This is a genomic window from Shewanella nanhaiensis, from assembly GCF_019457885.1.
Classification (GTDB): Bacteria; Pseudomonadota; Gammaproteobacteria; order Enterobacterales; family Shewanellaceae; genus Shewanella; species Shewanella nanhaiensis.
Map to the genome: position 1 here is coordinate 346030 of NZ_JAHZST010000002.1, position 176627 is coordinate 522656.

Annotated in this window: 153 protein-coding genes, 1 tRNA gene, 2 rRNA genes and 1 pseudogene (1 of these 157 running past the window's edge); 47 read left to right on the top strand and 110 right to left on the bottom strand. The window is 44.4% G+C overall.

The features are described from left to right. The 4 genes from K0625_RS03830 to K0625_RS03845 form a co-directional block, all read left to right on the top strand. Nucleotides 1-541: the 3' portion of a response regulator gene (locus K0625_RS03830; RefSeq protein ID WP_220108449.1), read on the top strand. Its footprint begins 257 nt before the window's first position; the window shows 541 of its 798 coding nt (coding positions 258-798); its start codon lies beyond the left edge, outside the window; it ends in the stop codon at nucleotides 539-541. Between the two features lie 471 nt (nucleotides 542-1012). Continuing rightward, a complete protein-coding gene (gene hbs / locus K0625_RS03835; protein ID WP_012326932.1) occupies nucleotides 1013-1285 on the top strand; it encodes a non-specific DNA-binding protein Hbs in 273 nt (90 codons plus the stop codon). A gap of 242 nt (nucleotides 1286-1527) precedes the next feature. Continuing rightward, nucleotides 1528-2217 carry a TorF family putative porin gene (locus K0625_RS03840; protein ID WP_220108450.1) on the top strand — a complete coding sequence of 230 codons (690 nt, stop codon included), beginning with the start codon at nucleotides 1528-1530 and terminating at the stop codon, nucleotides 2215-2217. 394 nt (nucleotides 2218-2611) lie between these two features. Beyond that, nucleotides 2612-2785: a hypothetical protein gene (locus tag K0625_RS03845; RefSeq protein ID WP_012326934.1), complete on the top strand. Its 174-nt coding sequence runs from the start codon at nucleotides 2612-2614 to the stop codon at nucleotides 2783-2785. 131 nt (nucleotides 2786-2916) lie between these two features. On the opposite strand, the gene K0625_RS03850 is transcribed toward K0625_RS03845, so the two are convergent. From K0625_RS03850 to K0625_RS03860, 3 genes are read right to left on the bottom strand one after another with little or no spacing between them, the layout of a single operon-like run. Then, entirely contained in the window at nucleotides 2917-4503 is a 1587-nt protein-coding gene (locus tag K0625_RS03850; protein ID WP_220108451.1) for an FGGY-family carbohydrate kinase, read from the bottom strand. Then, the gene (locus K0625_RS03855; RefSeq protein ID WP_220108452.1) at nucleotides 4496-6070 is read right to left on the bottom strand and encodes a glycerol-3-phosphate dehydrogenase/oxidase; all 1575 of its coding nucleotides are present in this window, start codon (nucleotides 6068-6070) and stop codon (nucleotides 4496-4498) included. Before K0625_RS03855 ends, K0625_RS03850 begins: the two co-directional genes overlap by 8 nt. Further along, nucleotides 6067-7746: an FAD-binding oxidoreductase gene (locus tag K0625_RS03860; protein ID WP_220108453.1), complete on the bottom strand. Its 1680-nt coding sequence runs from the start codon at nucleotides 7744-7746 to the stop codon at nucleotides 6067-6069. The genes K0625_RS03855 and K0625_RS03860 overlap by 4 nt, the downstream gene beginning before the upstream one ends. A gap of 77 nt (nucleotides 7747-7823) precedes the next feature. On the opposite strand from K0625_RS03860, the gene K0625_RS03865 reads away from it, so the two are divergent. The 5 genes from K0625_RS03865 to dsdA all read left to right on the top strand — a co-directional run bounded on the left by K0625_RS03865 (nucleotide 7824) and on the right by dsdA (nucleotide 13375). Continuing rightward, nucleotides 7824-8894 carry an AraC family transcriptional regulator gene (locus K0625_RS03865; protein WP_232846903.1) on the top strand — a complete coding sequence of 357 codons (1071 nt, stop codon included), beginning with the start codon at nucleotides 7824-7826 and terminating at the stop codon, nucleotides 8892-8894. A gap of 90 nt (nucleotides 8895-8984) precedes the next feature. Next, nucleotides 8985-9926 (top strand): HlyD family secretion protein, encoded by a 942-nt coding sequence (locus K0625_RS03870; RefSeq protein WP_220108454.1) that lies wholly within the window; start codon nucleotides 8985-8987, stop codon nucleotides 9924-9926. Then, entirely contained in the window at nucleotides 9926-10894 is a 969-nt protein-coding gene (locus K0625_RS03875) for an ABC transporter ATP-binding protein (protein ID WP_220108455.1), read from the top strand. Before K0625_RS03870 ends, K0625_RS03875 begins: the two co-directional genes overlap by 1 nt. A 1-nt stretch (nucleotide 10895) precedes the next feature. Next, nucleotides 10896-11999 (top strand): ABC transporter permease, encoded by a 1104-nt coding sequence (locus tag K0625_RS03880; RefSeq protein WP_220108456.1) that lies wholly within the window; start codon nucleotides 10896-10898, stop codon nucleotides 11997-11999. A 32-nt stretch (nucleotides 12000-12031) separates the two neighbouring features. After that, on the top strand, nucleotides 12032-13375 hold the full coding sequence (gene dsdA, locus K0625_RS03885) for a D-serine ammonia-lyase (RefSeq protein ID WP_220108457.1): 1344 nt from the start codon (nucleotides 12032-12034) through the stop codon (nucleotides 13373-13375). Between the two features lie 70 nt (nucleotides 13376-13445). Here the strand turns inward: dsdA and K0625_RS03890 are convergent, their stop codons facing one another. The 6 genes from K0625_RS03890 to K0625_RS03915 form a co-directional block, all read right to left on the bottom strand. Then, entirely contained in the window at nucleotides 13446-14825 is a 1380-nt protein-coding gene (locus tag K0625_RS03890) for an alanine/glycine:cation symporter family protein (RefSeq protein WP_220108458.1), read from the bottom strand. A gap of 143 nt (nucleotides 14826-14968) precedes the next feature. Further along, complete coding sequence (gene arsJ / locus K0625_RS03895) at nucleotides 14969-16192, bottom strand: organoarsenical effux MFS transporter ArsJ (protein WP_220108459.1); 1224 nt, start codon at nucleotides 16190-16192, stop codon at nucleotides 14969-14971. A 148-nt stretch (nucleotides 16193-16340) separates the two neighbouring features. Continuing rightward, entirely contained in the window at nucleotides 16341-17351 is a 1011-nt protein-coding gene (locus K0625_RS03900; protein ID WP_220108460.1) for an ArsJ-associated glyceraldehyde-3-phosphate dehydrogenase, read from the bottom strand. Between the two features lie 87 nt (nucleotides 17352-17438). After that, nucleotides 17439-18503, bottom strand: a complete 1065-nt coding sequence (gene arsB / locus K0625_RS03905; RefSeq protein ID WP_220108596.1) for an ACR3 family arsenite efflux transporter — start codon at nucleotides 18501-18503, stop codon at nucleotides 17439-17441. A gap of 98 nt (nucleotides 18504-18601) precedes the next feature. Further along, nucleotides 18602-18949 carry a metalloregulator ArsR/SmtB family transcription factor gene (locus tag K0625_RS03910; RefSeq protein WP_220108461.1) on the bottom strand — a complete coding sequence of 116 codons (348 nt, stop codon included), beginning with the start codon at nucleotides 18947-18949 and terminating at the stop codon, nucleotides 18602-18604. A gap of 83 nt (nucleotides 18950-19032) precedes the next feature. Beyond that, nucleotides 19033-19194 carry a hypothetical protein gene (locus K0625_RS03915; protein ID WP_220108462.1) on the bottom strand — a complete coding sequence of 54 codons (162 nt, stop codon included), beginning with the start codon at nucleotides 19192-19194 and terminating at the stop codon, nucleotides 19033-19035. A 65-nt stretch (nucleotides 19195-19259) separates the two neighbouring features. Here K0625_RS03915 and K0625_RS03920 point away from each other — a divergent pair, with 65 nt between their 5' ends. Next, nucleotides 19260-20477, top strand: a complete 1218-nt coding sequence (locus K0625_RS03920) for an alpha/beta hydrolase (protein WP_220108463.1) — start codon at nucleotides 19260-19262, stop codon at nucleotides 20475-20477. 38 nt (nucleotides 20478-20515) lie between these two features. Here the strand turns inward: K0625_RS03920 and pmbA are convergent, their stop codons facing one another. Then, complete coding sequence (pmbA, locus tag K0625_RS03925; RefSeq protein WP_220108464.1) at nucleotides 20516-21856, bottom strand: metalloprotease PmbA; 1341 nt, start codon at nucleotides 21854-21856, stop codon at nucleotides 20516-20518. Between the two features lie 251 nt (nucleotides 21857-22107). Between pmbA and yjgA the strand changes: the two genes are divergently transcribed. Next, nucleotides 22108-22647, top strand: a complete 540-nt coding sequence (yjgA, locus tag K0625_RS03930) for a ribosome biogenesis factor YjgA (protein WP_220108465.1) — start codon at nucleotides 22108-22110, stop codon at nucleotides 22645-22647. 82 nt (nucleotides 22648-22729) lie between these two features. Further along, complete coding sequence (locus K0625_RS03935) at nucleotides 22730-25381, top strand: alpha-2-macroglobulin family protein (RefSeq protein ID WP_220108466.1); 2652 nt, start codon at nucleotides 22730-22732, stop codon at nucleotides 25379-25381. A gap of 101 nt (nucleotides 25382-25482) precedes the next feature. On the opposite strand, the gene K0625_RS03940 is transcribed toward K0625_RS03935, so the two are convergent. From K0625_RS03940 to K0625_RS04110, 35 genes are all read right to left on the bottom strand, one after another. After that, complete coding sequence (locus K0625_RS03940; protein WP_220108597.1) at nucleotides 25483-26619, bottom strand: ABC transporter permease; 1137 nt, start codon at nucleotides 26617-26619, stop codon at nucleotides 25483-25485. Between the two features lie 14 nt (nucleotides 26620-26633). Beyond that, complete coding sequence (locus K0625_RS03945) at nucleotides 26634-27788, bottom strand: ABC transporter permease (protein ID WP_220108467.1); 1155 nt, start codon at nucleotides 27786-27788, stop codon at nucleotides 26634-26636. Between the two features lie 14 nt (nucleotides 27789-27802). Then, the gene (locus tag K0625_RS03950) at nucleotides 27803-28774 is read right to left on the bottom strand and encodes an HlyD family secretion protein (protein WP_220108468.1); all 972 of its coding nucleotides are present in this window, start codon (nucleotides 28772-28774) and stop codon (nucleotides 27803-27805) included. Beyond that, the gene (locus K0625_RS03955; protein WP_220108469.1) at nucleotides 28774-30171 is read right to left on the bottom strand and encodes a TolC family protein; all 1398 of its coding nucleotides are present in this window, start codon (nucleotides 30169-30171) and stop codon (nucleotides 28774-28776) included. The genes K0625_RS03950 and K0625_RS03955 overlap by 1 nt, the downstream gene beginning before the upstream one ends. A 266-nt stretch (nucleotides 30172-30437) precedes the next feature. Beyond that, on the bottom strand, nucleotides 30438-31886 hold the full coding sequence (gene tldD / locus K0625_RS03960; protein WP_220108470.1) for a metalloprotease TldD: 1449 nt from the start codon (nucleotides 31884-31886) through the stop codon (nucleotides 30438-30440). Between the two features lie 83 nt (nucleotides 31887-31969). Continuing rightward, nucleotides 31970-32815, bottom strand: a complete 846-nt coding sequence (locus K0625_RS03965; protein ID WP_220108471.1) for a carbon-nitrogen hydrolase family protein — start codon at nucleotides 32813-32815, stop codon at nucleotides 31970-31972. Next, complete coding sequence (locus K0625_RS03970; protein WP_220108472.1) at nucleotides 32739-36917, bottom strand: YhdP family protein; 4179 nt, start codon at nucleotides 36915-36917, stop codon at nucleotides 32739-32741. Before K0625_RS03970 ends, K0625_RS03965 begins: the two co-directional genes overlap by 77 nt. Then, a complete protein-coding gene (gene rng, locus K0625_RS03975; protein WP_220108473.1) occupies nucleotides 36917-38419 on the bottom strand; it encodes a ribonuclease G in 1503 nt (500 codons plus the stop codon). The genes K0625_RS03970 and rng overlap by 1 nt, the downstream gene beginning before the upstream one ends. A gap of 91 nt (nucleotides 38420-38510) precedes the next feature. Further along, entirely contained in the window at nucleotides 38511-39128 is a 618-nt protein-coding gene (locus K0625_RS03980; protein WP_220108474.1) for a Maf family protein, read from the bottom strand. A gap of 1 nt (nucleotide 39129) precedes the next feature. Then, on the bottom strand, nucleotides 39130-39618 hold the full coding sequence (gene mreD / locus K0625_RS03985) for a rod shape-determining protein MreD (protein WP_220108475.1): 489 nt from the start codon (nucleotides 39616-39618) through the stop codon (nucleotides 39130-39132). Then, nucleotides 39615-40511: a rod shape-determining protein MreC gene (gene mreC / locus K0625_RS03990; protein ID WP_012326979.1), complete on the bottom strand. Its 897-nt coding sequence runs from the start codon at nucleotides 40509-40511 to the stop codon at nucleotides 39615-39617. Before mreC ends, mreD begins: the two co-directional genes overlap by 4 nt. A gap of 91 nt (nucleotides 40512-40602) precedes the next feature. Continuing rightward, the gene (locus K0625_RS03995) at nucleotides 40603-41652 is read right to left on the bottom strand and encodes a rod shape-determining protein (protein ID WP_012326980.1); all 1050 of its coding nucleotides are present in this window, start codon (nucleotides 41650-41652) and stop codon (nucleotides 40603-40605) included. Nucleotides 41653-41894: 242 nt separating this feature from the next. Next, nucleotides 41895-46232 (bottom strand): DUF8470 domain-containing protein, encoded by a 4338-nt coding sequence (locus K0625_RS04000; RefSeq protein ID WP_438944489.1) that lies wholly within the window; start codon nucleotides 46230-46232, stop codon nucleotides 41895-41897. A gap of 25 nt (nucleotides 46233-46257) precedes the next feature. Continuing rightward, nucleotides 46258-46761 (bottom strand): MSHA biogenesis protein MshP, encoded by a 504-nt coding sequence (locus tag K0625_RS04005; RefSeq protein WP_220108477.1) that lies wholly within the window; start codon nucleotides 46759-46761, stop codon nucleotides 46258-46260. Then, the gene (locus tag K0625_RS04010) at nucleotides 46751-47584 is read right to left on the bottom strand and encodes a PilW family protein (protein WP_220108478.1); all 834 of its coding nucleotides are present in this window, start codon (nucleotides 47582-47584) and stop codon (nucleotides 46751-46753) included. The genes K0625_RS04005 and K0625_RS04010 overlap by 11 nt, the downstream gene beginning before the upstream one ends. Beyond that, a complete protein-coding gene (locus K0625_RS04015) occupies nucleotides 47584-48147 on the bottom strand; it encodes a type II secretion system protein (RefSeq protein WP_220108479.1) in 564 nt (187 codons plus the stop codon). The genes K0625_RS04010 and K0625_RS04015 overlap by 1 nt, the downstream gene beginning before the upstream one ends. Continuing rightward, nucleotides 48137-48625, bottom strand: a complete 489-nt coding sequence (locus tag K0625_RS04020; protein WP_220108598.1) for a type II secretion system protein — start codon at nucleotides 48623-48625, stop codon at nucleotides 48137-48139. The genes K0625_RS04015 and K0625_RS04020 overlap by 11 nt, the downstream gene beginning before the upstream one ends. Before the next feature lie 166 nt (nucleotides 48626-48791). Then, the gene (locus K0625_RS04025) at nucleotides 48792-49304 is read right to left on the bottom strand and encodes a type II secretion system protein (RefSeq protein WP_220108480.1); all 513 of its coding nucleotides are present in this window, start codon (nucleotides 49302-49304) and stop codon (nucleotides 48792-48794) included. 261 nt (nucleotides 49305-49565) lie between these two features. Beyond that, the gene (locus tag K0625_RS04030; protein ID WP_220108481.1) at nucleotides 49566-50060 is read right to left on the bottom strand and encodes a type II secretion system protein; all 495 of its coding nucleotides are present in this window, start codon (nucleotides 50058-50060) and stop codon (nucleotides 49566-49568) included. 4 nt (nucleotides 50061-50064) lie between these two features. Continuing rightward, the gene (locus K0625_RS04035; RefSeq protein WP_220108482.1) at nucleotides 50065-50592 is read right to left on the bottom strand and encodes a prepilin-type N-terminal cleavage/methylation domain-containing protein; all 528 of its coding nucleotides are present in this window, start codon (nucleotides 50590-50592) and stop codon (nucleotides 50065-50067) included. A 220-nt stretch (nucleotides 50593-50812) separates the two neighbouring features. Then, complete coding sequence (locus K0625_RS04040) at nucleotides 50813-51472, bottom strand: type II secretion system protein (RefSeq protein WP_438944485.1); 660 nt, start codon at nucleotides 51470-51472, stop codon at nucleotides 50813-50815. 69 nt (nucleotides 51473-51541) lie between these two features. Further along, entirely contained in the window at nucleotides 51542-52048 is a 507-nt protein-coding gene (locus K0625_RS04045) for a hypothetical protein (RefSeq protein WP_220108483.1), read from the bottom strand. Nucleotides 52049-52083: 35 nt separating this feature from the next. Further along, the gene (locus K0625_RS04050; protein WP_220108484.1) at nucleotides 52084-53304 is read right to left on the bottom strand and encodes a type II secretion system F family protein; all 1221 of its coding nucleotides are present in this window, start codon (nucleotides 53302-53304) and stop codon (nucleotides 52084-52086) included. A gap of 66 nt (nucleotides 53305-53370) precedes the next feature. After that, entirely contained in the window at nucleotides 53371-55131 is a 1761-nt protein-coding gene (locus K0625_RS04055) for a GspE/PulE family protein (protein ID WP_220108485.1), read from the bottom strand. Next, a complete protein-coding gene (locus K0625_RS04060; RefSeq protein ID WP_220108486.1) occupies nucleotides 55128-56321 on the bottom strand; it encodes a tetratricopeptide repeat protein in 1194 nt (397 codons plus the stop codon). Before K0625_RS04060 ends, K0625_RS04055 begins: the two co-directional genes overlap by 4 nt. Continuing rightward, nucleotides 56318-57226 carry an ExeA family protein gene (locus K0625_RS04065; protein WP_220108487.1) on the bottom strand — a complete coding sequence of 303 codons (909 nt, stop codon included), beginning with the start codon at nucleotides 57224-57226 and terminating at the stop codon, nucleotides 56318-56320. Before K0625_RS04065 ends, K0625_RS04060 begins: the two co-directional genes overlap by 4 nt. Before the next feature lie 3 nt (nucleotides 57227-57229). Then, complete coding sequence (mshL, locus tag K0625_RS04070; RefSeq protein ID WP_220108488.1) at nucleotides 57230-58918, bottom strand: pilus (MSHA type) biogenesis protein MshL; 1689 nt, start codon at nucleotides 58916-58918, stop codon at nucleotides 57230-57232. After that, nucleotides 58905-59255, bottom strand: coding sequence for an MSHA biogenesis protein MshK (locus K0625_RS04075; protein ID WP_333473830.1), 351 nt, complete (start codon nucleotides 59253-59255; stop codon nucleotides 58905-58907). Before K0625_RS04075 ends, mshL begins: the two co-directional genes overlap by 14 nt. Continuing rightward, nucleotides 59236-59892 carry an MSHA biogenesis protein MshJ gene (locus K0625_RS04080; protein ID WP_220108489.1) on the bottom strand — a complete coding sequence of 219 codons (657 nt, stop codon included), beginning with the start codon at nucleotides 59890-59892 and terminating at the stop codon, nucleotides 59236-59238. The genes K0625_RS04075 and K0625_RS04080 overlap by 20 nt, the downstream gene beginning before the upstream one ends. After that, nucleotides 59889-60491, bottom strand: a complete 603-nt coding sequence (locus K0625_RS04085; protein WP_220108490.1) for a PilN domain-containing protein — start codon at nucleotides 60489-60491, stop codon at nucleotides 59889-59891. The genes K0625_RS04080 and K0625_RS04085 overlap by 4 nt, the downstream gene beginning before the upstream one ends. Continuing rightward, nucleotides 60488-61405, bottom strand: coding sequence for an MSHA biogenesis protein MshI (locus K0625_RS04090; protein WP_220108491.1), 918 nt, complete (start codon nucleotides 61403-61405; stop codon nucleotides 60488-60490). The genes K0625_RS04085 and K0625_RS04090 overlap by 4 nt, the downstream gene beginning before the upstream one ends. A 344-nt stretch (nucleotides 61406-61749) precedes the next feature. Next, the gene (gene csrD, locus K0625_RS04095; protein ID WP_220108492.1) at nucleotides 61750-63663 is read right to left on the bottom strand and encodes an RNase E specificity factor CsrD; all 1914 of its coding nucleotides are present in this window, start codon (nucleotides 63661-63663) and stop codon (nucleotides 61750-61752) included. Between the two features lie 266 nt (nucleotides 63664-63929). Next, nucleotides 63930-65177 (bottom strand): malic enzyme-like NAD(P)-binding protein, encoded by a 1248-nt coding sequence (locus tag K0625_RS04100; protein ID WP_220108493.1) that lies wholly within the window; start codon nucleotides 65175-65177, stop codon nucleotides 63930-63932. Between the two features lie 496 nt (nucleotides 65178-65673). After that, a complete protein-coding gene (rpmE, locus tag K0625_RS04105) occupies nucleotides 65674-65886 on the bottom strand; it encodes a 50S ribosomal protein L31 (RefSeq protein ID WP_012327002.1) in 213 nt (70 codons plus the stop codon). A gap of 190 nt (nucleotides 65887-66076) precedes the next feature. Next, the gene (locus K0625_RS04110) at nucleotides 66077-66796 is read right to left on the bottom strand and encodes a hypothetical protein (RefSeq protein WP_220108494.1); all 720 of its coding nucleotides are present in this window, start codon (nucleotides 66794-66796) and stop codon (nucleotides 66077-66079) included. Nucleotides 66797-66884: 88 nt separating this feature from the next. Between K0625_RS04110 and priA the strand changes: the two genes are divergently transcribed. The 6 genes from priA (at nucleotide 66885) to K0625_RS04140 (ending at nucleotide 74287) form a co-directional block, all read left to right on the top strand. Then, the gene (gene priA / locus K0625_RS04115) at nucleotides 66885-69080 is read left to right on the top strand and encodes a primosomal protein N' (protein WP_220108495.1); all 2196 of its coding nucleotides are present in this window, start codon (nucleotides 66885-66887) and stop codon (nucleotides 69078-69080) included. Nucleotides 69081-69262: 182 nt separating this feature from the next. Further along, nucleotides 69263-71008: an arginine--tRNA ligase gene (argS, locus tag K0625_RS04120; protein ID WP_220108496.1), complete on the top strand. Its 1746-nt coding sequence runs from the start codon at nucleotides 69263-69265 to the stop codon at nucleotides 71006-71008. Between the two features lie 106 nt (nucleotides 71009-71114). Then, nucleotides 71115-71687, top strand: a complete 573-nt coding sequence (locus K0625_RS04125; protein WP_220108497.1) for an SPOR domain-containing protein — start codon at nucleotides 71115-71117, stop codon at nucleotides 71685-71687. Nucleotides 71688-71886: 199 nt separating this feature from the next. Further along, complete coding sequence (gene hslV / locus K0625_RS04130; RefSeq protein ID WP_012327007.1) at nucleotides 71887-72411, top strand: ATP-dependent protease subunit HslV; 525 nt, start codon at nucleotides 71887-71889, stop codon at nucleotides 72409-72411. Nucleotides 72412-72468: 57 nt separating this feature from the next. Next, nucleotides 72469-73794 carry an ATP-dependent protease ATPase subunit HslU gene (hslU, locus tag K0625_RS04135; protein WP_065204223.1) on the top strand — a complete coding sequence of 442 codons (1326 nt, stop codon included), beginning with the start codon at nucleotides 72469-72471 and terminating at the stop codon, nucleotides 73792-73794. Nucleotides 73795-73891: 97 nt separating this feature from the next. Next, complete coding sequence (locus tag K0625_RS04140) at nucleotides 73892-74287, top strand: gamma-butyrobetaine hydroxylase family protein (protein WP_220108498.1); 396 nt, start codon at nucleotides 73892-73894, stop codon at nucleotides 74285-74287. Between the two features lie 57 nt (nucleotides 74288-74344). Here the strand turns inward: K0625_RS04140 and K0625_RS04145 are convergent, their stop codons facing one another. Both K0625_RS04145 and K0625_RS04150 read right to left on the bottom strand, forming a co-directional pair. Continuing rightward, the gene (locus K0625_RS04145; RefSeq protein ID WP_220108499.1) at nucleotides 74345-75280 is read right to left on the bottom strand and encodes a carbon-nitrogen hydrolase family protein; all 936 of its coding nucleotides are present in this window, start codon (nucleotides 75278-75280) and stop codon (nucleotides 74345-74347) included. Between the two features lie 123 nt (nucleotides 75281-75403). After that, nucleotides 75404-75574: a hypothetical protein gene (locus K0625_RS04150; RefSeq protein WP_220108500.1), complete on the bottom strand. Its 171-nt coding sequence runs from the start codon at nucleotides 75572-75574 to the stop codon at nucleotides 75404-75406. An 80-nt stretch (nucleotides 75575-75654) separates the two neighbouring features. On the opposite strand from K0625_RS04150, the gene K0625_RS04155 reads away from it, so the two are divergent. Continuing rightward, a complete protein-coding gene (locus K0625_RS04155; protein ID WP_220108501.1) occupies nucleotides 75655-76125 on the top strand; it encodes a DUF3859 domain-containing protein in 471 nt (156 codons plus the stop codon). 210 nt (nucleotides 76126-76335) lie between these two features. On the opposite strand, the gene K0625_RS04160 is transcribed toward K0625_RS04155, so the two are convergent. Then, nucleotides 76336-76426, bottom strand: a tRNA-Ser gene (locus K0625_RS04160). 153 nt (nucleotides 76427-76579) lie between these two features. Beyond that, on the bottom strand, nucleotides 76580-77782 hold the full coding sequence (tyrP, locus tag K0625_RS04165) for a tyrosine transporter TyrP (protein WP_220108502.1): 1203 nt from the start codon (nucleotides 77780-77782) through the stop codon (nucleotides 76580-76582). Nucleotides 77783-78631: 849 nt separating this feature from the next. On the opposite strand from tyrP, the gene K0625_RS04170 reads away from it, so the two are divergent. After that, entirely contained in the window at nucleotides 78632-79060 is a 429-nt protein-coding gene (locus tag K0625_RS04170) for a hypothetical protein (protein ID WP_012327014.1), read from the top strand. 6 nt (nucleotides 79061-79066) lie between these two features. Here K0625_RS04170 and K0625_RS04175 read toward each other — a convergent pair whose 3' ends face one another. Both K0625_RS04175 and K0625_RS04180 read right to left on the bottom strand, forming a co-directional pair. Beyond that, nucleotides 79067-79291, bottom strand: a complete 225-nt coding sequence (locus K0625_RS04175) for a hypothetical protein (protein WP_220108503.1) — start codon at nucleotides 79289-79291, stop codon at nucleotides 79067-79069. 95 nt (nucleotides 79292-79386) lie between these two features. Further along, on the bottom strand, nucleotides 79387-80853 hold the full coding sequence (locus K0625_RS04180; protein WP_232846904.1) for an aminotransferase-like domain-containing protein: 1467 nt from the start codon (nucleotides 80851-80853) through the stop codon (nucleotides 79387-79389). Nucleotides 80854-80925: 72 nt separating this feature from the next. On the opposite strand from K0625_RS04180, the gene K0625_RS04185 reads away from it, so the two are divergent. Continuing rightward, nucleotides 80926-81453: a GNAT family N-acetyltransferase gene (locus tag K0625_RS04185; protein WP_220108504.1), complete on the top strand. Its 528-nt coding sequence runs from the start codon at nucleotides 80926-80928 to the stop codon at nucleotides 81451-81453. A 369-nt stretch (nucleotides 81454-81822) separates the two neighbouring features. Continuing rightward, entirely contained in the window at nucleotides 81823-83787 is a 1965-nt protein-coding gene (locus tag K0625_RS04190; RefSeq protein WP_220108505.1) for a methyl-accepting chemotaxis protein, read from the top strand. A 300-nt stretch (nucleotides 83788-84087) separates the two neighbouring features. On the opposite strand, the gene K0625_RS04195 is transcribed toward K0625_RS04190, so the two are convergent. Then, complete coding sequence (locus tag K0625_RS04195; protein ID WP_220108506.1) at nucleotides 84088-85062, bottom strand: chemotaxis protein; 975 nt, start codon at nucleotides 85060-85062, stop codon at nucleotides 84088-84090. A 244-nt stretch (nucleotides 85063-85306) separates the two neighbouring features. Further along, a complete protein-coding gene (locus K0625_RS04200) occupies nucleotides 85307-85810 on the bottom strand; it encodes a hypothetical protein (RefSeq protein ID WP_220108507.1) in 504 nt (167 codons plus the stop codon). 176 nt (nucleotides 85811-85986) lie between these two features. Here K0625_RS04200 and ubiD point away from each other — a divergent pair, with 176 nt between their 5' ends. Then, on the top strand, nucleotides 85987-87468 hold the full coding sequence (gene ubiD, locus K0625_RS04205; RefSeq protein ID WP_220108508.1) for a 4-hydroxy-3-polyprenylbenzoate decarboxylase: 1482 nt from the start codon (nucleotides 85987-85989) through the stop codon (nucleotides 87466-87468). 53 nt (nucleotides 87469-87521) lie between these two features. After that, nucleotides 87522-88232, top strand: coding sequence for an NAD(P)H-flavin reductase (gene fre / locus K0625_RS04210; protein ID WP_220108509.1), 711 nt, complete (start codon nucleotides 87522-87524; stop codon nucleotides 88230-88232). 532 nt (nucleotides 88233-88764) lie between these two features. On the opposite strand, the gene K0625_RS04215 is transcribed toward fre, so the two are convergent. The 12 genes from K0625_RS04215 to K0625_RS04270 all read right to left on the bottom strand — a co-directional run bounded on the left by K0625_RS04215 (nucleotide 88765) and on the right by K0625_RS04270 (nucleotide 101546). Beyond that, nucleotides 88765-90075, bottom strand: coding sequence for a winged helix-turn-helix domain-containing protein (locus K0625_RS04215; protein WP_220108510.1), 1311 nt, complete (start codon nucleotides 90073-90075; stop codon nucleotides 88765-88767). A 265-nt stretch (nucleotides 90076-90340) separates the two neighbouring features. Further along, nucleotides 90341-91189: an ABC transporter permease gene (locus tag K0625_RS04220; RefSeq protein ID WP_220108511.1), complete on the bottom strand. Its 849-nt coding sequence runs from the start codon at nucleotides 91187-91189 to the stop codon at nucleotides 90341-90343. Then, complete coding sequence (locus tag K0625_RS04225) at nucleotides 91182-92165, bottom strand: ABC transporter ATP-binding protein (RefSeq protein WP_220108512.1); 984 nt, start codon at nucleotides 92163-92165, stop codon at nucleotides 91182-91184. The genes K0625_RS04220 and K0625_RS04225 overlap by 8 nt, the downstream gene beginning before the upstream one ends. Further along, the gene (gene nosD, locus K0625_RS04230) at nucleotides 92155-93498 is read right to left on the bottom strand and encodes a nitrous oxide reductase family maturation protein NosD (protein WP_220108513.1); all 1344 of its coding nucleotides are present in this window, start codon (nucleotides 93496-93498) and stop codon (nucleotides 92155-92157) included. Before nosD (K0625_RS04230) ends, K0625_RS04225 begins: the two co-directional genes overlap by 11 nt. Nucleotides 93499-93500: 2 nt before the next feature. Beyond that, on the bottom strand, nucleotides 93501-93989 hold the full coding sequence (locus K0625_RS04235; RefSeq protein ID WP_220108514.1) for a nitrous oxide reductase accessory protein NosL: 489 nt from the start codon (nucleotides 93987-93989) through the stop codon (nucleotides 93501-93503). A gap of 158 nt (nucleotides 93990-94147) precedes the next feature. Next, entirely contained in the window at nucleotides 94148-95095 is a 948-nt protein-coding gene (gene nrfD / locus K0625_RS04240) for an NrfD/PsrC family molybdoenzyme membrane anchor subunit (RefSeq protein ID WP_220108515.1), read from the bottom strand. 2 nt (nucleotides 95096-95097) lie between these two features. Beyond that, complete coding sequence (locus K0625_RS04245; RefSeq protein WP_065204334.1) at nucleotides 95098-95808, bottom strand: 4Fe-4S dicluster domain-containing protein; 711 nt, start codon at nucleotides 95806-95808, stop codon at nucleotides 95098-95100. Nucleotides 95809-95890: 82 nt separating this feature from the next. Next, complete coding sequence (locus K0625_RS04250; protein WP_220108516.1) at nucleotides 95891-96595, bottom strand: tetratricopeptide repeat protein; 705 nt, start codon at nucleotides 96593-96595, stop codon at nucleotides 95891-95893. Nucleotides 96596-96636: 41 nt separating this feature from the next. Beyond that, entirely contained in the window at nucleotides 96637-97428 is a 792-nt protein-coding gene (locus K0625_RS04255; protein WP_220108517.1) for an FKBP-type peptidyl-prolyl cis-trans isomerase, read from the bottom strand. Nucleotides 97429-97506: 78 nt separating this feature from the next. Then, entirely contained in the window at nucleotides 97507-97935 is a 429-nt protein-coding gene (locus tag K0625_RS04260; protein WP_220108602.1) for a rhodanese-like domain-containing protein, read from the bottom strand. Nucleotides 97936-98005: 70 nt separating this feature from the next. Beyond that, a complete protein-coding gene (locus K0625_RS04265; protein ID WP_220108603.1) occupies nucleotides 98006-100036 on the bottom strand; it encodes a cytochrome c3 family protein in 2031 nt (676 codons plus the stop codon). Nucleotides 100037-100658: 622 nt separating this feature from the next. Next, entirely contained in the window at nucleotides 100659-101546 is an 888-nt protein-coding gene (locus K0625_RS04270; RefSeq protein WP_220108518.1) for a LysR family transcriptional regulator, read from the bottom strand. A 110-nt stretch (nucleotides 101547-101656) separates the two neighbouring features. Between K0625_RS04270 and K0625_RS04275 the strand changes: the two genes are divergently transcribed. Both K0625_RS04275 and K0625_RS04280 read left to right on the top strand, forming a co-directional pair. Continuing rightward, nucleotides 101657-101965: a monooxygenase gene (locus K0625_RS04275; RefSeq protein ID WP_220108519.1), complete on the top strand. Its 309-nt coding sequence runs from the start codon at nucleotides 101657-101659 to the stop codon at nucleotides 101963-101965. 4 nt (nucleotides 101966-101969) lie between these two features. After that, complete coding sequence (locus K0625_RS04280; RefSeq protein WP_220108520.1) at nucleotides 101970-102341, top strand: hypothetical protein; 372 nt, start codon at nucleotides 101970-101972, stop codon at nucleotides 102339-102341. Between the two features lie 137 nt (nucleotides 102342-102478). Here the strand turns inward: K0625_RS04280 and K0625_RS04285 are convergent, their stop codons facing one another. After that, on the bottom strand, nucleotides 102479-103507 hold the full coding sequence (locus K0625_RS04285; RefSeq protein WP_220108521.1) for a methionine synthase: 1029 nt from the start codon (nucleotides 103505-103507) through the stop codon (nucleotides 102479-102481). A gap of 28 nt (nucleotides 103508-103535) precedes the next feature. Next, the gene (locus K0625_RS04290; RefSeq protein ID WP_065204238.1) at nucleotides 103536-104513 is read right to left on the bottom strand and encodes a DUF1852 domain-containing protein; all 978 of its coding nucleotides are present in this window, start codon (nucleotides 104511-104513) and stop codon (nucleotides 103536-103538) included. Between the two features lie 295 nt (nucleotides 104514-104808). Here K0625_RS04290 and K0625_RS04295 point away from each other — a divergent pair, with 295 nt between their 5' ends. Next, the gene (locus K0625_RS04295; RefSeq protein ID WP_220108522.1) at nucleotides 104809-105621 is read left to right on the top strand and encodes a sulfite exporter TauE/SafE family protein; all 813 of its coding nucleotides are present in this window, start codon (nucleotides 104809-104811) and stop codon (nucleotides 105619-105621) included. Nucleotides 105622-105823: 202 nt separating this feature from the next. Here K0625_RS04295 and K0625_RS04300 read toward each other — a convergent pair whose 3' ends face one another. Continuing rightward, nucleotides 105824-106249: a hypothetical protein gene (locus tag K0625_RS04300; RefSeq protein ID WP_220108523.1), complete on the bottom strand. Its 426-nt coding sequence runs from the start codon at nucleotides 106247-106249 to the stop codon at nucleotides 105824-105826. 291 nt (nucleotides 106250-106540) lie between these two features. Next, nucleotides 106541-106711: pseudogene (locus tag K0625_RS24545) on the bottom strand (transposase); the annotation flags it as partial. A 336-nt stretch (nucleotides 106712-107047) separates the two neighbouring features. Here K0625_RS24545 and K0625_RS04305 point away from each other — a divergent pair. Beyond that, complete coding sequence (locus K0625_RS04305; protein ID WP_220108524.1) at nucleotides 107048-108388, top strand: AAA family ATPase; 1341 nt, start codon at nucleotides 107048-107050, stop codon at nucleotides 108386-108388. Continuing rightward, on the top strand, nucleotides 108378-109070 hold the full coding sequence (locus K0625_RS04310; RefSeq protein ID WP_220108525.1) for an RloB family protein: 693 nt from the start codon (nucleotides 108378-108380) through the stop codon (nucleotides 109068-109070). Before K0625_RS04305 ends, K0625_RS04310 begins: the two co-directional genes overlap by 11 nt. A gap of 1015 nt (nucleotides 109071-110085) precedes the next feature. Here K0625_RS04310 and K0625_RS04315 read toward each other — a convergent pair. The 13 genes from K0625_RS04315 to K0625_RS04375 form a co-directional block, all read right to left on the bottom strand. Continuing rightward, on the bottom strand, nucleotides 110086-111318 hold the full coding sequence (locus tag K0625_RS04315; protein WP_220108526.1) for an Ea47 family protein: 1233 nt from the start codon (nucleotides 111316-111318) through the stop codon (nucleotides 110086-110088). 128 nt (nucleotides 111319-111446) lie between these two features. Next, on the bottom strand, nucleotides 111447-111887 hold the full coding sequence (locus K0625_RS04320; RefSeq protein WP_232846931.1) for a DUF1198 family protein: 441 nt from the start codon (nucleotides 111885-111887) through the stop codon (nucleotides 111447-111449). Nucleotides 111888-112227: 340 nt separating this feature from the next. Next, entirely contained in the window at nucleotides 112228-113511 is a 1284-nt protein-coding gene (locus K0625_RS04325; RefSeq protein ID WP_220108528.1) for a winged helix-turn-helix domain-containing protein, read from the bottom strand. A 194-nt stretch (nucleotides 113512-113705) separates the two neighbouring features. Next, a complete protein-coding gene (locus K0625_RS04330) occupies nucleotides 113706-114548 on the bottom strand; it encodes an ABC transporter permease (protein WP_220108529.1) in 843 nt (280 codons plus the stop codon). 1 nt (nucleotide 114549) lies between these two features. Further along, nucleotides 114550-115458: an ABC transporter ATP-binding protein gene (locus K0625_RS04335; RefSeq protein ID WP_220108530.1), complete on the bottom strand. Its 909-nt coding sequence runs from the start codon at nucleotides 115456-115458 to the stop codon at nucleotides 114550-114552. Between the two features lie 52 nt (nucleotides 115459-115510). Then, nucleotides 115511-116839, bottom strand: coding sequence for a nitrous oxide reductase family maturation protein NosD (gene nosD, locus K0625_RS04340; protein WP_232846907.1), 1329 nt, complete (start codon nucleotides 116837-116839; stop codon nucleotides 115511-115513). 35 nt (nucleotides 116840-116874) lie between these two features. Further along, entirely contained in the window at nucleotides 116875-117363 is a 489-nt protein-coding gene (locus tag K0625_RS04345; protein ID WP_220108532.1) for a nitrous oxide reductase accessory protein NosL, read from the bottom strand. A gap of 235 nt (nucleotides 117364-117598) precedes the next feature. Continuing rightward, complete coding sequence (nrfD, locus tag K0625_RS04350) at nucleotides 117599-118546, bottom strand: NrfD/PsrC family molybdoenzyme membrane anchor subunit (RefSeq protein WP_220108533.1); 948 nt, start codon at nucleotides 118544-118546, stop codon at nucleotides 117599-117601. A 2-nt stretch (nucleotides 118547-118548) separates the two neighbouring features. Further along, complete coding sequence (locus tag K0625_RS04355) at nucleotides 118549-119259, bottom strand: 4Fe-4S dicluster domain-containing protein (RefSeq protein WP_220108534.1); 711 nt, start codon at nucleotides 119257-119259, stop codon at nucleotides 118549-118551. Between the two features lie 98 nt (nucleotides 119260-119357). After that, the gene (locus tag K0625_RS04360) at nucleotides 119358-120077 is read right to left on the bottom strand and encodes a tetratricopeptide repeat protein (protein WP_220108535.1); all 720 of its coding nucleotides are present in this window, start codon (nucleotides 120075-120077) and stop codon (nucleotides 119358-119360) included. Nucleotides 120078-120108: 31 nt separating this feature from the next. Next, nucleotides 120109-120912 (bottom strand): FKBP-type peptidyl-prolyl cis-trans isomerase, encoded by an 804-nt coding sequence (locus K0625_RS04365; protein ID WP_220108536.1) that lies wholly within the window; start codon nucleotides 120910-120912, stop codon nucleotides 120109-120111. A gap of 38 nt (nucleotides 120913-120950) precedes the next feature. Next, on the bottom strand, nucleotides 120951-121379 hold the full coding sequence (locus K0625_RS04370; protein WP_220108537.1) for a rhodanese-like domain-containing protein: 429 nt from the start codon (nucleotides 121377-121379) through the stop codon (nucleotides 120951-120953). Nucleotides 121380-121445: 66 nt separating this feature from the next. Next, the gene (locus tag K0625_RS04375) at nucleotides 121446-123476 is read right to left on the bottom strand and encodes a multiheme c-type cytochrome (protein WP_220108538.1); all 2031 of its coding nucleotides are present in this window, start codon (nucleotides 123474-123476) and stop codon (nucleotides 121446-121448) included. 559 nt (nucleotides 123477-124035) lie between these two features. Between K0625_RS04375 and K0625_RS04380 the strand changes: the two genes are divergently transcribed. From K0625_RS04380 to K0625_RS04390, 3 genes are read left to right on the top strand one after another with little or no spacing between them, the layout of a single operon-like run. Next, on the top strand, nucleotides 124036-126012 hold the full coding sequence (locus K0625_RS04380; protein ID WP_220108539.1) for a heme lyase CcmF/NrfE family subunit: 1977 nt from the start codon (nucleotides 124036-124038) through the stop codon (nucleotides 126010-126012). Then, nucleotides 126009-126467 (top strand): cytochrome c-type biogenesis protein, encoded by a 459-nt coding sequence (locus tag K0625_RS04385; RefSeq protein WP_220108540.1) that lies wholly within the window; start codon nucleotides 126009-126011, stop codon nucleotides 126465-126467. Before K0625_RS04380 ends, K0625_RS04385 begins: the two co-directional genes overlap by 4 nt. Then, nucleotides 126460-127044 carry a TlpA family protein disulfide reductase gene (locus K0625_RS04390; RefSeq protein ID WP_220108541.1) on the top strand — a complete coding sequence of 195 codons (585 nt, stop codon included), beginning with the start codon at nucleotides 126460-126462 and terminating at the stop codon, nucleotides 127042-127044. The genes K0625_RS04385 and K0625_RS04390 overlap by 8 nt, the downstream gene beginning before the upstream one ends. A gap of 133 nt (nucleotides 127045-127177) precedes the next feature. Here K0625_RS04390 and K0625_RS04395 read toward each other — a convergent pair whose 3' ends face one another. Next, nucleotides 127178-127387 carry a helix-turn-helix domain-containing protein gene (locus K0625_RS04395; RefSeq protein ID WP_220108542.1) on the bottom strand — a complete coding sequence of 70 codons (210 nt, stop codon included), beginning with the start codon at nucleotides 127385-127387 and terminating at the stop codon, nucleotides 127178-127180. 8 nt (nucleotides 127388-127395) lie between these two features. After that, on the bottom strand, nucleotides 127396-127911 hold the full coding sequence (locus K0625_RS04400) for a DUF2975 domain-containing protein (protein WP_220108543.1): 516 nt from the start codon (nucleotides 127909-127911) through the stop codon (nucleotides 127396-127398). Nucleotides 127912-128102: 191 nt separating this feature from the next. Here K0625_RS04400 and K0625_RS04405 point away from each other — a divergent pair, with 191 nt between their 5' ends. Next, nucleotides 128103-130151, top strand: coding sequence for a S9 family peptidase (locus tag K0625_RS04405; RefSeq protein ID WP_220108544.1), 2049 nt, complete (start codon nucleotides 128103-128105; stop codon nucleotides 130149-130151). Between the two features lie 60 nt (nucleotides 130152-130211). Here the strand turns inward: K0625_RS04405 and K0625_RS04410 are convergent, their stop codons facing one another. Continuing rightward, nucleotides 130212-131762: a peptide MFS transporter gene (locus K0625_RS04410; RefSeq protein WP_220108545.1), complete on the bottom strand. Its 1551-nt coding sequence runs from the start codon at nucleotides 131760-131762 to the stop codon at nucleotides 130212-130214. 262 nt (nucleotides 131763-132024) lie between these two features. Here K0625_RS04410 and K0625_RS04415 point away from each other — a divergent pair, with 262 nt between their 5' ends. Next, nucleotides 132025-133554, top strand: a complete 1530-nt coding sequence (locus K0625_RS04415; protein ID WP_333473831.1) for a tetratricopeptide repeat protein — start codon at nucleotides 132025-132027, stop codon at nucleotides 133552-133554. A gap of 160 nt (nucleotides 133555-133714) precedes the next feature. Here K0625_RS04415 and nhaC read toward each other — a convergent pair whose 3' ends face one another. From nhaC to K0625_RS04430, 3 genes are all read right to left on the bottom strand, one after another. Then, the gene (nhaC, locus tag K0625_RS04420; RefSeq protein WP_220108547.1) at nucleotides 133715-135259 is read right to left on the bottom strand and encodes a Na+/H+ antiporter NhaC; all 1545 of its coding nucleotides are present in this window, start codon (nucleotides 135257-135259) and stop codon (nucleotides 133715-133717) included. A gap of 303 nt (nucleotides 135260-135562) precedes the next feature. Beyond that, nucleotides 135563-136021 carry a serine protease external chaperone gene (locus tag K0625_RS04425; protein WP_220108548.1) on the bottom strand — a complete coding sequence of 153 codons (459 nt, stop codon included), beginning with the start codon at nucleotides 136019-136021 and terminating at the stop codon, nucleotides 135563-135565. Nucleotides 136022-136033: 12 nt separating this feature from the next. Then, nucleotides 136034-137812, bottom strand: coding sequence for a S8 family peptidase (locus K0625_RS04430; protein ID WP_220108549.1), 1779 nt, complete (start codon nucleotides 137810-137812; stop codon nucleotides 136034-136036). 621 nt (nucleotides 137813-138433) lie between these two features. Between K0625_RS04430 and K0625_RS04435 the strand changes: the two genes are divergently transcribed. After that, the gene (locus K0625_RS04435) at nucleotides 138434-139012 is read left to right on the top strand and encodes a nucleoside triphosphate pyrophosphohydrolase family protein (protein ID WP_220108550.1); all 579 of its coding nucleotides are present in this window, start codon (nucleotides 138434-138436) and stop codon (nucleotides 139010-139012) included. 104 nt (nucleotides 139013-139116) lie between these two features. Here the strand turns inward: K0625_RS04435 and K0625_RS04440 are convergent, their stop codons facing one another. Next, on the bottom strand, nucleotides 139117-141162 hold the full coding sequence (locus K0625_RS04440) for a prolyl oligopeptidase family serine peptidase (protein WP_220108551.1): 2046 nt from the start codon (nucleotides 141160-141162) through the stop codon (nucleotides 139117-139119). 257 nt (nucleotides 141163-141419) lie between these two features. Beyond that, on the bottom strand, nucleotides 141420-142451 hold the full coding sequence (locus K0625_RS04445) for a trypsin-like serine peptidase (RefSeq protein WP_232846908.1): 1032 nt from the start codon (nucleotides 142449-142451) through the stop codon (nucleotides 141420-141422). An 855-nt stretch (nucleotides 142452-143306) separates the two neighbouring features. On the opposite strand from K0625_RS04445, the gene K0625_RS04450 reads away from it, so the two are divergent. After that, entirely contained in the window at nucleotides 143307-143669 is a 363-nt protein-coding gene (locus K0625_RS04450) for a group I truncated hemoglobin (RefSeq protein WP_220108553.1), read from the top strand. Between the two features lie 59 nt (nucleotides 143670-143728). Here K0625_RS04450 and K0625_RS04455 read toward each other — a convergent pair whose 3' ends face one another. The 12 genes from K0625_RS04455 to K0625_RS04510 form a co-directional block, all read right to left on the bottom strand. Then, nucleotides 143729-144427: a DUF4336 domain-containing protein gene (locus tag K0625_RS04455; protein ID WP_220108554.1), complete on the bottom strand. Its 699-nt coding sequence runs from the start codon at nucleotides 144425-144427 to the stop codon at nucleotides 143729-143731. A 135-nt stretch (nucleotides 144428-144562) separates the two neighbouring features. Next, nucleotides 144563-145666, bottom strand: a complete 1104-nt coding sequence (locus K0625_RS04460; protein ID WP_220108555.1) for a hypothetical protein — start codon at nucleotides 145664-145666, stop codon at nucleotides 144563-144565. A 139-nt stretch (nucleotides 145667-145805) separates the two neighbouring features. Further along, nucleotides 145806-146666, bottom strand: coding sequence for a 4-hydroxybenzoate octaprenyltransferase (ubiA, locus tag K0625_RS04465; protein WP_012327074.1), 861 nt, complete (start codon nucleotides 146664-146666; stop codon nucleotides 145806-145808). A 93-nt stretch (nucleotides 146667-146759) separates the two neighbouring features. Next, on the bottom strand, nucleotides 146760-148925 hold the full coding sequence (gene uvrD, locus K0625_RS04470; protein WP_220108556.1) for a DNA helicase II: 2166 nt from the start codon (nucleotides 148923-148925) through the stop codon (nucleotides 146760-146762). A 459-nt stretch (nucleotides 148926-149384) separates the two neighbouring features. Then, nucleotides 149385-150056 carry a hypothetical protein gene (locus K0625_RS04475; RefSeq protein WP_220108557.1) on the bottom strand — a complete coding sequence of 224 codons (672 nt, stop codon included), beginning with the start codon at nucleotides 150054-150056 and terminating at the stop codon, nucleotides 149385-149387. Nucleotides 150057-150352: 296 nt separating this feature from the next. Continuing rightward, nucleotides 150353-150778 (bottom strand): FRG domain-containing protein, encoded by a 426-nt coding sequence (locus K0625_RS04480; protein WP_220108558.1) that lies wholly within the window; start codon nucleotides 150776-150778, stop codon nucleotides 150353-150355. Then, nucleotides 150775-150954: an FRG domain-containing protein gene (locus tag K0625_RS04485; RefSeq protein ID WP_220108559.1), complete on the bottom strand. Its 180-nt coding sequence runs from the start codon at nucleotides 150952-150954 to the stop codon at nucleotides 150775-150777. Before K0625_RS04485 ends, K0625_RS04480 begins: the two co-directional genes overlap by 4 nt. 676 nt (nucleotides 150955-151630) lie before the next feature. Further along, nucleotides 151631-151987 (bottom strand): RidA family protein, encoded by a 357-nt coding sequence (locus tag K0625_RS04490; protein WP_220108560.1) that lies wholly within the window; start codon nucleotides 151985-151987, stop codon nucleotides 151631-151633. A gap of 141 nt (nucleotides 151988-152128) precedes the next feature. Further along, a complete protein-coding gene (locus K0625_RS04495) occupies nucleotides 152129-152533 on the bottom strand; it encodes an NUDIX hydrolase (protein ID WP_220108561.1) in 405 nt (134 codons plus the stop codon). Nucleotides 152534-152725: 192 nt separating this feature from the next. Beyond that, a complete protein-coding gene (locus K0625_RS04500; protein WP_012327082.1) occupies nucleotides 152726-153658 on the bottom strand; it encodes an SPFH domain-containing protein in 933 nt (310 codons plus the stop codon). Further along, nucleotides 153655-154587, bottom strand: a complete 933-nt coding sequence (locus tag K0625_RS04505) for an SPFH domain-containing protein (RefSeq protein ID WP_220108562.1) — start codon at nucleotides 154585-154587, stop codon at nucleotides 153655-153657. Before K0625_RS04505 ends, K0625_RS04500 begins: the two co-directional genes overlap by 4 nt. Before the next feature lie 54 nt (nucleotides 154588-154641). Beyond that, the gene (locus tag K0625_RS04510; protein WP_220108563.1) at nucleotides 154642-155103 is read right to left on the bottom strand and encodes an NfeD family protein; all 462 of its coding nucleotides are present in this window, start codon (nucleotides 155101-155103) and stop codon (nucleotides 154642-154644) included. A gap of 358 nt (nucleotides 155104-155461) precedes the next feature. Between K0625_RS04510 and K0625_RS04515 the strand changes: the two genes are divergently transcribed. Continuing rightward, nucleotides 155462-156214: an outer membrane protein OmpK gene (locus tag K0625_RS04515; protein ID WP_220108564.1), complete on the top strand. Its 753-nt coding sequence runs from the start codon at nucleotides 155462-155464 to the stop codon at nucleotides 156212-156214. A 98-nt stretch (nucleotides 156215-156312) separates the two neighbouring features. Here K0625_RS04515 and udp read toward each other — a convergent pair whose 3' ends face one another. Next, the gene (gene udp, locus K0625_RS04520) at nucleotides 156313-157071 is read right to left on the bottom strand and encodes a uridine phosphorylase (protein ID WP_220108565.1); all 759 of its coding nucleotides are present in this window, start codon (nucleotides 157069-157071) and stop codon (nucleotides 156313-156315) included. A gap of 325 nt (nucleotides 157072-157396) precedes the next feature. Here udp and K0625_RS04525 point away from each other — a divergent pair, with 325 nt between their 5' ends. After that, nucleotides 157397-157618 carry an HP1242/YdcH family protein gene (locus K0625_RS04525; RefSeq protein WP_220108566.1) on the top strand — a complete coding sequence of 74 codons (222 nt, stop codon included), beginning with the start codon at nucleotides 157397-157399 and terminating at the stop codon, nucleotides 157616-157618. A 66-nt stretch (nucleotides 157619-157684) separates the two neighbouring features. Here the strand turns inward: K0625_RS04525 and K0625_RS04530 are convergent, their stop codons facing one another. Continuing rightward, the gene (locus tag K0625_RS04530) at nucleotides 157685-158149 is read right to left on the bottom strand and encodes a hypothetical protein (protein WP_220108567.1); all 465 of its coding nucleotides are present in this window, start codon (nucleotides 158147-158149) and stop codon (nucleotides 157685-157687) included. Nucleotides 158150-158356: 207 nt separating this feature from the next. Here K0625_RS04530 and K0625_RS04535 point away from each other — a divergent pair, with 207 nt between their 5' ends. The 4 genes from K0625_RS04535 (at nucleotide 158357) to K0625_RS04550 (ending at nucleotide 163064) form a co-directional block, all read left to right on the top strand. Beyond that, nucleotides 158357-159190, top strand: coding sequence for a mechanosensitive ion channel family protein (locus tag K0625_RS04535; protein ID WP_220108568.1), 834 nt, complete (start codon nucleotides 158357-158359; stop codon nucleotides 159188-159190). A 523-nt stretch (nucleotides 159191-159713) separates the two neighbouring features. Further along, nucleotides 159714-160739 (top strand): outer membrane beta-barrel protein, encoded by a 1026-nt coding sequence (locus K0625_RS04540; RefSeq protein WP_220108569.1) that lies wholly within the window; start codon nucleotides 159714-159716, stop codon nucleotides 160737-160739. A 395-nt stretch (nucleotides 160740-161134) separates the two neighbouring features. Beyond that, nucleotides 161135-162088 carry a LysR family transcriptional regulator gene (locus tag K0625_RS04545; RefSeq protein WP_220108570.1) on the top strand — a complete coding sequence of 318 codons (954 nt, stop codon included), beginning with the start codon at nucleotides 161135-161137 and terminating at the stop codon, nucleotides 162086-162088. Between the two features lie 31 nt (nucleotides 162089-162119). After that, nucleotides 162120-163064 (top strand): LysR family transcriptional regulator, encoded by a 945-nt coding sequence (locus tag K0625_RS04550; protein WP_220108571.1) that lies wholly within the window; start codon nucleotides 162120-162122, stop codon nucleotides 163062-163064. A gap of 305 nt (nucleotides 163065-163369) precedes the next feature. Here K0625_RS04550 and K0625_RS04555 read toward each other — a convergent pair whose 3' ends face one another. Further along, entirely contained in the window at nucleotides 163370-164257 is an 888-nt protein-coding gene (locus tag K0625_RS04555; RefSeq protein ID WP_220108604.1) for a radical SAM protein, read from the bottom strand. Between the two features lie 836 nt (nucleotides 164258-165093). On the opposite strand from K0625_RS04555, the gene K0625_RS04560 reads away from it, so the two are divergent. Together K0625_RS04560 and K0625_RS04565 are read left to right on the top strand one after the other, a co-directional pair. Next, entirely contained in the window at nucleotides 165094-167016 is a 1923-nt protein-coding gene (locus tag K0625_RS04560) for a multiheme c-type cytochrome (RefSeq protein ID WP_220108572.1), read from the top strand. A 285-nt stretch (nucleotides 167017-167301) separates the two neighbouring features. Then, on the top strand, nucleotides 167302-169260 hold the full coding sequence (locus K0625_RS04565; RefSeq protein WP_220108573.1) for a S9 family peptidase: 1959 nt from the start codon (nucleotides 167302-167304) through the stop codon (nucleotides 169258-169260). A gap of 85 nt (nucleotides 169261-169345) precedes the next feature. On the opposite strand, the gene K0625_RS04570 is transcribed toward K0625_RS04565, so the two are convergent. The 3 genes from K0625_RS04570 to K0625_RS04580 form a co-directional block, all read right to left on the bottom strand. Continuing rightward, the gene (locus K0625_RS04570; RefSeq protein WP_220108574.1) at nucleotides 169346-170359 is read right to left on the bottom strand and encodes a DUF4382 domain-containing protein; all 1014 of its coding nucleotides are present in this window, start codon (nucleotides 170357-170359) and stop codon (nucleotides 169346-169348) included. Nucleotides 170360-170644: 285 nt separating this feature from the next. Next, nucleotides 170645-171373, bottom strand: a complete 729-nt coding sequence (locus tag K0625_RS04575) for a YebC/PmpR family DNA-binding transcriptional regulator (protein WP_012327096.1) — start codon at nucleotides 171371-171373, stop codon at nucleotides 170645-170647. A 113-nt stretch (nucleotides 171374-171486) separates the two neighbouring features. Beyond that, complete coding sequence (locus tag K0625_RS04580; protein WP_220108575.1) at nucleotides 171487-172416, bottom strand: LysR family transcriptional regulator; 930 nt, start codon at nucleotides 172414-172416, stop codon at nucleotides 171487-171489. A gap of 97 nt (nucleotides 172417-172513) precedes the next feature. On the opposite strand from K0625_RS04580, the gene K0625_RS04585 reads away from it, so the two are divergent. The 3 genes from K0625_RS04585 to K0625_RS04595 all read left to right on the top strand — a co-directional run bounded on the left by K0625_RS04585 (nucleotide 172514) and on the right by K0625_RS04595 (nucleotide 175685). Beyond that, nucleotides 172514-173569 (top strand): HlyD family secretion protein, encoded by a 1056-nt coding sequence (locus tag K0625_RS04585; protein WP_220108576.1) that lies wholly within the window; start codon nucleotides 172514-172516, stop codon nucleotides 173567-173569. Between the two features lie 2 nt (nucleotides 173570-173571). After that, nucleotides 173572-175152, top strand: a complete 1581-nt coding sequence (locus K0625_RS04590) for a DHA2 family efflux MFS transporter permease subunit (RefSeq protein ID WP_220108577.1) — start codon at nucleotides 173572-173574, stop codon at nucleotides 175150-175152. A 77-nt stretch (nucleotides 175153-175229) separates the two neighbouring features. Next, complete coding sequence (locus K0625_RS04595; RefSeq protein ID WP_220108578.1) at nucleotides 175230-175685, top strand: GNAT family N-acetyltransferase; 456 nt, start codon at nucleotides 175230-175232, stop codon at nucleotides 175683-175685. A 561-nt stretch (nucleotides 175686-176246) separates the two neighbouring features. On the opposite strand, the gene rrf is transcribed toward K0625_RS04595, so the two are convergent. Together rrf and K0625_RS04605 are read right to left on the bottom strand one after the other, a co-directional pair. Continuing rightward, nucleotides 176247-176362: ribosomal RNA gene (gene rrf, locus K0625_RS04600) — 5S ribosomal RNA — on the bottom strand. 158 nt (nucleotides 176363-176520) lie between these two features. Next, nucleotides 176521-176627, bottom strand: a 23S ribosomal RNA gene (locus tag K0625_RS04605); the annotation flags it as partial.

Consider the following 176627-nt stretch of genomic DNA (forward strand, 5'->3'; position numbering starts at 1 on the left):
TATGTTGGTTTCATCCGAGTGCCGTCGTGAGCATTTAGAGGTATATAGGCAAGCTGGAGTCGTCGCAATTTTGCCAAAACCTTTCGCATCAGAGCACCTACTTAAGGCCTTAAACTCAACGTTAGATCTATTAAGTGATGATGAGCTCGAACTCAGCCACTTTGATGTACATGATCTAAAAGTTTTAGTGGTTGATGACAGTAAGATGGCAAGAAATATAATTAAACGTACCATCTCAAACTTAGGACTTAGATTAATAACCGAAGCTGTTGATGGCGCCCAAGCGATAGAGATCATGCAAGACAAGTTGTTTGATCTGGTCATTACCGATTACAATATGCCAAGTGTCGATGGGCTGGCGTTAACTCAGTTTATTCGCAATGACAGCCAGCAGTGCCACGTGCCCATACTGATGGTCTCCTCTGAAGCAAATGATGCCCACCTAACCAATGTGGCTCAAGCTGGCGTGAATGCACTTTGTGATAAACCCTTTGAACCTAAGTTAGTTAAGCAGTTGCTCTATCAACTGTTAGATGATTAATTATTTTATTCTCCTCTCGTCATGTTCCCACTTTCAGCACATCTTCAGACAGAGGATCGCTTTATGTAAGAACGTCAAACCACTCTTTAAGCAACACAAAACCCACAAGGTGTTAACACATAAATTTTAATAAAAATAGATAAAACCACGTCAAAACTGGCCATTAGTCACACTCTTTCTCTTTAATTTCAGCATAAACAGTATGAAAAACTATCACTTTATCGTCCTCCGTACGGATTAATTAATGCAAAACTCTCCCGTAAACACCCGTAAGTAGGCAGAAAAATAGCTGAACAATCATTCAATAAAGACCCAAAGATGTTTTTTTACACAGTTTTTGACCTGAAAGGGGTTTTCTAGGGCTTAAAGCCCTTTCCATATTGAATATCTTATGGCATGTTAGTGACAGCAATTACTACGAATACTGTGTGATTGGTATTATTAAATCTACGGAAAGAAGAGACTATTCAAATGAATAAGACTGAACTTGTTGCAAAAATGGCTGAACATGCAGAACTGACTAAAGCAGAAGCTGCACGTGCACTAAAATCTTTTGAAGAGACTGTTACAGAAGCAATGAAAAACGGTGATAAGATTTCTATCGTTGGATTTGGTTCTTTCGAAACTTCTAGTCGCGCCGCACGTACTGGCCGTAATCCACAAACTGGTAAAGAGATTCAAATCCCTGCAGCCACAGTACCTAAGTTTAAAGCGGGTAAGACTCTAAAAGATAGCGTTAACTAAAAACGCCTTTCTCCGTTTTAATAAAAACCTCCTAATGGAGGTTTTTTTGTGTCAGCTCCTCTACCTTTCACTGCACTAGTTAAGTGCGTCCCTACACCATAAACTCACCAGCTCAGTGCAAAAAAACAGCTCTAGATAATTAAATAGTTGATATTTAACCATAAAAAGATTGGCATATAACTCGCTTTCTCATAATCGACTTAATAGTTACAAAAATAATGACTAAATAATGGGGAAGAAAGATGAAATTAGCACTGAGCAGCACACTATTGGCTTCAAGCTTATTAACCAGCTTTTATGTAGATGCCAGCGTAACCGCAAATATAGGCGCAACCTCTAACTACCTTTGGCGTGGTGTAAGCCAAACCCAAGACGCGGTTGCCGTGCAGGGAGGAGTCGACTATGAGCATGAAAGTGGTCTATACCTTGGCACTTGGGCATCAAATGTCGATTTTGGTGATGAAACCAGCTATGAGCTGGACTTCTACGCTGGTTATGCTGGAACAATAGCTGAAGAGTTTGGCTATGATGTGAGTTACCTCTACTACGCTTACCCAGACAGTGATTCTGATATCGACTTTGGTGAGCTCAAAGCGGCGATAAGCTGGAGATGGTTCAGTTTAAGCTACTCCCATGTTATTAATGCAGGCAGCGATGTTGCTACTACGCCTTGGGACAATGAAGATATGGGATATTTAGATGCAGGAGTGAGTATCCCACTTTCTGATACTCTATCAATATCCGCTCATTACGGCTATTCAACAGGGGATATAGTCACCGCTTGGTTCGATACTGATAGCTACTCGGACTACTCCCTCTCTCTCAATAAAGAGACTGAAATAGGTGAAGTCTCATTCACCGTCAGCGATACAGATCTTAACGGTGACGATGCAAAAATTATTATCGGTTATAGCTATAGCTTCGAGCTATAACTAAAGCTGGCTCCCAAGAACACCAAGATCTAAAATTGTGAGATAAAACAAGATGAGCGCCTACTAAATAAGCAGGCGCTCATCTTGCAATTAAGCAATAAGGCACTGAATAATATACATTTAACTACCTTTCAAAGTAAATAAAAGCTCAATTTTACAATTTTTTTGCCTTCTACAGAAATTGCTAGATAGATCTCACTTTTTCTCAGCATAGCCTGATATCTTCCTCATCAGCGCTTACTAATATTGAAGTTTAAATTTCCGTTACCATTTAAGTAAACACTTTAAGCTTTTAGCGTTACTAAACAACCAGTTCCGACTGGATTTCAGATGTCATTTTTACCTGTTAGCAAACACAAAATGCCAAAGGTATTTAACAAGTAAGGAGTTCGTTATGGCTCAAATGATTGACCTTGTGCCCGACGATTTAGAGATAGAAGCGATCGCTCAACCATCAAACAGAAAAGAGATGGATGACTTAATGCGTAGACGTAACGTTAAGAAGCGTCTAGAAGATGTTTTAGCCGAAGCTGAGCTACAACGTGCCATGGGTGGAGACTTTTACTAAGCCACCTTTCGATGACTGAATCTAGGCGAAGACCTAGATTCAGACATAATATTTCCCAGCCCCAATAATCTTACACTTGCTCACAAAGCTAAACTTACCATAAAAATCCATTGCGAACATTCAATCGGACTCTATTCTGGGTAACCCGTTATATCCCTAATCTTGCTATAAAAAGGCTGTAACTTATTGTAGATATTAAGATAGATCTCTCGGTAAAGCCTTTGGTACATCACATAATGTTCTCTATCAGGCTCAAAACGCTCGCCTTCGTGAACCATGGCTTGAATGGCAGTTTCAAAATTTGGGTAGAGTCCAAGTCCAACTGCCGCATCGATAGCAGCCCCCAAACCAGATGTTTCTATGGTGTGGGCCCTTACCGTTGGCAAGCCAAAGATATCGGCAGCGATCTGCATAGCAGCATCACTTTGAGCGCCACCACCCGAGACTCTCAACTCTTTCACTTTACTGCCGCTCTTTTTCTCAATCGCTTCCAGCCCCTCCTTGAGGCCAAAAGCTAACCCCTCTAAAATCGCACGATAGAGGTGGGCTCGAGTATGTAGATCGCCAAAACCTATCACGGCACCTTTAGCCTCGGGGCCTGGCTGCTTTACTCCCGGCCCCCAGTACGGTTGCAACATCAGCCCCATGGAACCTGGTGGCACACTGTTCACCAGCTCATCAAACAGGGCTTCGGCTTCCACTCCTGCCTCTTCGGCTTTCGTCTGCTCAATATGAGCAAACTGCTCCTTAAACCAGCTCACCATCCAAAAACCGCGATAGAGCATCACTTCACTGCAAAAAGCACCTGTAATAGCTGACGGATATGCAGGCAGAAAACGCACCGCTTCGGTATAACGCTTCATGGTGACATTGATGGTGGCCGTGGTACCGAAACTTAGGCAACCAACATCGGCACTTTGGCCGCCAGAACCAAGTACTTCACAGGCTTTATCTGCAGCGGCAGCGATCACAGTTAATCCCAGGGGGATCCCTGTTTGCTCACTTGCCAGTTGAGTTACCTCACCAATCTTATCTCCAGGCTTTACCAGCGGCAGTAGCTGATCTGGCCTGACATTCAGCGCCCGCCACTTCCAATCCCATTTAGGTGCCCATCTGTGTTTCTTATAATCGAAGGGCAGATAGCCCACCTGAGATCCTATCGAGTCCGCCCACTCACCCGTCAGCTTGTGATGAAAGAAGCCAGATAAAAAGGCAAATTTATAGGTTTTATTCCACAACTCCCGTTTCTCAATATAGAGCCAGTTTGGTTGAGCACGACTTCTAAAATTGGCGATCGTTTCACTTAATCCCATCAGCTTAAACAGGGGATCCCAGATCCCACCTAAGCGCGGAAGTGGTTCAGCTTTACGTTGATCTAACCAGAGTATGGCTGGATGCAGTGGCTCTCCTTGACTGTCTAACGGCAGCATAGTGCCACGCTGTGTGGTCACCGACACGCCCTTAATTCTGCTTTTATCTATGCCTTGCAGCCAAAGTGCCTGACAAGCATCACACACATTCTGCCAATAGTAGTCACCACTTTGTTCACACCAGCCAGATTGAGGTGACTCATAGGGGATCAACTTTATCTGTGACTTGGCGATCAATTGACCCTGGAGATCGAAAATAAGTGCACGAACACTCTGAGTACCGTTATCAATAGTTAAGATCCAGTCAGCTTCTGGCCCATGCTCATCTTGCTGTTTACTCTTATCCATCACAGATATTTTCCCTCACTTGCCGAGTGGGTAGTTGATAGCTTGAATTAAATATCTGCTCAAACCGGCTCCACTCCTTATCCGCCTCATTACTCGACCAACCTAGGTGACGACAACACAGCCGCGAAATCGCTTCGCGGTAACGAACAATTTCGGCTCCAAGTTGTAACCCTAGCCGTGTACGACGCAGCAGTAGATCATCCAGATGCTCGACGCATTCATTAGCCAATGACCACTCAAGCTCTCGCCACTGACAACGGCTGACTCCTATGGTATCTGAATTAACCATAGCGAAGACCTGCGGTGCAAAATAGCCAAAATATCCACTCAGGTGCTTATCAGCATAACCTTGCTCGCTTTGGCTAAACTTAGCTCTTTTTAGCTCACCAAAGATCTCTGGGCTCTGTTCACTGACTTTCTCGAGGGTCTGTTTTGCCATCAGGTGATAGCTAGTTAACTTACCTCCAGTTACTGAAATAAGCCCAGGCTTAGACCAGATAATATGCTCACGGGACTCTTTCGACGGTGCTTTATCATTGGATTCGCTGAAGATGGGACGTATGCCGCTCCAGCTGCTTATCACATCCCCCTCCTCTATATTGTGCTTGGGGAAATAATGCCTAGCTAACTCCAATAGATAATCCACCTCCTCCTGAGCTATTCCGGGTTCACAATCTAGATCCCCGTGATGATCTAAGTCTGTCGTACCAATTACACTGCAGGCCTGCCAAGGATAGATATACACAGGGCGACCATCTTGAGGGTGGTAGAAGGTGATGCAGGCTGAAACAGGTAGACGCTCAAAAGGCAATACTAGATGACTGCCTCTAAGCGGCCTTAATCCCCCTTGAGCTAAAGGATGCAGCTTATCTGCCCAGCAGCCAGCGGCATTGATAACACACTTGGCCTTTACCTTATGCCTCTTCTGCCCTTCGTTTACGCTAACCTCGACACCAGAGATCCTACTTTCTCCCTCAATAAAACCACTAACCTTGGCATAGTTCAGCGCCAGGCCACCAGCTAATACGCCATCTTGCAGGGATCGCAACACCAAACGCGCGTCGTCAGTCACCCCATCGGCAAACAGGTTCACACCACTTATCTCATCGAATGCCACTTCAGATAACCAGCTACGAGCCTTCTCAATACTGAGTGGTTTATGATGTTGACTCCCAGCCAACTTGTCGTAGACAGAGAGCACTCGATGAAAAATCGCCGCAGAGGGAAAATCTCCCCGTTTATGCAGCATCAGATAGGGCATAAGCTCAACCAGCCCCGGTAGCTCAGTCAGTAGAGACTCCCGCTCTCTGGCAGCATCTCGCGTCATCTTCCATTGACCACTAGCAAGATAGCGCAGCCCCCCATGTACCATTTTGGAAGATCGGCTTGAGGTGCCCCAGGCAAAATCTTGCTGCTCTAACAGCAAGACTTTAGCACCTTGGCTAGCTGCAAGATGGAAGATCCCAGCCCCCGTGATCCCGCCGCCTATGATGATCAGATCATATTCAGCATCTCCGTGCTCAATAGCGGTGCTTGCCTCTCTGGCCGCCTGAGTCAAGGTTTTCATTGCTCTTGCTTCCCATGACTTCGAAGAGAGTTAGCTGGGATCCCTTTAAATAATTTCCCCGGATTTAACTGGCCGCTGGGATCAAAAGCGTTAAAGTAGTTTTGCAATGAGTCGACCACTCGCTCGCCCTTTTCTCTCACTAAGTAGGCAGCGTGATCGCCACCAACGCCGTGCTGATGACTGATGGTTCCACTGCTTTCAACGATCAGCTGTGAGGTGGTGGATTTTAACGTCTGCCATCGAGCAAAGGTCTCTTCATAGGTCGCTGAGACTGGAAATAGGTAAGTGGTGTAGATACTGGCGCCATCGCTATACAGGTGCGATAGATGAGAGAATACGTGAACTTTACTCTGCAGTGCATCCGGCGATTCAGAGCTATCAGCCAGCCCCTCCCTAAGACTCTGCTCAATCTTCTCTGTAAGTGGGGCAATATTTGACCAGTTAGTCGCGGTCTCTAAGGTATCAATGGCGTAGCCCATCTGCCACAACGTCTCTCTCAAGTAGGGGAAAGCGAAGCGCTTATGCGCCCATTTTTTACCTAGGCTTTGACCCGTATTGACTCCATTAAATTGAGAGATAACCGCTTTCAATCGTTTATAACTCTGCTTATTGCTCTTTTTATCGCCCGTGATCCCATAGACCAACATGCATTTATCATCACCCACCCCTTTCAACGAAAGCAGCTTTGTCAGCCAGTGACGTTGAGTCTGATTTGCCGATAGGTAGAGCTGAGTATGGGTTTCAATGCTATTACTCACCCTTAGCATGGAAAGAGGCAATCCCAGTTGCACCGCCTCTCTGGCGCAAGCGATTCCCTGTTGCCAATTAGGCATAAAGGCCACACCAAAAAACTCCTCTTCAGGTAAGCGACTCACTCTCACTTTTGCCTCGGTTAATATTCCTAAATGTCCTTCCGATCCCAGCACCAATTGGCGCCAATCCGGTCCTGCAGATGAAGCGGGAAGTGTTGGAATGTCTACCTTGCCCTCAAAGGTCTCTATCTCCCCTCCGGCAAACAGATTTTCAATCCGTCCATAACCTAAAGACTGCTGACCACTAGAGCGAGTAACCACCCAGCCTCCTAAGGTCGAGAGTTCAAAAGATTGAGGGAAGTGGCCTAAGGTAAAACCCTGAGCTTGCAGTTGAGACTCAAGAAATGGTCCCTTGACGCCGGCGCCAAATGTAGCGATTTGATCCACCCTATCGAGATCAAGTAAACGGTTCATTTTACTCATGGAGATGGTTAGCACAGGCTTATCTGAAACAGTTGGAGTGATATGCCCCACCACAGAAGTGCCGCCGCCATAGGGGATCAGTTGCCACCCTTGCTCTTTGGCTTCAGCCATTAAGATACGAATATCTTCACTGCTTCTGGGAAAAGCCACCCCGTCTGGAAAAAGGTTAAACTCACCGCTCTTCATCGCCAACCAATCTGGCAAGCTTTGACCACGAGCGTGACGCACTCTCACCTCGGCATCACAGGTATAAAGATCACTCTCATCGAGACGAGACTTAGGCACTTTCGCCAGCACCTCATCCAAAGTTGCGACGGGCAAAGGGGTCGCTAGACCTAAAGTCTCAGTGATAAAACTCGCGCCATCAGCAGTGAGCGCTAAACTTTTCTCCCTATCACCCCACCCATTCCACTGACGATTATCCTGTTGTGACTTACCCATAATGATTGACCCATTTGCATAGCGATAAATTTATCCTACAATATCGCAACATTTTGTCAGTGACATATATGGACAAGATGAACATTAAACGAGCGATGGAGACACAGCCTATGCCAGTGATAAAAGCGCCCTCTTCTCCATCACTGGGCACCACCTCTATGCCGCCTGTACAACAGTTTTTGCAGGCAGCGAGGCATTGCAAGGTTGATATTTCCGCGGCACTTGCTTTGGTTGGTATAGATAAAGCCACACTCTATGACGCAGATGCCCGCATCGATGGTGAGCGGTTTCAACGGCTACTTCACCACCTAATTGAGCACTCAGAGCATCCACTTTTTGGCCTCTACAGCGCCCGTTTTATTCAGCCAGATCGCTTCACTATTTTGGGGCAGATAGGCTTAAATTCAGATAACTTCGCCCAAGCCCTCAAACAAGCGATGCCGCTTGAGAAGCTTGTAGGGGATATGGGGATCACAGAGCTAAGGGAGCATTCTCAAGGATTAAAGATGGTGTGGCACTGCCAATATAGTCACCCACTGGTTATCCCTCACCTTATCGATAATGTGTTGGCCTCTTGGGTCAACTTCGCTCGTTTTTTGATGGAGGATAACCGCGCAACTGCAGTTGAGGTTAAGCTACAGAGATCTCAACCTAGTTTTCAGGAGGCCAAGGAGTATCAAGCCCTTTTTGATTGTCCTGTTCTATTTGAGCAGAGTGAAAATGCCATCCTTATCGACAAAGCCCTGCTGACTCGCCCACTTCCCAGCGGCGATAATCGCCGCCTGCCGCAATTGATGGCTAACGCGCAGCAAAGGCTCAAACATATGGGCAGCGGCGATCAACTGCAATTGGCTACCGCTCGGGTGATCCGCCAGCTTCTTCCACAGGGAACAATAAGCCGGGAGTTAGTTGCCGACCAGCTTCACCTCACAGGGAGAACCCTACAGCGCAAACTGTTAAAGCAGGGAATAAGTTACCAAACTCTCGTGGATAATATTCGTCATGAGATGGCCGACTACTGGCTTACTTGCAGTGAGTTATCAGCCAGTGAGATAGCGGTCGAACTTGGCTTTAGTGATGTCAGAGTGTTTTTCCGTGCCTACAAGAACTGGAGCGGACACTCCCCAGGAGTGAAGCGACTAAGATAGTGATAAGCGTGATCGGCAATGTATATTTGTTGTGCCATATCTGTCATAACTAATATCTGGGCATAGATTATCGAGAGCAAGGAGCTTGAGATGAAACCATTACTTTTTATGCTGTTACCCTTTATCCTGACAGCCTGTCAGGGAGAGGTGAGTAACCAAGCTTTAGGCACCTTAGAGCGTGACCGGGTGTTACTCAGAGCCACCGTCAGTGAAATCGTCACAGCCCTGCCCCAAAAAGAGGGAAACCGGGTAGAAAAAGGTGAGCTCTTAGTTCAGTTTGATAACCGTAAGCAACTGGCAAGAGTCACCTTCGCCAAAGCCGAAGTGAGTAAGGCTGAGTCTTACCTGCTAAGGCTAACTAATGGCGAGAGACCAGAAGATATCGCCAGTGCACAGGCCAATGTTGCCCGTACCCAAGCTGCGCTAGTCGAAGCCAATCAAAGCTATCAACGAAGCTCAAGTCTGCTCAAGCAAAAACTCACCAGTCAAGCCACTCAAGACGCAGCAAAAGCTAACAAAGACAAGGCTCAAGCAGAACTTATAGTTGCCAAAGAGAACCTAAGTAAACTTATAGCTGGAGTACGTGTTGAGGATATCAATCAGGCCAAAGCCGCACTGGATGCTAGTATCGCTAACCTCTCATTAGAGGAGCAGACCTTAGATGATTTAAGTGTTATCGCGACACGAAGTGGTCGATTGGACAGCCTGCCTTTTAACTTAGGCGAACGCGTCCCCTCTGGCGCGGTCATTGTTGCCATTCAAGCCGATAACGCTCCCTATGCTCGCGTCTATGTCCCTGAGCCCTACATGGCAAAACTCACCATAGGTCAAAAGATGAGAGTAAGAGTCGATGGTATAGAGACCCCTTTTATCGGCACCCTGCGCCGACTCAGCCAAGAATCGGCATTCACCCCCTACTATGCCCTCAACCAACAAGACAGATCGCGACTTGTATTTCTAGCAGAAGTTGATCTCGGCAGCGATGCCGACACACTGCCAACTGGGATCCCTTCACAAGTGGAGCTACCATAATGAGTAACTTAAGTCCCTCCTCCGAACTCGCTATCGATGCTAAGGGGCTCACTAAGAAGTTCGGCCAGCTGGCTGCCGTATCGGATCTAAACCTGCAAGTGCCTAAGGGGCATATTTATGGTTTTCTTGGACCTAATGGTTGTGGTAAATCCACCAGCATTCGTATGTTAACTGGCCTGCTGACACCCACAGAGGGCTCCATTCAAGTATTAGGCATGTCAATACCAAAACAAGCCGAAGCACTCAGGTTACGAATAGGCTATATGACCCAGAAGTTCTCCCTCTATGAGGATCTCACCGTCAAGGAAAACCTAGAGTTTATCTCCCAGATCTACTGCCTGAGTCCCAATGACAGTCGTAGCAAAATATCTCAGTTGATCAGCACCTATAACTTACTCAAACAGCAACATCAGTTTGCTGGCACCTTAAGCGGAGGACAAAAACAGCGACTATCACTGGCCTGCGCCTGCCTTAACGAGCCTGAACTACTGTTTCTTGATGAGCCCACCTCGGCTGTTGATCCACAAAACCGACGTGATTTTTGGGAGCAGCTGTTCGATCTATCAGAGACTGGGACCAGTATCTTGGTCACCACCCACTATATGGATGAAGCGGAGCGTTGCCATGGCCTTGCGATTATGGAGCAAGGTTTTATCCGCGCCGATGGCAGCCCCAATGATTTGATGCAGCAGATGGGCGTAAATGTGCTCGAAGTGAGTCACTCTAGCCTAAGGGAGCTTAAAAACTCCCTGCTCGCCTTTAAAGAGATCAAATCAGCAGCTCAGCTCGGTTCTCGCTTACGGGTTTTAGTCGACAATAGAGTCACCGATCCCAATGCTTGGCTAAGACAAGCTAGGCCAGATTTAAAACAAGCAGAGATAAGGCTCGCCCCACCTAACCTTGAAGATGTCTTTGTGACAGTCACTGGCCAGCAGCCTTCCTCGCCAATAATCTCGGCGGAGGTGTAATATGTCATTTACCAACAGTATCCGCAGAATAAAAGCCATTACCGTCAAAGAGATCCGGCAACTGAAGCGAGATCGTATTACTTTTGGAATGGTAGTCATGATCCCACTGATCCAACTGCTGCTTTTTGGCTACGCCATCAACACCGATGTTCGCAATGTGCCCGTCGCCATCGTCGATCAAAGTGACTCGGCGGCAGGTCGATGGATAGTCGAAGCGATTAAAGTGACCCAAGTTGCTTCCGTCGAGGCATTTTATAAAACAAGCACAGAAGCGGAAGCGGCGATCACCCGTGGCGAGGTACGAGCCGCACTTATCTTACCCCCTAACCTCACCGAAAAACTCGCCAACAATGAAACCTTAGGCCAGTGGATAGTCGATGGCTCAGACACCATGATCGCTGGTGCTATGAAGCAGCTGAGAAACATGCCGCTGGATCAGATAACAGGCATCAATACTCAAAAACCTGCCACCTTTGAGGTTGCCCTCTTCTACAACCCTGAGCAGCGATCTGCAGTTAATATCGTGCCAGGCCTAATCGCGGTTATCCTTACAATGACCATGATCCTGTTCACCTCGGCAGCCATCGTCCGCGAGCGTGAAAAGGGCAATCTGGAGCTACTGATCACCACCCCAATCAAGCCTCTTGAACTAATGTTGGGTAAAATTCTGCCCTACATTATTGTGGGCTTGATCCAGATGACTATTATTTTAGGGCTGGGGCATTTTATCTTCGATGTACCGATAAATGGCTCTCTAGCACAACTGCTTATGGGCACCTTGCTCTTTATCGCCGCCAGTTTAACCTTAGGGCTAATTATCTCGACCATAGCTCGAACTCAATTACAGGCGATGCAGATGACCATCTTTATCATACTGCCTACCATCTTACTATCAGGCTTTATGTTTCCTTTTGAAGCCATGCCAAAACCCGCCCAGTGGATTGCAGAGATCTTACCTGCAACTCACTTTATGCGGATCATTCGTGCCGTAGTACTTAGAGGGGGAGAGATAGGCGATATGCCCTTCGATACACTCTGGTTAGTGGGCTTTACTGTGATTGGGATTATTATCGCCTCACTACGATTCAATAAGCGTTTGGATTAACCATATTTTTTAAAACTAAAAACGAAACTGAAATGATAAATGCTAAGCAACAGATAAACACTAGGCAACTGATAAACGACTTCCCTTTGCTGACTAAGCTTATCAAGCTTGAAGAGGTTAGCTGGTTTGAAACCAAATCGACCAGTCTAGCCGAGGCGCTACCTTATGTAGGCTTAGATAGCACTGATGTGGCCGATGCCAGCGCACGTTTACAGCGTTTCGCACCTTACTTAACCTTAGCATTCCCTGAAACAGTGGCATCTAAGGGCATTATTGAGTCTGAGGTGGTTGAGATCCCACAGATGAAGCTGGCGCTAGAAGCTAAGTACGGCCAAGCTATTGCCGGTAAGCTGATGCTAAAAAAAGACAGCCATTTACCGATCTCAGGCTCAATCAAGGCGCGCGGCGGTATTTATGAGGTACTGACCCACGCTGAAAAACTGGCGATTGCCGCGGGTAAATTGAAAGAGTCAGACGACTATCAAATGCTGTTCACTGAAGAGATGCGTCACTTCTTTAACGGGTACAGCATTGCGGTTGGCTCGACCGGTAACTTAGGTATGTCTATCGGCATCATGAGCGCCAAGCTAGGTTTCAAGGTGAGCGTGCATATGTCGGCAGATGCTCGTCAGTGGAAGAAAGACAAGCTGCGTAGCCACGGCGTATCCGTACATGAGTATGAGCAAGATTACGGTGTTGCGGTTGAACAAGGGCGTAAAGCGGCAGAGTCTGATGCAAGCTGCTTCTTTATCGACGATGAAAACTCTCGCACGCTATTTTTAGGCTACTCGGTCGCTGGTGAGCGCTTAAAAGCGCAGTTTGATGAGGCAGGTATTAAAGTTGATCGCGAGCACCCGCTGTTTGTTTACCTTCCATGTGGTGTAGGGGGCAGTCCTGGTGGCGTGGCATTCGGTCTTAAGCTAGCTTTTGCTGATAACGTTCACTGCTTCTTCGCCGAGCCAACCCACTCTCCCTGTATGCTACTTGGAGTGCACACGGGGTTGCACGACAAAATCGCGGTGCAAGATTTAGGTATCGACAACGTGACAGCAGCCGATGGCTTAGCGGTAGGCCGTGCTTCAGGTTTCGTTGGCCGCGCCATGGAGCGAATGTTAGATGGCTACTACACCTTAAGCGATCAGCATATGTATGATCTACTTGGCTTATTAGCTGAAAGTGAGGGCATCAAGCTTGAACCATCGGCACTTGCAGGTATGCCGGGGGCACTTAGAGTGAGTGACGATAGCAACTATCAATCGCGTATGGGCCTAACACCTGAGATGATGGCCAATGCGACTCACCTAGTGTGGGCAACAGGTGGTGGGATGGTACCAGCACAAGAGATGACCAAGTACTTGGCGCAATCAACTAATTAGTCTTATACCGATTGGTATAACTACAAAAAAGCGCCTTTCGGCGCTTTATTTTCAAATATCGCTCACTGAGTTAAGCACCAGCTTTGGCTTTCTCATCTTCCTCGCGCTTTTTGATAAAAAACTCACGAGTCAGAGTAAATACCACAGGACTTAACAACGCTAAGGCGATCAAGTTAGGTATCGCCATCATGGCATTAAGGGTATCGGCCAACAGCCAGATGAAATCCAGTGAACTAATAGCCCCTAGAGGCACCACAAGAATCCATACCACTCTAAACGGCTTCACCGCTTTAACACCAAGCAGATACTGAACACACTTTTCACTGTAAACACTCCAGCCCAGAATGGTTGTGAAAGCGAAAACAGACAGGGCAATAGCAACAATATAGTTACCCATAGGCAGAGCCGATGAGAAGGCCAATGAAGTTAACGCCGCCCCGTTCTCACCTGAGGTCCAACTGCCTGTGACAATAATCGCTAGACCTGTGATGCTACAAACGATCAAGGTATCGATAAAGGTACCTAACATGGCCACTAAACCTTGAGCCACTGGATTATTAGTTTGTGCCGAAGCATGGGCAATAGGCGCACTACCTAAACCAGCCTCATTTGAAAACACACCACGTGCCACACCAAAGCGGATCGCAGCCCAAACCGCTGCACCAGCAAATCCACCTTGTGCTGCAACTGGATTAAATGCGCTGTGCACAATCAAGGCTATCGCATCAGGGATCTCTGAAGCGTTTACTATCAGTACCGCAATACCCGCGCCGATATAAAATACGCTCATCAGGGGAACCAGCTTACCCGCCACATCGGCAATACGCTTGATTCCACCCATCAATACAGCACCAACCAGCAACATTAGTACCACGCCTGTTATCCAAGTAGGCACGCCAAAGTTACTGCTTAACGCATCAGCCACCGAGTTCGACTGAACCGTATTACCAATTCCGAAACCAGCAAATGAGCCAAATAGGGCAAAGGCTGTACCTAACCAAGCCCACTTACTACCTAGGCCGTTTTTGATGTAATACATGGGACCACCGATGTGCTCACCTTTATCATCAACTTCACGGAATTTAACCGCTAATACCGCCTCAGAGAACTTAGTTGCCATCCCCACCAGCGCGGTACACCACATCCAAAATAGTGCGCCTGGACCACCAATAAAGATAGCTGTAGCCACACCAGCGATATTACCTGTACCAATTGTGGCCGACAGTGACGTCATCAAGGCATTAAAAGGGCTAATCTCCCCCTTCATATTTTTATCTTTATCCGGGATCCGGCCGGACCATAACAGTTTAAAGCCTGTACCTAGTTTCAAAATCGGCATGAGTTTTAACCCTACCGAGAGAAATAAGCCAACACCTAAGATCATGACAAGCATAGGAGTGCCCCAAACAAAGCCATTGATCATGCTGACAAAATCAGTAATTCCTTCCATTCAAACCTCGTCGATGCTTATCATTATTATTTTATTGATTCCGTGATCTACCCGGAATTTGTTGATTGAATTCCAGAGTACAACGAAAAGAGTGCAAAATGAAAGCAGCGAGTGATGAACTTATTTGATAATTACCAAGCTAACTAACTTTTTGGTAAATAGAGGCTAATCAAGGCCGTTATGGCGAGCATCCCTGAGGAGATCCATAAACAAGCTTCGAGTCCTGCCACTTGATACACATAACCCGAGAGTACAGTGCCGAGTAATCGTCCCATGGCATTAGCCATATAGTAGAAACCGACATCGAGAGAAATACCGTCGTCACTGGCGTAGTGAACAATCAAAAAACTATGCAGAGAGGAGTTAATCGCAAACACGGCACCGAAAATCATCAAGCCTATGAGTAAACTCAGTTCAGGGCTGACATTAAACATCAAAGCAAGGGCAATCACCCCTGGGATAGCTGCGAGTGCACACACCCAAAACAGCGCCTCTCTACCACCTGGAGGGTTACCATCGGCTCTTGAGGTTAACTTAGGTGCTTGAGTCTGTACAAAACCGTACGCGATAATCCACAGAGCAAGAAAACCACCGACGTAATAGTGATCCCAGCCAAATTGACTACCAAGGTAGAGCGGCAGAGCAACAACAAACCACACATCACGAGCCGCAAACAGGAACAATCTCGCTGCTGATAAGATATTGATGCTACGACTCTTAGAGAAGATCTCACTGAATTTAGGTTTACTCTTAGCCTTACCTAAATCTTTTTTAAGGCTAACAACACTCATTATCCAGATAATGGCTAACCCAAGGGCCATAATGGCGATCGCAGACTTAAAACCAAACAAGCTCAACAGGGCACCGCCTAGGAAAAAACCCGCTCCTTTGAGTGCGTTTTTAGAGCCTGTTAATTTGGCTATCCAGCCATAGAGTTTCTGTGAGCTTTCCTGCGCAGAGTCACTGTTGACCAACATCTTAATCGAGCTTTTAGCGCTCATCTTATTAAGATCTTTAGCTATCCCCGACAGGCCTTGAGCAGCCATAACCCAAACAAGCGTTAACATGGTATTGGGTACCAGCAACATGCAGAGGGCTGCAACCTGCAAGCCAAGCCCTATGTTCATAGTACGATTTAAGCCAACTCGAGCCCCAAGGTAACCGCCCACTAAGTTTGTCACCACACCGAAGATCTCATAGAAGAGAAACAGCATGGCGATAGCCAGCGGTGTATAGCCTAACTGGTGAAAATGAAGCACCACCAACATGCGCAAGGCACCATCTGTCAGGGTAAATCCCCAATAGTTTCCCGTCACAATCAAGTATTGCTTCACCTGTTCCGGCAAGGCTTTGAACTTAGTTAGCATTTCATTCCCTAAGTGTAAGATTTGAGGCCCTAGGTCCTAGAACCTAGGTACTCATTAGCTTTTATCTAAACGCCCCACCATTCTGGCCAACTCCGCAGTGCGGTTTGTCCTAATATCGGCACACTCGTTGTCATACCAGACATTGCTGTTAAGCCTTATCTAAACGCCCTACCATTTTAGCAAGCTCAGCTGTTCGGTTGGCGTACCCCCACTCGTTGTCATACCAGACATAAAGCTTCACCTGTGTGCCGTTTACCACCATGGTCGATGGGGCGTCGATAATACTTGAGCGTGGATCTGTCTTATAATCCACCGATACTAAAGGGCGCTCTTCATAGCCTAAGATATCTTTTAGCTCACCTTCTGCAGCCTCTTTCAGTAAAGCATTCACCTCGGCTTCTGTGGTCACTTTTTCAAGTTCAAACACACAATCTGTAATAGAGGCATTGGCTAAAGGGATGCGCACAGCGTGGCCATTCAACTTTCCCTTAAGTTCAGGGAAGATATGGGTGATCGCGGTTGCCGAACCAGTCGTTGTCGGAATAAGGCTAAGTCCGCAGGCACGGGCACGACGCAGATCTTTATGGGGAGCATCCAATATGGTTTGCGTATTAGTGATGTCATGAATTGTGGTCATTGAGCCATGCTTAATACCGATCTTTTCATGAAGCACTTTCACGACTGGTGCCAAACAGTTAGTGGTGCAGGAAGCTGCTGTAACAATTGGATGTAGTGCCTTATCATAATCTTGATGGTTCACCCCCATCACAACATTCAATACCCCTTCCTCCTTAACAGGAGCGGTCACCACAACGCGTTTAACCCCTTGTTCAAGATAGGCTTGCAATAACGCTTTGGTTTTCATCACACCTGACGCTTCGATAACCAGATCACAACCTGACCAATCAGTATCTGCAATCGACTTATTGGCTGTGGTAGCAATGCGCTTATCACCGATAACAATATCACTGCCATCGTTAACCGCTTCATGCTGCCAGCGACCATGGACCGAATCGAATGTCAGTAGGTGAGCTAAGGTTTTTGCATCACCGGCTGGATCATTAATCTGTACAAACTCAACATCATCCCAATCCCATGCTGCTCTTAATGCCAAACGTCCCATGCGGCCAAAGCCATTTATGCCTATCTTGATACTCATATCAAACCCTTTGATTATTATCTTTAAATGCTACTTCTAGACTCTTTTTAAAGTACTCTTTTAAATACTATTTCGTATAACTGAATATTACTCAGCAGATCTTAGCTGTGTAGGCTGTTCATTACCGTTTATATCACTTTCAAACTTTGCTCGATTACGATTCACAAAGGCCACAAGCGATAACATCACAGGCACCTCGACTAGCACACCCACAACCGTCGCCAACGCTGCACCAGAGTGTAGGCCAAACAGTGAAATGGCCACAGCAACCGCAAGCTCAAAGAAATTTGAGGTGGCGATCATGCACGCAGGTGCAGCGATCTTATGACTCAGCTTTAGCCTCTTCGCAGCGTAATAGGCGATAAAAAAGATCCCATAGGTCTGGATGAGTAGCGGGATAGCAATGAGCAGTATATTTTGCGGCTCATTGAGTATGGTTTGCGCTTGAAAGCCAAATAGCAGAACGACTGTCATCAGCAAACCAACCATAGACCAAGGTTTCAGCTTGGCGATAAACTGGGCCAGTGAATCTAGCTCCCCCTTTTTCACTAAGCGTCGTCGAGTAAGCACGCCCGCCACTAATGGCAACACCACATAGAGAAAAACTGAAGAGAGTAAAGTTTCCCACGGCACCTCAATATCACTGACACCGAGTAGGAATGCACAAATAGGCGCGAAGGCGACCACCATGATGAGGTCGTTAACAGAAACTTGCACTAAGGTGTAATTAGGGTCGCCCTTGGTTAGCTGGCTCCAAACAAACACCATGGCCGTACAGGGGGCTACACCCAGTAAGATCATGCCAGCTATATATTCAGTTGCCGTCTGTGGGTCAACCCAATCAATAAAGAGCACATTGAAAAACAACCAACCTAAAAAGGCCATAGTAAATGGCTTCACCAACCAGTTAATCACTAATGTTAGCCATAATCCTTTAGGGCTCTTGCTAACATCTTTAACGGCAGCAAAATCTATCTGTACCATCATGGGGTAGATCATGACCCAAATAAGCAGGGCTATCACTAAGTTCACATGGGCATACTCCAGTGATGCTACCGTGACGAATATAGTTGGAAAAAGGTTGCCTAGGAGCACACCTGCCACAATAGATAATCCCACCCAAACACTGAGATAACGTTCAAAAAGTCCCATCATTTAACCCTTACTACTTAAAACTATTACTTAAAGCTACTGCTAAACATTCATCGTAAATTAAAAACTGATACTGGTATAACCAGTATTAACTCAAGCTAGTCACAGCAGCTTTTTACGCGATCGGGCCTATCACCCATCTGCGTCAAACGAGCCAAATTCAACTTTATCAGCTCACCGTTGGCGTTGAAGGTTTCATCAATCACCTTCAACGCCCAAACAGGTAGGCTTGGATTAATTCGATAAAACACCCATTGCCCCTGACGTTTATCTAGCAGTAACCCTGCCTTACGAAGCTGAGCTAAGTGCCTAGAAACCTTTGGTTGGCTCTCCTCCAATGCCTGCATCAATTCACACACGCAGAGCTCCTGCTCCGCTTTAATCAATAACAGACTACGTAAGCGAGTTTCATCGCTAAGCGCTTTAAACAGATCCAGAGCTGTCATGGTAAACCTCAATAAAAAATATCAACAACAAGATATATGGACAATCATATATATGGATATCCATATATGCAAGTTTAAATTGATTAGAGTGAATAAGTAGTGTTGCTAGAAAGAGAGTGAGAAAAAGAGGAGTGAACAATAGTCAGTAAGAGCATCAAATCAGCTTCACCAAATACAGCTTCAAGTAATTTTAACCAAGTCGTGCTAAATTCAGTCTTAGGATAGCCATAAACACTTTTTATCATGGATGAACCTAAACGGCATGCATAGATTTGACTCGAAAAAACTCATTATTTTTATATGTTGTTTTATGCTCGCATCATGCAGCCAATATCGTCAGCTTGCCAATGAGATAAAGCAGCTCAAAACAGGATTAATTGAGTACCAAGTACAACTTCAAGAAAAAGATGAAATCAGTGCCCTTATATTGATCTTCCTTTCCGATAAAAACCCTCAGCAGATTGATGGCTTTGATGTCGTGATAGGAGAGAGGGATATCAAGCTTAACGCCCCAATAACCAGCCGTTACCTGTTTATATTCGATGATCTAAATAGCGATCTCAGATTTCAAAAAAATGAACCTTTCCAACTTAAAGCATTGGATCTTCAGCATCCTGATCGCCCCATGAAAATCTCGCTCACAAAAGCCAGCTCAGGCTATCCCACAAAGTTAGTTGACATGCCAATTAAGCAGATAACTAAGGTTAAAATAAGCCCCGCAAGAATAGGGTTTGAGGCAAGCTTATCCGATCCTAAATTTGACAAAGATAAAGCTGAATTAGGTATGTGGAAACCATTAACTCACCTACAGGAGGGAAACGCAGGACTGTTTTTCCTCACCCCCTTCGATAAAGAGAAAATACCTGTCATTCTGGTCCATGGTATCGCAGGAACCGCTAGAGATTTCGAACCTTTTATCGAAAATATCGACACAGAGAAGTACCAAGTTTGGGTCTTTAACTACCCCACTGGACTACCCCTGTTACTGATCGCTAAGGGACTTGAAAACACGATCAATATCGTTAAGTACCAATATAAATTTACTCAATTCCACCTGCTAGGTCACAGCATGGGGGGGCTGGTATCTAAAGCCTATTTAAACCTCTGTACAGCCAGCTCAAATTGCGACTCCCTGCTCAGCTTTACCTCAATCTCAAGCCCCTTTGGCGGTGTTAACTCTGCGCAGATAGGGATAGATTATTCACCTGTGGTGATGCCGGTATGGCGAGATCTTCCCGCTAATAGCAAGTTTATTCAGGAGCTCTATACCCCCTCTGAGATAGCAACTCCACATATGCTCAATTTTGGCTTTAAAATAAGTGGATTACTCAACCGCCAAAGTGGAGATGGCGTTATCAGTCTTGCAAGCCAGCTTGATATGCGAGCACAACAAGAAGCAGAGCTGATACGGGGCTATGATGAAGATCATTTGCAAATTTTATCTAACAAACAGCTACAACAAAATATTGCAGAGTTTTGGGAAGAGACTGAAACTAAAAGAGCCCCTAAGGGCTCTTCATTATACTAATATTTCACTTTCAATCGAAGCTCCAGGCTAATAGACGATTAGTTTCCCGCAATCTTCATATCACTCAGAAGTATGCCACCGGTGCGGATCGATGAGCGCAGATCGCGATCGCTACTGACAGCGACGATATTTTGGAACATATCTTTAAGATTGCCCGCTATGGTGAACTCCTCAACCGGATAAAGTATGACGCCGTTTTCAACATAAAAACCTGCAGCGCCACGAGAGTAATCTCCAGTCACCGCATTCACGCCTTGACCCATCACCTCAGTCACGATAACCCCAGTTCCCATCTGCTTAACAAGCTCATCAAATGTCTGACCTGTATGGGAGAGAGTCCAGTTGTATATACCACCAGCATGGCCGGTATTTTTAAGGCCCAACTTACGTGCCGAATAGCTCGTCAGAAGGTAAGTCGACAGCACACCATCCTTAATAATGCTGCGGTCTTGAGTTGCTACCCCTTCACTGTCATATATCGCACTAGCAAGCGCCCCTTTAAGGTGAGGCTGCTCCTCAATAGAGAACCAATCAGGGAATATTTGTGTGTCGATAGAATCGAGTAGGAAACTGGATTTACGATATAAGCTACTACCACTGATTGCACTAACCAAGTGACCCATTAGCCCCGTTGCAATATCAGGAGCCAGTAACACAGGAAGTTCAGTTGTTGCAATTTTGCGGCTATCTAAACGGCCTAATGTCTTCTCAGACGCCTTTTGGCCAACCTCTTCAGCAGAAAGTAGCTCATTGAAATTACGCGAAATAGTATAATCATAATCACGCTGCATATTGCCATCACTCTCACCGATGACAACGCAACTTAAGCTATAACGTGAACTTGAAAAGCCATTCAAAAAACCATGGCTATTACCGTAAACCTTTAAACCTGTATGTGCATTTGCACTGGCGCCATCAGAATTAGTGATTCGGCTATCCACATTCAATGCAGCTTCTTCAGATCGCGCCGCAAGCTCTGTGAGTTGCTCAGCAGAGATATCTTGAGGATGATACAGCTCAAGATCGGGAAACTCAGTCGCCATAAGCTCAGCTTCAGCCAAGCCGTTATTAGGATCGCTAGAGGTAAATCTTGCAATATCGTCAGCGGCTTTGACAGCCAATTTGATCGCTTCAGGACTAAGATCTGATGTTGATGAACTGCCCTTGCAGCCATCACGAAAGAGGGTAATACCTAAGGCACCATCTTTGTTAAACTCAACGGTTTCAACCTCTTTGAGCCGAGTAGAAACGGATAAGCCTTGCTGCTTGCTTATCGCAACTTCAGCTGCGGTTGTACCGAGTTTATTCGCATAATCTAACGCCATAGATACAGCGTCTTTCAATAGATCCAGTTCAAGGTCAAGGCTAGGTGTTGTCACAAATCTGCTCTTTTATTATCAGGAATTTAGTAAGCATAACAAACCCGATCACCAATCACATTAAATAACTGCTAATGCAAGGCAACGATATCGATTAGCAAGCAAAACATAGACCCACAATGACTAAGACAGAGGAAGACCTACCCAAGCGACCTCGACATGCTGAATCCTGCACCTTGAAGTTGTTTGGGTATAGGTGATTTTCTCCTGAAATGTTATTATTACCTTAGTTTTTGTTAGAGAATTTTTTTATGAATATAGTCGGTGATTCAGAACATTTTAAACAGCCCTTTGACCATGATGAAGATTATGTCAGCAGAGCGGATGCAAAGCGTGAAATAGCGATTTACCAAGAGCTAGGTATGAAGCTAGTTGCACTCAGTAAAACTCAACTTAGCAAGTTAGAGCTTGATGAACTTATATATGACAATGTACTGAAAACTAAGACGATAAAAGTAAACACTGAGGCATATCGTCGTCATTTGCAGTATATCGGTAAGTTGATGCGTAACGTTGATATCGAAGCACTACAGCAAGATATTAAAAACGTGTTGAACCAAAATAGTAATGAGAGCGCAAAGCAGAACGTCGCAGAGAAGCTAAAAGATCAACTTATCACCGAAGGTGATGACGCGGTTCAAGCTTTAATTGAGAAACACCCAGGACTTGAAAGACAGAAGTTACGCCAACTTATTCGCCAAACAAAGAAAGAGTTGACGAAAAAACCTGACCAAGCCTCCAAATCAGCAGTTGAGCTAGTAAAATATTTACGCACTGAGGTAGCTGAGTAATTTAGTTTTTATCACGAAGTAGTTATAATAAGTTCTATACTTTTTAACCCTTCCATGACTTTACGTCACAAGGATGTTGCTAATGCGACTGATAAAAACCGCTCTTGTTCTCCCTATTTCCCTTATCGCCCTCTCTCTACTCGGGGGCTGTAATGGCTCCTCCGATGATAGTAGTGGTGGTGGAGAAAACAGTGGAGAGTATGCGCTATCACTAAGTTATAAAACTGTAGTCGATGGTCAATGTGCAGAAGCAACTAATGACTTAAGCTTTTCAAGCAACGCTAGTATCTGCGTAGTAGCCAACTTAACTCAAGGTGGCAAGGCTAGCAGTGGCGGTTTAGTTAGTTTCAGCGCCAGCTTAGGCACCATTTCTCCAGCCACTAAACTGACCAACTCGAGTGGCTTAGCTGAAGTTATTCTAACCCCAGTAACTGGCACTCAAGGTGCAGGTACTGTTACAGCTCAGTTCGATACAAAAGCGGCTGAAAACAACATTCTTAGTGTTGAACGTAATTATGAGTTCACTTCAACAGCTGCTCCCTCAGAACCTAAGTTCACTTTAAATAGCGCAATAATTAATGGGACGACTGTTGTCACTCAGTTTAAAGCTGACGAAACAGTACAACTTCAAGCACAATTCTTAAATGAGCAGGGCCAAGGAGTTGCAGGCAAAAAAGCGACTTTTACAGCAGGTAACGCTAATTTAAATCCAAACTCTGCGTTAACTAAAGAAAATGGCATTGCCCAAGTCAGTTATACACCAACAGAAAGTGAGCTCGGTGCAGCCAATTTTTCTGTAACTCTGGATGATGAAGGTAAAACTTACCAAAGCTCAGGCCTCTATGAAGTACTGGCAAAGGATGCTGTAAGCGATGACGGTATTATCGTCATTGGTTATTTCTCAGAAGATGGAAATACCTTTACAGAAAATGAATTAGCAACAACATTGCCACTAGTAGCTGGTAGCCGAACTGTAAGCGCGGGTGGTACATTTGGTGTCACTGCTGATTTAGCAACGAAAAATAACGATGGCAGCTATACACGCCTACAAACACCAACCAGCGTCAGTTTCAGTTCAAGTTGCATACTGAGCAACAGTGCAAGTATCGACTCACCAGTCACTACACTTTCAGGTACAGCCAGCTCTACTTTCCAAAATACTAATTGTAGTGGCAATAGTTCACGTGATGACCAGATCATCGCATCAGTAGTTGCGGGAAATCAAACTATCTCTGCAACACTTGATTTCGTCCTCGCCAGACAAACTCTAGCTAATATAAGCTTTATTTCTGCAGAGCCAGCATCGATTCGTATTAAGGGCGCAGGTGGTACAGGAACAAGTGAATCTTCATTGATCACGTTTAAAGTATCTGATGCTAATGGCCAAGCAATTGCACAACAACCTGTTGATTTTACACTCGATACAACCATTGGTGGAATCAGCTTTGCAAATGGAGATAATAGCACAAGTAACACCAGCAACTCCTTTGGCCTAGTCAGCGCAACCGTACTATCGGGAACAGTCCCTACCCCAGTACGTGTATTAGCAACAGCCACAGCGAATAATGAATCAGTCTCTAGCCAGTCTGAGCAGCTTACGGTCAATACAGGCTTACCACAGCAACTTGGGTTTAGCTTGTCTACATCTGTATTCAACCCTGAGGCCGGAGACTTCAATGGTGAAACCGCTTCAATTACCGCATACGCCTCCGATAGTTTCGGCAACCCAGCACCGGACGATACTGTCATTCAGTTCACCAGTGAAGGTGGTCAGATAGAGCCTAAGTGTCTTACACAAAATGGTACATGCTCTGTCACTTGGACATCAGCTAGCCCACGTGTTCCAGATCATCGCATCACAGTGCTTGCCTATGCTCTAGGTCATGAGACCTTCTTCGATACTAACGGCAATAATGTGTTTGATGATAAGGATCTTAATGGTCAGGGTGGTGATGGAGGAGCTATAACCAGTGCATGTTTAGACTATAACGGAGATGCCACAACCTGTATTGGTGACGGATTTGATATTGAGGCTTTTCATACTCAGGGCTTCAATGACTTAAGCGATGCTTTCCGTAACGACAATGAGAGTGGGCGAGATGAAAGTGGACGCTACATTTCTGTCAATGGTCAGGGAACAGGCTATACATCTGGTGAGCCTTATTTTAGTACTGAAAGTAAGCCTGACTACAACCTAGAAGATGGTAAATTTAATGGCCCTCAATGTGTCAGCTTACTTTCTGAAGAACAAGCCATTTGTGGTCAAGGCCAAGCTAACAAAACCTATATCCGTAAAGCATTAGTAATGACGATGTCAGGTTCAAATGCAGGATTTATTATTAAACAAAACGGTACTAAAGTTTTTGACAGCACAGACGGCACAAACATAACACTAACTCCTATCCCTGCAGGTGCAACTGCAAGATTTAGCGTTCAGTTCTTCGATAGCGCAGGACAGATAATGCCAGCAACTTCCAATCTGTCTGTATCAGTAAATAATGGAGAGCTCGATTTCTCTGGATTCACAGTAGCAAATACAACAAGCGGCAGTACTAACTGCTTAGCTAACAAATCTGAGAATTGTGGCACGACTACAGGGTTTAGCTTAACCAATGACATAGATCCAACAAGTACCGGTGAACCAGCAAAAAGTAGTAATATCAATATTGAGGTGCTGACTCCTAAGAGTATTAAATCCAGTGTTACCCTCAATATTGAATTATCAGGAACTTAATATAACTCAGTTATAAAGAGAGCTAAAAAGCCCATTTAGATGCAGATCTAAATGGGCTTTTTGTTATATCGACATACAGCTTAAGGCTTATAACTAAAGCTTTATCTACTCTCTTTCAGCCTTTTTGAAACACCATAAAGGGCAAGTAAAAAGAACACAGCAAACAGGCTCCATAACTGCAGCCATTTAGGCATGATACTCGACCATGATGCTCCCATCTGATTAAGCTCTAACATCCCCATAATCGCAGGTACGGCGGGAATAGCCTGAGATACCCAGATCAAAGGCTCTGGGATCAATGCTATAGGCCAAACAAAACCTGAAACAAACATGATAGGCATAGAGGCCAACAACAAAACTTGAGTGGGCAGATCGCGGCGTACAAATAAGCAACTGAGTGCGATTCCCGCTACGCTGGTCGCCAGTAAAAAAGGCAATAGGAATAAGGCGACCAATCCTAAACTGGCCTGAATGCTCACCTGATACCAATAAAAGCAAAATCCCACATAGAAGCTACTAAAGAATAGATAGATCAACATAAATGCCGAGATACGACCAGAAATAAGCTGCAGAGGAGATACCTCACTCCAATACCCTCTCGCCTTCCATTGGCCAGCTCCCAGTATTCCCGTACCAATCAACAAGGTTTGATGCAAGATCAACAAAAAGAGCCCTGGGACGACATAGGGGGTATAACCTAGACTTGGGTTAAATGCGGGTACACTGTTCACCTTAACAGAGTTAAGACTCTGAGCAGCCTGCTCTGGAGCCTCACCTTTGGCTAGCATACCGAGCAGCTGTACCTGCTTGCCTGCATCCATACCAGCTGTCACTAAGCCCTCAGCCACTGCCGAATAGATCAAGAAATAACTGGCATCGCCGCCATAACTTAAGGTCACTCCCTTACCTAGAAGTAGATCTCGTCTAAACCCTTCAGGAATCACTAAAAGCCCATGAGCGCGACCCGACTCAATCCAGCTTTTCGCATCAGTGATACTCCCTACTTGACCTATTACACTTATTTTAGGACTTGCATCGGCGTGACGAATTAAGCGGCGACTCAATGAGGAGTGGTCAAGATCCACCACAACAAGCTGTTGCTCAGTCGGCACCTGATGCAGATAAGGTAAAGGATAGAGAACCGAATAAAACAACACCCCACCAAACAGAGTCACTGCGATAGCCTTATCCGACACAATCGCTTTTAACTCCGATAGCACAAGTTGCCAGAAGGTCATGGTTTGAACTGATTTCATGCTATTTTCTCACAGCTTGGAGAAGCGATATCAAGGCGCCGTGAAAGCAATACGAGTACAGGGATAATCAACAAAAAACCCCAATAGCTAGTCAGTTGCAATGCAATGGTCTGCCAAGGCGCACCATAACTAATAATGCTGACATGGGAGTCCACATAATGACTCGATGGCATAATTAAGCGCCACCACTGCGCAACAAGCGGCATCTCATGAACAGGAAAAGTGATCCCCATAAAGGCAAATGCTGGTGCAAACATGGCTGTACCAAAACTCACAATACGCGCACTATCACGCATAATAAAGAACACCAGTAAAACCAGTAACCATACCGCTAATAACATCACAAACTGCGCTAACATGAGCAAAGCCAAACTTCCCGCGGCCGGCAGTCCAAGGTAAAGATATAGCAAGGCCAAAATAAATCCGCCGTGAATCAGCAAAATGGGAGTAAATAGAACCACTTTGGCAAGAACTCTAGACCAAACCCCAGCACCTGGCACTAAGCCTCCCTCACAGGTCAACTCTCGGCTTAAACTGTTGGAGAAGATCAGCATCGCCAGTAGCTGCCATAAAGCAACAAGTACGGGAGGAACAAGAAATCCCACATAGTTATTATTACGATTAAACAGAGCAGTAGTTTGGCTCTTCACTGGGCTTAAATGAACGGATATTGTAGATTCAGGCACGCCTTGCAGCAGTAGCTTCCCACCCGCAACCTCCAATAAGCCAGCACCAAGTGTCATCTGGATCTGACTCGAGAGTAACTTGCCCACCAGCAGAAACTGGCTGTTATAACGTATGTCTATGGTTGGGCTGTGGCCTGTGACTAAATCTCGCTTCAGCTCATAGGGGAAAACAATGATCCCATACACCTCTGCCTGCTTCATGGCTGTGACAGCAGAGGACAGGTCTACAAAGCTTTGGGGGGAGATAACTGGATTAGCTTGTAATTTTCGGCCTAACATACGACTTAGCTGGCTATTATCATGATCAACAATGGCAACGGGCAGCTGCCTTGGTAAGCCAGCACTAAAGAGCCACCACAGGCAAAGTATGCTTAAGATAGGGATATAGCTGACTAGAGCAAGCTGCCAAGGTGAACGCCATAAAGCATGCAGTTCACGTTTTATTAAGGCGATTAAACCACTCATGATAGGCCTGAACTTTAGTGAGTAAAGAGAACAGACATACCCACACGTAGATCGGGGATCTCAGTGTCAGTACGCAGCTCAACCTCGAAGGTACGCATATCAAAATCGTGGCCACTCTCAGTTGAGCGCCAAGTCGCAAACTCCCCCATCACGCTAACATGAGTCACGGTAAACTCTACATCACGACCTAGGGCAGGCAAGGTCAGCATCATTTTACTGCCTTTACTAAACTGCTTAAGTTGATCCTCCCGCACCTGAAATACAGCCCAAGCATCTTTCATATCGATCAAGCTCACCACAGGAAATCCGCTAGGGGCAAGTTCACCAGCTTGCAGTAAAACTTCACTTATCTCACCAGATTTTGGCGAACGCATCTGGCTATCTTCTAAAATGGCACTGACCTCATTAACCGCGCCTTCCGCCATACGGGCATTACCAGCAGCAGCGGCCTTAGTTTCAACTCGCGCGCCCTCTTCAGCCATCTGGAACATGGCAAGTGCTGCTTGCTCTGTATATTTAGCAGCCTGCCATTGAGTAAATGCCTCATCACGTTTCTGCCTAGCGACAACCCCTTCAACAAATAGGTTCTCAACTCTCTCATAGGTGGTTTTCCCCAGAGTCGCCGCCGCTTTAGCCTTTAACCACTGCTCTTTCGATGCCATGACCTGTTGTTTGCGCGCACCGCTATCCGCTTCCTGTTGCAGCGCTTTAGCTGCGTCACGGCCACCTTCGGCCTGCATCAGTTTTGCATCTAGCTCAGGACTGTGAATAGCAAACAGAAGATCGCCTTTCTCGACAAGATCGCCACGGCGAACTAAAACCTGTTCAACTCGACCGGGAACTTTTGAAGAGACATTATACTCACGTGCTTCTATCTGCCCCTGCAAGATCTGGGGCTTAGGGCTATAAGCCAGCTTTAAGCCATAACCTAACAAGAGCACTAAAGCGATTAGCGCAACGATGGCGAGCAGACGGTTAGCACGCATTATTTATCTCCAAAATTGTTTAAGCCGTTAGTACGACCTATAAAGTCATCCAGCTGCCCGCTAATAGCCATAAGACGCGCATAGGATTGAACATAACGGTACTTAGCACCAAGTTGCTGTGTCTTCACTGCGCTTAGCTTTAACTCGGCATCTACTCTGTCGATAGAGGTAGAGAGACCTTGATTGAACGCTATCTCACGCAAACGTAAATTCTCTTCGGCCAAACTCAAGGAGGTGTCGAGAGCCACAACCTCCTCTTGCGCTTGCTGAAGCTGACGGTAACTTTGATCCAGTAGTAAACTTAAGTCTTGCTGAGTTTGTGCTTTGGTGTATCTCGCTTGCAGCAGTGCACTTTTAGCCGCTTCTACCTTTCCACTGCGACCATCTCTGCTCAACAAAGGAACTTTAACCCCAAGCCCGACCATCCAGTCAGGCTCCACTTTAGAGAACAGGCTATCGTCCTCATACAAGGTGTAATTTCCGTAAAGAAAAACAGTGGGTTTATAGCGACCTTTTTCAACTTCAATCAAGCCACTGGCTTGCTCCTCTTTAGCTTCAAGTAATCTTAACGCCGGATGTTGGGTCATGGTTAACTGGCTCAAACGCGGCAAAGAGGGTTGATTTGGCAACATAAACAACTCTGATGCAGTCGTCACACTCTGCTGGTGCAACATACGTGACAGTGCAATTACAGCCATCTCATGCTGCCGCTTAGCACTACCAGCGCTAACTCGAGCGTTTTCAAGCGCCACTTGAGCATTTAACCGCTCCACTTTCGCTATCTGCCCCTGCTCCTCTAACTTAAGCGCATGATCGACATGTTCAGCCAACGAAGCCACTAACTGCCCCTGAGTCTTCATCAACATCTCAGTCACTGAAACCGCGTAATACCTATCAACTAAAAGGTTAAAAAGATCACGTGTAGCTAGCTGTAACTGTTGCTCTTTCTCGGCAACCTGCGCTTCATGTATCCCTTGAGCTGCAGTGATCTTGCCGCCAGTATAGATGGGCCACATCGCTTGTAAACTGGCTCGAAAGATATCTTGCTCGGTAAAAGGGGTGACAAAAAGAGAGCTAGGAATACTGGCCAATGCACCACCTAAAGCTGGCGGTAAACTACCTGGGTCGAGTGACGCTAAGGGGTTTAGATCGCGAAGATCCAGCTCAATAGGTTTTTCAAGATGAGTGTAACTACCACTGATATCTAGGGAGGGCATGCCAAGATCTTCACCCGCTTTCTGCTCAGCTTGAGCCCGTAAGACCTCTTGGGATTCAGCCTGTAGCTTATCGCTAACAGTCAATAGCTGTTGCCATGCCGTGTTAAAGGTCATTGGCTGAGCCAAAGTGGTGCCACAGAGCAAGCACAGAGATAAGCAAGCCAAACGCGTTAGTTTCATCTATACCTCAAAATACTGAATATCAAATATAGAGCAATAACTCTAATTTTAAAGCGATGATATCATCCAATCAGGTTATCAGCCTAATACTTCGCATTAGTTTGCCAAAAAATACTCTGGGTAGATCAACTTCTTATACTGATTGGAATTAGATTCAAGCTCAATGATTAAACAAAAAGTTCAGCAAAGATAGCGACTAAAGACTTATCTTTAACTGAACTTGTCTGTTTTATAGCCTTACTGTTCTACAAGGCTGCCCTACAGGATTAAGCTGTACCGCCAACCGTTAAGCTATCTAACTTTAGCGTTGGTTGACCAACTCCCACTGGGACACTCTGACCATCCTTACCACAAACACCCACGCCATTATCCAGCGCAAGATCATTACCGACCATAGAGATCTCTCCCATGGCCTCAGGACCGTTACCGATTAAAGTCGCCCCCTTAATCGCCTGGGTCACTTCACCATTTTCAATCAGGTAAGCCTCAGAAGCTGAGAAAACAAACTTACCTGAGGTTATATCAACCTGCCCACCACCGAAGTTAGGCGCATAGATACCATTTTTAACTGACTTAATGATCTCTGCTGGAGCTGACTCACCCGCTTCCATATAGGTATTGGTCATACGCGGCATAGGTAAGTGTGCGTAGGACTCGCGACGACCATTACCCGTTGACTGCTCACCCATTAGGCGGGCATTGAGCTTATCTTGCATATAGCCCTTTAAAATCCCATCTTGGATAAGCACGGTCTTCTGACTCACAACGCCCTCATCATCAATGCTCAAAGAGCCACGACGATTCGCTATCGTGCCATCATCAACCACTGTGACCAATTTAGACGCCACCTGTTGGCCCACTAATCCACTAAAAGCACTGCTGCCCTTACGGTTGAAGTCTCCCTCTAATCCATGACCAACCGCTTCATGTAGCAGCACACCAGGCCAACCAGCGCCAAGTACCACTGGCATTTGACCAGCAGGGGCGTCAATAGCAGTCAGGTTAACTTGAGCTTGTCGTACAGCTTCACGAGCAGATGAGAAACATTTTGGTAAACCAGCATCATCAGTTTCCATCAATGCTTCATAACCATGACGTCCACCGCCACCGCTAGCACCACGTTCACGCTTACCTTCATCTTCTAAAATAACGCTACAGTTAAAGCGCACTAAAGGACGAATATCGGCTGCTAAGGTACCATCGCTTGCTGCCACTAATATCTCTTCATGAACACCAGAAAGACTCACAACCACCTGAATGATTCGACTATCGAGACTGCGGATATAAGCATCAGCCTCTTTAAGTAGGGCGATCTTCTTGACCTCCTCCATCGCAGCGATAGGATCGGCACTTTGATAAAGTGATTTCACCTCTTGGCTTTTCCAAGCTTGAACACTGGTATTAGCGCCTGCAGAGGCGATACTACGAGCCGCTTCCGCCGAAGCGATAAGTGCCGATGGCGTGATCTCGTCAGCATAAGCGAATCCCGTTTTTTCACCCGTGATTGCTCGTACACCTACACCGCGTTCAATGTGGAAGCTGCCCTCTTTAACGATTCCATCCTCTAACACCCAAGACTCATGACGACTTCCTTGAAAGTAAAGATCGGAAAAATCGACATCATGCTGATGAATAATATTCAGATAGCCCTGTAGATCACTCAGTGATTGTCCATCTTGCAATAAACTTTGCTCAACTTGGGTTAAAAATGGCATTAATGATTCTCTCTTTTAACTTAATTCTTTATAAAATATCAGGGCTTATAGCAATTGGTATAAACTCCCATCACCTTTCTATTCTAATTGCTTTTTCGTAACTCAGGCTCTGAAAATCGATTATGTCCTGCTACAGGGATCTGCTTGCGGATCTTATCCTGCTCGCTCCTGTCCAGCGTAGCCTGAACCCAGCCACACTCCTCTCTTTTTTCAGCCAGAACTCGACCCCAAGGGTCGACTATCATACTCTGTCCCCAGGTCTCACGACTACCTTGGTTATGCTGTCCCCACTGGGCCGCAGCCAGAATAAAACATTGGGTCTCTATCGCCCTTGCCTGAATCAGTGGTTGCCAATGTGCCTCTCCCGTCACCTTAGTAAAGGCGGAAGGCAGAGCAATCAACTCAGCCCCAGCTAAACGCATGGCTCTAAACAGATCTGGGAACCTAAGATCATAACAGATCGCTAAACCTAACTTTCCAAATGGCGTATCTATCACAGTGATCTTCTCGCCTGGGCAAAAGGTATCGCTCTCCCTATACTCTTTAGTTCCATCGGCAACATCTACATCAAACAGGTGTAGCTTATCGTAATCACCTAAGGTATTACCCATATTGTCAAACAGGTAAGTTCTACTGTAGACACGTCCATCCTCTGAACGTACAGGAATTGTCCCAGCCACTAAATAGATATCGTATCTTGCGGCCAGCTCAGACATGGCAGTTTTTAACTCAGTCGTTTCAGCACTTGCCTCACCGGCATATTCGAGCTGATGACTCTCATGACCACCAAACAGCAGACAGCATTCAGGTAAAACCACCAGCTGTGGCTCTGCCACAACTCTTGGTAAGCACTTAAGCTGCGACTCGATATATTCCAGATTCGCCGATACATCTCGGCTGCTTTGACATTGTAATAGGCTGATCTGCATCCTTAACTTCCTTTTTAGGTACTTCCTTAAAAGTGGGGATCTCTTGCACATTAGGCTCAAACAGTTCTACGCCTGAACTCGGTTCTACTTTATCTTGGCTCTGTGACTCAGAGGTGTCCACCCTCTTTTGAGGATTTTCCCTCTCTATCTGCTCAGGCTCAGTCAGATCGGAAGCCTTAGGAGTCTCAAGTGAACTTTCAGTCTGAGTTTCTGGGCTACTCTCAGCTTTTGGTAACGCTGATTCAGGGATCTCTATCTCTTTACTCTTACGCTCAAGTTCCTCAATTTTTGGCTCAGACATGGTACCGGTTAACCTAAACCTAAGCTCAGTGATCACCTCAATAACAGGTTCAAGCACTTTAGTCAGGGCAAACGCTCCCAAACCAAAAGTCCACCCCCCCGTCGTCAACAATACTACTGTCGGCACACTGGAGGCGAGCTGCGGAACGAAGCGGATATCGTAATTCAAACTTTCGGTGGTCAGATCCGTATAGCCTCGCACCTTCATATTGCCAGCAACGGCATCCATCTCTGTATCTCGGGTTTTAATCACCCCGTTATCGATATTCAGTGTGCCAGTAAAAGAGTTGAAATAGAGGCCCTTGCCAAATACATCGGAGAAATCCAACGAGAGCTTTCTCAACAAAGAGTCGAGACTGAACAGTGAAAATATTCTCGCGCCTTTATCGCTGACTTCAGTAAGATGCCCCTTACCCAGTTCAAAATTAACTTGGCCATTGAGAGAATCTAATGCAAAAGCATAGGGAGCGCCCTGCCATGATATCTTGGCGTCAATATCGACGGGTGCATTCTTCAGTCCTGGATCTGTACCTAGAATGGCTGAGAGATCATCAAACCGAGTGGCATTAAGCTTTACATTAAACTCAGTCAAATTCTCATCGGCGCTGTTATTCCAAGCTCCACTTCCACTGAGTGTCACCTCGGGCGTTGTTAATGAGAGAGTCTGGATCTGATAGTTATTACCTTGTGGCGTCCCTTGCAACACTAAGTGACCTAAAGGTTTTCCGTAAAAACTAAACTCATCCACATCCACAGCTAAAGGCGGCAGGTTTTTCAGCACAGTGTCCGATTTAAAGTGTGCATTTTCGGGCTCCTTAATCACAGGTGCCATATGAAATTTAGAGGCAACAATTTTCAGCCCTTGAGTCGACCAATCTGGATAAAAATCGACTCGGCCGTCAAACTCATCAGACTCAGCTTTAAAGCGCCATACATGCTCAATGGGCTGGGCATCTAAGGTTAGGTTAGTTAACGCTTGCCCCATTAGGTCTAGCTGTTTTATCTCGCCATCAATACTGACAAGAGGTGGGAAGAAGTTAACTCTCTCTCCTATATCTTCGGCTTCAAGGTTATCACTCACCTCAAGTTGTTCGGTATCAGTAAACTGATGAATGATTGGCAACCAAGGCGTTAACTGAGTTTCATCGATGGAGAGCTGCAGGTGGCCCTGACTTTTTTTCAGTTGATCACCCGGCCTAAATAGTCGCCCTAACAGGAGATCGAAATGAGCGAGTTGATTGCCAGATAACTGATCGAAACCGCCCCAGAACTCCATCTCTTTACCCAGCTTAATACCGAGTGAGGACTGCTTGTTATCCCCAATCAATTCTGCAGTTAATTTACGGCTCTCATCTTTACCTTTAGCAAAAGGCGCAGGCAGATCTAAACCGACACCAAGAAGTTCACTGTTAACTTGCGCTTGGATACGATAGCCGCTGGGATCGAAGATCAGTGTCATTCCACCATCCCACTCTAACTCACCTGAGTAAAACTCCTTAAGCGGGTTATCCAGATAATCGGGAAGATCAGCAAGTTTCCAAGTACCTGACAGATCCAAGTTTAAGCCATAGTTATTACCTAGACTCTCAGTGTCAAAACTCAAAGAGACAGGCTGCTGAAACAACTTAGCTTCTATCCCCTCTCCCTTCACAACATCATTAAGAAAGCTGACCTGCCCTGTGACTTCATCCAGTGCGACACCAGGCTCTGTGATATACACAGGAGTATGATCAAAATTAACCAATCCACGGATCTGCTCACTCTCGCCATCATAAAGTGGAATAGAGAGATCCAGCTCAGCTGTCACCTCCCCCTTTATCTGCACGACATCGAGTGTTGAACCCACTGAGTCAGCCAAAGAGGAGCGATTAAGAACTTGAGTCGCAGCCTGACCTTGTGTTGCTAAATCAGCCTTTACCTGAAGCAGAGAGCGCTCGCCTAACTCAGGGATAACGACACTTGCACCATCGACAACCACATCAAGCAAGTTCCCCTTATTAATCAAGAGATCCATTCGGGCATTTTCAAACAGAGCCGATAGATTTAATTCGGTTACCGAGGGCCAGTCTGGCTGAAACTCAAATTCAGCATCTTGGATAGTAAAGTCAGCCTGAAAAACGCCTGAATGGTCAAAATAGGGATAGTTTGATAGCGGACCATGCCATAGCACTTTAGCATCTTGAGTATTACCAGCTACCAATCCAGTATCTAGATACTCCACCAGATCTTCGCTCATTCCATGAAGAGGAAAATAGTTTGAAGCCTTTGAAACATCATGGAGTTTTACATCAGCTAATAGGGCTAGATGCGCAACATCCTCAAGCCCTAAGCGCACAGAGGCATCAACAGAGATATCTGGATTATTCAGCTCAAGTTGAGGAATGATTAATGCCTGAGAGCCAATATCATATTTAACATCGAAGGGCTCGCCATCGAAGGCGAGCGGGATTGCAAATGCCGAACCGAAATCCAGCAGATACTTCTGCTTAGGCAGAGATAGATAGAGGGCATCTTGCTGCCAACCTAGCTGAATGTTGAGTGGAGAGGAGCCAGGGATCTGATCTTGTTGTTGCCAGCTAAGCTGTTCAACATCCAGTGCAAGTTTAGGCTCACGCTCAGCATCGAGTGAAAACGCGATATTATTTATATAGCCTTTAGGCTCCAATGATTGCCAAGTATTTAACAGGGCTAAATCGACGCCAGGAAACAGAGGTAATAGGGGCAACAAAGTGCTCGCATCCAGACGATTCAAAGAGGCGGTAAATGCTTCGCCACGTTTTTGCGCCGAAAAGTCCAGTTCCGGCCACAGCTGTTTACCTGTTTCAAAAGTAAGTTGTTGACTAGTGAATCTCCAACCTTGATCGCTAGGGTGCCAGAGCATTCGCCCCCCTTTGATCTCAAAATGCTGCAGCTGCCCATTGAGATCCCACTCAAGCCAGCTAGGCTCAAACTCAACTTGAGCGGATTTTACTCCACGCTGGGCAATATCAAACCAAGCCTCAAGATTAACCACTCCCTCAAGTGCTAGCTTACTTGAGCTATCGTAAGGGTTAGTTTGTCTTGAAGCCCACTCGCCAAGATCCAAAGAGCGCGCGGCCAGATAGATCTGCCCTTTTAAACTCTCAGGCTCATAACCATTGCCTCTAATATCCAGTTGTAAACTCAGCAGTTCAACCTCTGAAGCCGCTTTATCTAAGTAGAGTTTGCCTTTGCCTTGGTGTCTAAGACCTTCATTTTTCCAACTAAGATCTTTGATATAGATGGGTCTATAGTCGTGGCGATGACTTAATAGCTGCAAGCTAGCATCACGTATCGAGAAGTGCTCTAACTGCTCCAAGAGCAAGCGGTAAAGCCAGTCGGTATCAACCGCTTTTGAGGCTGGACTCTGAGTGCTAGATGGGGATGGTTTGTTCAACTCGTCAATATCAAGTGCAACCTGAACCCCCTCAAATATCACGGTCTCGATCTGAGGGCTTGTGGTGATCACACTCTCCCAAAAATCGAGTTTTACATGAACATCATCGACAATCAGGGTGAAAGGAAGTTTGTCTTGGGCCGGAAGCACCAATTTTTTAACGGTCAGAGCTGGGCCAAATGCTTGCCATTCAGCGGTGAGTTCACCCACATCGACCTGAACTTGATACTCAGATTCTATATAGTTAGTAAGCTCCGCCCTCACCTGATCAAGTTTAGGCAACAGTCCTCTAAAGAGGCTAACAACTAGAGCAAACAGCACCAGTATGATGGCTAAGACTTGCCAACAAACTCGACTGAATTTACGGGGGCAGAATTTGGGCGACACTACATTATCACCACATCAAACTTATTCTGGGCATACATAACCTCGTTTTGGAAACGAACTCTTTTCCCTATGTAGACTCCCAACTCAGCAACAAGATGGCTCTCTTCACCAGTTAAGCTATTAAACACAGTAGGTGAACAGTAAACAAGAAACTCATCGGCATCGTAACTGCGATCTAACCTGATGATCTCTCTAAAGATCTCATATGAGACGGTTTCAACGGTTTTTAGGCTACCTGTTCCTAAACAAACTGGGCACTCACCGCATAACACATGCTCTAGGCTCTCTCTGGTACGCTTACGTGTCATCTCCACTAAGCCCAAACCTGAAAAACCACTGATATTGGTTTTAACCGTGTCATGGGAAAGGGCAAGCTCTAGGCTAGCAAGCACACGCTTTTGATGTTCAGACTTCAACATATCGATAAAGTCGATAATGATAATCCCACCTAAGTTACGTAGCCTTAGCTGACGCGCGATAGCATGGGTTGCCTCCATATTGGTGTTAAATATCGTCTCTTCTAAATTACGGTGACCCACAAAAGCACCGGTATTGATATCGACCGTGGTCATCGCCTCGGTCTGATCTATGATGAGGTAACCACCAGATTTAAGCTCAACTTTACGCCCTAATGCACGCTGAACCTCATTCTCAACATCATAAAGATCGAAAATAGGGACTGGACCATTATAGTGTTCAATCTTCTCAGCGATCTCAGGCATAAACTCATCGGCAAACGCCTGTAGCTCCTCATAGGTTTGGCTAGAGTCGACCTGAATTTGATCTAGCTCAGTCCCGACAAAGTCACGCACTATTCGTACTGGCAGTGCCAAATCTTGATAAAGCAGAGACACACCTCTGCGCTTACGTCGCTCGCTAACCTTAGACCAGACTCGACGTAAAAAAGCTGCATCCTGAACCAGCTCCTTCTCGCCAGCACTCTCAGCAGCAGTACGGATAATAAAGCCGCCATCTTCATCGACAAAAGGCTCAGTTAACTTCTTTAGACGTGAACGGATATCTTCAGATTCAATGCGTTGAGACACGCCTACATGGCTAGAGCCAGGCATAAAGACAAGGTAGCGAGAGGGAAGAGTAATATCTGTGGTTAAACGTGCTCCTTTAGTCCCGAGTGGATCTTTCACCACCTGAACCATGATGTCCTGACCTTGACGAACGAGCTCACCAATAGCACGAACAACAAAGTTACCTTTCTCACCTTCGGCAACACACTCGGTGTGGGGCACAATGTCGGATGCATGTAAAAATGCCGCTTTATCTAATCCGATATCGACAAATGCAGCCTGCATACCTGGTAGAACACGACTGACCTTACCTTTATAGATATTGCCAACTAAGCCGCGTTTCATACGCCTTTCAATATGAACTTCTTGCAGAACACCATGTTCAACTAAAGCCACTCTGGCTTCTGTTGGCGTCACATTGATCAATAATTCAGAACCAATCTTTCGCTGTACTCTGTTTTTGACTATGCGACTCATAATTATCTACTCGTTATTATTTTTGTAGCCACTAAACAAATTTCAGATCCGAAGCCGACAACCCTCGCCTGATAAACCAAGCTCAACTTCACTATAAAACGTTCATTTCCCGCAACAACTCTCGGGTTTCAACCATAGGCAAGCCAACCACAGCTGAGTAGCTGCCCTCAATCCGTTCGACAAAGCTGCCACCTAGGGCCTGTATTCCATATGAACCCGCTTTATCCATAGGCTCACCCGTTGCTATATACGCTAAAATATCAGCCTCAGAGAGTTCGCAGAACTGCACTTGAGTCTCAACAAGACGTGTCAGTATTTTTTCACCATCGGTAATGGCCACAGCGGTCATCACCCAATGCATATGACCGGACAGTTCAGACAATGTCTTCAGGGCATCGGTTTCATCCACAGGCTTACCTAATATTTTATCACCTAACACCACAATCGTGTCGGATCCCAAAACTAAGACTGTCGATAACTCACTCTCTACACTAGCACTGGCATTAAACAGTACCAAACCCGCTTGAGCTTTCTCAACCGCGAGACGAACGACAAAGTCTTTAGGTGACTCACCGAATTGATGATTCTCATCGATATCCGCAGCTAATGCTGTAAAGTTAAAGTCTGCCCGAGAGAAGCCCAACTGAGCCAGTAACTCTTTACGACGTGGGGAGGATGAAGCCAGTATCAATTGAGTGGAATTAGCCATGCTACCTCACCTTATATAAGCGCCGAACTCGACGTAAAATCCAAAAAACCCAGGGCCAGATAATCAAGCTAGAGATAGCAGGAAGAAATAAGCTGACATCAAAGGTTACTGTCCCCACCACAAACTGCACCCAAAATATCACTAGATGATGCAAACAGATTAAGCTCGCCACCATGAGCGCCTGTTGCCACATGGGGAAATTACGTAGTCGCTGAAAATGTAAAACGACGACATAGATAACCAGAGACATAGAGAGTGCGCGGATCCCTAAGTGGGCACCCAGCATGATGTCCAGCATCACCCCCAGTATCCATGCGGATAAAATATTGTATCGATGCGGCAGGGCCATCGCCCAGTAGATCATCACAAGCAGCAGCCAATCTGGACGCCAAGCTTCAACCAGATCGGGGAGTGGCATAATTTGAAATAACATGGCCACTAAAAAACTCAACCATACGACCCAACGGCCATTGGCAATATGCATACTCATTCGCCCACCTCAGCTTTTTCTGCTGCCTTTTTTGCCGCAGATAAGATCATCGCCGTTTCATCTTCTAACGCCTCAGATGCGGGCTCATCTGGCCATATCAACAGAAGATAGCGAATACGATCCAACGCAGCTAGCGGCTGAGCGATCACATTTGCGTAATTCTGACCGTCATCTTTCACTAAGCTCATTACACGGGCTACTGGGTAACCTTCTGGGAATCGATTTCCAAGGCCTGAGGAGACAAGCAGATCGCCAACACGAATATCTGTGCTTTTAGAGACATACTTGAGCTCAAGCTCATCGAGTACACCTGTTCCATTAGCCACAACCCTGACATCGTTACGTGTCACTCTGACAGGAATAGCATGGGTCACATCGGATATCAGTAGTACGCGACTACTGAGTTCACTCACCTGCACAACCTGCCCAACAACCCCCTGAGCATCAACTACAGGTTGACCGACAAAAACACCACTTCTTGCACCATGGTTTAGCACCACATATTGATGGAAAGGATCGCTAGCAACCTCCATCACCTCAGCAACAATCTTCTTAGCATCCATATGCACTGGAGAGCCAAGTAAAGACCGCAGACGATCATTCTCCTGCCTTAGGTGTTCAAATCTTTGTAATCTTTCACTCATCAATAGTTGCTGTCTAAGCAGCTCTTTATTTTGCTGAGCAAGCATATTGCGGGTCGCTAAGCTCTCTGCTGACCAATCTAAGAGTGCACCGGGAACGTTAGCAATGTATTGCAGGGGACTTAATACAGATGAGACAGATTTACGCACAGGATCGAGACGATTGTTCGCCACAATAAGGATCACCGACAAAATAATTGCCAGTGTCAGCCTGAATTGGTTTGAAATACCACGAGCAAAAATGGGTTTCATAAAAAACTATAAGTAATGGAAAAGCCAGCTTGGGATGTCTTACAACATGATAATTAAAAAAGGCGGTGAAGTACCGCCTTTTCTACATCGATTAGTTCTCTTCAGAGAAGAGGTCACCACCATGCATATCTATCATCTCTAATGCTTTACCACCACCGCGAGCAACACAGGTAAGAGGATCATCGGCAACCATGACTGGAATGCCCGTTTCCTGCATCAATAAACGGTCAAGATCGCGGATCAAAGCGCCGCCACCTGTTAGTACCATACCACGCTCGGAGATATCTGAGGCCAACTCAGGCGGAGACTGCTCAAGCGCAACCATAACTGCACTCACGATGCCTGATAATGGCTCCTGTAGTGCTTCGAGAATCTCATTACTGTTTAGCGTAAAGCTGCGCGGTACACCTTCGGCTAAGTTACGACCGCGAACTTCAATCTCAAGCACTTCATCGCCTGGATATGCAGTACCAATTGTGTGCTTAATGCGCTCAGCTGTCGCTTCACCAATCAAGCTGCCGTAGTTACGGCGAACATAGTTGATGATCGCATCATCAAACTTATCACCACCGATACGGACTGATGAGGAGTAAACCACACCATTTAGCGAGATAATTGCCACCTCGGTAGTACCACCACCGATATCAACAACCATAGAACCCGTCGCTTCAGATACAGGTAGACCTGCACCGATAGCTGCCGCCATAGGCTCTTCAATGAGATAAACCTCACGTGCACCTGCGCCCATTGCTGATTCTCTGATCGCACGGCGTTCAACCTGTGTCGCACCAACTGGTACACACACAAGTACGCGAGGGCTTGGGCGGAAGACACTATTATTGTGCACCTGCTTAATAAAGTGCTGCAGCATCTTCTCCGTCACGTAGAAATCGGCGATCACGCCGTCTTTCATTGGACGAATTGCTTGAATATTGCCGGGTGTACGACCCAACATCTGTTTCGCTTCAGTACCGACAGCTGCTACAGATTTCTGTCCGCCACTTCCGCGTTCACCACGTATTGCAACAACAGAAGGTTCGTCCAATACGATCCCCTCTTCGCGAACGTAAATTAAGGTGTTAGCCGTACCCAAATCGATCGAAAGATCGTTAGAAAAAATGCCACGCAGCTTCTTGAACATGTAACCAGCCTGTCTTAGTGGAGTCTGAAAATAGAAAAAATCAGGTAACTCTATCAACGTCCCTGCAATGACACAAGAGTGTTGAGGTTAACATTTGCTAATGAAGCAATTTATTTCTGTTTATCATGAAAATGACCACTAAAAAGTGGCCATTTTCGATGTTTTATCTCTCTATAACTTGTTTACAGGTAAAACGCTGAGCTAAATAGTATTTAGCCTTACCTCAGTAATTCACCTTCTCACTAGTTAACCTCACGCCAATAGATCACTTTATCGTGTCCACGATAGGTGCCAAAGAAAGCGCTCGCTCTTGGATCATAAAGCCCATTGGGATTATTTCCATCATAGTTCCAATACCACTTTAACCAAGGTTCAACATGCTGCTTAAGAGGTACCTCACCCGAAGCATTCGGTACAGAGAAGTAGAGTTGATCAACACCAGATCCAACCACACCTAACTGCTGAGTTAAACCAATGTCGCTATAGGCATTAATCGTTGGGAACCCTGACGGTAACGTCATATTTAACCCCGTCGTCGCTGTCTCTGAGGTGTCTAAAGAGGTCAATGTATTATAAACAGAGCAGGAGTCATCGGTATTGATAGTCCATGTTGGCACACCGGCAGTCACTGCGCTGACATACTCAGTTCTCAATGGTAAGCGCAAGCTTTCAGATTCTGGCCCATAGCCATTCTCAAGTACCATGCGGCCATAACGCAGATCTTGGGTCGATATCTTTTTCGCATCACACCCAGCTCCGCTACAGCCTCCAGCACTCGCCGCATTCATATCTGGGTCTTTAATAAAGGAGTAATGAGTTGTCCCCTCTCCATCATCCATTCTTACACCTATATCGAGCAGTTTATATGGACCATCGGGCAGATTACCAAGGCGGCTAAACTGAATATTATCGTTAACAACAGCTATACCTCTGCTATTTCCCCCTGTATTTGAGGTCGGCCAACTCAGAGCTGATAGTCCTGATAAGCGCGCCCCTAAATCGATACCATTAAGATTGTTTTCAGCGACTAATCCAGCCGTACCTTTTGCAAAGCCACCAAAGTAGTTCTTTGTTATCGCATTCGCTAAATTTTTAGCACTTAGGGTCATCATCAAAGAGAATGGCTGCTCCATATAACTAAAGCTATTGCTGCAAGCTGGCACAATGCTTTCACCTGACAGCTCAAAATAGGCGGGAACAAAACGGCCAATAGGTTTACTCGTTCCTGGTTCAATCGACCTGTCGAGGCCAAAATATGACGAAGAAGGGTTAGCGGTAATACTGAATACCCCCACCTCTGATACTGCCCGAGTCAGGGAGTTTGTCCCATCGCTAGAGGTAGTATGATTATAATCAGCGATATCAGCGGCATTAGAGCCTCCGCTGGGAGCAACAAGGTTAAATTTCAGCTCGATATCTTGATGGGCATAGTTAGGAGTAGATAAGTTGTCACACAAATCCTCATCACTATCACTCTCCCAAGCCATCGCCTTCACGGTAAATGGAAAACTCTCTCCCGCCTTCTTATAAACATTACAACTCGCATAGTTATCTGTACAAATAGCTGCAGTCTCAGGCAGCACGCATAAACCTTTAGGGTAACGAACAAAAGTATCCGCTCCATCCATGATCAGCCCAGCCTCATCACCGGAACCTGTATAACGCGCATTGAGTGTCATCTGCCCAGCATCGGCATAATTGACATCTATGGTCGCTTGTCCCTGAGCATTAAAGGTTAGATTAAGCGGCACAGCGCCGGCCAAGTTCAATCCAGCCTCAATTTCGGTTGTGCCAGACTTCACTTTCACTTTCTTAGTGCCTGAGTTTGGACTTGTGTAACTGCTCCAAAAAGCAACAGATTTTTGTTCATTGGCAAAGCCTGCAATACACTGCTTAGTGACCTCATCTTTCTTAACTGCATTGACAAGAATATTTTGCGAGGGCTTATTGGAGAACTCATCTGGAATACCGTTATTTGGCGATGCCGTTAGATCCCCAAATACAAAACCACTATCGGCATAAGTTAAGGTACAGTTTTGGGTTGTAGGGGTTGATGTGCCAATACGACAAAGAGTTTGGCTAAAGGGTTTTGCACCTGGAGTCGAGCCAGTCACATCCATGGTCACACTGCCAAGGGTTGTCCGGCTCAATTGGATCTGCGCCGTACCACCGCTGAACGTCACTTGATTACCCACAACGCCGGTGCCGCTCCATCCCCCTCCTCCAGTGACACTGGCAGGACTCAGTGTCGCCGTCACTTGATCGGGTACAGTTTGGCTACAATCAGCATTAGCGCACGCTTTAATGGTGATATTTTCTGGGCTACAAGTTAATCCGCTCCCTGAATGAGTAAACTCAAAGTGATCAATTACCACGCCAACGGGTCTAGATTCTAATGCACACACCTCAACATTATCTATCTCATGTATGTTATTTGAGCCACCAGTAGAACCTGTTAGTGAGAGAATAAAATCCTGCGGGACTGCAGCTTGCCCCGTTTGGCTTGCGGCATCAAAAGGAGGAACGATAGAGACAAACCCGCCACTCGTTCGACGTTGAACCTCTACAATCGACTGGCCTGCAACTCTTGAATCGACAGTAATACGATACCTATGGGTAGGGCTGCCATTGTTATTATCGACTTTAGGGTTTAAACAATCTCCATTGGTATTGGTGGTACCGTTATTACACGCTCCCTTTAGGTAACGATAACCTGAGGTTCCTGAGCCTGAGCCACGTACAGCCACACTTTGGCGCCTCTGACCTATATTACTGCTCCCCCCCTCTCCAGAAAAGTTACCATACTCATCGATACCCACACCCAGCCAACCACCTGCAAAACCGTTAATACCTGGCTTAAAACCGTAACCTAAAGGTCCACCGAATGAGCCCGGCTGCGGGGTAATACTTGCATCCGACAGCACCACTGCAATACCATCGGCGCCGCTTCCGCCATAGGCAAAGTGATCAAATTCAATGGTGACGAGATTATCTGCGGCAAGGAATAGTCTTTGATAGGTCGCCGATGTAGACTGATTACTGACGTTTTGTGTCTGTCTTAATCGCCCATTAACAATTGCAGGGGTAAAATTACCGTTACTACGTGCAACCACCCAGTTATCGGTTAAACTCCCCTGAGAGAAATCATCGTTGAAGCAGGTTAGTACACGACCTTTCTTCTCCAGTGCAACAAAGCTATAAAACTCATATACATGCCTTCTGTCACTATCTCTATAGGTATCTTCATCAGTCACCATACTGACTCTGTCATTGGTCAGTTTGCAACGCCTTAACCAACCACCATCGCCACCACGTCTGGAGTTTTTTCCAGCGACAAAAGTAGGCGCATTACTAAAACCTGTTAACGTACCCTCATGAGCACATTGATATGATAGATCTCCAGTCCCAAGCGCTGTTCGATATTGGCGTCCAAATTGATAGATGATCTCATCACCATCAAAACTAAAGGTTCCCGTTCCCGACTCAATAGCCAGATAACCAACTTTTTCATTTTGTAGTGAATTGATATATCCAGGTCTACAGCGACTCCCCGAACGTACCTCAGAGGCCTCTAACGCCAGCTGGAAACCTGAACTATAAAACTGTGATGTCGTGGTCAACCAACAGTTATTGATTGAGGTTTGCTTCTGATGCAGGAGAACATCGAGATCGGAGTCGAGAGGGATATTAGTATAGGGATTATTGTTTACACCAAACGCCCTGTTTTGGTTAATGACTTTGGCCACTAACTCTGTGCCATCAGAAAGAGTATGCTCACCAGGGGTAACCGCAATCCAATGCACTTCCGGCATGGTCAGAGATGCAATATACCGATTGCCAGCACTTACGGGCTCCTCCTGTCTCCAGGTAAATCCAGTACTAGTGACATTAACTGGAACAACGCTAGCAGGGCCATCGCTACTATCAGGGTTATTCGTGGAGATAGTCGGCATTAAGAAAACTATCGGAGTCACGCCAGTATCAAACGGTTTATCAAAGGTCACACTGCCCGATGATGCTTTACCAAATTGGAAGTTAAATGAAGATTTATTGTTATTACACATGCCACCAAAGTCTGCATCTTCAATTGCATCTTCATCAAAATCGACACTTCCATTTCCTCCAATAGTGGTTCCACCACCTGAAGCCAGTGCTCCATCGATACTCGCATTACCAGCTAAATCAACAGCACCTCCAACATAAACAATACCATTGATATAGTTCTGTCCAGAGATAGATAACCCCCCTCTGACAAAGATAATGAGATCTTCAGTATCGCCACCTTGGTTGATACTGGCGTTATTCATTGTCAAAGTATCGAAATAGAGCCGAGTCGTTTTACCATTTGTGCTCAAAAATGATCTGTTTTTAAAGTTACCATTTCTAAAGTCATAATCCCCAGGAGTAAAGCTGGAGCTATGGCCTGAGCACCCATTCCTATCACAGGTCAAATTACCTAAACTCGGACCTATATCTGCAGGAGGGGTTAAACCATTTGGCGCTAAATTTTCTGTTGGCGGATCGGTAAAAATCTCATCACATTGAGGTACTGCCACAGCAATAGCAGGAAATAGCAGCATAAAGAAGATGAATAAACGAGTAACGTTAATCACGGGCTTCAACCTCCACACTGCGGCTAACTCGTAAACAATTACCATCATTTGAGGTGCAATCTCCTGTTTGGCAAACCGCAGTGCTAGTAATTAAATACTGAGTAACTGTATTAATGATATTAGTATCATCGCAAGTGATCACGATACTGCAAGCATGAAAACCCACCAATGAAGGATTATCGTTACCTATGTTCCATGGACTTGTCACATTAGAGCAAGAGGTAGCCGTATTATCGGTAGCCGTTAGGGGAAACAATTGAGACAGGGCTCGATCGGCACCTGAATTTGCAGCAGCAAAAGCACGGGTTCCCCATACCTCCAAGTTTACCTGTTCATCGGCATCATCCAATACGTTTAGCAGTGCCGTAGCCATTAGAAACATCACTGTGATCACAAAGATGCCAATAATAAGCGCGCTGCCACTTTGTCCGGATAATTCAGATCTAAAATAGCTGGCTTTAGAACCACTTAAGAGTGAGCTTGAGCTATGGGACATTGATCACCTGTACCTGATGCTGATATTGAAACTCTTGATTAACCACCTCAAACTTAGGCCTTAACTGAAGAATTGCATTATTCACGAGACTGGATGGCGTTAGCAAGATAGGTTTGTCTGTCGCTATGTTATTAGTGACATTTTCTGCCATTAACACGCCACTGCTGTTTGGAGTAAGCTGATTAGCATTAATCCCATAATTCGCATAACGTCTTAGCTCCCCACCCGATTGGAAACAATAACTCACAGCACCACTAATCATAAAGTAACGCTTAATAGGGGAAGCTTCGGCAAATTGAACCGCACGATCAAACGTAACAGCCCCCGAGCTCGCATCAAACGCATTAATATCAAATAAACGTCCACTAGTCCCAGCGGGAGTTGCCGAATAGATATGTTTAGGTAATAACGGATACACCAGCATCTGGTTTGCGGTGCTTACCCCTTGAGAAGGAGGAAAAACGGTTCCCATGTTATTAGCCGCTGCAGGCGAAATCGGAAGATCGACATAAGAAGCACTGGCCTGAATAGGCACAAACTCAACACATTGATAGGTGAGTACAGAGTCAGGAGTCAAACGTATGCTATTTGGCACTGCATTTCTCAGCTCCCGCGTCATTCGCTCCATGGCAAAACGGCTCTGACTTAGCACTTGATCTACCGAGGTCGACTCAACAAAAATCCGAGTCCCCAATACAACAAAGCTACTAACTCCCAATACTAAAACACCAAGCACTATGATCACAGTGACCATCTCGACCAAGGTAAAACCTTGCGCGCTTTTATGATGCTTATAACTCTTATTATTCTTGTGACTAGCCATCAGTAGTTACTCCTAATGGCGTTATAGGTGATCACTTCACTACTTGGCGTTGTTACATTAATAGTGACTAACTTGCTATTTCTATCAGCATTTGGATAAGTCACAATGACAGACAACTGATAGTTTCGGTACTGGCTCAAATAGGTATCACTAGAGTTAAGCATGTTGCTCGTTTCGCTAAGGCCATGGTAATCATCGACATCATTGAATGTGTTACGAACTTCACCAGTGTCGGGGCCTAAATTAGCAGAAGGTGTACAATCTAACCCTGCAGGCAGACCTAGATCCACTCTGGCGGCTGCGCCACAAGCAGGAACTCCCCCATTGGCATTGGTATTTTGATCGTAACGCTTTCCCCAGATCTCATTTAAAATCGAGTGTGCTAACTCGGCAGAGCGGACTCTATGCAGTGTCTCAGCCGCGCGATCAGCTTGAGGAAACAACATGCTAGCCAACATGACCAATGCGATACTGAGCACGACCATGCCAACGACAAGTTCTATTAGGGTAAAGCCTTTAGTGCGATTAACTGAGTTAGTAAATTTAAACAAGTTAGCGGCCATGGATATACCCCTGACTCTCAACATTAATCGTTAAAGTTGCATCAGCAACTACATTTATACAGGCTCCAGAGCAAGCTAGATTAGTTACGCCGTGACTATTGCCACTAAAGTCAATATTGAAGCTATTACTGGCACTACTAATGAGAGATAGCCTTGCCCCGCCCTCAAAGTGACGCTTTGATTCTGTAGGAGACGTTGTTGTCGTGCAGGTTAAATCACCAAACCTTTGTAATTGATAGCCTTGGGAATCGACAGCAACCCGGTAGCAACGCCCTTGATTATTCATCGCCAATAGCTGGGCTTTGCGGAGCTCGCTGATAAACTCATCACGAAGAGTAAAAGCGCTGTAACTTGAATTTGTTAACATGCGCGGTAGCACAACCACAGAGAGTATGGCGATCAAAATAATAGTGGTCACTAGCTCTACCAAGGTAAAGCCTGTCTCTCTTCGGATCAATTTTTCACCAGTCAATGCCATCAATTTTATGCTAGCTGTTATTTTCCAATAACTTATTGAGTATGGCAAATAAAGTTACCACCTTCAGCCATTTTATCTCTGAAACCGACGGACATATAGTTTAAAAGGCCTGAAATATAGGCCTTTAATAAATAAGATCGCTAGACAACTTGAGACAGAGAGAGGTTTAACAGCCGAAGGGGTCTTGATTGCCAGTCGGAGTATAGAGAGTATAGGTAGGAGCCGAAGTTGAAGTGGCCTCCTCGTAAACAAAATGACAAGTATCGGCAGGTGCATCTTTAGGGCTAAAAGCTAGGCCACCACTGGGAACTGCGGTGGCAACCCACTCGCTGGGGTCCACATCCATTGCCGCTCCGATTGCTGCCGTGTCCTCAGGTAGATAACCATACACCGTTTGTATCGGGATACCAGTGCCTATATCAACACCCGCAGTATTATCTGTATTCGCTGCCCAACCTGCAGCATCGGCAATGGTTTCTTCACCCGCTACGGCAGCCTTAGAAAATACCAAGGAGTTAGCTCCTTGCAAAGAGGCTCTAAACCCATCCAAGATCGATGCCTTTGCATCCCCTTGAAGATTAATAAATTTAGGGGCTGCGGTAACAGCCAAAATACCTAGAATAATGATGACGACCACTAACTCAATCAAGGTAAAACCCAGCTGCTTTACTCTTCTCATCTTTCCGCCTCTAATAACACCAGTTATGACAGTAGCTAATACCTACCTGTATAAGCCAAACTATTTATTAGCCTAAGCTTAGTCAAGCTTGAGAGTTTTGGATAATTATAGGGGTAGCCCTGATATTGGATAGAGAGCAGGGAACAAACAGTGGTAAGTAAAAAGCAGGTACGGCATAGAGAATAAAAAAGCTTTCACTTGTAGCAAGCTCTTCAAACACAAAAAAGGCCTGCATTGCAGGCCTTTTTCAATAATATCTAATTAACAGTCATCAGCTACAACAGCGTAATCAGGCAAATCAGATGAAGATGTTGCACCTGTATACTCAACGAAGCATTTCTTATCTTTAGAAATAGTAATATCTTTAGGGTGAAGTAATATTGGTGCAGCACTTACATCTGTATCAGAGTTAGCAACAACTGTCCACTCATTGGTATCTATATCCAGAATTTCAGACACTTGAGCTGCATCAGCTTTTACATAACCATAAACACCAATAACATCATCAGTACCGTCATTGTCAATATCAATATTAGCTGTTGTTCCACCATCGGCTTTCTCTTTCCCCTGAATCGCAGCCTTAGAATAGAGTAAAGTGTTCGCACCTTGCAATGCCCCTTTCATGCCATCAAGAGTTGATTCACGAGCATCACTTTGTAAATTAATGAACTTAGGTGCAGCTGTTACAGCCAGAATACCTAAAATAATGATAACAACAACCAACTCAATGAGAGTGAAACCTTTTTGATTTTTCATAATTTTAGCAATCCGTTGTTGTAGTAGAGATTTGAGCAGGCGTAATCACGCCTGTAGTGGTATTTTTTGTTGCAACCGTATAGTTAAGGCGGCAAGCATCATCGGCTTTCTTTCCTTTAGGAACAATAACAAAGCCAGTTGTAGCACTACTCCAAACTGCCCAGTCTTCAGTAGCAACATCGGCAGTTCCGTCGGATAATGCTTCAAAAGTCATATCCATGGCTTTTTCTAAATTAGCCTTCACAGTAGCTACAGTTGCAGAGCTATTAAGGTTGCCATAATCGGTTGTGACGACAACTCCAGTAGCGATAGTAATACTAGCACCAGCATCTGCCTCTTTGCCTGCTATAGCAGCTTTAGAATAGATAAGGGTGTTCGCGCCCTGTAGTGCTGCCTTAACACCATCTACAGTCGATGCACGTGCATCTGACTGCAGATTGATAAATTTAGGTGCAGCTGTCACAGCAAGAATACCTAAAATAATGATAACGACCACTAACTCAATTAGGGTAAAACCATTTTGCTTGTTCATTTAAAAAAACCTCATATAAAAACTATATAACTTTTATATAGCTAAATTTTCTACAAAAATATTCAGTCCTTTTGGCACTTACATTTTTAAATATCTACTTTAAATAGACCTACTTTAAAATAATTATTTTCAACGTTAGTATCAAAACTTTTATTATTAACTTTATAAAACCCTATAATGTTAAACCTTCTACTCGCGATTTAACTTTTACCAGTGAAAATTATAGATCGTTCGAGAAACTAACCACTTGGCCCGTTCCAGGGTTGTAAGTCACTCCCTTAGCCCCAGCTGTAGTTAGATTTGGCTGAGGGTTAGCTACGCCAGTGGTTGGATCTAATCTAAGCGATGCGACTAAGTGATAGACACATACATCTAAACCTGGAACCTGTGCACCAGATATCGCGGTACCAGTGCCACCAATACTGTCAATAACACTAACGACATACCTCTGTTTACGCGCATCTTGATCTATCTGCACATTACGTGGAGCATTTTGCAAGACAGCGCTAAATACCTCTTGGCATGTTGCATTGGTCATGGTCGTAGCATCGGTATTACCTGTCCCGGATGCTGGCGAGCCGGTAGGAAAACCAAACCTCTCATCTAGGTATGCCGTTGTTCCGTCTAAGATAACAGAATCATTTCGACGACCATCCACTTCCCATTGTGCTCGAACAAAGCCAACCGCTGTTGCTAAGCCACCCGATACACCATCAACACTGGCATCTTCGGCATCATCGGTCACATTTAAAAAACGAGGGATCGCAGTCGCCGCCAATAAGCCTAAAATAACAATCACAATAACAAGTTCGATTAAAGAAAAACCTTGTTCTCCCCTACCATTTCGGCTTTTCATATCACCCTTTCTCAGCTTATTCATGATACCCCCTTTACTCGTTTCACAATTCTAACAGTTCATAGCATTTTGAAAACTATGAAACAGCTTAATTTAGTCTTTAGTCAAAAAAATAACTCGGCCAGAACTGAGGTGATAACTCAATCGCTCGGAATTATTATCAAAATAGTTACAAACATCTCTCGATGAGTCGAAACTGGTTACAATGTGTTGCCTTTCAGTCTCTCGACCTAATAACTGACCCCAAAGCTGTTTACATCCCACTTTATCTCTCTGCTCGGGTAAAGGCCAGCCCCCTTTACTCATTTTGATCAAAACTAACTCACTCTCTTTAGTCAAGTTTTGTCCATAAATCCCAAATGAGTTCCAGTCTAAAGGCATCAAATCTGGTCTTCCCTGTGCAAACCATTGAGCTTTAACCATTCCCAGTACATTGATCAACTTAGTATGATCTGCCTTAAGCCTTTGAACACCAACTGTTTCCAATGAACTAAAATACTTAAAAGCCAAGGTAGCAAGCAAAACTAAAATCAGCAGGAGTGAAACCACCTTTCCCAATACCTGCAGTAGCTCTCCATCGGCTTTCTGCTGGCTTAACATTATTTGTAGTCTCTTTGAAATTCATTACTCATTCGTTAGTTTCCACCTTTGACGACATTGAGCATATCCCACATCGGTAAGTAGATACCTAGTGCCAATATCAGTACTATACCGGCGACAAAACCGATCAAGATAGGCTCTAACTTAGCGGTGAGGTTTTTCAAGTCGTAGTCTACTTCCCCTTCATAAAAATCCGCAGCGTCATTTAGCAGCTGATCTATCTGACCAGTCTCTTCGCCAACAGCCACCATTTGAAGTACTAATGGAGTAAAAAGATGGCTCTGATTACACACTCTTAGCATTGAGTCACCCGATTCTATGCCACGCCGCATTGCCACGATTCGATCGTGCATATAGGCGTTATCCACCGCATCAGCAACCAAACTCAAAGCTTGTGTCATAGGCACGCCAGCACTCAGCATCATAGAAAAGCTACGACAATAGCGTGACAGGGTTGAGCGCTCGATAATACTTCCTACCGCAGGGATATGTAGCTTCCATTTATCCCACTGCTTCTCACCCTTCTCGGTACTATGCCAATAGCGAATCCCGATAAACGCACCAACAACTACAACCAACATAACAGGCCAATAGTTCACAAATAGATTCGATGTACCTATCAATAGCTTAGTCGCCCAAGGTAGATCTGCGCCAAAACGAGAAAACATCTCAGCAAACTTAGGGATCACCATGATATTTAAGATCACCATCGCCAAGGCGATCGCCATCAGAACAAAGATAGGGTAGCGCATTGCCGCTTTAATTCTGCGTCGCGTCTCCTGCTCTCGCTCGATATAGCCAGACAGTTGAATAAAGGCATCTTCTAATTTACCTGTATTCTCCCCCACATGAACCATAGAGACAAAGAGTGAATCAAATACATCCGGATGATGATTCATTGCCGAAGATAAAGGTCGACCAGAAGTTAACTGCTCTGAAATATCGTTTAATGCATCTTTCATTCTCTGAGAGTGAGTCGTCTCAGAAAGTCCCGCTATCGCCCGTAAAATAGGGATCCCAGAACGAGTCAGTGAGTACATCTGCCTAGAGAAGATCTGGAGCTCATCAAGGCTCACTTTGCCTTTAAATAAACTTGCCAGAGTAAATGAAGCTTTCTCTTTGCTCTCATTAAGCTCTAAGGGGATTACAGATCGTGACATCAGTTGATCGGCAGCTGCATTCTCAGTCGCAGCATCTACCACGCCTGTCACCTGTTGACCCTGTGCATCGCGCCCACGATATTTATAGACTGGCATTCGCACGTCCTATAATCATCATACTGTCAGAGTTAATTTGATAAACACCTGCGATCATCATCCAAATCAGGCCTCAGGCAGTTCTTGATTAGCCATATCTGTCGATAGAGCAACTTGAGACTCACTCACATCTTCAACCAGTTTTGCGACCTCTTCGATGGTGGTCATCCCTTCGGCTAGATACTTCATCGCCGAAACCGCGAGCGGAGTAAAATTAGGGCTTTCATGTGCAGCGCGAGCAAAATCCTGCGGATTTCCAGTTCGCATCGCATCAATCATCGCATCATCTAGCTCTAATATTTCAAATACGCCAATACGGCCACGATAACCGCTGCCATTACAACTTTGGCAACCAGCACCAATTTTAAAGGTTGCTTGTGAAAAATCTTGCTGGCTAACAGAGTCCATCCAGACTCTATCTTGTGCCGTTAGGTGATACTCCCTAGAGCAATTTTGACAAACACGCCTAACGAGTCGCTGGGCAATGATCACCCTTAATGCACTGGCAACTAGATAGCTAGCCGCTCCCATATCCAGCAAACGTAGCGCACTGGTTACAGCATCGTTAGTGTGTAAGGTCGATAGTACAAAGTGACCTGTGAGTGCGCCCCTAAGTCCTATCTCTACGGTCTCCTGATCACGCATCTCACCCACCATAATGATATCGGGATCTTGACGTAACGTAGTTCTTAAAACGTTGGAGAAATCTAAGCCTATCTTGTGATTAACTTGGACTTGGTTGATTCTGGGTAATTGGTACTCGACAGGATCTTCTACGGTGATGATCTTACGATCTGCCGTATTGAGCTCACTGAGTACGCCATAGAGTGTCGTTGTTTTACCGCTACCCGTGGGTCCGGTAACCAGCAACATACCATGGGGACGTTTAATCTGTTTGCGAACACGGGACAAGATCTCTGGTGGCATCCCCGTTTCATTCAGGGTAAGCAGACCTGCAGATTGATCCAATAAACGCATCACAACAGATTCACCATGATAGATAGGCATGGTCGACATACGTACATCGATTTGGTGTCCCTTGATCTCCATATGAAAACGTCCATCTTGAGGAAGACGCTTTTCAGAGATATCCAGACCTGCCATCAACTTAAGTCTTAATACTAACGCTGCAGCAATGCTGGCTTCTGGCAGGATATTCTCATGCAACTGGCCATCGATACGTTGTCGTATTCTTAATACCTTTTCACCGGGCTCAATATGAATATCCGATGCGCGCATCTGCACTGCATCTTCGAAGATTGACTGCAGCAGCTTTACAACTGTGGTCTCATTGTCACTGTCGCCATCGGTTAGGCTTGCCAGATCGAACTGATCGTCAGCGGCATACTCCTCCTCAAGTTTTCCAGCGATCGCAGCAATCTCATCGGTTCTACGGTATAAGTTATCAAAAGCGTCCAACAGCTGTTGCTCAGTAACAACGGCAATCTCCATCACTTTAGGAGTCAGTAATACCTCTAAGTTATCCATCGCCTGTAGATCGGCAGGATCACTCATGGCAACCAGAACACTTTCACCGTTATCTTCAACAACTAAAGCTCTAAAACGTCGAGCCTGAACCTCAGGTAAGAGATTAACAACTTCGGCTGGGATTGGTCTTCTACTGATATCGATAAATGGAATATTGAGCTGCTGAGAGAGAAACCTAAGTAGCTGCTCCTCAGACAGACTGTTTAAGTCTATTAAGGTTCGGCCTAGCTTCTTACCTGTATTTCTTTGCTCACTCAGTGCTTGGGTTAGCTGAGACTCACTAATGATCTGCTCTTGTACAAGCAGATCACCCAAACGCATCTTTAACTTTGGTTTCACTGACTCTCTCCTAACTGCGCCAATCTGTTTTCAATGTAGTCCACCGCTTGCACCGATAGCCCCTGCTGGGGCACAGCTCTGTAAAATAGAGCTTGCCGATAGGCTTCAATCGCAGTCTCATACTTCTGTTGAGCATCGAGCGCATAAGCTAGCCCCATCCACCAACGGCTCATGGTCGCCTCTGTCTGTAAAAGCTTACGGTAGCTACTCTCTGCTAGAGCATAGTTTTTGACTTTCTGAGCAATAGTACTCTCTTGTGTCCATTTCTGCTTATTCAAAGCTGTCCCATCAGGAATACGCTTTAGACTCGCCAGTGCCTGTTCATAACCACCAGCGGCCTGCTGAACTCGGGCTAAGAGCATTAAGTATTCATACTGCTCAGGAAAAAGCCTGCTTCCCTCTTGTAATGTATCACTGGCTTGAGCCAAGTTTCCTTGACCATAAAAAAGTGCAGCAAGCCGCTGCCTTGCTTTATGCAGCTTAGGAGAAAAGCCTAAAGCTTCACGGTAATACTCAATAGCATCTCTCTGCTCACCACTATCTTCTGCACTTGTTGCCGCCTGAAATCTTTTTTCAGCTAACTGTGCATTAGATAATCTCACCTCAGTGATCGCCATAGAGCTGTTATCCACCTTAGGAGTCGCAGGCTTTGAGTGCACAACCTCTATAGGTTCTGGCTTTGAACTAGCCAGTTCAGCCTCATTTGAAGGCTTACTCTCTGTAGTAACAATCTCAACGGCTGGTTCATCAACCACAGCTTTTTTAACAAGCTGTTTTTCAGTCTTAACCAGCTCGACAACTTGGCTCTTAGAGGTAACTTCAGGTTTAGCACTCCCCTCTAAGGCTGTATCAGGCACTCTCTTATCTTCAGTCACTTTTTGAGCATCTACAACCGAGTTAGTGCTAGTAACAGTGTTTAGCGCCTTATCTTCTAGAGCTTGGCGAGTAACAAGTTCTTGAACTCCACTATTCGTTCCCCCAACAGGTTCATTCGCACTATTTTTTGTCAATAGCTCCCAGTTGTAGGCCACAGCAATTAGAAAGATAAAACAAACTAGCGCCAATAGGATCCATGGCATTTTGGGTGCTGAACTAGCTTGATATTGCACCGGGGCTGTACTCATATTTTCAAGAGAATGCGGCTGCTGACGCTTATCTAAATCCTTAAGCATAGTGTTTATCACACTCATGAAGCTGCTCCCCAAAATAGGTGAACACCTAAGCCTGCTAGCACAGAGGTAACACCCAGACCCATAAACCAAAACCATCTACTCTGGCCTGTAGCACTCGCATCTTGAGTATCTGTGATTGCCGCTTTGACATGCTGGCGTTTTACACGCTCCGCCCCTTCACCAAAGCTTAATAGCAATGATTTGTGAGCTAATATATTAATCAATCTTGGGATCCCTCTGGCTGCCAGCGCCAATGCCCGAATATCTTTTTCAATAAACAGTGGCTCGCCGACACGGCCTGCTACCGACAATCTATGTTGCACATAAGCACAGGCCTCATCTACCGATAAGGCTCTTAGCTTGTAACTAAAGGTGATCCTCTGTCTTAACTGCCTAAAGTTATGCAAATTAAGACGATCATCGAGCTCTGGCTGAGCGAACAAAACTACTTGTAGTAACTTACGACTCTCAGTCTCTAAATTGGTAAAAAGCCTCAAAGCCTCAAGACTTTCATCGGGTAGTGCTTGAGCCTCATCGAGTACTAGCACAATGGAGTGTCCATGGGCTGATAGCGCTAATAGCTGCTGCTGTATCAGTCCCGTAAGCTGCATCTGATCAATACTGGCTGAATATTTAAGCCCTAACTCTAAGGCTACTGCCCACCTAAGCTCAGCTGGGGAAAGATAGGGGTTAGGCAGGTATGCACAATGAAACCGCTTAGGTAGCTCATTAATAAGTTTACGGCAGATAAGGGTTTTACCCGTACCAACTTCACCGGTGACCTTAATAAACCCTTCACCAGTTTGTAATGCCATCTGCAGCACTTGCAGCGCCTCAACATGAGGCGCAAGGCCAAAAAAGAACTGTGTATTTGGAGTCAGAGAGAAAGGAGTCTCCGCTAACCCAAAATGCTGCTGGTACAAAATTTACTGCCCTTGCTCTTGTTCATCTTCAGGATACCAACGGTCAAGCAACTCTTTAGAACGCTTTAACTCCTGCTTCCAAGTATCTGCTTCTACCACTGTAGGCTTAAGTAACAGCACAAGCTCGGTTTTCTGTAGCGACTTAGACCGATTAGTAAACAGCTCTCCAACAAGGGGAATATCACCAAGAAGCGGTACTTTCGACACCAGATCGATATTCTCGCTCTTCATCAATCCGCCGATCACAACCACTTCACCAGTTTTCGCTTTAATAACTGTGTCCGACTCACGAATATCACTCTGAGCCAGAGGCAGCTCTAATTCACTACCTGAGATCTTAATCGTTTTCGTCTGCTCTTTAATATTGATAACCGAAGGGTGAATATGAAGTAAAATATTCCCTTCGCCATCAATTTGAGGCGTCACATCCAGCGCAATACCAGAGAAGAAAGGGGTCAGCTCCACCTCTGGAGAGGTCACAGGGGTAGTACCAGCGACTGTAGTAGATGAAACATCGGTAACGAAGTACTCATCTTTACCCACTTTAATCACTGCCTTTTGGTTATTTGTCGCAGTCACTCGCGGACTAGAGAGCACATCCACATCACCTTGGGTATCGAGCAGGTTGATCATAGTAGTGAAATCTGCACCAGAGATTTTCATTGACGTAACGCCGCCAATGGCACTGGTGATTGAGTCACTTAATCCCCCCGTTGAAGGTGAAGTACCAAATGTAATATCAGTATCACCGACATGACCAAGCACATTTTGCCACTCAATCCCCTGCTGATAACCATCAGACAGTGTCACCTCTAATATCTTTGCTTCCAATATCACCTGACGTTGCAGGTGTGACTCAGCCGTTTGCAAAAAGGTACGAACCTGACGTAGCTCATTTGGAAATGCTCTTATGGTGACAAGTCCAGCCTGAGGAGTAATAACGACCTGCCGTCCGTTACCTGTGCTTCCAATAATCGAAACCAATGTTTCTTCCAACTCCCCCCAAAAGTCTGTCTTAGTTTTTGAACGAATAAAGGTACCATTAGTCGTGTCGTTACTGCTATTTGAGCTTGAGTTGTTACTCGATGAGTTAGACTGACTGCTGCCATTATTGTTATTGCTGTTACCACCAGAACTAGAGCTGTTATTGTTATTATCAGAGATACGGCCTGAGTTAACCGATGTTAGCGATAATCCTTGGCGCTCCATCTGTAGATAGTTTAACGGAAATGTTTCGGTGCGCATTCCAGCTGGGTAAACACGTAAAATACGCTTCTCTCGACTGACTTCATAACCATAAATATCCTCAACAACCTGCAGCGCTTCACTTAAAGTCACTCCCTTTAACGATAAGGATATGGTCCCAGTAACATCAGGATGCACGGCGACACTCAGTGGAGTACCTTGAATCAAACTAGGGAAAAAGACTTTAGCATCGACATCTTTTGCCGAAACATCGAAACGACGCTCAGCTCTTTGAGGTGGCGTTAAGCCCGATAATAGATCCTGTGACGACAGCTCATTTTGAACTGATTCAGGCATCATAGGTGGCGGAGTTGCACTCTTGCTCTTTTCTGCCTTTATCGACTCATTTAAGGCAGATTTCGACTCTACGGGCTTAGGTCTGTCGAAGGACTGACAGGCTACCAATAAAAACGCTAACAGAGGCGTAATTGTTTTAATCGCTGTCATTTGAATTGCTTCCCTTTGTCTCTGTTATTGTTTGATACATACTTAATTTTCGCCCATCGGCTAATGATACTGAATTGGCACCTATTCGAGTGATCTTGACACCTTGCACTCGATCGCCAACCACAAAAATTTGATTATTAATCACAGCGTGGGAGCTTGCACCAGCATTAACCACACTATTGAGCGTTAAACCGCGCTGCATATCTTGTGCAGAAACAGTAGAGGATCCACCTCCGCGACCTGGCCGAGTGGGATCCCTTAATGTTTCAGCTTGAGTACTGGCCGCGAATGCCAGCAACAGCATAGCTAAGCTCAAATTAACCTTGACTTGAAACACTGATAAAGTCCTTATTAATACTTAAGGTATATAGCTCTAAAACGACATCAGCCATAGGGTATTCATCAACCTGATACTCCATACGCTTCCAATACAACTTGTTTGGCATCGATTCAATGGCCTCTACAAACTTAAGAACAGCAAAATAATCCCCTTGAAAAGTCAAACGGAGACCATGGCTGTACAGGTTCATCTTCTTCTCTTCACCTACAGCCAACAAAGGAGTTGGCGCAATAGATTGAAAGTTTTGTAACTTTATCCCTCTGACTTTCTCAAGCAGTTGACTCAATAAAGCTGGCATATGATCGGCAGGCACCATGTCTACCATCTGAAAAGAGAGCTGTTTGTCCAACTCTGTGCTCTGCTGCTCTAATGTTGCAAAACGTGCGTTATATTCATCATTAGGATCTTGAGCTAATCTCTGGTTATAAAGTGCAATCTGCTGCATCGACACTTGGTTCTCCGCGACAATCCCTCTATTTTGCTGGGTTAATTTACTCTGTTTGAGTAACAAAGACTCCAGCGGCATATAGCAGAGTAAACCGATCACAATTAACGCCGCGCTGGCCACCATGACACGTTCACGCTGACTTAAAAGGTCGAAACGTGCCGCTATCTCCTGTAGCTTTTGCTTCATTGACTCTCCTCCTCACCAGTACTTGCCAAAGTGAAGGAGAGAGGTTTATCCTCACCTCGATTCATCGTCATAGATGCAAATGCCTGCCCTTTTAATGTATCTGTCATCTTAAGTCTGTCGACCCAGAGAGGAACGCTATGGGGAGTTGAGGTATAACCTTCAAAGATAAAATTATCACCCTCAACTTGGAATCGATTTAGCCAGATACTCGAATTAGCAACCCGGGCAAGATCTTTCATTAACGGTGAGTAGCCTTTACTAGTCAGCGCCTCCCTTTGGCTTAACTCCCCCAACAGCATACGTTTAAGCTCAATCTGTTGTGCAAGTAGATCAACTTTGGCTACAAGTTTTGCATCCGGTGAACGTTGGGCAATCTCAGCTTCAAGTCCTCGCTTCTCTATCTCTAGGCTACTCTTTTGAGCAGCTAGTTCTCGATTATCAGCTTCGAGATCAAAAATAAGCATAAAAGTAAAGATTGAGCCAAAACAGAATAGCAACAGCATAGCCACTATACCTGTCACCATACGACGAAAAGAGAGCCTTAACTCTGCAGGTAAAAGAGATTCTGAGTAGAGGTTAACACGCGTCTTCATGGTCATGATTGCGCCCCCGATAACTCCACTTCATCTCGATCAATCTCAGTCAAAGCTAGCTTTGCCATGATACTCTCAACACCTTCTGCGGCAATCGCGTTAACCTCTTGGTTAAAGTTAACACTCACCAATTCAGCTAACCTCTCTGTTTGGCCATTAATAAGCAGTTCGATGGAGGAGACGGGAGCTTGACGCAATTGACTTTCAAAATAGTCCATCGATCTTTGTAACTCTAGGCTAAGGTTATCAGCCATGCCAAAACCCAACTCCTCAGCACTCGCTGTATCTATCTGATTAAACCCCCTGACTCGCCTCTGCATATAGAGATCGCCTTGCCTGACAACAGTCAGCAATATCTCCTGCCCTGGCTGATGGCTAATCACTAATTTTGCCTGTGGTTCCTGCCAAAAAAGATTGGTGATGGCCATCTCTTCGATAGTGATACCAACAAGTTGCATCTCTTGCTCTTTTGCCGCAAGGATCAAAGCAGTGATCTTCTTCCTATCTACGATCACAACGCTCAACTTGGCACTATTTTGTTGCGGGGACTCGAAATAATCTAGATGTATATCAGTCACGGGCTGACTAATCATATCTTTCACTGACCACAGCAGTGCTTGAGTCATCTCCTCTGGATCTACATTAGGTTTATCCACTAATAGAAGCTGATAATAGGGTGAGCTTAATGTGACTTGTAATTGAGCTGGACCAAACTCTTTACTCAGTTCGGCGAACAAACGGTTCCAATTTACACCATCAAATGCAAACTCTTTGGAGTTATTTGAGGCAACGGCGCCATGTTGGCTCTCATCATTTAGATGGTATACGACCACTTTTTCAGGGCAAATATAGACACCAAGCTTAAGCCTAACGCTAGATTTTCGCCAAAAGGCCAATCGACTAAACATACTTTTTTCCATCACAAAATGCCTATTATCACTTAATTGCAGCTAGCGCATATGATGCTATTGCTTCGCACATCCGTGATACAAAGAGTTGCAATTGTGAACCAATATCAACACGATTAACTAGACCTGAACTGAAGTATACAAGCTGATCGTAAAATTTGTTGCGCTTATTGTATCGACTAATCTTATAATTTTGTAGAGAAAACCAGAAAGAGTGTTAATGTATATTGCTTAAGATAGGTTGGTTACCCTAATCACACAAGTTAAGGGCAAACTTTATACCTTACACCAACCTGTAACCAACATATTTAAAAATATTGCCAATTTTATGTGATCATTATTTAAGGAGTTGAAACTTAAACCTCCTCGACAGGATCACTAAATATACTTCCCTGACCCGCACTGACCCCTAAAATTTTCAATGTTTGCCACTCTTCAAACGATTCTACGCCTTCGGCAAAGACTTGAACTTCAGTCCGATATAGCCCACCGATCAAACTTCGAACAAACAGCTGATTTTCTTGCCTTAAATGTATCTGTCGAACAATAGACCTATGTAACTTAATCAGATCGAAATGGCACTCTTTAATATATTGAGTACTCACCACCTCTTGTCCCACGCGATCAACACACAGACTCGCGCCCATCTTTCTGATCATATCTAGGCGTGAAGCCAACTGCTCTCTATTGTGTACCACTATGTCTTCATTAATTTCAAATATCAATCTAGGGGTCAAATGACGATACTCGAGCAAGGTGGTTTTCAACCAGCGAATAAATGCACGGCTCATCAGAGTATCTAAACTTAAATTAACACTGTATTTAGTCTTAGTATCATTACGATCACCTAGTAGATCAAACAGCACAGTTTCAATCACCTGCCTCTCAAACTGTGGCGTTAACCCACACTTAATCGCCATGGGGATATAGAGCGTTGCTCGAATTAAATTCTCCTGATTGTCTCTAATTCGACTTGAGATCTCCAGATGATGAGTCTCCATGTCACTATCGACAACTGGCTGAGAGAAAACCACCAAACGTCGGTTAACCAGCGCATACTCAAGAAAACTCCTCCAGCGGACAGAGCCTTTGGCGAGTTCTTCATCTACTGCACCTTTATCATACATAAACCAGCCGCTTGAACCTTGAAACTGCGCCGCCCTCAGTGCACGTTCCGCCTCTTCAATAAGTTGCTCTTTCGCTTCGCCAACTTTGAAGTATGCAGCCCCAATATGATAAAAATCATCACTGCTTATCCCATCGGGGAGTTGATGGTTCAAACACACCTTAAGTAACTTAGCCGCAAGTTTCTCAACATCTTTTAGAGAGATTTGAGGCACGACAATCGCAAACTGGTTATAGGAACGACGAGAGAAGATACTGTTAGCTTGGCTGTCCAAAATCTGATTAATATCGCTAATTGTCTGCAGCAATATCTCATCTATCAACTCCTCCCCTATCTCCTGTAACAGAAGATCAAGATCCTCCATCTCCAGCAAAAATAGAACTCCAGGAGCCATCATTCCGCGATCATTGCTAAGTGCATCTAGACGGTTTTTCAAAAAGAGTCTATTGCCTATGCCCGTTTCAGGGTCAAGAAAAGTGTTTGAGCGAATAAATTGATCGAAACGGGCCCGCTGTTTTTGTGCATCATCAAGTTCCAACAGCATGTGGGTCAGCGCCCGGTTTATCATTCTAGGTTTGCCATGCCCCTTCTCCGCTAATGCTTGCTCATAGTCATTATTAAGGATCAGTTTACTTCTGACAGCTAGGTCTTCAATACCTTGCAACTGTGTAGACAACCAGAGGTAACCAGAGCGAACAAATAGGACAATAAAGCCGATGCCTGTCAGGAAAACAATCAAGGGAAGCCAACTAAAACTGTACATTTTGAAAGGCTGGGGCAGCTTCATCGACAAACTTAAGTTTGAGCCATGATTCAACTGACTCTCATAATAGACAAAGCCTGAACTATCCTCTTTGGCGTGATGTTCATATAGGGTTTTGCCCCTATCTTTTAAGACTAAACTTGTCACCTTATAGGCAGATAGCACAGAGGGTAGCCAAGAGTCCAAAGGCATCGAACTCTCACCGGACTCAAAATGATGAACTAACATGGTCTCCAGCTCAGTCACTTTCTGTTGCTGAAATTCCGATGTTAGCTGCATAAAACTGATAAAGGCTGTCAATAAAAATAGCGAGGCTACCGCAGCCAATGAGAGAAACCAAAAACTGGTTAGTTTATTTGTTAAAAGTCGAGTGAGTTTCATTATCCGCTTCCTGCAGGATTTTATTATTCTCATCACCCAATCATACCAAGGAGCATAAAATATGGGTGACCCTTTAAAAGCGAGTCAATGTAAATTGGGTGAAACAATACCAACTGGTATTAGCCCAAACATTAAAATTCAACAATACAAACAAATGACTGTATCTACAATGAGAATTTAGTACTAGTACCAATCAGTAGCCAGTCATCATTAAGGTCAAATAAAAAAGGGCCATAAGGCCCTTTTAGAGTAGAAGCAAAGTCAGTTTAGCTCAGGTAGTTCTCTGGTAAGCTCTCTATAGCAGCAACACCAGAGTCGATAGCAGCTTGTGCCACCGCCTTAGCGACATTTTGAAGTAATCTTGGATCCATAGGCTTAGGGATCACATACTCTGGTCCAAACTTCAATTCAGCCACATCTGGGTAGGCAGCCAAAACAGAAGCTGGAACCTCCTCTTTAGCCAATTCGGCAATGGCATGTACCGCAGCAATTTTCATCTCATCATTAATTTGAGAAGCGCGAACATCGAGTGCCCCACGGAAAATAAACGGGAAGCAAAGTACGTTATTCACTTGATTAGGGTAGTCGCTACGGCCAGTCCCCATAATCAGGTCTTTACGAGCCTCATGGGCCACTTCTGGCTTGATTTCAGGATCAGGGTTAGAGCAAGCAAAGACAACAGGGTTTTCCGCCATAAGTGCAATATCTTCTGCGCTCAACACATCAGGTCCAGATAGACCTAAGAAAGCATCAGCCCCTTTGATCACATCCTGCAACGTACGCTTATCGGTATTGTTAGCAAACAGAGCCTTGTATTCGTTGATATCATCCCGACGTGTATGGATCACACCTTTTCTATCTAACATGTAGACGTTTTCGCGCTGTACACCACACTTAACCAGCATTGTCATACAGGCGATTGCTGCAGCACCCGCTCCCATACAAACGAAAATTGACTCCTCAATCTTCTTACCTTGGATCTCAAGCGCGTTGATCATGCCCGCAGCAGTAACAATGGCGGTACCATGCTGATCATCATGAAATACAGGAACATTACAGCGCTCAATCAGTGCCTTCTCAATCTCAAAACACTCTGGCGCCTTGATATCTTCTAAATTAATACCGCCAAATGTATCGGCAATCGCTTCAACGGTATTGATAAACTCTTCAGGTGTGCGGTGTTTGACTTCAATATCAGTAGAGTCAATATTAGCGAAGCGCTTAAATAGCAGTGCTTTACCTTCCATAACAGGTTTAGATGCCAAAGGCCCCAGATTTCCCAAACCTAAAATAGCAGTACCGTTAGAGATAACCGCAACGGTATTTCCCTTAGCGGTGTAGCGATAGGCATTATCTGGATTCGCAGCAATTTCACGTACAGGTTCAGCAACACCCGGGCTATAGGCTAATGCTAAATCCATACTGGTTTCAGCTGATTTAGTCAGGCAAACGGCTGTTTTTCCTGGCACTGGAAACTCATGGTAATCGAGGGCTTGTTGACGAAAATCTGACATTTTTTTAATCCTGAAAATGCGGCAAATAAACTTTTAGTGAGGTCTATGAACTTCCACTCTTTTCACTTTTAAGCGCTTAAAGTAAGGGGGTTCAATTGTGGCTACGATACTCGAAATAACACAGCTTTTAAACTGTGATATTAGAAAAATTCAGCTAAAGTCAGGGATTAAATAACAAAGGGGGATTTTGTAAACTTATCTTCGATTGCAGGATGCAAATTCAGGCTGCTTTTTGTAGGAATAATACAACGAACAAGATGATTTTAGCGGGGTAAAGCTAAGTTAGCAGTAAAAATATTGCTAAACTTACCAAACTCACCTCAAGGGGGAACTAAATAAAACTTTTTAATCTATTTTAAGCTTATTTTACTCAAGTTTATTTTTTATTGCTCAATATTCGTCTGCTAGCAAAAAGTAGGCTAAATGCCTATCCCCAGACAAACAAAAAGGCGCCTTAATAGGCGCCTTTTTTAAATTCAATCTGGAAGAGTAATAATTACTTCTTACCAAGTGCACCGAAGCGCTTGTTGAACTTGTCGATACGTCCACCGGTATCAACAATTTTTTGTGTACCTGTGTAGAATGGGTGACATGCACCACATACGTCCAAGTGCAGAGACTTACCTGCAGTTGAGTTTACTTTAATTACGTTACCACAAGTACAAGTTGCAGTGATTTCTGCGTATTCAGGATGAATGCCTGGTTTCATTGGGATTACCTCTAGTTGAAGGCCATGTCGCTCTTCCAACCCGAAGTCGGACACCACATGATGTTAATAAAATATTTAGGCGCAAGATAGTACAGTAACTATTCAAGGGTTACAAGAGAAATATAACGCTTAATATTACGGCTATTTATCCCTTCGGACTTTAACTTTTAAGTCACTGTAAAAATACCAACTAATTCAATAATGCTTTATACATTCGCTGTGCGACATTTGGGTCTCTGTACTTATTTTTCACTAGATCAGAGGGGCACATTAATTGAGAATCAGCCCTTAAGCTGCTTATATTCTCAGCGCTAAATGCTTGAGGGTTTGCCTCATAGATAGCCACCACACCACCTTGAGGTGACATCCCCCACTCTTTACTATATTGCATTGCGATGCGCCAAAGCGTCTGCCCAGGTAGAACGTTAAGCTGACAAGCTCCATCACTCAAAGCCCCAGCGCCTTGCAGCTGAACAAGACGGCTTTCCACCCTCTTAATCTCACTCTCTAGCACTTTTTTCTTAGCCCTTGGTGTGACAGCTTGCTCATCACCACTGAAGAGTTTAAAACGCTTCACATCTCGCCACTTATTGACCCGATACTCTCTAATAACTAAGCGCGCCGATGGGTCAACCACATCTTCAACACCAGTGAGCAAGAGTAGAAATTTATTAATAGGTTTGACCATCAACCTCTCTTCACTGCCACCTTGCTGGACCACAAACTGCATCTTACTGTAGTTGCCACTTTCAGAGACGATATTAAGCCTAAACTTAGGATACTCGCCTAAACTGAATAACTTCTGATTAATACTGACATGGGTGATCTGGGCATGCGCATCTCGGTTTACCAATGTAAAACTGCCTAATACGAATATAAACAGCGTCATTATCTTAGCTATTCTTGCCATAAAACCTCCTGTAAATATTATAAATAGTAGCTCTCAATCAATAGGCTGAGTACACTACCTGTATTATTCGATAGAGCTTACCACCTATATGTCCCTGTTTGTCGAGGTTGCCCTTCCCGTACCTATGCGGCAAACCTTTAGCTACAAAATACCTGAAACACTCACGACTCCGCCCAAGAAAGGTGCTCGAGTCAAAGTTCCCTTTGGCCGCCAACAACTGATTGGCCTAGTGACAGGTACAACTGACACTTGCCATTTGGCACCGAATCAAATTAAACCGCTAATTGAACTCATTGATGAAGAGCCATTACTTCCTGATTCACTTTATAAACTAACAGCTTGGGCCGCAAGGTACTACTTCTGTAGTTTAGGTCAAATGATGTCTCAAGCGCTACCTGTTGCCCTACGAAAAGGGGCTGAAGTGCTAGCAGATACCAGCACATTTTGGCGCGTAACAGCAGCGGGGAGCGCGGCTTCACTTGACGCAGTAAAACGTGCACCAGCTCAGAGAAAAGTACTAGAGCAATTACAAAAAACTGAACTGTCCCAAGAGGAGATGACAGCACTTAACTTTAGTAAATCGGCCATTAAAGCGCTTCAAGATAGAGAGTGGATAACGAAAGATGAGCGCATCAATAAGATAGATCTCTCATGGCGTGACAACTTAGTGTTAGGCGAAGATCCACTAACATTAAATCCCGAGCAAGCCATTGCTGTCGCCACCTTAAACCAACAAAGCGGCTACCACTGCACCTTGCTTGAGGGGATAACTGGATCAGGTAAAACTGAGGTCTACCTCTCTCTGCTCGAATCCGTTTTAAAGCAAGGTAAACAGGCACTAATTTTAGTCCCTGAAATAGGGCTAACCCCACAAACTATTAGCCGTTTCAAAAGCCGCTTTAATGTCACTGTCGCCGTGATCCACTCAGGCCTCACCGACAATCAGAGACTTACCGCCTGGCGTCAGGCTAAAACTGGTGAAGCAGCCATCATTATCGGCACACGCTCTGCGCTATTTACCCCTATGGCATTTCCCGGCACGATTATTCTTGACGAGGAGCATGACTCTAGCTTCAAGCAGCAAGAGGGCGTTGGCTACCACGCTCGCGATCTTGCGGTCATGCGAGGACACCTCGAGAAGATCCCTGTCCTTCTTGGTACGGCAACCCCCTCATTGGAGAGCCTGCAAAATGCTCTTAGCGGCCGCTATAAACATCTTGAATTAGGCCAAAGAGCGGGTAATGCAGAGAAAGTACGCCAAGGGATCATAGATATTAGTAATCAACCCCTAAAAACGGGTCTTTCCCATGCGCTGCTCAATGAGATGCGCATCCATCTCGATGCTGGTAATCAGGTTTTACTCTTTCTCAACCGAAGAGGATTTGCTCCTGCACTACTATGTCATGATTGCGGCCATCTGCACGAGTGTGATAGATGCGATGCCTTTTTCACAGTACATCAATCTTTAGGCGAGATACGCTGCCACCATTGCGGTAATCAATACGCAATCCCAAGACAGTGCCATAACTGTGGTAGCACCATGTTAATGGGACAAGGTGTAGGCACAGAGCAACTTGCTACGGTATTGGAGAAAGAGTTTCCCAAGTACCCTGTAGTTCGTATCGATCGTGACACGACGAGCCGAAAAGGGTCACTCGAGAACCATCTTAATGCGATCCATAAAGGTGAATATAAGATATTAGTTGGCACACAGATGCTAGCAAAAGGCCATCACTTCCCCGACGTCACCTTAGTCGGCTTACTGGATGTGGACGGCGCGCTATTTAGTGCAGACTTTAGAGCCCCTGAACGCTTTGGTCAGCTCTACACACAGGTATCTGGTCGAGCTGGTCGTGCAAGAAAGCCCGGCACAGTGCTGATGCAAACCCATCAGGCAGATAATGCCGTTTTGCGTGAGCTGATGCATAAAGGATACGGCGAATTTGCCAGAGGCCAGCTCAATGAGCGTAAACAAGCCCTGCTACCGCCTGCGTGGAATATGTTGCTACTACGAGCGGAAGCGAATCAAGCCATCGATGCCGATAATTTTCTCTCCAGCGTTGCACAATTACTGCCACAGGATGAGGAGTGCGAAGTCATTGGCCCGATGCCAGCTCCAATGGATAAAAAGGCAGGAAAATATCGGCGCCATCTGATATTCCAGACTAAGTCTCGCCAAGCTTTGCAGCAAGCTTTCGAGTTCGCACTACCTCAAATAGAGGCATTACCGTTAGCTAAACGCTGTCGCTGGAGCATAGATAGAGACCCTCAAGATCTTCTCTAAACTTAACTCGCATATTTAAACAGTAACGCCCCATAGAGTGTTTATATCTAGGCTTTCATTAAATTTTCATTAAAAACTGCAATAAATGTGGTTTTGATGATAGCAATTAGCTATAACAAGCGGCTAAAATGTGCGGTTATCCCAAACTCTTTTTCATCATTAGTAAGTGTCAATAAACGCCAATGAAATCACATATAGAATCTTTGCTCGCCCAAGCCCTAGACGTCCTTAAACAACAAGAGGTTATCCCTACTGATTTTGAGGCTCGCATTCAGGTCGACCGAACAAAAGATAAAACCCATGGTGATTTTGCAACGAATTTGGCCATGATGCTGACTAAGATTGCACGCAAGAATCCGAGAGAGATAGCTCAGCTCATCATAGATAGCTTGCCTGAAGATGCGCAAGTATCAAAAGTTGAGATCGCAGGTCCTGGGTTTATCAACTTCTTCATCGATGATAGCGCACTGGCAAACCAGCTGATGGCGGCGCTCAATGATGACCGTTTAGGTATCACCTTACCCCAAGCGCAAACAGTCGTGGTTGATTACTCTTCACCTAACCTAGCCAAAGAGATGCATGTAGGTCACCTACGTTCAACGATTATCGGTGACAGTGTCGTTCGTGCCCTAGAATTTATGGGTCACAAGGTGATCCGCCAAAACCACGTAGGTGATTGGGGTACCCAATTCGGTATGCTACTGGCCTACATGGAGGAGCTTCGCGCACAAAGTGGTGAGCAGGCTCAGATGGAGCTGTCGGACCTTGAGACCTTCTACCGCGCAGCAAAAGTTCGCTTCGATGAGTCTGAAGAGTTTGCAACCCGTGCCCGTAAGCTAGTCGTCGCGCTTCAATCTGGCGATGAGTACTGCAACAAACTATGGCGCGAGTTTAACGACATCTCTCTTAGCCACTGCCATGAAGTCTATGAGCGTTTAGGTGTTAGCCTAACTCGCGCAGATGTACGTGGTGAGAGCGCTTATAATGACGATCTTGCCCAAGTGGTTCGCGATCTTGACGCACAGGGCCTGTTATCTGAAAGTAATGGCGCTAAAGTGGTGTTTCAGGATGAATTCAAAAACAAAGAGGGTGAGCCGCTTCCTGTCATTATTCAAAAAGCCGACGGTGGTTACCTATATGCAACCAGTGATATGGCTGCAATGCGCTACCGTGCCAATGTATTAAAAGCCGACCGCGCACTCTACTTTGTCGATCTTCGCCAAGCGCTGCATTTCCAACAAGTATTTAAACTTGCTCGTAAAGCAAACTTCGTTGACGACAACATCAGCTTAGAGCATATGGGCTTTGGCACCATGAATGGTGACGATGGTCGTCCCTTTAAAACTCGCTCAGGTGGCGTAGTTAAACTGGTCGACCTGCTATCTGAAGCAGACACTCGTGCGCTAGAGCTTGTACGCAGCAAAAACCCAGATATGGATGAAGCTGAACTAGCTAAAATCGCTAAAGTGGTTGGCATAAGCTCAGTAAAATATGCGGATCTGTCTAAAAACCGTGCTAGCGACTATATCTTCAGTTTCGAACAGATGCTCAGTTTCGAAGGCAATACAGCTCCTTACCTCCTCTATGCCTACACCCGTGTTGCAGGTATCTTTAAGCGTGCAACCGACGTTGACTTAAGCGATGCTAAAATTCAACTAGAGCATGACAAAGAGAAGGAGCTAGGCACTAAGCTTGCTCAATTTAACGAAGTGCTCACTCGTATGGTCTCTAAAGGTCAGCCCCATGCACTGTGTGGTTACCTCTTCGAACTTGCAGGTGCATTCTCAAGCTTCTACGAGGCTTGCCCTGTGCTCGCAGCCGATACCGAGGAGCAAAAGAAGAGCCGCCTACTACTAGCAAAACTCACAGCTAAGACACTTAAACAAGGTCTTGGACTTCTCGGAATCGAAACCTTAGAGCGTATGTAAATTAGCGAATAACCTTGTCGATGCCTAGCGTGATAAAAATGCTAGGCATCGAAAGCTCGCGTAACAAAGCTTTCAAGCATGGACCAAAAGACGGTATAACAATTTAATGAGTAATCGCGACTACGCCAATAGAAAACCAGCTAAAGGCAGAGCCAAGTCCACACGTAGAAAAGGCAAGGCACCTGCACCTAGGCGCTTCCCTCTGCTTTTACTGCTTGTCACTCTCTCTCTTGTAGGTGGATTCGGCTACTTTTTATGGAGTATCAACAACAGTGCTGATACTCCTCAAACTGTCGTGGTTGAACAACCTAAAAAGACGGTTGTCAAAAAAGATCCCAACGATCTCCCTCCTAAGCCTAAAGAGGAGTGGACCTATCAGCAGGCTCTTGAAAACAAAAAAGTTGAAGTCGATATTCCTGATGCTGAAAAAACCAAGCCAGCTCGTCCTTATCAGATGCAGTGTGGTTCATTTAGAACTCAGTCTCAGGCAGAGGAGATGAAAGCTGTCATCGCTTTTCAGGGGTTAACCGCCAATATCAGAAAAGTAAAAGGCACCACTGGCGACTGGTATAAGGTGAGTCTTGGCCCGTTCGATAGAAAACGTGAAGTAGAGAGAAAACGTCATACTCTACAAAGAGCCGGCATCAATGGCTGCATCATCCTATTCTGGGAAGGTTAAAATAGTTATCAATAGTAAATAATTTATCAGCGCTGGCTATCTAAACGACTTTGATAACCAGCGCCTATTTCATTCTTAATCCCATCCCCGATTTCCCTTTTCTACCTCTTTTATCCTTGATATTTCACATTCCTCCCCCATATATCTAATATCACCCACTGACGAGCTTTAATCGTCAGTTTGAGAAGAGGATTCATTCGTGACCACAATCGTATCAGTTCGCCGTAACAACCAGGTCGTTATCGCTGGAGATGGCCAAGTATCACTTGGTAACACAGTGATGAAAGGTAACGCTAAAAAAGTTCGCCGCCTTTATCATAATAAAGTCTTAGCTGGTTTTGCCGGCGGCACCGCCGATGCCTTCACCCTGTTTGAACGCTTCGAAGCCAAATTAGAGATGCATCAGGGACACTTGATGAAAGCCGCTGTTGAGATGGCAAAAGATTGGCGTAGCGACAAGATGCTTCGCAAGCTAGAAGCCCTACTGGCTGTTGCCGATGACACCTGCTCATTAATCATTACTGGTAACGGTGATGTTGTTCAGCCCGAAAACGATCTTATCGCAATCGGCTCAGGTGGCAACTTTGCCCAATCTGCTGCAACGGCTCTACTTGAAAATACTGAACTGACAGCCTTAGAGATAGCTGAAAAATCGCTAACTATTGCTGGTGATATCTGCGTGTTCACCAACCAGTTCAAAACCATCGAAGAATTAAATTATTAAGCATAAGCCTAGACTAAGCTTAAGCTGAAAACTGATGCAAATGCATGAGGAAAGAGTATGTCTGAAATGACCCCACGTGAGATTGTCCATGAGTTAGACAGTCACATTATTGGCCAGCACAATGCAAAACGCTCGGTTGCTATCGCCCTGCGAAATCGCTGGCGCCGTATGCAGCTAGACGCTGACTTCCGTCAGGAGGTCACCCCTAAAAATATCCTCATGATTGGCCCAACTGGTGTTGGTAAAACTGAGATTGCACGCCGCCTAGCTAAGCTTGCCAGAGCGCCTTTTATCAAGGTTGAAGCGACTAAATTCACCGAAGTAGGTTATGTCGGTAAAGAGGTTGAACAGATAATTCGTGATCTTACTGATTCGGCTATCAAACTGACTCGTGAAGAGCAGATGAAGAAATGTAAATTCAGGGCCGAAGAAGCCGCTGAAGAGCGCATTCTTGATGCCCTACTCCCAAAAGCAAAAGAGGATTGGGATAATGAAAAGCCTGATGACTCTGCAACTCGCCAAGTATTTCGCAAAAAGCTGCGTGAAGGCCAGTTAGATGACAAAGAGATCGAAATCGATGTATCTGCACCTCAGGTAGGTATTGAGATCATGTCTCCACCAGGCATGGAGGAGATGACCAATCAACTTCAAAGCATGTTCCAAAATATGGGGCCTGGTGCCAGCAAACGTCGCAAGATGCCAATCAAAGAAGCCTACAAGCTGATGGTTGAAGAGGAAGCGGCTAAGCTCGTCAATCAAGACGATCTAAAAGAGCAGGCTATCGAGCTAGTTGAGCAGCATGGTATCGTCTTCTTAGATGAGATCGATAAGATCTGTAAACGAGGCGAAGCTTCAGGTCCAGATGTATCACGTGAAGGCGTGCAACGAGATCTACTGCCACTGGTTGAAGGTTGTACCGTTAATACCAAACACGGCATGGTGAAAACAGACCATATCCTATTTATCGCTTCTGGTGCGTTCCAGATGTCAAAGCCTTCGGATCTGATCCCTGAGCTACAAGGTCGACTTCCTATTCGTGTGGAGCTCGATGCATTAAGTGCCGATGACTTTAAACGTATCTTAACTGAGCCACACGCATCGCTTACCGAGCAACAGATCGCACTAATGGGCACTGAAGGTGTCAAGATTGAGTTCACCGAAGATGGTATCGAAAGTATCGCTCAAGCGGCATGGCAGGTGAACGAGCGCACTGAAAATATCGGTGCACGTCGTCTACACACAGTCATGGAAAAGCTAACTGAGGAGCTCTCTTACGAGGCCTCAGATAAATCTGGTAGCACCATAGTTATCGATGCTAAATACGTTAGTGATCATTTAGATAACTTGGTACAAGATGAAGATCTAAGCCGCTTTATTCTATAATTTAGCGATAAAGATGGATCATTAAGACAATGCCGGGCTAATACCGATTGGTAAATAGGGCTCGGCATTTTATTTTTAGCGACTTTTGGTAACCACTATGACCACCGATCCCGTTTCACCTATGGTGACAAACCTAAAGCTCAAACGTAAATCCCGCATACTCGAGATCACCTTCGACAGTGGCGATACTCATCAAGTCAGCTGTGAAATGCTACGAGTTTACTCACCTTCAGCAGAAGTTCACGGCCATGGTAATCCAGTGCTGGTGACCCATAAGAAAAACGTCAACATAAAAGCATTAACCCCTGTGGGCAACTATGCCGTTAAGATCGTTTTCGATGATGGTCACGATACAGGGCTATTTTCATGGAAAGTACTCCATGATCTTGCCACTAACCAAGCTGAGTTATGGGAAAACTACCTTGCCAGATTACGTGCAGCGAAAGCCAGCCGCGAGCCTCTTATCGATATGGCAGTGAAATATCACAACTAATACCTTAGCGCTGTTCTCACACTTCAACGCGTTAATACCTAACTCTATTAAGCCCCTCTATTTAAACTTTACAGAGCTTTGTACTTGGGTATTAACATGTAATGAAAATACATCAGGCCTCGAATAGTGGCCCGCAACATCTAACGCCCTTTTAGAGATAGCAACAGCGTGTTTATCCACCTCAGCGTATAAGATCCCTTTCTCTCGCCTCATCGGGCCGGCAACCACCTTTCCTCCTGGCGCAACAACAAGGGAGTCGCCGGGGTTAATCCACTCAGTAGGATCAGGGTACAGACTCTCTTTATCAGGAAAGTCATCGGGAAGATCACTATGCTCTAAAGCAACACCACAGCAGATCACCCAACAACGTCCCTCTCTGGCGATATGCTGCATAGTACCAAGCCAGTCATCACCACTGTCATAAGTGGGAGCGACATAGAGCTCAACACCTTGAGAGTAGAGTGCGTACCGAGCAAGTGGCATATAGTTTTCCCAGCATAGCAATGTAGATAACCTTCCTGCGTTGGTCTCAACAACCTTAAGTGTTGAACCATCTCCAAAACCCCAAACCATACGCTCAGGGTTGGTTGGCATTAGCTTACGATGTCGATTTAACACCTCTCCATCAGGGCCTATGGTCACAACAGTGTTATAAAGTGTCGCACGACTCAGCTGACCATCACGTTCATTGATGCCACAAACCAGCGTAATTTGGTGAGTTTGCGCTGCATGGCAAAGCGGGGCTAGCTCCCCCTCGTCGATACAGATAGCACTATTTAATAGTCTTTCGTGCAGTGATTCAGAGGTGCCCCAATCACCTCCGGGACGCAGGCGCCATATCCACGCAGGATAGCCAGCGATATACGCCTCAGGGAAGATGACCAACTCAGCGCCATTTTCAACCGCTTCCTCAATCAAATTGATGGCTTTGGCTATTGTTTTATCACGATCTAGTAATATGGGGGATTCTTGCACAAGGGCTACTTTAGACATGGTCATGACCTTACTCTGCTAAGTGTCGATTTTCTGTTCTGAAAACCGTTGAAATACTCTTTCACCACTCTTTAAAACTAGTTCAGCAGAGAAACTAAGCCAATTAAAAATAGCCCTCGTAAATTAACCCTTTTTCTCTAATGTCAGCTCCAACACCTTACTATCGCCAGCAAACCACTTCTGAACATAAATAGTCCCCATAATCGGTGCCTGCCCTGGCTCAGAGACCTCTTGATAACGAACACTATTTTTTGTCTCTTTCTCATATTCAAACTTTACCGTCTTTTTTGACATATCAGCTCTCTTTCAATAAAAATTACAGCCACAATACTGCTAAAATAACACTTTCAACGCGCACAGACTTAAGAAAAATCATGTCTAAACTCAAATTCGACGTCAGCATTATCTATAGCGGCATCTTCACTAAATGGAATGAACAGAGTGATAGCTTGCCCCGACTAACAAAAGCCACTGTGCACGTCCCTGCCGAGGTAGATATAGAGTTTGGTTTTATCGCGCAGATTAAGAAAGCAAAAAATCAAAAGCTTAGATACTGTATCTATCACCCCGACATTCCAGATGATGATGGAAAAATACGCCCTCCCTTCGATGGTGAGCTCTACGTAGAGAGCAATGATTGGAAGTTTTATATCGGAGATACCATCTGGGCACCGGTGCAGAATAAAACTGGCAAGTGGCGCATGACTTTAGAGTTAAAAGGAAAGGTTATCGCCGAAAAAACCTTTAAGGTTCATCTTCCTGATGAGCTACCTCACTCAGATACTAACCGGCTCAAACATGAGGATGAAAAGATCGCCTCATTTTGGAAAAAACGTGGACTATAGCAGACTTTAAACAATAGGAACCTTAGGGTTCAATTCCATTTCATTTTCATACGAAAAAGCCCCAAGTACTCTTTATTACCAGAAGTACTTGGGGCTTCATCTAAATATGGCGCTGGGGTAGCTGGTTTAAACAATAGGAACCCTAAGGGTCAACCACCTACCTTAAAACGAAAAAAGGCTACTCTTTCGAGTAGCCTTTCGTCTTAAATATGGCGGAGGGATAGGGATTTGAACCCTAGATGGGCTATAAACCCATGCCGGTTTTCAAGACCGGTGCATTCGACCACTCTGCCATCCCTCCGAACGCCGCTGATAATAGGGATTGTTGAGGTCAATGTAAAGCCCAACTTGATTCAAATGTCTAAAAAACAGTCCATTAATGCAATAAAATGCTTAAGGGAACGTTTTTTAGTCATTCTATGCCTAAAAGCAGTACTTTCAATCGGGCAAATAATCAACCCACAGCGGGTAACAGATTAGCCATCTGCAGTAACTGGACTAACATGATCAACACGCCAGCTAAGGTGACAATAATCAAACCCGCCTTACCACCTTTTACTCTATAACCTTCAAGTTCCTGCTGTTTACGCTGAGAAGCTACCATAGCAACAGGCAAAAAGATCGCTAACACCACCAAAGCAAATGCTGCGTAGCCTAACGCAGTGATAAATCCCTGAGGGTAAAACAGTGCAAAACCTAAAGGTGGTAAAAAGGTAACCCCAGCAATCTGAACTCTATGGCCTGCCGTCTTACTGCGCTTTAGAAGATCAGACAGAAAGTCATACAACCCCAAACTTACCCCAAGAAATGAAGTTGCTAAGGCAAGGTCGGCAAAAATAGAGACCGCGTTAGCTATCATAGGGTCATGAAGCAAACTACTGAGCGAGCTAATAAACCCGTTAAGACTCTGGCTATTCATTAGTGTGCTCTGGGTTAACACACCTTGACTCGCCACCAACCATAACAAGTAAATTAGCAGTGGCAGAGCCGACCCAACAACAATGATCCATCTCAACGCCTTAGTATCTTTCCCTAAGTAACGCACTATCGAGGGGATGGAGCCGTGAAAACCAAAAGAGGTAAAGATAACAGGCAGTGAAGCCAAAACTAACCCTTGGTGCACAGGCAGTTCAACTAAGTTACTGACCGATACATGGGGTAACAGAAGAAATAACATCACAACTAGCGCCACAAGCTTTAAAGAGAACAAGCTCCGATTTATGAAATCAACCGAGTGTGTTCCGATTGCAACAACAGTACCTATCAGTAACGTAAAGAGTATTGCTCCAGCCTGCATAGGTAAGTCCAATGAAAACCAACCCGTTAACTTACTGTGTATCTGCTCTCCGCCACCTGCGATATATGCAGCACAGAGAGCATAAAACAGAAACATCATAGAGAAACTAGCAACAAGCTGTCCCTTACGTCCAAGCAGTTTATAGGCCAAGGTATGTAAGGTTGCATCAACTGGGGCAAACTGATGAACCTCAACCATCAATAACGCTGTATAAGCCATCAAAGACCAGATAAGCAACATGATCACACTTGCGGTGCCAAAACCTAATCCTGACGAGGCTAAAGGGAGTGCTAACATGCCCGCACCAATTGTAGTGCCAGCAATAATGAGCATGCTGCCAAAAGTTTTACTTTTATTCATCTATGGGTTCCAAAATTGGAGTGAGAATTCGAAGCCGACGATCTGGCTCTTGTTGAAAACAACATAGCCACAATGGTGTGATTTAGGTATGACTTTAATTTACCTTTATCTACGCCACTGTGGCTGTAGATAACTTGTCATTAAATTAGTAAATAGCACGTAAACCGCCCTGTAAGATCGCATTAATGGCGCCCGGAAACATTGAAATATGCAACGAAGTTCCCCAGACAATCGAAGTAATCGCTTAAGATAGAGTGTCCCCTAAAAGCTGTCAATCTAGATTGCTTTATATTGATATAGCTTCGGTAAAATAGGTTTATACCAATCAGTATAAAGATTTGATCGCTCAGCGAGAGTTTAGCGGTTCTGAGGCAAGGTCCTTAATTGCTCCTGCATTAATGACATTCAGAACATCCATGTTCTTTGCAACGAGTGAAGAGCATAGTTATTCTAAGGTTAAGCTCGTTAACACAGTATCAGAACCGCTAAAACTCGCCTGGAAGGAGTGTTTTTGGCTGCCTACTTCTGCGTTGAATGCACTCACAAGGGAACAACCATTCTGTCATCCATTCGCCTTGAATTAGTTTGCCAAAACACACTCTGAGTAGATCAGCTTCTTATACTGATTGGTATTGCACATGTACTATTCATTATACATACAAGGTCTTCTTTGTTAGTTTATACCCACTTTGTTTCGCGATTTTCAGCACAATAAAGCTCAGTTTTCCCCTAATCGCAGATTATGACAGAAGTATCTACGCCAAATTTGCCAACGCAGGAATACCTAGGTTTATCTTGCTAGATAAAGAGAACAAGATAGTTAAAACATAGAATATTAAAGGATGATATATGAATGGTGCAGGTGGAACATCTGGCGGTATAGGGCAGTTTTTTATCGGGCTCATCATGATGTGCGGCGGCTTCTACATGCTGCTCAATGCGATCAAGGTAACTAGCTCTTTTGGTATGGGAAGTCGCCTTTACCATGTCTCAAATTTCGGCGGATTTAACATCACTAGCGGCATGATCATGATCCCCTTTATTTTTGGCGTCGGCATCATGTTTTACAACTACAAAAACATTCTTGGCTGGATACTCACCTTTGGCTCTCTAGTGGCCTTAATCTTTGGCGTCATCAGCTCAATCCAGTTCCGCTTTACCCATATGAGTGCCTTCGATCTCATTGTGATCTTAGTGCTGAGCATAGGCGGTTTAGGACTTTTCCTACGCTCGTTTAAAGCATTAGATCAGGCCTACCCAGACAGTTCAAAACAGTAACGGCTTTTAATGGCCAACCTGTATTGAAAGTGGGCAGGTTTGATTGCTAAATAGCACTCTGAAATGGGTTTCTTTAATCGTATGGTACTGACATATAAGCACAGTACCATCAACCTCAGACTTAACTAAATTGGCTGTCACAGCCGTTTGACTTGAGGCGAATGCCACTGTGGTAGAAAAGATAAGTGAAAAAACTATAACAACTGTCTTTTGCATCATATATTTTATCATCAATTACCCTTATATCTTGATAAGTTCAATGAAGTTCTGCATACGGTATATCCTACCAGCAATAGCTGAACCTCTACTTAACAAGAAGTTACCTCTTACTTTCCCTCGGTATACTCATTGATAATCTCAGCAAGGCGTGTCATAGCTAGCTCCATTTTATGGTTCCAAGGTAGAGCAAAGGTGATCCGAAAATAACTATCAAATGCCCCAGAAAAAGAGAACATGGCACCGGGAGCTATCGATAACTTATCCCTAATCACCCTCTCCCATAACTCCTCACTAGAATAGCCATCAGGTAACTTAAACCAGATACAGGGCCCGCCTGTTGGCTCACTGATGTAAATAGAGGGACTCAACACTGGTAGTATCAAACTTTTCGTCTTCTGATAGTTCAATTTCATCTGGGCTCTGAGCTTACCCAGCAAGGTTTGATATTCACCATTAGCAAGCAGATTTGCCACCATATGTTGCAGTGCAATACTTGGCTCTTCAGCAACGGTTTGCTTAGCAAACTGACACTGAGAAAAGGTATTAACACACAGCAGATAACCTAAACTGATTGAAGGTGAGATGGTGTCATAAAAGTCGGCAATGCTAATCACCCTACAGTTGTTAGCATCAGCGGCTAAACTTGCAATCGTCACAGGACGAGATCTGCCAAAATAGAGCTCACCACGATCATACTCAATCAAAGTAACATCATGCTCAATAGCCCACGCAATCAAGGCTTGTTTATCAGCAATACTTAATACTCGCCCAGTAGGATCGGCAAAATTAGGATTAACTAGATACGTATCAAACCTCTGCTGTTTATAGGCCCTGGTTAATAATGCCAACTCATCTGCGTACTCTTCCTGCATCGGCACTTCAATCACGTCGGCATTAAACTGCTTTAATATCGCTTGGAAAAAAAATGATGCCGGAGACTCAATAGCAAGGGGTTTACCTATCGCTTTAGCGGCAGTTAATGCCAGCAATAATCCCTCTTGGCGTCCATTGGTGACCAGTAACTGATCTTGATAAAACACTTGTCCAGAACGAAGCAGATGTCTACATATCTCATATCTCAGCTCAGGGAGTCCTTCGATGGGATCTTGCATAATGAGCTTATAGGGACGCAGTTTCAACACTTGCTTATGCAAGCGGTTTAACAGAAGCTCTTGATCGATAACGGTACTTGGAGCAGTGCAGGAGAGAGGAATAATATCTGGGTCATTAAAGGAGTATTGCACGGCATTCGCCAGCTCCAGTTGAGCATGTACTCGGTTGATACTGTGGCCGTAGTCAGGCTGTTTAGCTGACTTTTTTGATACCACAAAATAGCCTCGTTTAGGTTCAGAGTAGATCCACCCCAACTTCTCAAGCTCCATATAAGCCTGAGTCACCGTCGAAACTCCTACCCCCTTCTCTTTAGCATAGCGCCTTACAGACTCAAGCTTATTACTGCCCGCTCTATCTGAAAAGATCCCCAGCTCAATGGCTCGAATAACTTCATCAACAATTTTTAGGTATTTAAACTCAGCCATAGCGTGACGATCTGTATTGGGTTTTATAGCTATCAACTGTATCTGTTTTGGTTTTAACGCTCAATATAAAGTAAAAAACAATACAGATAGTAATAAGAGAGCATATAGATGAGTAAAATAATCACCGAAACAGACCGTCTTATCATACGAGAGTTTAACCTCGGTGATGCAAGCGCAGTTTATCATTTTAATGCACCTAAAGAGGTCAACCGCTTTACTGGTGATGCTGGAATGTGTGAGAACATTAAAGATGCAGAGCAGATCATCCGCAATATCTGGTTAGTGGAGTATCAGAAGTTTGGCTTTGGTCGTTGGGCGGTGGTGTTAAAAGAGAGCGATGAGGTCATCGGCTTTTGCGGCTTCAAAAATGAGCCCCGTATTAATGCTGTCGATATCGGCTATCGCTTTCACCCTGACTACTGGGGCAAAGGCTTCGCCACGGAATCAAATTTGGCTTGTATCGATTATGCGAAAAAGCATATGAAGCTGGACCGAGTCCTCGGTGATGTGGTTGTTGAAAACCTAGACTCTATCAAGGTACTGAAAAAGTTAGGCATGAATTACATCGGTCAATACCAAGAGGAAGGGTTTACCCTTAATCGATATGAACTTCTATTAAAGGGTAAAGCTGAATGAGAAATATAGAGAAAGCCATAGTGGATGACTTTCCGAGGATAGAAACCCCTAGACTGGTATTAAATGAAACAACATTAGGCTTCGAAAAAGAGAGAGTTTTAAAGCAACACAGCTACTGGAAAGGTCAATATCACGATTTAACGCTATTCTCTAAATTGAAGTGTTATCACCACCACAGATGAGTTAGTTAATAAAACCCAAAATGGCACCACAATCAGCCATATAAAAATGTGTTTTCACAAAAAAGCCAGCTCAATCTATTAGCAAAAGCGCAACAACTGAGATAATCTTATTTAAATTCAAGCCAACATTTCGCCAAGCAATAAAGTTTGCTATACCTAATTAAAGCCTCTAAAGAGTTTGACCATTATGCAACTTTTATCCAGCATCTCAGTCGCTAAAAAATTATCGATTGCGCCCATAGTATTGGGACTTATTCTCATTATTATCACTGTAATAGGAATTAGTGCTCTCAACGGTTTAGCCGACCGTATGCATCAGATCACTTTCGATCTTGCACCGGATACTGAGCTAGCTGCTGATATCACAAGCAGCCTCTATCGACTCAGGCTAACGGTAAAAAACTATGTAAAAACTGGTGACGATAAATGGGTATCCCAGTTCCAAAGTCAAAGTAAAAACTGGCAAGCAGCACTGGATAAAGCCTTTTTAGAGATCCAAAATCCGCAACGAGTCGCCATGTTGAATGAAATTAAAAGTAACAAAGACACCTATGTCAGTACTTTTAATAATATCGTCGTCAGTAATCAGCAAAAGCGAAATAAAGCGGTCACGGAAACATTAAATGCCCGAGGCCCTGAGATTGAACGCGGATTAACAAAAATAATGCAATCGGCTAACGAAGATGGTGACATCCATGCCGCATTTCTTGCAGGAACAGCCATTCGTAGCCTGCTGCTAGGTAGACTTTATGTATCTAAATTTCTGGTTGAAAACCAGCCAAGTCAGGTTGACAGGTTTAATAAAGAGCTAACAGACACCACAAAGCAGATAGATACCTTATTAGATAGTTTAGAAAACCCAACTCGCCGAACCTACGCAACAGAAGCGAAAGCTGACATTATTAGTTATACAAACATTGCTAATAATGTCTCCTCTTACATCAGTACACGTAATGCGGGTATCAAAACTTTAGATACTATTGGACCTCAAGTTGCCAATCAATTAGATGAACTAAGAGCATCAATCGCTGAATCCATGAGCGCCGCCTCAGCGGCTGCCGATGAATCTCAGCAAACGTCATCGACACTACTCTTAACTGTGGCCTTAATTGCCATCATATTCGGATTGGTCATCGCCTATATTATCTCTAAAGCTATCATCTCTAGCTTAGACTCAATGAATAAGGTCTTTGCCGATATTGCGCAAGGTGAAGGGGATCTCACAAAGCGTATACCTGTAACAGGGCAGGATGAACTATCACTACTTGCATCGAGCTTTAACCTCTTTGCTGAGAAGATACAGAAAACAGTCATCGAAGTGAGCAGCTCCACAGGGCAACTGCAATCAGCCTCAGATGCATTAACTACCAAAGCTAAACAGACGCAGAATGAGGTCAGTCAGCAGCAATCTCAAGCTCAGCTAGCCGCTGCAGCGATGACAGAGATGTCAGCCAGCGCCTCAGAAGTCAGCAGTAGCGCTAACCAAGCAAATGATCTCTCCAGTAGCGCCTTAAGTACCGCCAGTAATGGCCGAGAAGTGGTCATTAATGCAGTAAGCAGTATGAGCGCACTCTCCACTCAGTTAACGGATTCATCGGGGATCATCGAAAACCTTCGTAAAGACAGTGAACAGATAGGTACGGTACTTGATGTGATACGCAGTATCGCCGAGCAAACCAACTTACTGGCATTGAATGCAGCCATCGAGGCGGCTCGTGCTGGTGAACAGGGACGAGGTTTTGCCGTCGTTGCAGATGAAGTTCGCTCATTAGCGTCAAGAACCCAGGAGTCTACAGAAGAGATCCAAACCATAATCCAGACACTGCAACAGAGATCTGAAAGTGCCTTTAAGGCCATGACGGAGAGCTGTGCCAGTGCAGAGTCAACCGCAGAGCTTGTGCAATCTGCTGAGCAATCTCTTGGACAAATTGCTGAATTCATGGATGAGATCAATAATTCAATTGCCCACATATCAGATGCAGCAGGACAACAAGCAACGGTATCTGATGAGGTGAGTCAGAATGTCAACGCAGTCTCCGAGATATCGGCGGCAACCTACGGACAAACTGAAGATACCTGCCTCTCGGCTGAGCAATTATCTATGCTTGGTGACGATCTGGCAAAAAGCGTCAGCCAGTTCAAAATCAGCTAGCCCTCAATCAGGTTAAGAGAGGTGAAAAGGGTGTAGAGTTCAAGGCTCTACACCCTTTTTCTGTTAAATAGCCTGTCCTAATAAGCAGATGTTTAGACTTTACAAAATAGATAACTATTCCATCGTTAACTGGCTTAAACTCGTTAGCTAAAGAGAGCTTAATAATTGCTTAAGCTTATTCATACCTGCAATATCAGAAGGGTCTAGAAATAGAAAAGCATGCCAGTGGCATGCTTCAATTGATTAAGTTAACTCACCTATTGGTATCACTTAATACGCTTACTTAAATAGTCTCAAGAGTTAAAGAACAAAGCTATCGACCATAGTGACCATACGGCCAATTTCTGGTTTAGTGATGGTATCATTAGCCCCTAGGGCTAACGCTTTTCCTCGGTTATCCTCACTCATCAACGATGAGAACATCACAATAGGCATATTCTTATAGGACGACTTATCTCTGAGACGCTTAAGTAGATGTAATCCATCCATTCTTGGCATCTCCACATCCGAAATTATCCCACTCACCATCTCTTCGACCGATACGCCGGCTTCCTCAGCAAGTTTCTCAAACTCCTCCAACATCTCTAACGCATCACCACCATCTTTGGCCGTAATAATGTTATAGCCAGCTGTTCGAAGGGTATTTTCTATCATCTTACGAATAAAGGCAGAATCATCAACGATCAATATGGTTTTAGACTCACGCTTAGCCAGCATCTCATCATTAATCAGCACACTCTTATCCAGAGTCACATCATATTTATCCATGCTCAGTTCTGGATTGATATCAGCGATAATTTTCTCAAAATCCAGCACCATAATAAGGTGCCCTTCACGACGAACCACAGCAACAACGCAGTCCTGCTCCCCCGCTTCTAAGAACTGGCTAGGTGACTCCACCTGCTCCCATGAAACACGATGGATACTACGAACACTATCGATTAAGAAACCATTAATCATCTTATTAAAGTCGGTCACAATCACCACTTTATGCTCGAGATCATTCTGAGTCGGGATCCCAAGCCATCCAGCCAGATCCACTAAAGGAATAAGGTTATCCCGCAGAGAGAAAACCCCCACCATATGAGATTGAGCATTTGGATAGTCTGACGTATCAGGTACTCTGATGACCTCACGAACCTTGGCCACATTGATCCCATAATGGCAGACTTTATGCCCGCCTCCCGCTAGCGTCTTATGTAGATGGAACTCGATAATTTCGAGTTCATTGGTTCCGCTTTCAGTAAGAATTTCCGATTTCTTTAATTCACTCATACTCAGTACTCAAATATGCTCAAGGCTGCTTAAGCCGGAAGGAGAAATAAATAGCTATTACTAGTATAGGAAGGGAATCGTGCTTTATGTATTTTAGTTAGTCGATAAAAATAAGGGAGATACAATTACTCTATCCAGCATTATTCACTAAAGCTCTGACAGGGCTTATACCCAAACCACTTCTAGATGCGAACTCTCCATGTCGAGAAGTGACTGAGTTTAAGGGATGAAATTAAAAGACTCGTTATTCTACTACTTGGTAGGTCTCACTCTCCCAGTCAAACCGATACTCAACCCCTTGCCACTGATAAACGGTATGACCATTTTTTTGTATAGCACGGGCGTTAGCAGGTAGACTTTTTAAACCTGAGGCGAACTGAACACTGGTGGTGATCTGCTCTGGAGCTGCAATCACTTTAGGCGCTGTGGGCTTTGTATACGTGTTGCGATAATTATCACGGTAGCGGTAAGGATAGCCCCAGTTATTCCGCCAATATGGACGATACCAAGGCCTATTCCAGTAATAACTGTGATTATTCCAGTAAGGTGAGCCTGTCCCTACACCCAAACCCCAGCGCCAACCGCTACTGTAATTTGGATAATGGTTGCCCCAACTACTACTCCAACTGGGTTGCACCCAGACATTACTGCTCCAATTGAAACGCTCGTTGGCCTGCACGCTTAGACTAGAAAGAGTCAGTAAGGCAGAAAAAACAGTAACTTGCCCTAATCCAGATAATCTACCCATCTCTATTCTCCTCACACAGTTCTTTAGCAACTCAACGTCCATATTACTCCTATTTTCAGCAAGAAGTAATTTACCTCTGACTTATCTATTTATCGACTATTTAAAGCAGTTAAACATGTGTACTAAAAATGCTATAGTGCGCGCAATATCACATTTATAAGCAGGGTTATTTCCACATGAGTTTTAAGGATTTACGCAGTTTTATAGACCACCTAGAAAGCCAAGGTGAACTAAAGCGTATTAGCCATCCGGTCGATCCTAATCTTGAAATGACAGAGATCGCCGATCGCGTGTTACGCGCTAAAGGGCCTGCCCTGTTATTTGAAAACCCTGTAGGCAATGATATGCCTGTTTTAGCTAACCTTTTTGGTACGCCAAAACGCGTTGCTATGGCATTGGGTAAAGAGGACCCGCTTGCATTAAGAGAGGTCGGTGAGCTATTGGCTTTTCTGAAAGAACCTGAGCCCCCTCGAGGATTTAAAGACGCAATATCTAAGATCCCCATGTTTAAGCAAGCCCTAAACATGCCGCCTAAGACTGTCCGCAACCCGCCCTGCCAGCAAGTAATTAAGACTGGTGAGGAGGTCGATCTCACTAAACTGCCTATCCAACACTGTTGGCCTGGTGATGTCGCCCCTCTAGTGACTTGGGGATTAACCATCACTAAGGGACCTCGCCAAAAGCGCCAAAATTTAGGGATCTACCGTCAGCAACTTCTCGGGAAAGACAAACTGATAATGCGCTGGCTCGATCACCGTGGCGGCGCATTAGATTTTAAAGATTTTAAAGAGAAGCACCCAGGTGAACGCTACCCTGTGGTCGTTGCCTTAGGCTCAGATCCTGTGACCATTCTAGGCGCGGTGACCCCAGTACCTGATTCCATGAGCGAGTATGCTTTTGCAGGCCTTCTTCGGGGTGAGCGCACCGATGTCTGCAAGGCGGTAAGCTGTGATTTAGAGGTCCCAGCCACCAGCGAGATCATTCTCGAAGGTTATATCGATCCCGATGAGATGGCAGAAGAGGGTCCCTATGGTGATCACACAGGTTACTACAATGAGACAGACTCATTCCCCGTCTTTACCGTGACCCATATTACCCACAGAAAAGATGCCATCTACCACAGCACCTATACAGGCCGTCCACCTGATGAGCCCGCTATGCTAGGTGTCGCGCTTAATGAAGTATTCGTGCCTATCTTACGTAAGCAGTATCCAGAGATTATCGACTTTTATCTGCCACCTGAAGGTTGCTCCTACAGAATGGCCGTGATCTCCATACGTAAACAGTATCCAGGCCATGCTAAACGGGTCATGATGGGGGCTTGGTCGTTCCTGCGTCAGTTTATGTACACTAAATTTATCGTCGTGGTAGATGAGGATGTGAACTGCCGAGACTGGAACGATGTCATCTGGGCCATCACCACGCGCATGGATCCTAAACGTGATACTGTGATGATAGAGAACACACCTATCGATTACCTCGACTTCGCCTCTCCGGTTGCAGGGCTCGGATCTAAGATGGGCATGGATGCAACCAATAAGTGGGAGGGTGAAACCGATCGCGAATGGGGAACACCTATCGTCATGGATCAAGCGGTGAAAGATAAAGTTGACCAGATCTGGGCCGACTTGGGCATAGATGACGCCCCTACCCTATAATTTTACCAATATAGCTATTAAACCTCCAAAGAGGGGTAAATAAAGGAAGTTAGATGAACACCATTCGTTGTCAGATAGAGAAAGTGACCCCATTTAATGATGCGGTCTACCAAATCATTCTTAAGCCTGAAACCGCTTTCCAATTTAAAGCGGGCCAATATCTTTGTGTCGTTATGGGCGAAAAGGACAAGCGTCCATTCTCTATCGCATCCGCCCCAGACTCAGAACATATCGAGCTACACATAGGTGCAGCGGTTAGCGAAAGCTACCCAATGCAAGTCGTAGAGCGTATGAAGGAGTGCCTGCAAAACGGTGCTTATATCGATATTGAAGTCCCAGGCGGTGAAGCTCACCTGCGCCACGAGAGTGAACGACCACGTTTGATGATCGCCGGAGGAACAGGCTTCTCCTATATCAAGAGTATTATCGAACACCAGATCGCCTTAGATCAAAAAATCCCTACCACCCTCTACTGGGGATGTCGTAATGCCGATGCCATGTACTACGAAGAGATTGCAAGACAGTGGCATGATGTACACCCTTGGATGCACTTTGTCCCTGTGATTGAGCAAGCCGGTGATGATTGGAAAGGAAAAGAGGCCAACCTACTGGATCAGATCCGCGCTGATTTTGTCAGCTTAAATGGATACGACATCTATATCGCAGGTCGTTTCGATATGGTCGGTGCCGCACGTGAAGTGTTCCGCTCAATTGGTGTCGAAGAGGATCACCTCTATGGTGATGCGTTCGCGTTTATCAAGTAGATAAACGCTGTCTATAGGAGATTTCAAATCTTGTCAGATAACAAGTTTGAAGTCTCTTTTAATTACTCTATTTGGCTTATTTTATATTTAATGGTTAGTGGGTAACCATAGCCTCTCTTTAGTCTATAGCCTGCGGCTCGCTGAATGTGTAGATATTTCTGCGAACCGCCGCAAGCACCTCCATGTGGGCTCTACTAAAATATCCCTGTTTTAAAAGCTCGCAGCCGTACCTACACTAGACTCTGGCTCCAACATAAATATCTCTTCGAGTTGAATTTATGGACGCCCATATTGATCACGACATTGATCTATCCATGTACGATACCTAAGGTAGGCAATGAAGGTACATCTTTAGTTGCCCAGTCTAATACCAACTCCTGAAACTAGCTCCTGAAACAAGTTCAGGATGACGGATCATCTAACCAAGTTTCATTCTGAAATGGTACCATCTAACAGACCTAAACTTACCTTCTAGCAGGCTGAAGTCAGCATTCTCGCACCTAGAATTAGGGCCTAGAACCTAGGATCTTCTCTATAACTCAACCTTCTCATATTTGGTCCAGACGATGATATTGCCCATCAGAGGCACCACCCAGACTGAGGTTTGGTTATCGCTATGAATACGGTAGTAGAATAGCTCTTCATCGCGAATATTGTGCTTTCTAATCTCGCGGTAGAAATGCATCGCCGATGCGCTGACAACCTCAGGTTTAATCAAGTCTTTCTGAGTAACCTTCACATAGAAAACATCTACATTTAGGTTATCTATCTTCTCCTGGTACTGCTCAAACTCACCACGTACCTGATATTTAATCGGCGTCGTTAAACAATCCTCATCTGTGATACAGGTAGAGGAGTAAAACTTACCGCGACTCTCCCCCTCATAAACCAGAGATATACCCAGATCTGCGCGCACCAATAACTCATTCGCCACAGGGAAGTAGATATCACCATGATAGTGATGCTCAATAAACTCAGGTTCAACGGACTTTATCTTCTCTTTCTCTTCAAATACCACATGTGCAGGTAGCAATACTCGGTTATAGCGGATCCGCTTCTCCATCGTGCGGCTTAACTTCATAAACTCCTTCATGTCTAAACCAGCAGGCGTTAATCCGATCGCCGCCAAATTGATCATCTGATCACTAATACAGTGACCATCCCTGTCCGTTTCGCAGCTGGCGAATGAGTAGTGCTCTCCATCGGTAAATGCATAAGCACTAAAGTTATCAATGCTGGCGATCTGGTTGGTTTCCGGCGCAATATGTTTCTGCCACATAGAGGGGTGAAGCCTATCCTCCCCATCTGGGTAGATAAGCTGTGCGTTCTCATTGGTACCACCTAAGTTGAGCGGGATCTGTTTATCTGAACGCCACTTGCCTGTCTCCTGCATCACATTGTAGCTGTCACTGCTCAACCAAGCCCATGCGATAAGTGCTAGCAACACCACTATCCCACCAAGCTTAACGATTAACGACACATCAAACAGCGCAGTTTTTATCGACTCCGCATCATTAACGGCCAATATCTTCACATGAGACTTCATCGAGATATGTAACTGATACCCTCTTCTGGCAACAGTTTTAAGTTGCACCTCGGGGTACGGCTCAAGCTTCTTTCTAAGTGTACTGACACATTGAGTTAAAGAAGTAGCAGCAACGACACGGTCGGGCCAGCCCACTTGCAACAGCACATCTTTATCACATATTGCATCGGGTGTTGTGAGCAGATGAGAGAGGATGGCAGATTCGGAAAAGGTGAGCACTATTGTCGTTCGAGTCACACGGTCGACAAGCTGGTTAGCTTCACAGTCTAATTCCAAATAAGGGGTAACTTTTAACAACTTACACCTCTTTATCCCCCCAGACTCACAAGCCATGCTCAAGCATTGATACAGAAGGAGGGTTAAATACTGATTAATACGAATAATGTTATTTTCAAGCGAAAGATACTGTGATTATTAGCGCAAATCAAACTTATCTTCACACAAGACTATGCTTATTTTCACATACGTGAACTCACTCTCGCAAAACCCCAACAGATGGTTCTATTTGCCTACACAGATACCATAAAACCAAATAGATCACTAAGTTAGCTAACATTCAATATTATAAGCTTTTACGTCTAAACAGCTGATGAGATACTGCCATCAATACACAGATCCAGGCCAGCATAGAGGCATATAACCCCTCTAACGCCCAAGAGCTTCCATTAAGCAGTGATAAACCCTCACTCGAATCGATGGCCATCTCATTCACCGCTCGGTATAGATCCGTAGGATTTAGAGCGATCAACAAATTTAATACGCTTTGGTTAATGACACTCAACTCGGCCACCAGCACAGCTAACAGGAGTAGATCATAAAGCAGCACAAACAGAAACCAGATAAAGAGTAAACTGCCCACCGCTCTAGCCTTCTCTGTGGCGCGCAGGCTCACCAAATAACCTACCAAGATAAAAGTAAGCGCAAGCAGAAAGCTACTTAAGATGAACTGCATAAATACCAGTAAGGTCTCCATAACAGGATAAGATCCACCTAACAGCAGCAACAATATTCCTGTGCCGCCAAAAGCAAAGGAGATACTCACGAACATGACAAAACCGTGGCCTAACAGCTTACCCAAGATGATCTGAAATCGTGTCAGCGGATAGGAGAGTAGCAACAGCAAAGTCCCCGCTTCATCCTCACCCACAAAAGCGTCATAACTGAGCAAAATTGCCGCCAAGGGGATAATAAACACAGAAACTGTCGACAGACTCGTGATTAAGCTTGGTAATGCGGGAAGTGCCAAGGTGCCGGTTATCGCGCTACCTGCAAATGTAATACTTAAGGATAAGACAATAAAAATAAGTGAAATAAAGCTTATCCAGCGGTTTCGAAAGCTATCCTTAATCTCCTTGGCAGCGATAATAAACACAGGTGAGTTAAGTGAAGTGATAGATAACATGTTACGCATTTCTCGTTTTCAAAAACTGGCTGGAAAGACGAGTCAACAATGACTCTTTTGGGATTATTCTCGAGGCCTGCTCAGAGCCAATATGACTCTCCATATCACGACCCATATAGTGACGATAAATCTGAGTAAGTCCGGGCTTGCTCAGTGAGAAATCAAACTTGCCATATTGAGAGGTTAAACATCGCACCACCTCCTCCTGCTGCTCAAGTTCAAAATGCAGAGCATCATCTTGATACAGGTTAAGCAAGCTTTGCTCCTGCTTAACGACTTGAGCTAAACCGTCACACTTGAGCTCGGCTTTTAACCCACTTTGCAACCTAAGTTGATTCAGATCTCCTAAGGCTAAACGCTCACCTTTGGCCATAATCATAGCCATGTCGATATGGGGCTCAATGAGTGAGAGCTCGTGGGTACAGACAATCACAGCGCAGCCTGTTCTTTTCAGCTCGGCAATCTTGCCATAGAGAAATTGTGATGCCTGAGGATCTAGGCCTACCGTTGGTTCATCTAACATAAGAATATCGGGCTCAGATAAAATAGCCTGAGCAAAACCAAGGCGTTGTTTCATCCCTTTAGAGTAAGTTTTCAGCTGTCTATCTTTGGCATAACCTAGGCCAAACTCCTCAATAAGTGTGGCCACTTTGGCTTTACTAACCCCTTTAAGCGCCGCGAAATAGGTTAAGATCTCCTCGCCGGTTAACTTGTCGTAGAAACTGACATTCTCAGGCAGGTAACCCAGTCGCACACACCTCTCTCTAGATGATAAGCACTGCCCAGCTCCCATCAGCGAGACTTCACCCAACTCAGGAGCGATCAGGCCTAAAATTATTTTTATCAGGGTCGACTTACCTGCACCATTGTGGCCTAAAAGGGCCATTGTTTGCCCCTGTTCAACCCTAAAACTCACCTGTTTCAAGGCGCTGAAATCACCAAAGTGATGGCTCACCTCATTCACACTGACAGCACTATTTCCCATAAAAAATTCCACCGAAAGAGAGGGAGTCACTCTCCACAAGAGTAATACCTGACTCATTAACAAACCCTGATCTGTCGCTAGGGGTTGATAGCGGGAAGCTGTCGATAATGCCAGTATCTTCGACAATATCGAACTCACGCTGCGCCCACTTAAGTAACATCACTATCGGACTTCCCATCAAAAAATTCGCTTCAGGGTAGAGCCAAAATAAGCGGTCCAGATTGTCATTGGGGTGATAAACACCTTGCCCCACCTGCAGGCCAGCCCTAGACCATGATTGGTAACTACTCCAGTAGTTGCCACGGCCACCATAACTCCACTCAAGCAGAGCATCTCCCACATATTTAACTTGAGATACGTTATCGATAAATCGATTCTCAAAGATTCGATTGCCCTCGCCCCCCATCGCCATATAGATGCCTATATCATTTTGGGAAAACTGGTTATTCCAAACTAAATTGTCTCTAGCACCATAGATAAAGACGCCTTTTCCCTCACGGCCTAGATCCACTTTTTCGCTGGGGTTAGACACAAGCTCCGCCTCATTAGATTCAATCAAACAAAGGCTGGTCATATTGAGCAGTACCCCAAAATCCAATGCGTGGAAGACCCGATTATGGTGAAGGTAGATCGACTTAGAGCTCATCAGCGCATAACCCCCCTCAACATGGCGACTGAGATTGCCAAACGCCTCATCTGAGTGGGTGTACATATAGTGGATGCCATATTGAAGGTCTGAAAATTGATTATCGAACACCCGACTAAAGCTGCCGGTTTCAAGGTAAACCCCGTCACGAACCTTAGAGATACGATTGTCTGAAACCGAGGGGGAGATAGCATTAAGCAGGTAGATCCCATCACCTCTGTCTAAGAAATAGAGTTCGCCATTGCCTGTGATCGTATTTCCAGCAATAGTGATATGACTTGATGAGTCAGCGCTTATTCCAAAGCCATCTCCCTGAAATCTATTGCGACGAATATCGGCTCTGTCCGCCCCTTCAAGTAGCCGAATACCTGAATCTTTCTCATAATGATCATTGCCCCAGTTACGGATCTTTAACCCCGTCACCGCAACATCAGGGGCCATAATGGTGATCGCACTTCCCTCTCCATCAGCATCGATAATGACCTCCCCTTCCATATCACCGGAGATGGAGAGCGGCTTATCGATAACAAGAGCGCCTCGATATATGCCGGGAGCCAAGATCAGTTGATCATAAGGTTGTGCTGCTTGCAGCTGAGCATTGAGTGTTTGGGGACTATCAATATAAAGAGTCTCAGCTTGAATAAAGCATGAGAGCAGCAATAGGCACCATCCCCCCAAATACCTCATCTTTACTCTCCGGCTAACAAGCCCAAGGTGATCTGCTCATATTGAAGCACGGCACCGCCAAACTCTTCGGCAAAAGCTTCTGCACTCGCTTTTGTACTAAAGGAAGCAACTGCCGATCCCATCACAGCTTTTCGGCTCGTACCGTATACATACCAAGCTTTAGTGGCATCAATAAAGCTAGTGTCCTGTGGTTTTTTCCACTCAGTGACGCTCATATCGTGCACCATCAGATGACTGATCTGACGTTTATTTTCTGGCTGCAGAGCAAAATTAAACATATCCCGCGTCGAGCAAAACTTAGGTGAGATCTCAGCACTCTTAAGCTGCAACGCCCCTTTAGGTCCGGGGTATTTAGTGATCATCATGCCGCACAGATGACAACGGTCGTGCTCACCAATCGATTGAGCAACCAGCTGTTCAGGTGCGCTATTTCCTTGACTACAAGCGATAAGAGCGGGGATGAGTAAGATAAGAGAGATAAGCTTTTTCATACTGGACTCAAATTAAAAATTAGTTAACGAAAAAGTAGATAACTCAACACCCTATCGGTACCTTGCAGGGATTAACCGATAGGAGTGTGAGTCATAATTTCAAAAAATAGCTTCTATTACTCTCCTTGCAGGGACGGGGTAATAAAACCTAACTTCCGCTATATCGCGTACAGTTGACCCGCATAAAGGATAAACATACGCAGACACATCATGCCGGCAACAGCGCAAACACCCGATAGGTAAAAGGCTTTAGCGCTGTGGCTAAAGGTTTTACCCGTAGCAAAGTTCAGTAGTAGTGGACCACCGAAACCTAGGCCAACGACACCGAACCAGAACACAGCAGCCCACTCTCCTGTATGGAAAGCGTCAAAAGCACTTTGTGCTCCCGCATTACCTGTCATAAGCGACGTCACAATCATGAAAATAAACAGCATTTCAGCGATCATGATTGGCCACTCAGCGCCATGAAGGATCTTCATATCTTGGCTATGTAGGTCTTCCTTAAACACGGATACTGCAAGCATTTTTGCCGCTGCAGCGCCCGCTGAAATACCAGAGGCAATAAACAGCGCCGGCAGAACAGAGGTGTTAATGATAGGAAAACGTACCAGCGCCGAGATAAGGAAACCGGTATAAGCACAAACCGCAAGCGCCAATACTAATACGCTCACTTCACATGGGCGGCGAATACCTTTTAGCTTCTCAATCACAGGCACTAATACCTTAAGTGCAGGTATCGAGCGGATCTCCTCTTCAAGGGCAAACAGTGCGATCACCGCCACTAACGGGATATAAACCGACAGCGCGATAACACCAATCGACATCACTGAATTTAGGTTGTAATAAACCAAAATTCGCCAGAAGAACAGCGGATTGGTCAAGTCTAAAACCAGACACAACATGCCTAAGCTAATGGTCACAAATGAGATTAGTGCCGCCGCTTTATAAAATGGTGTGTTGGTTGTCTGCTTTTTGTAGAAGCGCAAGAACAGCGCTGTGGCTAGCGCACCACCAGAAATGCCTGCAAAAAACAGATAAACAGCAATAGGCCAAGGCCAAGCGAGGCCATCAGATAGCCCCATTGTAAACTCAATATTGCCGTCCATATCTATACTCCCAGCTTAACAATTGGTATGTAACGTAAGCTCGGCTCAGTACCAAACCCTGGCTTAATACGCACAGAATCTTTTACTCGCAGTAGCTTACTGATATAGGATGTCGGATCGTTAATATCACCAAAAATCAGTGCATCGTAACGACATTTCTGCACACAAGCAGGAAGCTCGCCGATGGCAAGTTTACTGTTTAAACAGAAATCACAGTTGTCGGCGACATCGGTTTCTTTATTGATAAAACGCGCATCATATGGACAAGCCGCAATACAGTACTTACAACCCGCACACTTAGCCGCGTCCATAGTCACAATGCCTGTCTTCTCATCTCTGTGGGCCGCGCCTGTTGGGCAAACGGTGACACAGGGAGCATTCTTACACTGCTGACATGACACGCGAACGAACTTACGCTCACAACCACACTCTGTGGTTTTGCCGCAATGTGGACAAGGCTGACCTTCGAGCCCACCAGAGTGTTGCTCCATCAAGAGTCTCGACTTACCCTCAGGTAAGTTGTTGGCGAGATTACAGGCCTCCTTGCACTCGCCGCAGCCAGTACATTTGTTTTGATCAAACACCATAGCGTAATGGGGCTTGTTTGCATCTGACTCCCCCTCTTTGACCGAGCTACACCCTAAGGGGGCTAGTATCAAAGAGCTGGCTCCTAAGCACTTAAGGAACCTCCGTCTCTCTATATTTTCACTCACAGCATCCTCCATCTATCAGCTATCTTGCTGATATATTTTATTATTTAGCTTTCATCTCTTTAGGACTATGCTCAGTTTCAGCCTATGAACGATCAGCTACTTTTTGCTCTGCTTTAAAAATCGCATTATTAATTGAAGCTCGGTTAAAGCTCTGACTTTCGCTCTGTAGCAAGAGCTGCCACTGCTCAATGGCTTGCTCATATTGGCCATTAAGATAAGCGTGGGTCGCCTTTAATAACCGAGATTGAAACTCAAACTTATCCAGTGCCAAGGCCCTTGCCAGAACCAGCTCGGTATCCAGACTCATGGTTCGATTATCCCGGTAGTACATGGCGCTCGCTTTCATCCCCAGCAGATCGGCAGCTTCGCCACTCAAAGCAATAAGCTCATCGAGTGAGTTAATCGCCTCGGAATACATGCCACCTGCAATATAGGATTGAGCTAAATTTAATAATGCAATTTCACTCTTAGGTTGCTCGCTGACTTTGCGAGCATTTTTATTGATATCTGCTGCGATCAGATAATCAATATTTTCATCAACAACACCTTTATCCCACTCACCAAAACGCCCTACCTGGGCGTACAGGCTCAAACAAGAGATCAAAAAAATAATAGTCACTGCTGCCGGTACCTTGATCTCACCGAACGAGAACTGAGCTGGGTGATAAGACCCATCACCCACAGCCGTTTCGTTTAGCAGAAGGTGAGCAGATTGGAGATGATGTCGCCAAATGAGTACAACAGGTACACTCAAGGAGATCACAATACCGACAGCTAGACTATTCATAACAACTCTCAAAAATGGCTTAATGGATAAATGAATATGGCTTAATGAGGATTACCCTGTCCCATCATGCCACCCATTCCCATACCACTTAGGCCCATGCCATGCGCGCCTTCACCTGGCGCTTCAACCTTCACTAGCTCCACCTCAAACACCAGTGTTGAACTCGGTGGAATAATGCCAACTTGTTTCTCGCCATAGGCAAGTGCTGCAGGGATAGCAAACTTGTACTTAGATCCCTCATTCATCAAGGGGATCCCCTCTTGCCAGCCCTCAATCACACTCATTAAAGCAAAACGGTTTGGCTCGTTACGCTCGTAAGAGTCATCAAATGGTGTACCGTCGACTAAGAAACCTTTGTAGTGCACGGTAACCACATCCTGTGGATTTGGCTTACGCCCCTCACCTTCAGAGATGACTTCATACTGCAGACCTGAATCAGTCTCGTTAACGCCATCTTTTTTCCTGTTTTCGGTAAGGTACTTATTGCCAGCGGTAAGGTTTTCCAGCGCAATCTTGGCCTCGGCAGCTTCTCTTGCCGTATTGAGTTGCTCTGCACGCTGGTTAAGGAAAGTTAAGATCTCTTCATCTGAAAACTGTGGTTTGTTCTTAAGGGCATCGACAACACCTTCAATCACCAGCTCAACATCAACCTCAGCGCCGAGTTCGGTCTGGCTATAGATCTGGCCAGAGATATATTTACCCAGTGAGGCACCTATGCTGTAGGACTCTTTTTGAACATCTGAGCTGATCTCTGTGTTCGCCATAGCATTTGCAGAGATAAGCAGTGATACGCTGGTCATAACGGCTAAGGTATTTCTCTTAAATGTTTTCATTAATCTATTCTCTGAGTTATTGCTTAAATTTTTAGTCTTTGATCTATTTATAGTTTTTATATTTTACTAACTGCTTACTTAGGGTTTTTCAGTCGGACGATTGGCTAAACGCCAGCCGTAGATCCCATCAGGCATCTGCCTCACACCTGTGTAACCAAGCTTCATCACAGCATGCGCTGCGATCTCACTGGCATTACAGAGACGATTGGCGCAGTAAAACACCATGACTGCATCTTTCTTTGCGGGAAGCAGCTTTTTCCAATCTTTAACGTTGAAGTAGACAGCACCTGGAATAAAGCCTTCAGCCCATAACTCCAGCGTATTCACATCAAAGAAATAGACGCCTTCTTTACCCACTAAAGTTTGAGCCTCCATCATGCTGATAGTGTTGAGCTGATGTTCATAGCGATGAGCAGGTGCCATCTCAGAGCCACCACCAGCTAAACAACTAGTAGAGCTTGCGATTAATGTCAGGGTTACTAAGATTTGACCCAGTGCTTTTTTCATCATCTTCTCTCTCTATTGCCTCGGCACTTATTGCGGTGCAATGTATGCCGAGGCGGTTGAGTTATTCAGCTTACTTAGCTGCGTAACCTGTTCCATCTAGAATGTTTTGTGCTTGCGTAACATAAGTTAGCGCTGCATCTAGACGCTTCTGGCTGTAACGGAAGCCATGCACACCCCAAGAGCCATCTTTCTTAATAAGATCAACAGTCTCTTGTGCCTTCTCAGCTAGCATTAGCACCTGAGTCTTGTCTTCAGTAGACAACTTAGTGACCTCTAATAGCTGGTCGATGCGTACAAGAGCTTGCTCAACTTTCGAGAAAACTTCTTTAACAGGCGTTTGCATCTTCATTACTTCACCGTAGATCTCTAACTGGTCTTCGTAATGTAGGCCTTTCTCTAGCTCAGATTGGAACTGGCTGTGACAACCTTTGTTCTCAACCACATCGTGATCAGAGATTGAGGTACGAGCACAAGACCACATCAAATCTAGGTAGTTACGACCCTCTTCGTTCTTCGCAACAGTCCAGCCTTTACCAGCCTTAGGACCTTGAGTACGTGGCTCACCTTCTGGTGGGTTAAGTGTCTTCAGAGTTGGGTCGACCTGGATCTTCCACATATGAGACTTACGTACTGCGTCGAAACCAGCTTGATCAGGGAACTGCAGTGCCTTGAAGTTTTCACAGCTACCCATGTTAGGCATGTGACAGCTTTGACAAGTTTGCTGATTGTGAGTATCTGAGTTTTCAGCAATCAAAGTCTGTGCTTCGTGACAGTCTTTACAGTCTTTCTTCAGCTTTGGCGTAGTGAAACCAGACTGCCAATCACCATCAGTCACTTCGTGTGGATCGTGACATGTAGTACAACGCATGCCCTTCTCATAGTGCACAGAGTTATACATCTGCGAACCTTCAGTACCACATGATGGACATAGTGACTTCATCTTCACACCGAAGGCGTATTCACGCTTTTCTTGTGCTTGAGGCGTGTCAGCAAGTGTTGGGTCATACTGGAAGCGTTGGTGACAACGTTCACAGTTAGACTGCATACCGCCAGTACCACCATCTAAGTGACCACCCGCGCCATGACACTCTTCACAAGCGATACCACGAGAGATCGTGTGCTCTTGAAGCTTCTTAGGATCGCCTAATGCATCGAAGAACTCTTGCTTGTTTTGGAAGTCAAACTTGAACGTATGACAAACTTCACAGTAAGAACTTGCTGGTTGGAACAGCATCTCTTTTTCGTACTTAGCGCCGTAAGAGCTCATACCTTGCTGGTGCGAACCAGAACCACCGAAACCAGCTAAGGTTGTTGGGAATTCAGGGATAACATCGTTAATCTTCTTAGACATCTCTGGGGTTAACCATTCAGCCCAACCACGAGAGAACTGGTTAGCACCTGCCACCATTTTACCGCTGCCGTCACGCAGTAAACCGTCTCTGATGTGGTAAGTACCTCGCACTAGCCATGCATCGATGAAACCGTATTTAGTACGAGGTGTACCAACAGTTGCATAGATCATGTCTGGGGTAATACCATCTGGCAAAATCGAGGTATCTTTAGTGTTGTACATGGTCTTTTCAATGTCGTTATCCACCTCTGGGTGTTCGCCAGGGAAACGAATTGTTTTAGCATGACGCGAGCGCTGCCACTTCTCATATTGAGTCGCATGACATTCGGCACACTTTTCAGGACCAACAAAGTTGTTTGGATAATCTAGAATTGATTTAGCACCTAAACGGTACTGGACCGCGCGTGGCGTGCCAACACGCTCACTATAATTTGGACTGTGGCCGGTATCTAAATACTCCTCTCCACGGTCACTGATATGGTAATCACCAATCAAATTACCTGATTGCTGATACTTAAATACAGGATGGTTTTCGAATAGATAATCAAATAGCTCCTCTTCCTGAACAATATAGTCTTGCAGCGTTTTTACGCCGTTAACTTGTTGCATACCGTCGTATTCAGCCATCACCGCTTTAGCGGTTTTTCCCATCTGAGGGATGCTGTCATATTTTCCAGCAGCGTTCGCATTGGCAATGGCACCAAAACAAAACAGCACGCTTAATGCTACCTTGTGTTTCCACCGTCTCATCATTCACTCCTACTTATATTATTTTATTTTTTCATTGTTTTTTGCGGACTTTTTTAAGCCCACATTTTTAAAAACTAACCGTTCACCGATTGAACTAAATAACTGAGCAGGGCCTATTTTCCATATAAAAAACAGTAAAAATCTGCGCTAAAGCACACTTGATAATTAATTAGAACCCATTAGATATAAAACTAATCTTTATTATGAAAAACAGCAGGTTGAATTACTTTGCAGAGGATTTTTTAGATCTAAAAACTGTGATTTCACTTTCTTTAAAACAGCAAAAATGCACAAAAGCGGCCATAGCAGCCACTATCAAGCTCAACGCTATAAGGCACAAAGTAAGATGCCATAAGGGTTTACTCACCATAATCACAAAGAGGTAGAGCAATGACGGCTCATGAGATGAGGGTTACTGTTTTTAGTGGTTATGGATTGGTTATTTGGGAAATCGTAGGAGCAGTGAACAGGTAGGAGGAAGAAAGATAGACAGGGAAGGCAAAGAGGGAAGAGAAATAGCTAAAGCAATTTCTCTGGATATCTTAGTTATTTTTATCACTCTTTTGCCCCATTCCTTATCGGAATGATGGCTCGTTTGTATTTATCTGAACTGAAAGTCTTATCATCGATGTAAAGCACTTTCGAGTAGAGCTTGATAAAGTGCCAAGGCTGCGGAACCGCTTTTAACTCCTTTTGGCAAAGTAAGGTGTAGCGCAACTTGATACTGATTTGAGTACTCGACCTCTAACACTTTGATTTTATCATTTTGACGGTACTCAACGAGGTGTTTTGGTAGACGGCAGAATCCAACACCTTGCTCAACGGCTCTAAAAGCGTGCTCAAAATTATCGACCGTAATTCGTTGACGAGCTCGCAACCAACCCACATCTTGCTTAACTCTGCCAGGTTCCCCCAAATCACGCACCACAATTTGGCTAGTGGTTGCTAAGTCTGCGAATGAAACATGCTCTTTGTACACCAGTGGATGCTTAGCAGAGATGACAGGTACCATGGTTGTCGTCCCAAATGCTTCAGCAGGGTAGTTGGTGATCGGAAGGTTGATAATGGCTATATCAGCTAACTCGTTCATCACCATATCAGTCGTTTTACTCAATGAGGTTTCAACAACTTGAACCGAAGTAGTGCTGTTTTGATCGAGAAATCCGCTCAGTGGTAAGTAAAGCCAACTTGGGTCGCACAGGTGATCGATGGCTATTATGATTTGCGATTCAACACCGCTACTTAATTGTTCGCTGATCATCTCTAGTTCGCGAGCTTGTTCAAGCATTGATTGCGCACGTCGCAACATGGTCTTGCCGTGTTCTGTTAATCCCGCTTTGCGCCCCTTTACCTTTATCAGCTTTATACCAAGTTGGTCTTCGAGCTTTTTCACCGAATAGATAAGCGTGGTATGGCTTTTATTGAGTGCGATAGCCGCAGATTGAATACTACCGGCTTGTTCAATCGCTTGCAGAGTTTGCCACTGTTCTAGTGTTGTTTTGAATCTCATTGGTCAATTTTTTCGACAGATAATGGCAAAATTATGAACTTTTCTGTCAGTTTTATAAAGGTAATAATCTTCTCATCGAAAACGAGTCAATAAAGAAGAGGAGACTCAAGATGTCGAAATTACTGCAAGTTGATTTTGAATTTCATGGTCCATTTGGTGAAAATATGTCAAATGCCTTGGTCGGGTTAGCCCAGTCCATCAATCAAGAGCCTGGTATGATTTGGAAGATTTGGACCGAAAGCGAAAAAGACAAACTCGGTGGTGGTATCTACCTTTTTGAAGATGAAGCGACAGCGAGTGCTTACCTAGAGATGCACACCGCACGTTTACAACAAATGGGTGTAGCTGAAGTAAGGGGACAAATTTTTGATATCAATACAAGGTTGAGCACGATCAATCAAGGTCCAATTGGAGAGTAATATTATGGCTAACCGCACTTTTCTAACCATTCATGGCTTCATATACATGGCATTTGCGTTTGCACTGTTCTTCGTCCCAACGATGATGTGGCCGATGTATGGTTTACAAATTAATGATCAATACGCGCTGTTTCTTTCTCAGCATACATCAATCTTTTTAGGTGGGATTGCTGCGGTAAGTCTGATGCTACGTGATATTGAGGCAGGCAACACAGCTAAACAACTGTTCAAAGCACTACTAGTTACCAATACCCTAGGAGTACTCATCACTACTTATGCTGGTATTACAGGTGTATTTGTTGGTTTTGGTTGGAGTGACCCTGCATTCTTTTTGTTACTAAGTGTTCTCACTTTTCTTCAATGGAAAAAGCAATAACAAACAAAAAGAGAAAAATAGAGCCACCCATAATAAATAACGAATATTGATGCCTCTTACTAAGCTTTACTTATAAACTTAAGTGAGAGGTTACTATAACAACTGTAGGTGTCTTGATTATTTATTTTCTGTTAATGCTAAGCTAAAAGTTCTTTGCGGACGATGGCAGCACCGGCGCTTAGGGCATTTAGCTTATCTCTTGCAACTCGACGAGATAAAGGCGCCATACCACAGTTAGTACAAGGGTAAAGCTTATCGGCATCGACAAACTCAAGTGCTTTTCGCAGGGTATTAGCGACCTCCTCTGGCGTTTCAATGGTATCGCTTGCCACATCAATAGCGCCTACCATCACTTTTTTACCGCGAATTAACTCAAGTAGCTCAATAGGCACATGGGAGTTATGACACTCTAGCGAGATAATATCGATATTAGACTTTTGCAGTTTAGGAAAAACCTCTTCATATTGACGCCATTCAGTACCTAAGGTCTTTTTCCAATCGGTATTGGCTTTAATGCCATAGCCATAACAGATGTGCACCGCCGTTTCGCATTTAAGTCCCTCTATTGCTCTTTCTAAACAAGCAATTCCCCAGTCGTTAACCTCATCAAAAAATACATTAAACGCAGGCTCATCAAACTGGATGATATCCACCCCAGCTGCTTCTAACTCTTTGGCTTCTTGATTAAGAATTTTGGCGAACTCCCAAGCAAGTTGCTCACGGCTTTGATAATGATCGTCATAAAGCGTATCAATCATGGTCATGGGACCTGGCAAAGCCCATTTAATCGGTTGCTTGGTTTGCTGACGTAAAAACTTAGCATCTTCAACAAAGACAGGCTTTTGACGAGAGATAGGCCCAACAATCGTCGGGACGCTGGCGTCATAGCGATCACGGATCCTAACGGTTTTACGATTCTCAAAATCGACACCACTTAAGTGCTCAATAAAGGTTGTGACAAAGTGCTGCCGTGTTTGCTCGCCATCACTGACAATATCAACGCCAGATTGCTGCTGCTCTTGCAACGACACACGCAGCGCATCGTGTTTGCCATCAATCAATGCCTCACCTTCTAATTTCCAAGGTGACCAAAGTGTTTCAGGTTGAGCTAGCCAAGAGGGCTTAGGCAAACTGCCTGCTGTAGAGGTAGGTAATAATGTTTTCATAATCAATGCTGCTATATATTGGAGTTAATTAAAGAGCGCAATTAGCAGACCAATGCTCAAGCACACTCTGGTATGGCTTAATAAAGTGCTCTTCAGCAAATTTGCCCTGCTCAATGGCCAACTGACCACGTTCAGCACGGTCATAAACAATTTGAGTGATTGAATGATCTTGGTTGTTCAAATTTGGCTGGTAACATTTACCCGCAACCGCATTAGCATTATAGATCTCAGGTCGGTAGACCTTTTGGAACGTCTCCATCGTACTAATGGTGCTGATTAGCTCAAGATTGCTGTAGTCATTGAGCAGATCACCAAAGAAATAGAAAGCCAAAGGCGCAACACTATTTGGTGGCATAAAGTAGCGCACCTGCAAGCCCATCTTTTTGAAGTATTGCTCTGTCAACGAAGATTCATTTGGTTGGTATTCGACCCCCAAAACAGGATGTTGATTTTCGGTGCGATAATAGGTTTTATTATCTGACACGCTTAAGCATATAACTGGCAACTTTTTAAAGTGTTTTTTATAAGCATTCGAATTTACGAAATACTTAAATAGCTTGCCATGTAGATCGCCAAAATCAGCTGGGATACTGAATTTTGGTTGGTCTTTATTATGATCCAACAACAAGATGCTAAAATCATAATCTCGAACATAAGAGGAGAAATTATTGCCAACAATACCCTCAATACGTTCGTTGGTTTTATTATCGATAATATTGGTTTTCAATATTTCAATTGACGGAAAAGCCTCGCCATCACCTTCAACATCCATATCAACTGAGACGATTTCAAGCTCGACCGAATAACGGTCAGCAGCTGGGTTATCCCAATGGGCTAAGGCGTTAAAACTGTTATCTATCATCTTCAAAGCATTGCGCAAGTTCGCTTGACGGCTCTCGCCTCTAGCTAAATTAGCAAAGTTGGTAGTGATACGCGTACTGTCTGAAGGGTGGTAATTTTCATCGAGACAAATGCTCTTAATTGTAAAAGTAAAATCGTTATTCATTGTGATCGGGTATCCCTATATCCTTTACTATTTCTCAGTCAGTTGTCTCACTGATGCGCCTATCATTTCATCTAGCGCCAACATCTGAGTGTTAGTTATACCGAGTCTTCTCCAAGATTAATAACGCTTTAAATTCACCTGCAACATGAGGGATATTCATGTTGTATTACTTTGAAAATCAAAGCCGGAGTCAGTTATATTAGCTGGCCTGATGCGTTCACAATTTAATTTAGCTTAATACCTATTTGATTCATATCGCGTCATCATCCGCTAGTTATATTAAGAGATAAATTAAATGAGTGAACTGCTGTTATTGATTTTATACTGCGCACTGCTAGGCAGCATCGTTGGCTTTTTGGCTGGCCTGTTAGGCATTGGCGGCGGACTCATTATTGTCCCAGTGCTAAGTGCAATTTTACTTCACTTTGAGGTGTTACCACCTGAGCAAGTCGTCGTTGCAGCCATTGCCACCTCATTAGCGTCGATACTCTTTACCTCAACCTCTTCAGCAATAGCACATCATAAAAATGGCAATGTACCATGGGAAATCGCCCCTTGGATCATGACAGGTGTCGGCCTAGGCGCACTCATTAGTGGTTTTATGGCGGCACTTTTACCCGAGCAGATTGTTCGCCTAGTGTTTGCGGTATGCGTACTACTGATTGCGCTAAAGATGTTTTACAGCAGCACTAAAACTGACACCCCAACAACACGTAAAATGCCCAATAAAGGACTACTCACCCTTTTCACCACGATTACAGGCGGCTTATCTGCCATGATAGGCATTGGTGGCGGTGCACTCTTGGTGCCCCTGTTGACGTATTTCTCAATCGATATGAAAAAAGCCATTGGCTGCGCGTCAGCCTGCGGCATCGTAATCGCACTCTTTGGTTCAATTGGTTATATCAGCTCTGGCAGCGCACATTTCTCACTAGCAGATGGCTTTGCAGGATTTGTCTATTTGCCGGCGTTATTAGGCATAGTGTGCACCTCTTGGTTTACCGCGCCATTAGGTGCTAAAGCCACCGCACATCTACCTGTGCCATTAATCAAAAAGATCTTCGCCGGATTATTACTAGCCATCGCCGTCAACATGTATTTTGGCTAAGGCTGCCTTAGATAATATTTATGATGATAAGGACTTCTTGTTAAATAGAGTTCCAAATTCATGAGTGTAATTCTGGGATTGGCTTACAAGGAGGCATAACCACCTCCTACTTCAGCAATAACTAAAGATTAGTAGGAGGCCCTTGTTTAAAATAGAAGTACACCATTTATTGTGGGTGACCTGATTAATTTATAGCCTCTTGTTATACGCTTTTGTACCAGTTCAACGATTTAATTGCTGACAAAGCCTCACTACTTACTTTCAAATGTTTAAATGATGCTTCGTTTTCAGATGCATTGCCTGACATTCGAAATCGATCGTTTAGCAGCAGTACTAACTCCTCAGACATTGCTCTCAATTCGTTTTCAGATGTATTTTCTAGGCGCAATTTGTTCTTTAGCAGTAGCGCCTGTAGGAAAGAACCACATGTTGCTCTTTTGTTTTGAAATGACGCTTTTTGCCATTCAAGTCCATTCGTCAACTGCAAGGTCCCGCCAAGCTGCCAGTTTCCTGCATCTAGATTTACTGCTTTTTCATTAGAGATGGTGAGAGCTAACTCTTCAAATTGAGCGCTTTCTTTTAAGCAGCTAGCTATCAAGAGTGTGAGAAATAATATTCTAAAATTCATAGTCAATCCTTTGAAAATGTATAATGCCGTTGTAACTGGCTAATGGAAAATAGAGCCACCCACAATAGATCAATAACATATCGCTACCTTAGTAAGCTTTCAACTTAGACTGTCATTGAAGTGGTCAACTTGCTGACACCACTGCAACTTAATCTGCTTACGAATGATTAATTTGGCTATTTCTTTGGAAAAAGACGGATTTCAGGCAGGGCTTGTTAACTCATGTTATCCAAGAGGATTGAGCAGAGTAAAAGTAACTGTGAAGGTAAAGAGATTTAGCTAAGTTTGTTGTCAGCCATCCTCTAGATATTGGCAACTCTTGGCAAAGTGACGTCTGCGCTTTTGAAGGTGTTCACAAAAGGTGGTTAACTCTTGAGTATTGCCCACAGGGCCGTGGAATATTTTACCAAATTCTGTGGTGAGTTTTATCCAGTTTTCCGATGAGATATTCAGCCTTGTTAATTAAGTAACTGAGATTCTACCCATTCTCGTCGATGTTCATAGGACCTACCGGTCTGTAAATCGACTCCTGTAAGTCAGGCCTTGCGCACGCACCTTGAAACTGCGTGATAGAAAGGACTGCTTGTTAAAAAAAGGTTCAACACTTATTTGAGTTCGTCTAGGACGGGGCATATTTACCTCCTACTTCTACCAATAACCAAAGCTTAGTAGGAGGAGGAAAAATACACCATTTATTGTGGGTGGCCTGATTTATTGACCATTGAATAAAGACGACGAACTGATTACAATGAAAACAACGAAAAAAACTCATTTTTTTACACAAAAAGGCTCAAATCAATGCTAAAAAGGTTCTCAGTAACGAATTTTTCGTCATTTAGAGACGAACAGACATTCGATATGACAGCGAGTCAGTCAACTACTTTGAAAGAACACACATCGGCGTTCAAAGGAGTTAATATTCTTAAATCTGGAGTTATTTATGGTGCTAATGCTTCAGGAAAATCCAACTTAGTAAAAGCTATCGATTTCACACAAAAAACCATACTAAAAGGTTTGTCTGGTATAGATACATATAAAAAACACTTCCGCCTATGTGATATCAGCCCAGGAAACCAAAGTAGCTTTGAACTTGAACTTGAACTTAATGGCAGTTTTTATACATATGGATTTAGTGCACATCTGCAAAAAAAAATAGTAACGGAAGAATGGTTATATGCCACTTCCAAGAGCGGATCTAAATGCATATTTGAAAGGGTAAACTCTAGTATCACTCTAGGAGTAGAGTTGCTTACTACTGAAGCAAAGAGCAGATTTGAAATATACTCTGATGATATGAAAAACCAGAGTTCTCAACTATTTCTATCAGAAATTGCCAGTAAAGAATTGAATATAGAAGCAGCAAAAACCATTAATAACATTTATAAATGGATAAAAGATAAACTTATAATTGTATACCCTGATGATAAGTTTAACGGAATTAAGTCAATTAATGAGGATTTAACCAAGTCTCTTACAAAATATTTTAAAAGATTTGATACTGGTGTTGTAGATATTAATTCTATTGAGGAAGATTTTGACACCGGCTTCAAAGACATGCCTAGTACATTAAAAAGCAGAATAGAGAATGATTTATCTAATGACGATGTTAGTGAGGTTGTATTACATGGGGTTGGAAAAGAACCACAATTTCTTACAGTATATAAGGACTCTAACGGAGAACTAAAAGTAAGGAAGTTAGGCTTAGTACACGGCAGTATAATAAAAGAAACATTTGAATTAAAAGACGAATCTGACGGCACTCGTCGCCTGCTAGATTTTATTCCTTTGATAAATAAATTCACGCAAGGATGTACAGTTATAATTGATGAATTTGATCGAAGTCTTCACCCTAAACTAACCAGAGAGTTTTTTAATCTTTTCTACAGAGTAAGTAATGATTATAACTCCCAACTAATTGTCACCACACATGAGTCGACGTTACTAGATTTAGAGTTACTTAGAAGAGATGAAATTTGGTTTGTTGACAAAGGAAAAAACGACAGTTCAACATTATTCTCATTAAATAAATTTAAAGTTCGATATGATAGCAAAGTAGAAAAAGCCTATCTTTTAGGTCGCTATGGTGCAATTCCAATTTTTAATGATTTTGATGAAATAGGTGCTGAAGATGGGATTTAAAGAAAGAAGCTTCTCAGAACCAGTCTACGAAGCAGAAACAGAAGAACCAACTAAAGTCATAATTATATCTTGTGAAGGAAGTAATACTGAGCCGGAATATTTTACGGCAATTAAAGATATTCTTTCTGAACACATATCTTCACTTATTGAAATCGAACTAGTTGAGAAGGAAGATGGTCCTTCAGAGCCACAAGACGTTTTGGATAACCTACAAAGCTATGTAGAAAAATATGATTTTAGCAAAGACCATGACTCACTTTGGTTAGTATGTGACAGGGAAAAAGTCATTGATAGAAAAACAGGCTCCAAAGGTTTATTAGAAGTAATTCCTATATGCGAGGAAAAGGGCTATTCAATGGCTTTGACTAACCCGCTTTTCGAGTTTTGGTTGCTTATGCATATTGCTGATATTTCTAAGTATTGTACGAAAACACTTTACGAAAATGACAAAGTTAATGCATCACGTAGATATATCGATAAAGAATTATCAAATATTTTGGAAGGAAATGGAGGTTATAGTAAAAAATCTGGAAAGTTCAATCGACGGATAGTCACCATTGATAATATTAGAATGGCTATAGAACAAGAAAAAAACTTCGAAAACAATCTACATAAAATAGTTGATAATTTAGGTAGTAATATTAGCTCATTGGTAACTGAGATTCTCGAAATAGACACCTAATACCGTACAAATAGAGCCTAAGTTTAGGCTCTATTTGTAGAAATAATATAACAGCTTATTAATTAACAGTGCTGCATGACAATGTTCTTCGCCAAACTATAACTCATTGTTTTAAAAGATAGCACGAGAGAAATCAGAACATTATCCATACAGCATCATGTGCTTTTTATAGCCACTAACCTGGTGATGACCTCGGTGTAATACTGAACTCACAGATAACCCCACTTCCCCATCGGAGTTGCCGAAGTGCGTTGAAGACTCTCTATAAACCAAAGTTCGTGATGCCCACATGGATGTGGGCATAGCTTTCGCGGGACAGGCCGTTCCTTGGCTCTTTACATTGTGTAAGTATGAAGCTAACAACACAAAACTCACGGAAAACACCCATTCCCCATCGAAGTTGCCGAAGTGCGTTGAAGAAATAGTCGTAACTTGCCCATGAAAATAGAGCCACCCACAATAAATCAATAACATATCGCTACCTTAGCAAGCTTTCAACTTAGACTGTCATTGAAGCGGTCAACTTGCTGACACCACTGCAACTTAACCTCCTTACGAATGATTAATAGGACTATTTAACACGAAAATGATGAACTACGGGCAGGGCTGGTTAACTCATGTTATCCAAGAGGATTGAGCAGAGGAAAAGTAGTTTGAAAGGTAAGGGGGTTTAGCTAAGTTTGTTGTCAGCCATCCTCTAGATATTTAACTGCGTGATAGAAAGGACTGCTTGTTAAAAAAAGGTTCAACACTTATTTGAGTTCGTCTAGGACGGGGCATATTAACCTCCTACTTCTACCAATAACCAAAGCTTAGTAGGAGGACTCTTGTTCAAAGTAGAAGTGCACCATTTATTGTGGGTGGCCTGATTTATTCCTTAAAAAAAGGTTCAACACTTATTTGAGTTCGTCTAGAACGGGACATATTTACCTCCTACTTCTACCAATAACCAAAGCTTAGTAGGAGGATGAAAAATGCACCATTTATTGTGGGTGGCCTGATTTATTTTGATTTATTAGCCGTTTAGGGCACTTATATCACCACCAATTGCTTTTAATACTGGACGCATAAAGAAAGCTTGGCCCTCTCTAGTTCCTTTACTCTCAGGCTTACCTAAAGTTGGTTTTGCATGTTCGCTTTCACGTAAAATTTTCCAAGAGACAATCTTTTGATTATTATTTGAATCAATACCTACGACTTGTAGTTGTTCATCTATAATTGGCATCTCGCGAATAGCTTTTGTTGAGTTTATTTTAGAGTTTCGAATCCATAACTCTGAAACCCAAAGAAAACCATGAGCATTTATTGTCTTTGCTCTATCAGCAGCTAAGCGCCAAAATATGTACTTATCTGCCTGATCATCAAATCGAGTACTAACCAAATCAATAACTTTATACTCTCTATCAAATAGCATTAATATTGGAATATGATAACCATCATTTGAGAACGTTAATTCTGCCATTTTGGAGTAATAATCAACTAAATTTTCAGTGTTGGATATGTCACCTTTAGTACCTAACGATCTAGCTCTTTCTTTTATATTTTCAGGGATGCTATCGGCATCATACGCTACTGAGTCATAAGATAGTTTGCCAGAATTAAAGTTCTTTAGCTTTAAATAACTAACACGTCTAATTTCTTCTCTCATGGAGTCAAAACCTGTTGGTGCAGGTATGTCTTTAGCAATAGCAACACCTATATGTTCTCCTAATGCTTTACAGCAATCATAGATACGTGCATAAATAACAGTTAAAGCACCTAGTAACTCGAAATCTTCTAGCGTATTAGCAACCCAGCGTCTTTCAGATTTAACAACGGCAGCATCTAAGACACCAGAAGGTAACTTTTTCTGTGCAAGCCTTATTAGCTTTTTTATGCCAATACTCAGCAATCGATCTTTGGTTACGATCTCTACATCTTGCTCTTCGACGTAAGAAAATAATAATGTAGCTTTAGCATCACTATACATTTCTAAGTCCCCTTGTTTTTCAATAACATTTCGCGAGTTTTTTGCCCACGTCATAAGAGGATCGTCTTTCCATTTATCAATTACATTTTGAGGATACCAATCATCATAACCTTCAATATCATGCTTATTTTTTTGGATAATGAACGTAACCGTCCTTGCTGTTTGTAAAAACTGATTCAAATTAAGACGGAATAGCTCAGGTTCGAAGTATGTTGAAGAACAACTGTTCAACAAATGAGCAAGATCTTTTAGTCGTCTTTCCCATGGTTTTTTATTCATTTTTATAACAAAACTCTGATTTGATAAAGAAACGGCTAACGCTCCACTTAGCGGGAGCAGACTGCGCGGCTATACTCCGCGAGGCACGAGCGCAGCCGGGCTGGTTGAAATCCACCTACAGTGACTTGTTATATGAGCATTTTATTATGTGCGTTGGTAAAGTCCTTAAACGATGAGTGCTCAACATCGAAAAATGATTCGAAAGTCTGGCGATCTAATGCACTAATTTGAGAATCAAAGCCGCAATCCTTCATGCGTTCTGACCACCAAAGAACATTTTGATCATGAGGATTCTTTAAAACCTGATAGATATAGAACACCTTTACAAGAGATCCTAGCTGTTCGAGGTTTCCATGAGTTCCAACTACGGATCGACAATAAAACTGCTGTCGACTAGTTGTTCCCACGCCGACGCTAGGGTCTTTTCTCATTGCGCTAATGCATTCCACAACCATCGTGGGCTTCACATTTAAACTGTAAGCTAAAACTTTGGATGCCTTTCTTATATCCCCAGATAAAAAATAATAAACTAGGTAGGCTGCAATTATCGCTACAAAAATCCAAATCATATTACTCACTTATCTCCACTGAACTGCGATGCTCCACCGCTCATATAACAGCTTATTAAACAGCAACACCGACAACCTTGTTACCACTGCTGCATTGTTAAATATTATCAGTGCTGCATGATAATGTTCTGCGACAAACTATAACCTATTGTTTTAAAAGATAACATGAGAACAACCAGAACATTATCCATACAGCATTATGTGCTTTTTATAGCCACTAAATTGGTGATGACCTCGGTGTAATACTGAACTCGTAGATAACACCACTTCCCCATCGGAGTTGCCGAAATCCACCCACCTCAGCTCGCTATAACCCCCGATATCCCCTTTAAAAGAGAGCCTAGATATCAAACCTCTCATAGTGGTACCAAGCGGTCACTTGCCCAAACAGCGGGATAGTCCACACCGCTGTCTTATGATCTTGATGAACGCGGATGAAATAGAGCTCTTCATCCTTAAAGTCACGCTTTCTCAAATCACGGTAAAAACGCACGGCTGAGTCATTGAGTTTATCGGGCTTAATCAGGTCTTTCTGCTCAACCTTAACCTGAAAAATATCCACGTTAAGGTCATCTATCATGCCGGAATACTGCTTAAATTTACCGCGAACCTTGTACTTAATCGGCGTGGTTAAACAGTCTTGATCTGTGATGCAGGTCGAGGAGTAAAATTCACCGGTATCGGCAGAGTCATAGATCAACGACATATTGATGTCGGCGCGGATCAGCAGCTCATCTTTAACGGGAAAATACACATCAGCTTGGTAGTTATGCTCTAAGTAAGCGCCGCTGGTGTTGCTGCTTTCAGGCAGCATGACACGGTTATAGCGAATGCGTTGCTCCATGGCACTCGATAGCTCAACAAACTTCTTTAAGTTGAGTTCAGCAGGCTCTGAGTCAACCGAGGTCAGATTGATTAACCCCTTGCCCGCACACTGCTCTTTGTTATCGCCAGGACACAGTGCCATGGAGTAGTTGGCACCATCGGTTGCCGCAAAGGCATTGAAATCTTCATAGCAAGTTAGAAAGTCATTGTCTGGCTGTAGGTGTTTTTCCCACATAAATGGGTGCAGGTGCGGCGCATCATCTTTATAGAGCAGCTTACCCGTGCCCTTTAAACTGCCCACTTGTAGCTCAAAATTGTCTTGGGCGCTCCAGCAAGATAGGTTTTGCTTTATCTTATGGTAGTCACTGAAATACCAAACCAGAACCAGCAGCAATAAGGCAACCACAATACCGGAGATCTTTACCAGCAGTGATACATCAAAAAAAGCCGCGCGCATGGACTCGGCGTCATTCACCGCCAAGAGTTTTACATGGGATTGGGTCGAAATATGCAACTGATAGCCACGACGTGCGATGGTTTTTAGTTGCACCTCACGGTAAGGATCGAGCTTTTTACGCAGAGTACTGATGCATTGAGTTAACGAGGTCACTGCAACGACGCGATCGGGCCAGCCTGCACTGAGCAGCTCCTCTTTGGAGCAAACAGGATTTGAGGAGAGTAGAAGACGATGCAGCACTGCGGACTCAGAGAAGGTCAAAATAACCCGCTTACCACTTACGTGATCAACTAACTGATTCGCTTCAGTATCGAACTCCAAATAAGGAGTGATTTTTAACACAATTAACCTCTACTAGTATTTTGGCATCATCGATGTGTTTCGGTTTCAGGCTGGCGAATTCTACAGCTAAGTACTTAAACAGAATGTGATTATTGACGCAAAATGGCCGCTATTGTGCGACCAATCATCGCTACTGTTCACAGATTGAAAATTAAATAACATTACCTATTTAGTAGTGTTCAGCTTGAGTAGAGTTAAAGTGGCTTACCCTTAAAAATTCGATGTGAAATAAACGTCAAAACAACAATCCACAGCAGAAACAGCAGGTACATTGCCGATAATCCCCAATCGGTGCTGACTATCATGGCTAAGCTGTTTGCGCCCTCTCCCTCAATGGCGACTAAGTTAATCGCGCGGTAGAGATCCGTTGGGCTCATAGCGATCAACACGTTGATCAAGAGTTGATTAGCAAAAGAGAAATCCGACACTAGCAGGGTCAAGAGTAACAGGTCGTAAATAAGCACAAACAGGAACCAGAGCAGCAGTAAGCAGCCAATCGCCTTGGCTTTTTCGGTGCACTTTAAACTCACTATGTAGCTCAGCAGAATAAAGGTCAGCGCCAGCAAATTACTGCTTAACAGAAACTGAGCAAACGCCATCACAAGCTCACCACTATGATATTGCTCGCCAACCAGTAACAGCAGCGCGGCAGTTAAGCCAAATGCAAAGCCAGTGGCGACTAACATCACAGTGATATGACCGAGTAGCTTTCCGAAAATAATCTGCGACCGCGTCAGTGGGTAAGATAGAAGCAGCAGCAAGGTGCCCGACTCCTCTTCGCCGACAAAACTATCGTAACAGAGCAAAATAGCCGCCAGTGGAATGATAAATACCGAAATGGTCGACAGGCTACTCATCAGGCTATCAAGCTCAGGCAGATACAGGCTCCCAGTGACGGCACTGCCAGCAAAACTGACACTTAACGACAGCAGTAAAAACATGCAGCCCATAAAGGCTAGCCAGCGATTTCGAGAGCTGTCACAGATCTCTTTATAGGCAATAATAAAAATTGGGGATCTTGGTCTATGTATGTTCATTCTATAACTGCTCTGCTTGGGAGTGGCTCTCTTGTCCCATTAATTCATGGTAAATATCTTCGAGTCTTGGCTCTTTGAGCTCGAAATCAAAAATTTGGCACTGTGAAACTAAATGTTGAATCAGCTCGGCTTTTTGTTCGCCGCGAAAATGCAGCAAACCGTCTCGATAAAACTGCCGCAGATATGCATTGCCACTGACTTGTTTTGTGAGGCCGCTAAAATTGATTGTGGTATGTAGTGGGCTGGCACTTCTCAACTCATAACAGGAACCCAGCGCGAGACGCCTGCCTTTAGACATGATCAAGGCGCGGTCTAACTGAGACTCAACCAAAGAGAGTTCATGGGTGGAGATAACCACCGCGCAGCCCGCGTATTTCAGTTGATTAATCTTGCCATAGAGAAACTGTGATGCTTGGGGATCCAGCCCAACCGTAGGCTCATCGAGTAGCAAGATATTGGGCTCAGACAAAATAGCCTGCGCCACGCCAAGGCGTTGCTTCATCCCTTTCGAGTAGGTCTTTAACTGCCGATCTTGGGCGTATTCGAGGCCAAACTCTTCGATAAGCGAGGTAACACGAGATCGGCTGACTCCTTTTAATGCAGCAAAATAACTCAGCACCTCAAGACCGGTCAGCTTGTTATAGAAACTGACATCTTCAGGCAGGTAGCCCAAGTTGACCTCCCGTTTACCTTTGCCAGATGTTGCGTTCACCCCCATCACTTTCACCGCTCCGGATGTGGGCGAAATCAGGCCTAAGATGATCTTTATCAGGCTAGACTTGCCCGCACCGTTATGGCCGAGTAGTGCCATAGTTTGGCCTGCAGCAACCTCAAAACTGACGTTATCTAGTGCGGTAAAATCTCGATATTTAAGGCTAACATCGTTGAGTTTTATCGGAGTATCTAGCATTGCGTTCTCAACTCTCTAGCTATGACTAACTCCATATTTTTAATGATATTCATCAGTTTTGTACTCTGTCGGAACTGACATTGTTAAGTAGAGGAAAGCTATCGACGATGCCGGTTGGCTCACCGATATCAAATTGGCTTTGCACCCAACGCAGCAGAGCTACAACTGGGCTATTCATTAAGAAGCGCGCCTCAGGATAGAGCCAAAACAGCTTGTCTAAACTGTCATTTGGTCGATATGGTTTGTCAGCGATACCATCATGATTGCTATCCCAGCCCATATAGCCACTCCAGAAGTTTCCCTTGCCTTGATGGCTCCACTCCAATAGCGAATCGCCGACGTATTTGACTTGAATTTGGTTATTAACAAATTGATTGCCGTAGACCTTATTCCCCTCTCCGCCCATGGCCATATAGATGCCGATATCACTGGTGGAAAACAGGTTATGGGTCACTTCGTTATCGCGAGCGCCATAGATAAAGATCCCTTTACCTTCGTTACCTAGCTCGGCCGAGCCTTGTGGGTTATGGGCCAAGGACACTTGGTTATTGTTGACGATAGAGTGTTTGCTAATGTTAAGTAACACACCAAAATCAATCGCATTGGAGACCTGATTATGGTGCAGGTTAACAAACTCTGAACTCATGATGGCGTAGCCACCATCGACACTGTCGACCTCATTGCCATAGGCTTCATCATGCTTGGTGTACATGTAGTGAATACCATACTGAGCCGAGTGGAAGCGGTTATCGAATACTTGGCTGTTGGTGCTGGTTTCTAAGTAAACCCCGTCTCTCACATTAAAAATTTTATTGTTATGCACCACAGGAGCATCGACACCTTTAAGGTAAACCCCATCCCCTCTGTCGAGCTTATAAAGAGCGCGATTGCCAGCAATAAGGTTGTTGTTCACGGTAATATGCTTGCTGTTTTCGGCGTAGATGCCAAAGCCATCACCTTGCAGGCGACTCGACTCGATATGTACTCGCTCGGCCTGCTCATGGATGAATACGCCAGCATCAAGCTCATACAGATCGCCTCCCCAGTTTTGGATAGTGAGGTTTTTAAGGCTAACACCTGAGCTAAAAACAGTGATGGCACGACCACGGCCTTGGGCATCAATAATGGCACCGCCCTCACCAGTTAGCGTGATAGGCTGATGGATCTCAAAGTGGCCAAGGTATTCACCATCGAGCAATAGAACAGTATCTCCCGCTTTCACTGTTTCCAGTTGCAACTTAAGGCTTTCGGTGTCCGAGACTGAGTAAGTCGCCGCCATGGTCAACGGATTGATAAAGAGCGCAAGCCAAGCGCTAAGACAGAGCCGTTTGGTCGCCGTTTTCAAACCAGTAGCGACCTGCTTTAATGCAAAAATATTCATGGTTCTCTTCATGCTCGGCCAATCAACTTGCAAAACTACTCACCAGCCAACAGCGCAATATCAATCTGTTCATAGGAGAAAACAGCGCCACCAAACTCTGTGGCAAACTTGACCGCATCATCTTGGCTCTTAAAGCTTGCCACCGCAGGTCCCATGACCGCCTTTTTGCTTGTGCCGTAGACATACCAAGCTTGAGTTGCATCGATAAAGGCATTGTCTGTCGGAGCTGTCCAATCCGTGACAGCAAGATCATGGACAAACAGGGCTTCAATTTGGCGTTTGTTTTCAGCTTGCAGTGCAAAGTTAAACATGTCGCGAGTCGAACAGAACTTAGGCACGATCGACTGTCCCTTGAGATGGACTTGCCCCTTGGGGCCAGGGTATTTGGTGATCATCATGCCGCACAGGTGGCAACGGTCATGTTCATGAATGGCTTCTGCCGATAGCGGCTTTTCATCTATGGCGCTGTCACTGCAAGCACCGAGTAAAGGTAGTAGGAATAACAAACAGAACAGCTTTTTCATCTTCTCTCCAAAATGCTTTCAGACTAGCCCTTTAATTGCCTTGCAGGGGCGGTGTATTAAAGGGCTAGCTTACTCACTGTGTATTGAGCCTTTGGTCACTCACTCCCAGCTGCTAAGCTTGCGCTTGAACAAGCTTGGAAGCGAGCGACCGCATACTCGCTACTCTCTTGCGTAAAATGACTCGAGATACTTATTAGGTGGGGAGTAGTACTAATAAGCTCACGAAATCATTTCACTAGATAGCATTTAACTGGCCTGCGTAAATCACAAACATACGCAAGCACATCATGCCAACGACTGCACACATGCCAGACATGTAGAAGGCTTTAGCTGAATGGCTAAAGGCTTTACCTGTGGCGAAGTTAAGCAATAGTGGACCCACAAAACCGACACCCACCACACCGAACCAGAACACGTTTGCCCATACGCCAGTATGGAAACCAGCGAATGCAGCTTGTGCACCTGCATTACCTGTAGCCAAAGACATGATGATCATGAACAGGAACAGAGCTTCAGCTGCCATTACTGGCCATTCGATGGCGTGTAATGTGTGCATGTCTTTGCTGTGTAGATCTTCTTTGAATACTGATACTGCAATCATTTTTGCAGCAGCGGCACCAGCAGAAAGACCAGACGCAACAAATAGCGCTGGCAATACCGAGGTATTGATAATTGGGAAACGGATTAAGGCTGAGATCAAGAAGCCGGTATAGGCACACACTGACATAGCAAGTACCAGTACTAGCTTTTCAGATGGCGCGCGGATACCGCGTAACTTGTCGATAATTGGCAGTAAGAAGTGCAGTGGCTTAAATGCCTTAATCTCTTCTTCAAACGCGAACAGTGTTATCAAGGCAACCAAAGGAATGTATGCATTTAGGACAAGAACACCCACTGACATCACTGAGTTTAGGTTGTAGAACACCAAAATTCGCCAGAAGAACAGAGGGTTAGTCAAGTCGATAACTAGACACAACATACCCAGTGCAATCGTTACCAGTGAAACTAAAGACGCCGCCTTTAAGAAAGGCGTGTTTTCAGTTTGTTTTTTGTAGAAACGAATAAACAGGGCAACCGATAGCGCGCCACCAGAGATACCAGCAAAGAAGAGGTAAACCGCAATTGGCCAAGGCCAAGCGATGCCCTGTGACAGGCCCATGGTAAATTCAATATTACCGTCCATGACTATACTCCTAACTTCACAATAGGGATGTAACGCAAGCTTGGCTCAGTACCAAAGCCCGGCTTAATACGTACCGAGTCCTTAACTGCCAATAGCTTACTTACATATGAAGTTGGATCGTTTGCATCACCAAAGATTAGTGCGTCGTAACGGCACTGCTGCACACAAGCAGGTAGCTCGCCAATGGCAAGTTTGCTGTTTAAGCAGAAGTCACAGTTATCGGCCACGTCAGTCTCTTTGTTGATGAAACGGGCATCGTATGGGCAAGCACCGATACAATACTTACAGCCCGCACATTTAGCTGCGTCCATGGTCACAATGCCAGTCTTCTCATCGCGGTGTGCAGCGCCTGTTGGGCAAACTGTGACGCATGGTGCGTTCTTACATTGCTGACATGAAACCCGCACAAACTTACGTTGGCAGCCACAATCACCAGTTTTGCCACAGTGTGGACATGGTTGACCTTCAACGGCGCTTGATTGCTCCTCCATTAGCAGTCGAGATTTACCTTTTGGCAAGTGGTTCGCCTTATTACAGGCTTCCTTACACTCACCACACCCGACACATTTGTTCTGGTCGAAAACCATCACATAATGCGGCTTGTTGGTATCTTCCTTTTCTTTGACCGAGCTACACCCAACAAGCGGTGTTAATATCAAAGAGCTGGCTCCTAGACCTTTAAGGAACCTCCGTCTCTCTAGATTTTCACTCACAGCATCCTCCGGTTATCGGTATTAAACCGACACGTTATTTTTTTAATTTTATATTTCTTACTAGCAATTAATTAAGGTATGAATTAGCAACTACAGATTTAACTTGGGATTAATTTTTTCTTAGACTTATCAATTGCAAAATTAATAGCGTCACGATTAAAGGATTGGACTTTATTGGTTAAAACAATATTCCAGTTATCAATCGCCTTTTGGTAATTACCTTTAAGGTAAGCATCGTTAGCAATTAATAATCGAGTATTAAGTTCTTCATGATGCAGAGTTAGCGCCCTCGCGATCACTAAAGAGGTGTCCATGGTGATAACACGCTCATCACGGTAATACATAGATGTTGCTTTAAGCCCCAAGGCTTGTGCGTTTTCGCTGTCGATTGTAAGCAGTTGTTCTAAGGTTCCGAGCGCATCCTTATACATGCCGCCATCAATATATGACTGGGCAAGCCCTAATAACACTAGTGGGTCACCTGGGTTTTCTTCGGCTAGTTTTTGACCTTTGTTAATCTCTGCAACCAAAAGATAATCAATGTTGTAATCAACTTTAGCTGAATCTAAATGTTGATAACTCCCAATGACTAAATAGAGTGAAACAGAAACACAGATTAAAAATAAGCCAATTATTCCTAGGTGGTAACTGTTATTTTTTTCAACGTTTTTAGATTCAATATTAATATTAGAGCCAAAGATGTGCCCAACCTCCTTTTCTAGCTCAGCAAGATCATCGCCATACTTAAGGTGATGACAAATAATCCAGCCTAGCGAAAGCAATAGGATAATTGAGATACTAATAAGCAATGTATTCATCTTGACTCTATATCAATAATTAATATCAAATTTACTTGTGTGGATTGGCGCCCATAGAGCCGCCCATCATGCCACCCATGCCCATTCCGGACAGTCCCATGCCGTGAGCACCTTCACCTGGTTCCTCAACCTTGACCAATTCCACTTCGAAAACCAAAGTAGAGTGAGGTTGAATCATGCCAACGACACGTTCACCGTAAGCAAGTGCAGGTGGGATGGTTAACTTAAACTTTGACCCTTGAGGCATTAAGGCAAGCGCTTCTTGCCAGCCTTCAATAACGGTAATTAGAGAGAAGCGGTTAGGTTCGTTACGCTCATAGGTGCTGTCAAACTCAGTGCCATCAATCAAGGTGCCCTTGTAGTGCACGGTTACGACATCATTACCAGCTGGCATGGCGCCCTTACCCATGGTGATCACTTCATATTGCAGACCCGATTTAGTCTGTTTTACAGCACTGTTTTTAGCATTTTCAGCCATGAAAGCTTCACCTGCAGCTATGTTCTTAGCCGTCAGTGCATCTAACTTGACCTGTTTAGCCGCATTGAGCGTTTCAGCGCGTTGATTAAGGTAGGTGACAATCTCCTCTTTAGACATTTTTGTTTCATCTTTTAATGCATCGAGTAGACCATTTACCACCTGTTCCATATCAACTTCAGCGCCTAACTGAGATTGGCCATATACCTGACTAGAGATATGGTGACCAAATGATGCGCCTATGCTGTACGACTCCTTTTCAACGTCAGTGGTCAAATCGCTATTAGCAAAACACGACACAGATACTGATAGGGATAGACAAGACACAACGGCCAAGACACTTTTTTTAAGCTTTTTCATACAATCAATCTCACTAAAAAATAAATTTACATAATCCGTTATGGCTTTTCTGTTACTCGATTAGCTAAACGCCAGCCATATATTCCATCTGGCATCTGACGAACACCGGTATAGCCCAGCTTCATCACATGTCGAGCAGCAATTTCACTGGCATTACAAAGACGGTTTGCACAGTAGAAGATCATCTGTGCATCTTTGTTTTTTGGCAGTAAGTCTTTCCAATTTTTTACGTTGAAATAAACAGCGCCTGGAATGAATCCTTCAGCCCATAACTCCAATGTATTGACGTCGAAGAAGTAAACTCCCTCTTTGCCCACTAAGGTTTGTGCCTCCATCATGGTGATCGTATTCAACGGCTCATCATAATATTTGGCAGGGCCCATCTCCTGACCACCACCGGCATAACTGCCCGCCGATAGCATGGATAACAAGATGGTGAAAACGACACTTCCCAGTACTCTATTCATAGTTTCTCTCTTAATTACCTCAACCTAGGCGTACCTAAGTTGAGGCCGGTATTAACTCAATTACATTTATTTAGCGCTGTAACCAACACCGTCTAGAATGTTTTGAGCTTGGGTAACATAGGTTAGGGCAGCGTCTAGACGCTTCTGGCTGTAACGGAAGCCATGAACACCCCATGAACCATCTTTCTTAATTAGTTCGATAGTCTCTTGCGCTTTCTCAGCTAGCATTAGGACTTCTGTCTTGTTTGCAGTAGACAGCTTAGTCACTTCTAGTAGCTTATCGATGCGAACAAGTGCTTGTTCAACTTGGCTGTAAACCTCTTTAACAGGGGTTTGCATCTTCATCACTTCGCCGTAGATCTCCATCTGATCGTCGTAATGTAGACCAGCTTCTAACTCAGACTGGAATGGGCTGTGACAACCTTTGTTATCCACTACATCTTTGTCAGAAATCGCTGTACGAGCACATGACCACATTAGATCTAAGTAATTGTGACCCTCTTCGTTCTTAGCAACTGTCCAACCTTTAACGCCAGAATCACGTGGCTGACCAGCAGGTGGGTTTAGTGTCTTACGCTCAGGATCGATATCAATTTTCCACATGTGTGAACGACGCACCGCATCGAAACCTGCGCTATCTGGGAACTGAATCGCAGCGAAGTTTTCACAACTACCCATGTTAGGCATGTGACAGCTTTGACACGTTTGGTTGCTGTGAGTGTCTGTGTTGTCAGCGATAGTTGCTTGCGCTTCGTGACAGTCAACACAGTCTTTCTTCAGCATTGGCTTAGAGAAACCAGATAGGAAGTCGCCATCAGTCACTTCGTGTGGATCGTGACAAGTTGTACAACGCATGCCTTTCTCGTAGTGAGAAGAAGCAAACATTTGTGAACCTTCAGTACCACAAGATGGACAAGCAGACTTCATGTATACACCGAATGCGTACTCCATCTTCTCTTGTGCTTGCTCTGTATCGGCTAGCTCATCGACGAAGAAGAAACGCTGGTGACAACGTTCACAGTTTGACTGCATGCCGCCAGTACCACCGTCTAAGTGACCACCCGCGCCATGACACTCTTCACAAGCGATACCTTTAGAAATGGTATGCTCTTGTAGCTTCTTAGCATCGCCAAGGGCATCGAAGAACTCTTGCTGGTTTTGGAAGTCGAACTTGTAGGTATGACACATTTCACAGTAAGAGCTACCAGGTTGGAATAGCATCTCTTTTTCATACTTAGCGCCGTATGAAGTCATGCCCCACTGGTGTGAGCCTGTGTCACCAAACTCTTCAAGCGTGACTGGGAACTCTGGAATTGCTTTATTAATCTTCTTCGCCATCTCTGGCGTTAACCATTCAGCCCAACCGCGTGAGAACTGGTTACCACCAGCGACCATTTTACCGGTGCCTTCTGATAGTAGACCGTCACGAACGTGGTAAGTACCGCGCACTAACCATGAATCTAGGAAGCCGTACTTAGTACGTGGGGTACCGATAATGGCGTAAACATCGTTTGCACGAACACCGTCTGGAAGCATAGATGCTTCGCTGCCGTATAGTGGTGCGTTTAAGTCGCCGTTTGGTACTTCTTTATCGGTAATTTCACTTGGGAAACGTACTACGTTAGCGTGACGCGAACGTTGCCACTTCTCATATTGAGTCGCATGACACTCGGCACACTTTTCAGGACCAACGAAGTTGTTTGGGAAATCCAATGTAGACTTAGCACCAAGACGGTACTGAACTGCACTTGGACGACCTACACGCTTACTGTATGCCTGGCTTCCACCAGTATCTAAATACTCTTCGCCACGGTCACTAATATGATAATCACCGATTAAGTTACCCTCTTCTTGATATTTGAACATTGGATGGTTTTGAAATAAGAAATCAAATAACTCATCTTCTTGAACAATATAATCGTGCAGCGATTTAACACCCGTCGCTTTTTCAGTACCTGCGTAGTTTGCAATTGCATTCTTAGCAGATGCACCCATTTCTGGAATGCTATTGTATTTATCACCAGCAGCACTAGCGTTACCTATTGCGCCGAAACAAAGCAGCACACTTGCGGCCGCTTTAAGTTTCCAACTTTTCATCATCACTCCTAGTTATAACCTAGTTATAGTATTTTTTTCATCATTCAACTAAGGCACTCTCTTGTTTAGCTGAACAACTTAACAATTGAGTTGCGGCTATTTTCCACATCTTTTTTTGCGAAAAACATGCGTCACAGCAAGAAATGAGACCTAGAAAAACACAGAGAGTAAAAAATTACTAAAAACAGATTTAATACAACAAGATACAACGAGTTTTAAGCCATGTTTTTCACTTGTGACTCGGTTTTTTGATATCTAAAAGGTTATAAAAAAGAGCCATTAACATCTGAAAAGATATCAGGAGGATGGGGAAGTTTGATAAAGGATAGAGAGGTCACAAAACACTTTACTAATATAACCTACCCTAGGCCACATCAAGAGTAATGCAACGTACCTTGGCTAAAGTTAAATAGATTCAGTAAGACCAAACATTATCAATCAATAATATTCAACAGCTATTATTAAAATAAAGCCTTGCTTATATAAAATAATAGCCACCAAATTAATACAGAATAATATTTGTACAAGTACTTTTATAAAGCATAGAGATTTTAATAAAATGATCCCAGAACTAGGACTTGTTTTCCTCATTATTAGTACAGTGTCTGCTTTACTACTGTCATTTATTCCTCTCTATGCCGCTTATACTAAAAATGCTTATCTATTTAGCTATGTAAAAACGCTGACCGCATTAATGACTATCGCCATTTGTGCCTCTATTTTGTGTCTATTAGCGTCCTTCCTAATGGATGACTTTTCGGTGGCTTATGTTGCCAACCACTCAAATACTCAGTTAGCCACCCTCTATAAGGTCGCCGCAGTGTGGGGAAGCCATGAAGGTTCGATGCTATTTTGGATGGTATCAATCGCAATTTGGGGCTGCATCATAGTATTCTCCCCCCGCTACCAAGACAGGCTTTTTATTGGCCGTATGATCGCCATTTTGGCGTTTGTTATAGCCGGCTTTAACCTGTTTATGCTGTTCACCTCTAATCCATTTGCTCGCTTACTGCCAAACTTCCCGATAGAGGGCCGTGACCTCAACCCAATTTTGCAAGACATTGGTCTTATCTTTCATCCACCTATGTTGTTTTTAGGTTATGTCGGTTTAACCGTGACCTTTGCTGCCGCTATTGCTGCACTGATTGGCGGTAAATTTACTCAGCAACATGCCAGCTACCTTCGCCCTTGGGTGTTAATGGCATGGGTATTTCTAACTGGGGGTAATGCATTTGGTTCCTGGTGGGCCTATAACGAACTTGGTTGGGGCGGTTGGTGGTTCTGGGATCCTGTTGAAAACGCTTCATTCATTCCTTGGTTGGTTGCAACGGCGCTGCTTCACAGCGTGGTGTTAAGCCAGCAACGAAGTAGTTTTAGGGTCACAACATTACTCTTGTGCCTGCTCGCTTTCTCATTAAGCTTGCTGGGTACCTTTTTAGTGCGATCTGGCATTGTGCAATCAGTACACGCTTTTGCGTCAGACCCAACTCGCGGCATGTCGATTTTATTTCTGCTTGGGGTATTTGTATGCGGCGCGTTAACCCTGTTTGCTTTAAAAGCAAACCTGATCAAATCTAAATCTGATTTTGCGCTGATCTCACGTGATAGCTTGATGTTACTCGGTAATATCATCTTATTAGTTGCCGCCATCTCTGTGCTGCTGGGTACCTTCTACCCACTGTTATTTGAGCTACTCAATCTTGGTACCTTGTCTGTAGGCGCTCCTTATTTTAATAGCATCTTTGTGCCACTCACCTTTATCGCCGTTTTGCTCATGGGCGCAGCGCCACTGATTAAATGGCAGCAAGAATCACTTAATCGCCTATACCCACTTGCAACCCTATTCACACTCGCAGCGATTATTGGTGTATTGGTAGCAATGCAAACCCGTGGTGGCTTTAATCCTTGGGTATGGCTTGGCGCAACTGCCGCGAGCTGGGTGTTCTTCACCTTAGGCTACTTGATATTTAGTTTACGCTCACAAGGCGCTGTATGTATCACTAAAAAAGCGGCCATGTTGATTGCACATTTTGGCGTGGCTATCACCATTATTGGCGCCACAGCTGTGTCTAACTTTGAAACTCAGGAGCTGCTGAGAATGGGCCCAGGACAAGGCAAGGTTGTCGCTGACTACACCTTTGTTTATGAAGATACCGTCGATGTCGACACTAAGAGCTACACCGCCATTCAGGCCAATATCCGCGTGACTGATGTTGATGATAACTTAGTGGGTTATATCACCCCGCAAAGGCAAACCTTTAAGACTAATGCGATGGAGATCTCTAAAGCTGGCATTATGCGCAACTTAGTGCGCGACCTGTATGTATCGAGCGGCCAGCAACTTAGCGACACCGAATACCTAGTGCGCATTAGCCATAAACCTTTGGCATGCTGGATCTGGATTGGCGGCCTAATGATGATGCTAGGCGGCACTATTGCTGCATTTTCAGCCCTCTACAGCCTCAAGCGTCAGAGGGCCACTGTGAAATCAAGCTCCTCACAGGCAATGCCTAAGTTTACCGAGGAGTTAGCATGATCATAGCCAGTCTAAATATGAGCAGGCTAAGCACTTTTTTAGCGATCATTTTGCTCTGTAGCAGCTCTTTATCGGCAGATGCAGTGGTCAATTCGGTGGAGAAAATCCACTACACCCAAGATCAGATCCGCGACCTAGGCTTTGAAATCGCTCATGAGCTTCGCTGTCCCATGTCAGTAAATCAAAACCTATTTGATTCAGGCGCTCCAATTGCCAGCGAGCTTAAGGGGCAGATTTTTCTGATGCTGGAACAAGGCGAGTCTAAGCAGGCCATCATCGACTTTCTGGTACAGCGTTACGGCGAAAAAATCAGATATCAACCTAGCTTATCCATGGCAACAGCTGCGCTCTGGTTTGGCCCCATTCTTTTGCTTTTCGGCATTATCGGTTTTGCAGCCTTATTGATCCGAGAGCAACGTAAACATCAAGACACTAATGGTAATACCTATGAATAAAACACATCTACTAAGCTGGCTATTTGTTGTCTCATCTCTGGTGATGCCAGCCCAAGCTCAAGTCGCCTCCAACAAGGTTTACAACACAGGCAAAGCCATTGAGAAGCCACTGATAATGTCTCGATTTATTGAGATGAGCTCAGCAAGAGAGGTCCCAGATGTGAACTTCAAGGACACACAAGGGGGCTCGATACAGCTAAAGGAGTTCAAAGGTAAGTTGGTGATGGTTAACCTGTGGGCCACTTGGTGTGCTCCCTGTATTAAAGAGATCCCACAGATGGAGAACATCCGACAAGTAAACAAAGACAACAAGCTCGTCGTGGTGCCTATCTCTATCGATGAAGAGAGCGACAAGGTACAGGCTTTCTTAGAGCGGCATAACTTTGGGCACTACAAGACGTGGTTAGATCCAAATAAGGACATTGACCGTGTTATGCCTGCAGATGTCGTTCCTGCGACCTATTTCTTTGACGGCTCAGGAAATTTAATCGGCTTCCTGCGGGGATATCTAGACTGGGGAGATAAAGAGGTGCAGCCCTATCTGGAAAAACTTATCGCAAAATATGCCCATAGATAACCACAAGCACCAATACGTGACACCCTGCTGGATGTCACGAATTTATAGCAACAATCATTGTTGTAGATAGAGCGTTATGCACCTTTTAAATTGCTCCCGTCCGGCGCGTTCCCCCTTTTGTCGGACGGTTTTTTTACTCTGCTTCACGATACTCCAAAATATCTCCCGGCTGACACTTAAGGTAACCGCAAATGCTCGCCAGCGTTTCAAAACGTACCCCCTTCACCTTGCCCCGCTTTAACAAAGAGAGGTTTGCCTCTGTAATCCCTATCGCTTTAGCCAGCTCCTTAGAACTCACCTTACGCACGGCCATCATGACATCTAAATTAACGATTATTTCCATAACATCACCTAGATAAACTCTCTGTTTTCTTCTTCAATCTCTTTCGCCGCTTTGAGTAGATAGGCAATTACTAACATCAATAGGATCGTAGTGATGTCACCAAAGTCGATTGGAAGCTCAATGCTGGTGTGCTCAAAAATGGATCTATGGTAATAACCTGTCACCAATATCTGAGCGATATCGAGCACAAGATCAAACACTTTTAGCCAGATCAACCAGAGATAACAGGTCATAGATTCACGACCAAAAAACTGACCCTGCTGATAATAACCAAGCAACTTCTGTAGCCAATACACGCCAATAAATAGGGTGATAAACAGTGGTGTTTGAATCGCTAACAATACGCCTCTGCTCGCTCTTTCATCATGCCAGAGCTCAAGAAAAAGATGGCTGGTTGAGAAACGAAGCTCGCCCTCCACTAAGTAGCTATAACCTAAGTAGATCACCACCATGGCAGTGGCAATTAAGACCAGCACTCTAAACAAGCCACTTATCTTCATCAATTTTTGCATATTCGGGTTCATCGTTTTCCATTCCTGACCTTTAACAGTTCTCGATTATATCAGACAGAAACATTTAGTCGTAATTTAATATTTAATTATCGTTTTACAATAATTATTTTATGTAATAGGCTAATAAACAACTTCAACCTCAGTCCCGTTTATCTAAACAAGATTAGGTTTACGCTATCAGTTGCAACTCAAAGGATGTAAGCATGCTAACGAAAAAGATATTACCGACCCTGCTATGGACAGCGATTGCAGGCAGTTTAGTACTCACAGGTTGCTCTCAGACCCAAGCACCCACAACACTTGCCAAACAGGTTCAGCAGGCTGAGTTGATCCCACTAGAGTCCTTCTTTAATGAGCAAGATATCAGCAAGCTGTCTGCTTCAAGAGATGGCAAGTGGTTAGCTTTTTTTAAAGAGTATCAGGGTGCTAGCAATATCTACCTCATGCCAGCAGGGGGTGATCTCAGTGAAGCGTTTGCCATCACAACGTCAAAAGATCCCATTAATAGTTTTCGCTGGTCAACCGAGGCTAATGAGATCTTCTTCCTCAGAGATACGGCAGGTAATGAAAATACTCAGGTATACAGGCTCACCCTCGATACCACTCAAGCTAAACCTGTCCCAAGCGTGACAGCACTGACCCACAATAGTGAAGTTGTCTACAACATACTCAAACAGCCTAAAGAGAATCCTAATACTCTGGTGTTAATGTCTAATCAGGATAATCCACAGCAACGAGATATCTATCGTCTTGAGCTCGATTCCGGCAAGATCACCAATATCTTTGCTAACACCTACGGCTTTTCGCAAGTTGAGGTGAATAAGCAGGGGCAACCTATGTTGGGAACCAGCAGTAACCCCGACAATACTAGCGATCTTTATGCCAATATTGATGGGAAATGGACCAGTCTAATTAAGACCCAGTTCGGTGAAAGCATCAATATCTTAAGTTTTGATGAGGGAAATAAGCAGGCCTATATCAGTGCTGATATCGATGGCCGAGACAAGCAGGAGCTGCTGCGCCTGAATATGACAAGTGGCAAACTGACCACTTTACATAAAGATCCTAACAATGAATCTGATGTCTATGAGGTAATTTTTAATGATAAAGGTGAGCCGTTAGCTGTCTCCTATTACGGTGGACGCCTGCGTACTTACCCACTGGACAACACCTTCGCTCAGCGGTGGCAACAGATTAATGATCAGTTTAAACAAGATGTCGAGATCACCATCACCGACAGAAACGAGAAAACCGGTCTATGGCAACTCCATGTTGCCAGCGATGTGGATATGGGCAGTGACTACCGATACACAGTAGAAACTGGTGAGGTCAGCTTACTGTTAAAGCAGGAGCCTATTATCAAACCTGAGCTATTATCAAAGCGTCAATCTATCTCCTATCAAGCGAGAGATGGCGTCACGATTCAAGCTTATCTCACATTACCTAAAGGACAAACTGGCGATCTCCCCACCATTATTCTGCCCCACGGTGGCCCTTGGGCTAGAGACTACTGGACCTTAAGCTCTGGTTATTTCAACCCCATTGCCCAACTACTGGCAAATCGCGGCTATGCCGTTCTGCAACCAAACTTCCGTGCATCTACAGGCTTTGGTAAGCGTTTCCTCAACTTAGGTAACAAAAACTGGGGAACTGGTAGCATGCAGAACGATCTCACCGACGGGGCTCACTACCTAATCGAACAGGGGATCGCCGATAAACAGCGTCTTGGGATCATGGGAGCCTCTTATGGAGGTTATGCAGCGCTGGCTGGTGCGACATTTACACCAGATCTATACCAAGCGGTGATCTCCTATGTCGGCCCCTCAAGCTTAATTACCCTACTTGAGTCATTCCCGCCTCACTTTCGCCCCTATTTAGGCCAGTTCTACAGTGCGGTAGGCGATCCAGAGATAACGGCTGACAGAGTCGATATGCGGGCACGATCTCCCATTAACTTCGTCGATAATATCAAGGCACCGCTGATGTTAGTTCAGGGCGCTAACGACCCAAGAGTCACACAACTTGAGTCCGACAATATCGCCAGAGTCATGAGCAAGCAGCAGCTACCCGTCGAATATATTCTGGCGAAAGATGAGGGCCATGGATTTCGTAAACGCGATAACAAACTCGCCTATATTCTGGCCATGGAGCAGTTTTTTGCCAAACACTTGGGAGGACGAGTCGATAATCGAGTCACGCCAGCACTTGCCACACATTTAGATACACTCAAGGTTGATGTGAGCCGCTTGTAATTCCAATCGATATAAATATCACTTCCTCAGGCCTAGGTTTTAATTCCTAGGCCTTTTCCTTTAATCCACATCCCACATCCAACGTTTCAGCAGAGGCGTTAACACTAAGGTCAGCGCCGCTCCAGCAAAGGCGATCCACATGATATCGGTATAGAGCAGAGTAAAGCTCTGATGCTGGGTTAGTCCCAACTGCTCAGCCGAACTGTTTCCCGCAAGAAGGGCTGCAATATACTCAGCAATTGCCGAGCCTAAAAACCATAGGCCCATCATCAAGCCGACGATTTTACTTGCCGATAGTTTAGTTATCATCGACAAGCCAATGGGAGAGATACATAACTCGCCCGTTGTGTGCAATAAGTAAGCAAGTACTAACCAACCCATAGCAACCTGCTGATCACCTTCGGAAAACGCCAGCCCTATAACCAAGGCTAAGAAGCCTAAGCCCACCTGTAGCAAGCCTAAGGCAAACTTCATCGGCGTACTTGGGGCTACTCCCTTTTGGATCATCCACTGCCAGCTTTTAGCAAATAATGGTGCCAATAAAATAATAAAGATCGCATTGAGTGACTGGAACATGGGCGCTGGGATCTCAACCCCAAATAACACCCTATCGGTAACGCGATCGGCGAACAGGTTCATTGAGCTTCCCGATTGCAAAAAACAGAGAAAGAAAACCGTCGACATCATCACTAAACTAACCGCGGCATAGAGTTTCTGCCTCACCTCAAGTGAAACCTCTTGGATGCAGTACCACACCAGCCATACGCCGATAGCCACAAAACTAAAACCTAGCAAACCACCCACCACCTGATGATCACCAATCACCAAGGCCACCAGCATAACCATCACAATGGCAAAACCATAGATAAGGTGCTCTCGGGTAAAACACCACCAAAGTGATTCGGTCAACATCTGCTTATCAGGCGTTTCAGCAAAGCCCTTAAGGTGCTTCTGCCCTCCAAGAAAAACCATTAGACCCAGTAGCATACCAAAGCCCGCTAAGCCAAAACCGTATGACCATCCATACTGAGTACCTACATAGCCACACACAATAGAAGAGAGCGCAGCGCCGATATTAATGCCCATATAAAACAGAGTAAATCCGGCATCTTTTCTAGGATCGTTTCTATCATAAAGCTTACCCACTATGGTTGAGATGTTAGGTTTTAAGAAGCCAACTCCTACTATGATGAAAGAGAGCGACAGGTAAAACATCGATAATCCGGTACTCTCCACCTTGTTACCTAGTTCATCGATATAGGCAGCTTGTCCCTCAAAAGCCATACCGAAGTGGCCTAAACAGAGCAAGATAGCGCCAGAGGTTACCGCTCGCTTACCGCCCAGATACCGATCCGCCAGCACCCCACCCACTAAAGGCAAGGCGTAAACCAGCGCGAAGTAGTTACCGAATATATTGGCCGCTTCAAGATCGCTAAACAGGAAGTGATCTGTCAGATAGAAGATAAGCAGAGCCTTTAAGCCATAAAAACTAAAGCGCTCCCACATCTCGGTAAAAAAGCACACATAAAGCCCCTTAGGGTGGGCTAAGTTTGCCTCCCCTAAGGTCTGGTCCACCTTATCTGCTTCGGTTAATTCCACCCTGGTTTCCATAACAGCTTCTTCTTTTAATTTTTTGTCTTATTAGGCTATACCTAAGGCTTACTGCTCAACTTGAAGCTAAGGTGAAAGCTTAAGTAAGAGTTGGTGAAGCTTGGTGAAAGCCGTTGCAGTTTAGTGAAGTCGGGGTAAAGTAAGGGTTAACAAGCTAATGCAGTAAAAAGAGTAGGAGACAAGTATCAACTACCGCTACCAATTTGCCGATCTCGATCTCAATACCCAATTGGGCACTCTAGTTCGAAATAAGACTCAAGAGGTGAAGCTCCCCTGGCTGAGCTACCGCCTACTATGTGTATTATGCGAATCAGCACCAGGGATCGTCAGCCAACAGGAGTTGATTGAGCGGATCTGGCCTGAGATAGTGGTGGGGGATGAAACCTTAAAGCAGAGAATTAAGCTTCTGCGCCGTGTATTAGACGACAACGCGGCAGATCCAACCTACATAGAGGCGATCCGTGGTCGAGGTTACCGTCTTATCCCCCATGTAGAGATAACGGCTATTCCAGATCCCAGCCTCTCCGTTAAGCTTAACCTTGCCACCGATACCCATGTGGCCCCAGCAAATGGCAGCAGCTATCCCCTTTACTGGAAAGTAACCTCTCTCACTCTAGCCTTTGTGGTGATTATCCTTGCTTGTATCGCCCTACTCTACTCTTCGAGTCGCACTATTCCACAGCCGGTTTCACAAACGCTAGCCGCCAAGATTGCCAGTGGCTTCGATAATGAACTCTATGAGAATGGACTGGATTACTACCATAGGTACAGAGAGGAGGATAACAAGCTTGCCATAGAGCTGTTTAACTCTGCCATCGAGATTAATCCCAATATGGCCCGAGCCTATGCGGGGCTATCAGATGCCTATAGTCAGGGAATATTTCAGTTTAATGGCCCCTCCGACTGGCAACAACTGGCGATCGATGCCGCTTACAAGGCGATCGCACTGGATCCCAATCTGGCGCAAGGTTATAAATCTCTGGGTCTGGCCTACTACAATCGAGGCTGGCTAACCAAGGCGATATCCGCCAACTTAAAGGCGGTACAGAAACGTAAAGATTACAACGAGGCCATGTCAAACCTCGGCTTTATCTACCGAGAGATGGGGCAACTTAAACAAGCGCTTCACTGGATAGACAAGGCGCTAGAGGCTGACCCTAGTAACAGTGTCAGCATGCTACATAAAGCGCAGATCCTCTTTGCTCTCGCACAATATCCTCAGGCCAACATCTGGCTAGAAAAAGCGCTGCAACTTCAGCCTGACTCTCTACTGGCCAATAACACTCAGGGGGAGAGTTTGCTACAACAGGGGCTCTTCCGCCAAGCTAAAGCCCACTATCAGGAGTTAATTGCACGCTATCCAAAGCAGTTAGTGTTTATCGAAGGACTCGCCAATGCCCTGCTCTATTTAGGCGAACAGGAGCAGGTTAGGGAGTTGGCAAAACAGCTTATTCAATCAGATAACCGACAGGTAAAAGTTCGAGGCGAACTGCTGAGTTATTTAGCCAATAAACAGGGCACAGAGGCGCAATTAGCTCACCTTGAGCAAAGCTTTAAGCAGGAACTTGCCCAAGGTTCAGACAGACCCAGCGACAGCATGTCACTGGCTCGCCTTTACGCCAAGAGCCATGCGAGTGATAAAAGCTATCGCTATCTTATACAGGCGATAAATCAAGGCTGGTTAGCAAAGAACCTAGTGGTCATGGATCCTAGCTTTAAAGCAATAAAAGAGGAGGTAAGCTTTAATCAGCTTATTGATGAGATGGATAATCAGAGGACGCGGCAACAATAAGAGTGGTTTTGGCTGTCTACTTCTGCGTTGAATTAGCTTGCCAAAAAGCACTCTGAACAGATCAATTTCTTATACTAATTGGTATAAGCACTATTCCCTTTGACCGCCACACTCGATGGCGGTCAAAGTTTTAGCTGGGTGGGATTATCTTGCTCTAGCGTTAAGCGGCAACCGCTTCTGCCTCTTCCATATCTTCAAGCTTTAGAATTTTGAAATCAAAATAGGCATAGCTTGCACTGATTAATGGACAAACAAGATTAAAGAAGGCAAATGGAAGATAGGCAATGGTCGCTACCCCTAAGGTGCTGGCCATATAAGCACCGCAAGTGTTCCAAGGCACAAGAGGGCTAGTAATAGTCGCCGAGTCTTCAAGTGCGCGACTCAGGTTTACTGGCGCTAGACCATGTTTGGTGTACTCAACTTTAAGCATTCTGCCTGGCAGTATGATGGCGATAAACTGATCTGCAGTGATAAGGTTAGCCCCGATACAGCTAACAAGCGTCGTCAAAATCAAGCTACTACTAGACTTAACAAACACCAGCATACTCTGCAAAATACGTTTAAGCAGACCTGTTCGCTCCATCACGCCACCAAACGCCATAGCACACAGAATTAACCATACCGTATTGATCATACTGCCCATACCACCACGGCTTAGTAGGCTGTCTATCATTGAGTTACCAGTATTGGCCGTATAACCATTAAACATGGCAATCCAGATCCCTTTAATAAGCGCAATGACGGGAAGCAGCTCAGGGTCATTCACAAACTTAAGCACATTATCGAACTGGAATAGTGCAGCGCAAACCGCCCCCGCCATGGTACCAACAATCACAGTGGGAAAAGCTGGCATCTTTTTATAGGCTAATGCCAGAACCACAAGCAGCGGGATAAGCAGATGAAGGCCGGGTGAGAACTGGGTTTGCAGTACAGCCATAGTTCTAGCCAGCTCCGCACCCGTTGCGGGGATCTCGGTATTAAAACCTAAAAAGAGAAACCCAATCAGCGCAATAACAATACTAGGAACTGTCGTCCACGCCATATGGCGTATATGACTAAATAGGTCGGTACCGGCAACGGCTGGCGCAAGATTAGTTGTATCAGACATTGGCGACATCTTATCGCCAAAGTAAGCGCCACTGATAATCGCACCGGCAGTTATCTCAATGTTTAACCCCATGGCACCAGCGACACCAATCAGCGCGATACCTAAGGTGCCAGCGACAGTCCATGAGCTACCGATACTGATAGCCACAATGGCACAGAGCAGACAAGATGCGGCATAGAAGTACTCAGGGTTTAAGATCTTCATCCCGTAGTAGATCATGGTAGGCACAGTACCGGAGAGGATCCAGGTACCGATAAGTGAGCCCACAGTAAAGAGAATAAGCAGGGCTCCTGTTGCCATGGAGACACTACTCACTATTCCCTTCTCCATCTCCTTCCAGCTATAACCGTTCTTCACACCAATAATCAGTGCAACACAGGCAGCCATAATGAGGGCTATCTGGTTAGCGCCCGATGAGCTGTCAGAAGAAAAGAGGTAAACCGCAGCGGTTAACATCACCACTAGGGCAAAGATAGGAGTAAGCGCATCGAATAAGCTAGGTTGCTTATGTTTATTCCCTGAGCCCTTAGGTTCAGACGAATTTGAGCCTGGTTGCGAATGGGATGCTGATTGCTGGGGATCAGTTTCTGAGGTCATCACTTTTCCTTTTTGTTCTTTTTATTTAACCCCGCAAATACCATTCAACGACGGTTTTTTTATTGCGCTCGGTCGATCATATTTACATAAAGATAACAACCGAGTCCAACAAGTATACTGGTGTTAAATAGTTGACCAAGCCAAGCTAAAGACTAAATATTCAAACAAAAGCCCAATATCACCTATTTATGCACTAATTAAAGATAATCCCTCTATTTGCTCTCTAAAAATTTAATTTCATCACCCATAAAAAACGGCCTTTTGAGCTAACTTAAAAGGCCGTTATAACTATTTATATAACAATTACTCTGGATTGTATTTGTTGTTTGCTAGCTCAATTTTTACGGCTTTAATGCGGCTGTCATTAAACAGCTCATCGTTTAAGTTCAACAGATCAACATTCTCAGCAGCCTTATAGACAGCAGAGTTACCGTTAGCAAAAACAAGCTTCAGATCTAAATCTGTGGCAACCGCTTTGGCATCTTGTCCCTCAACCAAGGTAACAAAAACCAAGCCCGTCGCTTTAGAGGTAAGGTTAAAGCTACCTTTGGTGACAAGATCGCCAGCAAATAGCTTAACCGTGTCAGCAAAATCCGCAGTCGCTGAGGGCTCAACCACCTTATTAAACGTCTGACCATTAACGACAACAGACTCACTCGCCTCAATTTCAACTGGCGCTGCCAACTCAGGCAGGTTATTCGCCACAGTAAGCGATGAAAATAGGGTGACTGCTACAGCAGGTAAAAAGATAGATAGTTTCATATTCATACTCCTTTAGTGGCCGATAACGCGCAGTGACCAGTTCTTGATCACACCTGGCTCTTTGTTATTGTTAAGTGGTACAAAAAATACGTTTGAACTATTGAAGTAAGCGATAAAGGTAAACTGCTCTTCACCGTTGGTATCAATGGCTCTCAAGGTCCACTCACCTTTGGCTTTTTCACCATAGAATTGGTTGCTCAACAGTAACTGCTGATCAAAACCTGTGATGCTAGCATCGAGTGACTGACCAACCAGACCATTTCTCGGTGTTTGCAGTACAGAGCGAGTACCCGCTGGTGAGATAAGCTCAATGGCTAGATCAGGTAGACGAGCGTGATCTAAGGTTAACTGCACCTGCACCGACTCTACTGTCACATCATCACTAAACACTATGCTTGACTCACCGCCAGCTAAGCTAGCGTCAGGTACTTCAACAGCAAGATCACTGCTTGCCCACGGGGTGATAACTTGGGGTGGCAGCACGCTATTTGTCATACGAGCGCGGCTCATGGCTTTGTCCAGATCCACCGCACCAAAGCCGTAGAATGAGTGAAAATCAACACCCGCAGCATTCGTGGTCCAAGGAGCAACCGCCTGGTAGCTCACCAACTCACCTTTGTTGTTTACAAAGTCCAGACTCACACCTGGGTTTTGAGCATCTGTTTTGCTTGCCGTTTCAGCCAACAATGCACGCACATCTCGCGCTGTTAACGCATGGTTAGTCGACATAATGGCGGCGATAGCACCTGAAGTGTTTGGCGCTGCAGAAGAGGTACCATTCATGGTACTGGTATAGTTACAATCAGGATCTAGCTCAGTTCCACCATGTAGCCCATTACTACCAAGACCAGCTGATGTGTTCATACCCGCATCACAACCCATCAGATCTGTGGTCACCATAGCTGGAGAGTTGGTGCCATACTCGCCCGCTGGTGCAGCAACCCACACATTAGCCCCTACAGATGAGTAACTAGTACGGGTACCATCAGCGGTGATCGCACTCGTTACTAGGTTATAGTAGTTAGCATTATCATAGGACTGGTTACTGTTGTGCATCGGCAAGCCTAAATTGTTGCCGCCTGCAAAAAAGTCACCGGGTAACACAAAGAAACCACCACTTCTAAAGTAGCGGTAGCCGTTACCCGCCGATTTAACAAACAGTGCGCCACGTCCCCATGCTGCATTGTCGCTAACATCGGACATCACACCGATCTCAAAATTGAATTGAGGATCATCAAAATCAGCCTTAATCGGATCGATTGGGCTAAAACCATAACTCTGGTTAAACACCCGCACATCTTGAGTGGCTGCCCCCTTACCATGTGAGATCAACCAACCTTCAAAGGTTTGCTCTGATAACCAGTTAAACCCAAGTAAAGAGGTGTTAGAAGCCACGCCCCTCACCCCTTCACCGTTATGGCCTACCGCACCAATCAAACCAGCAACAGCCGTACCATGGCCATTGGGATCTTCAGGGTAATCTACAGGAAATGCTGAATCAGAAATAAAATTCTGGCTACCTGGGACCACGTTAGCAGCCAAGTCTGGATGATCTATCTGTACACCAGTATCGATAACAGCCACTTTAATCCCAACACCTGCAATGCCAAATGCTTGAGTAAGTTGAGTATTAAGATCGTTACCCGCAGTACCAGATGACTGGGAGAAAGCATTCTGGCCCGTATTGTTTAAGTGCCACTGCTCTGAATAGAGTGGATCTGATGCGTAACTTGCCGAAGTGAGCCCGATGCCGACCATAGCTAATGCTAACTTTGAATATTTCAAATTCATATTAAGCCTCAAATGATTAGTAATTATTATTTTCACCGCGTAAATGAATAAAAATTCAATTTATGCAGGCGTTTTTTGACATTACATGATTCACATTAAGACCAACATGACCTTTACTTTGAAGCCTAAAAACTGAGTAACAAATAATTTACATAATAAAAATAGTGATACTCGGAATTAAGAGGTGAAATCAAACCAAAGATGATTAACAATCAATAGGATAGATAATCAAGTGTAAATTTAATCTTTATTTAATTAGTGAGTTACAAAAGATTAAGGAAAACTAAAGATAGAGGGTGAATAGGCAGTAAAATTGGGGGCTCAAGCATTATACTAGTAAATAAATATGCAAAAAAAGCATTAGATAGCAACATTTGCGCTACAAACTGGCTTGTTTACTTGGCCGTTAGATGATAATGACAGCGTTATCATTTTTAATTTAAAACCAGCAACCCAATAGAGCTTTCGCATAAATATGTAGCAAATGGTTAGCTAGAGTTTTAAGTGTGAGTAGAGAGAATCTCTCACTCTATGTAAGAGGCTGAAATCCGCTCTTTCATTCACCTCCTCATTTCACTAACATACGCCCTAAGATGAGAGAAGATTACCCAAGGCAAAGACATGAAATTTACCGCGCTCACTCAGCCACTTTATGATCACCTTTATCGTGACATACTCCAGTTTCGCTCCACATTCGATCTACCCAGTGAAGATGAAGCTACATTGGATGATAAGGCTGACACCTTACATACCTCGCTGGCCATCGAAGAGCTAACTGAACTTGCCGAAGCTGACACTCGCATCGAGCAAGCCGATGCCATTGTGGACTCTGTTTATGTGCTTATGGGTCGTCTGGTTCACCTTGGTGCTTCACAGGTTAATGACCGCATTGAGATCAGTTATATCATCGATCTTCTGCTAAATGTCGCTAAAAACCGCGAAATTGAGTTCATTACCTGTTGGGATGAAGTCCACTCAAGCAACATGAGCAAGGTCTGTCGTAATGAGAAGGAGCTAGCTGAAACTGTCGAGTTTTACGCTAAGCAAGGCGTTGAGATTGTTGGTAGTCAAAAAGGCGATTTCATCATTGCCAAGTGCGCCAAAGATGTCGATATGGCTGGTAAAGTCGTTCGCCAAGGCAAGGTACTCAAGTCGGTCTATTACCGCCCAGCCGATCTGGCTAAGCTAGTCAAAGCCTAAAGTTTCAAGCTTCAAGCTTCAAGCTTCAAAAACAGAAAAGCACTTCGATTGAAGTGCTTTTTATTAGTCTAAAGATAGCGACTTTTTTGAAGCGCTATCTCAGATTACTTACCACCAGGTTCAGCAAACTTAGTCATCCAATCTTCAACTTGGTTATACCAATAGATTGAATTATTTGGCTTCATAATCCAATGGTTTTCATCAGGGAAATAGATCATTCGAGACTCTACACCTCGTGTTTGCAAGGTACGGAATAGCTCAAAACCTTGGCCTACAGGTACACGGTAATCTAGTTGGCCATGAACCACTAAGGTTGGAGTGTTGAAGTTTTTAGCACCATAGTGAGGAGAGATGTCATTATAGAGCTCAGGCTTATCCCAGTAGTTACCAAACCTAGTGCTGTGTACAGAGAAGTCCGCCGCCATTTGCGAGTACATGTTATAAACCGCAGCATGGATGAATAGGGCATTAAATGGGTGCTCTTGGCCCAAAATAATTGAGGTTAGGTAGCCACCATAACTAGCTCCCCCCGCCACTAATCGCTCATCATCAATCCACTCTTTTTGAGTAAACCACTGTGTTGCTTTAAACACATCTTCCAATGATTTATTTTTCCAATCGGGATTTATACTGTCAGCAAACTCTTGGCCAAAGCTGTTTGAGCCATGGAAGTTAGGCCAGGCGGTAACATAGCCCCAAGAGGCAAATGTCTGAGCGTTCCAACGGAAGTGGAAACCATCAGAGATCGCACTATGTGGCCCTCCATGGATCAACATCATCAAGGGATACTTTTTGCTAGAATCAAACCCAGGCGGATAATGAACCCACATCTGTATATCTTGGTCGTTGTAGCCTTTATAAGTAACTGACTCATAAGTTCCCATGTCGACATCGGCAAGAATATCGTCATTGAAGCTATCCAAACGTGTGGTTTTACCATTTTTAGGGTTGATCTTAACCACTCTAGCTGGATAGAGGAAGCTATCGTTAGACGCGACTAATGTGCCGTCTTTAGCAATTGAAGGCCTACCAAAATTGGTCTGTTGAGTTATGGCTTTTACCTTGCCATTTTTGCCATTGATATGGAAAATTCTGCGAGTAGCAGCATCATCGATTGCCGCATAAAAACCTTTACCATCAGCTGTCCAGCTAAAGCGAGCCACCGAACGGTCCCAATCGGCAGTGATATTTCGCTCTGTGCGCTTTTTCACATCAAGCAAGATCAGATTGGCAGTATCGGCATAGAAGCCATGAATAAGCTGACGGGTAAAAGCTAAGGTTTTACCATCAGGACTGAAGGTTGGACTCGTATCTGGGGCGTTATTTTTTGCCGTTAAATTTTCCGCCTTATCACTGCCTATCTTAGCCATAAAGATATCGATTTTTGGATCGACTCGATTGTCCCAACCATTACTGTTAAAGGCGATAAAGCGCTCATCAGGCGAAATATCATAGTTCGCAGCGCTTTGAGATGAACGAGGCAGTTGCTTATTCATCACTTGTGTCACAGCTTCAACCTCCCCTCCTTTAGCTGGAATACGGAAAACATGGGCTTGACGATCCTCCTCAATCCAATGGTCAAAGCTCGAATAGGGTAGTGCATTCCACTGACGGGCAGACACTTTATCCTTTTTATTCGCTGTTAACTGCTCAGCCATCTCAGGCCATGTTTTACCTGGGAAAACACGGCTAATAAAGTAAACATGTTCACCTACCCATCGCACCCCTTTGACACCACCAGGAACATCTGTGAGTCGCTGAGCTTCACCTGCCCTATCCATAGGTAACAGGTATATCTGCCCATCCTCATCTTCATCACGCTTACTCACAAAAGCAAGCACCTTGCTATCAGGAGAGAACACAGGCTCACTCACCCGCAAGCCTTTGGCAGTCAAAGGACGCTGACTAGAGCCATCTTTAGCAAACAACCAAAGCTGTGTTGCTCCTTTATCTTCAGGAACATCATATTGAGTTACAGAAGCAATAATGTACTCGCCATTGGGTGAAATTGTGGGGCTTGCGATGCGATTTAGCTGCCACAACAACTCAACCGACAGTCGTTTATCATCCACAGGTTTAGCCTGCTCTGCATATACAGGTGCCAGCGGCATCAAGATAGTACAAAGCAGTAGCAATCCGACTTTCTTCACGGGTCTTCTCCTTGATTAGATTATTGTTTTTTTCTTGTCAGCACAGGAAGTCAGTGTAACCAATGAGAGGTATTTATCGGACCAACATAGACTGAACGAGAGGCTTGATAACTCTAACATATCAACGTTGGCTATCGTCATGCATAACGATTAAATGAAACTTAACGGGAGGGATAAAAGAGATATGACTCACTATATAATGCCCACCAAACGGTGTGGCAGGCATTAATCTTTAAGATAAAAAACCGTCAATCAAGTTATAAACAGCCGTAGCTATTACAGAGTACTCTAAAGTTATTACTGGTGAATCTTGGCCCCACAAAGCTCTGACCAAAAGTCCCCTTTTTGGAGGGGCCGCTGACCACAGAGTTTGCCTGATTACCACCAGATACATATGGAGTGAACTTTCTTAACCAAGGGCCACCACTTGCGCCATAGGTCATATTACAACCCATACCAATGGCATCAGTATCATCCTTAAAGGATTCAGCAGCACAGGTATTACTGTATTGACCTGAGCCTAAATTCCCTGGATAACCAAATGAGAATAGACTTTGCTCAAATGACTGACCATAGGCATATCCCAAATTACCCACCATGCCATTAGGGTTGCCACTTAATCGGACTAACGCTAGATCATATTGGCGGCTACCGACATTAATCCAGTTAGTGAGAACGATGGCACTGGTCCAGTTATACTGGCCATACGGCTTATTACCGTACCTCTCAGCAGGTGCAAACACTAAGTTTGAATGCCAACCACTACCACGACTATAAACACAGTGAGCAGCTGTCAGTAGTACATTATTTTTCAGCATAGATGCACTGCAGTAGCTACTACTACCACTCGGCGTATTAAAATAGAGTTTTCCCATGGTTCGCCAAGGGTGATATTTCCAAGATTGGGAATATTTATTGGCTGGATAGCCAGTATACAGATCGGGCTTAGCGGCAGATTTGGCATCATAATCACTGCTAGAGTACTCCTCAGTGATCACCATCTCCTCCATCGCTTTCCAAGCTTCAGGATAGAGAGCTTTAGCATCATCGTTGGCCCCAAAAGGCGCCAATTGACTATCCGCAGAGCCTGAGCCACCAGAGATTATCTCCTCTTGTGCGGCCTTAGAGACAACATATTCTGGCCACTCCATCGGTGTGGCTTGGTCCATTTTTAACTGCTTCTCAATTGAAGCTGCAACATTTTTTGGTGCCGACTTCTCCTTTACTTCTGATATATTAATTAAAGATGTATCTGCATTTGCGATTCCAGAACCGAAAAGCAGAGACATATATATTCCCACACAACTACATACTATAACTTTATGATTGATTTCCATAACTAGCTTCCTTCTAAGTTAATAAATAATCAATTGCATATCCTTTTGCTTGGCCATACATCCATGACATAAGCTATTTAAACTATTTTTCAGCGGGTTATAACCACTAGTATCTTATATTATTTGAATTATAACCAAAGCTAAGGTGAAACCGCTCAATAACAATGACTTAAGTTGATAAGTAATTTATCCTGTATTACCATTAACATAAGCCTACAACTAAAGTTGTTACCAAGAAGTATCTTGCAACAATTTAATAGAACATAAAAACAGAATAAAACACATAATATAAAAGTTATTGAATTATTATTTTATTAATACCTAATAACTTGCTGCAAACACAATTAAACAAAAGAAAAACCATAAAACTAAATAACGACAGTCAAATGTATTAGCATTTAATACTAAAAGATTAATTAAAGTATTACCTATATTTTGCTAGATTAAAATGAATACTTCATTCAATCTATTTAAGCTGATTAACCGAATAAGCTAAATCACATATCTATGGAGAGAAGTTCTGTATCTTCCTTCACAACCGCTCTACCCAAGAGCCCTTAACTTTAGCTAAGACCTTAAAAGAGGGCGTAGAGAGAAACCTTCATTGGCCAAGGGCTAAACTGAGTGGAAGAACAGGGTCATGGCTCAAACCGCTCCTCAGGTCACATGATACTCTGTGATTAAAAACAGGTTTATCCGCTAATAACTAATCTTCTCTTCACGCTCAAAAAACCATGCTAACCTCATGGACAATAGCTAAGCTTAAAGTTCAGGTATATTTTCAGTTAAAAACTAAGAGAGAATATTATGAATGGTACCAGCCTTTATGACCGCTTAGGAGGCGAGGTAAAAATAGCCCAAATAGCAGCCGACATCTTTGATACTCATAGGGATAACCCTACCATTGCCAGCCGCTACAAGGACTCAGACAGAGATAAAGTGATTAAAACTGTGACTGAGTTTCTCTGCTCTGGAACGGGAGGCCCTCAGGAGTATACAGGGAAAAACATGACCGACACTCATAGGACAATGAACATCAATGAGCGTGAATACCTCGCCGTTATCGATGACATCATGGTCGCTCTGGAAAAAAATGATGTGGGTCAACAGGAGAAGCAGGAGTTATTGATGGTCGCCTATTCACTAAAAGGAGAGATCATTGGTGTCTAGTTGTGCCTACAGATAACCTTACACTTATACACTAGGTAGGGTTATCTCACTAGGTCAGTTCAACGAATAAAACGCTCGACCAACCCCGCAAACACACCTTTAGCATCATCCGTTATCACATCCCCATGGGTCACAATAATTTTATCGAAATCCCACTGCTGAATATTCTTGATAAAGACAGAGAAAGCCAACTTATCTTTAATAGTAAAACCTAACTTAAGTGGCGGGGCAACGCAGGCTCCCTTAAACCCTAAAGGCCTAAATACGCAGCGGGTCATGACACCAGCAAAGCCAGAGGGTATCTCATCACTGTGGTTTTGAATGAGATCGGTCACAATCAAGGAACGGCTAGATTTATGAAAAAAGACCGACTCATTGAACAGCTCAACATTGGGCATAAATTCACGTTCAAAATCATCACACCAGATATTTTCAAAATGCTTTTCAAGCACCATATAATTATCCAGCTTCACTTTTTTAGGGATCCCACCGCTGACATATAACTCAGCCTCAGGATAAGCCGCTTGCCAGGCAGACAACCAGATATTATGCCCATTAGCGGCTCCGACGATAAACGTCACCTTACCCAGTTCATCTATCTCAGCTTGTAACTCAGGATTAGGCTTTGTTGGCGAATGTAGCCAAAGACCACCACAACTCAGCTTCACAATGGTCATACGTAGCCTAAGCTGGATCCCACCTAATGGCATACTATCTTCGTGTGCCCATATATTTTCACCTAGCTGCACTAATGACATATTAACCCTTAGTTTTAACGTGACGTAACGACTAACCTACCTAGAGATTCAATTAAAGAACAGAGATTAATGGTAAACAGCCATGAACAGCTTTGTATTATTTACCTTCGATTTTTAATAACCAATTTTTCATGTTTAAGAACCTGAACTAAGCTCTGCCGATATTGCAGGGCTATCGCAAGCTTGGAGCTCCTGTGTCGTTGAGCCATCTACCGATAGAGGCACGCCTGACTGATTGGCTATATATTGCTGAAAATATTCAACCAATGCTTGGGGATCGGCAAGCTGCATATCGATGCTATCGACCTGCTCAGTAAGCTGGCCCAAACCGCCAAAATAGGTCTGTGGCTGATGAAAGCTCAACTTGATATTGCTACTAGCACCATAGCCAAAATGCAGCCCCTCTTTATTCTCCTTCCTAAAGTACTCACCTATCTCAATATCGGCGATGTCGGTTAATTTAATCGACATAAAGCCCCATACACTATTGTTAATAATCAAGTTATCGTGCTGGCTATAGAGTGAGTAGTGTCTGGAGAGCCTATAGTTTGCCGTTACCATCACTAGGCTATAGCTAATAATACTGGCGACAATAATGGCGGCTAGCTGACTCCAAGGTTCAATAACAAAATAGGCTAGAGACGAGGTAGCCAGAGTCCCTAATATCAACATAAACCAACACCAAAGAGAGCTTGAACGTAGCTTTAGAGCCGTGATGGCAGGGACATGGTTACGTGATAGGTAAGGGATGGCGTAGTACCAGCTCGCAGGCTCTGAGGCCATAACTAATGCCAGAGAACGTTTCTTATCATCTTGCTCTTGAAAGGTCTCTAAAATATGAACCCTAGGATCGCCAGATAGGTTTCGCGCTTGCCATAACCCCTTTACGATACTCACCATCAAGAACAACTGAATAGCCAATAACACAGCAATAATCGGGTAACGTAACCAGGCAATAAACTCAAAATAGCCGGCAATTTCAGCTGGGAAACTCAGCCTTGCCATCAAACTACTGAGACTAAATATTAGCAACATCTTCCACAGCTTCTGCTCACCGACTTTAATGATACAAAACCAATAACTGAGTGGTAGCAAGATAAAGTAGAGTACTGAAAAGCCAATAACCAGTCTCAGATTCAGATCGCCATCTAAGCTCTCAGGTAGAAACTGAAAGCCGAGGGAGTAACTCACTATGGTACTGATGAGAAAGATAAGTCTGAACTTTACGCTACGCCTCATAAAGGCTCCTTGCGAATAGATGTTGACGCTATGTTACAGACTTAACCAAGCAGCCTCAAGGGAGGAAATTAAGCGAAAAGAGGAGTAAAGAGGGGGTGAACATTGAGCAACGAATATAAGCTCAATGTTCAACTAAACCTTAGACAAGATAATCAACACCAAGAGCAACAAACAGGCTCAATCCCGCCCAATTATTATTCAGAAAGGCTTTAAAACAGGGAGCGCGCTCTCGGCCATAGATAAGCTTCTGTTGATAGAGGCTAAAACCAACAAAGGTGATAATACCTAGAGCATAAACCAAGCCACGATCAGCAGCCCAACCAGCGATAATGAAACAGGCAAGCGCTGCCAGCTGAAACAGGGCAATAACTTGACGGTCATACTTACCAAATAAAATGGCGGTAGATTTTATTCCCACCTTAAGGTCATCATCTCTGTCGACCATGGCATACATGGTGTCGTAGGCGACTGTCCAGCACCAGTTAGCCGCAAATAACCACCAAGCTTCCGCTGGCACAGTCCCAGTTTGCGCCGCATAGGCCATGGGGATCGACCAGCTCCACACCACACCGAGAAACATCTGCGGCATATTGGTAAAGCGTTTAGTGAAGGGATAGATGATGGTGAGTATGATCCCCACAAAGGAGAGCTGCACCACTAAAGGGTTGAGCATTAAAACTAGGCCGAAAGCGATAAGTCCCATCACCACAAAGAGGGTTAAAGCCTCTTTAACAGAGACCTCACCACTGGCCAAAGGGCGAGATTTAGTTCGCTCAACATGGGAGTCGAGTTTACGATCTGCGTAATCGTTAATGATGCAGCCACAGGCTCGCATCACGACTACGCCGATAATAAAGATCACTAAAACCTTAAGATCAGGCATGCCACCGGCCGCTAACACTAGCGCCATCAAGCAGGGCCACATCAGCAATAAGGTACCGATTGGACGGTCCATGCGGGCCAAACGTAAGTAGATCTCTAATTTATCCTTCACACTCATCTAGGCTCTCCTAAAACCGCTTCGGCCTTTAACGTATCGATCTAAAAAATCATACAACATTATGACTGACACACATCGACTTGCAATCGCTTTCTAGCAGGTTTCAAGCCTTGCATAAGCCACCACCAGCCACTTACTGCCCACATCGAAAAAGTTCACCTGAACTCTAGCCTGCGGACCACTTCCCTCAGTACTGATCACCTTACCTTCACCAAATTTAGGGTGCATCACACCTTGTCCAATCTGGAAGCCCGACTCATTCACAACGGTTGAGCGGGTAAATGAAGGTTGAGCGCGAGAAGGCGTGTTCACCTGAGTTTTCAAGCGGATCTCTTCCACATGCTCAGTGGGGATCTCCTTGATAAAGCGTGACGGTCTAGCAAAGTTTTCACGACCATAGATACGACGTGTTTCCGCATAGGTGATGTACAGTTTCTCCATCGCGCGGGTCATGCCCACGTAACAGAGGCGGCGCTCCTCATCGAGTCTGTCACCCTCATCCATCGCCATCTGGCTCGGGAAGATCCCCTCCTCAACGCCAGACATAAACACCACAGGGAACTCCAGACCTTTTGCCGAGTGCAGCGTCATTAACTGCACCGCATCGGTAAAGGCATCGGCTTGTCCTTCACCGGCCTCTAATGCCGCATGAGATAGGAAAGCATTCAGCTCACCCATATCTTCATTCTCTTCCGGCATCACAAAAGTACGCGCAGCTGTCACTAGCTCATCGAGGTTTTCAACACGTGAACGTGCTTTCTCGCCCTTTTCAGCCTCATACATGCTCTTAAGGCCAGACTCTCTGATCACATGATCTGTGGTGCGATGTAAGCTCAACTCTTCAGTGTCTTGCTGCATCTCAACAATCAGATCCATAAAGCCACGAACCGCATTGGCCGCACGTCCGCTAAGCAGTTTCTCCTCCAGTGCGCGCAAACAGGTTTGCCACAAGGTGAGCTCTTGCTGACGAGCGGTAGCACGCAGAATATCTAAGGTTCGACCGCCAATGCCACGAGCTGGTGTATTGACCACACGCTCGAATGCCGCATCATCGTCTTTATTGTTAATCAGACGCAGATAGCTCATCGCATCTTTAATCTCTTGGCGCTCGAAGAAGCGAAGGCCACCATAGATACGGTAAGCTAAGCCTTTATGCAGTAACGCCTCTTCCAGTACCCGCGACTGCGCATTGGAACGGTAGAGGATCGCACAACTACTTAAGTCACCGCCCATATCATGCCAATCACAGATACGGCCGACGATAAATCTCGCCTCATCCATCTCATTAAAGGCGCAGTAGATAGCGATCTGCTCGCCATCTTTATCTTCGGTCCACAGCTTCTTACCTAACCGCTCTGGGTTATTAGCAATCAGCTCATTCGACGCCTTAAGAATATGGCCAGTAGAACGGTAGTTCTGCTCCAAACGTATGGTGCCAGCCTTGGGGAAGTCCTCTAAGAACTTATGCAAGTTCTCCACCTGAGCACCACGCCAGCCGTAGATAGACTGATCATCGTCACCGACTATCATTACGTTTGCACTGTCACCCGCTAGCACGCGGATCCACGCATATTGAATGGCGTTAGTATCTTGGAACTCGTCCACTAAGATATTTTTAAATCTGTCTTGATAATGCTTAAGCACATGGGGCTTATTGAGCCAAAGCTCATGGGCACGCAGTAAAATTTCAGCAAAGTCCACCAGCCCAGCGCGATCGCAAGACTCCTGGTAAACCTGATAAATTTGCAGCAGCGTTTGCTCAATCGGAAAGCCACCCGCATCGATATGCTTAGGTCTTAATCCCTGATCTTTCTTACCATTAATATAGCCCTGAGCCTGACGAGGCGGATACTGCTTCTCATCTAAATTCAAGCTTTTAAGGATGCGTTTAATCAGTCTTAACTGATCGTCAGAATCGATGATCTGAAATGTCTGGGGCAGGTTGGCATCTTGGTAATGAGTGCGCAGCAGACGATGAGCTAAACCGTGGAAGGTACCGATCCACATGCGTCCCATATTACTACCGCTCACCTTCTCCACACGTTCACGCATCTCAGCGGCAGCTTTGTTGGTAAAGGTTACCGCCAAAATAGAGTATGGACTTTGCTGTTCAACCTGCATCAGCCAGGCAATTCTATGGGTTAATACCCGAGTCTTACCACTGCCAGCACCCGCCAACACCAACATACTGGATTGCGGTGCACCAACGGCTTCACGTTGTTTATCATTCAGGCCGTCAAGTAAAGAAGATACGTCCATTATTGCCTCCAAAAAATCGAGGATGCAGTATAGCAGGAAGAGCAACCCATAACCTAGAAGTGGTACTTGTCGGATAACAAGTTTGAAGTATCTTTTTATGTTTCATTGGGGGTTTATTGGTGTTTGATGGTTTATAGGTAACCATAACTCCGATGGTGTTTATTGCTTGCAGCAGGCCGATGTGTAAACACTTCTGCGGGACGCTATAAATATGTCCCTATACGCTCGACGGTGGCATCCTTGCCACCAACGCCCACAGCTGCATTCACACCTGATTGTTTATCTCTTCGATTGAGGTTTTGGGCTATTACTCATTTTTGGACAGAAATGCTTTAGTGTAAAGGGTCTAAAGGTAGGTGATGAGATTAGTACATTTATGGTGTCCAAAGAATGGTTACATTGACCCCATATATTCATTTTGGTCAATTTTCTACGACCTTTTTATTTAATAACACATTGTTATAAAAATGCTTTCTTAGTCATGACTTGTTCGGTCGGCATTTTATGTGCTTCATCAACTAAATCTTTGATTGATAATCTTATTTCATTTTGAAAAGCCATATACTTCTCATAAGTCTCTCCAGTGTAAGGCAAGTCAGGATTACGCTTATTTTCCAAATGATGCGCAATATGCCACCTTGTTATACATAATATTTCGTAGAATGAAGCTAAACGGTCAAACCATAATCTCCTGTGTTTCTCGTCTACTGAGTTTGGAGACAGAAAGTGAGCTTCTGATGCTTCAATATTCTTCAGTGTTAAGTACTCAATAGAAGCATTTATATCCTTAATATAATGATGAATTAGTTGATAAGAGCGGCGTTGAGATGAGCTTAAATCACTAGCAACCTCTTTATAATAATTGTCAAATATATAAGAGCCTACGGGCAGCGGCATAGAACCTGAATGCAACTTATGAACATTCATAGTTAACTTTTGACGACAAATTGCTATTGCAGAGTCTAATGAGGTATCTATATCCACCAACTCTTCCAACAAAGCTCTTTTGAAGCAACACTTGTTGTGTCGATACTTCCAGTAAAGAACCAGTTGACCAAACATTAACGCCACAATGGCAGAAATAAGAGTAATTATTAGTTTTTCATTTGTTAGTAGGTTATCTATATCCATTCAGTTTCTCAAATTTAACAACAAAGCCTATAACACCGCAGTCAACTCCGTAGCAGCCTAGTTCGTTTTGTTCTGTACACAAAACATGGCAGATTGCGTGGTCTTGTAAGCGTCCATCTAAAATTCCAGTTTTGCTATACATGAAGATACTCTTAGATTTCCTGTTACTATTGGATCATGTTTAAAAGACCTTACTTCTGCCGCGACTCCAGAAAGTCCTGGATAGATAAAAGAAGTAGACACGCCCAACTTCTTCAATCTATTTCTTAGCTCAAGCTTCCACGAACCTTTGATTGTTAAAAATTTACAATTTTCAAGTTGAAGCTCTCCATACGGATTACAGGACAAGAGAAAACAGACCTCTGATTTAAATAGCGTTGATCGCTGTATTTTGGTCTTACGAAAATCACGTCACCTTGCCTTGGTTGGATAGCAAATAAACTCGAGGGACTCTTATTGTGCTCTTCGTTGTAGTTAGCAGTGGTGTGATCAAATAATTGATACTGATCAGAAACGCGCTCAGGCACTGCATATATACCACCATCAGTAGCATCATCTTTTTCCACAGCAAAATATAAAGCAACTAAAGGATTAGTTGACCAATCGAGCAATCGAGTTGGCAAACTGTAATGCTGTGCAAGAAACAACCACTCAAACTCACATGTGGGAATTTCTGAAGATGGGATAACAGGAACTGAAAGCCTTTTAAACTCAACCATCATATCCCTTTCCACAAATGAAATATCCCCCCAGTGCCATTTTCAGTTCCACGTCCTATTGATGGTATTAACTTATAAGACTTATTACTTACTCCACGAAATAGGAGTTCACTGGCACCACTATTATGGGAGAGCAATAAATTAAATTCACTCCAAAAATCTTCTAATTCTTCATTCATACACAACTCACAACTTATACTTTCCTATAGCATCTTACGTACACTATCGTGCCTTTCCCTCTTTAATTATCAGGGAGTTAACATTAGCGGTATTGATGTTCTACTGATTTCTTTCGTTATTGATACATGGATTATATTTGCCAAATTTGCAATTAGCTTATTGTTTACCTTTTTACTCCCAAACAGGAGATCGCAGCAATTAAAAAGATGAGTAAATAATGTAAAATGGCTTAAAAAATGCGCATCCATAATTTAAATGTTAATGAGACCAGCTAAGGCTGCGGCTTTACATAATCCCCATTGGAAGTTGCTGAAATACGTAGTTCAAAATGCTGTAGAGCCATCATGGATGATGGCTCAGGCTCGGAGTTACATGGATGTAGCATCTGAGTCGCTAAGCAATTTTAAATGAAGTATGAGGCCCGTATTCAATGCATTTAACTTCGCTGGGGCGTCATAGGTGGATGCAAGGAGGATGAGGACGAGCAGTCCTCCTTGCCCAGTGTGGTATGGAATACCACGACTTTAATTTCAAACGAAGTTTGAACAAAGATATGATATAGATAAAAGTAGATAAGATACGAGCTTCAAACACTTTCTCAAATACTTACTCAGCCAGAAGCTTAATCTAAAAAATGTAACTAGCCTTCATTCGAAGGCTAACTAAAATCGTTGTTTATGCAATCTTCTCTGCTGCAACCACTGAGATCTCAACTAACAAGGCTTCTCTGGCCATCTTAGCGGCAACACAGGCACGTGCTGGAGCGTGACCTTCTGGTACCCAAGCATCCCAAACTGCATTCATCTCGGCAAAGTAGGACATATCTTTGACGTAGATGGTGGCCGATAGGATATGTTCTCTGTCACTGCCAGCTTGAGCCAGCAAAGCATCCACTTTTTCAAGCATGCTTGAGGTCTGCTCGGTAATACCTTGCTCGGCATCTTTACATACTTGGCCACATAGGTAGATAGTGCCGTTGTGCTTGACGATACGGCTCATTCGAGTTGCTGTTTCTAATCTTTCGATGCTCATAATTTTCCCAATCTATTTTCAATCAATGGCGACATTGAGGAGTACGATGGCAAGATAGTAACGGCATGGTCTTCATTAATCGAGAGTCAAGGAGATGAAATTACCCATGAAGCCCATATTTGCGATCTCAAACAGTTCAAACTAAAACTTATCACTCATCACCTGACCATCAAATGCCAAACACTGACGCACCCTGCGTTGCTGCACAGCAGAGAGATTTTCAACAGCTTCAAATTTGAATTCAGAGTGCTCATCGCTGAGCGTGATTAAACTGATATCTTCAAGTTCACAGCGAAAAATAAAAGCCTGAGAGTCGTAAGCTTTGTGATAATAAACCCCACTGAGGTAGTTAACTTTAACCTCACAACCCAACTCTTCTCGGCACTCTCGCAGTAGGGCTTCATGTATGGTTTCGCCAACATCTAGCGCGCCGCCAGGTAATCCCCAGTGCTTGTCACCATAGGTGGCTTTAAGCAGAAGTACCCGATTCTCACGATCAAAAATCACAGCGTGGCTACTAAGTCGAAATTTATCATCGAATGCCATACAAAAACCCTTTTTTATTATCGTTAACTGGCAAGCAAAGTAGCACCAATCTTGTTCACAATAAACTTTGTGGAAAGGGGCGTGTTTTCAAGTGAGGTATAGCATGGAGTTTGTCGTTTCCGAATTTGAAATATCGGAAGAGTAGATAAAAGTAAGCGGCGTTATTCGCCGCTTACTTTAAGTATATTTAGCTTATTTAGTCTCTTCCAGACCGATACTGTCCATCCAGTGTTCAAAGTCCATCAAGTTCCCAGGCAGTACGACCTTGCTGCCATTACTGCTTAGGCCGTCAAACTGTTTAAGATACTCAGCACCTAACTGCATACGCACAACGTTTTTACCGCCCGGAGCTGCAATGACTGCGGCCATACGTTCGATAGAATCAGCGGTGGCTCTGGCGATGGTAATGATCTCTTCGCCTTTACCTTCAGCTTCGTTAATACGCTTTTGCATCTCACCTTCAGAGATATTGATCATCTCGGCTTTGATACCTTCAGAGCGGTTGATCTTACTCTGCTTGTCACCTTCACTCTTGGCCAGCAGTGCACGACGTTCACGCTCTGCGTTGACCTGCATCTCCATGGCGTTTTTCACCGTCTCCGGCGGGGTAATGTTTTTTATCTCATAACGGTGAACGCGTATTCCCCACATGGCACCGGCTTGATCTAACACCTCAACCACTTTGGCGCTGATGACATCTCGCTCCTCAAAGGTACGATCCAGATCTAGCGTACCAATCACTGAGCGTGTGGTCGTTTGCGCCAGTTGAATCGCTGCATAGCGGTAATCCACCACCCCGTAGCTGGCTTTAACTGGATCCATTACCGAGATGTAGATAACGCCATCGACTTCGACATTCACCTCATCACTGGAAAAACACTCCTGTGGCGGCACATCTATGGTCTCCTCTTTAAGATCGTGAATATAAGCGACCTTATCCACAAAGGGAATTAAGGCATGAAAGCCCGCGTCTAAGGTGGAGTGATACTTACCCAAACGCTCTACGATATACGCCGATTTGGTCGGCACTAAGCGGATAGATTGAAAAAGCTTAATGACGAAGATGGCAAAGATAAGCCCCCAAATACCCAGTACGATTAAATCTGTGTCTATACCTGCAATCATGAGCGTGCTCCTTTCACTGAATTAGACCCAACGGCATGAGTCACCTGCTCCATCCCCTCAAAAAATCCCTCAAGTTTTGCCATCTCTGCTGGAACGACTGATATATCGGCATCGTTCAATATCTTGCCAACCTGACCGATAAACTGCTCCTTAAGCTGCATATTCATCGCTTCATTACCACCCTCTAATGCCAATGCGCTCGATACCAACTCCATCCCCTCAGCCTTGGCTTTAGCCACGATACTGATCTCCTGAGCCGTACCTTTTGCTTCATTAATTCGCTTCTGTTTTTGCCCCTCAGAGATGTTGATCGCCTCCTGACGTTCACCTTCAGAGAGGTTAATCATGGCGGCTTTTTCAGCGTTGGCTAAGGTGATCTCAGCACGTTTACTCCGCTCCGCTTCCATCTGCTTCTCTAAGGTATGTATCACCTTACGAGAGGGGGTGATGTTTTTAATCTCATAACGCAACACCTTGATACCCCATGGATCTGAGGCTTTATCTATCTCACGTACGATAGATTCATTCAGGCTGTCTCGCTCTGAGAAGGTTTGACTTAAACTCAGCTTACCTATCTCTGAGCGCATCGTTGTTTGTGCTAAGTTCACCGCAGCAAGGCGGTAGTTCTCAATACCGTAACTGGCTAGCTTGCCATCCATTACTTTAAGGTAAACTAAGCCATCCACCTCAAGTTGAGTATTATCCTTGGAGATACAGCTCTGAGGTGGTACGTCGAGCACCTGTTCACGAATTTCATGCTTGTAAGCGACACGATCAAAAAACGGGATAAGAAAATGAAAGCCCGGTTGTAGGACTGTACGGAACTTCCCAAGTCGCTCAATCACATTAACCTCACGCATTGGTACGATTAACAGCAGCTTATAAAGAATAAAAAAGACAAAAAGTACAAATATGGTAAACACAAACATAGATCCTTTCCTTATTTGTTTGTTGCACCCGGCAGGTGCTTTTATTAGATGAGTTTATTTTGCTTGGTTGACGGGTTCGACAATCAAGCCAATATTTTCGCGGCAGATAATTCTGACCTGAGTACCGACAGCTATCTCACTGCCGTCACCAAGCGCCGACCATTCGGTTCCCTGAAATTCGATACGCCCGGCATGTTGAGCAGGCCCAATGGACTCTTTGACTGTGGCGATTTGATTGTAGATATCCAACTCCTCATCTGTGTTATCCACATGTGAGTCGCCGCCGACCAGTTTTTGGGTTAGCCCTCTAAAAGCGAGTAATAATACAATAGAGGCGATAAACCAGAGCGTGAGACTTTGTACTAGCCCTTCAACTAGGCCAATACCCAAGGCCGATGCCACCACTAAACAGGCGCCACCAAGCAAGATCACTATCCCACCAGGTATCACCAGTTCGGCCAGCATCAAGATCAGTCCAATACATGCCCATATAATAATGGGATTTGTTAACTCCATATTTCCCCCTGAAATGTGAGTAACGAATGCGAATGACTAAATCCACTATATCAGTTGAACATAGCTTTTACGACATAATATGTCACAAAATATCCATTCTAAGTGTAAATCACCAGATTAATCTCGCTTATATCCTAGGGTGAATCAGATAATAAACAAGCAGAATTATTAACCTTGAGTTAATAAAAACAAAGAGATAGAAACCAATAACACTTTGTATCATACGTTAAATACTCTATACTTCCCCAGCCTAAAATTTGAACTGTTCCACTCTGCCCATAAACAATGCATCACAGAATGCAGTGGCAGGAATAAATATGGTCCAGTATTACCCTAACTCTCCAAAAGGTAGATAACGATGAACAAGAAATGGCTTGCTCTAGCCCTATTTATGACGCCACCAGCCATGGCCGACGATCTTATTCAGTGGTGGGACATGAGCATTACCGCTATCCATGGTGATAATTATGATCTAGCACCATCAGAGAAACAGACCACTTTTACCTTCGAAACCGCGGGTGCATGGAGATACGGTGACTGGTTCGCTTTTCAAGATCTGGTCTACTTCAATGGTGATAATGCAGGCAAAGATAACACCACCTATGGCGAGATATCTGCGCGTTTCAGTGCCGGCAAGATCACAGGAAACAATATAGAGTTCGGTCCTATTACCGACCTGTCACTTGCGCTGACACTTGAAGAGGGTGAGGGTCCAGTTAAAAGCTTCCTCTACGGCTTGGGCATGGATATCACCATCCCCTACTTTAGCTATTTCAACCTCAACACCTACCGTCGTGAAGCCCTCAGCAGCGATAACATCAGCGACGGTTGGCAGGTAACCCCAGCTTTCAGAATGGATTTCCCTGTTGGCAGCTCAAATATTGTCTTTGATGGTTTCTTCGATTGGGTATTTTCAACTGATGATGCAAGTTATGAGACAAACTTCCATTTTAATCCTCAACTAAAATACGATCTTGGCGCGGTGATTCTGGGCGAGCATAAGAAAAATAAGCTCTTCGTCGGTATCGAATACGATTACTGGAAGAATAAATACGGGGTGAAAGGGATCGATCAGAGTACCTACTCAGTTCTGGCAAAATACCATTTTTAATACCAATCAGTGTAATGCATTAAAAATGCTATAAAAAAGGCGCCTAGAGCGCCTTTTTTATCTTCAATCAGCCTACTGCGGGAGGCTTAAAATGAAAATTAAGCTAATAGCTTCTTCGCTGCCGCAACGACGATAGAAACAGCACTTACCTCTGTCTTCTTCATAGTTGCTTCATCAGGGATCTCTTGCTGTGTACGGTTAACTATCACACCGGCAACACATGCGGCGCGCCAACCTTGAGAGGCACACATAGTAAATAGTGTCGATGACTCCATCTCATAGTTAAGCACTCCCAGATCCTGCCACTCCTGCATAGAGCCCTTAAACTGACGAGTCACACGACCAGAAACCGTATCGTAACGCTCTTGTCCTGGGTAGAAGGTATCAGATGAAGCTGTAATACCGATATGTGGCTCAAGACCCGCATCACGGCTCGCGGCAACCATAGCCGTTGTACACTCAAAGTTTGCAACAGCTGGGAACTCCATAGGCGCAAAATGCAAGCTAGCACCATCTAAACGCACCGATGCTTGTGTCACAATCACATCACCGACGTTCACATGTGGCTGAATAGCGCCAGTTGTGCCAACGCGCAGGAAGGTATTCACACCAAGTTGAGCCAGCTCTTCAACCGCAATAGAGGTAGATGGACCGCCAATACCCGTTGAACAGATAACCACAGCTTTACCATCGATATAAGCAAGATAACTGGTATATTCACGGTGGCTAGCAAGGAAGGTGGCTCCCTCCATTAGCTCGGCAATTCTTTTTACTCGCTCAGGATCACCCGGTACGATCGCTAGGCTAGCCCCATCCAACATTTTTTTGGTCAGTCCTAAATGGAATACATCTGACATTATGAAAACCCCTTTCATTTTAGATTATAAAATTCTTCTATTTTCGACTTTAACCTAGTATCGAAGCCAATAAGGTTAACTTGATCACACTTTTCTGGGCAATAGGTAAATGTTTTGCTGTAATGCAGTTACTAAAACTCAGATCGAGCATCAAGATAAAAAGCGTTTATAAGCAGAGGTTTTCATCTGATTTTCCTCTTGCCACTAGCAGTATAAATTGTTTAAAAACAATGGAAGTTTTGTTGACTCATATCACATTTCTCGCTCAAAAATCGCGCTAGTTTAAAGGTGAACCAAAGAATAAACAGAGAAAAGGATTGAAGCTATGTTTCCAGAATACAGAGACCTCATCACTAAACTAAAGACGGACGACGCCCACTTTTTAAAGGTGTTTAACAAGCATAACGCATTGGATGATGAGATTAAGGAGTTAGAGCAACATAGCTCAACAATCTTTACCAATGAGGTTCAAGAGCTTAAAAAGAAAAAGCTGCATATAAAAGAGGAGCTACACGCCATTTTAAAATCGGTTAAACCACAGCCCTAACCGTTTTAACAATATAAAAACGGGTGCCATGCGCCCGTTTCTATATTTCAACTCTAAACAAGATTATTAGCGTAGTGCTTTAAATAGCTCCTCGCCGGAGTCAAAGTGGCTCACCTCTATCACTTTCAGGTTATCCAAACGAATAAGACTGGCTCTGTCTTTCTCAGCCGGTAGCAATTTAGTCACCTCCCCCTCTTTATCCAATCCAATAGAGAAAGGCAGATCTTTCATCTGAGGGATCGCAACAAACTTGGCGATCAGAGATGGCATACCACTGATGTCTGCAAGGTAAACTTGAGTTGCTGGCACGGCTTTATCGGCAGAGATCTGCTTATCCAATGCCTCTTTTATTAAATCACCACCCGCCATGCCACGGCTAAAGAGTATGACATCTGTGTTGACGTCGACTACTACACTCTTTTCAAACTGGTCGTCTAACTGTATCGGCGTCACCTGATCGCCGGCTTGATAAAATGATGCCTGGGCTAATGTAACAAAAAACATACTGCAGATAAGAATAAGGGCTCTCATATTTGTTCTCTTAAATAGTAAAAAACAATAGCCCCAAGAGTAACCGACTCCATATAAAACCACATTAGTATAAAGATTGATTCATGATCCTCTTCACGCAGAATATGCCGATAAAGAGCCACAACAAAAAATTCAGTTCCAAAAGAGAGAAATATCAGTAAGCTAAACTTAACGGAAAAAAACAGCTAAGTATCAATAGGACGACACATGAACGAAGGCCAGTTAGAGCAGGAGCTGCAACAACTACAAGGTGTTTATACCTTTCTCTATGAATTTTTAGTTCAGTACAGCTTCCAGATCATAGGCGCGATCTTAATATTCCTCCTTGGCCTCTGGGTCGCAAATAAGGTTTCAAATCTGGTTGCCAGCCAACTGAAAAAACACAATATCGATATCACCCTAAGCAACTTTGTCACTAACCTGCTAAGAATATTGATTATTGTCATGGTGGGTATTGTCGCACTGGGTAAGCTGGGGATCAGTATCACCCCTATGGTTGCCGCTATTGGTGCCGCATCGCTGGGCGCGGGTTTGGCCCTGCAGGGGATGCTCTCTAACTATGCGGCTGGCATCACCATTATCGTTACCCGCCCCTTTGTTGTAGGTAACACTATTAGCATTAGAGAGGTGACGGGAGTTGTACAAGATATTTTTCTGGGCATGACGGTACTGATTAATGAAGAGGGTGAACAGATCAATATCCCCAATAAGCACATTGTCGGTGAGATATTGCATAACTCTTTTGCTAATAAACTGGTCGAGACCAATTTCAATATCAGTTATAAATCCGATCCCGATAGTGTCATTGCATTAGCTACGGAGGTAATCAGCCAATCTCCCCGCGTCTTTCAAGAGCAAAGCCCCCTTATCGGGATCAACGACTTTAATAGTATCGGCATAGAGATAAGCATACGCTACTGGGTTCCCACAGATACCTACTATCAAGATAAGTACCAAACTAACCTGGCAATCTATCGCGCATTATTAGCTGCAAATATAGAGATCCCCTGCCCAGTAAAAGAAGTACATATAGAGAAGTAATAGCAATCTATAATTATCGACAAGGGAATAACCATTATCCTCAATCACTGCCTTGTTCAGCTATCCTACGGGAGCTCTGAAACGAGCATCTTGAGGTAGCTTGGGTATAAAGCTGGTGATCTCGGTATTATCCAGCTCTATACCCTGGCCAACATTCAGACCAATAATTCAAAATACTTATTAATAGCGGCTTTTATCGGCATAATTGAATCAAGCTAACTCTTATCACTTATTCTATTCATCACTTCATCAGCCTGTTTTCAACCCTCTCAATTACAACAGGTTAAATCATCACCCTGTCCTCAACTGCTGAAACTCAGGGGCTTTCAGCACAATATCTGTGGCTAAAATATATAAAGATTGCTTAATTCAATCTTAATAAACCTCATTAAAAGTTTAAAACTCATAACTAAAACAAATAATCATTATAAGCGATACTCTATCGATCCTTACCAAGAATCCCCCCAAAATACGCCCCATAGAAAAACAAATGATTTTTAAATTTCCATAGGGAGCACAAAAAATGAAAAAATCACTTCTAGCTATCGCATTAATGAGCACTTTCTCATACGCCAATGCAGCAGACGTTGATAACACTTGGTACATCGGCGCAGGTGCAGGCCAGATCAACTATGAGTCAGTAGATGCAGTTAGTCATCTAGGTGACGATAGCGACTTAGCATGGAACGCTGTAGTTGGTTACCAGTTAAACAAATATTTCGCAGTCGAAGCTGGCTGGCAAGATCTTGGCACTAATGATGATACTCATCTTTGGGGCGGACTTGACGGCGCTCAATCTATCGACGTAGATGGCTTCACTCTTGGCTTAGTCGGTACACTGCCACTAAGCGAAAAATGGTTCCTAACCGGTGAAGCTGGTGCTTATCAGTACCACTTAGCTCACCAGATGAATGCTGACAAATATGTTAGTGCAACTGATACCGCGCCTTACTTTGGTGCAGGTGTTGGCTACAAGATCACTGATTCATTAGAAGTTTCAGCTAAATACCGTCGTTTCGCTAACATCGACGAGTCAGCTTGGAACACAGCTAACATGGATGCACAAACCGTTGGTATTCAAATGGTTTACCGTTTCGGTGTTAAACCAACGCCAACAACTGCAGCGGTTGTATTACCAGCAGTGATCAAAGAGACTAAGCCTGCACCTCGTCCAGAGCCTGTGTATGAAACTAAAATAGAGCAAAGCAGTGTTGCTGTGCTATTTGGTTTCGACTCTTCAAGCCTAAGCAGTACAGCTAAGGCGAAATTGGATGAAGTGATCCGTCTCTCTAAGCAAAGCGACAACGACACCATACTGCTAAATGGTCAATCAGATAACCAAGGTGACTCTGCATATAACCAAAAGCTATCTGAAGCTCGTGTTCAACAAGTTGCAGACTACCTCAATGCTAACGGCGTTGAAGTACAAACATTAGAGCAGCAAGCAACTGGCGAGCAAGATGCACACGCTAACTCACGCACAGATCGTGCTCTTGAGCGTCGCGTTATCATCACTCTAACCAGTGAAACCCAAGTAGTGGTATCTTAATCCCCATTTAAGATATTAACAGCGCCAAGGATTGCTTGTGTTAGCGCACATAAAATATCAGAGTCATATGGAACCCGATAATTCTATGGATAGAATGCTCTGATATTTGGATGGATTCATGGGTAAACAGGGAAGCTTGAGCACAGGACCTTGCTCCACCCAAAAAACAAGCAGGAAGCATACTAGCAACAGGATTTGTTAGCTGAAAAGGAGTTCAGGCTAAGTAGAAATATTACATGAAGTAATACCGATCTCGTCGGCTTCATCTTCTCAGATGAAGGAATCAGTTTGTGATCCCAAAGGCCATGGAAGGCCTTTTTCACATCACCATCTATGCCAATACTTTTATTTCATCTATAGTCGACTCGTCATCAACTCCCCCTTAGAGCTAGTTAATGCCTTTAGAGAAAAAAATCGATCAACTTAAAGATTGCGATCTTAACCTGTTAATCGCTCTCTCTGTTTTGCTGAAAGAAGCCCATGTCACTAAGGCTGCAAAAGAGCTAGGGCTTTCACAATCGGCCATGAGTCAAGTACTTAAACGTCTACGGCTTATGTTTGAAGACCCTCTGCTGGTTAAAAGCCATAACGGAATGACGCTCACCAGTAAGGCTACCGCTATTGAAAGCGAGCTCAAGCCTCTTCTCAACCGCGTTATCAGTATTCTTGAGGGAGATAGATTCAACCCTGCAACGGCTCAAGGCCGTATCCGGGTTATGATGAACGATGTCTTAGCTCAATTATGTATTACTCAACTGATCTCCGAATTAGATAAACACGCTCCAGGCATTGAGCTCGAATATGTCACCCAAAAAACCGATGGTTTTAAGATGCTAAGGCGTGGTCATCTCGATCTTATTGTGGGCTTTTACGACTCTGTGCCTAAACCCATTCGCAGCCAAGCGATATCAAGGTACCCCTGGCAGTTAGTGACGTTAGATCCCCAAGCCAATGAATATATCGACAAGATACATAATGGCCAGTACGTCATAGAAGAGAGCCCCTTTAAACTCTTAAGATACCAATATCAAGAACATAATCAGGTTCATATGATCAATGCGCTCAAGGCAATCAATGCTGAGGAAGCTTCCTATGCATTGACCTCAGGCTCTTTAAGTACCATGACCCAAGCGCTAACAGCGCCCTATACCGTCACCTTGCTGCCACACTATTCGGTAAAGATTTTTGAGAAGCATAAGGCTGAGGACTTTATCTGGATAGGGGATACCATAGAGTTAGATCTCAAGGTTTGCTGGAACGAGCATAATCGTAATCTAAAACTACAGAGATGGTTCAGACAACTGATCTCCTCCATTTTAATAAAACAGTTAAGCAACACAGAAGTATGAAGAATCTCATATATTTAGGCAATATTAACTTATGAATCACTCAGATCTAAAAATAATCCAAGGATGCGATCTCAACTTACTGCTGAGCTTAACTGTACTGATTGAGGAGGGAAGTGTTTCTAAGAGTGCCGAACGACTCGATATCTCTCAGCCAGCCATGAGCCAGAACTTGAAAAAGATCCGTAACCTGTTTGATGAACCTCTTTTCGTTAAACATGGTCAAGGGATCAAGGCCACCGAAAAGGCTCGCTCTTTATTACCTGGCTTACAGGAGTGGCTGGAGATGAGTAGCCGACTCATTTTACAAAAAGCCTTCGATCCTAAAGAGGTTTATGGCGTTGTTCGCATCGCCTTTATCGATACCATGACCGCAGAAATAGTTCCTCAGCTCCTTGAGATGGTGATGCAAGCCGCCCCCAATGTTGAGCTAGAGTTTATTCATAAACCTAAACATATGTTTTCAATGCTCGAGTCCGGTGAGTTAGATCTCTGTATCGGTGGCACTGAAACGCCACCAGCCAATATTTATGGTCGCAAGATAGGTCTGGAAAGATTCTGTATCGCCTCTAGTCCTACTCATCCCATCAATCAGTTAAGTAACCCAAGCTTAGCCGATATATTCAGTTTCGAAACCGCCGAATATTCGGCTTCAAATGCCGCAGAGCCACAGATAACTCAGTTAGCACAAGCAAACAACTTAAACCGCAAAGTGAGCTTTTCAACCAGCTCAATGTTAGTGCTTAGAAACGGACTATTGGCTGGAAAACATATCGCATTTATCTCCGATATCGTTACCCAAAACCCCTACTGGAAGGAGAAACTCTCCATCATAAAACATGAGGAACTTCCCGAAGTTGAGAGCACTTTATATTGGCACGCAAGAGTGCACCAAGATCCTTTAGTTCAATGGTTTAAAAATAGATGTCTGGATTTAGCGTCAGGTTTCAGAGAGCAGGGACTATACCAACCAGCATAAAGATTTGATCGCTCAGCGAGAGTTTAGCGGTTCTGAGGCAAGGTCCTTAATTGCTCCTGCATTAATGACATTCACCACATCCATGTGGTTTGCAAAGAGTGAAGAGCATAGTTATTCTACGGTCAAGCTCGTTAACACAGCATCAGCACCGCTAAAACTCGCCTGTAAGGAGTGCTTTTGGCTGCCTACTTCTGTGTTGAATGAACTTACAAGGGAACAACCATTATCTCATCCATTCGCCTTGAATTAGTTTGCCAAAAACACTCTGAGTAGAGCAACTTCTTATACTGATTGGTATTAACTCCTCATAATCCTCTTTGCCACTCCTTTCTCAGACCTGTTTGTAACGGGTTGCTAATCGCTTGCTCTACCTCAGCCAGCAACCTTGGCTTATCTTTACCTAGTGTGCCCTTAAGCACCAAATAGTTAGATGCATGATCCGAGCGAAATATCGTTCTTTCTAGCTCAAGATGACCAAGTAAAGTGTGCATCTCCTTAAACAACTCAGCTTGATTAGGCTGTGAGAAGTGACCATCGAAAGCCGAGTCCATTCGCTCAGTACCTAAAGGCAAGGTGACCACCAAAGTCGACAGATATTCAGGTTGCGCCTCATTCATCAAGCGCGCAGAGTGAATCGCATGTTGCTGGGAAAGCTCACTGCCACCTAAACCGTTTAATATCATCACTGAGGACTTAATCCCCGCCGCTTTTATCTTTAACAGTGCAGTTAGAGATGATTCATAGGTCTCCCCTTTCTCTATCCGCTTCAGCACCTCATCATCACCGCTTTCACAGCCAATATAGAGTAGAGATAGACCCAGCTCTCGCAACCTAGTTAGCTGCTCAGGTGTCTTATTCTTCAGATTTCTTGGCAAGCAGTAGCTGCTTATTCGTGTCACGCTAGGTAGATGTTCCTGGATCAGTAAGCAGATCGCCTCCAAACGCTCAAAAGGGAGGCTCATTGCATCACCATCAGCAAGAAATACCCGAGTGATATTTTGACCAGTATTGGCTACTGTTTTTATTTCCTCTGAAATTTTATCTAATTTTTGAGCTCGAAATCGTTTTTGAGGTGCCGTGTACATATCGCAAAAGGTGCACTTATTCCAACTGCAGCCATTAGTCACTTGTAAGATCAGGGATTTCCACTCAGATGGTGGACGAAATACAGGTTCAATATAGCGCAACAAAATAATCTCCTTTTACTAAAGACACTAGAATACAAGCGGTTTGTAGAGAATGATATGGCTAACTTAACCTTAATTTAATTTTGATTTAATTAGCATTGGTTAAACTATAAGCGTTCAGAATTAATAGACTGATTCTGCTCCTCTCCGAGTGCCTTTAGGTATCACGAGATACACCTAACCGTGTAAAGAAACAGGTAGCATCGGCCTGCATACGTAAAATAAGAACTAGGCAAACAAACAATAAGCTCAAGACAGACGAAGCACTAAGTGTGTTAGCTAAAAGCTAACGACTTTCACCCTTGCTTAAAACGTTTGCATCGATTTGACCATCGGCGCTTATATGTCACTGTTTGTTTCTTGGTAATCCGACAAAAAGTTTCGCCCTTGCTAGCCGGGTGAATCAAATAATAGCAAGGATACTGAGTTATTGAATAAGCAGCTGAGTAACAGATGTCCATGTCATCGAGGGGCACCGAAAATTGGTGCCCCTTTCATTTATCTACACCAAGTAAACCGCCCCTCTTCTACAAGCTATTATAATTAAAAGAAAATAATTCCCCAACCTGAACAAGAGCATTAAAAACCCGATCAGATCTTCAGCTAGATTTCAGTGTACATTCATAGAAACATCTGTACAAAAACTCATCTAACCTCATCATTTTGTAGCTTTCGATTTAATACCTCTTTAGTAGTAAGTTTCTAGCCTTATTTTATCACTCTAAACCTTTGACCCGGGTCAAAAAAACACCCGTTTATTCATTGCCATCAACACAAAGTCATTAAGGTAATAAACGGGGGCAACGGGATCTTAATTATAAAAATGAAATTTTGGAGTGACGATGAAAGTGTTAAATAAGCGTTATTTAGCCTTAATTGTGGCCGCAGCAATAGGGGTGAGCGCCTGTGGCAGTGACGGTAAAGATGGTAGCGATGGAGAGGATGGAACAAGCCCGCTTCCTCCCACAGTAGATTCATCTCAAGTGACTAATGTTAAGGTACTCACACACACGCTAGAAGAGGGTCTAGTTAAGTTTGAATTTGAGGTTACTAATGAAGCAGGCTTATTAATTACCGGCCTTGAAAAAGCCAATGCTGAAGTTGCTGAGCTCACTGAAAAAGGCATTGCCCGTAGCCGAGATAATTTTGAGGGAGAGATATTAGGCGGCAGTGCAAGCGAAGCTAGCGAAGGGGCAAGCCTTACCGAGATAACAGCGGGTCACTATGAGTTTGTTGCACCAATGGCTTCGGTTAATAGCGCAACAGAAGGCTTAATTCGCTTAGCCGTTGGTGGCGGCGATAATATTGCAAAGTCTCGTTATATTATCGTTGATAAGAGTGACAAGATACACACCACCTCAACTGCAACCTGCCACTCTTGTCATACCGACTATGCCGCGTCACATCTAAAGCACCCTAGTTATACAGCAATTAACCCTGAAGGCGAGACAGATTTAGTCGCAGGCTGTATGACCTGCCATGGTAATATCGCCCGTGATGATGGCGGTTACGCCCGCAATACTATGCAGAAGATTGGACATATCAATCATCAAAAATTTGAAAAAGATTTTGCCCCATCAAACTGTTATACCTGTCACGAAAAACCTATTGAAACAGTCTACTCTCAGCAAACCTGTATCGATTGCCATGACACTGCCAATGTTGAAACTACGACATTAGCCGCAACATTCGACGCCTTTAACAATGGAACCGACATGCGCTTGTTCCATAAACAGGTTTCTGAACGTGCAACCCTACGCGAGGTTCATTACACAAAGACATCGGCCCCTTATATTAACGAAACACTAGAGTGGGACAACTACCCCGATGGTGGATGGTGTACCGATGTAGCCCTATTTAACACTGAAGGGGAAACTGAAACTCAACTTAACATAGCGACACTTTATGCTGATGGCACACTGACTTATGCTGGCGCCTACATCCATGGTTATCAAAATGACTCACTCGTTGGTCGTCCAAGCCCTCGTGGAGCAGATCAATATATAGAGAATATCGATGGTAGCCGCTCTATCTGTTACCCACATCTGGATGGCTTAGACACTCACTATCGTCTCGCAGATTTAACAGCCAGTACCCGAGTTACATTTAAGCAGCAAGATGAAGATGGCGGCTATGATGGTGTCTCATTAACAAGCTACTCGGATGTTGTCGATCATGCGGGGCTTAAGACTCAAGCATTCGAACGTCGTCATAGCGTCACAGCTAATAGCTGTACCACTTGCCACACCAACGAGACCAACTACCATAAAAATGGCAGTTATAACGAAGGTGGAAAGGATTGTGTCGCTTGCCATAACAACGGCCAAGATCGCAAGGCTGGATTCTCAGCACCTGGCTTTGGACCTATGGTACATAGTATGCACTGGGGTATAGGTAGTAAAGACTCAGAGGGTAACGCTAACTCTGCGACTAAGCTTAACGCTGAAAACTGTGTTTCTTGTCACGCTGACGGCATCGACTTGAATGCGATTCCAAATCAGTTTATCCGTGCGAAAGCATTCCATCCTACTGAAGATGGAAATGGTGATGCAACCAAGATGGCTAGCCCAATTACGGCTAACTGTTTTGCTTGCCATAACGATGATTCAGCACTGAACCATATGATTCAGCAAGGTGGTTCAATTGATGAAGAAGTGGTAGCCGATTGGTATACTCAACCAACTTCTGAATCATGCGCAACTTGTCACGCCGAAGGTAAGTCTTACGGCATCGAGAAGTTCCATATTTTTGAGCGTTCATTTTAAGCAAACAAACGGCCCCTAGGTCTCAACGACTAAAGGCGACCTTAAAATTACCACTTTCATCGAATATGAGTGGTGCACTTCTACTTTGAACAAGGGGGGATGGAAAATGGCTACCCTGCAGGCTGTCACTTCCATCCCCACTTTATCCAAATCCCCCACTTGCTGGCTTTCTGTTAGTTTAAGTTTACACAAGAGAAAAAACGCCTCTATATATCAAAGTGATAATTCGCCTTTATCCTCATTTTCCACTAGGTTAGAACATTTGAGATATTAATAGAGGGAAATATGAAAACATCTCGTCACCTCAGCGCTATAGCGCTCTCCATAACCTTAGGGTTAGGATTAAGTGCTTGCTCAAACTCTACCAACAACGCAGCATCGGCAGTAAAAGATACCGTTATCGCCCAAAGTCCCGTACAGAAATATGATGCTAAGACTTTTTTCGAGACGACCACCTATTTTGGCTCCTCCTTCTCTGCTGACGGTAGTTCCATCTTAATGGGCTCAGATCAGAGCGGAATTTTTAATCTTTACAAGATGGATATTAAAACCGGAAAACAGACAGCACTAACAGACTTTAAAGACACCACCTATCCCGTCTCTTGGTTTCCGAATGATGACCGCGTCTTATTAACCCAAGATGATGGCGGTAACGAGCTCTATCATCTATTTGTCCGTGAAACTGACGGGACAGTAAAAGATCTCACCGATACCGAAAACACTCGGGCGAACTTTGTTAACTTCACCAATGATGGTGCATTTTTCTATGCAACCACCAATGAGCGTGATCCTAAGTTTATGGATCTATACCGCTATGATGCTAAAAGCTACGAGCGCACCTTAGTGTTTGAAAATAAGCTAGGATTCGAAGTCGCTGAGGTATCTCCCAACGGACATTTCGTCTCACTCGCTAAGATGCATACCAACAGAGACAGTGACACTTACCTACTGGATTTAAGAAAGCGCACATCTAAACCAAGCATTATTAGCGAGCATACAGAGCCGGCAAACTATAGCCCAATGACATTTTCACCAGACAGCAAGCAGCTCTACTACTCAACGGATGCTAAAGGTGAGTTCTCCCAAGTTTGGCAATATGATCTTCAATCAGAAAAACATAGTCTAGCGATTAAAGATAACTGGAATGTCCGCTTCGTCTACTTCTCAGAGTCAGGTAAATACCGTGTCTCAGGCGTGAATGCCGATGCCAGCACACGTATCACCATCTTAGATACAGCAACAGGCAAAGAGGTCGTTTTGCCTAAGCTGCCAGCTGGCGATCTTCGTAGTGTAAACTTTTCCAAAGATGAACAAACGGTGTCGTTTTATATCAACTCAGATACCTCCCCCTCTAACCTTTTCGTCTGGAAGATGGGCAACAGTTCAGCAAAACAGTTAACTCAAGCGCTAAATCCGCAGATTAACCCAAAAGATCTGGTTGCAAGTGAAGTGGTGCGCTTTAAGAGCTTCGATGGTTTAGAGATCCCAGGCTTACTCTTTAAACCTAAAGGGGCTAGTGCAGAGAATAAACGTCCAGCGGTTGTCTTTGTTCACGGCGGCCCTGGAGGGCAAAGTCGCACAGGTTATAGCGCCATGCGTCAGCACCTGATTAATCATGGCTATGCAGTGTTTGCGGTGAATAACCGAGGCAGCTCAGGTTATGGGAAGACCTTCTTCCACTTAGATGACAAAAATCATGGAGAGAATGACCTACAAGATATCGTTTATGGTAAAAACTACCTGCAGAGCTTAGATTGGATTAATGCGGATAAGATAGGCGTCATGGGTGGTAGCTATGGTGGCTACATGACCGCTGCTGCACTGGCATTTGAGCCCGAGGAGTTTAAAGTTGGCATCGATATCTTTGGGGTGACTAACTGGGTTCGCACCCTAAACTCTATTCCACCTTGGTGGGAGTCATTTAAAAAAGCCCTCTATGATGAGATGGGTGATCCAGCCACAGACGCAGAGCGCCACAGAGCAATATCACCACTCTTTCACGCACAAAATATCACTAAACCTCTGATGGTCATTCAAGGCGCAAACGACCCTCGAGTGCTTAAAATTGAGAGTGATGAGTTAGTGGAAAAAGTGAAGCAAAATGGTGTGCCAGTAGAGTACGTAGTATTCGATGATGAGGGACATGGTTTTAGTAAGAAAACTAACCGTATCACAGCATCTGAAGCCTATGTCGACTTCCTGAACACCTATCTTGATACTCCCAATAAGATGGCAGTTAAGTAGTTAAATCGCTTTCTATACGGCACAAGGCACTCATTTGAGTGCCTTTTTATTTAATCCAACCCATATTAAAATATGAAAGCTGTGATTAAGTTTTAGGCTCGAAATCTCTCTCCGTGCTTGCTTCATTGATTACAACCACATCTTGCTCATCAGTGTAGATCACAAATGGAAAGTCACCCTCAGCACCGTTAGCGGCATCAGCATCATCATTATTGGCAAGACAGGTGTAGCCTAAACTATAGGTACCCGCAGCCACGAAACCAAACTCATACTCCAGTACTTCAACACCATCTTCTAACACACTGTTGACTCGTGCCGATGCTATTGGAGCAACTTCAGACTCAAGATAATCAACACCCTCACCTCTAAAATCTGCCATATTAGCTAGCGCAGTTGAACCGGGGTAAAGATAAACTGCTTCAGCAAAGTCAGACCCTCCAGCTTGCGCTTCACAATTATCATGCACGCTCTGGCTAATACCACCTTCAACTCCTCCCACTTCCGAAACATTAACCAACTGCACAGAGGTAGGTTTTAGCGTCCAGTAATCCTTATTCCCATGGGGGGCCTGAAGTCCCTTAGCAAGTTCAAACTCTGCAACAAAGGTGTTAGTTCCCGCTGCAATGGTAAAAGCTTTATTGAAGAATAAGCGACCGGTATCGGCTTCATCAGCCCCAACACCACCACAACTACCGTTGCTGTTAGTCACTAGACCTAAAGGACCATCAACTGTCTGCACATAGGAACTATCAGTACTGGCGGTTTCATTATTCTTCATATAGATACACATCTGATACTCACCCAGAGGAACAGACTGGCCACTAACTAGAGTTTCAACCTCCTGACCCTGGACAGTTAACAGATCAACCTGCTTTAAACCACCATCATCGGACACATTAAAAGAGAAGGTATTGTCACTACTCTTTAAGACAACCTGTTTAAAAGCCACATTTACCACTTCGGCATCAGCCGGATTGTCAGACACACCAAGAGCAAACTGACCAGAAGTGACTGGCGGAGTTGAGCTATCATCACTGCCGCCACAAGCACTGAGCAGAGTGGCTATTGTGATCGCAACAAAAGAGAGGGAGTATTTCATAGTAAGCCTTTATATCTGCATTATTTTAGAACTCAAGTTTAGAACTCAAGCTTTCCCTATTGGCCATAGAGAGGCCTCAGAAAAACTCATCAATAACGTTTGGGTTAAAAACACATTATAGTGTTCAGATCAAGTAACTCCAAACCTAGGGGCTCTACCAGCGGCATAGGTAATGAGTCTATTAGTGAACACTGTGAGTATAAAAACAAAAAAGCCCAATCAAGTCTGATACTTGATTGGGCTTCGAACATCTAACTAAGTTAGCAAGACACTATGTAGCTAAGTTTAATCTTGAGGTAACTCTGCATTGTGGTAGACGTTTTGTACATCATCACAATCTTCAAGGGCAGCGAGGAACTTTTCAAACTGCTCAATCACTTCTGGATCGGTAATATCTGTCATCGTTTGAGGAACGAAAGTGATCTCCTCAACTTCAAACTCCGCTTCTGAGTTCTCTTCAGTTAGCGCAGTTTTAGTCTTGTAAAACTCTGTATGTGGGGCGTAGACAGTGATCATGCCATCTTCTAGCTCAACATCAGTCACATCGACATCAGCCATGATAAGCATCTCTAGCACCGCTTCTTCATCTTCACCTTTGAAGACAAAAACAGCTTGGTGATCGAACATATGACCTACGGTACCTGGACCACCTAACTTGGCATCATTCTTTACGAACGCTTGGCGTACTTCGGTAAAAGTTCGCTTACCGTTATCTGTTAAGCAGTCAACAATAACCATGGCGCCGCCTGGACTGAACCCTTCGTAGCGTGCAGTTTCATAATCTTCACCACCACCGCCTTTGGCTTTGTCGATGGCACGCTCAATCACATGAGCTGGAACTTGATCTTTCTTAGCTTTGGCAATCATCTGACGAAGCGGCAGGTTACCGTCGGGGTCGAAGCCACCATTTTTAGCGCAAACATATATCTCTTTACCATATCTAGAGTAAAGTCTGGTCTTCTGACCAGCAGTTTTAGCCATAGACTCTTTGCGGTTTTGGTATGCTCTTCCCATCTTGCCCTATCTCATAAACTAAAAAAATTATCTGCAATATTAGCAGCTTTATTAGGCTTTTTGCACACAAGCGCTTTTTAATTTAATAATCTTTGACTTTGCTTAGTAAAATTTCAATTTAATGAGACAAAATCCGGCACTTCCAGCAACTGATAGTCAGGATTTCGGCCCATCGCCTGATAAATATACTCAATAAATACCTGATACTTTCGCGGTAGATAAGCCCGTTGCGGCGTGCTCATGGTTATTTTAGTTTGCGCCAGAGGGTAATCCTCAAGAAGAGGAAGTAACAGCTTCTCATCCAATGCCTGCTGCGCAATAAGAGTTGGTACTATGGTTATCCCTAGCCCTTCAATGGCCGCTTCACGTGCTAAGGTCACATTATTCACCGTTAACTGTGCCTCGGGCTCTTGGGTAACCCACTCTTTCCCATCAAACAGCGTCCAACTTCCATCAATATGGGTCGATTTTAATTTTATCGCTTTATGTTTGCTAAGATCTTGCGGCACTTTAGGGGTGCCATTGCGAGCGAGATAAGATGGACTCGCCATCAGCATCTTATCTGTATTTATCATCTCATAAGTTTGCAGATTGGGATCTGACATAGAGGTGATCTGAAACAGTACATCAACTCCCTCAGCAACCACATCAACATTCCGATTGGTGAGCTCCGCATCTATGGTGATATCTGGGTAGTGAGTCAAGAACTGAGCAAACACCCTACCAAGAAATAGTTGTCCCAACTCAATAGGGCAAACAATGTTTAGATTTCCTTTCACCATCTGTTGATTAGAACTGAGCTGATCTTCTGCATTTTGTAGATCAGCCAATATACGATGTACCCGGTTGTAATAGGCATTTCCTGCATCGGTAAGCTTAAGGGCTCTCGTTGTACGAAATAGCAGCTGAACACCGGCATCGGCTTCAAGCTCAGCAACCTTACGGCTCACAGTCGCCTTAGTTAGCCCCATCACCTTAGCCGCTGCGGTAAAACTGCCCTGCTCAACAACCTGAGCAAACATCTGCACGCGATTTAAATCCATTATTGTTACACCCGTGAAACAGTAGATTGAACTTTAACTATCTAATAAATATACAGTGACAGTAGTAGACTATAAAGCACTAATCAAGGAGTCATGAATGTCCAAGAGTAAATTATATATTGCAGTCCCACTCATCCTTGCCCTCTTAATCAGTGGCGGCTTCTACTGGTGGACCCAAGTACGCTTTATCGAGTCTACAGATAACGCCTATGTTGAGGCTGACATATCCCATATCAGTGTGAAGGTTCCTGGCTATGTGGTGAGAACAGACATTACTGATAACCAACATGTTGAAATGGGACAACTGCTGGCACAACTAGAGGATAATCAGTATGAAGCCAAAGTCACACAGAGCCAGGCGGCACTCGAGAGTGTCAGAGCTGAACAGCAAACATTGGCAGCCAAAGTTACATTGCAAGATGCACTTATTAATCAAGCAGCTGCAGGTGTGAAAGCCGCAGAATCAGATCATCTACGGGCCGAACAACAGCTCAATCGTACCCTCAAGTTAAAGGTGAAAAATTACAGCTCACAGGATGATGTGGATCAGATGCAGGCAAGCTTTGAATCCGCTATCGCCCATCTTGATGAAGCTAAGGCAGCATTAATCGCTAAGCAGCAAGAGCTAGCGGTATTAAAAGCCCAATTACAGCAAGTTGATGCAAATGTGGTACAGGCTAAGGCTGGCCTTAAGCTTGCTGAGATACAGCTCGCAGATACTCAAGTACGCGCACCATTTTCAGGGATCATCGGCAAACGTGGTGCGATGAAAGGTCAATATGTTCAGCCAGGTCAAGCCCTCTATAGTTTGGTACCGGATGATGCTATGTGGATAACGGCAAACTTTAAAGAGACCCAAATCCAACACATGCAAGCTGGTCAACAGGTGAAAGTCACACTCGATGCGTTTCCCGACAAAGCCTTTACAGGTGTTATCGATAGCCTCTCTCCAGCTTCCGGTGCCAAATTTAGTTTATTGCCCGCAGAAAATGCCACTGGCAACTTCACTAAGATAGTTCAGAGAATTCCAGTGCGGATCCGCTTAGCAGTCAATCAAGAGGTGAGAATTGTTCCAGGGCTAAGCGCTGTCGTAGAAGTTGATACCCATGAAGCGTCCACAACTTACGCCATTGCTGCTAACTCAGGTTATTAAAGGTGAGTAGTTCTACAGCAAGTTTACATAAGTCCCAAGTGACCCCCCAAGGCTTTGAGTCCGGCAGTCTGCGTTCCTGGGTCGCTGTCTTTGCAGGTTTAATTGGCGCATTTATGGCGATACTGGACATCCAGATCACCAATGCTTCAATGAAAGAGATACAGGGAAGTTTAGGTGCAACTTTAGAGGAGGGCTCTTGGATAGCAACCGCTTATCTGGTAGCAGAGATGATAGCCATACCTCTTTCTGGCTGGCTAAGCCAAGGGCTTTCAGTTAGACGTTACCTTCTCTGGACAACAGCTTTCTTTATCGGCGCATCACTCCTGTGCTCAATAGCTTGGAATCTAGAGTCCATGATCGCCTTTAGGGCAATGCAAGGCTTCTTCGGTGGTGCACTAATCCCCTTAGCCTTTCGACTAATCCTCGAACTACTCCCCGAAAATAAGCGCGCTGTAGGCATGGCGCTTTTTGGTGTAACTGCAACTTTTGCTCCCTCAATCGGCCCAACATTAGGAGGCTGGTTAACTGAGCAATTTAGCTGGCATTACCTTTTCTATATCAATGTTCCCCCAGGATTAATTGTAATGGGAATGCTCGCCTATGGGCTGGAGAAAAAACCGGTTCTCTGGGACACATTAAGAAATATCGACCTCTCTGGCATAATTACCATGGCGCTTGGCATGGGTTGTTTAGAGGTGGTATTAGAAGAGGGAAACCGTAAAGATTGGTTTGGTTCAGATCTTATCCGCGATCTCACTATTATCGCCGTAATTAACATTACTCTTTTTGTCTATATCCAGCTAAAAAAAGAGGAGCCACTAGTTAACCTTCGCTTATTAGGCCAGCGAGATTTCGCCATCTCAACCATTGCCTATTTTCTATTGGGTATGGCTCTTTTTGGTGCCATCTACATGATCCCCCTCTATTTAGCACAGATCCACAACTACAGCCCATTAGATATAGGTGAAGTGATCATGTGGATGGGGTTTCCTCAGCTACTGGTGCTGCCATTTATACCAAAGCTTATGGAACGGTTCGATGGTCGCTATCTGGCAGCATTTGGCTTCGCCATGTTCTCGTTAAGCTATTACATGAATAGTCATATGACAGCAGATTATGCAGGTGATCAGATGATCGCCTCACAAATTGTAAGAGCCCTAGGACAACCTTTTATTCTGGTTCCAATAGGGATCATAGCAACCATGCATATCAAACCTCATGAGAATGCGTCGGCCTCAACTGTGCTAAACGTTATGCGAAACTTGGGAGGCGCATTTGGTATCGCACTAGTATCGACCCTAACCGATACCCTCTCAAGAGGTCATCTTGCCCACATAAAAGAGACACTGACCGCAGTAAACCCAATGGCAAACGAGTACCTAAATCAAACAACGAGCATCTTAATGCAAGCGGGATCAGATCCCGTAACAGCATCCTCGCAGGCTGCTGCAATGCTTGGAAAAACCATGACTGAACAAGCCTATATCCAAGCCTACAATGATGTGTTTTTTATTATCTCTGCACTCCTGCTTATTGCAGTCGTTGCTGTACTCTCGATTAGAAGACCGATAAAAGAGCAATAGATAAAGGGGGCTTTGTAATAAGCTTTTTGTCTACTCCAGTGTGATGTACACTGAATTTTTCTAGAAAGGAGGTAGATATGCAGTGGAGTGTTCTGACTTTTAAACAGCTCAATCTTGATGAGTTATATGAAATATTAAAGCTAAGGGTCGATATTTTTATCGTCGAACAAAACTGCCCCTATCCAGAGCTAGATAATAAAGACAGAGATCCACAAACTCGTCACCTAATAGGACGAAATAATCAGGGCGATATCGTCGCTTATGCACGTATACTCGCACCAGGAGTGAGCTACCCTGACTCCAGCATTGGCCGAGTCGTTGTAGCAGAGCAAGCTAGAGGTGGCGGAGTTGCCCACTCCTTAATGCAAGAAGCGATATCCTTAGCGACTCAGTATTGGCCTGAAAATGATATCCAACTAGGCGGACAGGAGTACCTTAAAGACTTCTACCAAAAACTAGGATTCAATCCTGTATCAGAGGTCTACCTTGAAGATGGTATCCCCCACCTAGATATGCTTTATAAGCAGCATTAGCTAAAAAACTGATCCTCACCAAAACATTGACACTACCCGCCATTGCCTTTCTTCGGCATCCCAGCTGCTAAGGTATTTATTAATCCTAGACATAAGATCGAGGAAGTGTCGATTATGCAAGACTATAAGAAAATAAGAGGTACGAAGCCATGGATGGCTGAAGGTAGAATAATGCAGGAGCACAATTATCGGGAGTAAGGCAGGAGCAGTTACCGAGGATGTAGAGCCGAGGAGCATCATGTCAAGCTGCATGCGAGGTAGGTATTGCACGTACGTGCTTGAGTGGGTATGCCAATAAAAAGTGATTTCTTACGCATACCAAAGGTGCCTTCCAATGGCCCAGCTGCGAGCCAGCTCTCCACGTTCAGAGCCAACATCAAGCTTCGCTTGATAAGCGTAGGCGCATCACCCTACCATTTATTATGCCCTCTGAGTACACATGGAAATCTGGCATGCTCAACATGCGCTATCTATTTCCACATGTTCGAGTGGTCATTTTTCCAGGCTAAAAACGAAAAAAGCCCTAGCGTTTTATGCTAGGGCTTCTTCACTTAAATAGGCGCCTGGAAATGACCTACTCTCACATGGGGAGACCCCACACTACCATCGGCGCGATTGCGTTTCACTTCTGAGTTCGAGATGGGATCAGGTGGGACCACAATGCTATTGTTTCCAGACTAATTTGGTAAATTTGAAAAGCTTCTAAATAATTGGGTTTAGTACACGGATGTACTGTATGTCATAAATGCAGGAGCATTTTATGACCAACTTAAATCAAGTTCGTATTCTTTTGTGCTTGTAACACCAAAGTTGATGTAAAACCCATCTGGGTTGTATGGTTAAGCCTCACGAGTCATTAGTATCAGTTAGCTCAACGCCTCACAACGCTTACACACCTGACCTATCAACGTCCTAGTCTCGAACGGCTCTTTAGAGGGATTT

What these genes read in the sequence shown, in the direction of transcription:
- K0625_RS04015 (WP_220108479.1), bottom strand. Translation starts at nt 48,147, where the DNA reads ATGGCCGCTAACTTGTTTAAATTTACTAACTCAGTTAATCGCACTAAA.
- K0625_RS03980 (WP_220108474.1), bottom strand. Translation starts at nt 39,128, where the DNA reads ATGGCTAATTCCACTCAATTGATACTGGCTTCATCCTCCCCACGTCGT.
- mreD (WP_220108475.1), bottom strand. Translation starts at nt 39,618, where the DNA reads ATGAGTATGCATATTGCCAATGGCCGTTGGGTCGTATGGTTGAGTTTT.
- nrfD (WP_220108533.1), bottom strand. Translation starts at nt 118,546, where the DNA reads ATGGACGGTAATATTGAATTTACCATGGGCCTGTCACAGGGCATCGCT.
- K0625_RS04125 (WP_220108497.1), top strand. Translation starts at nt 71,115, where the DNA reads ATGAGTAATCGCGACTACGCCAATAGAAAACCAGCTAAAGGCAGAGCC.
- K0625_RS04485 (WP_220108559.1), bottom strand. Translation starts at nt 150,954, where the DNA reads ATGAATGAAGAATTAGAAGATTTTTGGAGTGAATTTAATTTATTGCTC.
- priA (WP_220108495.1), top strand. Translation starts at nt 66,885, where the DNA reads ATGTCCCTGTTTGTCGAGGTTGCCCTTCCCGTACCTATGCGGCAAACC.
- K0625_RS04290 (WP_065204238.1), bottom strand. Translation starts at nt 104,513, where the DNA reads ATGAATAACGATTTTACTTTTACAATTAAGAGCATTTGTCTCGATGAA.
- csrD (WP_220108492.1), bottom strand. Translation starts at nt 63,663, where the DNA reads ATGAAACTCACTCGACTTTTAACAAATAAACTAACCAGTTTTTGGTTT.
- arsB (WP_220108596.1), bottom strand. Translation starts at nt 18,503, where the DNA reads ATGGGACTTTTTGAACGTTATCTCAGTGTTTGGGTGGGATTATCTATT.
- K0625_RS04270 (WP_220108518.1), bottom strand. Translation starts at nt 101,546, where the DNA reads ATGAGATTCAAAACAACACTAGAACAGTGGCAAACTCTGCAAGCGATT.
- K0625_RS04260 (WP_220108602.1), bottom strand. Translation starts at nt 97,935, where the DNA reads ATGAAAAAAGCACTGGGTCAAATCTTAGTAACCCTGACATTAATCGCA.
- K0625_RS04060 (WP_220108486.1), bottom strand. Translation starts at nt 56,321, where the DNA reads ATGAGTGTGATAAACACTATGCTTAAGGATTTAGATAAGCGTCAGCAG.
- K0625_RS04535 (WP_220108568.1), top strand. Translation starts at nt 158,357, where the DNA reads ATGAACGAAGGCCAGTTAGAGCAGGAGCTGCAACAACTACAAGGTGTT.
- yjgA (WP_220108465.1), top strand. Translation starts at nt 22,108, where the DNA reads ATGAATATAGTCGGTGATTCAGAACATTTTAAACAGCCCTTTGACCAT.
- K0625_RS04550 (WP_220108571.1), top strand. Translation starts at nt 162,120, where the DNA reads ATGAATCACTCAGATCTAAAAATAATCCAAGGATGCGATCTCAACTTA.
- K0625_RS04285 (WP_220108521.1), bottom strand. Translation starts at nt 103,507, where the DNA reads ATGAAAACATTATTACCTACCTCTACAGCAGGCAGTTTGCCTAAGCCC.
- K0625_RS04295 (WP_220108522.1), top strand. Translation starts at nt 104,809, where the DNA reads ATGAGTGAACTGCTGTTATTGATTTTATACTGCGCACTGCTAGGCAGC.
- arsJ (WP_220108459.1), bottom strand. Translation starts at nt 16,192, where the DNA reads ATGCTAACTAAGTTCAAAGCCTTGCCGGAACAGGTGAAGCAATACTTG.
- K0625_RS04050 (WP_220108484.1), bottom strand. Translation starts at nt 53,304, where the DNA reads ATGCCAGTCTATAAATATCGTGGGCGCGATGCACAGGGTCAACAGGTG.
- K0625_RS03850 (WP_220108451.1), bottom strand. Translation starts at nt 4,503, where the DNA reads ATGGATAAGAGTAAACAGCAAGATGAGCATGGGCCAGAAGCTGACTGG.
- nrfD (WP_220108515.1), bottom strand. Translation starts at nt 95,095, where the DNA reads ATGGACGGCAATATTGAGTTTACAATGGGGCTATCTGATGGCCTCGCT.
- K0625_RS03910 (WP_220108461.1), bottom strand. Translation starts at nt 18,949, where the DNA reads ATGACAGCTCTGGATCTGTTTAAAGCGCTTAGCGATGAAACTCGCTTA.
- K0625_RS04155 (WP_220108501.1), top strand. Translation starts at nt 75,655, where the DNA reads ATGTCTAAACTCAAATTCGACGTCAGCATTATCTATAGCGGCATCTTC.
- hslU (WP_065204223.1), top strand. Translation starts at nt 72,469, where the DNA reads ATGTCTGAAATGACCCCACGTGAGATTGTCCATGAGTTAGACAGTCAC.
- K0625_RS04035 (WP_220108482.1), bottom strand. Translation starts at nt 50,592, where the DNA reads ATGAACAAGCAAAATGGTTTTACCCTAATTGAGTTAGTGGTCGTTATC.
- uvrD (WP_220108556.1), bottom strand. Translation starts at nt 148,925, where the DNA reads ATGGACGTATCTTCTTTACTTGACGGCCTGAATGATAAACAACGTGAA.
- K0625_RS04370 (WP_220108537.1), bottom strand. Translation starts at nt 121,379, where the DNA reads ATGAATAGAGTACTGGGAAGTGTCGTTTTCACCATCTTGTTATCCATG.
- K0625_RS04495 (WP_220108561.1), bottom strand. Translation starts at nt 152,533, where the DNA reads ATGGCATTCGATGATAAATTTCGACTTAGTAGCCACGCTGTGATTTTT.
- tyrP (WP_220108502.1), bottom strand. Translation starts at nt 77,782, where the DNA reads ATGAATAAAAGTAAAACTTTTGGCAGCATGCTCATTATTGCTGGCACT.
- K0625_RS04145 (WP_220108499.1), bottom strand. Translation starts at nt 75,280, where the DNA reads ATGTCTAAAGTAGCCCTTGTGCAAGAATCCCCCATATTACTAGATCGT.
- K0625_RS04280 (WP_220108520.1), top strand. Translation starts at nt 101,970, where the DNA reads ATGGCTAACCGCACTTTTCTAACCATTCATGGCTTCATATACATGGCA.
- K0625_RS04585 (WP_220108576.1), top strand. Translation starts at nt 172,514, where the DNA reads ATGTCCAAGAGTAAATTATATATTGCAGTCCCACTCATCCTTGCCCTC.
- K0625_RS04460 (WP_220108555.1), bottom strand. Translation starts at nt 145,666, where the DNA reads ATGAGGCGTAGCGTAAAGTTCAGACTTATCTTTCTCATCAGTACCATA.
- hbs (WP_012326932.1), top strand. Translation starts at nt 1,013, where the DNA reads ATGAATAAGACTGAACTTGTTGCAAAAATGGCTGAACATGCAGAACTG.
- K0625_RS04020 (WP_220108598.1), bottom strand. Translation starts at nt 48,625, where the DNA reads ATGGCATTGACTGGTGAAAAATTGATCCGAAGAGAGACAGGCTTTACC.
- K0625_RS04235 (WP_220108514.1), bottom strand. Translation starts at nt 93,989, where the DNA reads ATGAAAAAGCTTATCTCTCTTATCTTACTCATCCCCGCTCTTATCGCT.
- ubiD (WP_220108508.1), top strand. Translation starts at nt 85,987, where the DNA reads ATGAGTTTTAAGGATTTACGCAGTTTTATAGACCACCTAGAAAGCCAA.
- K0625_RS04435 (WP_220108550.1), top strand. Translation starts at nt 138,434, where the DNA reads ATGAAATTTACCGCGCTCACTCAGCCACTTTATGATCACCTTTATCGT.
- K0625_RS04300 (WP_220108523.1), bottom strand. Translation starts at nt 106,249, where the DNA reads ATGAATTTTAGAATATTATTTCTCACACTCTTGATAGCTAGCTGCTTA.
- fre (WP_220108509.1), top strand. Translation starts at nt 87,522, where the DNA reads ATGAACACCATTCGTTGTCAGATAGAGAAAGTGACCCCATTTAATGAT.
- K0625_RS04250 (WP_220108516.1), bottom strand. Translation starts at nt 96,595, where the DNA reads ATGAATAGTCTAGCTGTCGGTATTGTGATCTCCTTGAGTGTACCTGTT.
- K0625_RS04005 (WP_220108477.1), bottom strand. Translation starts at nt 46,761, where the DNA reads ATGTCCCATAGCTCAAGCTCACTCTTAAGTGGTTCTAAAGCCAGCTAT.
- udp (WP_220108565.1), bottom strand. Translation starts at nt 157,071, where the DNA reads ATGTCAGATGTATTCCATTTAGGACTGACCAAAAAAATGTTGGATGGG.
- K0625_RS03965 (WP_220108471.1), bottom strand. Translation starts at nt 32,815, where the DNA reads ATGCAGATCAGCCTATTACAATGTCAAAGCAGCCGAGATGTATCGGCG.
- K0625_RS04530 (WP_220108567.1), bottom strand. Translation starts at nt 158,149, where the DNA reads ATGAGAGCCCTTATTCTTATCTGCAGTATGTTTTTTGTTACATTAGCC.
- K0625_RS04545 (WP_220108570.1), top strand. Translation starts at nt 161,135, where the DNA reads ATGCCTTTAGAGAAAAAAATCGATCAACTTAAAGATTGCGATCTTAAC.
- nosD (WP_232846907.1), bottom strand. Translation starts at nt 116,839, where the DNA reads ATGAATATTTTTGCATTAAAGCAGGTCGCTACTGGTTTGAAAACGGCG.
- tldD (WP_220108470.1), bottom strand. Translation starts at nt 31,886, where the DNA reads ATGCCATTTTTAACCCAAGTTGAGCAAAGTTTATTGCAAGATGGACAA.
- nosD (WP_220108513.1), bottom strand. Translation starts at nt 93,498, where the DNA reads ATGAGGTATTTGGGGGGATGGTGCCTATTGCTGCTCTCATGCTTTATT.
- K0625_RS03920 (WP_220108463.1), top strand. Translation starts at nt 19,260, where the DNA reads ATGCTCGCATCATGCAGCCAATATCGTCAGCTTGCCAATGAGATAAAG.
- K0625_RS04085 (WP_220108490.1), bottom strand. Translation starts at nt 60,491, where the DNA reads ATGACCATGAAGACGCGTGTTAACCTCTACTCAGAATCTCTTTTACCT.
- K0625_RS04275 (WP_220108519.1), top strand. Translation starts at nt 101,657, where the DNA reads ATGTCGAAATTACTGCAAGTTGATTTTGAATTTCATGGTCCATTTGGT.
- K0625_RS04395 (WP_220108542.1), bottom strand. Translation starts at nt 127,387, where the DNA reads ATGGAAATAATCGTTAATTTAGATGTCATGATGGCCGTGCGTAAGGTG.
- K0625_RS03880 (WP_220108456.1), top strand. Translation starts at nt 10,896, where the DNA reads ATGTCATTTACCAACAGTATCCGCAGAATAAAAGCCATTACCGTCAAA.
- K0625_RS04175 (WP_220108503.1), bottom strand. Translation starts at nt 79,291, where the DNA reads ATGATAAAATATATGATGCAAAAGACAGTTGTTATAGTTTTTTCACTT.
- K0625_RS04565 (WP_220108573.1), top strand. Translation starts at nt 167,302, where the DNA reads ATGAAAACATCTCGTCACCTCAGCGCTATAGCGCTCTCCATAACCTTA.
- K0625_RS03900 (WP_220108460.1), bottom strand. Translation starts at nt 17,351, where the DNA reads ATGAGTATCAAGATAGGCATAAATGGCTTTGGCCGCATGGGACGTTTG.
- mshL (WP_220108488.1), bottom strand. Translation starts at nt 58,918, where the DNA reads ATGACAGCGATTAAAACAATTACGCCTCTGTTAGCGTTTTTATTGGTA.
- K0625_RS04090 (WP_220108491.1), bottom strand. Translation starts at nt 61,405, where the DNA reads ATGGAAAAAAGTATGTTTAGTCGATTGGCCTTTTGGCGAAAATCTAGC.
- K0625_RS03875 (WP_220108455.1), top strand. Translation starts at nt 9,926, where the DNA reads ATGAGTAACTTAAGTCCCTCCTCCGAACTCGCTATCGATGCTAAGGGG.
- K0625_RS04595 (WP_220108578.1), top strand. Translation starts at nt 175,230, where the DNA reads ATGCAGTGGAGTGTTCTGACTTTTAAACAGCTCAATCTTGATGAGTTA.
- K0625_RS04100 (WP_220108493.1), bottom strand. Translation starts at nt 65,177, where the DNA reads ATGTCAGATTTTCGTCAACAAGCCCTCGATTACCATGAGTTTCCAGTG.
- K0625_RS04445 (WP_232846908.1), bottom strand. Translation starts at nt 142,451, where the DNA reads ATGTCTCTGCTTTTCGGTTCTGGAATCGCAAATGCAGATACATCTTTA.
- K0625_RS03845 (WP_012326934.1), top strand. Translation starts at nt 2,612, where the DNA reads ATGGCTCAAATGATTGACCTTGTGCCCGACGATTTAGAGATAGAAGCG.
- K0625_RS04220 (WP_220108511.1), bottom strand. Translation starts at nt 91,189, where the DNA reads ATGCGTAACATGTTATCTATCACTTCACTTAACTCACCTGTGTTTATT.
- K0625_RS04140 (WP_220108498.1), top strand. Translation starts at nt 73,892, where the DNA reads ATGACCACCGATCCCGTTTCACCTATGGTGACAAACCTAAAGCTCAAA.
- K0625_RS03940 (WP_220108597.1), bottom strand. Translation starts at nt 26,619, where the DNA reads ATGACCTTCTGGCAACTTGTGCTATCGGAGTTAAAAGCGATTGTGTCG.
- K0625_RS04455 (WP_220108554.1), bottom strand. Translation starts at nt 144,427, where the DNA reads ATGTCATTAGTGCAGCTAGGTGAAAATATATGGGCACACGAAGATAGT.
- K0625_RS04515 (WP_220108564.1), top strand. Translation starts at nt 155,462, where the DNA reads ATGAACAAGAAATGGCTTGCTCTAGCCCTATTTATGACGCCACCAGCC.
- rpmE (WP_012327002.1), bottom strand. Translation starts at nt 65,886, where the DNA reads ATGAAACCAGGCATTCATCCTGAATACGCAGAAATCACTGCAACTTGT.
- K0625_RS04430 (WP_220108549.1), bottom strand. Translation starts at nt 137,812, where the DNA reads ATGAATTTGAAATATTCAAAGTTAGCATTAGCTATGGTCGGCATCGGG.
- K0625_RS04030 (WP_220108481.1), bottom strand. Translation starts at nt 50,060, where the DNA reads ATGAAAAATCAAAAAGGTTTCACTCTCATTGAGTTGGTTGTTGTTATC.
- K0625_RS04110 (WP_220108494.1), bottom strand. Translation starts at nt 66,796, where the DNA reads ATGGCAAGAATAGCTAAGATAATGACGCTGTTTATATTCGTATTAGGC.
- K0625_RS04330 (WP_220108529.1), bottom strand. Translation starts at nt 114,548, where the DNA reads ATGAACATACATAGACCAAGATCCCCAATTTTTATTATTGCCTATAAA.
- dsdA (WP_220108457.1), top strand. Translation starts at nt 12,032, where the DNA reads ATGATAAATGCTAAGCAACAGATAAACACTAGGCAACTGATAAACGAC.
- K0625_RS04580 (WP_220108575.1), bottom strand. Translation starts at nt 172,416, where the DNA reads ATGGATTTAAATCGCGTGCAGATGTTTGCTCAGGTTGTTGAGCAGGGC.
- K0625_RS04405 (WP_220108544.1), top strand. Translation starts at nt 128,103, where the DNA reads ATGCTAACGAAAAAGATATTACCGACCCTGCTATGGACAGCGATTGCA.
- K0625_RS04560 (WP_220108572.1), top strand. Translation starts at nt 165,094, where the DNA reads ATGAAAGTGTTAAATAAGCGTTATTTAGCCTTAATTGTGGCCGCAGCA.
- K0625_RS04425 (WP_220108548.1), bottom strand. Translation starts at nt 136,021, where the DNA reads ATGAAACTATCTATCTTTTTACCTGCTGTAGCAGTCACCCTATTTTCA.
- K0625_RS04150 (WP_220108500.1), bottom strand. Translation starts at nt 75,574, where the DNA reads ATGTCAAAAAAGACGGTAAAGTTTGAATATGAGAAAGAGACAAAAAAT.
- K0625_RS04570 (WP_220108574.1), bottom strand. Translation starts at nt 170,359, where the DNA reads ATGAAATACTCCCTCTCTTTTGTTGCGATCACAATAGCCACTCTGCTC.
- K0625_RS04375 (WP_220108538.1), bottom strand. Translation starts at nt 123,476, where the DNA reads ATGAAAAGTTGGAAACTTAAAGCGGCCGCAAGTGTGCTGCTTTGTTTC.
- argS (WP_220108496.1), top strand. Translation starts at nt 69,263, where the DNA reads ATGAAATCACATATAGAATCTTTGCTCGCCCAAGCCCTAGACGTCCTT.
- K0625_RS04480 (WP_220108558.1), bottom strand. Translation starts at nt 150,778, where the DNA reads ATGATGGTTGAGTTTAAAAGGCTTTCAGTTCCTGTTATCCCATCTTCA.
- K0625_RS04500 (WP_012327082.1), bottom strand. Translation starts at nt 153,658, where the DNA reads ATGATTGCAGGTATAGACACAGATTTAATCGTACTGGGTATTTGGGGG.
- K0625_RS04450 (WP_220108553.1), top strand. Translation starts at nt 143,307, where the DNA reads ATGAATGGTACCAGCCTTTATGACCGCTTAGGAGGCGAGGTAAAAATA.
- K0625_RS04475 (WP_220108557.1), bottom strand. Translation starts at nt 150,056, where the DNA reads ATGGATATAGATAACCTACTAACAAATGAAAAACTAATAATTACTCTT.
- K0625_RS04385 (WP_220108540.1), top strand. Translation starts at nt 126,009, where the DNA reads ATGATCATAGCCAGTCTAAATATGAGCAGGCTAAGCACTTTTTTAGCG.
- K0625_RS04410 (WP_220108545.1), bottom strand. Translation starts at nt 131,762, where the DNA reads ATGGAAACCAGGGTGGAATTAACCGAAGCAGATAAGGTGGACCAGACC.
- K0625_RS04025 (WP_220108480.1), bottom strand. Translation starts at nt 49,304, where the DNA reads ATGAGAAGAGTAAAGCAGCTGGGTTTTACCTTGATTGAGTTAGTGGTC.
- nhaC (WP_220108547.1), bottom strand. Translation starts at nt 135,259, where the DNA reads ATGACCTCAGAAACTGATCCCCAGCAATCAGCATCCCATTCGCAACCA.
- K0625_RS04510 (WP_220108563.1), bottom strand. Translation starts at nt 155,103, where the DNA reads ATGGAGTTAACAAATCCCATTATTATATGGGCATGTATTGGACTGATC.
- K0625_RS04400 (WP_220108543.1), bottom strand. Translation starts at nt 127,911, where the DNA reads ATGAACCCGAATATGCAAAAATTGATGAAGATAAGTGGCTTGTTTAGA.
- K0625_RS04305 (WP_220108524.1), top strand. Translation starts at nt 107,048, where the DNA reads ATGCTAAAAAGGTTCTCAGTAACGAATTTTTCGTCATTTAGAGACGAA.
- K0625_RS04185 (WP_220108504.1), top strand. Translation starts at nt 80,926, where the DNA reads ATGAGTAAAATAATCACCGAAACAGACCGTCTTATCATACGAGAGTTT.
- K0625_RS03840 (WP_220108450.1), top strand. Translation starts at nt 1,528, where the DNA reads ATGAAATTAGCACTGAGCAGCACACTATTGGCTTCAAGCTTATTAACC.
- K0625_RS04505 (WP_220108562.1), bottom strand. Translation starts at nt 154,587, where the DNA reads ATGTTTGTGTTTACCATATTTGTACTTTTTGTCTTTTTTATTCTTTAT.
- K0625_RS04575 (WP_012327096.1), bottom strand. Translation starts at nt 171,373, where the DNA reads ATGGGAAGAGCATACCAAAACCGCAAAGAGTCTATGGCTAAAACTGCT.
- K0625_RS04190 (WP_220108505.1), top strand. Translation starts at nt 81,823, where the DNA reads ATGCAACTTTTATCCAGCATCTCAGTCGCTAAAAAATTATCGATTGCG.
- K0625_RS04265 (WP_220108603.1), bottom strand. Translation starts at nt 100,036, where the DNA reads ATGAGACGGTGGAAACACAAGGTAGCATTAAGCGTGCTGTTTTGTTTT.
- K0625_RS03870 (WP_220108454.1), top strand. Translation starts at nt 8,985, where the DNA reads ATGAAACCATTACTTTTTATGCTGTTACCCTTTATCCTGACAGCCTGT.
- K0625_RS03950 (WP_220108468.1), bottom strand. Translation starts at nt 28,774, where the DNA reads ATGCGTGCTAACCGTCTGCTCGCCATCGTTGCGCTAATCGCTTTAGTG.
- K0625_RS04255 (WP_220108517.1), bottom strand. Translation starts at nt 97,428, where the DNA reads ATGAAAACATTTAAGAGAAATACCTTAGCCGTTATGACCAGCGTATCA.
- K0625_RS03915 (WP_220108462.1), bottom strand. Translation starts at nt 19,194, where the DNA reads ATGATAAAAAGTGTTTATGGCTATCCTAAGACTGAATTTAGCACGACT.
- K0625_RS04195 (WP_220108506.1), bottom strand. Translation starts at nt 85,062, where the DNA reads ATGAGTGAATTAAAGAAATCGGAAATTCTTACTGAAAGCGGAACCAAT.
- K0625_RS04345 (WP_220108532.1), bottom strand. Translation starts at nt 117,363, where the DNA reads ATGAAAAAGCTGTTCTGTTTGTTATTCCTACTACCTTTACTCGGTGCT.
- K0625_RS04380 (WP_220108539.1), top strand. Translation starts at nt 124,036, where the DNA reads ATGATCCCAGAACTAGGACTTGTTTTCCTCATTATTAGTACAGTGTCT.
- K0625_RS03865 (WP_232846903.1), top strand. Translation starts at nt 7,824, where the DNA reads ATGAACATTAAACGAGCGATGGAGACACAGCCTATGCCAGTGATAAAA.
- K0625_RS04390 (WP_220108541.1), top strand. Translation starts at nt 126,460, where the DNA reads ATGAATAAAACACATCTACTAAGCTGGCTATTTGTTGTCTCATCTCTG.
- K0625_RS04320 (WP_232846931.1), bottom strand. Translation starts at nt 111,887, where the DNA reads ATGATTTGGATTTTTGTAGCGATAATTGCAGCCTACCTAGTTTATTAT.
- K0625_RS03855 (WP_220108452.1), bottom strand. Translation starts at nt 6,070, where the DNA reads ATGAAAACCTTGACTCAGGCGGCCAGAGAGGCAAGCACCGCTATTGAG.
- K0625_RS04310 (WP_220108525.1), top strand. Translation starts at nt 108,378, where the DNA reads ATGGGATTTAAAGAAAGAAGCTTCTCAGAACCAGTCTACGAAGCAGAA.
- K0625_RS04315 (WP_220108526.1), bottom strand. Translation starts at nt 111,318, where the DNA reads ATGAATAAAAAACCATGGGAAAGACGACTAAAAGATCTTGCTCATTTG.
- K0625_RS03935 (WP_220108466.1), top strand. Translation starts at nt 22,730, where the DNA reads ATGCGACTGATAAAAACCGCTCTTGTTCTCCCTATTTCCCTTATCGCC.
- K0625_RS04360 (WP_220108535.1), bottom strand. Translation starts at nt 120,077, where the DNA reads ATGAATACATTGCTTATTAGTATCTCAATTATCCTATTGCTTTCGCTA.
- K0625_RS04080 (WP_220108489.1), bottom strand. Translation starts at nt 59,892, where the DNA reads ATGAAGCAAAAGCTACAGGAGATAGCGGCACGTTTCGACCTTTTAAGT.
- K0625_RS03945 (WP_220108467.1), bottom strand. Translation starts at nt 27,788, where the DNA reads ATGAGTGGTTTAATCGCCTTAATAAAACGTGAACTGCATGCTTTATGG.
- K0625_RS04040 (WP_438944485.1), bottom strand. Translation starts at nt 51,472, where the DNA reads ATGAATAAGCTGAGAAAGGGTGATATGAAAAGCCGAAATGGTAGGGGA.
- K0625_RS04540 (WP_220108569.1), top strand. Translation starts at nt 159,714, where the DNA reads ATGAAAAAATCACTTCTAGCTATCGCATTAATGAGCACTTTCTCATAC.
- K0625_RS04335 (WP_220108530.1), bottom strand. Translation starts at nt 115,458, where the DNA reads ATGCTAGATACTCCGATAAAACTCAACGATGTTAGCCTTAAATATCGA.
- K0625_RS04000 (WP_438944489.1), bottom strand. Translation starts at nt 46,232, where the DNA reads ATGCTGCTATTTCCTGCTATTGCTGTGGCAGTACCTCAATGTGATGAG.
- rng (WP_220108473.1), bottom strand. Translation starts at nt 38,419, where the DNA reads ATGAGTCGCATAGTCAAAAACAGAGTACAGCGAAAGATTGGTTCTGAA.
- mreC (WP_012326979.1), bottom strand. Translation starts at nt 40,511, where the DNA reads ATGAAACCCATTTTTGCTCGTGGTATTTCAAACCAATTCAGGCTGACA.
- K0625_RS04490 (WP_220108560.1), bottom strand. Translation starts at nt 151,987, where the DNA reads ATGAGCATCGAAAGATTAGAAACAGCAACTCGAATGAGCCGTATCGTC.
- K0625_RS04010 (WP_220108478.1), bottom strand. Translation starts at nt 47,584, where the DNA reads ATGGCTAGTCACAAGAATAATAAGAGTTATAAGCATCATAAAAGCGCG.
- K0625_RS03890 (WP_220108458.1), bottom strand. Translation starts at nt 14,825, where the DNA reads ATGGAAGGAATTACTGATTTTGTCAGCATGATCAATGGCTTTGTTTGG.
- K0625_RS03995 (WP_012326980.1), bottom strand. Translation starts at nt 41,652, where the DNA reads ATGTTCAAGAAGCTGCGTGGCATTTTTTCTAACGATCTTTCGATCGAT.
- K0625_RS03955 (WP_220108469.1), bottom strand. Translation starts at nt 30,171, where the DNA reads ATGAAACTAACGCGTTTGGCTTGCTTATCTCTGTGCTTGCTCTGTGGC.
- K0625_RS04170 (WP_012327014.1), top strand. Translation starts at nt 78,632, where the DNA reads ATGAATGGTGCAGGTGGAACATCTGGCGGTATAGGGCAGTTTTTTATC.
- K0625_RS04200 (WP_220108507.1), bottom strand. Translation starts at nt 85,810, where the DNA reads ATGGGTAGATTATCTGGATTAGGGCAAGTTACTGTTTTTTCTGCCTTA.
- K0625_RS04225 (WP_220108512.1), bottom strand. Translation starts at nt 92,165, where the DNA reads ATGGGAAATAGTGCTGTCAGTGTGAATGAGGTGAGCCATCACTTTGGT.
- ubiA (WP_012327074.1), bottom strand. Translation starts at nt 146,666, where the DNA reads ATGAGTGTGAAGGATAAATTAGAGATCTACTTACGTTTGGCCCGCATG.
- K0625_RS04365 (WP_220108536.1), bottom strand. Translation starts at nt 120,912, where the DNA reads ATGAAAAAGCTTAAAAAAAGTGTCTTGGCCGTTGTGTCTTGTCTATCC.
- K0625_RS04525 (WP_220108566.1), top strand. Translation starts at nt 157,397, where the DNA reads ATGTTTCCAGAATACAGAGACCTCATCACTAAACTAAAGACGGACGAC.
- K0625_RS04045 (WP_220108483.1), bottom strand. Translation starts at nt 52,048, where the DNA reads ATGTTAAGCCAGCAGAAAGCCGATGGAGAGCTACTGCAGGTATTGGGA.
- K0625_RS03860 (WP_220108453.1), bottom strand. Translation starts at nt 7,746, where the DNA reads ATGGGTAAGTCACAACAGGATAATCGTCAGTGGAATGGGTGGGGTGAT.